The sequence below is a fragment of the Zobellia uliginosa genome (assembly GCF_900156625.1).
Taxonomy (GTDB): Bacteria; Bacteroidota; Bacteroidia; order Flavobacteriales; family Flavobacteriaceae; genus Zobellia; species Zobellia uliginosa.
Map to the genome: position 1 here is coordinate 807,011 of NZ_FTOB01000002.1, position 172,827 is coordinate 979,837.

At 41.9% G+C, this 172,827-nt stretch carries 136 protein-coding genes, 3 tRNA genes and 5 pseudogenes (1 of these 144 running past the window's edge); 86 read left to right on the forward strand and 58 right to left on the reverse strand.

Annotated features, from left to right (window positions below; genetic code table 11):
• A protein-coding gene (locus BW980_RS07855) for an alkaline phosphatase D family protein (RefSeq protein WP_076454425.1) crosses the window boundary here: on the forward strand, positions 1–214 show its 3' end. Its footprint begins 2,405 nt before the window's first position; 214 of the gene's 2,619 nt are visible here — the last part of the coding sequence; the start codon falls outside the window, past its left edge; the stop codon is at positions 212–214.
• A gap of 149 nt (positions 215–363) precedes the next feature.
• On the opposite strand, the gene BW980_RS07860 is transcribed toward BW980_RS07855, so the two are convergent.
• Together BW980_RS07860 and BW980_RS07865 are read right to left on the reverse strand one after the other, a co-directional pair.
• Entirely contained in the window at positions 364–1,902 is a 1,539-nt protein-coding gene (locus BW980_RS07860) for a rhomboid family intramembrane serine protease (protein ID WP_083690413.1), read from the reverse strand.
• Between the two features lie 70 nt (positions 1,903–1,972).
• On the reverse strand, positions 1,973–2,815 hold the full coding sequence (locus BW980_RS07865) for a helix-turn-helix domain-containing protein (RefSeq protein WP_076454427.1): 843 nt from the start codon (positions 2,813–2,815) through the stop codon (positions 1,973–1,975).
• Between the two features lie 218 nt (positions 2,816–3,033).
• Here BW980_RS07865 and hxlB point away from each other — a divergent pair, with 218 nt between their 5' ends.
• Together hxlB and hxlA are read left to right on the forward strand one after the other, a co-directional pair.
• Positions 3,034–3,618, forward strand: a complete 585-nt coding sequence (gene hxlB / locus BW980_RS07870; RefSeq protein WP_076454430.1) for a 6-phospho-3-hexuloisomerase — start codon at positions 3,034–3,036, stop codon at positions 3,616–3,618.
• 52 nt (positions 3,619–3,670) lie between these two features.
• Positions 3,671–4,300 (forward strand): 3-hexulose-6-phosphate synthase, encoded by a 630-nt coding sequence (gene hxlA / locus BW980_RS07875; protein ID WP_076454432.1) that lies wholly within the window; start codon positions 3,671–3,673, stop codon positions 4,298–4,300.
• A gap of 199 nt (positions 4,301–4,499) precedes the next feature.
• Here the strand turns inward: hxlA and trpB are convergent, their stop codons facing one another.
• Positions 4,500–5,699 (reverse strand): tryptophan synthase subunit beta, encoded by a 1,200-nt coding sequence (gene trpB, locus BW980_RS07880; protein ID WP_013995283.1) that lies wholly within the window; start codon positions 5,697–5,699, stop codon positions 4,500–4,502.
• A 456-nt stretch (positions 5,700–6,155) separates the two neighbouring features.
• Between trpB and BW980_RS07885 the strand changes: the two genes are divergently transcribed.
• From BW980_RS07885 to BW980_RS07915, 7 genes are all read left to right on the forward strand, one after another.
• Positions 6,156–7,064 (forward strand): phospholipase D family protein, encoded by a 909-nt coding sequence (locus BW980_RS07885; protein ID WP_076454434.1) that lies wholly within the window; start codon positions 6,156–6,158, stop codon positions 7,062–7,064.
• 22 nt (positions 7,065–7,086) lie between these two features.
• Positions 7,087–8,667: a type I restriction-modification system subunit M gene (locus BW980_RS07890; RefSeq protein ID WP_076454436.1), complete on the forward strand. Its 1,581-nt coding sequence runs from the start codon at positions 7,087–7,089 to the stop codon at positions 8,665–8,667.
• Complete coding sequence (locus BW980_RS22740; RefSeq protein ID WP_083690414.1) at positions 8,667–9,947, forward strand: restriction endonuclease subunit S; 1,281 nt, start codon at positions 8,667–8,669, stop codon at positions 9,945–9,947. The genes BW980_RS07890 and BW980_RS22740 overlap by 1 nt, the downstream gene beginning before the upstream one ends.
• A 279-nt stretch (positions 9,948–10,226) precedes the next feature.
• Complete coding sequence (locus BW980_RS07900; RefSeq protein ID WP_076454437.1) at positions 10,227–11,768, forward strand: Fic family protein; 1,542 nt, start codon at positions 10,227–10,229, stop codon at positions 11,766–11,768.
• Positions 11,769–14,642, forward strand: coding sequence for a type I restriction endonuclease subunit R (locus BW980_RS07905; RefSeq protein ID WP_076454439.1), 2,874 nt, complete (start codon positions 11,769–11,771; stop codon positions 14,640–14,642). It begins immediately after the preceding gene.
• A gap of 760 nt (positions 14,643–15,402) precedes the next feature.
• Positions 15,403–18,909, forward strand: a complete 3,507-nt coding sequence (locus BW980_RS07910) for an Ig-like domain-containing protein (protein ID WP_076454441.1) — start codon at positions 15,403–15,405, stop codon at positions 18,907–18,909.
• 748 nt (positions 18,910–19,657) lie between these two features.
• Entirely contained in the window at positions 19,658–21,091 is a 1,434-nt protein-coding gene (locus BW980_RS07915; protein ID WP_076454442.1) for a DNA/RNA non-specific endonuclease, read from the forward strand.
• A gap of 526 nt (positions 21,092–21,617) precedes the next feature.
• Here BW980_RS07915 and BW980_RS07920 read toward each other — a convergent pair.
• Positions 21,618–22,220: an RNA polymerase sigma factor gene (locus tag BW980_RS07920; protein ID WP_076454444.1), complete on the reverse strand. Its 603-nt coding sequence runs from the start codon at positions 22,218–22,220 to the stop codon at positions 21,618–21,620.
• Between the two features lie 111 nt (positions 22,221–22,331).
• Between BW980_RS07920 and BW980_RS07925 the strand changes: the two genes are divergently transcribed.
• The 10 genes from BW980_RS07925 to BW980_RS07970 all read left to right on the forward strand — a co-directional run bounded on the left by BW980_RS07925 (position 22,332) and on the right by BW980_RS07970 (position 40,650).
• Positions 22,332–23,495: a FecR family protein gene (locus BW980_RS07925; protein ID WP_076454445.1), complete on the forward strand. Its 1,164-nt coding sequence runs from the start codon at positions 22,332–22,334 to the stop codon at positions 23,493–23,495.
• Positions 23,496–23,662: 167 nt separating this feature from the next.
• Positions 23,663–27,070, forward strand: a complete 3,408-nt coding sequence (locus tag BW980_RS07930; protein ID WP_217694791.1) for a TonB-dependent receptor — start codon at positions 23,663–23,665, stop codon at positions 27,068–27,070.
• 3 nt (positions 27,071–27,073) lie between these two features.
• The gene (locus BW980_RS07935) at positions 27,074–28,639 is read left to right on the forward strand and encodes a RagB/SusD family nutrient uptake outer membrane protein (protein WP_076454447.1); all 1,566 of its coding nucleotides are present in this window, start codon (positions 27,074–27,076) and stop codon (positions 28,637–28,639) included.
• Positions 28,640–28,743: 104 nt separating this feature from the next.
• A complete protein-coding gene (locus tag BW980_RS07940; RefSeq protein WP_076454449.1) occupies positions 28,744–30,192 on the forward strand; it encodes a sulfatase family protein in 1,449 nt (482 codons plus the stop codon).
• 3 nt (positions 30,193–30,195) lie between these two features.
• Positions 30,196–31,560 carry a sulfatase-like hydrolase/transferase gene (locus BW980_RS07945; protein ID WP_076454451.1) on the forward strand — a complete coding sequence of 455 codons (1,365 nt, stop codon included), beginning with the start codon at positions 30,196–30,198 and terminating at the stop codon, positions 31,558–31,560.
• Between the two features lie 77 nt (positions 31,561–31,637).
• Positions 31,638–33,080: a sulfatase family protein gene (locus BW980_RS07950; RefSeq protein WP_076454453.1), complete on the forward strand. Its 1,443-nt coding sequence runs from the start codon at positions 31,638–31,640 to the stop codon at positions 33,078–33,080.
• A 10-nt stretch (positions 33,081–33,090) separates the two neighbouring features.
• On the forward strand, positions 33,091–34,755 hold the full coding sequence (locus tag BW980_RS07955; RefSeq protein WP_076454455.1) for a sulfatase family protein: 1,665 nt from the start codon (positions 33,091–33,093) through the stop codon (positions 34,753–34,755).
• 462 nt (positions 34,756–35,217) lie between these two features.
• Positions 35,218–36,636, forward strand: a complete 1,419-nt coding sequence (locus BW980_RS07960; RefSeq protein ID WP_076454457.1) for a 3-keto-disaccharide hydrolase — start codon at positions 35,218–35,220, stop codon at positions 36,634–36,636.
• Positions 36,637–36,682: 46 nt separating this feature from the next.
• A complete protein-coding gene (locus BW980_RS07965; protein ID WP_076454459.1) occupies positions 36,683–38,575 on the forward strand; it encodes a hypothetical protein in 1,893 nt (630 codons plus the stop codon).
• A 431-nt stretch (positions 38,576–39,006) separates the two neighbouring features.
• The gene (locus BW980_RS07970) at positions 39,007–40,650 is read left to right on the forward strand and encodes a sulfatase family protein (protein ID WP_076454460.1); all 1,644 of its coding nucleotides are present in this window, start codon (positions 39,007–39,009) and stop codon (positions 40,648–40,650) included.
• Between the two features lie 337 nt (positions 40,651–40,987).
• On the opposite strand, the gene BW980_RS07975 is transcribed toward BW980_RS07970, so the two are convergent.
• Positions 40,988–41,061: transfer RNA gene (locus tag BW980_RS07975), tRNA-Met, on the reverse strand.
• A gap of 137 nt (positions 41,062–41,198) precedes the next feature.
• On the opposite strand from BW980_RS07975, the gene BW980_RS07980 reads away from it, so the two are divergent.
• Both BW980_RS07980 and BW980_RS07985 read left to right on the forward strand, forming a co-directional pair.
• A complete protein-coding gene (locus tag BW980_RS07980) occupies positions 41,199–41,582 on the forward strand; it encodes an START-like domain-containing protein (protein WP_076454462.1) in 384 nt (127 codons plus the stop codon).
• A 57-nt stretch (positions 41,583–41,639) separates the two neighbouring features.
• The gene (locus tag BW980_RS07985) at positions 41,640–42,485 is read left to right on the forward strand and encodes an aminotransferase class IV (RefSeq protein WP_076454464.1); all 846 of its coding nucleotides are present in this window, start codon (positions 41,640–41,642) and stop codon (positions 42,483–42,485) included.
• Between the two features lie 14 nt (positions 42,486–42,499).
• Here the strand turns inward: BW980_RS07985 and BW980_RS07990 are convergent, their stop codons facing one another.
• The 5 genes from BW980_RS07990 to BW980_RS08010 form a co-directional block, all read right to left on the reverse strand.
• Entirely contained in the window at positions 42,500–43,060 is a 561-nt protein-coding gene (locus BW980_RS07990; RefSeq protein WP_076454466.1) for a YqgE/AlgH family protein, read from the reverse strand.
• A gap of 118 nt (positions 43,061–43,178) precedes the next feature.
• Positions 43,179–43,451, reverse strand: a complete 273-nt coding sequence (locus tag BW980_RS07995; protein WP_013995288.1) for an HU family DNA-binding protein — start codon at positions 43,449–43,451, stop codon at positions 43,179–43,181.
• Between the two features lie 174 nt (positions 43,452–43,625).
• Positions 43,626–44,573 (reverse strand): methionyl-tRNA formyltransferase, encoded by a 948-nt coding sequence (fmt, locus tag BW980_RS08000; protein ID WP_076454468.1) that lies wholly within the window; start codon positions 44,571–44,573, stop codon positions 43,626–43,628.
• Between the two features lie 49 nt (positions 44,574–44,622).
• Positions 44,623–46,521, reverse strand: a complete 1,899-nt coding sequence (locus BW980_RS08005) for a RecQ family ATP-dependent DNA helicase (protein ID WP_076454470.1) — start codon at positions 46,519–46,521, stop codon at positions 44,623–44,625.
• Entirely contained in the window at positions 46,521–47,084 is a 564-nt protein-coding gene (locus BW980_RS08010; protein ID WP_076454472.1) for an AAA family ATPase, read from the reverse strand. Before BW980_RS08010 ends, BW980_RS08005 begins: the two co-directional genes overlap by 1 nt.
• Positions 47,085–47,171: 87 nt before the next feature.
• Between BW980_RS08010 and BW980_RS08015 the strand changes: the two genes are divergently transcribed.
• The 4 genes and pseudogenes from BW980_RS08015 (at position 47,172) to BW980_RS08030 (ending at position 49,855) form a co-directional block, all read left to right on the forward strand.
• A complete protein-coding gene (locus BW980_RS08015) occupies positions 47,172–47,459 on the forward strand; it encodes a DUF493 family protein (protein ID WP_076454474.1) in 288 nt (95 codons plus the stop codon).
• Between the two features lie 79 nt (positions 47,460–47,538).
• Positions 47,539–48,195 (forward strand): annotated as a pseudogene (locus BW980_RS08020) (DUF4290 domain-containing protein).
• Between the two features lie 16 nt (positions 48,196–48,211).
• Positions 48,212–49,519, forward strand: coding sequence for a UDP-N-acetylglucosamine 1-carboxyvinyltransferase (murA, locus tag BW980_RS08025; protein ID WP_076454475.1), 1,308 nt, complete (start codon positions 48,212–48,214; stop codon positions 49,517–49,519).
• Positions 49,520–49,534: 15 nt separating this feature from the next.
• The gene (locus BW980_RS08030; protein ID WP_076454477.1) at positions 49,535–49,855 is read left to right on the forward strand and encodes a GNAT family N-acetyltransferase; all 321 of its coding nucleotides are present in this window, start codon (positions 49,535–49,537) and stop codon (positions 49,853–49,855) included.
• Between the two features lie 54 nt (positions 49,856–49,909).
• Here the strand turns inward: BW980_RS08030 and BW980_RS08035 are convergent, their stop codons facing one another.
• Complete coding sequence (locus BW980_RS08035) at positions 49,910–50,359, reverse strand: VOC family protein (protein WP_076454479.1); 450 nt, start codon at positions 50,357–50,359, stop codon at positions 49,910–49,912.
• A gap of 298 nt (positions 50,360–50,657) precedes the next feature.
• Between BW980_RS08035 and BW980_RS08040 the strand changes: the two genes are divergently transcribed.
• Complete coding sequence (locus BW980_RS08040) at positions 50,658–51,707, forward strand: DUF6340 family protein (protein ID WP_076454481.1); 1,050 nt, start codon at positions 50,658–50,660, stop codon at positions 51,705–51,707.
• Positions 51,708–51,719: 12 nt separating this feature from the next.
• On the opposite strand, the gene BW980_RS08045 is transcribed toward BW980_RS08040, so the two are convergent.
• Genes BW980_RS08045 through BW980_RS08055 form a run of 3 tightly spaced genes read right to left on the reverse strand, consistent with a single transcriptional unit; the run spans position 51,720 to position 54,238 of the window.
• Positions 51,720–53,030, reverse strand: a complete 1,311-nt coding sequence (locus tag BW980_RS08045; protein ID WP_076454483.1) for a cryptochrome/photolyase family protein — start codon at positions 53,028–53,030, stop codon at positions 51,720–51,722.
• Between the two features lie 4 nt (positions 53,031–53,034).
• Positions 53,035–53,727 carry an SDR family NAD(P)-dependent oxidoreductase gene (locus tag BW980_RS08050; RefSeq protein ID WP_076454485.1) on the reverse strand — a complete coding sequence of 231 codons (693 nt, stop codon included), beginning with the start codon at positions 53,725–53,727 and terminating at the stop codon, positions 53,035–53,037.
• Positions 53,728–53,740: 13 nt separating this feature from the next.
• Positions 53,741–54,238, reverse strand: coding sequence for an SRPBCC family protein (locus BW980_RS08055; RefSeq protein ID WP_076454801.1), 498 nt, complete (start codon positions 54,236–54,238; stop codon positions 53,741–53,743).
• A 159-nt stretch (positions 54,239–54,397) separates the two neighbouring features.
• On the opposite strand from BW980_RS08055, the gene BW980_RS08060 reads away from it, so the two are divergent.
• Together BW980_RS08060 and BW980_RS08065 are read left to right on the forward strand one after the other, a co-directional pair.
• Positions 54,398–55,660, forward strand: coding sequence for a T9SS type A sorting domain-containing protein (locus tag BW980_RS08060; protein WP_076454487.1), 1,263 nt, complete (start codon positions 54,398–54,400; stop codon positions 55,658–55,660).
• A gap of 80 nt (positions 55,661–55,740) precedes the next feature.
• Positions 55,741–56,586: a DUF2911 domain-containing protein gene (locus tag BW980_RS08065; RefSeq protein WP_076454488.1), complete on the forward strand. Its 846-nt coding sequence runs from the start codon at positions 55,741–55,743 to the stop codon at positions 56,584–56,586.
• 104 nt (positions 56,587–56,690) lie between these two features.
• Here the strand turns inward: BW980_RS08065 and BW980_RS08070 are convergent, their stop codons facing one another.
• The 7 genes from BW980_RS08070 to BW980_RS08100 all read right to left on the reverse strand — a co-directional run bounded on the left by BW980_RS08070 (position 56,691) and on the right by BW980_RS08100 (position 64,610).
• A complete protein-coding gene (locus BW980_RS08070; protein ID WP_076454490.1) occupies positions 56,691–58,433 on the reverse strand; it encodes a sodium:solute symporter family protein in 1,743 nt (580 codons plus the stop codon).
• Between the two features lie 107 nt (positions 58,434–58,540).
• On the reverse strand, positions 58,541–61,066 hold the full coding sequence (locus tag BW980_RS08075; protein ID WP_076454803.1) for a PIG-L family deacetylase: 2,526 nt from the start codon (positions 61,064–61,066) through the stop codon (positions 58,541–58,543).
• Positions 61,067–61,215: 149 nt separating this feature from the next.
• Positions 61,216–61,761: a mechanosensitive ion channel domain-containing protein gene (locus BW980_RS08080; protein ID WP_076454492.1), complete on the reverse strand. Its 546-nt coding sequence runs from the start codon at positions 61,759–61,761 to the stop codon at positions 61,216–61,218.
• A 4-nt stretch (positions 61,762–61,765) separates the two neighbouring features.
• Positions 61,766–62,713, reverse strand: a complete 948-nt coding sequence (locus BW980_RS08085; protein ID WP_076454494.1) for a septum formation inhibitor Maf — start codon at positions 62,711–62,713, stop codon at positions 61,766–61,768.
• A 37-nt stretch (positions 62,714–62,750) separates the two neighbouring features.
• Positions 62,751–63,332 (reverse strand): Maf-like protein, encoded by a 582-nt coding sequence (locus BW980_RS08090; protein WP_076454496.1) that lies wholly within the window; start codon positions 63,330–63,332, stop codon positions 62,751–62,753.
• Between the two features lie 2 nt (positions 63,333–63,334).
• Positions 63,335–63,862 (reverse strand): KdsC family phosphatase, encoded by a 528-nt coding sequence (locus BW980_RS08095; protein ID WP_076454498.1) that lies wholly within the window; start codon positions 63,860–63,862, stop codon positions 63,335–63,337.
• The gene (locus BW980_RS08100) at positions 63,846–64,610 is read right to left on the reverse strand and encodes a Rossmann-like and DUF2520 domain-containing protein (RefSeq protein ID WP_076454501.1); all 765 of its coding nucleotides are present in this window, start codon (positions 64,608–64,610) and stop codon (positions 63,846–63,848) included. Before BW980_RS08100 ends, BW980_RS08095 begins: the two co-directional genes overlap by 17 nt.
• Positions 64,611–64,907: 297 nt before the next feature.
• Here BW980_RS08100 and ccsA point away from each other — a divergent pair, with 297 nt between their 5' ends.
• A complete protein-coding gene (ccsA, locus tag BW980_RS08105; protein WP_245799994.1) occupies positions 64,908–68,111 on the forward strand; it encodes a cytochrome c biogenesis protein CcsA in 3,204 nt (1,067 codons plus the stop codon).
• Here ccsA and BW980_RS08110 read toward each other — a convergent pair.
• Positions 68,099–68,518, reverse strand: a complete 420-nt coding sequence (locus tag BW980_RS08110) for a sigma-70 family RNA polymerase sigma factor (protein ID WP_083690416.1) — start codon at positions 68,516–68,518, stop codon at positions 68,099–68,101. The genes ccsA and BW980_RS08110 overlap by 13 nt on opposite strands.
• Positions 68,519–68,553: 35 nt before the next feature.
• On the opposite strand from BW980_RS08110, the pseudogene BW980_RS08115 reads away from it, so the two are divergent.
• The 8 genes and pseudogenes from BW980_RS08115 to BW980_RS23065 form a co-directional block, all read left to right on the forward strand.
• Positions 68,554–69,039 (forward strand): annotated as a pseudogene (locus BW980_RS08115) (RagB/SusD family nutrient uptake outer membrane protein); the annotation flags it as partial.
• Between the two features lie 316 nt (positions 69,040–69,355).
• A complete protein-coding gene (locus BW980_RS08120) occupies positions 69,356–69,925 on the forward strand; it encodes an RNA polymerase sigma factor (RefSeq protein WP_076454512.1) in 570 nt (189 codons plus the stop codon).
• A gap of 191 nt (positions 69,926–70,116) precedes the next feature.
• Positions 70,117–71,247, forward strand: a complete 1,131-nt coding sequence (locus tag BW980_RS08125) for a FecR family protein (RefSeq protein WP_175609868.1) — start codon at positions 70,117–70,119, stop codon at positions 71,245–71,247.
• 105 nt (positions 71,248–71,352) lie between these two features.
• Complete coding sequence (locus BW980_RS08130; RefSeq protein WP_076454515.1) at positions 71,353–74,793, forward strand: TonB-dependent receptor; 3,441 nt, start codon at positions 71,353–71,355, stop codon at positions 74,791–74,793.
• Between the two features lie 3 nt (positions 74,794–74,796).
• Entirely contained in the window at positions 74,797–76,467 is a 1,671-nt protein-coding gene (locus BW980_RS08135; RefSeq protein WP_076454517.1) for a RagB/SusD family nutrient uptake outer membrane protein, read from the forward strand.
• Positions 76,468–76,469: 2 nt separating this feature from the next.
• Complete coding sequence (locus tag BW980_RS08140) at positions 76,470–78,998, forward strand: alkaline phosphatase D family protein (protein ID WP_076454519.1); 2,529 nt, start codon at positions 76,470–76,472, stop codon at positions 78,996–78,998.
• Positions 78,999–79,050: 52 nt separating this feature from the next.
• The gene (locus BW980_RS08145) at positions 79,051–80,613 is read left to right on the forward strand and encodes a sulfatase family protein (RefSeq protein WP_076454521.1); all 1,563 of its coding nucleotides are present in this window, start codon (positions 79,051–79,053) and stop codon (positions 80,611–80,613) included.
• A 170-nt stretch (positions 80,614–80,783) separates the two neighbouring features.
• Positions 80,784–81,069 (forward strand): annotated as a pseudogene (locus tag BW980_RS23065) (IS982 family transposase); the annotation flags it as partial.
• A 180-nt stretch (positions 81,070–81,249) separates the two neighbouring features.
• Here BW980_RS23065 and BW980_RS08150 read toward each other — a convergent pair.
• The 3 genes and pseudogenes from BW980_RS08150 to BW980_RS22800 form a co-directional block, all read right to left on the reverse strand.
• Positions 81,250–82,731 carry an FAD-binding oxidoreductase gene (locus BW980_RS08150; RefSeq protein ID WP_076454523.1) on the reverse strand — a complete coding sequence of 494 codons (1,482 nt, stop codon included), beginning with the start codon at positions 82,729–82,731 and terminating at the stop codon, positions 81,250–81,252.
• Positions 82,732–83,305: 574 nt separating this feature from the next.
• Positions 83,306–83,716, reverse strand: coding sequence for a RidA family protein (locus BW980_RS08155; RefSeq protein ID WP_076454525.1), 411 nt, complete (start codon positions 83,714–83,716; stop codon positions 83,306–83,308).
• Positions 83,717–83,824: 108 nt separating this feature from the next.
• Positions 83,825–84,131, reverse strand: a pseudogene (locus BW980_RS22800) (IS1595 family transposase); the annotation flags it as partial.
• A 270-nt stretch (positions 84,132–84,401) separates the two neighbouring features.
• Here BW980_RS22800 and BW980_RS08160 point away from each other — a divergent pair.
• The 4 genes from BW980_RS08160 (at position 84,402) to bshB1 (ending at position 88,906) form a co-directional block, all read left to right on the forward strand.
• Positions 84,402–85,286, forward strand: a complete 885-nt coding sequence (locus tag BW980_RS08160; protein ID WP_076454527.1) for an IS982 family transposase — start codon at positions 84,402–84,404, stop codon at positions 85,284–85,286.
• 230 nt (positions 85,287–85,516) lie between these two features.
• Complete coding sequence (locus BW980_RS08165) at positions 85,517–86,926, forward strand: MATE family efflux transporter (RefSeq protein WP_076454529.1); 1,410 nt, start codon at positions 85,517–85,519, stop codon at positions 86,924–86,926.
• Positions 86,927–86,966: 40 nt separating this feature from the next.
• Positions 86,967–88,142, forward strand: a complete 1,176-nt coding sequence (locus BW980_RS08170) for a trans-sulfuration enzyme family protein (RefSeq protein ID WP_076454531.1) — start codon at positions 86,967–86,969, stop codon at positions 88,140–88,142.
• 41 nt (positions 88,143–88,183) lie between these two features.
• Complete coding sequence (gene bshB1, locus BW980_RS08175) at positions 88,184–88,906, forward strand: bacillithiol biosynthesis deacetylase BshB1 (protein ID WP_076454533.1); 723 nt, start codon at positions 88,184–88,186, stop codon at positions 88,904–88,906.
• On the opposite strand, the gene BW980_RS08180 is transcribed toward bshB1, so the two are convergent.
• Positions 88,903–90,993, reverse strand: a complete 2,091-nt coding sequence (locus tag BW980_RS08180; protein WP_076454535.1) for a tetratricopeptide repeat-containing sensor histidine kinase — start codon at positions 90,991–90,993, stop codon at positions 88,903–88,905. The genes bshB1 and BW980_RS08180 overlap by 4 nt on opposite strands.
• A gap of 250 nt (positions 90,994–91,243) precedes the next feature.
• Here BW980_RS08180 and BW980_RS08185 point away from each other — a divergent pair.
• A tRNA-His gene (locus BW980_RS08185) sits at positions 91,244–91,320 on the forward strand.
• A gap of 116 nt (positions 91,321–91,436) precedes the next feature.
• Here BW980_RS08185 and BW980_RS08190 read toward each other — a convergent pair.
• Positions 91,437–93,005: a M28 family peptidase gene (locus BW980_RS08190; protein ID WP_076454537.1), complete on the reverse strand. Its 1,569-nt coding sequence runs from the start codon at positions 93,003–93,005 to the stop codon at positions 91,437–91,439.
• A gap of 151 nt (positions 93,006–93,156) precedes the next feature.
• Between BW980_RS08190 and BW980_RS08195 the strand changes: the two genes are divergently transcribed.
• Positions 93,157–94,344, forward strand: coding sequence for an aldose epimerase family protein (locus BW980_RS08195; protein WP_076454539.1), 1,188 nt, complete (start codon positions 93,157–93,159; stop codon positions 94,342–94,344).
• A gap of 26 nt (positions 94,345–94,370) precedes the next feature.
• Here BW980_RS08195 and BW980_RS08200 read toward each other — a convergent pair whose 3' ends face one another.
• Positions 94,371–95,213: an AraC family transcriptional regulator gene (locus tag BW980_RS08200; RefSeq protein ID WP_076454540.1), complete on the reverse strand. Its 843-nt coding sequence runs from the start codon at positions 95,211–95,213 to the stop codon at positions 94,371–94,373.
• A 142-nt stretch (positions 95,214–95,355) separates the two neighbouring features.
• Here BW980_RS08200 and BW980_RS08205 point away from each other — a divergent pair, with 142 nt between their 5' ends.
• The 6 genes from BW980_RS08205 to cydB all read left to right on the forward strand — a co-directional run bounded on the left by BW980_RS08205 (position 95,356) and on the right by cydB (position 102,886).
• Positions 95,356–96,294 carry a dihydrodipicolinate synthase family protein gene (locus tag BW980_RS08205; protein ID WP_076454542.1) on the forward strand — a complete coding sequence of 313 codons (939 nt, stop codon included), beginning with the start codon at positions 95,356–95,358 and terminating at the stop codon, positions 96,292–96,294.
• A gap of 167 nt (positions 96,295–96,461) precedes the next feature.
• Positions 96,462–98,048 carry an aldehyde dehydrogenase (NADP(+)) gene (locus tag BW980_RS08210; RefSeq protein ID WP_076454805.1) on the forward strand — a complete coding sequence of 529 codons (1,587 nt, stop codon included), beginning with the start codon at positions 96,462–96,464 and terminating at the stop codon, positions 98,046–98,048.
• A gap of 30 nt (positions 98,049–98,078) precedes the next feature.
• The gene (locus tag BW980_RS08215; protein ID WP_076454544.1) at positions 98,079–99,086 is read left to right on the forward strand and encodes a 4-hydroxyproline epimerase; all 1,008 of its coding nucleotides are present in this window, start codon (positions 98,079–98,081) and stop codon (positions 99,084–99,086) included.
• A 13-nt stretch (positions 99,087–99,099) separates the two neighbouring features.
• On the forward strand, positions 99,100–100,350 hold the full coding sequence (locus tag BW980_RS08220) for an NAD(P)/FAD-dependent oxidoreductase (RefSeq protein WP_076454546.1): 1,251 nt from the start codon (positions 99,100–99,102) through the stop codon (positions 100,348–100,350).
• Between the two features lie 112 nt (positions 100,351–100,462).
• Entirely contained in the window at positions 100,463–101,842 is a 1,380-nt protein-coding gene (locus tag BW980_RS08225) for a cytochrome ubiquinol oxidase subunit I (protein ID WP_076454548.1), read from the forward strand.
• A 6-nt stretch (positions 101,843–101,848) separates the two neighbouring features.
• Positions 101,849–102,886, forward strand: coding sequence for a cytochrome d ubiquinol oxidase subunit II (cydB, locus tag BW980_RS08230; RefSeq protein ID WP_076454550.1), 1,038 nt, complete (start codon positions 101,849–101,851; stop codon positions 102,884–102,886).
• A 7-nt stretch (positions 102,887–102,893) separates the two neighbouring features.
• On the opposite strand, the gene BW980_RS08235 is transcribed toward cydB, so the two are convergent.
• From BW980_RS08235 to BW980_RS08245, 3 genes are read right to left on the reverse strand one after another with little or no spacing between them, the layout of a single operon-like run.
• Positions 102,894–103,283, reverse strand: coding sequence for a VOC family protein (locus BW980_RS08235; RefSeq protein ID WP_076454552.1), 390 nt, complete (start codon positions 103,281–103,283; stop codon positions 102,894–102,896).
• Complete coding sequence (locus tag BW980_RS08240; RefSeq protein ID WP_076454565.1) at positions 103,280–103,858, reverse strand: GNAT family N-acetyltransferase; 579 nt, start codon at positions 103,856–103,858, stop codon at positions 103,280–103,282. Before BW980_RS08240 ends, BW980_RS08235 begins: the two co-directional genes overlap by 4 nt.
• Complete coding sequence (locus BW980_RS08245) at positions 103,855–104,502, reverse strand: alpha/beta hydrolase (protein WP_076454567.1); 648 nt, start codon at positions 104,500–104,502, stop codon at positions 103,855–103,857. Before BW980_RS08245 ends, BW980_RS08240 begins: the two co-directional genes overlap by 4 nt.
• A 73-nt stretch (positions 104,503–104,575) precedes the next feature.
• Here BW980_RS08245 and BW980_RS08250 point away from each other — a divergent pair, with 73 nt between their 5' ends.
• From BW980_RS08250 to BW980_RS08290, 10 genes are all read left to right on the forward strand, one after another.
• Positions 104,576–105,001, forward strand: a complete 426-nt coding sequence (locus BW980_RS08250) for a PaaI family thioesterase (RefSeq protein WP_076454569.1) — start codon at positions 104,576–104,578, stop codon at positions 104,999–105,001.
• Entirely contained in the window at positions 105,001–106,116 is a 1,116-nt protein-coding gene (locus BW980_RS08255; RefSeq protein ID WP_076454571.1) for a chorismate-binding protein, read from the forward strand. The genes BW980_RS08250 and BW980_RS08255 overlap by 1 nt, the downstream gene beginning before the upstream one ends.
• Before the next feature lie 49 nt (positions 106,117–106,165).
• Positions 106,166–107,935, forward strand: a complete 1,770-nt coding sequence (gene menD, locus BW980_RS08260) for a 2-succinyl-5-enolpyruvyl-6-hydroxy-3-cyclohexene-1-carboxylic-acid synthase (protein WP_076454573.1) — start codon at positions 106,166–106,168, stop codon at positions 107,933–107,935.
• A gap of 29 nt (positions 107,936–107,964) precedes the next feature.
• Complete coding sequence (locus BW980_RS08265) at positions 107,965–108,303, forward strand: DUF2853 family protein (protein ID WP_076454575.1); 339 nt, start codon at positions 107,965–107,967, stop codon at positions 108,301–108,303.
• Positions 108,304–108,385: 82 nt separating this feature from the next.
• Positions 108,386–109,216 (forward strand): CvfB family protein, encoded by an 831-nt coding sequence (locus tag BW980_RS08270; protein ID WP_076454577.1) that lies wholly within the window; start codon positions 108,386–108,388, stop codon positions 109,214–109,216.
• 186 nt (positions 109,217–109,402) lie between these two features.
• Entirely contained in the window at positions 109,403–110,002 is a 600-nt protein-coding gene (locus BW980_RS08275; protein ID WP_013995348.1) for an SPOR domain-containing protein, read from the forward strand.
• Between the two features lie 2 nt (positions 110,003–110,004).
• Positions 110,005–110,913, forward strand: a complete 909-nt coding sequence (gene menA, locus BW980_RS08280) for a 1,4-dihydroxy-2-naphthoate octaprenyltransferase (RefSeq protein WP_076454579.1) — start codon at positions 110,005–110,007, stop codon at positions 110,911–110,913.
• A gap of 34 nt (positions 110,914–110,947) precedes the next feature.
• Positions 110,948–111,700, forward strand: coding sequence for a LytR/AlgR family response regulator transcription factor (locus BW980_RS08285; RefSeq protein ID WP_013995350.1), 753 nt, complete (start codon positions 110,948–110,950; stop codon positions 111,698–111,700).
• A gap of 622 nt (positions 111,701–112,322) precedes the next feature.
• A complete protein-coding gene (locus BW980_RS22805) occupies positions 112,323–112,865 on the forward strand; it encodes a hypothetical protein (RefSeq protein ID WP_245799996.1) in 543 nt (180 codons plus the stop codon).
• Positions 112,810–114,288, forward strand: coding sequence for a sensor histidine kinase (locus BW980_RS08290; RefSeq protein ID WP_245799998.1), 1,479 nt, complete (start codon positions 112,810–112,812; stop codon positions 114,286–114,288). Before BW980_RS22805 ends, BW980_RS08290 begins: the two co-directional genes overlap by 56 nt.
• Here BW980_RS08290 and BW980_RS08295 read toward each other — a convergent pair.
• Positions 114,275–115,090: an SDR family oxidoreductase gene (locus tag BW980_RS08295; RefSeq protein WP_076454580.1), complete on the reverse strand. Its 816-nt coding sequence runs from the start codon at positions 115,088–115,090 to the stop codon at positions 114,275–114,277. The genes BW980_RS08290 and BW980_RS08295 overlap by 14 nt on opposite strands.
• Before the next feature lie 45 nt (positions 115,091–115,135).
• Here BW980_RS08295 and BW980_RS08300 point away from each other — a divergent pair, with 45 nt between their 5' ends.
• The 3 genes from BW980_RS08300 to BW980_RS08310 are packed head-to-tail and all read left to right on the forward strand — an operon-like array spanning position 115,136 to position 118,219.
• Complete coding sequence (locus BW980_RS08300; RefSeq protein ID WP_076454582.1) at positions 115,136–116,188, forward strand: o-succinylbenzoate synthase; 1,053 nt, start codon at positions 115,136–115,138, stop codon at positions 116,186–116,188.
• Positions 116,179–117,153, forward strand: coding sequence for a CPBP family intramembrane glutamic endopeptidase (locus BW980_RS08305; protein ID WP_076454584.1), 975 nt, complete (start codon positions 116,179–116,181; stop codon positions 117,151–117,153). Before BW980_RS08300 ends, BW980_RS08305 begins: the two co-directional genes overlap by 10 nt.
• Complete coding sequence (locus BW980_RS08310) at positions 117,128–118,219, forward strand: AMP-binding protein (protein ID WP_076454586.1); 1,092 nt, start codon at positions 117,128–117,130, stop codon at positions 118,217–118,219. The genes BW980_RS08305 and BW980_RS08310 overlap by 26 nt, the downstream gene beginning before the upstream one ends.
• Before the next feature lie 22 nt (positions 118,220–118,241).
• Here the strand turns inward: BW980_RS08310 and BW980_RS08315 are convergent, their stop codons facing one another.
• Entirely contained in the window at positions 118,242–119,870 is a 1,629-nt protein-coding gene (locus BW980_RS08315) for an acyl-CoA carboxylase subunit beta (protein WP_076454588.1), read from the reverse strand.
• A gap of 73 nt (positions 119,871–119,943) precedes the next feature.
• Between BW980_RS08315 and BW980_RS08320 the strand changes: the two genes are divergently transcribed.
• Genes BW980_RS08320 through ettA form a run of 3 tightly spaced genes read left to right on the forward strand, consistent with a single transcriptional unit; the run spans position 119,944 to position 122,919 of the window.
• Positions 119,944–120,942, forward strand: a complete 999-nt coding sequence (locus tag BW980_RS08320) for a Gfo/Idh/MocA family protein (RefSeq protein ID WP_076454807.1) — start codon at positions 119,944–119,946, stop codon at positions 120,940–120,942.
• Positions 120,943–121,002: 60 nt separating this feature from the next.
• Positions 121,003–121,185, forward strand: a complete 183-nt coding sequence (locus BW980_RS08325; RefSeq protein WP_013995358.1) for a CAL67264 family membrane protein — start codon at positions 121,003–121,005, stop codon at positions 121,183–121,185.
• 42 nt (positions 121,186–121,227) lie between these two features.
• A complete protein-coding gene (ettA, locus tag BW980_RS08330) occupies positions 121,228–122,919 on the forward strand; it encodes an energy-dependent translational throttle protein EttA (RefSeq protein ID WP_076454590.1) in 1,692 nt (563 codons plus the stop codon).
• A gap of 72 nt (positions 122,920–122,991) precedes the next feature.
• Here the strand turns inward: ettA and BW980_RS08335 are convergent, their stop codons facing one another.
• Positions 122,992–123,810, reverse strand: coding sequence for an MBL fold metallo-hydrolase (locus tag BW980_RS08335; RefSeq protein ID WP_076454592.1), 819 nt, complete (start codon positions 123,808–123,810; stop codon positions 122,992–122,994).
• A gap of 11 nt (positions 123,811–123,821) precedes the next feature.
• Positions 123,822–124,277, reverse strand: a complete 456-nt coding sequence (locus BW980_RS08340) for a GNAT family N-acetyltransferase (protein WP_076454594.1) — start codon at positions 124,275–124,277, stop codon at positions 123,822–123,824.
• Positions 124,278–124,445: 168 nt separating this feature from the next.
• Here BW980_RS08340 and BW980_RS08345 point away from each other — a divergent pair, with 168 nt between their 5' ends.
• A complete protein-coding gene (locus BW980_RS08345; RefSeq protein WP_013995362.1) occupies positions 124,446–125,333 on the forward strand; it encodes a hypothetical protein in 888 nt (295 codons plus the stop codon).
• Between the two features lie 79 nt (positions 125,334–125,412).
• On the opposite strand, the gene fumC is transcribed toward BW980_RS08345, so the two are convergent.
• Complete coding sequence (gene fumC / locus BW980_RS08350) at positions 125,413–126,810, reverse strand: class II fumarate hydratase (RefSeq protein ID WP_076454596.1); 1,398 nt, start codon at positions 126,808–126,810, stop codon at positions 125,413–125,415.
• 161 nt (positions 126,811–126,971) lie between these two features.
• On the opposite strand from fumC, the gene BW980_RS22560 reads away from it, so the two are divergent.
• Positions 126,972–127,142 (forward strand): hypothetical protein, encoded by a 171-nt coding sequence (locus BW980_RS22560; RefSeq protein WP_013995364.1) that lies wholly within the window; start codon positions 126,972–126,974, stop codon positions 127,140–127,142.
• Between the two features lie 128 nt (positions 127,143–127,270).
• On the opposite strand, the gene BW980_RS08355 is transcribed toward BW980_RS22560, so the two are convergent.
• The 7 genes from BW980_RS08355 to BW980_RS08385 all read right to left on the reverse strand — a co-directional run bounded on the left by BW980_RS08355 (position 127,271) and on the right by BW980_RS08385 (position 135,502).
• The gene (locus BW980_RS08355; protein ID WP_076454598.1) at positions 127,271–129,769 is read right to left on the reverse strand and encodes a TonB-dependent receptor; all 2,499 of its coding nucleotides are present in this window, start codon (positions 129,767–129,769) and stop codon (positions 127,271–127,273) included.
• Between the two features lies 1 nt (position 129,770).
• On the reverse strand, positions 129,771–130,274 hold the full coding sequence (locus BW980_RS08360) for a hypothetical protein (RefSeq protein ID WP_076454600.1): 504 nt from the start codon (positions 130,272–130,274) through the stop codon (positions 129,771–129,773).
• A 193-nt stretch (positions 130,275–130,467) separates the two neighbouring features.
• Positions 130,468–130,809, reverse strand: coding sequence for an arsenate reductase (glutaredoxin) (arsC, locus tag BW980_RS08365; RefSeq protein ID WP_076454602.1), 342 nt, complete (start codon positions 130,807–130,809; stop codon positions 130,468–130,470).
• Positions 130,810–130,844: 35 nt separating this feature from the next.
• Positions 130,845–131,946 (reverse strand): peptide chain release factor 2 gene (prfB, locus tag BW980_RS08370; RefSeq protein ID WP_231854773.1). Its coding sequence is split into 2 segments (ribosomal slippage): positions 130,845–131,879 and positions 131,881–131,946, totalling 1,101 coding nucleotides; the frame shifts between segments, so codons are not numbered across the junction.
• Between the two features lie 137 nt (positions 131,947–132,083).
• Complete coding sequence (locus BW980_RS08375) at positions 132,084–132,941, reverse strand: transglutaminase-like domain-containing protein (protein ID WP_076454603.1); 858 nt, start codon at positions 132,939–132,941, stop codon at positions 132,084–132,086.
• Between the two features lie 75 nt (positions 132,942–133,016).
• Positions 133,017–133,964, reverse strand: a complete 948-nt coding sequence (locus BW980_RS08380) for an alpha-E domain-containing protein (protein ID WP_076454605.1) — start codon at positions 133,962–133,964, stop codon at positions 133,017–133,019.
• Positions 133,965–134,038: 74 nt separating this feature from the next.
• Positions 134,039–135,502: a circularly permuted type 2 ATP-grasp protein gene (locus tag BW980_RS08385; protein ID WP_076454607.1), complete on the reverse strand. Its 1,464-nt coding sequence runs from the start codon at positions 135,500–135,502 to the stop codon at positions 134,039–134,041.
• 245 nt (positions 135,503–135,747) lie between these two features.
• On the opposite strand from BW980_RS08385, the gene BW980_RS08390 reads away from it, so the two are divergent.
• Positions 135,748–136,770, forward strand: coding sequence for a threonine aldolase family protein (locus tag BW980_RS08390; RefSeq protein ID WP_076454609.1), 1,023 nt, complete (start codon positions 135,748–135,750; stop codon positions 136,768–136,770).
• 1 nt (position 136,771) lies between these two features.
• On the opposite strand, the gene BW980_RS08395 is transcribed toward BW980_RS08390, so the two are convergent.
• Positions 136,772–137,104, reverse strand: a complete 333-nt coding sequence (locus BW980_RS08395; RefSeq protein WP_076454611.1) for a YegP family protein — start codon at positions 137,102–137,104, stop codon at positions 136,772–136,774.
• 200 nt (positions 137,105–137,304) lie between these two features.
• Here BW980_RS08395 and BW980_RS08400 point away from each other — a divergent pair, with 200 nt between their 5' ends.
• Positions 137,305–138,405 (forward strand): OmpA family protein, encoded by a 1,101-nt coding sequence (locus tag BW980_RS08400; protein WP_076454613.1) that lies wholly within the window; start codon positions 137,305–137,307, stop codon positions 138,403–138,405.
• Between the two features lie 50 nt (positions 138,406–138,455).
• Here BW980_RS08400 and BW980_RS08405 read toward each other — a convergent pair whose 3' ends face one another.
• Positions 138,456–138,902 (reverse strand): thioredoxin family protein, encoded by a 447-nt coding sequence (locus tag BW980_RS08405; RefSeq protein ID WP_076454615.1) that lies wholly within the window; start codon positions 138,900–138,902, stop codon positions 138,456–138,458.
• A gap of 41 nt (positions 138,903–138,943) precedes the next feature.
• The gene (locus BW980_RS08410; RefSeq protein ID WP_076454616.1) at positions 138,944–139,270 is read right to left on the reverse strand and encodes a YbaB/EbfC family nucleoid-associated protein; all 327 of its coding nucleotides are present in this window, start codon (positions 139,268–139,270) and stop codon (positions 138,944–138,946) included.
• A gap of 146 nt (positions 139,271–139,416) precedes the next feature.
• On the opposite strand from BW980_RS08410, the gene BW980_RS08415 reads away from it, so the two are divergent.
• From BW980_RS08415 to BW980_RS08425, 3 genes are all read left to right on the forward strand, one after another.
• The gene (locus BW980_RS08415; RefSeq protein ID WP_083690435.1) at positions 139,417–141,477 is read left to right on the forward strand and encodes a S9 family peptidase; all 2,061 of its coding nucleotides are present in this window, start codon (positions 139,417–139,419) and stop codon (positions 141,475–141,477) included.
• A 262-nt stretch (positions 141,478–141,739) separates the two neighbouring features.
• Complete coding sequence (locus tag BW980_RS08420) at positions 141,740–142,783, forward strand: cysteate synthase (RefSeq protein WP_076454620.1); 1,044 nt, start codon at positions 141,740–141,742, stop codon at positions 142,781–142,783.
• A 124-nt stretch (positions 142,784–142,907) separates the two neighbouring features.
• Entirely contained in the window at positions 142,908–144,167 is a 1,260-nt protein-coding gene (locus BW980_RS08425; RefSeq protein ID WP_013995379.1) for a cysteate-C-fatty acyltransferase, read from the forward strand.
• A 99-nt stretch (positions 144,168–144,266) separates the two neighbouring features.
• Here BW980_RS08425 and BW980_RS08430 read toward each other — a convergent pair whose 3' ends face one another.
• Positions 144,267–145,385 carry a GTP cyclohydrolase gene (locus BW980_RS08430; protein WP_076454622.1) on the reverse strand — a complete coding sequence of 373 codons (1,119 nt, stop codon included), beginning with the start codon at positions 145,383–145,385 and terminating at the stop codon, positions 144,267–144,269.
• Between the two features lie 94 nt (positions 145,386–145,479).
• Positions 145,480–146,565: a transporter gene (locus BW980_RS08435; RefSeq protein WP_076454624.1), complete on the reverse strand. Its 1,086-nt coding sequence runs from the start codon at positions 146,563–146,565 to the stop codon at positions 145,480–145,482.
• 226 nt (positions 146,566–146,791) lie between these two features.
• Here BW980_RS08435 and BW980_RS08440 point away from each other — a divergent pair, with 226 nt between their 5' ends.
• The 7 genes from BW980_RS08440 to BW980_RS08470 all read left to right on the forward strand — a co-directional run bounded on the left by BW980_RS08440 (position 146,792) and on the right by BW980_RS08470 (position 156,104).
• Entirely contained in the window at positions 146,792–147,055 is a 264-nt protein-coding gene (locus tag BW980_RS08440) for a DUF4834 family protein (protein WP_076454625.1), read from the forward strand.
• Between the two features lie 178 nt (positions 147,056–147,233).
• A complete protein-coding gene (locus BW980_RS08445; protein WP_076454627.1) occupies positions 147,234–149,696 on the forward strand; it encodes a YfhO family protein in 2,463 nt (820 codons plus the stop codon).
• Between the two features lie 31 nt (positions 149,697–149,727).
• Positions 149,728–150,999 carry a glycosyltransferase family 4 protein gene (locus tag BW980_RS08450; protein WP_076454628.1) on the forward strand — a complete coding sequence of 424 codons (1,272 nt, stop codon included), beginning with the start codon at positions 149,728–149,730 and terminating at the stop codon, positions 150,997–150,999.
• Complete coding sequence (locus BW980_RS08455) at positions 150,999–152,462, forward strand: lipopolysaccharide biosynthesis protein (protein ID WP_076454630.1); 1,464 nt, start codon at positions 150,999–151,001, stop codon at positions 152,460–152,462. The genes BW980_RS08450 and BW980_RS08455 overlap by 1 nt, the downstream gene beginning before the upstream one ends.
• A gap of 119 nt (positions 152,463–152,581) precedes the next feature.
• Complete coding sequence (locus tag BW980_RS08460) at positions 152,582–153,364, forward strand: transthyretin-like family protein (RefSeq protein ID WP_139327632.1); 783 nt, start codon at positions 152,582–152,584, stop codon at positions 153,362–153,364.
• A gap of 55 nt (positions 153,365–153,419) precedes the next feature.
• Positions 153,420–153,785: a DUF7009 family protein gene (locus BW980_RS08465; protein WP_076454634.1), complete on the forward strand. Its 366-nt coding sequence runs from the start codon at positions 153,420–153,422 to the stop codon at positions 153,783–153,785.
• A 15-nt stretch (positions 153,786–153,800) separates the two neighbouring features.
• Positions 153,801–156,104 (forward strand): FdhF/YdeP family oxidoreductase, encoded by a 2,304-nt coding sequence (locus BW980_RS08470; RefSeq protein WP_076454636.1) that lies wholly within the window; start codon positions 153,801–153,803, stop codon positions 156,102–156,104.
• A gap of 64 nt (positions 156,105–156,168) precedes the next feature.
• Here BW980_RS08470 and BW980_RS08475 read toward each other — a convergent pair whose 3' ends face one another.
• A complete protein-coding gene (locus BW980_RS08475) occupies positions 156,169–157,356 on the reverse strand; it encodes a hypothetical protein (protein WP_076454638.1) in 1,188 nt (395 codons plus the stop codon).
• Between the two features lie 248 nt (positions 157,357–157,604).
• Positions 157,605–160,382 (reverse strand): excinuclease ABC subunit UvrA, encoded by a 2,778-nt coding sequence (gene uvrA / locus BW980_RS08480; RefSeq protein WP_076454640.1) that lies wholly within the window; start codon positions 160,380–160,382, stop codon positions 157,605–157,607.
• A 245-nt stretch (positions 160,383–160,627) separates the two neighbouring features.
• Here uvrA and BW980_RS08485 point away from each other — a divergent pair, with 245 nt between their 5' ends.
• Positions 160,628–161,209, forward strand: coding sequence for a sigma-70 family RNA polymerase sigma factor (locus BW980_RS08485; RefSeq protein ID WP_076454642.1), 582 nt, complete (start codon positions 160,628–160,630; stop codon positions 161,207–161,209).
• A gap of 623 nt (positions 161,210–161,832) precedes the next feature.
• Positions 161,833–162,414, forward strand: coding sequence for an RNA polymerase sigma factor (locus BW980_RS08490; RefSeq protein WP_076454644.1), 582 nt, complete (start codon positions 161,833–161,835; stop codon positions 162,412–162,414).
• Between the two features lie 229 nt (positions 162,415–162,643).
• Here BW980_RS08490 and BW980_RS08495 read toward each other — a convergent pair whose 3' ends face one another.
• Complete coding sequence (locus BW980_RS08495; protein WP_076454646.1) at positions 162,644–163,306, reverse strand: endonuclease III domain-containing protein; 663 nt, start codon at positions 163,304–163,306, stop codon at positions 162,644–162,646.
• A 42-nt stretch (positions 163,307–163,348) separates the two neighbouring features.
• Between BW980_RS08495 and bcp the strand changes: the two genes are divergently transcribed.
• Positions 163,349–163,801, forward strand: a complete 453-nt coding sequence (bcp, locus tag BW980_RS08500; RefSeq protein WP_076454648.1) for a thioredoxin-dependent thiol peroxidase — start codon at positions 163,349–163,351, stop codon at positions 163,799–163,801.
• 54 nt (positions 163,802–163,855) lie between these two features.
• Here the strand turns inward: bcp and BW980_RS08505 are convergent.
• Positions 163,856–165,321: pseudogene (locus BW980_RS08505) on the reverse strand (TonB-dependent receptor).
• 78 nt (positions 165,322–165,399) lie between these two features.
• Here BW980_RS08505 and BW980_RS08510 point away from each other — a divergent pair.
• The gene (locus BW980_RS08510; RefSeq protein ID WP_076454650.1) at positions 165,400–166,176 is read left to right on the forward strand and encodes an MBL fold metallo-hydrolase; all 777 of its coding nucleotides are present in this window, start codon (positions 165,400–165,402) and stop codon (positions 166,174–166,176) included.
• A 22-nt stretch (positions 166,177–166,198) separates the two neighbouring features.
• Positions 166,199–166,693: a hydrolase gene (locus BW980_RS08515; protein WP_076454652.1), complete on the forward strand. Its 495-nt coding sequence runs from the start codon at positions 166,199–166,201 to the stop codon at positions 166,691–166,693.
• On the opposite strand, the gene BW980_RS08520 is transcribed toward BW980_RS08515, so the two are convergent.
• The 6 genes from BW980_RS08520 to BW980_RS08545 all read right to left on the reverse strand — a co-directional run bounded on the left by BW980_RS08520 (position 166,694) and on the right by BW980_RS08545 (position 172,395).
• Positions 166,694–167,353, reverse strand: coding sequence for an alpha/beta hydrolase (locus BW980_RS08520; RefSeq protein ID WP_076454653.1), 660 nt, complete (start codon positions 167,351–167,353; stop codon positions 166,694–166,696).
• Positions 167,350–167,673 carry a hypothetical protein gene (locus BW980_RS08525; protein WP_076454655.1) on the reverse strand — a complete coding sequence of 108 codons (324 nt, stop codon included), beginning with the start codon at positions 167,671–167,673 and terminating at the stop codon, positions 167,350–167,352. Before BW980_RS08525 ends, BW980_RS08520 begins: the two co-directional genes overlap by 4 nt.
• 88 nt (positions 167,674–167,761) lie before the next feature.
• On the reverse strand, positions 167,762–168,076 hold the full coding sequence (locus BW980_RS08530) for a magnetosome magnetite crystal formation protein family (RefSeq protein ID WP_076454657.1): 315 nt from the start codon (positions 168,074–168,076) through the stop codon (positions 167,762–167,764).
• Positions 168,077–168,098: 22 nt separating this feature from the next.
• Positions 168,099–169,361: a dihydroorotase gene (locus tag BW980_RS08535; protein ID WP_076454659.1), complete on the reverse strand. Its 1,263-nt coding sequence runs from the start codon at positions 169,359–169,361 to the stop codon at positions 168,099–168,101.
• Positions 169,358–171,307: a BatA domain-containing protein gene (locus BW980_RS08540; protein ID WP_245799999.1), complete on the reverse strand. Its 1,950-nt coding sequence runs from the start codon at positions 171,305–171,307 to the stop codon at positions 169,358–169,360. Before BW980_RS08540 ends, BW980_RS08535 begins: the two co-directional genes overlap by 4 nt.
• 80 nt (positions 171,308–171,387) lie before the next feature.
• A complete protein-coding gene (locus BW980_RS08545; protein WP_076454661.1) occupies positions 171,388–172,395 on the reverse strand; it encodes a glycosyltransferase family 2 protein in 1,008 nt (335 codons plus the stop codon).
• Positions 172,396–172,526: 131 nt separating this feature from the next.
• On the opposite strand from BW980_RS08545, the gene BW980_RS08550 reads away from it, so the two are divergent.
• A tRNA-Ser gene (locus tag BW980_RS08550) sits at positions 172,527–172,611 on the forward strand.
• Positions 172,612–172,827 lie beyond the last annotated feature (216 nt).

Consider the following 172,827-nt stretch of genomic DNA (forward strand, 5'->3'; position numbering starts at 1 on the left):
AGAAAAGCTTCCCTTATTAAAGGTGTTTGAAGAAGACGGCACTTTGTTATATGTATTGCGATTGCCTTCCAATACGTATAGCCCAAGGGTATTTGCCAAGGGAAAATATAGTATTTCCTTGGAAATTATAGGTAGCCCGTCACTACGGAAGCAATACAAAGTAAAAGCCGGGAGGGAACCCCTTAAACGCTTAAAGGTAGATCTTAGCGCATAATGTAGTAGTCTTTTTAGATTGGCGTGCTTCGCTTTAAAAAGGGCGGGCCAATACCCGAAAGGGGTAGAGGGGTACAGAAATTTAGAAATGAAAAGGGGCGGGTTTGAAAGCCCGCCCTTTTTATATGAAGGGGTGTTGTGGCCCCATTATCATTTAGCCTTTTGTTTTAGTGCTTCCTTTTGGGTTAAGATGAGGATTCCTCCAATTACGAATCCACTTATCAAGCCGCCAAAATGCGCCGCATTGTCGATTCCTCCTAAAAATCCGAACAATAAACTTCCTCCTGCATAAAATCCTAATAGAATCCATGTTGTTGAGCGCATATAACGCGGGAAGATTTTAAAGATTGTAAAGGCCAGAATGATACCATATAATCCGAAAATAGCACCGGAAGCCCCAACGCTTACCGTATTTTCATACCAAATTACACTGGCGATGCTAGCCACGATTCCACAAAGGATATAGCTTAATATGAATTGGGCTCTTCCAAGGATACTATCCAATACCATTCCTCCCAATCCTAAACCGACCAGGTTCATAACAAGGTGCAGTAAACCGCCATGGATAAAGGTCGATGTTAGAAGTCTCCAAAACTCCCCGGTCATTACCTCGGCCCTTCTGTTTCCACCAATTTCCAACAGTTCTTGTGGTGTGGGGGAGATGATGTTCAATCCGGAAAACATCATCACCAGAAATACCGCGATATTCAAGAGTAATAAAATCGAGGTGGACTTATAGGGCCCCATGGGATTCAAGTATTCTAAAAACTCTTTGAGGTCGTCGTCTTTGAGGTCTTTTCTCTTTTTGAAGTTGTTCAACTCTTTTTTGTTAATTCCGGGAAGGGTGGTCATCAAGAGCAAAACAAAGGCCCCTATGCCGAATGAGGCAAAGATCCAGGTAAAGCTATTGTCATTCTTATCGACAAAGGCTTCCATCTTTGGTACGAGAATGATTTGCGCTTTTTCATCTACACCCGTATTCACCGTTTTGATGGCCCCTAGAAATCCATCCCTGTCATCTGAATTTCCTAGCTTTTGAAAGTAGTTGGCATTTTGAAAGCTGTAGGATTTTAGTTTTCGTTCCGATGCCTGTATAAACTTTTTATAGGCGACATCTTTTTCGTGGTCATTTAATCTATTGCTGATCGTTTTCTTGAAAGTAATACCGTACCAAACATTCTCGGCCTTCTTAAACGGACAAGAAATGTACAGGTGGAAATTGAGGCGGCTATTATACTTTCCGGAAGTCCGTGATGTTACATAGGGCAACAATGTATTCTTGTCGAGGCTATAGGCATTGACCTTGAAGTATTTCTCCTTTTCATGTGCCTTTGTCTGTTGAATGTTGTTGACAAAGATCAAATCGTAGGAAGCTTTTTGAAGATAATTCTGACTGATGATGATAGGCACCGTCATGGCCAGCGCCATTGCAAATTGATAGGCAAAGTTTCCGTCCCCGCCTTTCCTACTTATTTTTAGGATGGGAATCCTTCGTCTTAGCCAAAGTAATATCGGTACCCATGGAATGGCAAAGGGAATCCAAAAGTCCAGCAAGTCCTCTTTTAGGGGGAGAATGCCCAATTTGATATCGAAAATCCACCTGAAAAGGTTGTAGGCCAGAATAGTAGCTATGGAGATGACCAAAAAAGGGAAATAAACTTCCTTGAGTTTTATGCTAAGCCTATTCATTTTTCGATGCCTTTTTTTATACGTCCGTGGGGATAATCGGTACAATTTTCAATTTCTCCCACGGATCGATCTAGCTATACAACGTATTTTCATGGGAAATCACATGTTCCTTCACCTTATTTTGAAATTCAAGGGGGGTGAGTCCTGCATGTAGTTTAAAAAATCGGCTAAAATAGGAGTGGTCCTTGAACCCAAGTTTATAGGCTATTTCCTTAATGGTATTCTCACTGTGTATGATCTGTCGCTTGGCCTCCAATATAAGCCTGTCGTGTATGATTTGCACCCCGGTCTTGTTCAGTTTCTCCTTGAGGATTTGGTTGAGGCGCTTTGCGCTAATCCCCAGTTTTCCGGCGTAGAACTCGGCATTGCGTTGGTCTTCGTAATTTTTTTCAAGCAAGAGCATAAACTCGTAGACCCGCTTTTCGTTAATATCGTGCAAGGTAAAATGCTGCTCTTTTAGCTGGATCAATTGGAGTAGAAAAACCTTTAAGACGGCCTTTACCATAATTAAATTGATGGTTTCCTGATGGTATTCGGCTTCCAAAAGTTCAAGTACCGAAACGAGTCCCTTTGAACTCTCTTCATTGACTTGAAGACAGGAAAATTCCCCTTGTATATTGAACATCCGGAATACATCCAACAGAAATTCCTTTAAATCGCCCTCCAATAATTCTTGCTTAAAGGAAATCAACACCCCGTTTTTTCCGGCCTTGTTCAATTGGTGGACCCTATAGGGGGGGATCAAATAGATCCAATCCCCTTTTAAGGTTTGAAAACTGTGTTGCGGAACGTGAAGGGCGTCTTCATTACGCAGCCAAACGATTTCAAAAAAATCCTTTCTTGCCGGGTCGTTTAAATAGGCCGGGGGGCAATTGCCCAAATCTCGAATATATAACACTTTATCACTGAGCATAAAACCTCTGTTTTATTGTTTGCGGACGAGGGTTTAAAATAGCCGATGCCACCCCGTTTCCAAAATGTACCACAAAAATAGCGAATAACACCACCATAAATAGCGATGTGGGCAAATTGTACCACATATCTATCAGATTGTATAACTATTTGCCATGGGGACCCGCCTAATTTTGTACTCGAGTTTAATGAAGGAAACGATTTTAAATCGATTTAGAGATGGAGAACATACTTGATGAAAGCAAGACCCGATTAGTGGAAAGTGCAATGAGGTCCATTGCAAACGAGCACCTTAGGCTAATAGAGCTTATCCCATATGGGGAATGGGCCGCTTTAATTCCCGTGATTACCCAGGCCAAACGTATTTTTATAATGGGCGCAGGGCGTACCGGACTCATGATGAAGGCGGCGGCAATGCGTTTTATGCACTTGGGCTACGAGGTACACGTAGTAGGGGAAACCACCTCGCCGGCCATAGCTGCGGGTGATGTACTGATTGCCGGTTCGGGTTCGGGTACGACCCTGGGTATCGTCAACGCCGCGGAAACCACGAAACGGGTTGGAGCAGGACTGATATGCTTTACGACCAACCCCGATTCACGCTTGGCCTTATTGTCAGACCATGTGGTGCGTATACCCGCGGCAGAAAAGCAGGGACGCGACGAATCCATTTCCAAGCAATATGCGGGCAGTCTTTTTGAACAGTCGCTCTTATTGGGTTTAGATGCTTTTTTTCAGACCCTTTGGGAATTGGACGGGAGTCCGGCTTCCGAACTTTGGAAGCGGCACGCCAATATGGAGTAACATATTCGATTGCAATACAGAATTAATAATAGAACATTTTAAACATAGAATTATGGCAAAGTTACAAGTAGCAATAGATTTATTAAAAATAGAAGATGCCATTGCATTGGCGACCAAGGTGTCCCCGTACATCGACATTATAGAATTGGGAACGCCCCTTATTAAAAGTGAGGGCCTATCGGGAATCAGAAAGATGAAAGATGCCTTTCCCGATAAATTGGTCTTGGCCGATCTAAAAACGGCCGATGCAGGGGAATTGGAAGCCGATATGGCCTTTGGTGCCGGAGCCGATTACATTACGGTTCTAGGGGCAACGGGTGATGCGACCATAGCTGGGGCGGTAAAATCGGCAAAAGCACATGGCAAGGGTATCGTAGTCGATACCATTGGAGTAAAAGACAGGGTAAAACGTGCCCAAGAGGCTATTGCCTTGGGCGCCGAATTTGTAGAATTGCATGCCGGTCTTGACGAACAGGCCGAAGAAACGTATTCCATTCAGGTATTGATAGATGAAGCCGCCAGGGCGGGAGTACCCGTGTCTATCGCCGGAGGTGTAAACCTAGGCAGTATTGCGGCCGTAAAACAATCGGGAGTAACGGTAGCAGTGGCAGGAGCCGCCATTTACGGTGCCGAAGACCCTAGCCAAGCGGCCAAGGAGTTAAAGGAATTATTGGAAGCCTAGGCCCTACCAAGCCATAAATGATTGCTCAATTACAAAGCTATCAGGCCTTTAGTTTTGTATATGGTAGTTATGAAGCGGATCGTATCAAAATTGTTGCGAGCGCGATTCCAATACTCGTAAAAACAAAAAAAGGACCAATGCACAGGCATGGTCCTTTTGTTTTCCAGTCCCCATAAATTCATGGGCTAGGGGAGGTGTTCTATTCCGGAAGGCCGTAGGTATCCACTACATAGTCGATATCCTTATCCCCTCTACCGCTCAAATTGATGAGTATGGATTTTTGGGGATGCTCTTGGGCCAGTTTTATACCATAGGCAACGGCATGGGAGCTTTCCAGGGCGGGAATGATCCCTTCCAGTCGGCTTAGCTCGTAGAAGGCGTCTATGGTTTCCTTGTCGTTGATAATGTCGTAGTTGACGGCACCCATGTCCTTGAGCATACTGTGCTCGGGGCCGACACCCGGATAATCGAGTCCGCTTGCCACGGAATAGACCGGTGCCGGGTCGCCATTCTCATCTTGTAGGGTATAGCACTTAAAACCGTGGATGATGTTCGGGGTACCAAAGGTCATGGTAGCGGCATGCTCGCCCATTTCCAAGGAGCGACCTCCGGGTTCAACGCCGTGCAATTTGCAGTCATCGTCTTCGAGAAATGCCGAGAATATCCCTATGGCATTGCTTCCTCCGCCCACACAGGCCACGACATGGTCGGGCAGTTCCCCGGTCATATCCATAAACTGCTCTCGGGCTTCGATACCCACCACCCGTTGAAAATCACGGACCATCATGGGAAAGGGATGGGGACCCACCACCGAACCGATGCAGTAAATGGTGTTTTCAGGATCCTTAAGGTAGGCCTCAAAGGCCGAATCGACCGCTTCTTTTAAGGTTTTTAGACCGTGGGTCGCGGGCACCACCTCGGCCCCCAATATTTTCATACGCACCACGTTCGGATGCTGTTTTTTAATATCGACCTCGCCCATGTGTATTTCGCACTCCAACCCGAAATAGGCTGCGGCAGTGGCCAAAGCCACCCCGTGTTGGCCCGCTCCGGTTTCGGCGATCAGTTTCTTTTTACCGAGGTGCTTGGCCAGCAAGGCCTCGCCCATACAGTGGTTCAGCTTATGCGCTCCCGAATGGTTCAGGTCTTCCCGTTTTAAATAGATCCGTCCCCCGTATTTTTTGGACAAACGGGAACAATAGTAGACCGGGGTGGGGCGCCCCTGGTAATGTTTGCGGATGCTACGCAACTCCTCTATAAAGTTGTGCGATTTGCTAATGGTCTGATAGGCATCCGTTATTTTTTTCATTTCGACCTCTAGGGCCGGTGGTATAAAGGCCCCACCGTAATCTTCGAAAAACCCTTGGTCATTCGGGTATTTTTTAAAGTAACTGCTCATGCTATGTTATTAAAATTAATTTTTGGTTCGCGCATCTCATAAAAATACACAAAGCATTCAATTGAGCCCAAAGAGGGAATAGTAAATTAGGGGGATTCACAAAATGTTATCATTTCTTTAGGAAAAGAAGGTAGGGGTGGGGGGGAATGGTGATAGGACCATATGAAGATTTTTTTACAAGACGTTTACGGAAAACTGTAAAAAAGAATGGAAGAAAGGGGCTAAGTTGCAGCGGGGTAAATATGGGGCGTTAAGGCAATTTTGAAAGTGTTAATCCATAGAGTCTGTTCGCTTTAATTTGAACTAATAAAAAGGGGGATTTAGCGTAAAATTTGGCTTCAATTTATGAATTGTTCTAACTTTAGAAGCTTGAAAATGACTGATGATGTCATTGGAATTTAACCACTTACAACTTGAACATTGATTAAAATTGCTCCATATTAATATTTTATTAAAATGGCTAAATTCATTACAGGAAAACAGCTGACCGACGAGGTTTATGAGATTATTCATAAGGCAAAGAAGCAATTGTTAATTGTTTCTCCATACATTAAATTAGATGATTATTTCAAAAAGGCTCTTTTTGAAAATCATAAGAAAAATTCAGAACTACACATTATTATTGCCTTTGGAAAAAACAAAAAAAATCCACAACGGAGTTTACAAAAAGAAGACCTAGATTATTTTAAGGACTTTCCGAATGTTTCTATTGTTTTCATTCCCAATCTACATGCAAAATATTATGCCAATGAGAAAAAGGGCATTATAACATCTATCAATTTGTATGATTATTCATTTAAAAACAATGTCGAGTTCGGGGTAATCAGTGAGACCTCACTTTTGGGAGGTTCTGCCATCGATAAGGAAGCTTGGCAGGAAACCATGAAGATCTTAGGGGAAAATAGCACCGCTTTTATAAGAAGGCCAACGTATAAAAAGAAGTTTTTGATTGCGAAAGATTATGTTGGATCTGAAACGCTTTTAGATCTTACCGAGGAATTATTAAGTGGAAGGATCCCGAAAAAACGAAGCGTTTTTGAATTTATGGATCGTACCTTTGTAGACGAGCTACCATATACGGAAAGGGTAAGTAGGGAGGAATTTGAAAAACAAAATAGCTTGGCAGAACCGATTATCGAAATACAGGAACCCAAGACAAAAAATAAACTTCTTTCCGCAACAAATCTTGGAAAGTTAAAAGGGAAATCTTTTGCAGAAGTCATTGAGGTTATGATAGCAAATGGATATGTTGTAGATAAGACTACCATAACCGTAAATGGTAAGTCGGTAGGAATTGAATATAGAGAGAATGCCAAAGGGGAGAAATGGATTGTTTACCCACAGTCTTTGGCCGAATTATTATAAATTTAGCGTTTAACTAATATAAATGACCCAACAAACACAACAACTACAAGCCCAACTCTGGAACATCGCCAATACCCTTCGAGGGAAGATGGATGCCGATGATTTTAGGGACTACATACTAGGCTTCATTTTTTACAAATACCTGAGTAAAAAAATGGAACTCTACGCCAACGAAATCTTGGAGCCGGACAACCTAAAGTTCCGCGATTTGGAAGGCCATCCGCAGGAAACGGAATACATAGAAGCCGTACGGGATGCCGCCTTGGATAAACTAGGCTATTTCTTATTGCCCTCTGAGCTGTTCTCCGAACTGGCCAGACGTGGCAATTCCGGCGGAAAACACCAATTTATATTAAGTGATCTATCTAGGGTATTGACGCATATTGAGCAGAGTACCATGGGTAGTGAAAGTGAAGAGGATTTTGGCAACCTCTTCGAAGATCTGGATCTCACCAGTTCTAAACTTGGGAAGTCGGAGAACGATAAGAACGAACTCATTGTAAAAGTACTTTCGCATTTAGAGGAAATCGATTTTGATATAGCCAATTCTGAAAGCGATATGCTGGGCGATGCCTACGAATACCTGATCGGGCAATTTGCTTCCGGTGCAGGGAAGAAGGCGGGGGAGTTTTATACCCCCCAACAGGTATCGAACGTATTGGCGCAATTGGTCACCTTGGGTAAGGACAAGTTAAAGAGTGTTTACGACCCCACCTGTGGTTCTGGCTCTTTGTTGCTACGCGTTGCCAAACAAGTAAAGCAAGTGGGCGGATTCTACGGTCAGGAAATGAACCCCACTACCTACAACCTGTGCCGCATGAACATGATTATGCACGATGTACATTACAAAAAGTTCGATATAAAAAACGAAAACACCCTCGAAAAACCACAGCATGTAGATATGCGTTTTGAGGCCATTGTCGCCAACCCGCCATTTTCGGCCAAGTGGAGTGCGAGTCCCTTGTTTATGAGCGACGACCGTTTTGCCGCCTACGGCAAACTGGCACCGGGCAGTAAGGCCGATTTTGCCTTTGTACAGCACATGGTGCATCAATTGGCCGATAATGGTACCATGGCCTGTGTATTGCCCCATGGCGTACTGTTTAGGGGGGCTGCCGAAGGGCATATACGTAAGTACCTGATAGAAGACCGTAATTACCTCGATGCCGTTATAGGCCTGCCCGCCAATATCTTTTACGGTACGAGCATCCCTACCTGTATTTTGGTATTGAAGAAAAACAGGTCAGAAGCTAAGAATATACTCTTTATAGACGCTAGCCAACATTTTGAAAAGGTAAAGACCCAAAATGTGTTGCGGGACGGGCACATTACCAAAATAATAGATGTTTATAAGGCCTACAGCAGCGGAGCCTTGGACGATGCCGTGGTGGACAAATATAGCTATGTGGCTCCATTGGCCCAGGTAGCCGAAAACGACTACAACCTGAACATACCTCGTTATGTGGACACCTTTGAGGAAGAGGAGCCGGTAGACTTGCAACAAGTCTCCCAAGACTTAAAACAACTCGAAAAAGAGATAAGGAAAACCGATAACACCATACAACAGTTCTGTGATGAACTGGGCATAGATACCCCTTTTTAATGGCAGCACAAAATACAAACGTAATATCAAATCAACCCGTCATCGCGAGTGAGGAAAGAGCGAAACAATCTGCTCTTTCGAAGCCAACGAAGCAATCTCTTGTTCCGGCATTACGCTTTAAAGAGTTTGAGGGGGGAATTAGGGAAACTTCTTTTGGCAAGCTTTATTCATTTCATACTACAAATTCATTTTCTAGAGCGAAATTAAATTATGATAAGGGAATAGTTAGAAATATCCATTATGGAGATATACATACTAAGTTTCAATCTCATTTTTATTTAGAAAGTGAATGTGTTCCTTTTATAAATGAGGATGTAGACTTATCTAAAGTTAAAGAAGAATCTTACTGTAAAGTTGGAGATATCATAATTGCCGATGCATCCGAAGACTATGCTGATATTGGCAAATCTATTGAGCTGTTAGACCTTAATAATGAAAAAATATTAGCTGGATTGCATACTTTTTTAGCTAGGCCTATTTCAGGTAAAACAGCAGTCGGTTTTATGAGCTATCTTCTAAAATCTTGGAAGTTAAGAAAGCAGATAATGACAATCGCTCAAGGCACTAAAGTTTTAAGCCTGTCAACGAGGAGGGTATCAAAATTAAAACTCAACCTCCCCTCCCTCCCCGAACAACAAAAAATAGCGGCCTTTTTGTCTGCCGTAGATCAAAAAATACAGCAGCTCACCCAAAAGAAAGCCTTGTTGGAGGACTACAAAAAAGGGGTGATGCAGCAACTGTTTTCGGGTAAACTGAGGTTTAAGGATGATGATGGGAATGACTATCCCGATTGGGAGGAGAAACGGTTGGGGGATATATTAACAATTGGAAGTGGGCGTGATTATAAACATCTTTCACAAGGAGACATTCCCGTTTATGGTACTGGTGGGTACATGACATCAGTTAGCGAGTATTTATTTGATGGAGATAGCGTAGGAATAGGAAGAAAAGGGACTATTGACAAACCTGTATTTTTAAGTGGTAAGTTTTGGACTGTAGATACACTATTCTATACACATTCATTCAAGGAAGTTTTACCTTTTTTTATTTATTTAAAATTTCAATCTATAAATTGGAAACTCTATAATGAAGCATCCGGAGTACCTAGTTTATCCAAATCAACAATAGAAAAAATCAAGATTGAAATCCCATCATTGCCAGAACAACAAAAAATCGCGAGTTTTTTATCAAGTATCGATGCCAAAATAGAACAGGTCAACCAACAACTCAACCAAACCCAGACTTTTAAAAAAGGCTTGTTGCAGCAGATGTTTGTGTAAGGGTAAAAATTGAAACACATGGTATTATCGGTGCTTGGTTGTTGAGCGTAGTTGAAACAAAAAAAGCATTGGAAACATCGGGTTATTCAAAAATTAAGGGATGATGGCGCACGTTTTTTAGTTGTATGAAGTTTTGCGCACGTTTTTATTCAATGGCGCACGTTTTTTAATTCAATTTTTGCGCACGTTTTTTTGTTTAATTTAATTTTTGCGCACGTTTTTTTTAATTAGCGCACGTTTTTTGGTTATATTTATTTATAACAAAGAGAATTTTAAAACATGGAAATAGCTATACCATCAATTGAAACATCCATATTTCAGGGAAAAACTACGCCTGAAAAAGGAAAAATAGTGGGTTATGGTGCCATTATAGAAAATTTAAAGTTGCCTATACCATTTCCAAATACATTATCTCTAATTACTCAAAAGAGTAAAAAATATAATCAAGAGGGTTGGAAGGTGTTTCCAACCTCATACCAACCGGAAGAAACTTTATACAAACAATTAGTATTTGCCATTAAATATGAAGGTATTAACCTTTTGGTATTTAAATCATTATTTAAAAACATATCTAAAGAAGCTATAACAACTATACTACATATAGAACCGATGGGGCAATATAGCCGTAAAATGTGGTTTTTATATGAATGGTTGCAACAAGAGGAAATTGATGTACAGGTTGATTTAAAAAAGCGTAAATATATTCCTTTGTTAGATGCAAGTATGCAATACGCGATAAAAGGGGAAGAAGTTGCTAAACAAAAGATTATTAATAACCTTCCGGGAACCATAGATTTTTGTCCGTTAATTTTTAAGACCGAGAAACTGGAAACCTATATCACTGCCAATATAGCAGGTAAGAAAAATACATTCCTTAACGGTATCCATAAAGATGTGTTACAACGCGCATCTTCTTTTTTATTGCTAAAAGATTCCAAAGCCTCTTTTACCATAGAAGGCGAAAACCCCGGAAACAACAGGGCCATGCGTTGGGGAAAAGCTATTGGGCAAGCGGGTCAAAAACCATTGGGCATAGAGGAATTAATTCGCTTACAGCAAATAGTCATAGAAAATAGTCGATTTTTAGAGATGGGATTGCGAAAAAAGGGCGGATTTGTTGGCGAACATGATCGGGTCACAGGAGAACCTATTCCAGACCATATATCCGCAAAAGCGGATGATGTTGAACCCCTTTTAAAAGGATTGATAGCAACCAATGAAGCATTGCAAGACCATACTTATGATGCGGTGTTGGCAGCAGCGACCATAGCATTCGGGTTTGTATTCATACATCCTTTTGTTGATGGTAACGGACGATTACATCGCTATATTATCCATCATATCTTAGCAAAAAAAGAATTTACACAACAAGGCGTTATTTTCCCTGTGTCCTCATCCATACTCGACCACATAGATGATTACAAAACCGTTTTGGAATCGTATTCACACCCCTTGTTAGACCATATTGATTGGAAAGAAACCGAAGACCATAATGTTGATGTTACTAATGATACCATTGATTTTTACCGTTATTTCGATGCTACAAAACAAGCGGAATTTTTATACGATTGCGTACAAGATACTCTAGAACGCGTTATTCCTGAAGAAGTAACCTATTTGCAAAACTATGATGCATTTAAAAAATTTATAGACAACAATTTTGAAATGCCCGATAAAATGGTTGCTATTCTGGTTCGTTTTTTAGAACAAAATGATGGCGTTTTATCAAAAAGAGCGTTGAAAAAAGAATTTTCGGCTTTAAATGAGAAAGAAATCATGGAAATCGAAAAGCAATATAAAACCATTTTTTTAGAAGATTAAATGACCAAACAACCAGAGGCCCTATTAGAACATAACTTGATCCAACAACTTATTGGCCTGGGCTATGCTGCTGTAAAAATACAAGATGGCGATGCCCTGGTTTCCAATTTAAAGTTACAGTTAGAGGCCTTTAACAAAACTACCTATTCCGATAAGGAGTTCGATGCCGTTCTAAACCATTTGGCCAAAGGCAATGTTTTTGAAAAGGCCAAAACCCTAAGGGACCGCTTTAGCTTTACCCGCGAAGATGGTGAGGTGGTGTATGTGCGTTTTTTCGATTCGGAAAACTGGATGAACAATCGCTTTCAGGTCACCAACCAAGTGCAGCAAGAGGGCTCGTACCTAAACCGCTACGACGTTACGCTTTTGGTCAATGGCCTGCCCTTGGTACAAATAGAGCTTAAACGTCGAGGACTCGAAATAAAGGAAGCCTTCAACCAGATCAATCGCTATCAAAAACATTCCTTTTGGAGCAATCACGGCTTGTTCCAATATGTACAATTGTTTGTGATCAGCAATGGGGTCGATACCAAGTATTTGGCAAACAACAAATTGCAATCGGTAAAACAGACCTTCTATTGGGCCGATAAGAACAATAAGAATATAACCGAATTAGAGGATTTTGCAGAAGCATTCCTTGATCCAGATCATTTGGGTAAAATGATCGCCCACTATGTGGTAATGAACGAGGCGTACAAGATCATGATGGTACTGCGGCCTTATCAGTACTACGCCGCAGAGGCCATCATAAACCAAGTAGCGACTTCCAACGAAAATGGCTATATCTGGCACACCACAGGATCGGGCAAAACCTTGACCTCTTTTAAGGCGAGCCAAATTGTAATGGATCTGCCAGAGGTGCATAAAGTGGTTTTTGTGGTAGACCGTAAAGACCTCGATTACCAGACCATGAAGGAGTTCAATGCCTTTAAAAAAGACAGTGTAGACGTTACGGACAATACCCGCTCTTTGGTAAAACAACTCGCGGACGATTCTAAATTGGTACTGACTACCATTCAAAAATTGAACAATGCCATTTCCAAATCCCGATACGAGAGAAACCTCGGCCATTTACAGGATAAAAAAGTGGTCTTTATTTTTGATGAGTGTCATCGGAGCCAGTTTGGGGAAACGCACAAAAAAATTACCGAATATTTTAAAGGAAGCCAATTGTTCGGCTTTACGGGTACGCCCATTTTTGCCGGTAATGCGTCAAAAAATGACTTAGGGAAACGTACCACCAAGGACCTCTTCGGCAATTGCCTGCATAAGTATGTGATTACGGATGCCATAAGGGACCAGAACGTGCTCAAATTCAGTATTGAGTACGTGGGCAGGTACAAGCAAAAAGGGAATACCTTTATAGATATCGAAGTCGAGGATATTGATAAAAAAGAAGTCTTTGATGACCCTGATCGCTTGGAGAAAATAGTGGATTACATCATTGCCTACCACGATCAAAAGACCTTCAATAAAGATTACTCCGCACTATTTGCCGTAAGCAGTATCGACCATGTGATACGATATTACCAGCTCTTTCAAAAGAAAAAGGAAGAAGGCAGGCATAATTTACGGGTAGCTACGATTTTCACCTATGGCGCCAATGAAGAAGATGAAGAGGCACAAGATTACTTGCCGGGAGATGAACTACCCATAGCTGCAGAACCCGAAATAAAATACCGATCCGGTCATACAAGAGATCAATTGGATGTATTTATCGGTGATTACAATAAAATGTACAACACCAAATTCTCCACCAAAGATGCTCAACAATTTGAGAATTACTTTAAAGACATCAGCAAGCGTTTAAAGGAGCGGGAGAAAACCACCTTTAATAACGAAAAAGATAGATTGGACATTGTATTGGTGGTCAATATGATGCTTACAGGATTTGATGCTAAAAAGGTAAACACCCTATATGTAGACAAGAACTTAAGACAGCATGGCCTCATTCAGGCTTTTTCCCGAACCAACAGAATATTGGGTGAAGAGAAGTCACAAGGAAACATTCTTTGTTTCCGCAACCTAAAAAAGGCGACCGACGATGCCATAACGCTTTTCTCCAATAAGGATGCCATTGAAACAGTTGTTATGCCCAATTATGAGGCAATAGCCAATAAGTTTGACGAGGCACTCAAAAACTTACGGGATGTGGCACCTAGCTATAAAAGTGTGGACGATTTACCCAGTGAAGAAGAGCAGGCACAATTTGTTCAGGCATTTCGTAAACTTATGCGAAGCATGAACGTTTTGCAGTCCTACACCGATTTTGACTGGGAAGACCTTACCATAAACGAACAGGAATACGAAGATTATAAAAGTAAATATTTAGATCTCTATGACCAGATAAAACAAGATAGGGCAAAGCAAAAAACATCCATCTTGGAGGATATCGATTTTGAGTTGGAGCTCATACATCGTGATGAAATAAATGTCGCCTATATCCTGAAGTTGTTGGCCAAACTCAAAGGGGCTAAATCATCGGAAGTTAAGGCACAGAAAAAAGCTATTATCGATTTATTGGGCGGAGATCTTATGCTGCGTAGCAAACGCGAACTTATCGAGAAATTCATTGAAGAAAATTTACCGCAAATTAATGATGTAGATGATATTGAAGACGAATTTGAAAGGTATTGGCAGGAACAAAAGGTATTGGCCCTGTCTAAATTGTGCGAAGAGGAAAACCTTGATAAGGCCCAGTTCAATGCTTTGATCGAGAGTTATATCTATAGTGGCCAAGAACCCATACGTGACGAGGTTTTTAAGTGTTTGGACAATAGACCTAGCATTTTAAAAGCAAGGGAAATAGGGGAGCGTATTTTAGATAAAATGAAAGAGTTCGTGTCCATTTTCGTTCAAGGATTAAGTGCTTAGAATATGGCATTCCAACTGAAAGAAATAAAAAGAATTTCTATCCTCAAAGCTGTCGAAGATATTGATAATCATAAGTAGAGGTTTAGCTTTCTTTCAAATTTGATTTATGTCTACAATGAATATTGGGATTCATATTATGCGTTATTGTTATATCCATCCTTGGAAACTGAAAAACCTAGTTTTATTCCTTTTGAAGGAGATGTAAAACATCAATGTGCAATTGGAAAATTAAATGTCCTTAGGAGGAACAAGCTAAATGATAATTTGGGCGAAGAAATAATTCAGTGGTTTTCTTAAAATATTTTGTCCTTTTTTAATCTGTAATCAGCTTTACTGAGGACGTCTTTTTCTTAGAAACATCGTAAAATGTTAATGATGCGGTATGACCGTAATTACTTCATCCCTAGCTCCAAACGAAATTAGCAATTACGTAAAACTTTAATATCACCCGGACAATAAGTAAGTAAAATGCTATGTTATCTTTATATGGTACTACAGTTGAGCCTCTCCTAAAAAAACTGTACTTAATTATGGCGGGAGATTACGATTATCGTCGAGTTCGATTTGAATGTTTTGAAGCTAACGGCACCATGCTTTTTCGTAAAAGTTAATTATTTGAGCTTTAATTTATTTATATTTAGCCCCAACTAAGGATGTAAACTTTTGAACAAGAGCATAAAAGTCAATGCGTTTTATTTAGATATTAGAGTCCCCCAACGCTATGATCAGAAGCTATAGATATCCAACATATTTTTTTATAATGTTGGCCATCCTTTTCGCGTGTACGAAAGAGGTTCATCTTCTAACTGAAGTAGAGTTTGATCTATTGGGCGATAATACGGAGGAAGGATTTGTTAACGAATCTCTTGCAACGGTCCTAACCGTATCTCCAGAGGAAATTGTAGATGAAATTACCTATAGCTTTAAGTATACGGTAAAGGAAGGGGAGGGCTTTTTTGAGGATGGGAACGGAGCACCCTTAGTACCGGGAGAAATGTATCTTTTTGAAGGGTTGTCCCTCAACCTCAATTATATAGGTACTGAAGCTGGAGGGCATAAGGTTCTCATTCAAGCAGAGGATTTATATGGTTTTTCCAAGGAACTGGAGTTAGTCTACACTCTTAAAAATGTGCCTGCAACATGGACGGCTACCACGGCCGATAATGAACTTCTTGTGGGGGGTACCACAATTATTACGGTCACTCTGGGTGATGAAGGGGCTGGGTATACCTCCTACGAACGTAATTATAATATTACCGTGGGGTCGGGGGAATGGACCAAGGAAGACGGCACGGGATTGGAAACAGACACTTATGTTCAAATCGTTCCCGGCACTTATCAATATAACTTTGAGGCCACAGAACTAGGGACGGTAGTTCTTACGTTTGATCTTCAGGACGATAATGGACAGGTAATTACAACAGAGGTCGTGCTTGAAGTGGTAGAGGAACTCTCATCGGGAGAGAATGACATTCTAGCTTTCTCTTTACCGGAACAGATGGGTGCGGCCATAATTGATGCTGAGAACCAAACCATATCTGTAACCGTACCAGAAGGAAGTGAACGGAATATTGCGCCATCGGTATTGTCGGTCTCCGAGGCAGCCACAGTCTTACCTGGAATCGAAGCACCACAAGATTTTACGAACCCGGTCGTTTATACGGTCACGGCAGAGAACGGTGATGAAAAAGAGTGGACGGTAACGGTAACGGAAGAAGTAAGAGCTATTGAAATAACTTCATTTAGTATGAATGGGGTGGAAGGGACTATATCTGACACGGAAATCACTTTAGAATTACCATCTGGGACAGACGTCACGGCATTGGTTCCTACGATAGAGTTTATTGGCGGGTCGGTGAATCCAATGTCCGGAGTGGCACAGGATTTTAGCAATCCTATTGCGTATACGGTTACAGAGGGTAGTATGACCAAGGTATATACGGTTACGGTCACTACGGTCGCAAACGAAGCACCTACGGCTAGCGACTTTACGGTTAACGTCCTTATAAATTCCGTTAACAACAGTATAGATGTGGAACCGCATATAGGCGACCCTGAAAACGACGGCCTTACCGTGGGTATAGAAAGCGGCCCTGCCAGCGGTACGGCGACCATTTCGGGAACGATCATCAGCTATACCCCGAACAACGGTTTTTCCGGTGAGGATGAAATCACCTATACGGTTACTGACGGGAACAACCCAGCGGTGGGCGGAACGCTGACGATACAGGTCAATGCCTTGGCGAACCAAGCGCCAACGGCCAACGACTTTAGCTTCAGTGTAGAGGCCAACTCGAGCAATAATGCCATAGACGTATCCGGCCAAATCAGCGACCCTGAAAACGACGGCCTTACCGTAGGTATAGGAAGCGGCCCTGCCAACGGTACGGCGACCATTTCGGGAACGATCATCAGCTATACCCCGAACAATGGTTTTTCCGGTGAGGATGAAATCACCTATACGGTCAATGACGGGAACAACCCAGCGGTGAGCGGAACGCTGACGATACAGGTCAATGCCTTGGCGAACCAAGCGCCAACGGCCAACGACTTTAGCTTCAGTGTAGATGCCAACTCGAGCAATAATGCCATAGACGTATCCGGCCAAATCAGCGACCCTGAAAACGACGGCCTTACCGTAGGTATAGGAAGCGGCCCCGCCAACGGCACGGCGACCATCTCGGGAACGATCATCAGCTATACCCCGAACAACGGTTTTTCCGGTGAGGATGAAATCACCTATACGGTCACTGACGGGAACAACCCGGCGGTGAGCGGAACGCTGACGATACAGGTCAATGCGTTGGCGAATGAAGCGCCAACGGCTAACGACTTTAGCTTCAGTGTAGAGGCCAACTCGAGCAATAATGCCATAGACGTATCCGGCCAAATCAGCGATCCTGAAAACGACGGTCTTACCGTAGGTATAGGAAGCGGCCCTGCCAACGGCACGGCGACCATCTCTGGAACGATCATCAGCTATACCCCGAACAACGGTTTTTCCGGTGAGGATGAAATCACCTATACGGTCAATGACGGGAACAACCCGGCGGTGAGCGGAACGCTGACGATACAGGTCAATGCCTTGGCGAATGAAGCGCCAACGGCCAACGACTTTAGCTTCAGTGTAGAGGCCAACTCTAGCAATAATGCCATAGACGTTTCCGGTCAAATCAGCGACCCTGAAAACGACGGCCTTACCGTAGGTATAGGAAGTGGTCCTTTTAATGGCAGTGCAACTATCTCTGGAACGATCATCAGCTATAGCCCGAATAACGGTTTTTCCGGTAATGATGTTATTACCTACACGGTCAGTGACGGGAACAACCCGGCGGTGAGCGGAACGCTGACGATACAGGTAAATGCCTTGGCGAATGAAGCACCAACGGCCAACGACTTTACGTTTACGGTACCTGGCAATTCCACCAATAATGCCATAGACGTGTCCGGCCAAATCAGCGACCCTGAAAACGACGGCCTTACCGTAGGTATAGGAAGCGGCCCTGCCAATGGCACGGCGACCGTCTCTGGAACGATCATCAGCTATACCCCGAACAACGGTTTTTCCGGCGAGGATCAAATCACCTATACGGTCAAAGACCCAAGTAATCCTGAAGTGAGCGCAACCTTGACGATAACCGTAACTAATCTTGCCCCAGATGCCGTGGCTTCGGGACCTAGTAGTGCAGCACCTAATTCTCTGGTGTCATTTACAGGCAGCGCTTCTTCAGACCCTAACGGAGACAGCTTAACCTATTCATGGAATTTTGGTGACGGCAATACTTCAAATGAAATGAATCCATCCCATACCTATACAGGTTCAGGGGATTATGATGTAGAACTAACGGTTAACGATGGTAATGGGGGAAGTGATTCAATGACGATTAGCATATCAATTGAAACCCCGATTACTTTTAATCGAACAACGGGTGTTTATACTGCTCCTGCCGGATCAAATGTTACTATTGAAATTGTTACTGCCAACGCTACAGGTAAGGGAGATGCTACTTTAGAGGTGCGCACAGCACCCGGCGGAACTCTTCGATTATCGTTGATTAATACGTGGAATACCACACCAGGTAACCCGGAAAGCGATATGAAATCAGGAAGTTTTACTATGCCGACTAATGGAGAGGTTTATTTGAGTGGGAGTCATACAAATAGAATACCACCAGAAGGTATAAATGTTACAGGAATAACTATTTCCAATAGTCTAGGAGGGTCAATTGGAGATTATATGGATGATAATTACCCTATCCCGCAATAGGTAGCACGTAATCTATTTATAAGTATTAGCGCATTGTTTGCCCTAGCGGAGACTATTGTTCCTAGCAATTTTATTCCGTAATTATTGTAAACGTAGTTATTGATTCTCTACCCAAAAATTCTAAGTAAGCGCGGAACATTCAAAATAGCCCATTAGTGCTTATCTTTCTCTTCCAAAATGTAATAATTGAAACGGGTTTAATGATACAATTAGGAATCTGACAGGACAGAATAATTTAGTTCAAATAAGCAATAGTCGATTGTTGACTGTTGATTATGAAAGTGCTATAAGCCCTCCATTAATCTTTGTATAAAGATGAAATAGATAGTTCTTACTTTACTTATGGTTCTCACGTTTTGTAGAGGACAAAGCGCTAATAAGCATTTATGGGGCATAGGGAAATAACCCCATAGGATGGCGCAGGCCAACACGGTAATCTAGCGGGCCGCCATTGCCTACAACCAGAAGAAATACTTGAAATTCACGGAAAAATAGGCGAAAATCTGGAAGGGATTACCAGCCTTGTCACTTTTCCTAAAAAGACACTGTCTTAATAAATGTGTAAGCCAAAAATCAAGGATTTCATTACGACATTATAACCTACTTGAATATTACTTCCCTTGAGTTTCTGAATTTTTCATACCATTTACGTCAATATCCGGGCATTCTACACGTATATCTTAAAGTAAGTAAAATATTACATTATCTTTGCGGGGTACTACAGTGTACGATATAAAGCCATAGCCCTATGAAGTATTTTGCCCCGAATTACCTTGCTCTTTTTGTTCTGACCTCTCTTTTTCTAGTTGCTTGCTCTAAAGAGGATTACCGTCCCGACCCTTATTCGGCCCGGGAAATCCCAATAGAAGGACTTGCCATTAATGGCGAATTGGATGTACCTACCTATTACTATGATAATCAGGGGCCACATAAACATAAACCCAAGGGCTTAGCGGCTAAGGTGGTGGGTTTTACCGAAACCTTTGAATCGGCCTCCAAGGGAAGTTATGCGGCGGGCAGTGTATCTTTATCTCCTTCAGGGGACTGGTATCTTGACGACGCCCTTTTAGGAACTTTGGCCAATGACCGAAAGTTTGGGGCCAAGTCGGTACGAATTAGAAATAGCGGGGCATTGACCATGAGTTTTAATATGGAGAATGGCGCGAGTAGCGTTCTTGTACGCCATGCGGCCTACGGTAATAACGGGCCATCGGATTGGAGGTTGGTAGCGTCATACGATGACGGTGCAAGTTGGTACTTTGTCGGGGATACCATTACAACGGATTCCACCATCCTGAATACGGTGACATTTGAGGTAAATGAAACGCAAAGCGTTCGCTACGGAATCTATAAGGTTTCTGGCGGGGCCAATAGGATCAATATCGATAATATTGAAATTGATATAAATACATCGGGGGGAGGAGATAGTCCGTCTATGGATAGTAACCTAACCTTTGGAAACCCCTCTAATGCCGCGTCTTCGCCCGATAATTACTTCCTCTCGAAACCGGATTTTAGCCTTTCCTACAATAACAGCAATGGAACGGCCAATTGGGTGAGCTGGCATTTGAGTACGGCATGGACGGGTACTACTTCAAGGTGTAACTGTTTTAAATCGGATACCACCCTGCCCAATACTTTCTTTAGGGCGACCACCAGCGACTATACCAATTCGGGCTTTGACCGAGGGCATTTGTGTCCTTCGGCGGACCGTAATGGCAGTGAGGACTCCAATGAGAATACCTATTATATGACCAATATCGCACCGCAGGCGCCGGACAATAACCAGAGGTCATGGGCCAATCTTGAGAACTATCTGCGTTCGTTGACCTTGGAAGGCAATGAAGTCCATATCATTTCCGGAGTGCTAGGAACCGGGGGCTCGGGAAGTAAGGGGGCGGCAAACACCATATCAAACGGGGAGATAAACGTACCGGATGCCTTCTGGAAAGTTGCCTTGATCTTGCCTAATGGAAGCAATGATATTCAACGTGTGACCACCTCCACAAGGGTGATTGCCGTATTGGTCCCCAATGACCAAGACATCAATACGGATTGGATCCAATTCAAAACTACGGTAGACCACATAGAAAGCTTGACCGGCTATGACCTTTTTGAGAACCTATCCGATTCCGTAGAATCGGTTTTAGAGGCAACAGTCGATACCGAACCCTCGGTCTAGCTAAAGTATTTTACACAAGCAGGACTTAATTCTTTCTTGGACAGCTATGATATGAGGAGGTTTTTGGGACAAAGCCCGGCTAATGGCTTCATTTACTTATATGATTGCATAGAACCCCGATAGAATTAAAATGGAGCAAGGAAGAACAAAAGAAGCGCACTCGTACAATCTTATAATGCCTAGAATTTGCTGACCAAGTAATTTTTCGCTCGCTTGATGCCTTTTTTATTCTTTTACACGGACATGTCCAAAAAAACCTGACAACATCAAAGTGAATAGGGCAGCCCCCAATTTAGAAATACCCCTCCTAGGGCAGGGGCCATTTTGTAGGGATATAATTTCGGGTCGCCAGGGGTGGAATTCAAAAAAAACAAAGACATTTTGTAGGGAGTGGCGTTCTAATGGAGAGGCGTTTACTAAAATGAAAAAGTCATGGATCGAGGTCTCCAAAATGAGTCAAATCAACCAATCTGTACTTGTTAAATCAAAGGTTTAAAAAAAATAGTCTTGATTTTTTCCGTGAATTTTAAATAATCGGATTCATTTTAAAGTCAGTTCTAAAAATCAACATTAAAATAGTTTCATACTTTTCTCCCATCTTATTTTTTAAGATACGGAAAGCTTTAGTTATTTGAGATTCTACGGTTTTTATAGAAAGGTTAAGGCATTCAGAAATCTCAATATTAGTGAGTCCTTCTTTTTTACTCATAAGAAAAATCTGTTTACACTTGGGGGGTAATTCCTGAATCGTGTTGAAAAGGATATTCAGAATCTTTTGTTCTTGTATTTCGTCCTTTTCATCAACGGCAAGGGCCAAAGCCGTTGCGTATGTTTTTTCTAAGGCCATGACGGCCTTCCCTTTTCTATATTCATCAATGAATTTATTGTGAACTAATTTATACAGGTAACTTTTTAAAGAAAGTTCAGTTTTTAATTTGTCTCGCTTTTCCCAAATCTGAACAAATACATTTTGTACAATATCTTCAGCTAACAAATCATCTCTAATTAGGCTGTTGGCATAAGCACATAACCTGTTATGATAGTTCTCTACGAGGTAAGTGTAGGCTTCTTCATCACCTTGTTTTAGGCCCTGAATCAGTAAACTTTGATTTGAAAAATGTTTATACATGTTGTGTTTTGTTTATATGTTGGGCTGGTATTTTGGTAAATATTAAAAAAAAATGTCAAAAAAGTAAGGGTTTATTAAAATGAGTTCGTAATAGTGTGAATTGTTTAATGAATGAAAACAGAAAAAATACATAAACTGATTGTTAAATATGTTACAGCTACAATTTCGAAATCGGAATTGGACGAATTGGAAATTGAACTCAAACAAGCTTCCAACATTCACCTTTTTAACGAGTATGTAAAATTAAATTATAGAATTGACAGTAAAATGAAAACCTACGATACGGAAAAATCAAAACGCCTTTTACTGGATAAGATAAGGAAGGACAAAGAGGTGCCTAGGAAATTCACATTGAAGAATTATGTTAAGTACGCGGCACTTATACTTTTATCTATGACTATAGGATATTTGGTGAAGGAGTTTGCCTTTTCGGAAGAGGAAGTAATACAATTTTCACCAAAGGAGAATTTTATTACTCTAGAACGTGAAGATGGTAACATTCAAGTTATTTCAGAAGAAGGAACGACACAGGTTTTTGATAAGAACGGAAAGGTTGTGGGCTCTCAGATTGGTAATCAATTGGTGTATAAGGATAACAATGATTCCAAAGAAAGTGCGCCGGTCTATAACACGCTAAATGTGCCTTATGGAAAACGGTTTGAACTTAAATTGGAGGATGGTTCCATAGTATACTTGAATTCAGGATCATCTTTAAAATATCCAGTAAGATTCCGAAAAGGAGCGGAGCGGAAAGTTTATTTGACTGGAGAAGCTTTTTTGGATATCGCGAAAGACAACAATAGAGCCTTTATTGTTAATGCTGCAGATTTGAACGTAAAAGTATATGGTACTCGTTTCAATGTTTTAGCCTATCCTGAAGATAAGGTAAAAGAAGTAGTTTTAGTTGAAGGGTCCGTTGGGATGTACGCAAAACAAGATGGTCTTAAATTGGGGAAAGAAACATTGTTGATTCCTGGAACAAAGGGCAAATATGATAATACGATCGGGGATATTTCAACCGAACCGGTTGTAACAAGTATATACACGTCGTGGGTTCAAGGGGTATTGGTATTTAGAAACATGAGTTTTGAGGATATCCTTAAAAAATTGGAAAGACATTACGATGTTAAGATCGTTAATCAAAATTCACAATTGTCTACTGAAACATTCAATGCCAGTTTCGGGGATATGTCTATTGAGAAAATATTGGATTATTTCAAGAGTCAGTATGATATGGACTATGTAATAGAGAACGAGATTGTAATTGTAAAATAACTATTGGATAACTTAAAATAAACCGCTAATGAAGAAATGACTAGAGTAAAATTCGCTTTTTCACCCGTTCTCAACTAAAGTGAAAAAATCGGAAAATGCGTCACCATTTCCCGATTCGTAGAAGTGATTAACCAAATTGTATAACCACAATCAAACATTATAAAAGTATGAAAAAATTTCTTGATCGAACAAGAAGCGGCCTCCCATTGCTTAAACTCAATTTGAAGATGAAAATCAGTATGTTGTTCATGTTTATGGTCTTATTCACCATGCAGGCAAAAACATCGTATTCACAGGTTACCAAGATTTCACTAGACCTGAATAATGTATCGGTGGAAAGAATTATAGATGAAATTGAAAGTCAAACTGAGTTTCATTTTGTGTATCAAATCAAAGATGTTGATTTAAAGAGGGTAATTAGTGTAAAGGCTACGCAAGAAACCGTACCACAGATTTTAACTAGAATTTTCGCAAAAACAAGAACTACGCATCGGGTAGTGGACAAACAGATATTTCTTAAAAAAAGAAGGGTCGCCAGCCTAAAACGTGATAAAAGTGTGGTTCAGCAAAAGTTGGTTATAACGGGTACCGTAACTGATACCAATGGACAACCATTACCTGGGGCAAATATTGTGGAAAAAGGTACCACTAATGGGGTTACTGCAGATTTTGATGGTAATTTTTCATTTGAAGTAGCCACAGATGCAATAATAGTGGTCAGCTATATTGGTTTTGCCTCGAAAGAAGTTCCAGTAAATGGGGAAGCTAACGTGAATATTTCATTGGAAGAAAGTGCAGCGGGCTTAGAGGAAGTTGTTGTTGTGGGTTACGGAACTCAGAAAAAAGTTAACTTAACTGGGGCAATATCAACAGTACAATTTGATGAAGAACTGGAAAATCGACCAATTACGAATGCTTCGCAAGCCCTGGGAGGAACGGCATCCGGTATTTGGGTTAGTCAAAACTCAGGAAAACCAGGTGGAGATGGAGCTCAGATACGTATCAGGGGATGGGGCACACTAAATAATGCAAATCCTTTGATAATAATTGATGGTGTTGAAGGATCATTTAATCAATTAAACCCGAATGATATAGAGAGTATATCTGTCTTGAAAGATGCAGCTAGTGCGGCTATATATGGTTCTAAAGCTGCAAATGGAGTTGTTTTAATTACGACGAAGAAGGGGGGTCTGGGGCAAGAAATGCAGGTTAATATTAGTTCTTACGCCGGTATACAATCATTAGGTAGGCGATATGATTTAATTACCGATAGCTCAGAAAGTATGGAGCTGACTAATATAGGGCTAGTTAATGATGGAGGTAGCCCACTTTTCTCACAAGAATTAATTTCAGAATTTAAAAATAGTAGCGATAAATATAAATATCCGAATACGGATTGGTATAAAGCTTTATTTAGAACCGCTGCCATTCAAGAGCACAATATATCAGTAAAGGGAGGTTCGGAAAAAACTAGCTCATACATTTCTGTTAATTATTTGGATCAAGAGGGAATCATTCCAAATACAGAGTCAGAAAGATATGGAATTAGACTTAATGTAGAATCCAATGTTAAAGATTGGTTGACCGTAGGAGCTAAAGCAAATTATATCCGAAGAAATTCTAAAGAACCCTATGCGGATATTACTTATGGTTCAGTTGGTCGCGTTTATAATATGCTTGGCGGAGCCACCCCATATATAGCTCCATATACTCGAGATGGACAGTTTGGTTCAGTACAAGCCATAGATGAGAATGGTAGTCTTTTATATGACAATAGAAATCCTTTGATAGATGCGGCAAATGGCTCTACAATTACTGAAGAAAATTTTCTGACATTAAATCTACATGCTAATATTAAGTTCAATGACAACCTATCACTTAGGACAACAATTTCTACCAACGGAAACTGGAATCTTATTGATAAGTTCAATACAAGTGTCTTTGGGTATACAGACACTGGTATGGAGACCACAACAAAGAATTATAATCGAGAAGGTTTGGAGATTAATAGAGCACAAGTATCTACATTACAAAACAACCTGTTTTCTACTATAAATTATACTAAAAATTTCGCTAAGATTCATGATGTATCAGCTATCGCAGGTATTCAATTGGAAACAAACAAAGTTCAAAATGTATTTGCTCGTAGGACAGCTCCTCCAAAAGAGGGTTTAACACAAGTAGATGCGGGAACTTCTGGAGTTCAAGGAGAAGGGAACATGACAGCGCTAAGAATATTCTCTTATTTTGGCCGACTAAACTATACCTTATCTGATAAGTATTTGTTAGAAGCTAACTTCCGAGCAGACGGTTCATCTAGGTTTAGTAAAAATAATCGATGGGGAGTATTCCCGGGCTTTTCAGCAGGTTGGAGAGTATCTCAAGAACAATTTATTCAAGAGTTAGATGTTTTCTCAAACTTAAAATTACGAGCGTCTTGGGGGCAGTTGGGGAATCAAAACCTAGACAGTTTTTGGCCGTATTTAACTGTAATAAATCAGAGTAACGATTTGAGTTACAATTATAACGGCGCGTTTGCCCCAGGAGCTGCTGTTACCAACCTTGTAGACGAGAACATAACTTGGGAAAAATCTTCGAGTATTGATCTTGGGATAGATATAGGCCTAATGGATGGAAAGATTGGAATAGAAGCTGATTATTTTCAAAAGAAAACTGAAAATATTCTTGTTCAACTACCTCTCCCTCTCGTCCACGGTGGTGTGTCGTCACCTTTTCAAAATGTGGGAGAGATGTCTAATAACGGTTTTGAGTTTGTCGTAAATTATGACAACCATAAGTATGAAAGAAAAGACCTTAGTTTTAACGTTGGAGGCAATTTTACATACATAGTTAATAAAGTGACCAAATTCCAAGATGGGAACTCTCCTGATCAACTTTACTTAATTAGAGAAGGTTATTCTTTTCGATCATTATACGGGTATAAAGTAGAAGGAATCTACCAATCAGACGATGAAGCATTAACTCACATGCACTCTAACGGTTTAAAGCCTAAAGCCGGAAATTTGAGATATGTGGATTTAAATAACGATGGAAAGTTAAATTTTGAAGATAAACAAGTTTTAGGGAATACTATACCAAAATTCACTTACGGTATTTCATCAGGGTTCAAATATGAAGGTTTTGATTTAAGCCTGCTTTTTCAAGGTATTGCCGGAGCTAGTGCTTTTACTCAGAATAACTTTACAAACATATCTTATGAAAATCGAGTTTTTTCAACGCGATGGAGAGACGCATGGACTCCAGAAAATACAGATACTGACATGCCGAGTTTTAAATTTAATGATTCTTGGGATAATTCAGATTCTTCTTTTTGGGTAAGGAAAATAAACTTTATAAAATTGAAGAATGTTCAAGTTGGGTATAGTTTTCCAGATGCATTAATATCACATTTGGGAATGGATAAAATCTACATATACGCTAACGCCCAAAATGTTTTTACCATAGCTAATAAGGACTACGAAGGCTATGACCCTGAGAGGAGTACATTTGATAGTGGCGGTGGATTCTACCCCATTCCAAGAATTGTTTCAATAGGTTTAAATCTTAATTTCTAAATTATGCGATTAAAAGATATTTCAAATAAAGTATTGTTGGCTGTTTTGATTTTATTATTTAACAGTTGTGACAAAAATTTTCTCGGAGTTACTCCTGAGGATAAAATTACTTCAAATAATTTTCCAGAAAGTGAAGATGATATCGACTTGTTATTAAATGGTGTATACAATGAATTACATGATGGAAGGTCTATATGGGATGAATTCTTATTTGGATTTGGGATGCTTGACGGTGCAACCCCTAATTCCTTTAACTGGGGGAACACCGATGTTTCAAAAATAGGAAATGGTTCTCTTTCCACTGGAGACACAGGGTTTTTGACATTTCGTTGGACAAAATGTTATGCAATAATCTCACGAGCGAACTACCTTTTGGAAGCGATTGAATTAGTTGAATTAGGTGAAAATGATAAATCAAGAATAGTTGGTGAAGCCCATTTCCTCAGAGGCTTAGCTTACTCAATATTGGTTGAAACATATGGGGGTGTTCCTTTAATAGAGGCTACAATCGCTCCAGAAGAGTCCAGACAGCTGAGTAGAGCATCAATAGAAGAAACATGGGCTTTTGTTATATCGGATTATGACACAGCAATTGATAACTTAGGGGTTGATGCACCGGAAGTTGGCAGGGCAACAAAGGGAGCGGCATTGGGGTTGAAAATGCGGGCTTATCTGTATCAAAACAAATATGAACAGGTGCTTAGTGTTATCAATGAAATAGAGGCATTAAACAAATATGGATTATTCCCAAGTTATGAAGGATTGTTTAGGTTAGAGAATGAAAACAATCAAGAAGTTCTTTTTGATGTGCAATATATGCGTGGTGAAAATTCACAAGGGACCATGCATGATCAATTTTCAGGAATAGGAACAGGTAGTTTTACTAGAGGAAGCCGTTATGTTCCGACTCAAGATTTGATTGATGCTTATGAAATGATAGATGGTTCCAATGTAGATCCAGAAAACCCTTATGAGGGAAGAGACCCACGTTTAGAGTTTACATGTGTGGTTCCAGGAGCATATTTTTTAGGCTATCGCTTTCCAAATTATATTTACCCGGGAGGCGCGTATAATCATCCTGGATGTCAGCTAAAGCAATTTAGCGCGCGAAAATATCAAATCGAGCCCTTGTCTGAATTACCACCATCGGGCCAATCGGACTTAAATTATATTGTTTTGAGGTACGCCGATGTTATTCTTGCGAAAGCTGAAGCTATTATAGAAACAAATGGTAATATCAATGAAGCTATTGATTTGATAAATAGAATTAGAACAGAAAGAGATGATGTGAAATTAACAGCGCTACCGATGGGACTTTCCCAAGGGGAGGCTCGTTCCCATCTCAGACGCGAGAGACGTATAGAATTCGCATTTGAAGGTTTGTATTGGTCTGATATAAAGAGGTGGGATATAGGAAAGGATATTTATCCATATGAAGTATTAAATTATGATGGGGGTATAATAGAAACCAAATTTCCTGGGGGATATTTAGACTATTATGACTTACTTCCTATCCCAGATAGTGAGATATCACTAAATAAAAATCTTGTGCAGAACCCAGGTTGGTAGTCCATAGTATTAGATACCTGGTTTAACCCTTTATTTAAAAAGCCATTTGAAATGCATATAAGCTATTTGCTTTATGTCAAATCTCTCGTGTAAAATAATTAGATATGATAAAATCATTGAGTTTGATATATATCAACATGAATCACATTGGTTCCATTTTATTCCTAATGTTTATTAGTGTGAATTGTGAGTTGTATGGACAAACGGTCAAATTAGAAAACCAGCCTAATTTCATCATTATTTTTGCAGATGACCTTGGCTATGGTGATTTGAGTACATACGGACATCCCAGTATCGAGACACCGAATCTTGACCGAATGGCTAGTGAAGGACAGAAATGGACAAATTTTTATGTTGGGGCCAGTGTTTGCACGCCAAGTAGGGCAGCTCTTCTTACAGGAAGGCTGCCCATAAGAAGTGGAATGACCAGTAACAAAGTAAGGGTACTCTTCCCTAATTCAGTTAATGGTCTGCCTGCCGATGAAATTACTTTGGCCGAACAATTGAAGGAGGTTGGCTATGGAACTGCTTGTATAGGGAAATGGCATTTGGGCCATAAAAAGGAGTATCTGCCTACTAATAATGGATTCGATTATTATTTTGGAATCCCATACTCCAATGATATGGACAACTTAGCTAAGTTAAAGTCCAAGGAAGAGTATGAGAAATTTTGGCATAACCGTAGCAATATAAAATCAGAAAACTTTAATGTTCCCTTGATGCGGAACACTAATATTATTGAGCGTCCAGCTAACCAAAATACTATTACAAGACGTTATACAGAGGAGGCTATTTCCTATATTAGAAAGAACAAGGATAGTCCTTTTTTCTTGTATTTAGCTCATAATCTTCCTCATATTCCATTATTTGCGTCTAAAGAATTCTTGGGAACAAGCCGGAGGGGAATATACGGTGATGTAATAGAGGAAATTGATTATGGCGTAGGCCAGATAATTTCTGCTTTAAAAGAAGAAGGTCTGACGAACAATACAATTGTTGTTTTTACTTCTGATAACGGACCTTGGCTATCTTTCAAGGCTGATGGTGGTAGTGCGGGATTATTAAAGGCAGGAAAAGGAATGACTTGGGAAGGGGGGATGAGGGTTCCTGGTATTTTTTGGTCACCGACAAAGATTAAACCAGGACTAATATCTGATATAGGAACTACAATGGATTTATTTACAACTTTCAGTCATATGGCAGGGGTTTCAATTCCTAATGACCGTATAATTGATGGGGTAGACTTAAGTGCTACCTTATTGAGATCTGAACCTAGCGATAGGGATGAAGTTTTGTATTACAGGGGGAGTGACCTTTACGCAATGCGGGTAGGTTCTTTTAAAGCACATTTTATTACGGAAGGTGAGTATGGAATGTACGGGGAGCGTCAGTTACATGAACCACCCTTATTATATAATTTAAATCATGATCCTTCCGAGAAATATAATATAGCAGAAAGACATCCCGAAGTCCTTGAAAAAATTAGGGCTGCCGTTAAAAAACATGAGTCAGGTTTAGTTATAGGAAGGGATTTGTTAATAGAAAGAAATTGATATATGAAAGACTTTTTTACTTATCCCGAGTTTGTTCGAAAAACAACATTTCGAAAATATGGCTTTATACTTCTTAATTTGTTTATCGCTTTTTTACAAATAGGTTGCAAAAATGAAGGAAAAATAACCAGCCCTAATATCATATTGATTATGGCGGATGATTTGGGTTACGGTGAATTAGGGTGTTATGGTAACATGGAAATCAATACCCCTAATTTGGATTATTTGGCAAATAATGGGGCGAAATTCACAGATTTTCATTCTAATGGTTCGGTATGTACCCCCACACGGGCAGCTTTGCTAACGGGAAACTATCAACAGAGGTCTGGTATGGAAGGAATTATATACGTTAGCGGACCAACCAGAGAGGTAGGTCTAAATCCCAATCAACATACAATTGCTGATTTTTTGAAAAGTGAAGGATATGTAACTGGAGTAATGGGTAAATGGCATCTAGGTTACAATGAGAAATTTAATCCAACCAATTTGGGTTTTGATGAGTTTTATGGGTATCTCAGTGGGAATGTTGATTATCATTCCCATTTTGATAATTCAGGAATTTATGACTGGTGGCACAACTTGGACACCTTGAATGAAGAGGGATATTCGACCGATTTGATATCAAAACATTCAGTAGAATTTATTGAAAAAAATAAAGATAAACCTTTTTTTCTTTATGTGCCTCATGAGGCTCCTCATGTGCCATTTCAGGGTAGAACCGACAAGGCTTACCGCTTTTCTAACAACGAATTTACCTATCATGGACCAGTGGAAGATAAGAAGCGAGCTTATAGGGAAATGGTTGAAGCAATGGATGATGGAATAGGAATGATTTTCAAAAAATTAAGAAAATTGGAAATTGAAGATAATACTTTGGTGTTTTTCCTTTCGGATAATGGCGCTGAAAAGTTTGGTAATAATGGTGTTTTGAAAGGAACAAAAGGAAGTTTGTTGGAAGGAGGCCACCGTGTTCCGGCAATAGCTTATTGGAAGAATAAAATAAGTCCTAAAATAACAAATGAAGTATTGATGTCTATGGATTTGTTGCCTACAATCTTGTCTATAGTCAAGGCACCTCTCGCCAAGTTTGATGGAGTAAATTTCTCTGAAATTTTATTTTCTGAAACTGAAGTGCATCTTGAAGATAGACCTGTTTTTTGGAGGTATAAAGGAAGTAAGGCTGTCAGGCATAAAGATTGGAAACTGATAATTAAAGAAAAAGACACTGTTTTATATAATCTAAGTGCAGATTTAAAGGAGTCAAAAAATCTTTACTCTCATAACAATCCTGTTGCAATGAAATTAATTCAAAGTTTAAAGGACTGGGAAAATGAAATAGGTCCTGAGGACAAAATGATAACACTTTAATTATTCTAAGTAAGCGACTTCATTTATAATCGAACTTTAAGATTTGGAGTCATAGTTTAAAAGTAAAATAATATATCATGTTAAATAAGAGTGTGTATATAATAATTATACTGATTTTATTACCAAATTTTGTGGTAAGTCAAGACGGCAAAAAGCCTAATATTATTGTGATATTTTGTGATGATTTGGGTTTTGCAGATTTATCCTCCTATGGGTCTATATGGAATGAAACTCCGGAAATAGATAAGATGGCGACTGAGGGACTGCGTTTTACCAATTTTTATGCAGGAGCACCTGTTTGTACACCATCTAGGGCCGCTTTGATGACCGGGTGTTACGCTAGACGAGTTGATATGGATTTAGATGCTAAAAATAGGTGGGTGCTTTTTCCAGTTGCGAAAAAAGGCATTAACCCTAAGGAAATAACTTTGCCAGAGGTATTAAAAGAAGAGGGGTATTCTACCGCTATTATTGGCAAATGGCACTTAGGTGATCAACCTGAATTTTTACCTACCAAGCATGGTTTTGATTATTGGTTTGGGTTACCTTATTCAAATGACATGGAAGTACTAAAAAGGGAAGATCCTCCATTACCATTGATGAGGAATGAGAAAGTAGTTCAGCAGTCTAATAAGTTAAAAGTTTTTGACCAGACAACCCTGACTAAGCGCTACACAGAAGAGGCCGTTCAATGGATAGACAGTAATAAGGAGAAACCTTTCTTTTTATATCTAGCGCATACAATGCCTCACAACCCTGTAGCGGCACGACCAGAATTTTATAAAAAAACAACAAATCCCAAAAAGGGATTTGGAGCCGCTGTTGCGGAAATTAGCTGGTCTACAGGTGAAATCTTATCCTATTTAAAAAAAGAGAACCTAGATAAAAATACCTTGGTCATTTTTACATCTGATAATGGAGGAAATCCAAATTGGGGAGCAAGTAATGGTATTTTAAAAGGCAAAAAAGGGCAGACTTCTGAGGGAGGAATACGTGTGCCTTGTATTGCGTGGTGGCCAGGAAAAATAGAACCAGGAACAACTTGTACTACTCCTGCTTCGGTTATAGATTTTTATTCCACGTTTTCTTCATTGGCCAATATTAAATTGGAAGATGCAACAAAGAGGGATGGGAAAGATATCTCCCAGTACTTTTTTAATCCTCACTTAGAGGTTGAGCCTAGACCATTTTTTTATTGGCACGTTGGTTATCTTGAAGCAATCAGGTATGGTGATTGGAAAATTAACCTTATGGGAGATTTCTCTAAGAAAGCCAAAGAGAATATAGCCAAAAGCACATACTCTGAGGTTAGTTCTCTGGGTCAAGTTGAATTATACGATTTAAATAATGACCCTGGAGAGAGGTTTAACATTGCAGACGCACATCCCGAGATTGTTCAAAAACTAATATCCATGGCGGACAAGGAAAGAGCTGCTCTCGGTCAATGGAACGATAAAGGGCCAGAGGTCAGAACTACTATTTATAAAAAGAATCCGAAACCCTTGTTAAAGCAGCCATAAAAAAAAGACTATGATAAATATGAGAAAAATATCTTCAGTGCTATCTATTGGAAGGTATTTGACAATAGCTTTTACATTATTATTTATGACCATCGGTCATTCCCAAAAAAAAGATAAAAGACCAAATATTGTATTCGCTTTTGCTGATGATTGGGGCAAGTATGCCAGTTGTTACGCTACAATAAAAGGAAATCCAGAATGGCAAAAAATAGTTAAAACCCCAAATATAGATCGATTAGCAAAAGAAGGGATTCTCTTTAACAATGCTTATGTGAATGCACCATCTTGTACTCCCAGTAGGAGTTCAATCCTTTCCGGGCAATATTTTTATCGCACAGGAATGGGAAGTATTTTGTTGGGAGCTGTTTGGGATAGTAGTATTCCGACTTATCCACTTCTATTGGAAAAAAACGGGTATCATATAGGATACACATATAAAGTGTGGAGTCCAGGAACACCAAAAAATGCAGGTTACGGAGGGGATAGAACCAAATATGAGTCCGGAGGAAATCTTTTTAATCGTTTTAGTCAAAATGTTAATAAATTCATGGAGGAAGGACAATCTATGAATTATGCAAAGCAACTATTATACGATGAAGTCAGTGCAAATTTTCTTCAATTTTTAAATGATAACGATAATGGAAAACCATTTTGTTATTGGTTTGGCCCAACTAACACACATCGTAAATGGACAGCTGGTTCCGGTAAGAATTTATGGGGAATAGACCCTGATGAGTTGAAAGGGAAACTACCCCCATTTTTACCTGACGTTGAAATTGTTAGAGAAGATTTTGCAGATTATCTGGGAGAGGTAATGGCCTTTGATAGTGGTTTGGGAATTTTGATTAAAACGCTTGAAGAAAAAAAATTAATGGATAATACCTTAATTGTTATTAGTGGAGATCATGGAATTCCTGGATTTACTAATGGTAAGACTAACCTTTACGATTTTGGGACTAATGTCTCACTAATAGCACATTGGCCTTCCGTAATAAAACCTGGACGGATAGTTGATGACTTTGTGAACCTTATGGATTTAGGTCCTACTTTTTTGGAAGTAGGAAATGTTGATATACCGGAAGTTATGACAGGTAAAAGTTTAGTTTCACTTTTTAAAAGCCCCAAGAAGAAAGGATTTGTCGAAAAAAATAGAAATTACGTAATTACAGGAAGGGAAAGACATGTTCATTCCGCTAGAACAGGCTACCTTCCCTATCCGCAACGGTCCATTAGAACCAAAGATTTCTTATACATAATAAACTTTGAACCCGATAGATGGCCTATGGGGAATTCTGGTATTTCAAACTTAGATTTTGAAACTTTGGCCAATAACACCACTGTTGCTTATCCAGATTTTGATGCTAGTCCTACAAAGGCATGGCTTATTATAAATAAGGAATTAAGTGGTAATCAATTGTTCTATAATTATGCTTTTGGGAAAAGGCCTAAAGAGGAACTTTTTGTTATCAATTCAGACCCGTTTCAAGTGAATAATGTTGCTAGTATATCAAAATATGGAACAATTAAAAAGCAATTAAAAGAGAAATTACTATCCGAATTAAAACGTACAGAAGACCCTAGGGTTACAGGGAATGGAAAATCTTTTGACAACCCTCCGTATACAAAAACAGTAGATCTGCCCGGATGGTTTATTCCTCAAGATAAAAAGCTATAAAGTTGAAATCATACTTATTGTAATCATTTTTTTTGATGCATGCTCTTTCAGTAAAAATGGTTTGAACTAAAGTGGATAACCCTGCCCTAGGAGATAAAAAAAGGAAGGTTGTTGCGCCGATATAATGTGTAAATGGTACTTAAGTGACCAACTTAAATCTTTTTCAACTAAACATGGCTTTTAGTATTGGTTAAGGTAGACTTATTCTAATGATAAGCCAGTAAAGAAAAGGGGCTAATCTATTTACATAAGAATAGATAAGGGAGGAAGAGATTATTAAGTAACCTGATAAGTACAAGGAGTTTACCAATTTAACCTTGACTAACGCCCCAGTTGATAATAATTATCTATAACAATAACCTAAAACTTCATTGGATAAAAATATTGGTATTCCAATTCAAAGAATTAAGACTATAAGAGGAATTTCACAAATTACTCTACACCTAACTCTAAAACATAAAAATGATTTCAAATAAACGGACAAAATATTTAGTAGTTTTCATAGCACTATGTTGTAGCCACACCTTTTCTCAAGAAACGACATATGTTGATATTCCTTTAACTGATTTTAGAGCTTTTAATCAACCAGATCAAAATTGGGTGATAACATCGGACTTTGATAGCGATTTTACGAAACCATGGAATTTGAAAAGAATAAAGCCAGGCAGTGGGGTTGCTCTAAATAACTACAGTGAAAAAACACATGGACACTTGGTTACCAATAAAGAGTTCGGAGACTTGGATTTAGAATTTGATTTCATGATGGATAAGGGTTCTAATTCAGGAATATACCTCCAAGGCAGGTATGAGATACAACTGTTTGATAGTTGGTTAAAATCAAATTCGACTTATGCTGATTGTGGCGGTATTTATCAGCGGTGGAACGAAGAGGGGGGTATGAAGGGATATGAGGGAGTCTCTCCTTTGGTCAATGCTTCATATGCTCCAGGACTTTGGCAGCATCTGCGCATTATTTTCAAGGCTCCGAAATTTGATGATAAGGGTAATAAAGTTGCGAATGCCCGTTTTAACGAGGTTTATCTTAATGGAGTATTGATACATAATCAGGTGGAGGTCTCAGGACCCACAAGGGCAAGTCTTTTTCACGATGAAAAATCTTTAGGTCCGCTTATGTTCCAGGGCGATCATGGTAAAGTTGCTTTACGCAATATCAGATATCGATCTATTCAAAAGAATGTCGGTAAAGGAAAAAATAGTAAGTCGGGTATAAATATAATAAAGCCAATCAAGAGACCATATTTGCTAAGAAGCTTCATCATGTTTAAGGGAGAAAAGTTGAATAAAGTCATTTCTTTGGGACACCCCAGTGGATTGAGTTATGCCTATAACTTAGAGAAGGGAGCATTGTTAAAAGTATGGAGGGGAAACTTTATGGATGTCACGGATATGTGGCATCATAGAGGGCAGGCGCAATTAGCAAAACCATTAGGTAATACCATATCGCTTTCAAATTCGCCCGCAATAGCTTTATTATCGGATTTTCATGAGCCATGGCCAGATTCTATCGCGCCCAGTATGGTTCATCAAGGTTATGCATTAGATAAAAATGGAGTTCCGAAATTCACTTTTAATATATGTGGTGTTAATTTGACGGATTACATTGTTCCTTTGGATGACGGAATGGGCTTTGAACGAACCTTGACTCTAAATGGCGAGATAGACACCAATCTTTATTCCAGAATAATATCGGCAGAGTCAATTGTGCAGATATCCAAAGAAGTTTACCGTGTTGATGGAAACTATTATGTTATGATAGACAAAAAATTTCAATCCAAAAAGAGAGAAACCAAAACGGGCCAGGAACTGTTAGTAAATATTGGTAAAGTGTCTTCGGAAATTACCTATTCTATTATTTATTAGTACTCGAACCCTGTAAGAAAATGTTTATCTACATAATTTATTATCGATGAAAACGAAATTATTAAATAGAATTATATCCATATTTACTTTAGTACTCAACATTTGTTACACGAGTAATGCACAAGATGAGAAGGATAGTGGAAAAAATCTTCCTAAAGAAGAGGACTACTATGAAATCCAGACCATTCAAATACCCGAGAGTATAGAATTGGGTGTTGGGGGTATGACCTTTACCCCAAATGGCAAACTAGCTGTTTCTACACGTCGCGGGGAGGTGTGGATGATATCCAATCCTTATCAGTTGGGAGGTACACCGCCCAACTTCAAGCTTTTTGCGCATGGGTTACATGAGCCTTTGGGGCTAGCGTATAAAAACGGTTTTTTTTACGTGTCTCAACGTCCTGAACTTACTAGATTAAAAGACGTTGATGGTGATGGTATGGCAGATGAATACAAGACGGTCTATCCATTTGATATTATGGGCAATTATCATGAATATGCTTACGGACCACGGTTTGACGCAGAGGGGAACATGATAGTTACGCTCAACTTGGCTTGGGGCTCTGGACGTATGGAAAGTTTGTCTAAGTGGCACGGTTGGATGTTAAAAATCACGGAAGGAGGTGAAATGAAACCTTTTGCTACAGGAATGCGCTCTCCCGCAGCTTTTGGCTTGAACGCAGAGGGAGATGCGTTTTATGCTGAAAATCAAGGCGGTTGGATTGGGTCTGGTTATATAACCGTTGTTGAGGAAGGTGATTTTATCAGTCACCCGGCTGGACTTCGATGGTCTGATGAGGTTAAATCTCCTGTTAAACTTAAACCCTCAGATATTCCAGACTCAGGGAAGCCTCAATTTGAGATTGCTAAGGGCACGCCTGGTATGAAAGCCCCTTCTGTTTGGATACCGCATGCTTTCATGGGAGTTTCAACCTCGGATATTGTCTTAGATACGACCGGTGAGATAGGACCTTTTAAAAATCAGCTTTTCGTGGGGGATCAAGGACAAAGTTTAATAAATCGGGTATACCTCGAAAAAATTAGGGGGGTCTATCAAGGTGCAGTTTTTCCTTTCCGCTCTGGTTTTTCTTCAGGGGTATTTCGTCTTGCTTGGGGCTCTGAAGGCGATCTTTTTATAGGTATGACCTCAAGGGGGTGGGGGTCTGTAGGCAATGAAAAATTTGGTCTTCAAAAATTAAGCTGGAATGGGAAAATGCCATTTGAAATTAAGGCTATACGTGCTAAGTCGGATGGATTTGAATTAGAGTTTACTCAGCCGGTTGATGAAATTACGGCTAGGAATCCAGAATCTTATGTACTGAGAACTTTTACATATAAGTATCATAGTATTTATGGTAGTCCAATGATTAATGAAGCAGTTCCTGATCTAAAGGCAATTGATGTGTCAGAAGACAAAATGCATGTACGCTTAGTTTTTGATCAAATTAGAGAAGGGTACATACATGAAATTGAGGCAAAGGGCATAAAGTCTTTGTTAGATAAGTATCCGCTTCTACATAAAACTGCGTATTATACCTTAAATAGGATACCGTCCGGTGATTTTCTGATTTTATCCGAAAAAAACAAGTTGCTAACAAAAGCGACAGTTACTAAAACAATGGAGGAGGGCAAAAAAAAGAATATAGCGAAAGGCCAAGCAAATAAAACCTTGCCTAAAACTGTAAGCTTTGAAGAGGTCCAGGCTTTATTGAGAAAACATGCCTGTGTTGCATGTCACAAAACTGATGAAAAAGCTGTAGGTCCTTCGTTTATAGATATATCCAGTCGGAAGTATTCTACCGAAAGAATAATGGAATTAATCTATAAGCCTGAACCTGAAAATTGGCCTGAATACGCAACACCAATGCCACGTATGCGAAATGTGCCGACAGATAGTGCTGAGAAAATTGCTCAATGGATTAATACGTTGAAAAAATAAGAATTAAAAAACTGAAAAATTGTTTTTATATCATAATAATGGTTACTTACCAATATCAAAAGTTGAGTTAGCTTGATTTGAAAAATATTAAGGGATTCAATGTTTAGATATGAGGTTATAATTTTCTGACTTGTTAGTTTAGTTATTGTAAACTATTGATTCCTGAGGTGTTATGTTTTAATAGTCATTGTTTTGATACAATGGAATAAGTATTTTAATTCCTCACCCGTTATTTTAGAACAGGTAACATTCTATTTCATAAAAAACTATAATATTATTGACACAATTTTAATACTGTTATCTACTTTGTTTTTCATGTGATTAGCTATTCCCCTAAATACGTCAAAGGTATTTATGGTGGTAATTTAACTTTTCTCAACAGATTCATAATATTTTAAAAGATATGCGGAGAAGTCAATTAATAATTTAATATGAGAAAAATTGGCATTTTAATTTTTAGTTTATTGTGTTTATTCGGTTGCAATAATCAAAAGAAAGAAAGCAACCCGAGAAAAGTAACCGTTGATCAGCGTCCCAACATACTTTGGATAGTGGCCGAAGATTTGAGTCCGGTATTGCCATCGTTTGGAGACTCCACAGTGGTTACACCCAATATTAGCCGTTTGACTGCAGAGGGGGTTAGGTATACAAATGTATTTTCTCCATCTGGTGTCTGTGCGCCTAGTAGGGCCGCAATTGCAACGGGTATGTACCAGAACCATATAGGGGCCCAACACATGAGAACTAGGGGAAATAGAAAATTCTTACCAGAGGTAATTCAACCTTATGGTGCAATGCCTCCTGCTGATGTAAAGATGCACAGTGAACATTTAAGGCTTGAAGGTTATTACTGTTCCAATAACAGTAAAGAGGATTATCAATTTATGCCACCTGTCACAGCATGGGACGAAAGCAGTAAAAAAGCCCATTGGAGAAATCGCGGGCCAAACCAACCCTTTTTTTCTATTTTCAATCTTAATGTTACACATGAATCCCAAATATGGGCGAGGGCTAAAGATTCACTTTGGGTTGCCGATGATTTAGATGTACCTGTTCCTCCCTATTTGCCGAACACTGAGGTTGGACGTAATGATATTAGAAGAATGTATTCCAATGTTAAGGAAATGGACCATCAAGTAGGTGAGATACTGACCCAGTTGGAAGAGGACGGCTTATTGGAAAATACGATTATATTCTGGTATGCCGACCATGGCGGACCCTTACCACGGCAAAAACGCCTTTTGTATGATTCGGGAATGAAGTTACCGTTAGTAATACGATATCCAGGTAAGAAGAATGCGGGTACAATAGATGACCGTTTGATAAGTTTTGTTGATTTTAAGCCCACTTTATTGTCTTTGGCGGGAATCCAACCGCCTAAGAATCTTGACGGTAGAGCCTTTGCTGGAGAATTCGAATCTGAGGAAAGGAGAGAATATGTATATGGTGCAGCGGACCGGTTTGATAAACAATACGATATGATTCGGGCAGTTCGTGACAATCGCTATAAATATTTAAAAAATTTCCGTACAGAACAGGGCTATTATTTGCCTGTAGCATTTCGGGAGCAGATGCCCATTATGCAAGAATTACTTCGAATGCGTGATAATGGGGAGCTTAATGAAGATCAGGCTCAATGGTTTCGAGACAAAAAGGAACCTGAAGAGTTATTCGATACTTATAACGACCCTTACGAACTGAACAATTTGGCCGGAGACCCCCAATATGAAAAGAAATTAAAAGAGTTAAGATACGAATGTAAACGTTGGATGCAATCAATAGGGGATAAAGGCTTAATGCCCGAAAAAGAATATGTAGCGTCGATTTGGCCCTCAGGAACCCAACCCAAAACGGAGAATCCCCTAATTGAAAAGAGAAATAACAGGATAGCTATTAGTTGTAAAACTGATGGGGCATCTATCGGGTATCAAATTTTAAAGGAGAATGAAGAAATCGGGAATGTGTGGCAGGTTTATAAAGAGCCTTTTTCTTTACAAGGGAATGAACGTGCCATAACCTTGGCCCATAGAATAGGATACCTTCAAAGTAATCAGGTTTGGATTGATGGGAAATAAATAAAAGAAGTAATTCTACTATGAAATAACATTTTCTATTAGGAGAATTAGTTTAGCCCCTTTTCTTTGCGTTATTATCGGCTTTGTAGGAAAGCTTTTCCGTGCTTTAATCAATAATCCATTACCCTAAAACATAATCCAGCCCCCAATTTAGAAATAACCCCCTAGGGCAGGGGCCATTTTGTAGCGATATAATTTCGGGCCGCCAGGGGTGGAATTAAAAAAAAACAAAGACATTTTGTAGGGGAGTGGCTTTCTAAAGTACAGAAACACAAGGCATAAAAAAAACGGCTTGTGTATCTACACAAACCGTCTATTTTGCAGGTTTTGAACCTTGTAGCGAGAGAGGGACTTGAACCCTCGGCCTCCGGGTTATGAATCCGACGCTCTAACCAGCTGAGCTACCTCGCCGCGTTGTTGTTTGAAAGCGGCTGCAAATATAAAGTTTATTTTTGTTCTTCAACAATTCTTTGCTAAAAAATTATTCTATGCGTTTTATTTTTTTATCATAAGGAAATCTATATATTGCCCAAAGAAAACACTAAAGAATGGACGATAAAATAAAATTTGAACTAGAATTTGTAGTACAATCCTCGCCGCAGTTGCTATACCAGTATTTGTCAACTCCATCAGGGCTTTCCGAATGGTTTGCCGATAACGTGAACTCCAGAGGTGAAATGTTCAGTTTTATATGGGATGGCTCGGAAGAAGAAGCTAAATTATTGAAACGTAAAAGTGACGAGTTTGTTCGGTTCACATGGGTCGATAACGACGATGATTCATATTTTGAAATGAAGATCATAGTAGACGAAATCACCAAAGACGTATCCCTTTTTATAACCGATTTTGCCGAAGAGGATGAAATTGACGAAGCTAAGATGCTTTGGCGTAACCAGGTAAGTGACCTCAAACAGGTTTTGGGCTCTGTATAACCTTAAATTATTAATATCACCTTATATTTGGTCCCGATAATTATCGGGACTTTTTTTATGGTAAACTACAACGGAGACCTTTTAGGAAAAAACACGAATTTTTTAAACCACGACAATCGCGGACTACGTTATGGCGATGCCCTTTTTGAAACCATGAGAATGGTCGGTGGAAAGTTGTTCTTTTGGGAAGACCATTACCTTAGGCTTATGGCCTCTATGCGTATCCTGCGTATGGAAATTCCCATGCGTTTTACCATGGAATTTTTGGAGGAGGAAATCAAAAAGACCATTGCGGCCAACGAGCGGATAGGTGAACAGCTCCGGGTGCGATTGTCCGTACATCGAAACGATGGGGGCCTCTACACCCCCTTAACGAACGATATTTCATATATCATAGAGGTGGCGCCGCTTAAAGAGGCTTTTTATGTGGTAGACGAAAGTCCGTATGAAGTCGAGCTTTTCAAGGATTTCTACGTGAACCGCGATATGCTATCGACCCTAAAGACCAATAATAAGATCATAAATGTGGTGGGCAGTATTTTTGCCGAAGAAAATGGCTATCAAAACTGTCTTTTGCTCAATAACGACAAACAGATCGTAGAGGCATTGAATGCCAATATTTTTTTGGTGAAGGATGGAAAGGTCAAGACCCCACCCTTGGAAGATGGATGCCTGAACGGGATCGTGCGTAAAAAAATGATCGAGATACTCTCCAAACTCGAAAATTTCGATTTTGAGGAAGCATCGATATCGCCCTTTGAACTGCAAAAGGCCGATGAGTTGTTTATAACCAATAGCGTAGTGGGCATACGACCCATTACAAAGTACCGTAAAAAGGAATTCGGGAACAAGGTGGCCAAGGAGCTGCTGGGCAAACTAAATGCCGTAGCGAGGCTCGCATAGGGGCAGGGAGGCCTTTAGTTCAGGCTAGGGTTTTCAGGGGAGTTGGACCATAGGAGGTAATTACCGCCCAGTTCTACCATTTTTTCTTTCCAAAAGGCATCTGCCGATTTATGGATAAGGGCGCTTTCATAATCGTTTTCGACCACGACCCATGATCTTGACGAGAGTTCTTGGTCGAGTTGTAGGGAAGACCAACCCGAGTAGCCCAAAAAGAAACGGATGTCTTCTTCCGAAATCACCTTTTTGTTGATCAGTTGGATCGTATTCTCGAAGTCACCGCCCCAATAGATGCCATCGGAGATTTCTATGCTGTTGGTAATGAGTTCGGGTACCTTGTGGATAAAATATAGGTTGTCTTGTTCTACCGGCCCTCCGTTATAGACCTGAAAAGGGACCTCAATTTCGGTAATAAGGTCGCTGATGCTATACTCCAAAGGTTTGTTCAAGATAAATCCAACGGAACCTTCCTCGTTGTGTTCGGCCAAAAGAACAACCGAACGGTTAAAGGAAACGTCACCGGTCAAGGTCGGTTCGGCGATTAGAAGTTTGCCCTTAGTTGGTTTAAGTTCTACCATGGTTTTGTAAACTATTATTATCTAAAATAAGACATTTCTTATAAAAACCAAACAAGGGGAAATAAAAAAAGCGTCTCACAATGTGGACGCCTTTCTATATTGTGGTCTAAAACGACTACTAGTTTACTGAATTTGCCAAATCAGAACCTGCTTTGAACTTAACAACGTTCTTAGCTGCAATTTTGATGGTTTTTCCAGTCGATGGGTTTCTTCCTTCTCTTGCATTTCTCTTAGATACAGACCAAGATCCAAAACCAACCAAAGAAACTCGGTTACCTTTTTTTAAAGAACCCTCAACGTTTCCTAAGAAAGACTCTAATGCTTTTTTGGCTGCGGCTTTAGTGATGCCGGCATCTGCTGCCATTGCATCGATTAATTCTGTTTTGTTCATAATTTAAATAATTAATTGTTGTTAAACGAATTTTAATGTTGAACAAATTTATATGGATTTGTGTCGAACGCAAGTAAAAAGGGATGAAATCCATGTTTTTGTTAATAACTATGGGTGTTTGTTGATAAAGTAGGGCTTTTTTTACGCTTCTCGCAGCCCAATGGTGGTGGGGGTTTAGGCCATTTGGGCATTTTTTTCGATTTTTAGCCCATTTAAAACATCCTTGGTTTTCATTTTCCGCTTGCCCGGAAGCTGTATTTCTAGGAGCTTGATAAACCCGTTTTCGACCGCCACTTTCATTTCCTTCTTGTCAAATACGATGTCGCCCACCCTCAAATCGTGGTGCGTTTTTTCCTTCGCCGCTTCGTAGATTTTTACGAAAATCTCTTCTTCCCCGTTTTTTAAATGGGTCCATGCGGCAGGGTAGGGACTAAGTCCACGAATATGATCGTAAATGGCATCCATGGGTTTTTGCCAATCGATTTGGCAGGTTTCCTTATGAATTTTAAAAGCTTCCTTTAATTTTTTGTTCTGGGGCTGTGCCACCGTACTTACCTTGTCTTCTGAAATAAGATCTAAGGTTTTTATCACCAGGTCGGCGCCCATGACCATCAACTTGTCGTGTAGTTCGCCCGCCGTGGTATCTTCTTCGATTTCCGTTTTCTCCTGTAGTATGATTTCCCCGGTATCGATCTTATCGTCTATAAAGAAGGTAGTGACCCCGGTTTCCCTTTCCCCGTTTATAATGGCCCAGTTGATGGGGGCGGCACCGCGATAATCGGGCAATAGCGATGCGTGCAGGTTAAAGGTGCCGTATTCGGGCATGGCCCAAACCGCCTTTGGCAACATTCGAAATGCCACGACCACCTGTATGTTGGCGTTCAGGGACTTTAACTCGGCCAAAAACTCTTCGTTCTTCAGGTTGGTGGGCTGTAAGACTTTGAGCCCTTTTTCAAGGGCGTATTGTTTTACATGCGATTGCTGTAGGCTTCGGCCCCGGCCGGCGGGTCGGTCGGGTGCGGTAATGACCCCTACCACCTTATGGCCGTTTTCGACCAATTTTGCCAAAATGGTTGTGGCGAACTCTGGGGTTCCCATAAAGACTATGCGTAAATCTTTCATTCGTATATCGTATTTATTGTATCATTATATAAGAGTAGGTCTGGCCACATCAGGCCAATTGGTACTCGTTCTTGGTGTTTATTTGAATCTTTCCGTTCTCGAGCATGGCCCGTAAAACATGTAATACTTCTTTTTGTTCGTGCGATGTATGGGCGATCAATGCCCTTGAGCTATGCGGCCCTTTTTGCAATAAGGCCTCGATGTTTTTCTGAATACGTCCGTAATCGGGTCGGTCGGATCGGGCTTTGGACAAACAGACATCGCAAACACCGCAGTCTTGGGTGTCTTCCTCCCCGAAATAGCCCAGAATCTGTCGGCTCCTACATACCTTGTTATTCTTTATATAGTCTAGCATCTGAAATACCTTCTCGGTTTTGATGCGGTTTTGCTCTTGAACCTTTTTGGCAAAGACATTGATGACCAGATCGTCTTCACGGGGAACAAGAAAGGTGATCTCTAGATCGCTATGCTGCGATTCGTAGGTGATGACCTCGTCTTTCTTCATCTGTTCCAACACTTCGAGTACGCGCTTTTCTGAACTATTGGTCTTTTTCGCCAATAAAACGGTATTGATCTTTGTTTCAAAATCAAAAATACCCCCATAGGTCCTTAAGATGGTCTGGATGACATCGGCCGAGGCCTTGTGGGTATCGATATAGTCGAATATGGCTTCTTTGCTCGAAATGAACTGTACCGTGGTTTTCTTTGAAAACGCCTCGGAAAGCGCAATGACCGAATTCCGGTCCAATATACGCAGGGCATTGTAGGCCAAAAACGAATTCAGTCCATAGGTGCTCACAAATTGGTTGAAATTGAACTGTAGGGTTTCATTGCAGCCCTCGCCGTATCCTATTTGAAAGTAATTGTTGAGCTTGTTGTATATTTTCTTTAAGAAGGCCGTATCGGGAAGTACGCTCAAAAACTGGTTCTTGAGTTGTTCCTCGTCATTGGCGTTGGTAATAAGCACGGCTTGTGCGGCCTGGCCATCACGGCCGGCCCGTCCTGCTTCCTGGTAATAGTTTTCAAGGCAGTCGGGAATCTGGTAATGTACCACCAAGGAAACATCGGGCTTGTCTACGCCCATACCAAAGGCATTGGTGGCGACCATAATCTGAACCTTGTTGTTCAACCAGAGCTCTAAGCGCTGGGTTTTCTCCTTTTTGGTTATGCCCCCGTGAAAAAAGGTGGCACTACAACCTTTGGAGTTCAGCAATTGGGAAAGTTCTACGGTGCCCCGGCGTGTGCCTACATAGATGATCACGCTCTTGCGGGCCTGTGAACACAGTGCTACCAGACGGTGGCGTTTGTCTTCTTCCCAAAGCACCTTGAAGGCAATGTTGTTTCGTGCAAAGGAATCCCTAACGATAATTGGGGCGGTCAAATGCAGGCTCTCTACGATATCGTCGGCCACTCTGTGGGTAGCGGTAGCCGTCAGGGCCACCACGGGGGTCTGGGGCAACAGTTTGCGGATCTCGGCACACTCTAGGTAGGCGGGCCTGAAATCATGGCCCCATTGTGAAATACAGTGGGCCTCGTCAATGGCTACCAGGTTCACGTTCATCTGGCGGATTTTCTCCTGGACCAATTCCTGTTGCAGGCGCTCGGGCGATAGGTATACGAATTTATAGCCGCCGTAGAGGCAATTGTCCAATAGGTCCAAGAGTTCGTTAAAAGGGATGCCTCCCGTAAGGGCAATGGCCTTGATACCCCTTTTTCTCAAGTTTTCCACTTGGTCCTGTATCAGGGCAATAAGGGGCGAAACCACAATACAGAGTCCTTCTTGCGCCATGGCCGGCACTTGAAAACAAATCGATTTTCCGCCGCCCGTAGGCAGCAAGGCCAATACGTCGCGCCGGTCTAAAATGGCGTCGATAATCTGTTTTTGGGACCCTCTAAAACTATCAAAGCCCCAATATTGCCGTAAAATGGATATCGGGTCTTCGTGCATTAGTATAGGTTTAGCTGTTTTAAGATAAATTCGGTACGTTCCTCTATGCTTCCTTTGGGCACAAGGGTAATAGGGTAGCCTACCTTTTCATAGGTAGACTTGAGATATTCATAAACGCGTTCGGCCTCTTCAAAAGACTCAAAACGCTCGTTGTCGACTACGTGGATTTCCTTCCATGGCGGCATCAAAAGTATTTTGTCGTAGCGATAGATGTGGCACGGCCGTTCGAAGGCTTCGTCATATTCCTGTCCGAAACAATTCATATAGGCGTGTACGTCGGGTATGCCACGGTCAAAAAAGACGACTTCGCCCGTGCTGTTCTCCACGCTGGTATACTGTTTTATCCGCCCCTCCAAAAGCTGCTGGTTGAATTTTTTCGGGTCTTTGACCGAAACAATGGGGTTTACCGAAAAATCGGTACTGCCCGCTTCGTTCTTTTCAGAGAGGGTCATACTTCGTATAAGCTCGTGTACACAAGGAAAGCCTTTGCTTTCCAAATGTTCTATGACCGATGTTTTGCCCGTGCTCGGGCCGCCTGTAATGACTACTTTTTTAAGCTCCAATAGTTAAATCTTATTCTAGCAAAAGTAATCATTCCCGAATGATTTTAAAATTGGGCCCGAACCGTTACCTTTGTATAAAATCGTAATATGGAAAATGAGAATCCAGAAGCGTTCTATAAACGCTTGCGTGAGCAATTAGGGGAGAGTACCACTTGGCCTTCCAATTATCTCTATAAATTTATTGTACAGAGCGATGCATCCAAGGTAGACCAGATCCATAGGATATTCGACAATACCGGTGCCGTAATCGAATCGAAGCGTTCCAAGAACGGAAAGTATACCAGCCTGTCGATTACCGTAAACATGAAAAACCCTGACGATGTAATAGCAAAATACAAAGAAGTGGGCAAGGTTAAGGGGGTTATCAGCCTATAAATAGTATTTGAGCCATAATTTTCTTAATTTGCAGTCGTTATAAGAACACTTCCTTATTTTTTAAGCAAAACTTTTCAATTTGAATTTAGTAGAAAACCTAGAATATAATACGGAACGGTCAAAATTGATCATTCCAGAATACGGACGTCATTTTCAAAAAATGGTGGATCACGCCATTTCCATAGAAGATGACGAAGAAAGAAACAAAGTGGCCCAGGCGATTATTAGCGTGATGGGGAATATTCAGCCACACCTAAGGGACGTGCCCGATTTCCAACATAAATTATGGGACCAGTTATTCATTATGTCCGATTTTAAATTGGATGTAAAGTCACCCTTTCCTATTACCAGTAAAGAGGTCTTGAGACAGCGTCCAGAGCCTTTGGAATATCCTCAGAATTTCCCAAAATACCGTTTCTACGGAAACAACATCAAACGTATGATCGATGTGGCCGTTAAATGGGAAAAAGGAGATATGCGCGATGGATTGGAATACGCCATCGCCAACCACATGAAAAAATGTTAACTGAACTGGAATAAAGACACGGTAGACGATAAGGCTATTTTCAAGCACCTTCTTGAACTTAGTGACGGTCAAATAGATTTGACGGGAGAGAGTCTTACCGATAGTGGTCAGTTCTTGAAGAACAGGGTAGCGAAAACCCCAAGGAACAACAACTCGGGAAAGAAAAATAACCAACGCAACAATAACAATCGCGGTAAAAAGCGATATTAATACTCCTCAATCTTACATGGGTACCTTTAAAATTGAAGGCGGTCACCAACTCTCTGGTGAGATCACGCCACAAGGCGCTAAAAACGAAGCCTTACAAATACTATGTGCCGTATTGCTTACCAACGACACGGTTACGATCCACAACATTCCTAATATAGTAGATGTCAATAAACTGATCGCATTGCTTGAAGATTTGGGCGTAAAAATCCAAAAGAAGGCAAAGGGCTCGTACAGCTTTAAGGCTGACGACATCAATTTAGATTACCTACAGTCGGACCAGTTTAAGGAAGATGGTCGCGGACTTCGTGGGTCCATTATGTTGGTCGGACCTTTATTGGCCCGTTTTGGAAAGGGATACATTCCTAAGCCCGGCGGTGATAAAATCGGTAGGCGACGTTTGGATACCCATTTTGAAGGGTTTATAAAATTAGGGGCCAAGTTCAGATATAACAAGGAAGAATACTTTTATGGGGTAGAGGCCAAAAAATTAAAGGGGACATACATGTTGCTCGACGAGGCGTCGGTAACGGGTACGGCCAACATTTTGATGGCTGCCGTCTTGGCCGAAGGAAAAACAACCATTTACAACGCGGCCTGTGAGCCTTATTTGCAACAGCTTTGTAAAATGCTCAACCGTATGGGCGCCAAGATTTCCGGTGTAGGCTCGAACCTATTGGAAATTGAAGGGGTAGAGTCCTTAGGGGGAACCGATCATACTATGCTTCCCGATATGATCGAAATAGGAAGCTGGATCGGACTCGCCGCTATGACCAAAAGCGAATTGACGATTAAAAACGTAAGTTGGAAGGATCTAGGACAAATCCCCACCGTATTTAGAAAATTGGGCATTACCTTGGAAAAGAAGGGTGATGATGTCTTTATTCCCGCACATACCAATGGATACGAAATACAGAATTATATCGATGGCTCCATTTTGACCATAGCCGATGCGCCTTGGCCGGGACTCACCCCCGATTTATTGAGCATTATCTTGGTAGTGGCCACCCAGGCCAAAGGTGAAGTGCTGATCCATCAAAAAATGTTTGAAAGCCGTTTGTTCTTTGTAGACAAACTTATCGATATGGGGGCCAAGATCATTCTTTGCGATCCACACCGCGCCACGGTAATCGGCCACGATTTTAAATCGACCTTAAAGGCTACGACCATGGTGTCTCCCGATATTAGGGCAGGAGTTTCCTTGTTGATAGCCGCGCTATCCGCAAAGGGTACGTCTACTATTCACAATATAGAACAGATCGATCGTGGATATGAGGACATCGATACACGTCTACGTGCTATCGGCGCCAAGATTTCCCGTGTATAATTAGTGTGTTTTACCATGAAAAAAAGAGATTATTCCCAGATACCCTTAGTGGATAAGAAAGGTGAGAAGGCTAGGTTTGAAATGGATGTTGATGGGCATATCGCCTTTATGGAATACACGGTTTCAAAACAGGATATCGTCTATCTGACCCATACCGAAGTACCTTCGGAATTGGGGGGTCAGGGCGTAGGAAGTGCCCTGGTAGGGAAAGTGCTCGATTTTGTAAAGAAGGAAAAAAAACAAATGGCACCCTTGTGTCCCTTTGTTGTGGCATACCTCAAGAGGCATCCCGAAGCTGGGGAAGGTATTCTGGCTCCAGGGTACAACATCAAATAAAGGTTTGATCGTTTGAGAGAATAAAAAAGAGGCCATGTGGCCTCTTTTTGTGTTTTAGTGCTTTGCGGTATTGATCTCTATCCAATACTTGTCGGGATCTTGAATGTAAATCTGTCGTACACCGTCGGAACGCAGGGTTACCGCATTTTCCTTTCCGGGCCAGTCCCAATACGGCACCTTGTTCTTTTCCAAGTGGGCGATCATACCATCCAAATCTTGGGTAGAAAGGCACAAGTGCATCGATTTGTTCTTTTCGAAAGGGGCGAAATCTTTTTCTATAAGGTGAATCTGTGAATTTCCACTTACGATAAACCAGCGAAAACCGGGCTTTTTATCCGGGTGGGGAGTTTCTTTCAGTTTTAGGATGTTGGCATAAAAATCGGCGCTTACATCCGAATCTTCAACGACCAAGGCAAGATGGTCGATTTTAAAATCGAAAGTCTGTGCTTGAACGCTAAGGGTGGCGCCGATAACAAAAAAAAAGGCAAGGAATAGGTTTTTCATGGGTAAGGACTAAAGTATGGTTTATGGAAATGCTAGCCATTAGGGCAGCACCTTGATGTAACAGGGCCTAAGATACAAAAGCATTTTAAAGCGGAACCATAACCATAGGGTAGATGGTTGTAAGGAAGGATTTTAAGGTCCTATTTTTTAAGATTTGTCCTACTTTGTAGTGTTGTTGGTCGAGTTTATGGGGCATAGCTAGGCCTAAGGCAATAATTAAGAGCTCTTTTAGTTTAATATCGAACCTACTTTGCTTTTCCAAAAAAAACGAAAAGCCTAACGATATAACTTTTGTCCCATGAAAAATCTTAACCGATTGTTTTCCGCATGTGTTATCCTGCTACTTTTTTCTAGTTGTGCATCGACCAATAAACTTACGATGGGGGCTACGGAACCTGCCCGAATAACTTTGCCTTCCAATGCCGTTCGCATTGGGGTAATCAATAGGAGTATTCCCTCCGAAGAAAATAAGGTAGTCGATAAAATTGATAAGGTCTTATCGCTTGAAGGGCTTAACCTTGATAAGGAAGGTGCCGAATCTGCGGTAACGGGGCTTTTTGATGAGCTTACCCGTAACGAACGTTTTGAGAGTATTACCATTATTAATGATATCGATGTGCAGAGAAAAGGTTTAGGCGTTTTTCCCGCGGCCTTGAGCTGGCAAGATGTTCAGGAAATTTGTGAAGCCAATAATGTAGACGTGCTTTTTTCTTTGGAATTCTACGATACCGAGACCAAGGTGAATTATGAGGCGACTACGGTGACCATCCCCAATAACCTTGGAATAAAGGCCTCTTTGCCCGGACATAAAGTTACACTCAATACGGCCATTAAAAACGGGTGGAGGGTGTACGACCCACAGAGTAAGCTGATCTTGGATGAATATATCGCCAATGACCATGTTACTTCGGTCGGTTCAGGAGTCAACCCTATGAAAGCCGTTGAAGCGGTAATAGGGAGGAAGGAAGCCGTTATACAACGCAGTAGCCATATCGGTAATTCATACGGTTACGATGTGCGTCCGTTACGCAAAAGAATTTCAAGGGATTATTTCGTGAAAGGAACCGACAATTTTGTTGTGGCCAAAAGACGTGCCCAGACCGGAGATTGGGACGGAGCTGCCGTACTTTGGGAAAAGGAAGTAAGCAACCCCGATGCCAAGGTGGCGGGTAGGGCCTGTTATAATATGGCCATCATCAATGAAATCAACGGCGATCTTGAAAAAGCCATGGAATGGGCTTCAAAATCGTATACCGATTATAATAACTCAGAGGCCTTACGTTACGTAAACCTATTAAAATACCGTATGGCCGAGAAGCGTCAGTTAGAGCAACAACTTTCGCGCTAAGCGAAAGTTGGTCTAGCTTAAGGCTTCTTTGTAGGTGCTTAAACACCGTTCGCGGGCTTCCTTATGGTCGACCATTTTATCGGCATAATCCTTAGTGTTATGTTCGGGGACCCATTTGGAGATATAGCTATGGTCCTTGTCAAATTTATCGACCTGCGTCATTGGGTTGAAAATACGGAAGTAGGGTGCGGCATCCACACCACTACCGGAGGCCCACTGCCAATTGCCCACATTGCTGCTCATTTCGTAGTCCAATAACTTTTCGGCAAAATAGGCTTCGCCCCAGCGCCAGTCAATGAGTAAGTGCTTGCACAAAAAACTGGCCACCAACATACGTACGCGATTGTGCATATATCCGGTGGCGTTGAGTTCGCGCATTCCGGCATCGACCAGCTTAAAACCAGTTTCCCCCTTTTTCCATTTTTCAAACTCCGCTTCGTTGTTCCTCCACGATATACGGTCGTATTTCTTTTTAAAGGCTTCATGCACCGTTCTGGGATAATGCCATAGGATCTGCATAAAAAACTCACGCCAAATCAATTCGTCCCAAAAGACTTCATTGTTTTCGGCAATGGCCTTTTTCATCATTTTTCGTATCGAAACGGTACCGAAACGCAGATGTGGACCTAAACGGGAAGTGCCGTTTTCAATGGCCGGATAGTTCCGGGTATCCTCATACTCCGCTACCAGGGTTGGGGTAAGGGTGTAATCGGGCACCTTTATGGAAGAGGTCTCAAAGCCCGTGTCCGATAGGCTAAGATTGGGCAAGCGGGTATTTTGAACGAGATGGTCCCTATAGGTGTTGGTGTAATGGATCTTTAGGTGCTTATCGGCTTCAAAAAGCGATTTCCATTTGTTTTTATACGGGGTATAAACAATATAGGGGTCGCCATCGTTCTTTAGGATGTCGTCTTTTTCAAAAATGACCTGGTCCTTAAACGAATAAAAGCCGACCTCTTTTGAGGCTAAAAGCTCTTTTACGGCCTGATCCCGTTTTCGGGCATAGGGTTCGTAATCGTGATTCGTATACACGGCATCGATAGCATAGGTTTCAAGAAGGTTTTTAAAAACGGATTCTGCAGTACCGTAATATAGGGCAATGGAACTGTGGTTTTCATCTTGAAGGGTGTGGCGCATGGCCTGAAGGCGTTCAAAGATAAAGGTAACGCGGGCATCATTTTTGGGGAGATTTTCAAGGATTTCCTCGTCGAATATAAAAATGGGCATAACGGTATGCTCGCCTTTCAAGGCTTCGATAAAGCCCAAGTTATCGTCTAGGCGTAGATCCCTTCGAAACCAAAATATAGAAATTGTATCCGACATAAGTTTAGCTTAAATTTAAGGTTGACATTCCACCGTCCACTCCCATAACCTGGCCGGTGACCCACGTACTTTTTTCACTGAGTAAAAAGACGGCGGCACTGGCAATGTCCTTGACTTTTCCGATGCGCTTTAGCGGATGTCTATGCGACATGGCCTCTATTTTTTTATCGTTGCTCAACAGGCGCTTGGCCAATGGGGTATCTACCAAGGAAGGCGCAATTACATTGACCCGGATATCGGGTGCGTATTCTGCGGCCAATGAACGGGCAAAACCCTCAACGGCCCCTTTGGCGGCTGCGATGCTGGTGTGGTAGGGCATACCCGTACCCACGGCAACCGTGCTAAAAAGCACTATGGAACTGCCCGTGTCCATTAAAGGTAAAATAGTTTTTACCACTTTGAGCATATTGAAAAAATTGAGTTGCATGTCTGTTTCAAAATTATCTAGGGACATCATCTGAAAGGGTTTTAGGTTGATAGAGCCGGGACAGTATACAAAGCCGTGCAGTTGATCGGGAAGGGCAGTGGTGTCGATTGTATCGTTATGGCTATCGAAAGGGAGGTGTACCGCATCGGTAGTACCTAATTGTCCGTAACTTCGAGAAGCTGCGTATACGGAATATTCGTTCTGAAGTTGCTTTGCCAATTCTAGTCCGATACCGTATGAACCACCGATCAGGAGTATATTTTTTTTCATCTTGAGCTTAATTTTAAAAGGATCTAAAGTGAAGTTCCCTACTCCCGTTTTCTAGGGTACCGAAGAGTTCGATCAGTTTTTTCTCCCGATAGGAAAAAATCTGCTGTAGCTGTCGTTTGATCAAAATGGGGTGGGCAAGGCGTCCGAAAATGCCAAAGGGAATTTTGTAATCGATGATGTCTTCCATTTCCACACCACCTTCAACGGCTTTGATAAAATGTTTGTGGTGCCATAAGGTATAGGGGCCAAAACGTTGTTCGTCTACAAAGTACTTTCCTTCCTGTACATGGGTGATCTCTGTGACCCATTTGGTGGTATAGCCTTTGAAGGGGGAAACCGTATATTGAATGATCTGGCCGGAAAACATGGGGCGGTCGTCCCCTGACAATATTTCAAAACCCATGTGTTCAGGGGTAATGATTTTTAGGTTTTTGGGATCGGCCAGAAAAGCCCAAGCGGCTTCCGGCCTTATTGGAAGCGATTGTTTGGCGTGCAACTGATATAACTTCATAAGCAAATATAGGTGTATTTTGTTTAATAAATTTGCTTTATTGATAAACAAAATAACATCATCGGTATACGACGCTGGTACGGGACTTCTTGATTTTAAATGAAATAAGGAGGATGGAATATTGGCTTTGATTTTGTACATTTCGCTCAGAACCAGATTATGGGAAAGAAAAATTTGTTTTTAATATTTCTTTTTATCGGTCTATCCCTGTCGGCCCAAGAAGCTATTAGGGAAGTAGGCGAGATGCCCGATGGCCTGTCTGAAAGTTCGGGACTCCTTTTTTTTAATGATCGCCTGATTACCCATAATGATTCGGGAAACTTGCCCGAACTGTATGAAATCGATACCCTTTCACTTACTATAAGCCGTACCGTAACCGTTGGGAACGTATCTAACCACGATTGGGAGGATATCGCCCAAGATGAAACCTATATCTACATTGGTGATTTCGGCAATAACAATGGAACAAGGAAAAACCTGGCCATTTATCGAATTGCCAAATCCGATTATTTGACATCGAATAGCCTGATGGCCGAAAAAATTGAGTTTAGCTACGAAGACCAAACGGCTTTTGAAAACAATGGGAATAGCGATTGGGATGCCGAGGCCCTGTTTGTTATGGAAGACCAACTGGTCGTACTGACCAAACAATGGAATACCCAGGGAACGCTAGCCTATGCCGTACCCACCGAACCCGGAAGTTATAAGGCTAAAAAACTGGATGGATATGCTGTGGATGGTTTGGTCACGGGGGCGGATTATGACCCCGTATCGGGACAACTTTATCTTGTGGGATATAGCCCTAGTCTTTCCCCTTTTTTGTACAAGATTGATGGGGTAAGCAAAACCAAGATTTTCGAAGGGGCCGTTGAACGGTTGGAAGTAGATGTGAACCTAGCGCAAATAGAGAGTATTGCCCAAGTGGATTCCGAAACCTATTTCATGAGTTCGGAGCGTTTTGAAAGAGCTGACCTTGGTTTTTTACTGAAGTCAAAATTATATGCGTTATCAACCGATCCTGTAGATGCCGAAGAGGAGGAACAAGTCGAAGAGGAAGAAGAGACAGAGGAGGAAGAACAGGCAGAGCAGGAAGAGGATCAAGGGCCAATTGACGAAGGGGAAGACGAAGGCACGGTTGACCCTATAATAGGAGGGCCCGATCCGGAAACGGATGTAAGTTCGTCAGATAGACTGATACTGAAAAAGCAATTTGGCAGTCCGTTTTTGGAATATCGTTTACGTCATGACGATAGGGTTTTGGGAAGGGCTTTGTACGATGCCTCGGGCAGGCGTATGGCCTATACATTGGGCAGTCGTATCGATAGTAATTCAATAGATATTTCAGGATTAAGGACGGGACTTTATTTTGTCACATTGGTTCTGGAGAACGAGGTGCTTTCCCGGGCTTTTATCGCCCCATAATATGGCTTTATTTAAGAGTTTGTTAACAGATTAGGAGGGGTTTATATTTAGATTTGTAAAAATCTAAAAATTAATTCAAAATGAAAAAAATTCTATTCTTAGCGAGTGTAATGCTTGCTTCTGTTACAATGCAGGCCCAGATTGCTACACCGGCGCCGAGCCCGGCTTCTAAGTTACAGCAGACCGTCGGTTTGACCGAGGTAACCGTTGAATATTCAAGACCTTCTATGCGCGGAAGGACGATTTTTGGAGGACTTTTGGAGTACGGTAAACTTTGGAGAACCGGAGCGAATGCCCGAACCAAAGTCACCTTTAGCGACGACGTAAAAGTTGACGGACAAGAGCTTAAGGCGGGCTCTTATGCCCTTTACACAAAACCGGGAAAAACCTCTTGGGAAGTTTTTTTCTATACGGAAGTCGATGGAGGTGGAACACCTAAAGAATGGGATGATAGTAAGGTGGCCGCAAAAACTACAGTGCAAGTGTATCAACTGCCTGTCGATATCGAAACTTTTACGATTACATGGGACGACTTGGGTACCAACTCCGCAAATTTAGGATTGATGTGGGAAAGGACCTATGTGGCCGTGCCTGTTGAGTTTCCAACTGACAGCAAGGTAATGGCAAGTATCGAAAAGACTATGGCAGGAAGCCCTAAGGCCGACGACTACTATGCAGCCGCCGTGTATTATTCAAGTGAAGGAAAAGACATTAAGAAGGCTTCCGAGTGGATGGATAAGGCCATGTCAATGATCGAAGAGCCTGCTTTTTGGCAGTTGCGTCAGCAGTCGCTTATCCAAGCTAAATCCGGGGATAAAAAGGCAGCTATCAAAACCGCTAAAAAATCCTTGAAAAAAGCGAAGGAAGCGGGTAACGATGATTACGTTAAAATGAATACCGAATCAATCAAAGAGTGGAAGCGCTAAACAGGCCTTTACTTTATAAGCTATAAAAAATCCCGGTTCCGTTACGGAGCCGGGATTTTTTTATATCCTGTAAAAACACAAAGGAAGTTGTATTTCCTTGACAGCTATGCGTTGGAAGATTCTATGGGCGGTTTTTTCAGTAGGCGATCGAAGCCTTCAAAAACAAGGGCCATTATAATTACCATACCCGCACCTATAAAGTTCAACCATAAATAGCCTAGTTTTTCTTCCCCGGTAGGGTAGATGTAGATAAGGTTATAGAAGAGTACGAAAATTATAAGTTGGGTCAACAGGGCGGCGAAAAATACGGCGTTACCCTTTACGAACTTAAAGAAAAATGCCAATAGGAAAATACCAAGTACGTTGCCGTAAAAAATGGAGCCGATAATATTCACCAGTTGGATCAAGTTGTCAAAAAGGTTGGCGATACTGGCAATGAATATGGCTATGATTCCCCATAGTAAGGTGAATCCCTTGGTGACCTTTACGTAATGGGCTTCACCCAAGTCGGCCTTCGCATTCCTCTTGTACAGGTCAAGGGCCGTTATGGTACCTAGGGCGTTCAACTCCGACGCCGTTGAAGACATGGCCGCCGAAAGAATGACCGCAAGGAGTAAGCCTATAAGTCCTTTAGGTAGGTTGTTAAGGATGAAATGGATAAAAACGTAATCCTTGTCATTGGTTTCTACGATGTCGTCGGCCTGTTTGATCAGGGCCCGGGCCGCGGCACGATTGGTGCTGTCTTTGGTGTTAAGGCTGATGATTTGCAATTTGGCCTCTTCGACCACGCTGTATTCCTTCAGTTCAAGGGCCGCGGAAAACTTGTGCTGGGCCATTTTCTTTTCCTCCTCCAAACGCTCTTGTCCCTTTTGTAATATGGTATAGTCATCGGCGTACTCCGAATTCATAACCGCCTCGGTAGCTGCAGGGTTAAAATTCAAGGGAGAGGGATTGTATTGATAGAATACAAATACCATAACGCCCACTAAAAGGATAAAGAACTGCATAGGTATTTTTAGAATACCGTTAAAGACTAGGCCAAGTTGGCTTTCGCGTAGTGATTTTCCTGAAAGGTAACGCTGTACTTGGCTCTGGTCGGTTCCGAAGTAGGACAAGGCCAAAAAGAGACCTCCGGTAATACCGCTCCAAAAGGTATATCTGCTCTTGGTGTCAAGGCTGAAGTCGACAATATCCAATTTATTACTGGCACCGGCTATTTTAAGGGCCTTTCCGAAGTTGATATCGGCGGGTAGGTAGCCTAGGATAAAGAAAAACGTGATAAACATACCCGTCATGATAATGAACATCTGTTGCTTTTGGGTAACGCTAACCGCTTTGGTCCCTCCTGAAACGGTATAAATGATGACGAGCACCCCGATGATGATGTTTAGGGTGCGCAGGTCCCATCCAAGCACGGCAGAAAGAATGATGGAGGGCGCGAAAATAGTGATACCCGCCGCTAATCCGCGTTGGATCAGAAACAGAATGGCTGCTAGGGAGCGTGTTTTTAAATCAAATCGATTTTCTAAAAATTCATAGGCCGTATAGACCTTCAGCCTGTGATATATAGGCAGGAAGACCAAACATATGATTATCATGGCCAAAGGGAGTCCGAAATAGAATTGAACGAAACCCATACCATCGTGAAAGGCTTGCCCTGGCGTGGATAAAAATGTAATGGCACTGGCCTGGGTAGCCATAACGGACAGACCTATGGTCCACCATTTGGCATCTTTCCCACCACCGACATAATCGTCCACGTTTTTGCTGCCACGGGTCTTATAGACACCGTAGGTCACTATGAACAATAATGTACTCGATAAAATAATCCAGTCTAATGTTCCCATTTACGTAAAAGCGGTCATTAAATAGCTAAAAATCAGCACGTATACGATGTTCAGTATCAGTACTAGCGAATATTCCTTTTTCCAATCGAACTTGTCTAACATAGTATTTAATTCAATTTGGTAGGTTGTACGTTCTTTTCCAAAGAAAGCATATTGGCGAACAGCTTATAGGCCCCTGGTACACCGGCGGGCAATTCCCTAAAGAAACTCAATCCGGTATAGATGTAGTTCCCTTTTCCGTAAGGAGTCACCAAAAGGCTTCCCTTTTTGGGAGACTCCCCCTTGTCGTGCATAGAGAGAACGGGAGTAAACTCCTTGGACCATTCATTCGGAAAATAAAGTCCGCGTTCTTGAACCCATCCCTCAAAATCACTTTGGCCGATTGTATTCGGGTAATTCATAAGTGCGTGTTTTTTGGCCAATATCTTTACTTCTGAATTTTCATCCGTTACCCTATCGCGGGATAAGGTAATGGGGTAGGGTGCCAGATTTTCAAGCTGCTTGCCCCGTCTGCTGGCGGTATTGTACTGAACGATCAGATTGCCCCCGTTTTCAACATAGTCAAAAAGGTAACGCTGTTTAAATTTCAGTTCCTCTACCACGTTATAGGCCCGAATGCCCACAACGATAGCATCGTATTTGTCTAAGGAGCCCTTGGCTATCGTATTGGGCTCAATAATGTGTACAATGTAACCAATTTGTTTCAAACTTTCGGGAACTTCATCGCCAGCCCCTACAATATAACCGATGTGTTGCCCCGATTTTTTAATGTTCAAACGTACGACCTTGGCTTCTGAAGGCAGTAATACCGACTGGGTAGGGACATGGTCGTAGGCTATGGTTACCAATTCTTTGGAGATTTGCTTTCCGTTTAATTTTATGATCGGTGAGATATAGCTTTCATCTTCGTTTTCTGGTGGGGTCAAGGTAAAAACAAGGGTTTGCTCGTCGCCTTTTTTAGCTATTTCGAAGGCTTGCGATGCTACATCGACCTTCCATCCCTTCGAATGCTGTAGTTCTAGCTCGCCTTTGATATTATCGGCATGGGCCCTGATGGTCACCGGTATTTTTTTAGACTTGCCATCCGCAAAAATCAAGACTTTGTCGTTGAATCGGGCGGTGGCTTCGGGCAGTACTTCAAAGGGCTGGAATAGCTCTCCTTTGTCAGGTCTTGCATAATGGTGTATAACGGGTCTTTCAAATACTATGGTGCGGCCGCTTAGTTCAATTTCGAACTTGGCCACAAAGGCGCGTGGGGTTTCGGGCTTGCCGATAAGTTTTTGGTCGGCTACCTTATACATGCCCAAACTCCCTTTTTCCTTTAACCAATACGGACTGGTGAAGTCTGTGTCCTCTGGAATCTGCAATTCAATTTCAAAAGTTTCCTTTTTATTGTTCGCTAAGGGAATGGAAGGGGCGATACGCGCATCTGAAGAGGAAATCGATATGATTTTTAACCTCATTTGCACCGAACTACGATTGACTGCTTCAATGTTTACTTTAACCTTTCCTCCCGGATTGGCCAAAGCCGTTTCCGCCGAAGCTTCGAGGTATAGGCCGCTTATATCGGCAATGATGTCTTTCAATTCCTCTGTCTTAAGCTTCCTCCAATAAGGGTCACCTACTTTTTGAAGCAAGTCGTATGCAGCCGCCAATTGGGGCAAATGTTTTGATGGTTTGGTGAAGTCGAAGTTCCTTTGCACTTCGTACAAAATATCCCCAACCGCTTTACCGCCGGATACGCGAGACCAAGAGGTGTCGATACCTTCGAAGATATCGCCCGAATTTTTCGGCATCGTTCCTTTCAACAATTCTATATATTCGTTTTCGGAGCCTCTTTGTGACAATCGGCCAAAGCCTTGGCACAAGTGTTGGCTGCTCGCCAAAGCGGCGATTTCGTTATTCGATTTTCCTAAAATAGGGTAGTAGGTGCCAATGTCTAAATGGGTCATTTTAGACTTGTCAGCTTTTTCGAATTTTTCTTCACTGCCATAAAACCACCATGAGGTGTTGAAAAATAGCCTTTTGGGTTGCCAAGTTTCGGTGAGTTCTAATTGATCGCTATAGGCGTTCTTGTCATTGGCGAGGTCAAAGGCCTCAAAACTCAACATGGCGGAAGAGGTATGGTGCCCGTGAGTGGTACCGGGACTCCTATGGTCGAAACGGTTAATGATCACATCGGGTTTGAAGTTTCTTATAGCCCAGACAACATCGCCCAATACGGCTTCCTTATTCCATATTTTTAAGGTTTCATCAGGATGTTTGGAGTAGCCGAAATCGTTGGCCCTCGAAAAAAACTGTTCCCCTCCGTCAATGCGTCTCGCGGCCAAAAGTTCTTGTGTACGCAAGACCCCTAACAGCTCGCGAAGCTCTGAACCGATCAAATTCTGGCCTCCGTCACCCCTTGTCAATGAAAGATAGCCCGTACGTGCCTTAACCTTGTTCGAGAGATAGGAGATCAAACGGGTATTCTCATCATCGGGGTGGGCGGCTATATAAAGTGCGGTACCCAAAAAGTTTAATTTTTCCAGAGAATGGTAAATTTCGGAAGAGGACCGTTGCTCGGGTTTTTGTGCAACGACCAGGGACGATGATAAAAGTATTCCTGTAAAGAATACTAGAAAATAGCGCATAAAGTTGGTTTTTGTTCGGTAGAAGCCACTATTTAGTAGAGGTGGCACCATACCAAAGATAGAAAGTTTAAAGGGCTCGACTGCTTTTTTAAAACTTCTTTAACAAAATAGATTTTCCTTTTGTTGCACTAAAGAAATGCAACAGGGTACTAGGCTTCCACGCTACCGTTAAGAGCGTCTTCGGAATTGTAGATAAGTGTAACCGCTTTTTGCATCATCAGGTTGTTCGGATAGATGAGGAGTTCGCCATTTTTCTTTCGTAAACTCACATGGAAAGCTCTAATGTCTTCTATTAAGAAGGGGTCTTCGGTTTCGATATCCTTGTCGAGAATCCTTACCCGGTCACCAATCTTAAACGGAAAGGAGAAAAATAATATGACCCCTGCGGTAATATTGCTTAAAATAGACCAGCTGGCGAATAGGGCTACCCCGATTACGGCGAATACCGAAGAGAACACTAGGCCTATCTCCCTGAAATTAACGCCCCAAATAAATGAAATGACGCCAAAGCCGATCAAGGTCAGTAAAATTGTGGTGTATTTGGTAATCAACAGCGTTCTTGCCTCGACAATATCACTGATTCTTCCAATTTTACGAATGGTCTTATCCGTTATAAACTTAAGGATAAGCAATAGGCCAAAGGTTATGGCGGTGGTGACAAATTCATGTCTGTAGGAAAAAAGGAATTCTTGCATAGCACTAAAGGCCTAAACTATCGCGCAAAGATAAATGCTTATTTCCGTTTTGTCGCCAATAGGGTGTTTTTAATGTGCTTATTTTTCTAGCCGTGGAGGTCATTATTTTTGCGTTCTTTCCGAAACCGCTCGAAAAGGTATCGGACCAACTTTCGATACTATGTGGAAAAGCGGTCGTAAAATTGATTTTTAAGCTTCTTTCTAGTTCGGGATAGGTTATTTCATACGTGGAAATGCCATCTTTACTTCTTAAACTGGAAGTTGATTTGTAAGGCTTTAATTCTTTGTGTGACAAACGAATATATTCCAGTGAAGGGATAATGGTTAAGTCGCCCGTAGGTAAACTTTCAGGAGAGATCCGGATTTTGTTCCAAAGCTCGTTTTCAAGTATGGTTTTTTCTAGTTTGATGTCTTGGTCGGCTTCGCTTTCGAAATAGGAATGCGATGTAATATCAAATTGGTCCCGATTATTTAGCTGGGCATATACCTGTCCGCACCACTCCTGTGCCGAAAATGAAACCTTGATCGCATGGTCGTTATCGTGTACCGGATAAAAGGTACTCGTCATTATAGAGTAGGGATAGATGCCCGTAAGGTATTTTTTGGTGGCGTTGAGTTTTAGAACAGGAATGTTGTCAGGATGGTTTTCGTCAGCTTTCACCTGCTTTTCTTTTAAGAAAGGCTCAGTGACATATATAAGGACCGATTTGCCATCGCGTATTTCACCATAGCGCGCCAGTTCTAATTTATAGGAGGTAATCTCGGCATCACCGGCGTACCAATAGGCTTTAAATTCCTCTGATAGGGCTTTTTGGGGAAGTTCTTGGGCCTTTTCGGAATGAAGGGCCATAGGCTGCTCCCCATTTTTTGGGGTTTCTTTGCAAGATTGGACAGATGAAACCCATAGGGCAAGAAGCGTGATCAATAAGCCTTTTGGTACTGCAGTTTTCATAGGTATAGTAGTTTTGTTTAAAAATAATCAAAAAGAACTACTTGACCATTTCAATTAACGTTTTGTACACCAGTTGGGTAGGAAGCCCTACCACATTGGGGTACGACCCTTTTATCTCTTCAATGCCCGTTAGGCCTATCCATTCTTGAATGCCGTATGCCCCGGCCTTGTCAAAGGGCTTGTAGGTGTTGATGTAGTATTTGATTTCCTCGTCTGATAGTTCCCTGAACTTCACTTGTGTTACTTGGTGAACCACTTTTTGCGAAGTGGAAGTGGTAAAACAGACCGAAGTGATGACTTCATGCCAATCACCGGAAAGGGCCTTGAGCATTTCAAATGCTTCTTGGGCATTGGCCGCCTTGGCCAATGATACGCCCTTATGCCAAACTACGGTGTCGGAGGTGAGCAGTATTTCCCCAGGGGCCAAAGAGCCTTTAAAGGCACTGGCTTTTAGTTGCGCCAAATAATCGCTGATTTCGCTTCCCTTTAATTCAGGGGGGTAGACTTCATCGACCGATTTGAGCCGAACCTCGAAGGGGAGTCCCATTTCCTTTAAAAATTGATGTCTTCTTGGGGAGCCGCTGGCCAATATCAGGGTGTGGTGCTTCAGGTCTAGCATGATCAATCGTTTGCTGCGCTAAAATTGCCGGCCCAATCGCCCTTTACTTTCAGTACTTGTTCAATGACGTCCCTGACACAACCTTCGCCGCCATTTTTATGGGAAACGTACATTGATATCGCCTTGACTTCGGGTACCGCGTTTTGGGGGCAAGTAGGAAGGGCCACCCTTTGCATGGGAGGGATATCGGGAATGTCATCGCCCATGTACAACATGGTACTCGTATCGATGCCGTGAATGCCCATGTACTCTTCCAATACCTCCATTTTGTGGTGGGCCCCCAAATAGATGTCGGTGACCCCCAAGGCTTGCAAACGCTTACGTACGCCTTCGTTGGTGCCTCCGGAGATAACGCAGATCTTATAGCCTTTTTTCAAGGCGGTCTTTACGGCGTAGCCATCTTTGACACTCATGCGTCGCAGCATTTCGCCATCGGTGGTTATCACTAAGGTGCTATCGGTGAATACGCCGTCAACATCAAAAATAAAGGTATCTATATCTTTAAGGTACTCTTTATAGCTCTTTTCCATAAGTTGTTTGTATTGATTTGCTCAGGAGTTCGTAAACTGTTTTGAACTCGGGATTTTTTATTTGTTCTAAGTGTTTTGTAATCGTTTTGGAGTCGTTCCGTCTGGCCGGGCCGGTTTGCCCATCGTAAGGCGAAAGGGTCTCTATTTTTTTTGCGGTTTCTTGAATGAGGGGGGCCAGAACCTTAAACGGAACCTCGTTCTCTTTACAAATTTGGGCACCTATATGATATAGGTGATTGGTGAAATTGTTTACGAAAACGGCGGCCAAGTGAAGGCTCCTTCGCTCTTCGGTCCCGATCTCATATACACTTTCGGAGACGCGTGCCCCGAGTTCCTTTAATAAATTCAGGTCTTCCTCGTTTTTAGCCTCTACACAGATCGGCACCTTGCTAAAATCCACCGGATTGGACGAACTAAAAGTCTGTAAAGGATAAAAGACCCCGGTTCTTTCATGTCGCGAAAGTTCTTCCATAGGGGTGCTTCCAGAGGTGTGTACAATTAACCTGTCTTTAACCGTAAGAAGTTCTGATACAGTATTTATGGAGTTGTCACTTACAGCGATAATATACATATCGGCATCCGCTAGGACCGAAAAATCGGAAGACGTTGGGACCTGTGCCGCAAACTTGGATAGGGCTTCTTCGTTCCGACCGACAACCTCTACGATCTTTACGCCGTCGGTTTGTAATAAAGCCTTGAATAAGTGAGTGGCCACATTGCCGGTTCCTAAAATACTAAGCTTGATCATGGGGCGAAAATAAGCATATATTTACGTATTGAAGGCCTTGTTCCCTTGAAAAATATGCTTTCATCGGATAGCTTGAACATTGCAAATGGAACGGGGAGTTTTCCGTAAGATAAACGATTCGTAAAAAGTGGCCCTAAGGTTTTATATTTTTGGAAAGACTTCTTTTTTTTCAAAAATACTTCATAAAATTTTCACTTATAATTAACAGTGTTATCAAGACTTTAGGGCTGTCAATTTTCCTGTAAATAATAAAAAGGGCGTATTTTTGCGTGCTGAAAACCAATTTAGCTGCTGACGATGAACATGCTCAAAAAATTCTTTTTCTCCACTCGCTTGATGTCCGTTCTTTTTATAGTCTTTGCCATAGCAATGGGACTAGGCACTTTCGTAGAAAGTAAATATAGCACTGAAACGGCTAGAATCTGGATATATAACGCATGGTGGTTTGAGGCGATCATGGTCTTTTTTGTCATCAATTTTATCGGGAACATGTTTCGATACCGTCTTTTAAGGTGGGAAAAATGGGCGGTCTTGGTACTTCACCTTTCATGGATATTCATTATCATAGGGGCTTTCGTTACCCGATATATCAGTTATGAAGGGGTAATGCCCATACGTGAGGGGAATTCTGAAAAAATATTTTATTCCGACAAGACCTATCTAACGGCCCATGTTGAAGGTGAGGTCGAAGTAGAGGTAGATGGTGAAGTGAAAAAAGAGTTTCAAAGAAAAACGCTTCAAGAAGATATTATTGTTACGCCTGAGGGACTAAAATCGAATTTACCATGGAAATCGGACTTCAAAGGGACGCCTTTCACCATTTCATATGTAGATTTCATCAAAGGGGCCAAAAAAGGATTGGTTCCCGATGAAAACGGAAAAACCTACTTAAAGATCGTTGAGGCCGGAGATGGTCAGCGTCACGAACATTTCTTGGAAAGCGGAACCGTAACGAGCATTCATGGCGTACTTTTCGCCTTGAACAAAGAAACCGATGGCGCTATCAACATTTTTGAGGATAAGGGCGAATATAAGATCAAATCCGCTTTTGACGCGAGCTTTATGCGTATGGCCGACCAGTTTCAGGGCCAAGTAGCAAAAGATAGTTTACAGGAACTGCAATTGCGCTCCTTGTACAATACCGCGGGTATGCAGTTTGTTATTCCCGAACCGGTGGTAAAAGGCAAGTATGGCGTAGTTAAAGTACCTAAGGACGAAGTGACTGACGCTACCATGGATGCCTTGGTCGTTGAAATTAATGTCAATGGAGAAAAAACCAAGCAAAAATTATTGGGAGGTAGGGGTAGTGCCGATTTTACCGATAAGATAAATTTGGGCGGTCTTGACTTTAAGCTTAGTTACGGCTCTAAAATTTACGAATTGCCCTTCAGTATTAAACTCAATGATTTTATAGCTGAGAAATACCCCGGAACGGAACAGGGGTATAAATCTTTTATGAGCAAGGTGACCGTAGAAGATGACCGTCCGTTCGACTATAGTATCTATATGAACCATATTTTAGACCACAGGGGCTACCGCTTTTTTCAATCGAGTTTCCATCCCGATGAAAAGGGAACGGTCTTATCGGTCAATCATGATCAATGGGGAACCGGTATCACTTACTTGGGATACTTTTTACTTTATATCGGACTTATGGGGATTATGTTCTTTGGAAAAACACGCTTTAAAGATTTAGGGGCATCGTTGGAGAAGCTCAAGGGCAAGAAGGCCAAACTTACCGGTATTCTTGTTTTGGGAATGTTATTGAACGTCAACGCCCAAGAACATACCGCCGATGACGGTCACGACCATAACGGTTCCGCACCTACGCAGGAACAAATCGATTCAGTGTTGCGTACGACTATCGTATCTAAGGACCATGCCGAAAAATTCGGAAAACTGGTAATCCAAGATGATGGTGGGCGAATGAAGCCGATCAATACGTTCTCATCGGAGCTGCTTCGAAAACTTAGCTTAGATGATATTTATAAGGATATGAATGCCGATCAGGTATTCTTATCGATGATGTTGCGTCCTGCCGCTTGGTATAATGCCCAGTTTTTAGCGGTCGATAAAAAAGGAGAGAACGATAGTATAAGACACGTAATCGGTATTCCGGAAGGTCAGACGCACGCCAAGGCCACCGATTTTTTTGATGAAAAGGGAAATTATAAATTGGAGCCCTTTTTGAGAAAGGCTACCGCGACCAATATTCCAAATCAGTTCGACAAGGACCTTAAAGAGGCCAATATCCGTTTGAGCCTTTTAGACCAGGCCTTAAGTGGCAGGATCGTAAAGATTTTTCCCTTGTTGAACGATGAGAACAACAAATGGATTTCGGCCGTGGAATTTAGGGGAGGTCAATACCAGGTTTCCGATTCGCTTTATGCCAACTTTATAAAGAATTCACTTCCCTATTACCTAATGACCTTGCGGAAAGCCAAGGAAACAGGTGATTACACTGATGCCGATAAGCTTTTGGAGGCCTTTAAACAGAATCAATTGAACCACGGTGCGGAAGTCTTGCCTTCACAGGCCAAGATCAATACAGAAGTGGTGTACAATAAGCTCGATATTTTTAACTACCTCTACCGCTTATATGCCATGGTAGGAGTGTTGATGTTCTTTGTGTTGATTTTTCAGATCTTTAAAGACCGTTCTATCTGGCGGGCCGCCATTTACTTTTTTAAGGGAACGATTTTTATTCTGTTCCTGTGGCATACGGCAGGGCTTATATTGCGTTGGTATATTTCAGGGCATGCGCCATGGAGTGATGCCTATGAGAGTATTCTGTACGTATCGTGGGCAACCATGGGGATGGGACTCCTTTTTGCCCGAAAGAGCGATATGACGGTAGCGGCATCTGCCTTTGTAACGAGTATGCTATTGACCATAGCCCACTTGAACTGGGTCGACCCTGCGATTTCCAATTTGGTTCCCGTACTGGATAGTTATTGGCTAATGGTACACGTTGCGGTTATTGTGGCGAGTTACGGACCACTTTCCGTAGCCATGATCCTAGGTCTGGTTTCCTTGATTCTTATGATCTTCACCAATAAAAAGAACAAGGCGGCAATGGACTTGAATATTAAGGAATTGACCATTATCAACGAATTGTCGATGACGGTAGGTTTGGTCATGTTGACCATCGGAAACTTCCTTGGGGGCCAGTGGGCCAACGAAAGTTGGGGCCGATATTGGGGCTGGGATCCAAAGGAGACCTGGGCTCTAATTTCGATTATGGTGTACGCTTTTGTACTTCATGCACGACTGGTACCCGGTTTGCGCAGCAGATGGACCTTTAATTTTTTAAGTGTTATAGCCTTCGGGAGTATTATGATGACTTATTTTGGGGTGAACTACTATTTGGTCGGACTGCACAGTTACGGACAGAGTGGGGCCGCGGCCATAACACCCGATTATGTGTGGTACATTGCTCTCGGAGCCGTGATTCTCGGAGCGATCAGTAATTGGAGGTATAGGGTCAACTATGTAAAATAGCCCCGAGGGTTTAAGTTAGGCCTTGTTACTGGGTATAGCACAAAGAACATACTTTTGTATTCGGTAGCGAGTTCTTTTCTCAGGGTAGAAAAGGCTTTGGTAATCTGGGCCTCGACCGTCTTTATGGAAACGTTGAGATGGTGGGCAATCTCTAGATTGGTCAATCCTTCGTTTCTGCTGAGCAAGAAGACTTCCTTGCATTTGGGAGGAAGATTTTCTATTTCCCTTTTAATCTTTGAAATCACCTTTTCCAAGGAAATATCGTCATGGGCGGCCGTAGCTTTTTCCAAAGCATTGAAGTACTTCTGCTCCAGCACCATCGTAGAGCGCTTCTTTTTGTATTGGTTGATAAACTCGTTATGAACCGATTTGAAAAGGTAATTCTGTAAAGAGGCCGTAATGTTTATTTTTTTTCGATACCCCGGTTACCACCTGGAGCGGAACCCATACGGGCTATTATTTTAGAAAATTTCAAGATATCTCCATAGAAGCCCCAAAAGTGAGGGCAACTACCCCATGGAGGTTTATCAGATATGCCGAGATACTCTTGAACTATGCCGAAGCATGTGCCGAATTGGGCGAGTACGGTGAAGCAAGAACCTATACGAACATGCTTAGGAAAAGGGTAGGGATGCCTGATTTGACCCAAGCCGATGCGGATCTGGTCGATGCCGTACGACACGAGCGAAAAATTGAATTGATGGGCGAAGACCAACGCTTTTTTGATATCAGAAGATGGATGATCGCCCCGGAAGTCATGCAAAATGCCTTTGGTGTAGATATCAAATACCACTTGAATGAAGAAAGACCTAGATATAACATAATTGAAGTCCAGGAACGCGAATGGAAAGACAGGTTCTATTTTTTTCCGATCAAACTGGAAGAGTTGAACAAAAACGAATTATTGATACAAAACCCTTTGTATTGATGGTTTGAACCGCTCGCACAATAATGTGATAAGGTCATATTTCCGATGCGGGCTTAGTTTCCATATAAGTTTTTTCTATGGGGATGTTGTTACAATAAGTTGAGTGAGTTTAAATAGTGGATAATGGGGGCGAAATTATAATCGCCCCCATTTTTCTTGCATTGGGAGCGATAAGAGGAAGGGCTGGAAACGACCTAAGCTATTGAAGTATAGGGTGGCAAATGTTTGTTATATTATTTCAAATCGTTATGTTTTCTTTGGAAATTAGTAATTTCCAGTCTATTTTTTATAGATTTAGCATCTTGTTTGCCATGAGATGAAAATGATAACCGACGATAAAAAACTCTTAAAAGGAATGGAAGAAGGTGATAACACCTCTTTCAAGGCGGTGTATGACAAATATGCCAAGGCCTTGTTCTTTTATGCCCACAATATCGTTAACGATAGGGCAGTCTGTGAAGATATGATTCAAGAGATCTTTATATCGCTCTGGGCAAAACGAAAAACGAATACCATAACTTCCCTAAAACCGTATTTGTTCCAAGCGGTCAAATATCAAATTTTCAATCATTTTAGAAATAATAAATTTTCAAGGGAAGATTTGACGCGTTTGAATATAATCGATGTTTCTATGAACGTATCACAGAAACTGGAGTATTCCGAACTTGATCAGATCATTCGCGATTACGTGGCCAAATTGCCGAAAAGATGTCGTCATATTTTTGTTTTGAGCCGCTACCATCATAAAAGCAATAAAGAAATTGCGGAAGAACTTGAAATCTCCGTACAAGCGGTAAAAAATCAAATCTCAAAGGCCCTTGCCTTTTTACGCAGCAACCTTAAGCTAGAGGATGCCGTGTTTCTATCGCTTATCCTTCTTCACTAAATGCCCCTAAAGCGCTTTAAGCCTCCAATTTTACGGGTAGTTCAAACCATTTATGGTCTTGGTTGCATTAGGAATTTCGTAATTCCTTTGTGTCAATTTTATTAAATTTTTAAAAAAAGTTGCTATCTGACGTGTACTATCGCATAAGTTTGGGTACTTCATAGTGACATCCTTTTTTTAATTGAATGAAAATGAACGCAAAAAGCGCGAAAAAACTGTTCAAGAAATACCTTAACAACGAGTGTTCTCCTGAGGAGAAGGAACTGTTGGACCGTTTTCTTGAATCATACCAAGATAAAGATGCCTTTCTATCGGAATTTAGTTTTGATGAGGGGAGTCAGGAGGAACTTTGGCAAAAGATTGCAGAAAAAACGACTCTTGAAAAGAAGAATGGAAGCTATTTTAATCGCTTTGTGTTCAAATACGCTGCCGTGTTTATAGCCTTGTTGGGTCTTGTTACATTTTTTAATGTACAGCGAAAGGATACGGTCAAAGCGCCAGCCCTTTTGATAGAGGACAACGCCATTGTATTGAAGACCGGTGATGACCGTACACAGGAAATCGTTATCGGTGGCGGTGAAACCATAACCGATGCCGAGGGAAATATCTTGGCTTCGCAATCTGACGACCAAATGGTCTACCACGCCAAATCGACGACTGAACTGGTATACAATGAAATCATAGTCCCCAAAGGAAAAAGGTTTGAGCTAAAACTCTCCGACGGCACCTTGGTGCATCTGAATGCCGATACATCCTTAAAATATCCGGTCAGCTTTATTGCAGGCCAAGATCGAAAGGTTTTTTTAAATGGGGAGGCCTACTTTGAAGTAGCCAAAGATCCCGACCATAAGTTTACGGTCGTAGCCAATGATATGGATGTTCAGGTGTTGGGTACCCATTTTAACGTAAGCTCTTATGCCAATGAAGAAAATTATACCGTACTGGCCGAGGGCAGTGTGGCCATTAATGACAAGCGCAGTGATGGGGGCGATGGGGAGCCAAGCATTTTAAAACCGGGGCAAAAAGCGGCCATGGCAAAAGACGCCTTGGTGATTAGCGAGGTCGATATCAGCGATTACCTAAACTGGCGTAATGGTGACTTAAGCTTTAACAATGAAACCTTTGGGGCCATTATCAAAAAGATAGAGCGCCGCTACGGGGTACGTATTGAAAATGGGTATGCCGAATTGGAACCGGTTCGGTTCAGGGGAGTTTTTAAAAACGAGACCATACAAGATTTACTGGATACCTTTAAGGAAAGTGCAGAGTTCGATTACGAGATAACCAATAACCAAATACGAATTAAAAAACCTTTGTTATGATGATATGACCTAAGACTTAAAAAAAAAATCGGGGAACGCGGCCACGTCCCCCGACTAAAAGTGATTTCAATCCGAGTTAAAAACAAATCAAAATCCTTTAAAAATATGGAAAAAAAACCATTGTTTTTCATTCTTATGAAAAACATTCTTAACAAGAATCGCACAGTGAAAATCTCCATTCTAATGTTTGCTTTGGCCTTGTTTAATCTTCATGCGAATTCTTATTCGCAAAGCAAGAAGGTGTCTATTGAGGCCAATAACGAAACTATTGAAAGTGTACTTAAAAAAATAGAGAGCCAAAGTCAGTTCCGTTTCTTTTACAAAACGGGGCAGCTTAATGTATCTAAAAGGGTGACGCTCAATGTAGAAAAGACCCCGATAAAAGAAGTATTACAAATGGTTTTCGGTGATGGGGTAACCTATACCATGGTGAAAAACCAGATTGTCCTTAAAAACAAAAGTCCCGAACCACCATCTGTAAATACGACAGTATCCAGTAAGGCGGATCAAGACCAACAGTCCGTTTCCGGTGTTATAACCGATGAATTGGGAGTGCCCTTGGCAGGTGCCAACGTAGTGGAAAAAGGTACTACGAACGGGGTTACTGCCGATTTTGACGGTAATTTTAGCCTAGAACTGACATCCGATGATGCGGTGTTGGTGATTTCATACATCGGTTTTGCTACCAAAGAGATTCCCGTTGCGGGTCAAACTACCTTTAATATTCAATTGGTAGAAAGTGCCGCGGGCCTAGACGAGGTTGTCGTGGTCGGTTTCGGTACACAAAAGAAAGTGAACGTAATCGGTTCCGTTTCCCAAGTGTCTTCCAAGGATATAGAGAACAGACCGGTTACCCAAGTCTCACAGGCCATTACGGGGCAAATGCCTGGGGTTACCGTAGTACAAAGATCGGGTAGGCCTGGTCAGAGTGCGGGCAATATCAGCGTAAGGGGAGTCGGTTCCTTTGGGGCTACACCTGACGCATTGGTATTGATCGATGGTATTGCCGGTAGTATGAACGATATCAACCCTGATGATATCAAATCTATTTCGGTGCTTAAAGATGCCTCTTCTGCGGCTATTTATGGGGCGCGTTCCGCCAATGGTGTAATTCTTATCACCACCAAAACAGGTAGTGAAAACAAGTTTTCCATCAATTACAACAGTTACGTCGGTTTTAATGCGGCTACCGAGCTTCCTAAATTCGTGAATTCTTGGGAGTATGCCGAAATGTACAATATTGCCTCTGGTAGTAATAGTTTTACCGAAGAAGACATTGCAAAGTACAAGGCACAGGATGACCCCGACAATTATCCGAATACCAAGTTTTTGGAAGACCTTTTTTCCAAGAATGGCATACAGACGTCGCATACCCTGACCCTTAACGGGGGTGACGAAAAAAACAAATACTATGTTTCCGCAGGTATTTTGGAACAAGATGGTATCATCCCCAAAAACAGTTTTAGCAGGTATAACGTTCGTATGAACCTACAAAACAAATTGGGTGACAAATTTGAACTGAATACGAGATTTTTCGGTTCCGTAGAAAAAAGGGAAGAACCCCAAGTAACCGGTAACAAAGGGCTCGGATATCAAAGTGAAGCTTCAAGGTCGACCGATGCCAGTAATAATTCGGGTAGTTTTATGACCCAATTGGTATCCAATGCGGTACGTTATCCAGCTGTTGAGTTGGGACGGGACTCACAGGGCAATTTTGGTATCGGCCCAGAAAGTGGCGGTACTCCGGTAGCTTGGTTGGCTTCCGATTCGTATTTGGAAAATCCTAGGACAAAGGCGGGAGTCAATGTCAAACTAGATTACAGGCCGAACGATAACCTCGTTTTTTCTGCTATAGGAGGCTATAACTTTACCCTTCACGAAGAGCGTTCTTATTACGCTTCCCAAAGATTGAACGAAGCTGTGTATCTAGGGCAGTCGTATCTCAATCAGTATAGCAATAAGGAAATTTACAAGACTTTACAGTTTACAGGTGAATGGTCTAAAGAGGTTGGGGTTCATGACTTCAGCTTTTTAGGGGGCTACTCCTTTGAGAACGAAGAGTTTTCTTTCTTTAACGGCTATCGTCAAGATTTTGCCAGTAACGATTACACGGTATTGGATTTAGGTAGTGCCGAGAATCAGCAATCGTCAGGCTTTGATGCCGAATGGGCCTTACAATCCTTTTTTTCGCGCTTGAAGTATAGTTTTGACGAACGCTATCTATTTGAGGCCACCCTTCGTTATGATGGTTCGTCAAGATTTCCTAAGAGCAATAAATATGCTGTTTTTCCAGCTGCTGCGTTAGGATGGAGGGCTTCCCAAGAAAATTTCTTAAGTGATGTAAGTTGGTTGTCTAACCTTAAGTTCAAGGCTTCTTGGGGTATTCTGGGGAATCAGAACATTGGAAACTACCCGTATCAAACGGTCTTGGCCTCGGGTAGGGATTATGCCTTGGGTGGCGGTTTGTCTACAGGTGCTGCCTATTCCACATATAGGGATGCCAACATAAAATGGGAGTCGACCGAAACTACCGATGTTGGTGTTGAAACAGGCTTCTTTGACGGAAAACTGACCTTCAATGCGACTTACTTTAGAAGAAACACCACAGATGTGCTTTTCAAGCCGTCGTCTAGTGTGTCTTCCGTACTTGGAGTGGGTATCAGTGAAACCAATACCGGTGCCGTAAAGAATTCGGGATGGGAATTCGATATGGGGTACCGTGATACGAAAGGGGACTTTAGCTATTCGATAAACGGAAACTTTTCGGTCATAGATAACGAGGTAGTTACCTTGGGCTTGGGTAATGTTGAACAACCCAATGGTTACGTGGGTAACGGCTCGGACCTCTTTGTCGGTTTCCCTATGCAAATGTACTACGGTTATAAGACCGACGGGGTATTTTTGAACGATGGGGAAATAGCAAACTGGCCCGATCAATCGGCGGTCAATCCGACTTCACAGGCGGGCGATTTTAGATATAAGGATATCAGTGGGCCCGATGGCGTTCCTGATGGTAAGGTGGATCCTACTTATGACCGTACGTATTTAGGAAGTCGTATCCCTAAATATACTTATGGGGCCAACATCAACCTGAACTATAAGAATTTCGACTTTTCCGTTTTTCTTCAGGGTGTTGGGGGCGTAAAAGGCCAATTGACCAATTATGCCGGTTATGCCTTCTTTAACCTAGGAAATATTCAACAATGGCAAATGGATGGTCGGTTTGATCCGAACAATCCGGTACGCTACCCAGATTATCCAAGGCTAGAGGTGGTTACCAATAGTGGAACACCAAACACGACCACGTCGGATTTCTGGGTGATAAACGCAGGCTACCTTCGGGTGAAAAACGTACAGTTGGGCTATAATTTCCCTAATCCGGTAACCGACCTTATCGGTATCGATAACCTTAGGGTCTATGTAGGGGCCGAGAATTTACATTCCTTCAACTCTTACCGTGATGGATGGGACCCTGAAATCAATTCGGCAGGAGGCTATTACCCTATTTTAACGACCTACACCTTTGGTTTAAACTTAAAATTTTAGAACATGACAAACTTTTTATATACATATAGAGCTCGCATATCAGGTTTTGGCCGGTTTGTTGTTTTGGCAATGGTATTGCTAATGGTTTTGGCCTGTGACAAGGAATTGGAACAATTTCCGAGTAATGCCTTCGCGAAGGATAATTTTTGGACTTCAGAATCGAATGCCAATATTGCGCTTACCGGCGCCTATCGAGGTGCCATTGAATACGGTACACAGGTAGTGCCATCGGACTGGTGGACCTACTGTGGAATTGTTTTTATGGAATTTGCCACTGACAACGCTTACGATCGTAGGGGCGATAATTCTACCCAAAACCGTTTGACCGATGGCACCTTGTTGCCTAATAACAATGTGGTTAATGGCTATTGGAAAGGATCGTACAAGCGTATTGCCATTTGTAACGATTTCTTGGAGAATGTGGGTAATGTTGATATGGATCAGGCCAAAATCGACAGAATGACGGCCGAAGTACGGTTTTTACGTGCCGCTACCTATTTCTACATTTCCCAGTTCTGGGGAAGCGCGCCTTTGGTTACAACTACATTGACGCCCGACGAAGCCAATAATGTAGATAAGGCCACAAAGGCCGAATTGGTTGCTTTTGTAATCAGTGAATTAAAAGCGGCGGCAGAAGATTTGCCTTCCTTTGCAGAATTATCCGGTTCGGAAGCGGGAAGGGCGAGCAAACAAGCTGCTTTGGCATTTTTAGGAAGAATGTACCTCGGTGAAAAGAACTTTGCCGAAGCGTCTAAGGTGTACAAAGAAATCATAGATATGGGCGAGAATAGTATCGACCCCGACTATGCTTCCCTTTTTACTCCGGCGAATGAGGCCAGTAGCGAGAACATTTTCAGCACCCAATATTTTGGAGGACAGGCAGGCAACTCCTTGCCCCAACATGCTTTCCCGGCAGTAGCTTCGGGATGGCATATTGTAAACCCCTTGGGAAGTTTGGCCGATGCGTATGGTTTTGATGACGGAACGCCTTTGTCTTATGATGACCCTAGGTTTGATTATGACGATATGGGAGCGAATCGCGATCCGCGTTTTCGATATAACCTTCTTTGGGACGGTTCTTCATTTGGTGATAAAATCTACGATTGCCACCCAGACCATAGTGAATCACTCGATCAGTTGACCTACTCGAAGCAGGCTACAAGAACAGGGTATGGGTTGCGAAAGTTTTTCGATGAATCGTTTAACGGGAACCTAAAAACCGATTACGGGGGAAATGTTCCGATCATACGATACGCCGAAGTATTGTTGAGTTATTTGGAAGCCGAACTTGAGGCCGGAAACCCCATCACGCAACAGTTGTTGGATGAGACCATCAACAAGGTTAGGGGAAGGGCGTCCGTAGGCCTTCCGGCTATCACCGAAACCGATGCCGCGACCCTTCGTCCTATTTTAAGAAATGAAAGGAGAATCGAATTGGCATTTGAAGGCCAGCGTCTATGGGATATTTTTAGATGGGGCATTGGCGACGAGGTTTTGGTAGGTGATTTCTGGGGTGCTCCTTTTCCCGATTCTACCCTATATCCGACTACATCAAAGAAAATCGATCCGCAATCGCGATGGTATGTGACTACAAAGAATTTTAGAATGGGAATAGATGATGTTTGGCCCATACCGGAATCAGAGGTGAACGTTAATCCTAAATTAGGCAACTAAAAATGACGATTAAAAGAAGAAAGTTTATACAAAATTTAGGACTTGCCGTGCCCATGTTGGCAAGTCCTTTAAATCCCATTCTTGCAAAAGAAATGGCTTTTACCAACGAAATGCCAGCTCGGAGTGATAGCTCTTCTTTTTCGGTAGATTTTACAAAATTGAACGAGAGGGTATGGATCGGTAGTTCGTTCTGGGCCGTACCTATGGAAGACTGGGAAATTAAGAATGACCGACTCGAGTTTTCCGGGGCGGAAATACAATCAAGGCTCCATATACTCACCCATGTACTGGGTGATGGTGAAGGTGATTTTACCATTTCTGGAAACTTGGGTTTGTTGGAAAACAAGGGCAATAAAGGTGGTGCCGGTTTTGCCGTGGGTATTAAAGACCGTACCGACCCCGATAGTGTAAAGGCCGCCTGTTATTTTGGAAAGGGCATTTCCGTTGGGGTAAGCTTGGAAGGGAAGGCCTATATAGATGATAAAATGGAAACGTTGCCCAGCGGCTTCAATTTTGATAATTTTTCACTAGAGCTTAAAGGAAAGCATAAGGCCGGTTCTACGGAACTGAGCCTTCTACTTACCGATGCCAACGGAATGACAAAGCGTCTGCAATATCTTGTAAAAGGGAAGCTGGACGGTTTGATCGCCTTGGAAAACAAGGGGAAGCAAAAAAGGGAAAGTACCTTTTGGTGGGGCGATTTGCAATTGTCGGGCACAAAGATCCAACATAGGCAAGAACAGAGTTTTGGTCCTATTTTATGGGCTATGTATACGCTCTCAAGGGGTAGGTTGAAGCTCACGGCCCAACTTCCTCCTATAGGGGCCAAAGATTCACAAAAGGTAGAACTTGAGTTTTTCAGGAAGGGAAAATGGGTAAAAGAGGCAAAAGGCCAAATTGACCCTGTTTCCTTTACCTCAATTTTTATTATTGACGGCTGGGACGCTTCCGAAGACATCAAGTACCGTTTGCGGTACAGTTTCGATAAAGAAAGACACAGCTATGAAGGCGTAATACGGCAGGAGCCAACGGACAGGTCTTTGGTCTTTGGGGGGCTCACTTGTCAGCACGCCATGGGATTTCCGTATCGACCGCTAGTTGAAAATCTCGAGAAGTCGAATCCCGATATACTTTATTTTTCAGGGGACCAGTTATATGAGGGCAACGGAGGTTATCCCATAAAAAGACAACCCGAAGATAAGGCCATCTTGAATTATTTAGGCAAATGGTACATGTTCGGCTGGGCCTTTGGCGAAGTGCTGAGGGATAGACCTAGTATCTGTACCCCCGATGACCACGATGTATATCAAGGCAACCTATGGGGGGAAGGAGGCGAAGGAATCTCATTTGAAGATTGGGAAAAGGTACGCGATGCCCATGGAGGCCTTGTGCAAACGCCCAACTTTGTAAATGTGGTAAACAAGACCCAATGTGGTCATATGCCGGACCCCTATGATCCGACACCGATGAAGTCGAATATCAGTACATGGTATACCCATTTGGTCTATGGCAAGGTAAGTTTTGCCATTGTCAGTGACCGACTCTTTAAATCGGGACCCGAAATGGTGAGGCCGGGTAAGGGGAGGATCGATCACCTTACCGAACCGGCCAAACCCGGGGAACTGGAGGCTGATGAGCTGACCTTTGTGGGACAACGACAACTCGATTTTTTAAACGATTGGGTAGGGGACTGGAAAGGGGCCAATATGAAAGTGTTGCTTAGCCAGACCTTGTTCTCGAATGTGGGAACACATCACGGACCCAAAAAACAGTTTTTGTTCGGGGACCTCGATTCGGGCGGATGGCCAAAATCGAAAAGGGACAAGGTAATTGAAACCATTAGAAAAGCTTGTGCCTTCCATATTAATGGCGACCAGCATTTGCCTTTTGTGGTTCAGTACAGTATAGATGAGCCCAGGGATGGGGGGTGGACCTTTTGCACACCGGCTATTTCTACAGGATACCCAAGGTGGGGACAGCCCGATTCGGTAAATGTACCCTTTACCGATAGACCAGGCCACGGACTGCCGAATACGGGCTGCTACCGCGATGGTTTTGGAAATGACAACTATATTTATGCAGTAGGTAACCCGACCGATGATTTTGATGAAGAAAGCGATCGCTATAAAAAGGCGCAAAAGAAGTCATCGGGCTATGGTATCGTTACCTTTGATACCATGGAACGTACCATAAAAATGGAAGCCATTCGCTTTTTGGCCGATTTGGAACGTACTTCCGAGGAAAATACCTTCCCAGGATGGCCCTTGACCATTCAACAAACCGATAATGATGGTCGACGGCCCGTTGGGTATCTTCCTAAATTGAAAATGGCCATGGCCGATCAAGTCGTGAAGGTCATTAATGAAGACACTAAAGAATTGGTGCACGCCATGAGGGTAAAAGGTGATACCTATGTCCCTTCAGTTTATCAATTGGGCAAATACACTATAATCATAGGGGAAGGAGACGCGAAAAAAACCATAAGTGGTATAGAAATAACTATTGATTCTAGAAAGGTGATTTCTGTATAGGTGAAAAGCTATAAATTTGAGTGTAAATTAATTTATAAATACAAAACGATTCATGACAAGTTTAAGGAATTATTTTTTGAATGGCGCCATCCTGTTACTGGTGTTGTCGGGCTGTAAGTCCAAAGAAGAAAAAACGGTCGTAAAGGACGATAGTCCCAAACAACCCAATATTGTCTTCATTTATATGGATGATTTGGGATATGGCGACCTAAGTGCATATGGTGCCACTGAATTGAGTACGCCCAATATCGATGCCTTGGCAGAGGGCGGCGTGCAGTTCACCAATGGTTATGCCACTTCGGCCACCTGTACGCCGAGTCGCTATGCCATACTTACCGGACGCTATCCTTGGAGGAACAAAGATGCCAAAATACTTCCGGGTACGGCTCCTTTGATTATCAGTACCGATCAACTGACCGTTCCAAAAATGTTAAAGAAAAAAGGCTATACTACGGGTATCGTAGGTAAGTGGCATTTAGGTCTGGGAAGCGGAAACGTAAACTGGAACGAAAGGGTTACCCCTGGTCCAAATGAGGTTGGTTTCGATTATTCCTATATATTGGCGGCCACTCAAGATAGGGTGCCTACCGTTTATATTAAAGACGGACATGTTGACGGTTTAGACCCCAACGACCCTATAGAAGTGAGCTACAAGGAAAATTTTGAGGGAGAGCCTACTGGATTGGACAACCCGGAATTGACCACAATGAAATGGCATCACGGTCATAACAACAGTATTGTGAACGGTATTCCACGTATCGGTTACATGAAAGGTGGAGAAGCGGCAAAATGGAGCGATGTAGATATGGCCGACCACTTTTTGGCCAAGGCCCAGGCCTATGTGAAAGACCATAAAGACAAGCCCTTTTTTCTATACTACGCTTTGCAGCAACCTCACGTACCGCGTACGCCACATCCAAGATTTGCCGGAAAGTCGGGAATGGGACCACGAGGCGATGTTATTCTTGAAGCGGATTGGGTTGTTGGTGAATTTATGAAGACATTAGAGGAACAGGGGCTTTTAGAGAACACCTTGATCGTATTTTCCAGTGATAACGGTCCTGTCGTAAATGATGGCTACTATGATGATGCCGAAGAGAAACTAGGAAATCATACTCCATCAGGTCCTTTACGTGGTGGAAAGTATAGCTTGTACGATGCCGGTACACGAGTGCCTTTTATTACGTATTGGAAAGGTAAGATCGCTCCTGCTAAATCGGATGCCCTGGTATGCCAAGTAGATTTACTTACCTCAATGGCCGCTTTGGTAGGTAGTGATAAAAAAGGTGAGGATAGCGAAAACTTTTTGGACGCCCTAATGGGAAAAAGCGACCAAGGTAGAACAGAATTGGTTTTAGAGGCGGGTTCAAGAACAGCTTTTAGAAAAGGGGACTGGGTCATGATTCCTCCTTATAAAGGTGCTGCCATAAACAAGCAGGTGAATATAGAATTGGGTAATGATAGTGAATATCAACTGTACAACCTTAAGGAAGATATTGGGCAGACCAAGAACTTGGCCAAGGAAAACCCTGAAAAACTTCAGGAAATGATTCAAGGTTTTGAAGCCATAAGGGGAAAGAATGACGTTGAGATCAAAGAACTGGAGTTGAAATAATCGACTCTTAATCGGTATTGTCTTTCGTGATTTTTATCGAAGGATACCTCACAGTTCACCCATAACCTGAGTTCGATTAATAATATTTGATTATTAGACAGCAAAAAAGATAGATTTTTAGTAAGTTAAAGTGTTGAAATTTAATTTTTTAATCTAAAAATCTATCTTTTATAACTTACTCTAAAGTCACAGGAATTTTCTGTTTAGTCGATGAATTTTGTAAGGAATATGCTGAAGTAGTGGATAAAGCCCTTATTGGGAATAAAGCAAAGCGTCCTTCGATAATGTCTCAAAGTGAAATAATCACACTAGCAATTATTTTCCAATTAAGTGGGTTTAGAACCTTTAAACACTTCTATGTTTTCTATGTAAAGACTCATATGAATAATAATTTTTCCTGCCACAGTTTCCTATAATAGATTTACAGAACTAATGCAAGAGAACTTAATGGCTATTTGCACATAGCTTCCTGCCAAAAAAACTAAGTATCAAATTTCAAACCATAAAAACTAATCAAACAACTTTGTTTTAATCGAACTCAGGTTTATAGTAATTTGGTTTTACGACAAACTTCACTACTGCGGTTTGACCAAATCCAATATCAATATGAGAAATTAATATCAACGCATAACTAAACTAGAGCAAGTTAATTAATTTATGACTTGAGATTTTGTTTGTTGATAGACTGTATTTTGCTTTGATTTTTTCCAACTTCTCACAATAACCTTGCTCAGCAAGCCAAATATCACCTCTATAAATCCGATTAGGACCTGAGTCTCTATATTTTTGAATGATGATATTTATATCCTCAGTAAACTCTTTGGCATAATATTCATCTTCTCCATTTGGTTCGTCCCAGTGTAGTTCAAACCTTGTAAGCACTTCTCCTAACTCCATAGAGCACGTTTTTTCTTTTATTTTTGCTCCTCCGCTTGCTGTAAGAATGTACATTCGCCATTTTAATGGATGATCTTTTATTTTTTCGCAAGCATTTATTAAATCTAAAAACATTTGATCACAATCAGGTATACTCCAACTTGATAAGGTAGTAAAATATGAATCTACCATTTCTCTTTTCCAAGACGTTTCTTCCCAGTATGTTAGAGGTGAACGTCTTAATTTTTCGCTTGTTACTTCTGATATAGCTTCGGGAGTTTCAGTAAGATAATCTGATGCGGTGATCATCCTAACATCCAATATAGAACCTGTCTTCCAATCATCAGGGTTTTCAATTATCTTGACAACTGTTTCGCCAAGTTCTTGTCTCAAAATTTTTAATGTTTCTGAAATAGAGAATAAACTAAAAACATTGAACGAACACATAGGTTCTGAATAACCTGGTTCAAAATGGATTCTAAATGAAACGGAAATCTCTCTAGGTAAATGATGGGCTTTCAAAAATGTTTTATTTGCTACACAAACTTCCAATTGGTTTTTTGACATTAATTTCAGACACCAACTTGCCGTAGATGGGGCTTCTATGACTTTCAAATTTAATTCTGTCACTACACCTATTTCGGCTGCAGCACCGCCTTTTAAAGACCAAAGGATATCAGGATGGGAATGTTCATTTACGACTAATGTCTCTCCGCTCCAAAGAACTATTTTAGCACTTTCTACATGTTGACACCCAAGACCATACTTTCTACTAAGTATAAAGTCCCAACCTGCTGTAGTAAAATGCCCCCCAGCATGTACATCAAAACAATCACCATGAGGAAGAGCTTTATTGTTTTGATGAAGTAGGTATATTATTTTCCCTAAAATACATCCTGGCTGAAGAGAGATGATGTTTTCATTTAAATGACAGTTATCCATCATAGATAAATTTATCATTATACCGTCACAAGAAGCGCCATTAAAATATCCATGTCCGCCAGATCTAACAGAAACCGAAGTATTCTCATAAATTTCTAATGATGTTAATAAAGACAATACTCTGGCTACTCCCCAATCGCTACAAGGTGATACTACAATTTGAGGAATTATTGCTTCGCGATTATGCATTTGAGAATACGTGGGGAAGTATTCTCCATTAGTTTCTTCATATTTGATTCCTACTTTGTCAAGCTCCTTTTTTAGGAGTATTATCTTTTTATTATTTGAGGTGTTTTTCATTTGGATGTTTATTGTTAAGTTAAATGTTAAAGCCCTCTAATTTGGTTGCAGATACTTTAGTTTCTATAAATGTTTTAGTTTTGTTGCATGTCAAACTACCAAAAGAATTCACATTCGATAAGCAAATCTGAGTTGCCTTTTTGTATGGGCAAGAAAATATAGTTATAATGTTCTTCAAGGTGATATTCAATATCGTTGTGAGATTTGTTGATACAGATATGTAATTTTGAAAATGTTGATATTCTAAAGGGAGTTGTAAGAAAGAATTTCATTCTTTTGTTAAAAACTATGGATTTTCAATCCATAGTGATCCATTCTTGTTATAGATTAATCATGTCAAGGCAGATCGTCTACTAGGCATGATTCAAATATGGACAAAGTAAATATATTAATTAGACAATACTAGCGTTGAAATGAATCGTGTCTTTTCGCGCTGATAGCTTTATCTAAGAAGTTGTTCTATACTGATTTCTGGGCTTTCCAATCCTTCATCCATCTTTCTTAGCCTTTATTTTTTACTTCGAATAATATATAGAGTGGTATTAATGAAGCGATAAAAATTCCTATGGCAATATTATTTATTTGGCTTAAAAGCAATCGCGTCTATCTCAACCTGCATAACGTCTAGTGCTAACCTTGGGACGGGGATTAATGTGCTAGCAGGGTAAATTTTATTTGTCCAAAATTCACTCATTTCTTCACTCCAAATTTTTAATTTTTCTTCATTATGATTAACAATCAGTACGGTAATTTTAACAATGTTTTCAGGTTCTAGGTTATATTCGTCTAGTACAATTTTAATATTTTTTAGAGTAAATTGTAATTGAGTTCTAAAGTCACTTGAAAGGGTATGATCTAAATCTTGATCACCACCTTGTCCAGAAATGAAAATGTATTCACCATTGGAAGGCGAACGTACAGAATGACAAAAACCATAAGGTGTTGGATCAAATAGTTGTTTTGGGTTTGTGTGTGTTTGTTCCATAATAATTGTTGATAACATTATTAAATGAATGCTTAAAATTAATGTTTTACAAGTGTATATCTGTACCCCTATTCCCCAATGGCCACAAGGTTTATGTACCACTACCTATACAGGCTCGTAACTTTTCAACCCTAGCTTTTTCTTTATCACCTTGGTAGAAAATCCTTTCTTAGTAACACTCATCAGAAACATAGTCTTATACCATACAAAAATGAAAGATTAGAACTCTACATAATCATACCACTAAGCAACGAAGTCCGAGAACAACACTTCTTGCACTCATAACTCCAACGGCTCTTTATCCAATAATACTCAGTATGGGAGAACTGATGAGAAGAAACATATACCTTATCTCCACTCTTGCTTAAAATGATTCCTCGCTATCAAAATGAGCGGTAAAACTAAAGATATTCATTAATTTATTTTTTTATACAATTTAGTATTGTGCACTTGTGCACTCGAATTGTTATAAGCAAATTTAAAGAAGCATTAAGAGAAATAATATACCTAAAAATAACGATTTTTGAATAGTGATTTATAAGGGTAACATATTGTGGTTTATCCTTGTTTTTTTACTTCATAACCTGAGTTCGATTAATAATATTTGATTATTAGACAGTAAAGAAGATAGATTTTTAGATTAAAAAATTGATTTTAAACACTTTAATTTACTAAAAATCTATCTATGATAATTTACTCTAAAGTCACAGGAATTTTCTGTTTAGTCGATAAATTTTGTAAGGAATATGCTGAAGTAGTGGATAAAGCCCTTATTGGGAATAAAGCAAAGCGTCCTTCGATAATGTCTCAAAGTGAAATAATCACACTAGCAATTATTTTCCAATTAAGTGGGTTTAGAACCTTTAAACACTTCTATGTAAAGACTCATATGAAAAATGATTTTCCTGCCACAGTTTCCTATAATGGATTTACAGAACTAATGCAAGAGAACTTAATGGCTATGACTTTGTTTTTAAAAACCTGCTGTTTGGGTGATTGCTCTGGAATATCATTTATTGACTCTACTCCTGTAAGGGTCTGCAAGAATAAACGAATACACAATCATAAAGTCTTTAAGGGTATTGCTACTATTGGTAGGTCTATCATGGGTTGGTTTCACGGTTTTAAGTTGCACATTATCATAAATGACAAAGGGGGGATTTTAAACTTCACAATTACACAGGCTAACGTAGACGATAGGAAGCCATTAAAGAAAGAGCGGTTTCTAGACAAAATTTACGGGAAGTTATTCGCCGACAAAGGCTATATAGGAAAAGATTTAATACAGATGCTCTTTGTTGATGGCGTACACCTAATCACATCGGTTAGAAACAACATGAAGAATTCACTAATGACCATGAGTGATAAAATTTTACTTAGAAAACGTTCCGTAATAGAGACCGTCAATGATGAACTCAAAAACATCTGCCAAATAGAACATTCAAGACATAGAAGCTTTGGTAATTTCTTGGTAAATATTATCGCAGGGCTTATTGCATATAGCTTCCTGCCAAAAAAACTATGTATCAAATTTCAAACCATAAAAACTAATCAAACAACTTTGTTTTAATCGAACTCAGGTCCATAATACATACCGTTCCTAGTGTAGAAGCTGTTCTTTTTCAGTATTTTGTATTAGGAACGGTTTTTTGTTATAAAAAAAAAACGATATTTGCCCCGTCATGAAGTTATAGAAATTATGTTCCGTATAGATGTCGTTAGGCCATTGTCCTAAATTAATCGAACCTTCTTCGTTCGGTTTTGACATGTCTTCCTTTTTTCAACATAATTTCTTTTCAAATGCCACATATAAATAGAATTACCTTAAAAAGACTGTTTCAGCACTTTATAGTTGCCGTTACGGGCAAAGAAACAGAATTTACTTCCGGAAGCATCCGTAAGGCCATTTTTATGCTTTCCATCCCCATGATTTTGGAGATGATGATGGAGTCTATTTTCGCCATTGTAGATATTGCCTATGTTTCACAGGTAAGTGTAAATGCGGTAGCCACCATTGGTCTTACCGAATCGGTAGTGACCTTGGTCTATGCCGTGGCCATAGGACTGAGTATGGCAGCAACGGCCATAGTAGCCCGAAGAATAGGGGCGAAGGATGTAAAGGGCGCCCAAGAAGCGGCAGTGCAGGCCATAGCCCTAGGTGTCTTGGTTTCGGTTGTAGTCGGAGTATCGGGCTTTTTATATGCGAAGGACATTCTGGCCTTGATGGGGGCGGAACCTGATTTAATTGCCGAGGGCTATGGGTATACGCAGCTGTTACTGGGAGGTAATATCACAATTTTGCTATTGTTCTTGATCAATGCCATATTCAGGGGGGCTGGTGATGCCTCCATTGCAATGTGGGCCTTGGTGCTTTCCAACGGACTCAATATTATTTTAGATCCTATATTTATCTTCGGATGGGGACCTATACCGGAGTATGGGGTTATGGGGGCGGCCATCGCTACGAATATAGGTAGGGGAGCGGCCGTTTTGTTTCAATTGGCGGTCTTGTTCTTTGGTTGGAGCCGTATACAGATCGGGTTTAAGGACATGGTCCTTCATTTTGGGGTAATGCTCAACCTTGTAAAGGTATCGATGGGAGGTGTCGCCCAATTTCTTATAGGCACTTCAAGTTGGGTGTTTCTTATGCGGATGATGTCGGAGTTCGGTAGCGAGGTCTTGGCAGGTTACACCATTGCCATTAGGGTCATGCTGTTTACTTTGATGCCCTCTTGGGGGATGAGCAATGCCGCGGCCACCCTGGTAGGCCAAAACCTTGGGGCAAAAAAGCCCGATCGCGCGGAAACCTCGGTTTGGAAGACGGGAAAATACAATGCCTGGTTTATGGGTATGGTTTCTTTGGTCTATCTTTTCTTTGCATATGATATCGTAGGTTGGTTCAATACGAATCCTGTAGTGGTCGAAAATGGCGGTCTATGCCTTCAGATTATAGCTGTAGGCTATGTATTCTATGCCTATGGCATGGTCGTGACCCAAGCTTTTAACGGAGCGGGGGATACCGGTACACCGACCAAACTGAACCTTATTGCCTTTTGGTTGTTTCAGTTGCCTTTCGCCTATTTAACGGCCATTGCGTTTCAATGGGGGGCGATGGGCGTATTCGTCGCCATTACTGCCGCAGAGGTACTGTTGGCCGTCATCTCTATGGTGTGGTTTAAAAAAGGGAAGTGGAAAAAGGTCAGTGTCTAATCGGCTTTTTGTAACTTTATCTTTCTAAATTCCTGAAAATATGCAGCAGAAGAAAATAGGCCTCAATACGATATGTACCCATGTGGGGGAGGTGAAGGATGAACAGTTCAAAGGAGCGGTTTCCCCGCTTTATATGAGTAGTTCGTATGCCTTTGAAGACGTTGATGTAAAACGATATCCCAGATATTTCAACACTCCCAACCAAGAGGCCCTGTGCAAGAAAATAGCGGCTTTGGAGCATGCCGAGGCCGGTCTTATATTTGGTAGTGGCATGGCGGCCATAACTACCTCCCTAATGGCATTTTTAAGGGCAGGGGACCATGTGGTACTCCAGCAAGTGTTGTACGGGGGTACGTATAATTTGGTGGTTGAGGAATTCGATAAATTTGGTATCGAATATTCCTTTACGCATGGATGGGCCCCTGAAGACTTCGAAAAAAAGATCCGTTCGAATACCAAGGTGATTTATATTGAAACACCTTCCAATCCACTTTTGACCATAACCGATTTAGTTGCCATCGGGAAGTTGGCCAAAAAACACGGACTCATCTCTATGATCGATAATACCTTTGCGAGTCCGGTCAACCAAAACCCTATAGATTTCGGCATTGATGTGGTCATTCATAGTGCGACAAAGTATATGGGAGGCCATTCGGATATTTTGGCGGGAGCAGTGGCTTCCTCCGAAGAAAATATCAATCGAATTTTCGCTTTGGCAAAGAACTTTGGTGGAAGCCTTAGTGATTATACGGTCTGGCTGCTCGAAAGAAGCTTGAAGACCATGGGATTGCGCGTAAAGGCCCAAAATGCCAACGCCCAACATATGGCCGAATACCTGTTCGGGCATAAAGCGGTTACTCGGGTCTACTACCCTGGCTTAAAGAGCCATCCCGATTACGAACTGGCGAAATCGCAAATGAACGGTTTTGGAGGAATGCTGTCTTTTGAGCTACACGAAGATTACGATGCTACCCAGTTTCAAAAAGAACTACAATTGATAAAGCCTTCCATGAGTTTGGCAGGTGTAGAGAGTACCATGCTTTCACCGACCAAGACCTCACACGCCCTTTTAGGGGCCGAAGAAAGGGCAAAACAAGGCATCTTAGATGGTTTGATCCGCTTTTCCGTAGGAATAGAAGAGCCCGAAGATCTAATTGCCGATATTGAACAGGCCTTAGAAAAAGTAAGGTTGGGCAGGGTAGCAACGACTAGTTAGGCCTACTGTCCAGTACATAAAACAAATTCAAGAAAAAAAGAATGAAATTAGACATATTAGCTTTTGGCGCCCATCCCGATGATGTTGAACTTGGTGCCGGGGCTACCATTGCCAAAGCCATTGCGAGCGGAAAGAAAGTAGGTATCGTAGATTTGACCCGTGGAGAACTCGGAACAAGGGGTTCTGCGGAAATACGGGATAGTGAAGCCGCAGCTGCGGCCAAGGTTCTTGGGGTAGAGTCAAGGGAGAATTTAGGCTTTGCCGATGGCTTCTTCGTCAATGATAGGGAACATCAACTAGAAATCATTAAAATGGTGCGTAAGTACAGGCCTGAAATAGTGCTTTGCAATGCCATAGATGATCGGCATATCGATCATGGCAAAGGCAGTAAACTGGTCAGTGATGCCTGTTTTTTAAGTGGATTGATAAAGATCGAGACCAAACTTTCGGATGCGGATGCCCCACAAGCGCAATGGAGGCCCAAGGTCGTTTACCACTACATTCAATGGAAAAACCTTGAACCCGATTTTGTTGTTGATGTATCGGGATATATCGAAAAGAAAACAGAAGCTATTTTAGCCTATTCCTCGCAATTTCACGACCCCAAAAGCAAAGAGCCGGAAACACCTATTAGCAGTAAAAACTTTATAGATAGTGTAAACTATAGGGCTAGAGACCTAGGTAGGTTGATAGGGGTGGACTATGCGGAAGGTTTTACCGTTGAACGTTTTGTGGGCGTCAATAATATAGACGACCTGATTTAAGCGGTTTTTTGGTAATTCTTGTTGGCCTTGGGTAGGGTAAAGTGAAAGGTACTGCCTTTGCGCAAGCTGCTTTCGACCCATATGGTACCATTGTTCTTTTCTACCATTTCCTTACATAGTGAGAGTCCTAGACCGGTTCCTTTTTCATTATTGGTACCATAGGTGGTAACCGAAGAAGTGGTGATAAAGAGCTTTTCAATGGTATCTTGGTCCATGCCGACACCTGTATCGCGAATTGATATTTGCCACTGTTGGTTTAGTTCAATGGCCGAAATGGTAACCATTCCGTTTTCGGGCGTAAACTTTATGGCATTGCTTATCAGGTTACGGATTACTATGTCTATTTGGTTGCTGTCAGACCAGGTCAAGGTATTCGAGTTAAGATGGCTTATAAGTCGGATCGACTTGTTTTTGGCCGTTTCCGACAATAGGTCGATGTTGTCTTTTACCAAGGAATCGAGGGCAACTACGGCAGGCTGGGTGATAGCGCCGTTCATTTGTGTTTGGCCCCAGGTCAATAGATTGTTCAGGGTAAACGAAATGTGGTCTATGTCATTGGCAAGTTTAGGCATAAAGCCCATAAATTCGCTCTGTTCTATTTCTCCGTTCTTAAAAAGTTTCAACAGGCCTTGAAAGGCGCCTATAGGTCCTCTAAGGTCGTGTCCGATAATGGAGAAAAGCTTATCCTTTGTACGGTTGATTTCCTGTAGCTCCAATTCGTTTTTCTCTAGATCCTTGGTTTTTTTCTTCAGTTCGGCATTCAGGTTCTTTTGTATTTTTTCACTTCGCCCGACCAAAAGGGTCACAACAATGAATATAAAGAGGATACCCAGGGCTACATTTACGTAGGCTCGCTGGGTATCTAGCTGTTTCTTATTTTCTGCGATAAGGTCGACCTTTTGTTTTTCATGCTCCATTTTGGTCATGAGCATGGTCAAGCTTTTTTTGTTTTCGTTTCTCGATAGGGTGTCTGACAGGGTTTGATAGATTTCGTGGTATTTCAGGGCCTTTTCAAATTCGCCTTTGTTTTTATGCACTTCGTAGAGGGTCTTGGCACATTGCTGGGAGCCTTCCATGTCTTTAATAACGGTGGAAATTTTATACGCCTCACGGGCATAATGCTCCGCAATACTGTCTCTGTTCATACGTAGATAAGCTTTTGACATACCGTTCAAAAGTTCTATTTTTCCACGCTCATCCTGAAGTTTTTCATGCAACATTTCACTCTGCCTGTACCAGTATAGGGCCCATTCGTTCTTTCCGCCCTTTAGGTAAATTTTTCCCTTGGTCTCATAAGCATAGGCCAGCCATTCCATAATCCCGTGTCTTTCAAAAACCGCGATACTGGAGTTGATGTTATACATGGCATGTTCTAGATCACCTATATCTGCATAGGTAGAACCCATATTGCTCATAGTTTCTGCAGAAACGATCTCATCGCCCAGTTCTTCGTTGAGTTTTTTGACCTCTTTGTAAAACGTAAGGGCTTGGGTATAGTCTTTTTGGGAAGCGTAAAGATTGGCTACATTCTCGTTCATTACCGATAACATGAATTTGTTGTCGGTTTCATGGGCCAAATCAATGCCCTTTAAATAGTGTATTAGCGATTGTGCATAATCCCCGACATAGGAATACTGCATGGCTAGATTGTTCCGAGCCCGTAAGATTAATTTTGAGTTGTTGATTTTCTGGCCAAGAGAAAGTGCCTTTTGCAAATAGTCGATGCTTTTTTTATGGTTGCCTTTGTCGGAGTAGTAGTTTCCCACCCCTATAAGTGCTTCTCCTTCGCCCTTCTTATAATAAATAGACCGACTATAGGTCAAGGCTTGTTGAGAAAGTGAGAGAAGGCTATCGGTATGGTAGAAGCGCTGCTCTTTAGCGAGTTCGTTGAGCAAATCGATATGGAGACTATCCTTCAAGGAAAAATCAGGTAACTCCCTCATTTCCTTAATCAAGCTTTCTATACTATCTTTTGCCCTATTTTGTGCCTCTAAGCATGGGCTAAATAGAAAAGCCCACCCAAACAGCATGATGCCGAATTTGGGAAGTAGGTTAAAGGTCAAAAATTTGGCTTTGACAAAAGACATTTATAAATCAATTAAAGGTCTAATTTATCCATGGGTTGTAAATCATTATAATATTTGTTGTGAAACGCCAAAAATTGTGTGTTTTGTCGCAAATTTTATGCATTTTATCGATTATTTGTAAGAAGGCGAATTATTTTATTGCCTCATTATCAATTTGTTTTTAAAGTAATTGAGGGTATAGGAAAAAATACGCCCTTTTTATTTTGAAAGATTACATAAAAAAAATTACCTTTGCCACCGCTTACAAATGGTGGTTGTAGCTCAGCTGGTTAGAGCGCTTGATTGTGGTTCAAGAGGTCGCCGGTTCGAAACCGGTCTTCCACCCCAGAATAAAAAGCCTTGTCAATTTTGACGAGGCTTTTTTGGTTTTACATAGTATCTACCGATCGGGCATAAAAAAAACCTGCCGTTGAGGGCAGGTTTTCTATATTGGTCTGTAGATTTTATTTAGATGCTTTGTCCACAACAACGCGTTGGTCTCTGTTGGCCACTTCCCATGCCGTGTAGAAAACTAAACGTGTACGGTTTTCGAGTAGATCATAGTTGATCTTGTCGGGCGTATCGCCAGGCCTGTGATAATCATCGTGGGTTCCATTAAAATAGAAAATGATAGGAATGTTGTTCTTGGCAAAATTGTAGTGGTCACTTCTGTAATAAAAACGGTTTGGGTCGTTTTCATCGTTATAGGTGTAATCTAATGTGATTTGGGTGTATTTGTTGTTGACTTCCTCGGAAAGTTCATGTAGGTCGGTACTGAGCTTGTCAGAGCCTATCAAGTAGATGTAATTGCGTTCGCCATCACGTTTTGGGTCGATACGCCCTATCATATCGATATTGAGATTGGCCACTGTATTCTCCAATGGAAAAATGGGGTCTACATCGGTATAGTATTGCGAGCCTAAAAGTCCTTTTTCTTCGCCTGTAACGTGTAGGAAAACAATAGATCGCCTAGGTCCTTTACCGGCATCGGCGGCCTTTTTGAAAGCTTGGGCAATTTCCAAAAGCGCCACGGTACCCGAACCATCATCATCGGCACCATTGTTGATTTCACCGTCGGCCGTAATTCCAATATGATCTAAGTGGGATGAAATTACCACGTATTCGTCAGGCTTCTCTGAGCCCTTTAATACGGCAACTACGTTTTCAGATGAAATCTCATCATTATCGCTCTCCACATCGATCGTAATCTTTTTGTTTAATTTCCTAGGCTTGTGATCCGATACTACCGTAGGTAAGATGGCTTTGGCCAGGGTCGAGTTGATCAAAAAATTGAAAAAGCCGTCACTATCGTCTTTGGCCAATTCCATTCTTCCATTATCGTTGCTCTCCATCCATTTAAAGCGACTTTTAAAGCGTGAAAAATTGCTCTCATCGTAATATAAGATACCCTTGGCGCCCTTAGAGGTGGCGAGCTCCAATCGTTTGCCCAAAGATTCGGACATATTGCTCCAAATCGATTTCTCGGTCGAACCCGATAATAGATAGTTGCCATTGGCATCTAACGGTTCTCCCGATTTGATCAATATCACTTTATCCTTTACATCAAGGTTCTTATAGTCTGAATACCTACCTTCCTCGATACCATAACCAGCGTATACGATCTCGTTAAAGGTGCCTTGAGCCTTTGAAAAGGTAAGAAAGCTTTCCCCTAAAGGATATTCCTTGCCATCAACGGTAAGGGACCCCACAGGTAATTGGCTAACTTGAAGGGGGACTTTTTGAAAATAATCGCCGTTTTTTTGGGCAGCAGGTATACCCATTTTTTCGTATTGGGCCTTTAGGTATTCCACGGCTTTTTTCTGTCCGGGTTGACCGGTTTCCCTGCCTTCGAATTCGTCGGAAGCATATGTATATAAATGATCTTTGAGTTCACTTTCGGTTATGGTTTCCCCGAACGTTTTAGGGGAATTGGTAGATTTGTTAACTGCATTTTTATCTCCATCGGAAACCGTTGTTTGTGATGAATTGCAGGCCATAGCCAATCCTATGGCAAGAATAATGAGTTTTTTCATGTCTTATGGGTTATACTTATATAAAGTTTCCAAAAATAACGAAAACAAATAGAAAAGGTCTGTTGCCCAGACAATAATTATGCTTCAAAAAGCATCACTTTTTTAACTAACTTGCTCGAGCTTTGACTATATTCCAACATCAAGATAAATTATGAAATCTTTAAAACTATTATTCGCCTGTGCCTTAACAGGCGCTATATCCATGTCGTGTAACCAAATGAAAAAAGAAAAAATGACGGAATCCGTTTCTAAAACCCCAAAAGCCAAATTTGAAAAGAATATTAATGCCCAAGACTTTATCACAACTATTGAAGGTGATTCCGTAGGGTTCTATGTTTTGACCAACGTCAACGGAATGGAAGCTACCTTTACCAATTACGGACTACGTTTGGTGTCATTATACGTGCCCGATAAAAATGGGGAATTTGCCGATGTGGTTCTTGGCTTCGACAACCTAGCGGATTACCGCGCCAAAAAGAACTTTTACGGGGCCGTAATCGGTAGATACGGAAACCGTATAGCCAAAGGAAAGTTTACCCTGGATGGAAAAACTTATGATTTGGCCATCAATAATAACGAAAACCACCTGCACGGAGGATTGCTCGGTTTTGAAAGCGTCGTTTGGAAGGTAGACGAACAAAGCGACAATGCCATATCCTTTACCCGAACCTCTCCTGATATGGAAGAAGGCTATCCGGGCAACCTAGAGGTCAAGGTCAGTTACTTGCTTACCGATGATAATGCCTTGGAAATAAGCTATGAGGCAAAGACGGACAAGCCTACCTATGTAAACCTTACCAACCATTCCTTCTTTAACCTGAAAGGTGAAGGGGAAGGCACGGTCAATGACCATGTCGTAATGTTGAACGCCGATAAGTTTACCCCCGTTGACAACGGATTGATTCCTACCGGTGAGCTAGAGGATGTGGCCGGCACCCCTTTTGATTTTAAAGTACCGAAGGCCATAGGGAGAGATATTGAAACTGATTTTGAACAACTGAAGCTAGGTAATGGCTACGACCATAATTTCGTGCTCAACGAAACTCCCAAAAATGCGGAAGGCCTGACTTTTGCCGCGAGAGTGGTAGAGCCCAATAGCGGTAGAACCTTAGAGGTGTATACCGATGAGCCGGGGGTTCAGTTTTACGGGGGGAATTTTCTCGACGGCACCGATATCGGCAAAAGTGGAAAGGCTTATGTCCGTAGGGGCTCTTTTTGTTTGGAAACACAACATTTCCCTAATTCGCCCAACCAACCAGGGTTCCCGAGTACGCGATTGGAGCCAGGGGAAACCTATACCTCGCATTGTACTTATAAATTTGGGGTTGTAGAAAACTAGATAGGGGCGCTCACCGTTTTTCCGTTCTATTGTTGGGCGGAAAAGCGGGAGGGCGTAACACCCTTTAATTTTTTGAATTGCCTGTTGAAATTTGATATGGAGGAAAAGCCCGACTGTTCCGATATTTCAAGGATGGAAAGTTGGTCTTCCGATCGGTTCAACAACTGACAGGCATGCTCTATCCTAAGCTCGATCAAGAATTGAAAGAAGGTTTTGTTGGTGTGCTGTTTGAAAAACTTACAAAACGCATTGGGTGTCATATACACCTGGGAGGCTACCGTGTTCAAACCGATTTCAGACTGAAAGTGGGTAACTACGTATTCAAATATGGTCTGCATTCGTCGTCCTTGGGAGTTGCCGATTTTCTTTGGGTAAATAAAATTCGTCAAGGTTTTTTTATCGGTATGGCCCAATCGTTTCAGTAACTGGAAAAAAGCTACAAAGCGGTCTAGTTTTTCCAAATGCGGGAGCTGTACCATAAGCTTTTGGATCGGCTCCGTATTTCCTATAATTTGAAACCCCTCCCTTGAAATATCGAGTAGGGGCTGTAGTTCTTCGAGGTCGGGCAGTTCAAAAAACGAGGTTCCAAAAGTATGCTCCGTAAAGAACAAGGAGATTTTATGCGACATCTCGTCACTTTTGTCATTTTTGAACATATGTGGGCAATGCGGCCCGATAACAAAAAAATCACCGTCTTTAAAAGGGTGGATACTATCGCCCACAATTAGTTTTCCTTTGGCCTTTACGATCAAGGTAAACTGAATTTCAGCATGTTGGTGCAGTCTGTCGTAGAAGATCGGCTCACGGTCTACTTGAACGATCAAGTTTTGGTGAAGTGGTTTTGGAACCTGAAACGGATGGACTTTCATGGATGTGTTGAGCGTATTTATTGCGCTTATTCGTATAAAGGCATATTGAATGGATAATATAGTCTAATTTTTTGATAAAATCATCTTATTCTCCTTCGTGTTCTACAACTAATTTTGTCCAAGACACTTTTAAAACAACCTTATGAAATTTGAATGGAAGGGGGTAATGCCCGCGGTAACTACTAAATTCAATAGTGACGATACATTGGATCTAAACACGTTCCGTACAAATATTGAAGCACAGATAGAAGCAGGGGTACACGGTATAGTTTTGGGCGGCTCACTTGGCGAGGCCAGTACCTTGGGGGCGGAAGAAAAAAGGATATTGATCAAAGAAACCGTTCAAATCGTTGACGATAAAATTCCTGTAATTATGACAATTGCGGAGCAGGCTACAAAAGTGGCCCTGCAAGCGGTAAAGGATGCAGGGGAAAGTGGTGCGGACGGACTAATGGTCCTTCCTCCCATGCGCTACAAATCCACCGACCATGAAACCGTTGAATTTTTTAAGGAAATAGCCGGTAGCACTGAGCTTCCGATTATGATCTACAACAATCCGGTGGACTATAAAATCGAGGTTACGGTAGACATGTTCAAAGAACTTTTGGAACTAAAGAATATTACGGCCGTAAAGGAATCTACCCGAGATATCATAAATATAGGACGCTTGAGAAACGAATTCGGTTCCGACTTGAGTATTTTGACGGGCGTCGACCCATTGGCCCTAGAAAGCCTTCTTATCGGTGCCGATGGTTGGGTGGCAGGTTTGGTCTGTGCCTTTCCTGCGGAAACCGTAGCTATTTACGAGCTGGCAAAAGCTGGATATGCCAAGGAAGCTACCGAAATCTATAGATGGTTCTTGCCTTTATTGGAATTGGATATTAGTCCTCAATTGGTGCAAAATATCAAGTTGGCCGAGGTGGCTACGGGTATCGGCACCGAAAATGTACGTAAACCTAGGCTTCCATTGCAAGGTGCAGAACGTGAAAGAGTGCTGAAGGTGATTCAAGACGGATTGAAGACAAGGCCCCAATTGCCCGATTATAAAAACCTAAAGCCTTTGAACACGACCTTGGCCTAAGCCTAAAACGCGATGGCAACCTGGTTTAAGAATGCTCCGATAGAGATGAGCGGGACCTATGTCCCGACTTGGTCTGGCGAGCTGAAAGTCTTTTGAGCAAATTCTTGCTGCTTCAGGGCAATTATAGTAGCTTCATGGCTGCAGATAAAGACTTCAAATACAACAATATGATTACAGGAAAAAACTACATAGGAAAAGATCTTTCGTCTAAGGGAAACCAAACGTACAACACCTTTGACCCGAATGCGAATCAAGCGACGGAGTGGACGTTCTACGAAGCTACCAAGGAAGAGATAGATAGTGCGGTGGGTAAGGCCGATGAGGCCTTTCAGGTGTATAAAAACCTTTCCGGGGCAAAAAAGGCCCAGTTTCTAGAAGCTATAGCCGAAGAGCTTGAAGCTTTGGGCGATGAATTGACACGGACGTATTGTAAGGAGTCGGGCTTGCCACAAGGAAGGGCCATGGGCGAACGTGGGCGTACCATGGGGCAGTTGCGGGCCTTTGCCGAACTTTTAAAGGAAGGTTCATGGGTAGAGGCAACCATAGATACGGCCCAACCGGACCGACAACCTTTTCCTAAGTTAGATTTGCGAAAAATGCTATTGCCTATCGGTCCCATAGCTGTTTTTGGCTCGAGTAACTTTCCCTTTGCGTTTTCTACGGCGGGCGGTGATACGGCCAGTGCCTTGGCTGCGGGTTGTCCGGTAATCGTAAAAAGCCATCCGATGCATGCGGGAACTGGGGAACTGGTTTCCTCGGCAATCATAAAGGCCGCCGAACGTACCGGTATGCCCGACGGTGTTTTTTCAAACCTGAACAGCAGCGGAATAGAAGTTGGACAGCAGTTGGTGCTCCATCCTAAAGTTAAGGGTGTTGGCTTTACGGGAAGTATAAAAGGAGGCACCGCACTCTATCAATTGGCAAACGAACGTAAGGAGCCTATACCTGTTTTTGCCGAAATGGGCAGTATTAACCCAGTGGTAGTCCTTCCTTCGGCCTTACAGGAAAAAGGAGCATTTTGGGCCCAACAATACGCTGGGTCGATCATGTTGGGAGCGGGGCAGTTTTGTACCAACCCCGGGTTGATCCTAGGGGTAAAAAGTACTTCCTTAGATGTCTTTATTGACGCCTTGGGCGAAGAAATAGAAAAATTGGAGCCTAGCTGTATGCTACATCCTAACATACATAGCAACTACGAAAAAGGTAAGGAAGAAGTGTCGGCCCAAGGGGGAACCGATGTAGTGGCCGAATATAAAAAACAGACAGCACCGAATTATGCCCGACAAAAAATACTGACCGTCAATGGGGTGAATTTCTTAAAGAACCCTAAACTGCATCAAGAAGTTTTCGGCCCTTTCTCCGTAGTGGTGAGATGTACCGATGCCAATGAATTAACGGAAGTATTGAACTGTTTGGAAGGCCAGTTAACAGGTACCGTTCTCGGTAATGCCGAAGAGATCGAACGCTACGGTTCGGTAATCGATGCTTTACAGGGAAGGGTAGGGCGACTAATTTTTAACGGGGTGCCTACCGGTGTGGAAGTTTGTCCTTCCATGCAACACGGGGGACCTTTTCCTGCAAGTACCGATAGTCGGTTCACTTCTGTAGGGGTTTCTGCCATTAAACGTTGGGTTAGACCGGTTTCTTTTCAAAACTGGCCGCAAGAAGCCCTTCCGGAAGCATTACGTGATAACAATCCGCTTTCCATAATGCGTATTGTTGACAGTGCGCATACCAATAAAAAAATAGAATAAGATTTAGGTCGTACAATTGATAATGGAAATATGGCTACAAGTGTTTTCAGGTGTATAGATGCACATACCTGCGGAAACCCGGTTAGGGTCGTCGCCGAAGGTGGCCCTGAACTTAGCGGGGCGTCAATGAGCGAAAAGCGCCAGCATTTTCTTAGGGAATATGACTGGATACGCAAAGGGCTGATGTTCGAGCCTAGGGGACACGATATGATGAGCGGCAGCATTTTTTACCCACCGGCCGACCCTGAAAACGATTTTGGTATTCTCTTTATTGAAACCAGTGGCTGCTTGCCCATGTGTGGCCATGGCACCATTGGGGCCATTACCATTGGTATCGAAGAAGGATTGCTACAGCCGAAAACCCCAGGGACCATAAGAATGGAAACCCCGGCAGGCCTGGTGAAAATCGCATATCAACAGACGGGGAAAAAGGTAGACTGGGTAAAGTTGACCAATGTGAAATCGTATTTGGCGGCCACGGAACTGACCGTACAAAGTTCCGTTTTGGGGGAATTGGTATTCGATGTTTCCTATGGAGGGAATTTTTATGCCATCATCGATCCACAGGAAAATTTCTCGGGCATTCAAGATTTTACGGCCGGGAAGCTGGTGCAGCTAAGTCAGGAAATCCGCGATAAAATCAATGCCGAATACCCGAATGCATTTGTCCACCCCGAGAACGAAACCATCAACGGTGTGAGCCATATTTTATGGACGGGAGACACGATCTCTTCCGATGCTACCGCTAGAAATGCCGTTTTTTACGGGGATAAGGCCATAGATAGGTCGCCCTGTGGTACCGGCACTTCCGCGCGAATGGCGCAATGGTATGCCAAGGGTAAATTGAAGAAGGGAGAGGACTTTGTCCATGAAAGCTTTATCGGTTCTAAATTTATAGGGAGGGTAGAAGAGGAAACCCTACTAGATGGTAAGGTTGCCATTTTTCCGAGTATACAGGGGTGGGCCCGGATATATGGCCATAACACCATTACAATCGATGACGACGACCCATATGCACATGGGTTTCAGGTGAAATAAACAAATAGGGAAATTGAGCAAAAGCGTAATCATTATAGGAGGAGGGATTGTCGGACTGTGTTCGGCCTATTTTCTTCAAAAGGAAGGACATGAGGTCATCATTATAGATAAGTCCGATATGACCTCGGGAGCCTCTTTTGTAAACGCAGGATACATTACGCCTAGCCATATTGTGCCATTGGCGTCACCCGGTATGATCGCAAAGGGCATCAAAATGATGTTCAATTCGGCCAGTCCCTTTTATATGAAGCCCCGGTGGGATATGGAATTCTTCAAATGGTCGTGGTACTTTCACAAATCCTCTACCAAGGAAAAAGTAACCAGGGCGATTCCCGTAATTAAGGAGGTGAATGTCTTGAGCCGTGAACTCTTTCAGCTTATTAAGGCTTCCGGTGATTTGGGCGACTTTCAACTGGAACGGAAAGGCTTGTTGATGCTCTATAAAACCAAGGAAGCCTATCTTCATGAGAAGGAAGTGGCGGACAAGGCCAGTTTTTTGGGACTTGAAGTTTCCGAACTGGACCAAAAACAATTGGGACGTCTGGAACCCGATGTCGCTATTGATGCCAAAGGAGCCATTCATTATGAGTGCGACGGGCACACCACACCTACGCAATTCATGCCTAAAATGCTAGATTACCTTCGCAAGGTAGGGGTCGATATACGATTGAACGAAGAGGTTGTGGACCTAAAGGTGAAAGACATGCGTATTCAAGAGGTTCAAACCTCAAAAGGAAATTATACGGCCGACGAAGTAGTACTGGCCGCGGGTTCGTGGAGTGGGAAAATCGCCCGAAAGATAAATTTAGACCTACCCTTACAAGGAGGAAAAGGTTATAGTATAAACGTTGTACGACCTACCGGAATATCTATTCCCGCCATTTTGATGGAGTCTAATATGGCAGTCACCCCTATGCAGGGCTTTACACGCTTTGCAGGTACCATGGAGTTTTCAGGACTCAACGACCATATTCGAAAAGAACGGGCCATGGCCATCGCCATGGGAGCCCACAGTTTTTATCCTAGGGTAGATATAAACGACAATGAGATGGCCAATGTCAAGACGGGGCTACGACCTGTCTCTCCCGATGGTCTTCCCTATATAGGAAGGTCGCATAAGTTGAAGAACCTGACCTTCGCTACGGGCCACGCCATGATGGGATGGAGCTTGGGACCCGTTACCGGAAAATTGGTATCGGAAATAATTAGTGAACGAAACACCATTATGGATATCAAAGCTTTTTCCCCTGACAGGAGATTTTAAATGTCTACTTGTAACTTTTAGACATTTAACAAAAAAATCCAATAAAACGTAACCATTGTTACTGGGTAAAAAGAAGGGTGGGTAGTATCTTTGTATTACAAAACCCACCGTTATGGATGTTGAGATTCTTTCCCGTATTCAATTCGCCTTCACTATAGCCTTTCATTACATTTATCCTCCCCTGAGTATCGGTATCGGCCTGGTAATGGTCGTGTTCGAAAGTTTGTATATCAGGACCAAAAATCAAGAATACCATACCCTTGCCAAATTCTGGACCAAGATTTTTGCCCTGACCTTTGGCATAGGGGTCGTAACTGGAATTGTAATGGAGTTCGAATTTGGAACGAATTGGGCGGTCTACTCCCGTTATGTGGGTGATATTTTCGGTAGTGCCCTTGCTGCCGAAGGTATTTTCGCCTTTGCCTTGGAAAGTGGTTTTTTAGGGGTACTTATTTTCGGATGGAACCGGGTAAAATCTTGGGTGCATTTGGTTTCTACTATTGGGGTTTTTCTCGGGTCGATGTTTTCTGCCATTTGGATCGTAGTGGCCAATAGCTGGCAGCAGACCCCTGCCGGATACCATATCGTTGGTGAAGGTCTAGAGGCCCGGGCCGAAATTACCGACTTTTGGGCCATGGTCTTTAATCCGTCGAGTGTAGATCGTATTCTTCACGTTTGGCTAGGCGCTTTTCTGGCCGGTACTTTCTTGATTTTAAGCGTACATGCCTACTATATCCTTAGGGGGCGCTTTGTACATATTTCCCAAAAGGCCTTTAAGATCACTTTAATCGTTGCCACCGTATTTTCATTGGGCCAGTTGATGACAGGCCATAGTTCGGCCGAGGGTGTGGCGGTAAACCAACCCGCTAAACTTGCTACTATGGAAGGGCATTTTGAAGCCTCGGGCCCTGCTGATATGTATCTCTTCGGATGGGTAGACAAAGAGGAACAAAAAGTGACCGGATTGAAAATACCCGGGGGACTTTCCTTCTTGCTCGATTATGATTTTGATGCGCCTGTAACCGGACTCAACGCATTTGCCGAAGAAGATAGGCCCTCACAAATAAATGCCGTATTTCAGTTCTACCATATTATGGTGGCCATAGGCATGTTCTTGATTTTATTGACCCTCTATGCCTGTTACTTGTGGTGGCGGGGCAAACTTTTTGATAAACGATGGCTGCTTTGGACTTTTGTCTTTACGGCCCTATTGCCGCAAATAGCCAATCAAGTGGGGTGGTTTACGGCGGAAATGGGAAGACAACCTTGGGTGGTGTACGGACTTTTACGTACCTCCGAAGCATTCTCGCAAGCGGTTAGTGCCAATCAGGTCTTGTTTTCCTTGATTTTGTTTATGTTCGTATATACCTTGCTGTTTTTACTTTTTGTGTATTTGCTGAATAAAAAGATAAAACACGGTCCGTATGACGATAGTGATGAAGACGACCGACCCTTGACCAAGGAAATAACCCAAATAGTAACCGGAAATTAAAATAGCATGGAAACGTTTTTAGGACTCGATTATCCCACATGGTGGTTTTTGGTAGTAGGAGGATTATTTTCCGGTTATGCCATTCTTGATGGCTTTGATTTTGGGGCGGGGGCTTGGCATTTGTTCTTAAAAAAAGAACAGAGCCGAAGAATCGCGCTTAATGCCGTGGGACCGGTATGGGACGGAAACGAGGTATGGTTGGTAATTGGCGGTGGTGCCCTTTTTGCCGGTTTCCCCGTGATGTATGCCACGCTGTTTTCCTCTTTGTACATTCCCTTTATGCTGTTTTTGGTCTGTATTATTTTTAGGGCGATATCAATAGAATTTAGGGGGAAGGAAGAAATGAAATGGTGGCGTAAAACCTGGGATATTGGGTATAGCGTCTCTAGTATACTTCTGGCCTTTTTATTGGGGGTGGTGTTAGGAAACGTCCTTCAGGGGATAGCCCTTGGCCCTGATTACCAATACCAAGGATCCGGTTTTTTTGAGTTTTTGAATCCCTATGCCATTCTTACGGGACTTACCACCTTGTCTCTTTTTATGGCCCACGGTGCCATATATTTACTTTTAAAGACTGAAGGCAGATTGTTCGCCAAATTGACTTTCTTGTTAAAGAAGGGTATGATTTTCTTTATGGTGAGTTTTGCGGTTACTACACTCTATACCTTGCTGTATATTCCGCATCTTTCCGATGCCTTTAGAAGTGACCCCGTATTGTTCGCCGTGCCTTTGGCTACCTTTTTAAGTATAGCCAATGTGCCAAGATTGGCCAATAAGAGAAGCTATAAGTGGGCTTTCTTCTTTTCATCCCTGACCATCAGTTTTTTATTGGCCCTTGTAGCGATAGAACTTTACCCGACGCTATTGTTTTCTACCTTGGATCCCGCACACAGTATCGACATCTATAATGCGGCGGCATCGACGAAATCGTTAAAGATCATGTTGACCATGGTCGCCATAGGAGGTCCCTTGGTGTTGGGGTATACCTTTTTTGTCTATCGGACCTTTAGGGGGAAGGTACAATTGGATGAAACAAGCTACTAAGGGCTGGTTATTTCCTTTCGATAAGGTCCCATAGGTTGCCGTACAGGTCTTTAAACACCACTACGGTGCCATAGGGCTCATCCCTGGGGTCTTCGTTAAATTCTACGCCTTGTTCCTGCATACGCTTGTAGTCCCTCCAAAAATCGTCGGTATGGAGGAAGAGAAAAACGCGGCCACCGGTTTGGTTCCCTACGGCTTTTCGTTGTTCTTCGTTGGTAGCCTCGGCCAATAGAAGGGAAAGCCCGCTAAGGCTCGGGGGCGAAACCGTCACCCATCTTTTGCCCTCATCCAGGGCAATATCGTCTACAAGGGTGAAGCCTAGTTTTTTAGTGTAGAATTCTATGGCCTCATCATAGTTTTTGACTACGAGGGTAACTTGTGCAATAGCTTGCTTCATATATAGGCTTTAAATTTTGTTTCTTTGATTTGATTCCATTCTTCCCTTAAGATGCCATAACAGCAAGAACTTCGCCTAAAGTTATTTTTGACAATGACGTTCTTTCTAAGAATCCCCTCTAGTGTGGCCCCCAATTTCTCTACGGCTTTTCGGGAACGAAGGTTTCTTTCGTCAATCCGAAACTCTACTTTCTCAAACTCCATATTTTCAAAGGCATGGCACAACATCAAAAATTTCATTTGATGGTTGAAGCCCGTACCCCGTGAGGCTTGTGATATCCATGTCCAGCCAATATGAAGCACTTTGTTCTTGGGGTCGATATGTCCAAAACGGGTGCTTCCTACACATTCATTGGTCACCTTGTTATAGATGATGAAAGGTATGGATCGTTCTTCCTGGGCCTCGTTAAGGGCCGTATCGATATAGGCCTTTAGTTTTTCAAATGTAGAGATATCATTGGAACCATATTGGAAGAGGTCCATTTCTTGGGCAATGGGCCAAAGTATATCTACATGGTTTTTACTTAATGGAAGCAGTTGTACCAACCCGTTTTCCAAGCTTATATCGGCATTCATTTCACTAGGTTTAAGATGAGTTCTTTTTTTATTTCGTGTCCGCCTTTAAAGAAAATTTGTTTGGCCTTTCCACTAAATAGGGTTTCTATTTTTTTTGTTTCCGCGGCTTGCCTTTCTTCGGTCAAATATTCATCGGCATCGCCCACAAAGGTAGTGACCCTTGTCTGCTTTTTCATTAGAAATTCAAAGTCCGACGCTTGCAATTCCTCAGGAATTCCCCCGGCATATAAGACCAAATGATCGCATGGTATTCTTTTTTGTGCGACCCATCGGGTGGCGACCGAAACACCTTGTGAGTAGCCGAATACAATAAAATTAAGATCTTCGGGAAGTTTTTCCGCAGCATACACGGCATCTAGATAAGCAATGACATTCTGCGTTTCTTGCTGGGTGGCTTCCTTGGTAAGCCAACTGGCCCCAACATGTCGGTAGGTGTTCTTTAGGTAGTATTTTGAAGGCGCTTGAGGCGCAATAATATAGTTTTCTTCAGGTGGTAATTCATCAAAATACCTCAGGAAATAACGGCTTAAATAACCGATGCCATGTAATACGATCCAAACGTTTTTGGTGTTGCCGGTTAGCGTATTTAGTGTAGTATAACTATTTGTGGTGGTATACGACACCGTATTTTCAGAATAATCCATAGAACAAAAATCTCTATAAAAGTAATGGCTTTTATTGAAGTGGTAATGCTTAATTTTGACAAAAATAGATGATATGGACGGCTACAAAGAAAAAATACTGAAGGTTTGTAACGAATCTTCCAAAAATACACTCATGGAGACCCTACAAATCGAATATACCGATGTGGGGGAAGATTTTCTGGTGGGAAAGATGCCCGTAAACCCAAGGGTACATCAACCTGACGGGGTTCTTCATGGGGGAGCTATGGTGGCTTTGGCCGAAAGTATAGGCAGTATGGCCTCCTATATTTTTCTTGATGCCCGGCAATTTGTTATCCGTGGTATCGAAATTTCCGCCAATCATGTTAAAAGTGTCCGTGAAGGCGAGGTGTTTGCCAAAGCTACGATTTTACACAAAGGAAGAACGACCCAACTGTGGGATATCAAGATTACCGACGGGGAAGGAAAACTGATATCCGTGTGTAAACTGACCACTATTGCCTTACCTAAGAAAAATTAATGCCCTTGGATTTTTTTGATAAAATTGATTCTCAGCTCGAGAAAGAATTACCTTTTGTGGCCTACCGTAAACCTAATGAAAAAAGCGTTAAGGCTATTTTTCAAAACGACGATGGGCTGCACCATCTGAAGGACTATTCGGAAACGGGCTTTGTTTTTGCCCCTTTTGATTCTGATGCGCCTGCCATACTGCTCAACTTGGATGAAGTGCTACATTTGGATGCTTTTCCGGATAAAAGTAATAGTCCCTCTCAAAATGTGGGGGAAGAGCCGGGGGAGGAACAGCACGCCTTTCATTTGGATTTGGTAAAAAAGGGAATAGCCGATATCAAGTCCGGAAAATTTGATAAGGTCGTGCTCTCCAGAAGTATTATGGTCAAAGCCGATACATCGCCTTTGAGTTTGTTCCAAACCTTATTGCAGCAATGTAAAACGGCCTTTTGCTATCTGTGGTATCATCCAAAAGTGGGATTATGGCTTGGGGCGACCCCAGAAATATTATTGACCTTTCACAATAGAAAATTAACCACCATGTCATTGGCGGGCACCCAAAATTATAAGGATAACGTAAATCCTACCTGGGGCAATAAAGAGCTTGAAGAACAGCAGTTGGTAACCAACTATATCCTGAAGGCGCTTGAGGGCAAGGTTTCTAATTTGGAACGAACGCCAACCGAGTCGGTCAGGGCCGGGGCATTGATGCACTTGCGTACCAAGATTTCAGGAAACGCCACGCAGGAAAACCTTGGGCCGATCATAAATGCACTGCATCCTACTCCTGCCGTTTGCGGCATGCCCAAAGGGGAGACCAAGGCTTTTATCCTTAGGGAAGAAAATTATGATAGGGAGTTTTATACCGGTTTTTTAGGGGAACTTAATTTTAAAACGGAACGAAACAGGAATACCCGTCCGGGAAATACCGAAAACAATGTGTATCGTTCCATTTCGAAAAACACCACCCTTTTTGTCAATTTACGCTGTATGCAGGTGGTCAACGATACGATTCAGATTTATGTAGGAGGAGGGGTTACCAAGGATTCTGATCCCGAAAAGGAGTGGAAAGAAACCGTCGCCAAGAGCAAGACCATGCTTAAAGTGATATTGGCTACGGAGTAATTTAAACAAGATTGGTTTAAGAAATACAACCGTTGTATTTTTGTGGCTCATGAGATACTCCAGCATACCCTCCGCCCAAATGGTAGTGCAACACTGCAAGGCGAAAAAAATAAAGAATATAGTGATATCACCAGGGTCGCGAAACGCACCCTTGACGATTGATTTTAGCGAAGATCCCTACTTTAAATGTTTTAGTATTGTAGACGAACGAAGCGCAGCCTTCTTTGCGTTGGGCATTGCACAGCAGTTGCACGAACCCGTTGCCGTAGTGTGCACCTCGGGTAGCGCCTTGTTAAACTATTACCCGGCGGTGGCCGAAGCTTTTTACAGCGGCATTCCCATAGTCGTAATCTCGGCCGACCGGCCCCTCTATAAAATTGATGTGGGAGACGGACAGACCATTCGTCAAGACAAGGTTTTTGACAGGCATATCGGGTATTCGGCCAACTTGAGGCAAGATGTGTCGCATGCCCTGCCCAGGGTGAAAAAATATGCCCCGGAATATTTATCGGGAGGCAGTTTGGAGGCCTTGCAAAAAGAAGTACAGCAAGACAACGATGAAGAACTGAATATCGCCTTGAACCTGGCCTTACGGTTAAAGCTGCCCGTACATATCAACGTGCCCTTCGAAGAGCCTTTGTACGACACTATTGCAGAACCCACGGTAAGGGCCAATATTTTGAGGGATACCGATGTAAGTGAATGGGATTTTTCAGATTTAGGCACCTTTGCCGATATCTGGCAGACCTCTTCCAAGAAAATGGTGTTGGTAGGGGTGAATCCACCTAATGCCGTTGAGCAAAAATTTTTGGATGTATTGGCTAGCGATCCATCGGTCGTTGTTTTAACGGAGACCACATCGAACCTGCACCACCCGAATTTCTTTAGCAGTATAGATAGTTTGGTCGCCCCCATGGAAAAGAGCGATGAGGCCGACAGCCTTTTTTCAAGGCTACGCCCCGAGATATTGTTGACCTTTGGGGGACTTGTAGTGTCAAAAAAGATCAAAGCTTTTTTAAGGGAGTATCAGCCCGATCACCATTGGCACATTGATGAACTAAAGGCTTTTGATACGTTCTTTTCGTTGACCCACCATTTTAAGACCGATGTCAATACTTTTTTTGGGCATTTTATGGACGGGATTCGGTCAAAGGCTAGTGATTATTATGCCTTTTTAGATGCTAAAAGATCCCAATATGAGGCTAGGAGGGAGGTCTACCTCGGCCAAATACCCTTTTCCGATATGCTGGCCTTTGAACATGTCATACGGGCCATTCCAAAAGCCTACCAATTACAATTGGCCAATAGTTCAACGGTGCGCTATGCCCAATTGTTCGATCTAGACCCTTCCTTGCGGATTTTTTGCAATAGGGGAACCAGTGGTATCGACGGGAGCACGTCTACGGCGGTCGGTGCTGCACTTTATTCCGAAACCCCCACCTTGCTGATTAGCGGCGACCTTAGCTTCTTATACGACAGTAATGGCCTTTGGAACAACTATATTCGTTCCGACTTTCGGATTGTAGTAATCAATAATAACGGTGGTGGAATTTTTAGGATCCTTCCGGGCCAGGAGGAAACCGAAAATTTTGAAACTTTTTTTGAAACGGCCCACGAAAAAAATGTGGCGCACCTAAGCGCCCAATTCGGCTTTGAACATTTGTTGGCAAACGACCTAACTAGCCTGAATGACAGGCTCAAGGATTTTTATAAAAAATCCGATAGCCCCAAAATTCTTGAAATCCACACCCCAAGAATTTTAAACAACAAAATTTTGCTCGGTTATTTTGATTTTATATCTTCGAGGAGATTAATATAAACCATTAACATAAATCAACACTAACTATTATGAGTAAAAGAGACGATTTGATTGTAAAGTACGCTGAGGATATTAAGGAGAAATTTGGAGAAACTCCAGATATGGATCTTTTGACTAAAGTTACTGTAGGCCTCGGTCCTGCAATCTATAATATCGATGCTTCCAAGGTTTCAGGTTCCGATGATAAGGAATTGGAAACGGTTAAGAAGAATTACCTAATGAAGAAATTAGGTATGAGCGATGACCCTAAATTGATGGAAGCCATCAAGTCTGTTGTAGAAAAATATGGTGCTAGCAACAGAAACAAGCATAGAGCCGTAATTTATTACATGCTCTGCAAGCACTTTAATAAAGCATCTGTTTATTAATGTAAATTGCACAATGTCTGAAAACCGTTCATTAATAGTGAGCGGTTTTTTTATACCCAAATTTTAAAGTTACTTTTGCAGTATGATAGAACTCGGAAATTATAATGAGCTGGAAGTATTAAGGGATACCAGTGTTGGCCTCTTTTTAGGAAGCAATACCGGAACCGAAATACTACTGCCCAACAAATATGTGCCAAAAACCATAGATATTGGCGACATGATAAAGGTTTTCTGTTATCTAGACCATGAAGAAAGACCTATAGCCACTACCTTGACCCCAAGTGTAATCAGAAATAGATTCGGGTTTCTACAAGTTGCCGAAGTGAATAAAATTGGGGCGTTTATGGATTGGGGCCTAGAAAAACATTTGTTGGTGCCCTTTAGTGAGCAGCGCGAGAAAATGAAAGAAGGACAATGGTATGTCGTTCGCTGTTATATGGATGATGTTTCGTTTCGCTTGGTCGGTTCAAATAAAATCGATAAATTTTTAAGCAACGAAGAACTGACGGTCAGGGAGCGTCAAGAAGTAGATCTACTCTTTACCCGATTGACCGACCTGGGATGGGAAGTCATAATTAACGATCAACACAAAGGTCTGGTTTATTCGAACGAGATCTATAAACACGTAGCAGTCGGTGATAAAACCAAAGGTTATATTAAGAATATTCGTCCTGACAACAAATTAGACGTTTCCCTACAGCCTATAGGAGACAAAATTCTAGAGCCAGCGGCCCAGGCTATTTACAAAAGATTAATGGCCCATGGCGGTTTTTTGGCCTTGCACGATAAATCTGACCCCGTACTTATTAAGAAGGAACTTCAAATGAGTAAAAAAACCTTTAAAAAGGGAGTGGGTACTTTATATAGGGAACGAAAGATTTTGATTAAGGAAGATGGTATACACGCTATCTGATAAAAAAGGAATCGCCTCCGACACCGTGTAATCACTGATTGATCGATGAACGGAAAGTTTTTAACATCGGATATATTCATCTATACCACAGAATATGGTAATTTTGCAACATTCCGGAAGTGCATTTCATCGATCTTTCGGTATTTTGGTTAACTTTAACAGTGTAACCTCATAAAAAATAATTATATGCCATTTATTGAAGAAAGCGACCTACTAGAGTTGCACAAAGATATAGACAAGGCGCAGATAATTAATGAGCGTCTTCTAGATCAGATTAAGTTCAAAAACAAGGAGATTAGAAACAAACGATGGCAACGCAATATCTTTGCGGGTATAACAGGACTTTTCCTTATCGGTGGCCTTATCGTTTTCTCCTTTTCCGCAGGACGAAGCGTTTCGAACAACTACGAGAGCCCAAGTAATTTATTGGTATCTATAGATAGTTTAGACGCTATTAAGTCTAGAATCGATAACTTAAAGCAACAAAACGAAGAGTTGAGCCTAGTTAGGGAATTCTATTTGGCAAAGGAATTTTTAGAGAAAGAGAAGATATACTCCGTACAGGTAAAATCATTTGTTGACAACAATATGACCTTGGCCTCTGAGGCACTTACCAATACCATGTTTGTGAAAACTAATCCGTTTTATTCCTATTCCCTAGGTAATTTTGAAACCTTACAGGAAGCGCAGAAATTTAGGGAACAATTGGTAGAACTCGGTTTTCAGGATGCTTTTGTGGCGTCTTATAAAGATGGAAAAAGAATACGGATAGAATCCCCGCAATAATTTTGACAAAAGTAGGTCCTTGGATAAATGCAGCTAGGTTAAGAACCCTACCCTTATCGGTTTCCGGTATTGTCGTAGGTTCCGCGCTCGCCAACTTATACGGCGTACAGGATATGGGCATTTTTATCCTGGCTATATTGACGACCATTGGATTTCAGGTCACCTCTAATTTCGCCAACGATTACGGCGATGGGGTAAGGGGTACCGATAACGAAGACCGCATTGGTCCTAAGAGGGCCTTACAAAGTGGAATCGTGACCCGGGAAGAATTGAAACAAGGGGTAATCATTTCGATTGTCATCGACTTTCTTTTGGTCGTAGCCCTTGTATATTGTGCTTTCGGATTTGAAAATATGTTTTACCCTATTGTCTTCCTCATATTGGGGGCGGCGAGTATCTGGGCGGCCATAAAATATACCATAGGGGCTTCGGCATACGGATATAGGGGACTCGGAGATGTTTTTGTCTTTCTGTTCTTTGGCCTTTTGGCAGTTATGGGATCTATGTTCTTATATACAAAAGACCTGAACACCATGGCATTATTGCCCGCGGCGGCGATCGGTTTCTTAAGCGTAGGAGTATTGAATCTCAACAATCTACGCGATTACGAGTCCGATAAAAAAGCAAATAAGAATACGCTCATTGTCTATATTGGTTTTTCAAACGGTAAGAAGTATCACTATGCATTATTGGTTTCTGCCTTCGTATGTATTCTGGTTTTTTCGCTCTTGAATTTTAAAAGTTGGGCGACTTACTTACCTTTATTAGCGTTTATACCCATTTTTTTGCATTTGAAAAGGGTATACCGGACGGATAGAAATGATCAAATCGACCCCGAACTGAAGAAATTGGCCTTGAGTACCTTTCTTTTGTCAGTACTGATGTACATCAGTTGTAATATTTTTTTGTAAATTTAGAATATAAACACACTAAATAATAACCATTTTGGAACAACCAATTAGAATATTAATAGTAGAGGACAATGTAATCATCGCAGATGATATGCAATCTATGCTCGAAGAAATAGGGTATGAGATTGTAGATAATGTCATCGTCTACGAACAGGCGGAAGAAGTCTTAAAGACACAACATGTAGATTTGGTTTTAATCGATATCATTTTGGCCTCTGACAAAACGGGTATCGATTTAGGAAAGCATATCCGTGAAAATTACGACATTCCCTTTATTTTCGTTACTTCGAACTCGGATAGGGCTACTGTAGAGAATGCTAAGACCGTAAAACCCAACGGCTACTTGGTGAAACCTTTTGAACAGCAAGACCTGTATACATCTATCGAAATTGCTCTTTCCAATTTTACGCGCTCTGATAAATCGCCCGCAGCAGTGGTCAACAGCAATGAAGATGTTCCTATGTCGAACACCGTTTTGAAAGATTCCATTTTTGTAAAAAAACAACATCTTTACTACCGTATTCAGTTTAGTGATATCCGGTTTATCAAGGCCGATAACGTATACTTAGAAGTGAATACCGTTGACAAAAAGTTCTTGGTACGCTCTCCCTTAAAGGATTATTTGGAAAAACTGCCGAAAAATAAGTTCTATAGAGCGCATAAATCCTATATCGTAAATGTAGACCATATCGATGCGATCAATTCTAAGGATATCATGATAAAAGACACCTTGATACCGATTTCGAAAGATTTTAAAGAGTTTATCATTTCGGCAATGAATTCTTGAAAAAGGAAATATATATATCCCAGGGAACCATCGTTTGATGGTTCCTTTTTTTATTCATAAAACGATAGCATATTTCATTTTTTTTATAGGATACCTAAATATGCATCCCTTTAAAATATGACGATGTGGTCGGGCCAAGGAGGACGAATAGCGGGAATTCCCCAAGAACTGTTTCTCAAAAGAGCGGATTATTAGGGGATATTGGAATTTTCGGGTTGTAGAAAATTGAAATAAAATACTTCTGTAAACCACATGGAGTTGAAGAAAAATGTGACCAGATTTGGTTTTTACAACAAGAATGACGTTCTACACAACAATGCTGAACGGTTCTGATCGACAAATGGTATTTTTATTGTCGATGAACGACACATAGGGTAACTTTGCTTTTTTCCATGGTTGCGGGCTGATAAAGCCTTATGTAATAGGCGTTATTTTGTTCCGGAGCTTTTGTTTAACTTTATGGATAAATGAACGGAATATTTAATTAAAAAGAGTTAATTTGAATTGGCGACTGGTATGGAAGAGGGTGTTGTTTTACGAGCTTAAGACCCAAGACCAAAAGCTGAATAGAATCTAGTAATAATTTAGCATAATGCTTTCTGATTTTGTTTCATTTCAAAATATGAACAACCTTTCATACAAAAAAGCCCTTGCACTCTTGGCTGTATTTTTTCTGGCCGTAGCTCTACGCGCCCAAGAAGAAGACAGTGAGAAGAATACTTATCAGCGGTTTCAAGATATTGAGGCTGTTAATGAGCAGTTGAACTTCTTTTTTAATTCTCCCGACCTCTACCGTGAAAACTCTACATACGATTGGCTTGATCTAATAAATATTTACCTGAACGCGGCCATCAAAGAAGATAATGTCAAGGAAATTGAGTATTACAAGCTCATGCAGGCCAGAATTTATTACGATTTGGGTGACTACGATAAAAGTTTGGCCATTTCTAAAGAACTATATGCCGATAAGGAGGACCTTGATAACAATTTGAAAAGCAAATTGTTGGATATCATGGATGACAACTACGGTCAGCTTACCATGTATACCGAACAAATAGAAATACGCAAAGAACAAAGGGAACTCGGCATTAACGAGAACGTGGCTTTCTATGATATCTACGCCAATTTGGGCATGTATAGAAAGGCCATGGAACATTATCGATAATGTAAAAAAAACCATAGAAGAGAACGATTTTTACGCCCAAGCGGAATACTACAATAATTTAGGGAACTATTTAAGGTTGGATGAATCTGCGCCTACCGCCTTAAGCCATTACAAAAAGGCCAAAGGCTACATCGATGTTTTTTTAAACCTGATTACCCGAAAAAAATCGGATAAGGAGATAGAGAATGCCAATCTGTTAAAGGGAATCATAGAAGGAAATATAGGCAAATGCCATGTAGAGCTGGAGCAGTACAAAGATGCCATCCCGCATTTGGAAAGTGCTATCAATACCTTGAAAAAATATAAAAGCAAAGAGTTGTCTTCGGAAATTACCGAAAATAGCTTGGCTATTTCGGAATGCTATTTGCAGTTGGCCAACTATGAAAAGGCCACGGATTACTTAAGTGATAATCTAGAGACCAGAACGACCACAAACCTTTTGCGTAAAAACAGGCTGTTGGCCATGTATTACGAAAAAACGGAAGATTACAAGAACGCCGCCCTCTATTTTAAGAAGAACATTCGTGTGCGCGATTCTATATTGAACAATGAGTCGGAGCTGAGAAAGCAACAATTGGCCGCGGTAATGGGGCAGGATCTTGCCGTATCGCAAACCATGTTGGCCGAGCAAAAACGTGCTCTTGAAAAATCAATAAACGATATGATGGCCAAGGATCGCAGTATCAACTTGGTGCTTATTTCTTTGTTGTTCACCTTGTTAGGCTTTGCCGGCTTGGTATATGCCTATTTGAAGAGTATAAAAAACCAACGACTGATTGCCGAACAGAAATATATCATTGAAAATTCCCTGGTAGAAAAAGATTCGCTTTTAAAGGAAATTCACCATAGGGTAAAGAATAACCTTCAGATGGTTTCCAGCCTGTTGAGCCTGCAGACCAAAAATACGAGGAGCAAGGCGGCCATTGAAGCCCTGGAAGAAGGTAAGAGTAGGGTGAAGGCCATGGCCTTGATCCATCAAAAACTATATCAAAACGAAGATTTGTCGGTTATTGAAATGCAGAGCTATATCGAGAGTCTGATCAATAGCGTGCAATCGGTCTATAAGAAAGGCGGCCATAATATCAATATTACGGTAGATGCCGAAGGCGTTGAGCTCGATATTGACCGTGCCATTCCTTTTGGCCTTATGCTCAATGAGCTTGTTTCCAATTCCTTTAAGTATGCTTTTCCCGATAATGACGAAAACGGAAAAATCTATATCCACATTCGAAAAATCGGTGAAAAGGAAGGGTATTTTGAATATTCCGATAACGGTATCGGCTTGCCCGATGATACCGATGAAAGGGCCAATTCATCCATGGGTATTAGGTTGATGAACCGCTTGGCGAATCAACTACAGACCACCTTGAATATTGACAAGACCGCCGAAGACGGGGTGCGCTATTGGTTTAATTTTTGCTAGCATTCTGGTTTTTTGCGCTCCGCTTTACGACTACACGGTGTAGTAATTTGGGAAAGAAGCGTTTCAAGTAAATACCCAAAACTTCCCTTCCCCCCATATAAACTTCAAATTTTCCCTTTTCTATGGCCTTTACCATTTTTTTGGCAAAGTCTGTAGCCCTCATCCCATTGGCATTGTCGCTGTCTTCTCTTCCTCTAAGCTTGCCATCGCCTATAAGTGCATTTTTGGCTATGTTGGTCCGAACAAAACCAGGGGCGATGAGGCTTACCTTGATATGGTCTTTTTCATGCTCCATGCGCAACACATCAAAGAAACCGTGGAGTGCGTGTTTAGAACCGCAATAACCCGAACGTACTGGAGACCCAAATTTGCCCATAAGACTGGTGACGGTAACGAAATGCCCCTGTCCTTGCTTGATAAAATAGGGGAGAACGGCCTTGGTCAAGGCTACCGTACCCAGATAATTTACCTCCATTAGCTTTTTGTAGACCTCAAAATCGGTGTCGATTATAAGCGATCGCTGGCTAATACCTGCATTGTTGATCAAGATATCGATTGAAGCGAAAGCATCGAAAGCCTCCTTTACCTTGGAGTGCATTTGCTCGTATTGCATAAGGTCTAAGGGAAGAACCTTTACGGTCTCAGGATTTTGGCACTTACTTTTTACTTTTTCAAGCGCCTCGTGGCTTCGAGCACTGAGTAATAAGCTACATCCTTTTTTGCTCAGTTCGTAGGCCGTAGCTTCCCCTATTCCTGAGGAGGCCCCGGTAATCCAAACAGTTTTGTGGTTTATGCTTGCCATTTTGGGTATTTAAGAGGTAAAATATAGCTAAATTTGAAGCGAATTATGCAGGCACATTATAAAAAATACATTCTGAACTTTAAGCGTCCAAGTGGAACTTCTCGGGGCGTACTGACCCAAAAGGAAACCTGGTTCCTTATTCTTCGTGAGGATGGAAATTATGGAATTGGGGAATGTGGAATTTTAAGGGGACTGAGTATTGATGATGTTTCCGATTATGAGGAGCGATTAAAATGGACCTGTGAAAATATCCATTTGGGGAAAGAAGTGCTTTGGGAAGCCTTGATGGAATTTCCAAGTATACAATTCGGGGTAGAGCAGGCCTTCAATTCTTTTGAATCCAAAAGTCCATTTGAACTGTTTCCATCGGAATTCACGACCCAAGCCCAGCCGATCGCCATTAATGGTCTTATTTGGATGGGAGATGAAAGTTTTATGCACGAACAAATCGCCCAAAAATTGAGTGAGGGCTTCAAATGCATCAAAATGAAAATCGGGGCCATAGATTTTGATACGGAAATAGCCCTACTGTCATCTATCAGAAAAAAATACGATGCTTCGGAAATAGAATTACGGGTAGATGCCAATGGGGCCTTTAGCGCCGAAGATGCCTTCTATAAGTTGAATGTTTTAGGGCAATTCTCTCTACATTCCATAGAACAGCCCGTAAAGCAGGGCCAGCTTCAACTGATGGGCGATCTATGTGCCAAGACCCCCTTGCCCATTGCCCTTGATGAAGAATTGATCGGGGTTTTCGGTGTAACGAAAAAGCAAGAACTGTTACAAACCATACAACCGCAATTCATCATTCTGAAACCAAGTTTGGTCGGAGGGTATAGGGGCTGTAAAGAATGGATCGAAATTGCCGAAAGAATGAATATCGGTTGGTGGATTACAAGTGCCCTTGAAAGCAATGTGGGACTGAATGCCATCGCACAGTGGACCTATACCTTGCAAAACCCGATGCCACAGGGTTTGGGCACGGGAAGTCTATATACCAATAACCTCGATTCGCCCTTAACGGTGCAAAACGGACAATTGTTCTATAGGGATGATAAAAAATGGAAAAGTAATTTAATTGAAGATTTATGTATATAGCACAAGCGTATAGAGGATTGAGTGATTCGTGGAGGTATGTTATCGGACTCCTGGTTGTTTTTTTCGTATGGCAATTTATAGGAGGTATTCCCTTGATTATAGCGCTTTTGGTCAAGGCCGACTCCCTTGCGGTTTTAGGTTCTGGGGATATAGGGGTAATGGCCGACATTTTAGGGGCCAATACTTTGCTTTTCTTGATGTTGTTGACCTTTGTAATCGGTTTGATAGGCCTTTTCGCCTATGTATCCTTGGTACATAAACAGAAAATTACCCAACTGACAACTTCACGTAAGAAAATCGATTTTAAAAGGGTCTTCTTTGCTTTTATCATTTGGGCATTGATTTCCACGGCCTTTATCTTTGTCGATATCATGCTTTCCCCTGAGAATTACGAATTCAATTTTAATTTGGAGCCCTTTTTGATCTTGGCACTTATCGCCGTTTTGATGATTCCGCTACAGACGAGCATGGAAGAATATTACATGCGGGGCTATATGATGCAGGGACTCGGAATTATGGCCAAGAACCGTTGGGTGCCTTTGTTCGTGACTTCCTTGCTTTTTGGGATCATGCACGTTTTTAATCCTGAGGTTGCAAAAATGGGTTATGGCATCTTGATTTTCTATATAGGCACAGGCCTTTTTCTGGGTATTATTACTTTGATGGATGAAGGTTTGGAATTGGCCTTGGGCTTTCATGCGGCCAACAACTTGACCGCAGCACTTTTGGTCACGGCCGATTGGACGGCTTTTCAGACCAATTCTTTGTACCGTGATGTTTCCGACCCTGTTTTGGGTTGGGATGTTTTGGTGCCCGTCTTTGTCATCTATCCAATATTACTTTTTATATTTTCCAAAAAATACAAATGGACGGATTGGAAGGAACGCCTAACAGGGGATGTGCCGTCGGAAGAAACATTTTTAGCCTTAAATAGTGATAATGCAGACGTACAAGACCCTTCATAACCAATTTAAACTGAACGGATGTTCCTATTCCAAAGAAGAACTAAAGGAAGTGGCCTATAGTTTGGTAAAGGAAGGGGAGGCCTATGAGCAAGCGATAGGGGATTTTCTTATTGATTGGTTGAACGATGCGCCCAGTCTAACCGTTCATACTTCGGGATCAACGGGAAAGCCCAAACCTATAAACTTGCAAAAGGAACATATGTTAAATTCGGCCCGTGCTACGGGAGCCTTTTTTAAGCTACAACCTGACGATACGGCCTTGTTATGTCTTCCTGCCAGTTTTATTGCCGGGAAGATGATGTTGGTCCGCGCCATGGTTTTGGGGCTTTCGCTTGATTGTGTTCCTCCGTCTTCCAAACCATTGACGGAAACCTCGGCTTCGTATGATTTTGTGGCTATGGTTCCCCAGCAGTTTGAAAATTCCTTATATGAACTTGACGGGGTGAAAAAACTTATTGTTGGGGGCGCACCGGTTTCCTATAAATTGAAACAAAGCTTCCTTAAAGCGGCGCAGCGTACCAACGTCTACGAAACCTACGGTATGACGGAGACCATAACCCATATAGCGGTGAAGCCCTTATTGGCAGAACTGATCGAATCGGATATAGATTTAGATGTGTTCACCACCTTGGCCGATGTTAGTGTAACCACGGATGAAAGAGGGTGCTTGGTAATCGATGCGCCATTGGTATCCAATGAAACCATATATACCAATGATATAGTTCGCTTAACTTCGGAAAAGACTTTTAAGTGGTTGGGGCGCTTTGATAATGTCATTAACTCCGGGGGCGTAAAATTATTCCCTGAACAGATAGAGGCAAAGCTGGCCTCGATCATAGATAACCGTTTTTTTGTGGCCGCCCTGCCCGATGAAGTACTAGGCCAGAAATTGGTTTTGCTAGTGGAAGGAGTTGATGAAACAGCGCAATTAAAAGATAAGATTGCAAATCTTACGACCCTTAACAAATTTGAAGTACCAAAGGATATTTTTGCCATGGAAGCCTTTGTGGAAACCTCTAGTGGAAAAATAAAAAGAAAGGCGACCTTAAATAAGGTCGCCTTATAACTTCTTGGCTATAAAAATGGGGTTATACTTGTATAACGCCCAGATTGAACTCCTTTTCAATAGGGGCATGGTTGGCGGCCTCGATACCCATAGAAATCCATTTACGGGTATCCAAAGGATTTATTACCGCATCGGTCCATAAACGGGAAGCCGCATAATAAGGAGAAACTTGATTATCATACCTACTTTTGATTTTATCGAAAAGCTCGGCTTCTTTCTTTTCGGTAATCGTTTCCCCTTTTTTCTTGAGCGAGGCCTTTTCAATTTGTAAAAGTACTTTAGCGGCAGAGTTTCCGCCCATAACGGCAAGTTCCGCACTCGGCCAAGCTACTATAAGCCTTGGGTCATAAGCCTTTCCGCACATGGCGTAGTTTCCGGCGCCATAACTATTACCGATAACGATAGTGAATTTCGGAACCACGGAGTTACTTACGGCATTTACCATTTTCGCGCCATCCTTAATGATGCCGCCATGTTCACTTTTGCTTCCTACCATAAACCCCGTAACGTCTTGCAGGAAGACAAGTGGGATTTTCTTCTGGTTACAATTGGCTATAAAGCGGGTGGCCTTATCCGCGGAATCGGAATAGATGACCCCGCCGAACTGCATTTCCCCCTTTTTTGTCTTTACGACCTTGCGTTGGTTCGCTACTATACCTACGGCCCAGCCATCAATTCTGGCATAGCCCGTTAAAATGGTTTTACCGTAACCTTCTTTGTATTCTTCAAACTCGGAATTGTCAACTAGGCGTTTTATAATTTCGCCCATATCATACTGGTCGGTTCTGGAGCCGGGTAGAATGCCGAAAATATCATCGGGATTCTCCTTGGGTTTTACCGCTTCTTTTCTATTGTATCCGGCCTTGTCAAAATCACCGATCTTGTCCATGATATTCTTAATGGTATTCAGGGCATCGGCATCATCTTTGGCCTTGTAGTCGGTTACACCGCTTATTTCACAATGGGTAGTGGCCCCTCCCAAGGTTTCGTTGTCTATGCTTTCGCCGATAGCGGCCTTTACCAGATAGCTTCCGGCCAAGAAAATGCTTCCTGTTTTATCTACGATCAGCGCCTCGTCGCTCATGATGGGCAAATAGGCCCCACCGGCCACACAGCTACCCATGACCGCGGCAATTTGGGTAATTCCCATACTGCTCATTATCGCATTGTTCCTGAAAATTCGGCCGAAATGTTCTTTGTCGGGGAAAATTTCATCCTGGAGGGGAAGGTATACTCCCGCACTATCTACCAAATAGATAATGGGCAAGCGGTTTTCCATGGCAATTTCTTGGGCCCTAAGGTTTTTCTTTCCCGTTATGGGAAACCAAGCGCCCGCCTTTACCGTGGCATCGTTCGCCACCACAAGGCATTGCTTCCCGGAAACATATCCCATTTTAATGACCACTCCGCCAGAAGGGCAACCACCATGTTCTTCGTACATGCCATCGCCCACAAAGGCGCCTATTTCAATACTGTCCTTGTCAGTGTCCAAGAGGTAGTCTATACGCTCGCGGGCCGTCATTTTTCCTTGGGCATGCTGTTTTTCGATACGCGCTTTTCCTCCACCAAGTTTTACTTGGGCCAAGCGCCTTTTAAGGTCGCTTAGTAGTAATTTGTTATGGTCTTCGTTCTTGTTGAATTTTATATCCATTTTTTTACCTTGACTTTTCAATGCTTAAAGATAAGGAGTAAAATTGTTTACATTTGAAAAAATCGAAAATCATATGGTAGAAGAAATACGATGGGGAATTGTTGGTTTGGGAAGTATAGCCCACACCTTTGCGAAAGATTTGGCCTTGGTTACGGGCGGAACCTTGACCGCGGTGGCGTCTAGAAGCCTTGAAAAAGCAAAGACATTTGCCGATGAATATGGGGCGGCCCATACTTTTGACTCTTACGAGGCCCTGTTTGAAAGTAAGGAGGTAGACGTGGTATACATTGCTACCCCGCACACCTCCCATGAGGCCTTGAGCATAAGTGCAATGGAAAATGGGAAACATGTGCTCTGCGAAAAACCGATGGGGGTGAACCCGGATCAGGTAGCGCGCATGATTGCCGTGGCCGAAAAGAACAAGGTGTTTTTGATGGAGGCGCTTTGGAGCCGTTTTAATCCATCGATACGGAAAGCGAAACAATTAGTGGAAAGCGGTGAAATTGGTTCTGTAGCTTTTGTTCATGCCGATTTTGCCTTTTATGCCCTGAACAGGGATCCCGATAACCGACTGCTCAACCCTGACCTGGCCGGGGGCTCTTTGCTCGATATAGGAATCTATCCCATTTTTCTGTCCTATTTATTGTTGGGCATGCCAAAAAACATACAAGCTTCGTCGCATTTATACAAGACGGGGGTAGAAATGCAGACCTCAATGATTTTCGATTATGAAGGCGCGCAAGCCATTCTGTATAGCGGATTAAATTCCAAATCAGAAATGAAGGCCGAAATTTCAGGGACTGAGGGCAGTATTTTTTTATCGCCGCGATGGCATGAGGCACAGGGGTATTCCATAGAAAAGGAGGGTGAATTGGTCGATTACGATTTGCCTACCAAGGGTAAGGGATACACTTATGAAATTGAGGAAGTACACAGTTGTTTGGCATCCGGCATGGTGCAAAGCTCGATGTGGAGCCATCGCAATAGTGTCGATTTGGCCCGGCTTCTTTATGAGGTACGGCAAAAGTCAAACATTATTTTTCCTTTCGAACAACAAAAAGAGGGCGTGTAGCCTTGTAATACCCTAAAAATTACGATATTTGAAGTTACCAAAATTCGAAACCGAAAAACCATGGGAATGAATAAAAATACCGTATTGGCCTGGGCCACTTTTATAATGATTTTTGTGGGCTTGGCCCTAATCGCTTTAGGAGCCTTTAGATACGATGAAGTAGCAGGATGGGGCTTTGCCTCGGTAGGCATAGGATTCTTTGCTATTGCTTGGGTATTCAACGCACTTAAAGGACGGGTTTAGTCCACCTTTTTTAATATCCTCTAAAACACTTAAAACCACTATATGTCTGACGATAAGAAAGTGATTTTCTCCATGTCGGGGGTCACTAAAACCTACAAGAACGCCAATACCCCTGTTCTTAAAAATATATACCTAAGCTTTTTCTATGGTGCCAAGATTGGTATTTTAGGTCTAAACGGGTCAGGTAAATCAACCTTGTTAAAGATCATCGCCGGAGTCGACAAAAATTTTCAGGGTGATGTTGTTTTCTCCCCAGGATACAAAGTCGGTTACCTGGAACAAGAGCCGGAACTGGACGAAAACAAAACCGTTTTGGAAATTGTCAAGGAGGGCGTAAGCGAAACTGTGGCCATACTTGACGAGTACAATAAAATCAACGATATGTTCGGTCTTCCTGAAGTATATGAAGATGCCGATAAGATGCAGAAGTTGATGGATAAGCAGGCCGAGCTTCAAGATAAGATCGATGCTTCCAATGCTTGGGAATTGGATACGAAATTAGAAATCGCCATGGATGCCCTTCGCACCCCGGAACCCGATAAAAAAATCGGGGTACTGTCCGGAGGGGAAAGAAGGCGTGTGGCCCTTTGCCGCCTATTGCTTCAAGAACCTGAAATATTATTGCTCGATGAACCTACCAACCACCTTGATGCCGAATCGGTACATTGGTTGGAACATCACCTCGCCCAATATAAAGGTACGGTCATTGCCGTTACCCACGACCGGTATTTCTTGGATAACGTAGCGGGATGGATATTGGAATTGGATCGTGGTGAAGGTATTCCCTGGAAAGGAAACTATTCAAGTTGGTTGGACCAAAAATCAAAACGCTTGGAGCAAGAGAGCAAAACCGCCTCTAAACGACAAAAAACCTTGGAGCGTGAGCTGGAATGGGTGCGTCAGGGAGCAAAAGGACGCCAGACCAAACAAAAGGCGCGTTTGAAGAATTACGACAAGTTGATGAGTCAAGACCAAAAACAACTTGATGAAAAACTGGAAATTTATATTCCGAACGGACCGCGATTGGGTACAAATGTGCTTGAGGCGAATGGCGTTAGTAAGGCCTATGGCGACAAGTTATTGTACGAAGACCTGAACTTTAAATTGCCACAAGCAGGTATCGTGGGCGTTATCGGCCCGAACGGGGCGGGTAAGACAACGATTTTCAGAATGATCATGGGAGAGGAAACACCTGATAAAGGTGATTTTAAAGTGGGCGAGACTGCTAAGATCGCCTATGTAGACCAAAGTCATTCGAATATAGATCCCGAAAAAACCATTTGGCAAAACTTCAGTGATGAGCAAGAGCTTATTATGATGGGGGGGCGTCAAGTGAATTCAAGGGCCTATTTAAGTAGGTTCAATTTTTCAGGAAGTGAACAAAATAAAAAAGTGAGCATGCTTTCCGGTGGTGAACGTAACCGACTCCACTTGGCCATGACCCTAAAGGAAGAAGGTAACGTATTACTTTTGGATGAGCCTACCAATGACCTAGATGTTAATACCTTACGGGCCTTGGAAGAAGGTTTGGAAAACTTTGCAGGCTGTGCGGTAGTGATTTCCCACGACCGTTGGTTCCTGGATCGTATCTGTACCCATATCTTGGCCTTTGAAGGCGATTCTCAGGTCTATTTCTTTGAAGGTTCCTTCTCCGATTACGAAGAGAATAAGAAGAAACGATTGGGAGGCGATTTGATTCCGAAACGTATCAAGTACAAGAAATTGATTCGATAGTTAAAATCGATTTTAAAGTAAAAAAAGCTCTTGAATATTTTCAAGAGCTTTTTTTATACTCTAAACCTATTTTTAATAATCTGCCTTAGGGTACCAATCCAACTGGATCACTTTGATATCGGGATCACCTGCGGTGACCAGTTGTTTGAATTTAGAAACATCGCTTACATCGGGCTTACCTCTGTAATGATAGGGGTAGACCTGTTTGGGTTTGAATTCCAATACGGCATCGGCGGCGCTTTCAGGGGTCATGGTATAGGGAAGGTTCATACATATAAAAGCCTTATCGATATTCTTAAGGCTTCGCATTTCAGGAATGTCTTCCGTATCGCCGGAAAAATAGATACGTTGGCCATCGATGCTTAAAAGGTATCCATTGCCCCGTCCTTTCTCGTGAAACTTTAGGGCTTCTTTCCTTAGGTTGTACATTGGTATGGCCTCGACCGTAATTCCGTAGCGCTCCTTGCTGTCGCCGTTGTTCAACACATCAATCTGAGGGGTGAAGACATCGGGTATTTTGTCGGCTACCGCTTGGGGAACCATAATTTTTGCTTTATCCGTACCCAAAGCTTTTAGGGTTTCAAGGTCAAAATGGTCGTGATGTATATCGGTTATCAATATAAGGTCGGGCGATTTATGGCCTTCGAACATGCCCACACCTCCTACGGGATCGATATAAACCGTTATGTTGTTCCATTCCAAAACAGCGCTAGCATGTTCAATAGGGGTTATCGTTACTTCGGAACGCCCACTTTCCGCCAGAGCGGGAACCGAGGCCGATTCTTTTGCCTCAGACAGGGCCTTTTCATCCGGAGTGGCTTCTTTTTTGTTCTCTTTACACCCAAGAATAAGGATGCTTGCACTAATAAATACAAAAAGTATACGCTTCATGGTGTTTTAGGTTATAGGGTTAATTGCATTTTAATATTGCTTCGTGTGTATTCAAGGTTCTCTTCAATGGGCACTTCTACAAAACCAAACTTTTTATAGATATGTAAGGCGTCGTTCAATTTGGTATTTGAATATAGGATCAAACGGTCCAGTGACTTTTGTTTGGAGAAATCCAATACGTGCGACAAGAGTTTTTGTCCAATTTTATGACCGCGATAATTAGGGGCTACTGCCATTTTTCCCAATTCAAAAGTAGTGGGGCCTGCAGGAAGCAGTGCACAACACCCCACGATATCGTTTTCCTTTTTTGCAAAAAAGATATAACCTCCTTTATCGATTATATTGGCTTCGCAGTTTTCCAATAAATAGGTGTCCAAGGGTTCTACGGCAAAAAACTCTTCGATCCATTTAAGGTTTAAGTCCCTAAACGCCGAAGCGTACGAAGGATTAAAAGGTACTATTTCCATTTTAAGTATAAGAAGGTGATATATAGATGTATTTAAAATTAAGGTTTCGTAAGGATTTATTTTCTTTAATAAACGATTTTTTTACATTAAAAAATCTAAAAATTAAAACTTATCGTATATACACCGATACAAACAAATAAATTCTTATTAGAAATAAATCTTAACATTATGACTGAAACAAAAAGTAACAATGGTTTGAAGGTGCTGGCAGGCTTGCTAGGTGTGGTACTTTTGGGTACCATCATCTATACCGTTAGTCTATATCAAGAAAAGAAAAAGAACGAAACTGCACTTACACAAGAAAAAGAGTTGGTTGTTGAAGACTTGAATAGTTTAAAGTCTGAATACGACAAAGCTATTTTGGAAAGCAATGCAACCAATGAAGAGTTGGTATCCGCAAGGGACAACATTGCAAAATACATCGACTCTGTAAAAAGTATGAAAGCCGATATTTCTTCTTTGTCTAGATATAGAAGACAGGTTAGCATCTTAAAGCAAGAAAGAGAGCAATTGTTAAAGCAGGTAGATTCGCTTACCAAATCGAACACGCTTATTGCTATGCAAAGGGACAGTACTTATACCGAACTAGAGAAGCAAACTGTTTTTAACGATTCTTTGGTTGTTCAAAATACGCAATTGGCCGACGTTGTAGAAAAAGGATCTGCGCTAAACCTATCTAAATTTAGTGTTGATGCCGTTAAGGAACGTAGCAGTGGTAAATTGGTATCTACGTCAAGAGCAAAACGAACCGATAAATTCAAAATCTGTTTTACGGTTGCCGATAATGTAATCGCCCAAGCTGGAGACAGGGAATTCTTTATTGAAGTTCTTGACCCACAAGGTAACGTTTTAGGGGAAAGCTATTCTAAAACAAATGATTCCGGTGCTTCTGTGACTTACAGCAAAGGAACTGGCTTCTACTACGAAAACAAATCATTGGACGTTTGTGATTACATCAGTAAGCCTGCGGGAGACTTCAAGGAAGGAAACTACATGGTCAACGTTTATGACGATAGACTTAAATTGTTAGGAACTTCTAAGTTCACCTTGAAATAGTAAACACTACCATTTATATAAGAAAAGGGGCAATCTTACGAGATTGCCCCTTTCTATTTGTACACTTTTCCAAGATTAACTATTTAAGGCTACCTACCATATCGGCGGGTTTTACCCATTCGTCATAATCTTCGGCGGAAACATAGCCGAGGTTAATGGCTTCTTCTTTTAAAGTAGTTCCGTTCTTATGGGCCGTATTGGCAATTTCGGCAGCTTTATAGTAACCGATTTTTGTATTCAAGGCCGTAACCAACATTAAGGAATTATTTAAAAGCTCTTTGATAACTTCGTGGTTAGGCTCTATACCGGCCGCGCAGTTAACGTCAAAACTCACACAGGCATCTCCGATCAATTGGGCGGATTGCAAGATGTTGGCCGCCATCATAGGTTTGAATACGTTCAGTTCATAGTGTCCTTGGGTACCACCGACCGAAATCGCTACATCGTTCCCCATGATCTGGGCACATACCATGGTCAATGCTTCACATTGTGTTGGGTTAACCTTTCCGGGCATAATGGAACTTCCCGGTTCGTTGGCGGGAATTATAATCTCACCGATACCTGAACGGGGCCCAGAGGCCATCATACGGATATCGTTGGCTATTTTGTTCAATGATACGGCTAGTTGTTTTAAGGCGCCGTGGCTTTCTACAATGGCATCGTGAGCCGCTAGGGCCTCAAACTTGTTCTCGGCGGTACGGAAGGGCATGCCGGTGAACTCTGCAATGTATTTTGCAACAAGAACGTCATAGCCTTTTGGGGTATTCAATCCGGTTCCGACCGCGGTTCCCCCTAAAGCCAGTTCGCTAAGGTGATCAAGGGTATGGTTCAAAGCTTTTAAGCCGTGGTCCAATTGTGAAACATAGCCTGAAAATTCTTGTCCTAAGGTAAGGGGAGTGGCATCCATAAGATGCGTACGACCGATTTTTACTACATTGGCGAACTCCTTAGATTTTTTGTCCAACGTATTACGAAGCTGGGTTATACCAGGTATGGTCGTCTCTACAATTTTCTTGTAGGCGGCTATATGCATTCCCGTTGGGAAGGTATCGTTCGAAGATTGTGATTTATTGACATCGTCGTTAGGCTGAATCGTTTTTTCGCCTTCGCCAATTTTTTTTCCCGCAATTTCATGGGCGCGGTTGGCAATTACCTCGTTAACGTTCATATTGCTCTGTGTTCCCGACCCGGTTTGCCATATGACCAATGGAAATTGGTCATCAAGCTTTCCTTCTAGAATCTCGTCGCAGACCTGGGCGATCAAATCCCTTTTTTCCTGGGCAAGAACGCCAAGTTCGGTATTGGCATAGGCCGCCGCTTTTTTAAGGAAGGCAAAACCGTAGACTACGTCTAAAGGCATAGAGGCAGAAGGCCCGATTTTAAAATTATTACGGGAACGCTCTGTTTGTGCACCCCAGTATTTATCACTTGGAACCTTTACTTGGCCCATAGTGTCCTTTTCAATTCTAAAGCTCATTTCTGGTAGTATTACGTTAGATGACAAAGGTAGCATTTCACCATTTTATTTCGTCTTCGCAACTTTAAAAATTTAGATTTTTCAACTTCTTCTATTTTTTTTGATTTCAATTTGCAATTATCATTCTTTCTAAAGTATCTTTGTATAGCAAAATTTAGCACATGGAATTTGATCAGTACCTTGGATTTTTAGCTTTCTTAACCATTTTAACCATCGGTTTTTGGCTGATGATTTTTTTATTGACCTTTGTAGTACCTTATTGGTTAGGGGGAAATATTATGGAACTCTATAAAGAGTGGAGAGAAAAGAAAAGAGCAAAGCGTAGCGCATAGTTACGTTTTTACATAGAAAAAGCAGGAAAACGAAAATTCGCTTTCCTGCTTTTTTGTACCCATAATCGAATAAAAAAAATCCCTGCCAATATCAAGTTAGCAGGGATTTTTTATTGCAACGGTTCTTTTTAACCTTCCATTTCGTCTTCTCCGCCACCGTTCTCATTTTCACCTCTACCATTTTTACGATCCCTATCTTTAGACTGGTTGATCCTATACCTAAATGAGAGGTTGATAGATCTGGGCCTAAACTGAAATTCGCTTCTAGAGGTAAAGTCGTCGGAAACGGTGTAAGATTGTCTTTTCCTTGAATTTAAAAGGTCGCTTACATTTAGCGATACGGTACCTTTATCTTTCATGATGTCTTTGCTGAACGCCAAGTTCAAAGACAGCATACCCTTGGTCTCCGTTTGTGAATTTTGGCGTGGCCCCATATAAAAGGCATTGGTTTGCCATTCTATTTTCTCGGGCAGACTTACTTTTGAGCTGAAACGGGCAAACCAACTTGTGTTATCGGTTCCGTAGTCCGTTCCGTTATGTTCCCCTTCACTTGAAAATTGAAAGAAGTTGACACTACCATTTAAACGCAACCATTTTTTGGGGTTGTACAGCACACCGGCTTCGGCACCTATTCTCTCGTTAGAGGACAAATTAATAGGTAAAGACCTGATGATTCGCACACTATCCGTTGTCGTCTGGCCAGTGGCTTCCTGAATGTACTCAAATGAATTGGTCTCCCGCTTATAATAAACCGAGGAAGTTAGTGTAAGCTTGTCCCAACGCTTTAGATAGCCTAAGTCAAATGAATTTGAATAGGCCGGGTCTAAATCTGGATTTCCCTGAAAAATATTAGCTCTACTGGCCCGAGATGGGAAGGGGTTTATAAAACGCCCTCTTGGCCTGTTGATCCTTCTATTGTAACCTAAGGAAATATTCTCCATCTCCCCAATTTCAAATATAAGGTTGAGGGTAGGGAAGAGGCCTAAGTAGTTTTTGTCAAAATTTAAATCGACATCTTCTCCTAGGGCATCCTCAATGGCAGATGTATCAAAATCTGAGGTAACCTCTCCTTTTAGTTGTGTGTTTTCCAATCGCAACCCGGCCAAGAAAGAAAATTTACCGAACTTATTACCGTATTGGGTGTATAGGGCATTTACATTTTCTTGGTAATTGAATTTATTGGTCAAATCTTCATTTGTAACAAATTGATTCGTAGACCTATTTAACGAATCTAGCTTATAATCTGTAATCTCTCTTTCAAAAGTACCTCTATAGCCTACTTCAAACTGGGCGTCTCCCATGGGAAGCACGTAATCGGCCTGTACGAGATATTCGTCTTCAATTTCATTCTGGTAAATACTTTCAAGCGTGTTCAAACTTGTATTAGGAAAGGTGTTGTTGTCATCAATGGTAGAATTCTCTACTTCGTCACCATTGGAATACTGTAAATCGGCAGTAAGCTTTTGGCCATCATCATCAATGTTGTTTACATAATTTAATGAGAACTGGTAGTTCTCTTCATCTTCAAGTTCTATTTCTTCCCTGAAGCTTTTTCTTGTTAGAAGTCCGCTCTCAAAATAATCACTATAATTTTCGGTTAGGTCGTCCCCATCTTGAAAGCGCATAAAGAAACTTCCCGTAAGCGATGACTTTTCATTAAAGAAATATTCAACGCCAAAATTATTGTTGAAGCCTTTGCCCGAACGGGTATAATCGCGGTTTTCATTAATTTGATCGTATTGGCCGTCGTTGTACGAGTTTTCATAAAAAGCATGACCGGGCGATTCATAATATCTATAGCCTAGCGTATTAAAAACATTGAATTTATCTGTTCTTAAATTGGCATTTACCGACATGCTGCTTTGTGAAGGGTATCCTATGTTTACGCTTACGGAACCGTTAAAACCTAGGGTCTTTTCACGCTTTAGAACAATGTTCAAGATACCGGCGGTACCTTCTGCATCGTACCTCGCCGAGGGGCTTGTTATGACCTCTACCTTTTCTATGGCATCGGCGGGCAGCTCCCTTAGGGCATCCGTAGAACCAAAACCGGCCAAGGCCGAAGGTTTTCCGTTGATAAGGATCCTTACGTTTTCATTCCCCCGTAAACTAATGGCCCCTTCCACGTCTACATTTACGGAAGGAACATTGTTGAGGGCGTCGCTAATGGTCGCTCCGCTGGTGGTAAGGTCTTTGCCTATATTGTAGATTTTTTTGTCGAGACGGACTTCAACAGTGGTTTTTTCTCCGACCACTTCTACACCTTCCAATTGTGCCACGTCAAGGGCCAATTTTATCGTACCCAAATCGGTAGATTCCTTTAGGAGTTGGTTAGGGAGCTTGTAGGTCTTATAAGAGATATATTCAACACTGATGTTGTATTTTCCGGGAAGGGTCTCAACGGAGAATTTACCGTCGATATCGCTGATACCTCCCGTAACTTTTTCAGGGTTGTCGACGCTTTGGAGTACTAAAGTAGCGTATTCAAGTGGATCGCCATTGTCTTTGTCCAATACCGTTCCGGTAATTTTTATGGGCTGCCGTTCTTGACCTTGGGGCCGCTGAGGCCGTTGTGCGAATGTGTTTATCGATAACAGTAACAGGGTGATCAAGAAGGTTTTTCTCATGTCAGTCTTTAGATTTTTTTTTCTTTCGTTTTTTCTGCCGTTTCCTTTCTTTTTGTGTCTTTTGAAGTCCCTTTTTCTGCATTTCTACAAAAGCCTCATATTTTTCAATGGGCAAACCGGCCTTCAGTTCTTCGTCTTGGGCCTTGGTAATTTTTTCCATACCCTCGCGCATTTGCTCGGGACTTAGCTCAAGAATCTGCATTTCAATTCGTTTTTGCAGATACTTTTTCAATACGGAACTCATTACGGCCGATTCAAATTCGTTTAGCTCCAAGGCTTCGGCGATACCGGGCATTTCGTCATTGACGATTTGCTCGGCAGTTTTGGGCTCGGGGGCTTTTGGTGTTTCCTGAACTTGAGGAATGGCACTTCGCTGCCTTCCATAACCGTAACCTCCGCCACCATAGCCGTACCCTCCGCTACCATAACCATATTGGGCCACTAGCTCGGGACTTGTAAACAATAGAACAAAAAGTAAAATAACGTATGGGATATTGTTTTTCATGACGATATCAGCGTGTATGATTATATTTTTATAGAATGGTTTAATCTTGCTTTGGTTAAAGCTTTGTTAAAATAGTAACGCAACAAATGTACCAAATTCCCAAGGGTAAAAATATACTAAAAAATAATGTAGGCATCCACTTGATTTTTAGCGAAATACCTACTTTTTATTTTTTTAGGAAAGAACCATATTCTTAAAGGATATCTTCCACTAATTTTGGGGGGCGGCCGATTACCGCTTTCCCGCCATTCACTACTATGGGGCGTTCTATGAGTTTAGGGTGAAGAATCATGGCATCTAGAATTTCTTCTTGTGACAAAAGCTTGCCCCTATAATTCTCCTTCCAAATAGCCTCATTCTTTCTGACCAACATTTCCGGCGTGATACCGAGGCAATCCAGTACTTTGCGAAGTTCTTCCTTGCTGGGTATGTCTTCCAGGTATTTTATGACTTCAAATTCCTTTCCCGATTGTTCGAGTATCTGTAATCCTTCTCGTGATTTCTGACATCTTGGGTTGTGATATATCTTTATCATTGTAATACTATCTTATGGCTAATTTGTAATTATAATCAATCTTCTTCTTTTTGTCCCATCATCATGAGATAAGCTTTTAAAAAAGCATCGATATCTCCGTCCATTACCGCATCGACATTACCGGTTTCTTGGCCGGTACGCACATCCTTAATAAGCTTATAAGGGTGCATCACATAGTTCCGTATTTGCGACCCCCATTCAATTTTCATTTTAGAGGATTCAATTTCTTGGCGTGCTTCCATTTTCTTCCGAAGTTCGATTTCGTAGAGTTGCGACTTCAACATTTTCATGGCCGTAGCCCTGTTGTCGTGCTGGCTCCTTGAATCTGAGCAAGAAATTTGTATACCTGTTGGATGGTGTACCAGTTGTACCTTGGTTTCTACCTTGTTTACGTTCTGACCACCGGCCCCACTAGACCGTGCGGTGGTGATGGTTATATCTGCAGGGTTTACGTCAATTTCAATACTGTCGTCCACTAGGGGGTATACGTATACCGAAGCAAATGAGGTGTGCCGTTTGGCATTACTGTCGAAAGGGGAAATACGTACTAATCGGTGCACCCCGTTTTCGCCTTTTAACCATCCGAACGCAAAATCACCTTCTATCTCTAGGGTTACGGTCTTTATACCGGCCACATCCCCTTCTTGATAGTTGAGCTCCTTTATTTTATACTTGTTCTTTTCGGCCCACATCATATACATACGCATGAGCATAGAGGCCCAATCGCAGCTTTCGGTACCACCGGCACCGGCCGTAATCTGCAGAACTGCCGAAAGTTCGTCACCTTCCTCCGAAAGCATGTTTTTGAACTCGAGCTTCTCTAACTGGTTTATGGCCTTTTCGTACTGGGCGGCCACCTCGGTTTCGGTAACTTCACCTTCCTGAAAAAACTCCATTAAAATTTCTAAGTCGTCAACCAGTGTTTTGGCGGTATTGTAATCATCTACCCACTGCTTTTTAGACTGTATGAACTTCATATGGGCTTGGGCTTCCTGGGGATTGTCCCAGAAATCCGGAGCCAAGGTCTTCTCTTGTTCGTTTTCTATTTCAATAAGCTTGGCATCGACGTCAAAGATACCTCCTTAACGCACCAAGGCGATCTTGAAGACCCTTGAATAGGTCCGTGGTAATTGTCATTGTATTTTATTTTCAAACAAAAATACTACTCTTTTTTATCTATTCTACAGTAAATTTTCGAATGTTTACGATATGGGATGAATACCGTTTTGTTGATCGGCCAACGCTCTGCACTCATGGCGTTTATACTGAAATCCCTATTGTTGATCTTGGCTGTTCACCTGAACGGAATGAACGGTTTGGTTCTTTCCCGACGTGTATACAACACCCTTTAAGGGCGAGCAATCTGAGTAGTCTTTGCCGTGTGCAACCTTGATGTGATTGGTTGCGGCCAAAATATCGTTGGTAGGGTCAAAACCGATCCAGCCAGCATAGGGAATATAGGCTTCTGCCCATGCATGCATTTGTAAATCTCCAAAATAACCGTTGCCTTGATGTAGATAACCCGAAACATATCGGGCGGGAATACCGTTTGTCCTAGCTAGAGCACAAAACAAATGGGTGAAATCTTGACAAACCCCTTGATGAATATCCAATACTTCATTTAATGTGGTGTGTACGTCTGTTGCCTTAGTGTTAAATTGAATATAGCGATAAGTATAACTATTAAGTGCGATAAGGTTGTCGAAAATGGAATTGCCCCAATCAAATTCGAACAAGATGTTTTTAGTGTAGGGAATATAAGTGTAAGGGGTTGTTTTTAGGAAAGCCTCGTAATCTACTTTAAAATTCAGCCCTTGAATTTTTTCAATCGACTTTGATTTATCTGCTTCAGGGGTAAAGTCGAAGGGATTGATTTCTTTTTTTATTAATCTGAACCGGGCTTCAAAAGCAATTTGTTCAAACTTTTGTTTCATATGGACACGTATGGTCTTAAAGCCATATCCGTTTATGGAAAATTCAAATTTGGGGTTGATAGAAGAATTAAAATCGATTCCGATAAATTGCTGTGATTCATTTTCTTCCGGGATGACCAGAAATTGCCAATAGGCCTCATGTACCGGTTCTTCATAGGTGTTTTCGGCTTTATAGGTAATGAAATATTCTAGTGGCATATGAAATTGGTTAAACTAGTTTAAGGATACTGTTTATGTTCGTTAGGTCTTGATATGAGTCAAGCGGGAAAGGAATCAGTAGCTAAAAAATTCTTCTTCCATTTTTTGACTTATTTCATAAAGACTGTCCAAGGTAGTGTCAATGACCGATTGAATATCTTTTTCTATTTCTATTATACATTTAAACTCATATTCCGCCTTTACCTTAGCTACTAAAAAAGCCGTAGAGTCACGATCCAATTTTGTATTAGGGTCTAAAATTTGCATATGTTTAAACACTTGGTTCAAACTGTTCATAATTGACCTGGGGCAATCGGGGTTGAGGATCAAAAATTCCAAAGTAGATATACTGCTGGGTGTTTTTTTGTAGTACCGGCGCATCATATCATAAGACTCCGTGCATTTCAAAAGGGTAGTCCACTCAAAACTATTTTTAAATTTATCCCCATAACTGCCCTGTGCCTTTAGTGCGTCGTTGCTCTTGGCATTGATGATGCGTATAATTTGTGTGGCCCGCTCGATATTGGTTCCCATCATGATTATGGCGTAAATCTCATCATGCATGAGCGTACTTCTTACCTTTCCCCTCAATATAGCGGACATCTCTGTAACATTAAGGGTGAAATCGTGAAGCCCATTTTTTGTATAGACTTTTGGGTCGTATTTTGAAATAAAATGGTAAAACTTATTGATAGATTCGTATAGTTCGGTGGAAATGAGGTCACGAGCACTATTGGCATTTTCCCGTACGTTTCTCACGTTGTTTATAATGGAAGAAGGGTAATTGGGGTCTAACCCTATCTTGTACAACACCCTTTCTTCGCTGTGTACAATGGATTCGTCCTCTATGGGATCACCTATCATATTGAGCATAGAACGTAAGACGAATTGCCGTGATTGCGAAACTTGGTTAGGGGCATCTAGGGACGAAAAATAGTTGACCCGAAGATATCGGGCAATGTGCTCCGAACGTTCAATATAACGTCCCATCCAGAAAAGGTTATTGGCGACTCGTGCTAGCATAGGCAATTTTTAAATATTAGTCTGTATTAGGTTTGTGAACCTTATGTTCTAGGAAATCTTCAATAGCTTTTTAGTTAAGTTTTTAAAACCCAGGTGTCTTTGGATCCCCCACCTTGTGATGAGTTGACGATCAAGTTGCCCCTTTTTAGGGCTACTCGGGTCAGGCCTCCCTTCAGCACGAATTCCTTGTCTTTTCCCAAAACCGTAAAGGTTCTTAAGTCTACATGCCGTTGTTCAAAAGATTCGGTTTTATCGATATACGTAGGGTGAACCGAAAGGGACATAATGGGTTGTGCTACATACTTTCTAGGGTTTAAAAGTATTTGTGCCTTGACGACTTCTATTTCCTTTTTGCTAAGTCGGTTTCCAATGGATATCCCATAACCACCAGCTTCGTCCACTGGTTTTATGACCAGGGTTTCTATATGTTCCAAGACGTATTTTAATTCTTTGGGTCTACTGCAATGATAGGTGTGTACATTGTTAAGGATAGGTTCTTCGTTTAGGTAATACCTTATGATTTCAGGCATATAGGTGTATACAGCCTTGTCATCGGCAACACCGGTACCCGGAGCATTGGCCAAAGTTACATTGCCTTTTTTGTAAGCGGCGAATAGGCCAGGTACACCTAGGGAAGAATCTGGCTTGAACTCTAATGGATCGATAAACGCATCATCGATTCTTCGGTATATTACATCTACTTTTTGTGGTCCTTGAATGGTCTTCATGTATACAAAGTCGTTTTCCACAAATAAATCCCTGCCTTCTACCAGTTCAACCCCCATGGTCTTTGCCAAATAAGAATGCTCGTAAAAGGCCGAGTTGAACATGCCTGGAGTAATGACCACAACGTTAGGGATGTCTACGCCTTTTGGTTTAACCGTTTCAAGTAAGTCCAAGAGGTTTTCGGCATAATTGGTAACCGAATAGGTCTTATAATGATTAAAAACACCAAAGAGGGCCCGTTTCAGGGCGGTGCGGTTACAGATAACATAACTTACCCCACTAGGACATCTTATGTTGTCTTCAAGCACGTAATATTGCCCATCGGTATGTTTAATGATATCGGTGCCGGAAATATGATTATAGATTCCACCAGGCGGATCGACCTTATTCATTTGATCCAAGTAGTTGGCGGAGGAACTTATCAAATCCATGGGGACTATACCTTGTCTTATTATTTTTTTGTCATGGTAAATATCCCATAGAAACAGGTTTAGCGCCCTGCTCCGTTGTATGGCTCCCGATTCGATAATGTTCCATTCTTCGGGAGGGATTATTCTTGGAAAAAGGTCGAAAGGAAAAATTTTTTCCTCTGTTTTCTTTTTGTCATATACCTGAAACGTGATGCCCTGGTTAAAGAATGATGATTTTGCCTTTTCATTTAAATTAACATAATCCTTTATGGAATGCTCTCCATAAAGGGTGAACAGTTTGGAGTAGACATCCTTTACTTGTCCGTTTTTATCAAAGATTTCATCAAATAGGACAGGGTTTCTTTTGTAGGATGAAAAAATCTGATTTTCGAGATTGACCATAGTACATTTGTTTGTACTTAAGGTACTCGTTTTTAACCTGTTTACAGTAAATAATAATGTAATTATTGAAATGATAAATTAGTATTAAAGCAATAATAAAGGGACATTTTTATTGTTTTTTGTGCGAAAAAGAAACAATTTCCCTCATTTTTGTCAAATTTAGCTACTTTTAGCACGCTCTATTTTAAGGGTAAATAGCTAAAATGTAAGAATACTTTTCATAGGTAATTTATTATATAGTATACATGCAGATCAACCTAATCAGTGATACGGTAACCAAGCCCACCCCGGAAATGTTAGATGCCATGATGTCTGCCCAAGTGGGCGACGACGTTTTTAAGGACGACCCCACCGTAAACGCTCTTGAGGAAAAAGTGGCACAAATGTTCGGAAAGGAAGCAGCCTTGTTTTTCCCGTCGGGAACAATGGCCAATCAGACGGCTATAAAACTACATACACAGCCGGGAGAACAGTTGATCTGTGATAAATATGCCCATGTCTATAATTATGAAGGGGGAGGAGTCAGTTTTAATAGTGGGGTCTCATGCCGACTGATCGATGGTCATAGGGGGATGATTACCTCCGATCAAGTTAAAGCGGCGATTAATCCGCCGGATTTCTATCACAGTCCGTTAACCTCATTGGTGTGTATCGAAAATACGACCAATAAAGGAGGTGGAGCTTGTTGGGATATGGAGGAATTGAAAAAAATTAAGGAAGTCTGCAAAGAAAACCACTTGAACTATCATTTGGACGGAGCCCGTTTATGGAATGCCATGGTGCAAAAAAATGAAAGTCCATTAGCTTATGGGGAATTGTTTGACACCATTAGTGTTTGCTTGAGCAAGGGACTGGGTTGCCCTGTAGGTTCCATCGTTGTAGGAAGCCGGGCGCAAATGGATAAAGCCCTTCGTATTCGAAAGATCTTTGGAGGAGGCATGCGCCAGGCAGGGTATTTGGCCGCAGCAGGAATCTATGCACTCGACCATCACGTGGAGCGACTGGCCGAAGATCATGCCAAAGCCCGCGAAATAGGGGAGGTGCTAGAAGGCCTACCTTATATAAAGAGCGTTGAGCCTATTGAAACCAACATCATTATTTTTGAAATGGATGAAAACATCGTCAAAGCAGATGTTTTTTTGGAAAAACTCAAAGAAAATGGGGTGTATATTATAGGTATGGGACAAGGAAAACTACGCATTGTCACCCATTTGGATTACACCGATACCATGCACGACAGATTCATCGATATCCTAAGAAGTCTATAGGCTATTGATCGTATGTCTTTTTTAGGGCATTTAAGGAATTTGTAAGATTTTTAATTCCGTTCTCCATGCCGGCCTCCGAGCCGTAGGGTAGGCTATACCCTAATAACTGCCCATTCGCATCTTTTAAATGAAAGAGAAATTGACCAGCGTGATTCGTTTTTCGTTCAAAATTACCACGGCCAACCTGCATGCCGTGTAGTTGTGCTATTGCGTTTTTCATTGCATCTTCATCAGTGTAGGCTATACTGTTTAATATCGTGCTTCCACTTAGGGAGCTAAGTGAAAATCGGTACTTGTTATCGTTAAAATGGGTCTTTATTAGAGATGTCTTCATGGATAATGAATTTACGGATTTTTGAAATAACAATACTCTCTAAAAAAATAGCCTATGCTATTCTATAATATTCTTTTTGGTTGAAATGATGTATTTCATCGGTGTTTTATGTTTTTAATAAGAATGTACTTGTTAAAAATTTATTAAATCATTAACTTGTAATTCACTATAAACTATAAACTATAAACATTAACTAAACTATGAAAAAGATTATTTTTTCTATTGCCGTATTGACGGCATCATTGGGTGCGGCGCAAGATTTGCCTACCAATCCTGAACCCGGAAAGTGTTACGTACGATGTACCACCCCTGACGTTTATGTAAACGAAACAGTTACGGTTACGATAAAGCCCGGTTACAAGGTGTTAAAGACGATTCCCGCGACCTATAAAACGGTTACCGAACGGGTTTTGGTCAAGGAAGAGAGTAAAAAATTCCGCATTATTCCCGAGGAGTGGGGTACGGAAAAGGTGACGTATGTATCAAAGGAAGGTGGAAATACCTTGAGTATCAGTCCGGCTAGTTTTGGTACGGCCTCTGAAACGATAGAAGTAAAGCCTGCCTATGCACAATGGGAATTAGGCGCGGCGGCTCCTGATTGTGATTCCGGCAACCCTGATGACTGTAGGTATTGGTGTTATAAAGGTTATCCCGCCGAATTTCAAACTATTGAAACGGCTACCTTGGTCCGTGATGCCAGTACGTCCAAAACCCCGGTTCCCGAAAAAAGCGCGAGCTACACGAAAAGAGTCCTTATTTCTCCGGCCAAGGTGGTAGAAGAAGTGGTTCCTGCGGTTTACGATGAAATTACCCGAACGGTCTTGGATAAAGATGCTTATACCGTTGAGGAAATTGTACCGCCCGTAACCAAGACTTACACCAAAGAGGTGTTGAAGGAAAAAGGTGGATTAACGACCTGGAAAGAAGTAGAGTGTTCCTTGGTTACCTATCAAGCTCTTCCTATCAATTGGAATTTAGGTAGTGCTACTTTGACCGCTCAGGCCAAAAGCATTATCGATACCCGTTTATTACCTGTGTTGGCCAAGAATCCCGGAGTTAAAGTAGAACTGGCTTCACATACCGATGCCCAGGGAAGTGCATCATCAAATCAAGATCTATCGGAGCGAAGGGCACAGGCCGTGGCCCAGTATTTGATCTCCAAAGGCATCAACTCAAGTCTTTTGGTCGCTAACGGCTATGGTGAAACAAAACTTAAGAACCGTTGTAAAGATGGTGTTTCTTGTACCTCTAGGGAACATGCGGTAAATAGAAGGACCGAATTTAGGTTGATCAACAACTAATTCCTGTAAAATTGAACTATTAAAAAAGGCCTCTAATTAGAGGCCTTTTTCTATTTGTTTTTTTCTAAGAATTTCAGATGGTAACTTACTTCGCCCGTCATGCCATAGCCGGAATATTCGTTTACTACTTTTCCTTTAGGACTTAGTATGGTCAGTAAAGGAAAGACGCCCTTCTTGTTCAGTTTTTTTAAGAGGACTTGGTTGTGCTCCCATTGTTCCGTGCTCAATAAATCCCTATTCCGCGGTATATCTATATAGAGTAGCACGTAGTTTTTTGATAGCTCATAAAACTCGTCCGTATCAAAAAGGTCGCGTTTCAGCATTTTGCATGGGGGGCACCAATCGCTTCCGGTGAAATACACCAGAACATTCTTATTTTCTTCTTTCGATATATGCATGGCACTGTCGTAATTCTTTAGCCAGTCGACTTCCTTGATAGGGGTGTCGGTCTGACCCAACAGGCAGAAGGGCAGAAAGAATAATAATAAGAATTTCATAGCTTACGGATTTAAATCGTTAACAAGCAAATAGCCTGCCATTATTTAAATAACGAGTCCATTCCCGGAATATTGGGCATACCTTCTTTTGCTACGGCGGCAAGTTCCGCTTCGTTGACCTGTGTAGCCTTTGCTATGGCCTTATTAAGGGTCAGGATCAGAAAGTCCTCCAATTGCTCTTTGTCTTCGAGCAGACTATCGTCTATTTGAATCTGTTTTACCTCCCTATTGGCCGTAATGGTCACCTTGACCAAACCATCTGCCGAAGATTCTTCTAGGCTCACCGTGTCGAGGCGTTTTTTGGTTTCTTCTACTTTTTGCTGGGTTTCCTTGAGTTTTCCCATCATACCCATCATATCTCCGAACATAGTTTTCTTTTTTTCTGTTAGACTGATTTGCGAAATTACTAAATTGTAGCTAAAATCTGTCTACAATGAACCATTTGGCGAAAAAGTATATCGTTCTAGGCTTATGCCTTACATTTGTGCCCTTAGTTCAAAGTCAACAAAAGAATATGAGTGAAGCAAAAGCACCGATAGCGAAAAAGATTCCGTTTACATTGGAGAAACACGGAGATGTCAGGGTAGATAATTACTATTGGCTGAGCGATAAGGAAAATCCGGAGGTGATTGCCCATCTAGAGGCCGAAAAGCAGTATTACGATTCCCTTACGGCCCACACCAAGCCTTTTCAAGAGCTTCTTTTTAATGAAATGAAATCCCGAATAAAGGAAGATGATGCTTCGGTTCCCTATAAGCAAAACGGGTATTGGTATATTACCAGGTACGAGACAGGAAAAGAATATCCTATTTATTCGCGCAAGAAAGGTAGCCTTGATGCTCCGGAGGAAATTATGTTCGACGGGAACGAAATGGCCAAGGGACACGAATACTTTAGTATTGGAGGAATTGCCATTAGCCCGAATAACCAATTGGCCGCCTTTGGTGTTGACACCGTTTCAAGACGGCAATATACCATCCGCATAAAAAACCTTGAAACCGGAGAAATTTATGCGGATACCATAGAGAATACCACGGGGGGCTCGGTCTGGGCAGATGATAACAAGACTCTTTTTTACACCAAAAAAGACGAGGTTACCCTGAGGTCCGATAAAATTATGAAGCATAAATTCGGTACCTCGGCTGAAGAAGATGTGCTCGTGTTTCATGAAAAGGACGATACCTTCGGTACATACGTATACAAATCGAAATCTAAGAAATATATCTATATCGGTTCGTACAGCACCTTGACCTCTGAATATCAATACCTGCGTTCCGATGATCCCGATGGTGAGTTACAAATGTTCTCGCCCCGCGAACGAGGTGTGGAATACAGTGTTTCACATTACGGATCGCATTTTTACATCTTGACCAATAAAGACGGTGCCACGAATTTCAAATTGATGAAAACCGATGAAAATGCGACCACTTCGGATCATTGGGAAGAGTTTATTCCCCACCGTGAAGATGTTTTGTTGGAAGATGTCGATATGTTCAAGGACTACTATGTGATATCGGAACGATCAAACGGATTGAACCAAATCAAGATCAATAGATGGGACGGTTCCGATTCGTATTATCTGCCTTTTGATAGTGAGACCTATACGGCAGGTGTAGGCCGCAATCCTGATTTCGACACTGAAATTCTTCGCTATTCCTATAATTCGATGATCACTCCCAGTTCGGTAATCGACTTTAACATGAGAACCAAGGAGAAGGAAGTCAAAAAAGAACAAGAAGTGCTAGGGGGATCATTTGAAAAGAATAATTACAGGGAAAAACGCATCTGGGCTACGGCCCGAGACGGGGTGAAGATCCCCATGTCGATCGTATACCATAAAGACACAGAACTTAACCAAGAAACTCCGGTATTACAATATGCCTATGGTTCGTACGGGCATACCATAGACCCCTATTTCTCTACGGTACGTCTTAGTCTTTTAGATCGGGGCTTTGTCTATGCCGTGGCACATATAAGGGGAGGGGAGTACCTAGGAAGGCCTTGGTACGAAAACGGCAAGTTGCTCAAAAAAAAGAACACCTTTACCGATTTTATAGATTGCTCAAAATATCTCTTGGAACAAGGATATACTTCTCCAGAGCACCTATATGCCATGGGCGGTTCTGCGGGAGGACTCCTAATGGGAGCCGTTATCAACATGGCACCGGGCCTATATAACGGGGTAATTGCCGCGGTTCCCTTTGTCGATGTGGTCACCACCATGCTCGACGACTCCATACCATTGACTACGGGAGAGTATGACGAATGGGGAAATCCGAACGACAAAACGTATTACGATTATATGAAGTCGTATTCGCCCTATGACCAGGTAGTCGCGCAAGAATACCCGAATTTATTGGTGACTACAGGTCTCCATGATTCACAGGTACAATATTTTGAACCTGCAAAATGGGTGGCCAAACTTAGGGAGATGAAGACCGATAAGAACCTATTGATGATGGACATTAATATGGATACCGGACACGGAGGGGCTTCCGGGCGATTTGAATCATTACGGGAAGTCGCTAAAGAATATGCCTTCTTGTTGGATTTAGAAGGAAAGGTAACAGAATAATACCGGCAATTGTACCGTTTGGTTTTATGAGAAAGGGAAATTCAGTCAAGATACGTGATTTTAGAACCTTTAAATTGTTCAAATCTTGTGTATAATGCTAACGAAATGTTAATGATTTCATATAAATGCCACAAAATCTTCATTTTTTAGAGGTATTTTCGATGTTAAAATGACATATTCAAAAAAAATAGTAATTTTGCTATAAGAATTTTGTGGATATCTTGAGAATACCATAGATAGTTCCCGAAACCAGACATCCTTTATGGAAAACAAAATCAAGGCTTACAACAGTATCCTAGAACTTGTAGGAAACACACCGCTAGTAAAATTAAACAGAATAACAAAAGGCTTCACAGGTAACTTTTACGCCAAGGTAGAAGCTTTCAACCCTGGCCACTCTTCCAAAGATCGCATAGCGATGCATATTATAGAAGAGGCGGAGCGCAAGGGCATTTTAACCGAAGGGAGCACCATCATAGAGACCACATCGGGCAATACGGGTTTTAGTATTGCGATGGTGAGCATTATCAAAGGTTACAAGTGTATTTTGGCGGTAAGTTCAAAATCATCAAAAGATAAAATCGATATGTTGCGTTCAATGGGCGCAACGGTCTATGTTTGTCCCGCACACGTGAGCGCAGACGATCCCCGTTCGTATTACGAGGTGGCAAAACGCTTGCATAGGGAAACCAGCGGATCGATTTACATCAATCAATATTTTAACGAGCTTAACATGCATGCCCACTACGAAAGTACGGGGCCTGAAATATGGGAGCAGACCGGTGGTCAGATTACCCATTTTGTGGCTTGTAGTGGAACGGGGGGGACCATTTCCGGTACCGCAAAGTATCTGAAGGAGCAAAACCCCGACGTTAAGGTTATCGGTGTCGACGCCTTTGGCTCCGTATTGAAAAAATACCATGAAACCCGCGAGTTCGATGCTAATGAAATCTATCCGTATCGTATAGAGAGCTTAGGTAAGAATCTAATTCCTTCCGCAACGGATTTTGATGTAATCGATAAATTTATAAAGGTTACCGATTCCGAAAGTGCGCATACGGCACGTGAAATCGCCAAAACCGAAGGTATTTTTGCCGGCTATACCAGTGGTGCCGTCATGCAGGCCTTGAAACAGTTGAACGAAGAAAACGAATTTGGCCCCGATGATAACGTTGTCGTTATCTTTCCTGACCACGGTTCTCGATATATGAGTAAAGTATATAGTGATCAATGGATGGAAGATCAAGGCTTTTTCGACACCAAGGAAGTTGGTGAAATTCAGAAAGTACAATATATCAAAGAATAACAACGAGGTTTGCAAAAGTTAAAAAGCAATGACTATAGGTCATTGCTTTTTTGTTTCGGAATAATATTTTATGAATGTTGCTCTTAAAATCTTACTTTTGCCCTCAAATACAAAGTAAACCTAAATGCGAGATTTATTTGACAGAATTCTAGAGAACAAGGGTCCGTTAGGAAAATGGGCTTCACAGGCGGAGGGATATTTCGTTTTTCCTAAGTTGGAAGGTCCAATTTCCAACAGGATGAAATTTCAAGGAAAAGAGGTAATCACTTGGAGTATCAATGATTATTTAGGCTTGGCCAACCTTCCGGAAGTTAAAAAGGTAGACGGGGAAGCGGCTACAGAATTTGGAGCGGCCTACCCGATGGGGGCTAGAATGATGAGTGGTCATACCGACTTTCACGAGCAGCTCGAAAAAGAGTTGGCCGAGTTTGTTGATAAACAATCCGCTTACTTATTGAATTTTGGTTACCAAGGAATGGTTTCTGCCATAGATGCCTTGGTTTCGAAGGATGATATCATCGTTTATGATGTTGATTCGCACGCCTGTATTATCGATGGCGTTCGTCTACACATGGGTAAACGCTTTACCTTTAAGCATAACGATATCGAGAGTCTTGAGAAAAATCTTGAGCGTGCCACAAAAATGGCCGAGCATACCGGAGGTGGTATTTTGGTGATTTCCGAAGGGGTATTCGGAATGCGGGGCGAGCAAGGAAAACTCAAAGAGATTATCGAACTCAAGAAAAAATATACGTTCCGTTTGTTCGTTGATGATGCACATGGCTTTGGAACCTTAGGCGCTACTGGTGCCGGTACGGGTCAAGAACAAGGCGTACAAGACGGTATTGATGTCTATTTTGCCACTTTCGCCAAATCTATGGCGGGTATTGGGGCCTTCATCGCGGCCGATAAGGAAATTATCGATTATCTCAAGTACAACTTGAGGTCGCAAATGTTTGCCAAATCCCTACCGATGATTTACGTAAAAGGGGCATTGAAGCGATTGGATATGCTACGTACCATGCCTGAGCTAAAGGCCAAGTTGTGGGAAAACGTAAACGCGCTTCAAAACGGACTAAAAGATAGGGGCTTCAATATAGGAAGCACGAATACATGTGTTACTCCGGTGTACCTTAACGGTAGTATTCCGGAAGCGATGGCACTGGTCAAGGATTTACGTGAAAACTACGGAATTTTCTGTTCTATAGTGGTTTACCCTGTAATACCTAAAGGTTTGATTCTATTAAGAATGATTCCTACCGCCACGCATACCATGCAGGATATAGAAGAAACATTGGAAGCTTTTTCCGCTATTAGGGACCGTTTGGAAAATGGTACCTACAAAAGATTGTCTGCAGCTGTTGCTGCGGCAATGGGAGAGTAAGCGAAACTTTTTCGTTAAAAAATAAAAGCCCCGTTTTTATAAAACGGGGCTTTTTTATGACTTATTTTTTATGCCGGTAGGGCGGAAGCGGTCTATATCTCACAGGTTCTTTTTGTAGGTACAGCGCCGTTTGTAGATTTTAGGGTCAAAATGCTTCCACATTTGACGGATGGCAATATTGTCTTCAAGTTCGGGCGTACGGTAGCACATTTCAATCCCCCTCTTGTTGAAGGTCTTGTAGTATTCGTTAAAGATAATGGCCGTAACCCCCTTGTTTTGGTAATCGGGGTGAATGCCTATAAGATAGAATACCGCATCCTTGTTGTGCTTTTTTGCACGCAATAGGTGGTAAAAACCAAAAGGGAACAGTTTTCCCTTCGCCTTTTGCAAGGCACTGCTGAACGAAGGCATAACAATGGCAAATGCGATCAAACTATCGTTTTTGTCTACAATGAACTTAATGTATTCGGGATCTATAAATGTGATATACTTTTTCTTAAAGTATTCTTTTTGCACATCGGTTATGGGTACAAAAGAAGAAAGTTTGGAGTAGGTTTGGTTAAAAAGGTCGAACATTTGGTCGACCAAGGGCATTACCTCGCTTGTTTTCTTAAAATTGATCTCACGTAGGCCATAACGACGTTTGACTAATTCATTCAATTTCGTGAATAGGGCGGGGTCGGCATTCTTGGCGGGAAACTTGTTTTCGACGTATTTTTTTTCCTTGACAAAGCCCAAGCGTTCATAGTGGTCTACATAATAGGCGTGATTGTACCAGGTAACCATGCTTCCAGGCTGGTCAAAGCCGTCTGTAAGCACGCCTACCTTGTCTAAATTGGAAAATCCTACCGGACCCTCCATAAACTCCAAATTGTGCGCAGCGCCTATCTCGGCCACCTTTTTTAGTAAGGCTTCCGATACTTCGGGGTCATCGATAAAATCGAACCAACCGAAGCGCATTTTCTTAACGTTCTGTTGATTGACCTCAAGGTGATTGATGATAGCTACGACACGGCCTACGATCTTATTGTTCTTATAGGCAAGATAGAACCAAGCGCTGGCATTTTTAAAAGCAGGATTGGTGTCCTTGTCGAACGTCGCCATTTCATCGGCAATCAAAGGTGGAACCCAATAGGCTGAATCTTTATAAAGCGCAAAAGGAAATTTCACGAACTGCTTTAGTTCGTCTTTTGAAATCGCTTCTTTAAGAGTGACCATACCATTTTTTTTGTAAGGTCAATATTAGGGATAAATAGGATGAGAATAAAATTATGAAACTGAATTTTGCAAAATTGTGAAAAGCTCGGCCCCTTTAAAAATCAATGGCACCGTTATCACGATCTTTGCTTTTGTTCTTTCGTTGCTTCTTTTCCTGTTTCCTCATCTTTCTAAGTTCTTTTTTAGAAGGGCCTAGGTCGATGTCTTCGGCACCGCTACCACTTTCCCCTTTTTTACGGGCTTCCTTCTTTTTCTTTTTCATCGCGTTCTTCTTAATGGGGCCTCCATTTTCGCCGGCACTTTGCTCATCTATCGATTTCAACTTGTCTTTGTGCATATCGAAGCGGTACGAGCCGCCAACGGTAATAAAAATACGTGAAGGGGTGTTCTTGAAGCTTGCGCCAAGGTTAAAGTCGACCTGAAGGTCATCTGTAAGCAAATGCGCGATACCTCCCCGAATAAGGGCGTCGGAATAGCGATCGCTTTGAATACCCTGGTTTTCCACAAAGGCACTCCATTTAGGGTTGCGGAAGGCATGGGAGAGGGATATCAGATAACTCAACTCAGGGTAATCGGTGGTAATTCGGTCATACGCTATATTGGTAATCAATACAAAACGAGGGGTCAGTCTACTTTGTGTAGCTATCATCCCGCGGTACGACACGGTTGGGTCACCGACATAAAACGGGTTATCGCCTAAATTAAAGGTGGCCCCACCATAAAGGGATATGGACGGAATTAAATTTTTGAACTTAAAACCGTAATTGGCCTTCCAACTATAAAGATTGGGTTTGTTGCGTTCCGGGTTTTTGTAATGGTCGTAGATCATGTATTTCAGTCCGACCCGGTTTCTTGAAAAATCGGTCAGGCTTTCCGAAGTGCCAAAATCGGTATAAGTGATATTCTGGTTGACATAAGTACCCTCATAATTTATTTCCAATTGCTCAAAAAGAAGTCCGTACCGCAAAGATATATCAGAGCCCCAAATATTACTTTCGGTATTGAGCAAACTGTGGTCACGTTGTTCGAACAGTACGCCCGCCTCTACCTGAAGCACATTGCGGCCAACGGCATATGCACTGACTGAAAGTCCAGGCCTGTTGGAGTTGATTACATCGGTATATTGTGAAGCCCCAATAAAGGGAAGGGCAAAAAATAAAGTCAAAAGATATTTTTTCATCTTGGTGTCGCTAGATTAACTTTGAACTCGTATTCGTTTTGTAAAGATAGAAGGCTATGAACGAACACCATTTTTTATAGGCCAATACCTCCATAGTCTTGTGTTTTACGACTTTTATGGAGTATACACTTATATTTGAAATGGTACTTTAGTAATATTTTAGCACTTCTACACTGCTATTACAACGTTAGAATCGTATTTTTGATATAATTATTTCGAAAAAAGTATGGCATTTTTAAAAACTATATTGATCATCGTACTGATCTACTATCTGTTCAAGTTGGTAGTAAAGATGTTCGCTCCTAAGATATTCGGTTATGCGGCCCGTAAAACGCAAGAGCACTTTAATGAAAAGTTTGGGGGATTTGCCCAACAAGAGCAAGCGAGGCAAGAGCGCGTCGGCGATGTTATCATAGAAAAAAAACCTTCCAAAGGTAGTAGGTCAAATAATCAAGTAGGCGATTATATCGACTTTGAGGAAGTAGAGTAACCGTATTCCCGTTTTCCAGATTCCTTTCGGAGTAGTGTCATTTTCTCTTTCTTGCCTAGGTTTATTTTTTTCGGTAGGCTTGGGCTGTAGCTAAGGCGTTCTAAGTTTAAAAGTGCCTTCTGATTCCAAAGTAGAGATAAGTTCATTATTTTAGCCGAAACAATCGATATCTCCCATTATGCAAAAAGGATTGAAGGCCTTCTTCGTACATTTTTTTGTTACCGTATTTTTTGTTGTCGCCGCTTTGGCTTATTTCTATCCCGTACTTCAAGGGAAGGTGATTGAACAGTCTGATATTGTTCAGTTTACGGGAATGGCCAAAGAACAGAATGATTTTAGGAAAAAGACCGGTGACGAACCGTATTGGACCAATAGCGCCTTCGGGGGCATGCCCACATATCAATTGGGGGCGTATTATCCACATGACTACATAAAGACATTAGATCGTGCGATTCGGTTTTTACCGAGGCCCGCCGACTACCTTTTTCTTTATTTTATTGGGTTTTATATATTGCTTTGTTGTTTAAAGGTCGATTATCGATTGGCCATTGTAGGGGCACTGGCATTTGGTTTTTCTACCTATTTGATCATCATATTGGGGGTCGGGCATAACGCCAAGGCCCATGCCTTGGGATATTTGCCTATGGTCTTAGGGGGAATTGTATTGGTGTTCCGTAAAAAATACCTTTGGGGCTTTATTCTTACCGCTATTGCCATGGCCTTGGAAATAAAGGCCAACCACTACCAGATGACCTATTATTTCATGCTTTTGGTACTGATTCTAGGTGCGGTCTATCTTTATGATGCCATTCGCAACGGAAAGCTGGCGCATTTTTTCAGTTCGGTGGGCATTCTATTGGTGGCGGTCCTATTGGGTATTGCGGCCAATGCCACAAGCCTTATGGCAACGAAGGAATACGCCGATTGGAGTACCCGTGGCAAATCGGAACTTACCATTAACCCCGACGGTACGACAAAGGAGAATACGAACGGATTGGATAAATCGTACATCACCCAATGGAGTTACGGGATTACCGAATCATTGAATCTTTTTGTGCCCCGTTTGTTCGGCGGATCGAATAGTGAAAACCTGGGAGAGAATTCCAAGACTTTTAATTTTCTGGTCGACCAAGGAGTGTCTCGAAGTCAAGCTCTAAATTTCTCAAAGGGACTTCCTTTGTACTGGTCGGATCAACCCGGCACATCGGGCCCGGCCTATATTGGTGCAATCATCTTCTTTCTTTTTGTTTTAGGACTCATTTTGGTCAAGGGAAAGACCAAATGGTGGCTATTAGGCGGGGTGATTATGTCGTTGTTACTCTCATGGGGGAAGAACTTTGGCCTATTGACCGACTTTATGATCGATTATTTTCCGCTATACGATAAGTTTCGGGCAGTGTCGTCGATACAGGTGGTCTTGGAGTTGTGTGCTCCCGTATTGGCCATTTTGGCCGTGCGTGAACTGTTTACGACTTCTGTTCGGGTAGAGGAAAAATTGAATGCCTTGAAAATTTCCTTTTTTACCGTCTTGGGTCTCTGTGTCGCCCTGTTTATCTTTAAAGCAGGCTTCGATTTTGTGGGACCTAGTGATGAATTCCTAAAAAGAAATTACGGCGACGAGCTGGTATCCTTGATCCAGGCCGACCGTAAGGCCGTGTATAATTCCGATCTTTTGCGTTCATTGCTATATGTCTTTTTGGCCGCTTTGGCGCTTTGGTTCTATATAAAGGGAAAGCTAAAGGAAAATTTGGCGATAGTAGCCCTTGGAGCCTTGATCGTATTTGACTTGGTCGGTGTAGGTTTGCGGTACGTAGATAGTGAAGACTTTGTTTCAAAGAGAAGAATGACACAGCCTTTTCCTGAAACGGCCATAGATCAAGAAATCAGTAAGGATAAATCCATTTTTCGCGTATATGACCCCCAAGAAGGTATCAATGGGGCCCGTACGTCGTATTATCACCAAAGTATCGGAGGTTATCACGCCGCCAAACCTGCAGGTCTTGAAGACCTATTCAGCTTCTATATATACAAAGGGAATTTGGAAGTACTCAATATGCTCAATGTAAAATACGTAGTGCAGCAAGACGAAGAAGGTAAAAGCTACCCTGCGGTCAACCCCAATGCCAATGGCAATGCCTGGTTCGTAAGTAAAGTACGCAAGGTAGGCTCGTCAGATGAAGAAATCTTGGCCTTGAACGATTTGGATACAAAGACCGAAGCGGTCGTTAACCAAGCCAAGGTAAAAGAATTGAATCAATTGGAATTTGCCGTTGATTCTACGGCTTCCATCCGCCTAACCGATTACAGGCCGAATCACTTGGTCTACGAATCGGCCAACCAGAATCGCGGACTGGCCGTTTTCTCCGAAATGTATTATCCACATGGATGGCATGCCTATATCGATGATAAACCACAAGATTTCTTTAGGGTAAACTATACGCTTCGGGCTATGGAGGTCCCAGAAGGAAACCATAAAATCGAATTTATTTTCGAACCCGAGGTCGTGGCGACCGGAAGTAAGATTACCTTGGCCAGTAATATCCTTTTGGCCCTTATCGTTCTCGGCGGTATTGGTTTTACGTTTTTTGCCCCCAAGAAAGAAAAGGAACTGAACGACAAAAAAATAGCTGGTAAAGGTTGAGTTATTCTGATATCCAACAATAAAATTATTTATGAAGAAAGTCCTCATCATCACCTATTACTGGCCTCCTGCGGGCGGTCCTGGGGTGCAGAGATGGCTAAAATTCGTTAAATACCTTCGTGATTTCGGTGTTGAGCCCTTGGTCTACATTCCCGAAAATCCGCATTACCCTATAGAAGACGCCACTTTGGCCTCTGAAGTTGTCGAAAACCTTAGCGTTTATTCACAGCCGCTTTTTGAACCGTACGGCATAGCGAAGGTTTTCTCCTCGAAAAAAACAAAACGCATCAGTTCGGGAATTATCCAAACCAAAAACCAGTCGGTCTTTGAAAAGGCCATGCTTTGGGTGAGGGGCAATTTTTTTATTCCGGATGCCCGAAAGTACTGGGTAAAACCTTCGGTAAAATATTTGAGTGACATCATTGCCAAGGAGAAGTTGAAAACCATCATTACTACAGGTCCACCACACAGCGTGCATCTCATTGGTCGGGAGTTGAAAAAATTGCACGATTTACAATGGTTGGCCGATTTTCGCGATCCATGGACCTCTATAGGCTACCATAAGGAACTCCGACTTTCGAAAAGTTCCCAAAAAAAACACAAGGCCCTTGAGTATGCCGTACTCAATGAAGCCGATAAAATAGTGGTGACCAGTAAGACCACAAAAGAAGAGTTCGAAAGTATTACAAAACAGCCCATTTCGGTTATTACCAACGGCTACGACTTGGAGCATAGCGGGGAGGTAGATTTGGATAAAGGATTTACCATTTCCCATATCGGTTCCTTGCTAAGCGGAAGAAACCCTGAAAACCTATGGAAGGTGCTCTCGCAAATAGCAAGGGAAAATGCCGTCTTCAGGGGTGATTTACAGCTAGAGTTCATGGGAGTGGTAAGCCAAGATGTTATGGATACCATGTACCGTTATGAGTTGGGGCCTTATATTAAAATGAGGGGCTACGGTTCACATGCCGAAGCCCTACGAAAACAACAAAGCTCGCAATTGTTGCTTTTGGTAGAAATCGATAGCGATGAAACCAAGGGAATTATCCCTGGCAAACTGTTTGAGTACATGGCGGCGAAGCGACCTATTTTGGCGGTTGGCCCCCAAGGTTGGGAAGCGGGCGAGATCATTCAACGCACAAACGCGGGCAAGGTATTCGACTACTCCGATCTTGAGTCCTTAAAACAAGCTATTTTAGCTTGGTACCGGGCCTATAAGAAGGGGAGTATTGTATCGGAATCGGTCGATGTGGAGCGTTTTAGCAGACGCGCCCTAACCGAAGAACTTTCAAAACTCTTGTAATGGGAATTGTATTTAAGCAATCGCTCAACAATTCAATTATTACATACCTCGGTTTCGGACTGGGGGCACTGAATACCTTGGTCCTCTATTTGCAGTTTATGGACCCCGAGTATTACGGACTCCTACAGGTGGTCTTGTCGGCCTCGGTCGTTTTGATGCCCTTATTGGCCTTTGGGGTACCGAATACACTGGTCAAGTTCTACAGTAGCTTTAACGATAGCAAATCTACAGACGGTTTTTTGACCCTTATGCTTTTTTTGCCTTTGGCACTTATGCTTCCTATTGCCGGAATCACCTATATAGTGAACGATGCTATTGGAAGTTTTTTATCCAAGGAAAATCCCATCGTAAAAGATTATGTGTGGCATATCTTTTTAGTTGCCATGGTTATGGCCTATTTTGAAGTTTTTTACGCTTGGGCCAGGGTGCATATGAAATCGGTTTTCGGCAATTTCATGAAAGAGATTTTCGGTAGGGTGGGGCAGACTACGCTACTGGTCTTGTTGTATTTCGAGGTGATTTCGGTTACGTCTTTTATAGATGGACTCGTAATCGTCTATATTTTACGAATGCTCGTTATGAAACTATATGCCTATCGCTTACATAGGCCTCGATTGGTTTTTGACTTTCCTGAAAACACACCTAAAATCTTAGTATATAGTGCCCTTATTATCTTAGGCGGTTCCGTGGCCATTGTCTTATTGGAAATCGATAAGGTCATGATCAACCAATTTATCAAGATCGAGAATGTGGCCTACTACAGTGTAGCCAGTTTTATTGCCTTGGTCATAGCCGTACCCTCGCGGTCGATGCACCAGATAACCTACCCCCTTACAGCTGAACTCCTGAATAGAAACGATGCTGTGGGGCTAAAGCGGCTATATCAAAAAAGTTCGCTTACGCTTTACGTTATTTCCGGACTGCTTTTTGTTCTTATCTTCCTTAATCTGGACGATTTGTACAAGTTGCTTCCCGATGCCTATAGACATGGGTATTTTATCTTTGTCTGGTTGGGACTTGCCAAGCTATATGATGCCCTATTGGGGAATAACAATTCCATTCTTTACAATTCCGATTACTACAGGGCCGTATTGTTTATGGGGGTCTTTTTGGCCATTGTTACCGTGCTTCTAAATGTTTGGCTTATACCGGCATACGGACTTGATGGTGCGGCAATTGCCAGTTTTTTGGCCTTTTTTATCTACAATACGGTAAAACTGGTCTATGTCAAGATGAAATTCGATATACTTCCCTTTACCAAGGAAACCATTGCCGTGACTCTATTGATGATCGGTACGGTATTGGTTTTTTACTTTGTTACGCTTCCCTTTCATCCTATTTTGAACATTATGATCAAAGGATTGGGGATTAGCTTGCTCTATGTTGGGGTGGTATATAAGTTCAAAATTTCCGAAGATGTTTACCAAGTGCTGAACGGTCTATTTGGAAAGAAAGGCGAATAGCTTTACCTTAACATTTGCTAGTCACTTTCATGGGGTACATTCCGTCCAAAGCTGACATTAAGCCGTAAGGTGGCATAAGGCGTTAAGAAGTTAGATTTCAATTCATTTATGAAAAGTACATGGGGCATTTAGTGAGAGGTTGTTTGAGGGCGTGTTTGCATTTAGAGTTCTATGAGACTTTGAAAAATGCTGAAATACGGGTTTATAAAGTGCAAGCGGAAGCCGAAGAGTTCCATATAGAAAAGGGCAAGCTTGTTGTTTTATCTTCAAAGTTGGTTTCCCAAAAAGCAAAGCACCTTATAGGAAGTGGGTTTACGGATGATGAAGGAAACTATAATATACCTTTGTCGGATGGGTACGATGGTGGCCCTTTGGAAATTGATGTAGTGGTTACCGATAAAGGCAAATCGAAAAAGGTCACACACACAGTTCAGTTCACCCTAAGGCGGTTGAATCCGGTTTGGCGTAAGAATCAAGAAGGTAGGGAGTTTATTTTCAATTACAGCTTCAATTTTAAATTTTGGAACCAAGTACGAACGAAACTTGATATTTGGACGATTATCGGACATATCCTGTCCAAAGAAGACCATAAAGCTCCTGTAAAGGGAGTGACCGTTGCGGCTTTTGATACGGATTGGATCAATGATGACTTTTTGGGAAGCGCCCTAACCGATAGCAAGGGTCAGTTTCGAATAGATTATAAGGGTCTTGATTTCAAACAGACATTTCTATCGCCAATGATCCGCGTTGAAACCCCCATATCTTCTATACCAGGACCGGGAGTTTATTTTAAAATATACTCTTCAGAAGGAGTTTTGTTGTACGAGGAAGACAGAAACATGGGTAAGACTGAAGAAAGGAAGAATATCCCTCGTTGTTTCGATATTGACTTGTATATTTAACACTAATTAAATTTTGAGATCATTTCTTAATGATCGTTATTAATACGGACCTAAGATGAAAATAAGGATCAAGGGTAATTCCGTTCGGGTACGGATTACAAAACCAGAAGTTACACAACTCTGTAAAGAAGGCTTGGTACAAGAGGTTACACCTTTTGTAAGTGGTTCATTTACTTACGCCTTGCGTTCCGAAGACGTGCCTGATCTTACAGCGGACTTTCAAGATAATACCATTACCGTAGTCTTGCCCAAGGAATTGGTGAAAGACTGGGAAGAGAACAACCGCATAGGGTTTAGCGGTTCGGTCGCACTCGCAGATGGACAAAACCTATTACTTTTGGTCGAAAAAGACTTTACATGTTTAGAAGATAGGGGAGAAGACGAGTCCGATAATTACCCTAACCCTAAATTGCAACACTAGAAATATAAGTTGAGTATGCAGAATGAAAACTTTCGAAGAAAGGTATCGGTCATTGGTTCCGAAGATTTCTCGAATATCAAGATAACAGAACCGGTACGTTACGCTGCCGGAAAACTAGGTGTAAAAGAGGCCTTGCGTCACGGATTTAAAGAAATGGGTATTGTGCGCTCCATGCGTGCATTTTTAGAATTGAACCAAGAAGACGGTTTCGATTGCCCGAGCTGTGCCTGGCCCAACCCGGAAAAACCTTCCTCTATTGCGGAATACTGTGAAAATGGGGCAAAGGCAGTTGCTGATGAGGCCACCACCGATAAGATTGGCAGGGACTTTTTCAAGAAGTATTCCGTAGAAGAGTTATCACAACTCACCGAATACCAATTGAACAAATTCGGTAGGCTTACCGAACCCCTTGTCCTACGGCCGGGCAGTATGTACTACGAGCCAATCTCATGGCAAGAATCGTATGAACTCATTTCCGAAGAATTAGGGCGATTGAAATCACCCGATGATGCCATTTTTTATACTTCCGGGCGATCTAGCAATGAGGCGGCCTACCTTTACGGTATGTTTGCCAGGGCCCTAGGCACGAATAATATGCCCGACTGTTCCAATATGTGCCATGAATCTAGTGGCGTAGCCCTTTCAGAGACATTGGGTATCGGCAAAGGTTCGGTAAAACTTGAAGATTTATACGGTGCCGATGTGGTAATCGTGGCCGGGCAAAACCCGGGTACGAATCACCCTCGTATGCTTTCTGCCTTGGAAAAATGTAAGGAAAATGGAGGTAAGGTGATCAGTATCAATCCCCTTGAAGAATCAGGGCTCATTAATTTCAAGAATCCACAACATGTAAAAGGGCTCATAGGTGGGGGTGAAAATCTTACCGATATTCATCTTCAGGTGCGTATCAATCAAGATATAGCCCTGATGAAATTGATTTTAAAACGACTGGCCGCCTTAGATGAAGCCGGTCAGAAAGTATTTAACCATGATTTCTTGGGCGAGTATGTAGACGGTTACCAAGAACTTTTAGACGATTTGGCCCAGTACGACGAATCGTCATTACTCGATTTATGTGGGGTAGGGGAAGCCATTATCGATGAAACCGTGGCCTTATTGGCTACAAGTACCAATATTGTGATATGTTGGGCCATGGGACTGACCCAGCATAAGAACGGTGTTGCTACTATTTGCGAGTACTTGAACCTACTCTTATTAAAAGGGTCCTTGGGTAAACCCAACGCCGGTACTTGTCCGGTAAGGGGCCATAGCAACGTTCAGGGCGACCGCAGTGTAGGGATCATGCATTTTGTAAACCCAGAACTCAACGAGCGTATTGAAAAACACTTAGGCTTTAAGGCCCCTGAAAAAGAGGGGCTCGACGTCGTAGGGGCCATCAAGGCCATGCATGATGAAAGCGGAAAGGTTTTTATTTGTTTGGGAGGGAATTTTCTAATGGCGGCTTCCGATACCTTGTATACGGCCGAGGCCATGCAAAATTGTGAACTTACCGTTCAGATAAGTACGAAATTGAACCGATCGCATTTGGTAACCGGGAAAACGGCGCTGATCCTTCCCACTTTCGGTAGATCGGAAAAAGATATGAAGGGTGACAAATTGAGATACCAGACCATGGAAGATAGCATGGGCCGAGTACGTCAATCGCGTGGACTTCTAAAACCGACCTCCGAGAACATAAAAAGTGAACCGGAGCTTATCGCCGAACTGGCCCATACTCATTTTGGCGCCGGACATTCGGTAAACTGGAAAGCCATGGGAGAGGATTATGAACTCATTCGGGAAAGTATCGACTTGGTCATCAAAGGGTTTGAAAATACAAAGGAAAGGTCAAAAGGAATAGGGTACTACCTGCCCAACAACGTTCGAGACCTCGATTTTAGTATGTTGCCCAATGGTCGGGCCCAGCTGACCCGAAACCCCTTGCCCGAACACGATTTAAAGGAAGAAGAACTTATGCTGATGACCATTCGCTCCCATGATCAGTTCAACACTACGATCTATGGAATGGACGACAGGTACCGAGGAATCTACAATGAAAGGCGGGTTCTTTTTATGAATGCCAAGGATATGGAAAAAAGAAACCTGAAAAAGATGGATGTGGTACATATTAAAAGTACCTATAATGGAAAGGTACGTACGGCACATAAGTTTCTCGTCGTACCGTACAACATCCCTTCAGGTGATTTGGCCGCCTACTACCCTGAAACCAATGTCTTGATACCTTATGACCAATACGCGGATAAGAGCAAAACACCGATCAGTAAATCGATTAAGGTTACACTTGAGAAAGCCATGTAAAATAAAACCCCCGCAGCAGACGAATCTACTGCGGGGGCAACAACTAACCAACCTAAAAACTATTTTAATATCTTCTTGAGCTTCTCGATGAAGCCGATCTTGAAGCGCTGTTGTTTGAACTACTTCTAGAAGAGGCTTTGCTCACGGAACTTCTTGATGAACTACGTTTCGATACGCTACTTCTACTCTGTGAAGGTGTCCGTTTTATTGTTCGCACGGTGCTTTTATTTTTCGAAGAGCTATACCGGCTACGGTTGTTTGAACTTACCGCACTGCGCGTTGGTCTCTTGGCCGATGTTGTTTTGGTCACCGTTGTTCTCTTCGTTACCGCACTTCTATTCGGTTTGCGAACGGTAGTCATTTTTCGGGTTACCGTAGTACCGTTACTCGGGCGGACACGGGTCGATGACCGGTTTACCGTGGCCTTACTGGTTTTACCATTACGCACCGCGCTACTTCTATTCGTACTTCTTACAGCGGCACTGTGACGGGCCGTAGTATTCCTCGATTTAGAAACATTGCTTCTTCTAGTGGAAGCCAAACTATGAGTTCTACGGGCACTGCTTCGTACGCTTACCCTTTTATCGTTTCTATATACCCTAGATCTTTCGCTTCTAATTTTGTTATAACGATGAGTCTTACCGATTTTGGCATAGAATCGTCTTGTATTATGCCTGTAAGGAGAATAATAGGTATAACGAACAGGACTGTAATATCTTCTATAAGGCCTGTTGTACACAAGACAAAAGCCAATTGCCGGTCTGGTAAAAAAGGCATGGAAGGGTCTGTGGATATAGCGTCTGTTGTAAATGTTTATATATCCAGTATGATAATCATATAAACCTCTGTGGTTGTAATAGATACTCATGCCCCCCAATCTACGGATACGTCCGTTGTTGTAACTGATATCAACATCACCTATTTGGGTGACACGCCCGTAATAATCGTAATAAATAGGTACGTTTTCTACTTGAATTACCGCACCGTAATCATCATATTGGGCGTATGGGCTATAATCATAACCAGAGTTAAAGGTAACACCGTTTCTACGTCCGGTGACGCGACCATCAATGTAAAAATCAAACTCACCATCGGGATATACCGAAAACGTAATGCCATTTTCGACAAAAATAAATGAGTCGTTGTATCCATAAGCATTGCGTTCTGCAACCTTATCTTCTACTGTAGCTGTGGCCATGGCACCGGTAGTGCCTAAAATAAGGGCCGAAAAAAAGAGTAGTAAGTTTCTCATGCTATAAGGTTTTAAATTCCTGAGTGTAATTATTTACATTCGAGTTGTAATAAACAAACAGCGTGCCAAAAATCAGCACACAAGATTAACTCACTGATTGTTAGATTGTTATTGGGTGTTGTGATTTTTAAGAGGGAAGGAATACGCTCTAAAAATATTATGATAGGGAATGAAACCCATAAAAAAAGACCCCATTCTTTAAGCGAAAATGGGGTCTCTTATTTGATTTGTAAGGTCTATCCGGCTCGCTACAATTTTTCTTTTAGATACTTGGCCGTAAACGAAGTACTGCTTTTGATTATTTCCTCGGGTGTGCCTTCCGCCAAAAGTTGTCCTCCATTCTCACCACCTTCCGGACCCAGGTCAATAATATAGTCCGCACATTTGATAAGCTCCACGTTATGTTCGATTACAATAACCGAATGGCCTTTTTCTATAAGGGCATCAAATGACTTCAAGAGTTTTTTGATATCGTGAAAATGTAGTCCTGTAGTGGGTTCGTCAAAAATAAACAAGGCCTTGTCCTTGGTCGTTCCCTTGACCAAAAAGGAAGCAAGTTTGATGCGCTGCGCCTCACCGCCCGAAAGGGTAGAAGAAGACTGACCAAGGGTTACATAGCCCAAGCCTACATCTTGCAAAGGCTTCAATTTGTTCACGATCTTGTTTTGTTTGTGGTCTTCAAAAAAGGCAATGGCATCGTCAATGGTCATATTGAGAACGTCATCGATATTGGCCTCTTGGAACTTTACTTCCAAGACTTCTTTTTTAAACCGCTTACCGCCACAGGTATCACATTGAAGGTGTACATCGGCCATAAACTGCATTTCTACCGTAATTTCGCCTTCCCCCTTACATTTTTCACACCGACCTCCATCGACATTAAAAGAGAAATGTTTGGCCTGATAAGCCCTGATCTTGCTTAGTTTTTGCGCAGCAAAGAGGTTTCTGATATCATCATAGGCCTTTATATAGGTCACAGGGTTTGAGCGTGAAGACCTACCGATGGGGTTCTGGTCTACGAACTCAACATGTTTTATGGTCTTGTATTTTCCTTCTACAGTGGTATACTGTCCGGCCTTTTCGCCATACCCGCCGACTTCCTTTAAAATAATGGGGTAGAGGAGTTTTTTGACCAAGGTACTCTTCCCACTACCGGAAACACCGGTTATCACCGTAAGCATGTTCAGGGGAAAAGTAACATCTATATTTTTAAGATTATTTTCGCGGGCTCCTTTGATCGTAATATAATCGGGAGAGGTCCGTCTTTTTGTGGGTACACTGATTTCTTTCGTGCCGTTCAAGTATCCCGCAGTGAGTGAATTCGATTTTAAGATGTCGTCCAAGGTCCCATGGGCTACCACCTCACCACCGTGTGTTCCCGCTTCGGGGCCAATATCTATGACTTCGTCGGCGGCCTTCATAATGTCTTCGTCGTGTTCGACTACGATTACGGTATTGCCCAAATCGCGTAAGGACAACAAAACGTCGATCAGGTTTTCGGTGTCTTTAGGATGTAGTCCGATACTGGGCTCATCGAGAATATACATGCTTCCTACCAGGCTACTGCCCAAAGAGGTTGCCAGGTTGATCCGTTGGCTTTCACCGCCGGATAAGGTATTTGACTTTCGGTTCATGGTCAAATAGTTTAATCCTACCTTATCAAGAAAACCGAGCCTCGTATTGATTTCCTTTAAGAGGCGGGAAGCAATTTTCGTATCGTATTTATCCAAAACCAAATCGTGAAAAAAGGGAATCAACTTTTTTATAGGAAGTTCTACCAAGTCGGAAATGTTCTTTCCGGCAATTTTCACATAGTCGGTTTCCTTGCGTAGGCGTTTTCCGTGGCAAACGTTGCATTTGGTTTTTCCGCGGTAGCGCGAAAGCATCACCCGGTTCTGAATCTTATAGCTTTTCTCTTCCAATTGATCAAAAAACTTATGTAGGCCGATAAAATGTTCGTTTCCGTCCCAGACCAGTTGTTTTTGTTCGTCGGAAAGTTCAAACCAAGGCTTGTGGATCGGGAAATCGAATTTATAGGAAGAGTTCACCAATTGGTCCCTGTACCAGCCCATACTTTCGCCTCGCCATGGAAAAATGGCGTTTTCATAAACAGAAAGGGCAGTGTTGGGTACCACTAAATCTTCATCAATGCCGATAACATCGCCATATCCTTCACATTTCGGACAGGCCCCATAAGGATTGTTAAAACTGAATAGATGTACATTAGGTTCTAAAAACGTCATGCCATCAAGCTCAAACTTATTACTGAAGGGAATGCGTTCTTTGCTGTTGAGCTCTTCAATGGCACATTCGCCTTTTCCTTCAAAAAAAGCGGTATCCACCGCATTAGCCAAACGATTGTAGAAATCTTCGTCATCTTTGACAATGATCCGATCGACGACTAAATCGAAATTCCGCGAAATATCGTCGGGCACATTGTCTATTCGAAGCACTTCGTCATTGTATTTGATACGGGCATAGCCTTGCTTTGAGAGCAATTGTAGCGATTTGATGGTGTCTCGGTTCTCATCTATTTGGATCGGGGCCAATAAAAGCAACTTGGTACCCTCTTCGTATTTCTTTACCTGTTCGACCACATCGGTAACCGTATCTTTTTTGACCTCTCGTCCGGAAATAGGGGATGTGGTACGGCCGATACGGGCGTAGAGCAACTTGAGGTAATCGTAAATTTCGGTGGTGGTACCTACGGTAGAACGTGGGTTGGTAGAATTTACCTTCTGTTCAATGGCTATGGCGGGCGCTATCCCTTTTATATAATCAACCTTGGGTTTGTCTAGCTTGCCCAAGAATTGCCTTGCATAAGACGAAAGACTTTCAACATACCGTCTTTGGCCTTCGGCATAAAGCGTATCGAAAGCCAAACTCGATTTTCCGGAACCCGAAAGACCGGTAATGACCACCAGTTTGTTTCGGGGAATGACAACGTCAATATTCTTTAAGTTGTGCAGTTTTGCACCCTTAATAATTATGTTGTACTTGGGGTTTACGTCTACTATTTCTGCCATGTGTTTATCTAAGCTTACAAAGATACGATATGATGATTTCAATAGCTAAAATTGTATAGTTCACATTAAAAAATGTATCGATAACGTCAGAAATTTTCTAAAGTCATTTAATTTTTTCTATATTTGACCCCAACAAAATGTTAAGACGCCTATAGCAAAAAATTACTTTTAGAAAGATTAAAACATTATCTACCAGACCTTTTCTATGAAAAGGATGTCAGGTTTTAACTATTAAAGTAATTGTTATGGATATATTGACAGAAGATTCCCTTCTTATTAAAAATTACATCTCCGGTGATGAAAAAGCATTGGAAATTCTGATTGAAAAGCACAACCAGCGGCTCAGCAGTTTTATTTATTCCAAGGTAAACAACCGTGATATTACCGAAGACATTTTTCAAGATACCTTTATTAAGGTCATCAAAACACTTCGACGGGGCACTTATAATGAAGAAGGTAAATTTTTGCCATGGGTCATGCGTATCGCCCACAACCTTATTATAGACCACTTTAGAAAAAGTAGCCGAATGCCTATGTTCGAGGGTTCCGATACTTTTGATATTTTCGCCCATATAGGGGATGAAAAACTAAATATAGAACGACAGTTAATAAAGGAGCAGATCGATAGCGACCTGGAAATTTTGGTAGATGAACTACCTGAAGATCAAAAGGAGGTTTTGATCATGCGAATCTATAGGGATATGAGTTTTAAGGAAATTGCGGAAAATACCGGGGTAAGTATAAATACCGCACTGGGCCGTATGCGTTATGCCCTTATAAATTTGCGAAAGATTATTGAACAGAACAACATTGCTTTAACGAATTAATTAACCATAGGTCGAAGCAATTCATTATATTTATATCAGTTGCGTTATTATGCGGTAACAATACTGAATTATATATGGGAAAAATTTACGCTACAGAATCGGACAAATGTAGATTGGTAAAAGCGAAGCCTGAAACCGTTAAGTTTCTATTGGCTTATTCCAAATCTCTAAGTATTACAGAAGCCAAAGGTTTACAGTTTGAGTCTAATATGAACTGACGAATAACCTTATATTATATAAAAGGCCCTTGCATGATTTGTGCAAGGGCCTTTTTTGTAGGAAATAATTACCTATAAAGCCTGTGTTTATAATAGGTAGTGTATGATATCTATATACTCCATTTAAAAACAATAACCGACCATACATCTTCAGGGCATTGATTTTGTGTGGCTAACGCACTTCGAACCATTTTATTTTGTTGAAAAAGGGAAAAGTAGGTTTTCACATCAAAAACAAGCGGTTTTACAACAATGTTTTTTTCTAGACCCCTCTATTATCTAGTTTTATATCATAATTAATAACAAGGCCATCCACCAAAGGATAAAAATACATTCTTAATATAACTAAATAACGGTAGCCTTTCTTAGGAAAGTCTCAAATCTTAAACTAAAAAACCCTACACAATGAGCCAACAAATCGAAGATTCAATACTAGTAAGAGATTATATCAGCGGAGACGAAAAAGCTCTTGAGATTTTGATCAACCGTCACAACCAAAGAATATCTAGTTTTATTTACTCTAAGGTTTTGGATCGCGATGTGACCGAAGATATTTTTCAGGACACATTCATTAAGGTGATCAAAACTTTAAAAAGAGGTTCATATAGTGAAGAGGGAAAGTTTTTACCGTGGGTAATGCGTATCGCACATAACTTGATCATTGATCATTTTAGAAAGAACAAAAGAATGCCGATGTTCGAAGGAAATGATGATTTCAATATCTTTTCCGTTATCGGTGACGATAAGCTAAATGCAGAAAAACAGCTTATTAAAGACCAAATTACTTCTGACCTTAAACATTTGATCGAAGAATTACCAGATGATCAGAAAGAAGTTTTGGTAATGCGTATCTATAAAGACATGAGCTTTAAGGAAATCTCTGAAAACACCGGAGTAAGCATTAATACGGCCTTAGGAAGAATGCGTTATGCCCTTATTAACCTTAGAAAAATCATTGACAAACATAATATTGTTTTAACGAATTAATAAGTAGCTGAGAATGCTCAACAATATTTCCAATCTAGTTGCGTTATCCATTGTATAACTATGCTACTATTATGGAAAAAATTTACTCTGAGAACCTCGAAAGAGGTAGTGCTGTAAAAGCTACGAAGGAAACAATTAACTTTTTACTAAGTTTTTCTAAACAATTTCATATTGTTGAATACAATAATTTTCGTTTTGAAAACAGCTTAAACTAAAGATACAGACCCGTTTATCGGGTCTTTTTTGTTTTGTAATAAGCATCGATTACGGTCTTTCTACCGATGGTCTTTGTTATAATATCTTTCTCTAGATTCCATCCCCGGGCCGGAGAGTATTCCCTTCCATACCAAATTATCTGAAGATGCAAGTCGTTCCAAAGTTCTTTGGGAAACAATCGTTTGGCATCTTTTTCGGTTTGAACCACATTTTTACCATTCGAAAATCCCCAGCGGTACATAAGCCTATGAATATGGGTGTCTACGGGAAAAGCCGGTATGCCGAAAGCCTGTGAGACCACTACACTGGCCGTTTTATGTCCCACGGCGGGTAACTCTTCCAAAAGCGCTAGGTCTTGCGGTACCTCGCCCTGGTATTTATCGATGAGTATTTTTGACAAACCGTAGATTCCCTTTGATTTCATAGGGGAGAGGCCCACAGGTTTTATGATTTCACGAATTTCCTCTACCGACATCTTAACCATATCATACGGATTATCGGCCCTTTCAAACAATAGGGGCGTAATCTTGTTCACCCGAACATCTGTACTTTGTGCCGATAACAAGACGGCGATCAACAAGGTATAAGGATCCTTATGGTCTAAAGGCACAGGTATAGAGGGATATATATCACGTAATGTGCTAATGGTGAAATCAATCTTTTCCGCTTTTGTCATTTTTGTCTAATTTTAGCCTCGTATACAAAAAGAACGATAGCTATGAATACATTACAAGTAGGGGACAAAGTACCCGATTTTTCAGCGAAAGACCAAGACGGGAATACAATTAAATTATCTGACTACAGTGGTAAAAAGCTCATTGTGTTCTTTTATCCGAAAGCGAGCACCCCAGGTTGTACGGCAGAAGCTTGTAACCTAAGGGACAATTATCAAGAACTTCAGGAACAAGGGTTTGAACTATTGGGCGTTAGTGCCGATTCAGAAAAAAGACAGGGCAATTTTAAGAAGAAATACGGCTTTCCATTTCCCTTGTTGGCCGATGAAGACCGTTCGGTAATCAATACTTTCGGGGTATGGGGCCCTAAGAAGTTTATGGGGCGCGAATACGACGGTATCCACAGAAAAACTTTTGTTATCGATGAAAATGCGATAGTAACCAAGGTAATCGATAAGGTAAAGACCAAGGACCACGCCGCCCAACTATTGGACTGATTTTATGTCCATACATTTGGGGTATAAATAAAAGAGGGGCCTAAGCCCCTCTTTCTATTTTACTTTATCTTCGTCCTCCGATTTCAGCAGTTTTCTGGTAAACAGCTTTTCTTCTTTAATGATTTCGGGAATGCCTTTCGGTAACATGTCTTCCCAGCCTTCATCACCATTGATGATTTTCTTAAGCACGTCTCTCGAAAAAATATGCATGATTTCGGGGTCGTAGTCTATAATGTCCATCACCTTACCGTTGTACTTGAAGAACTTGTAAAGTTCTTTCATTCTCGGGTGCACCTTAATGTTGTTACTGGTCATGATTTGACCGGTCTCAGCATTTTTCATGGGGTAGAGGTAGACCTGAAGGTCTTTGAAGAACAACTTACCAAAGGCTTCCAAAATGCCTCCCGATAAATGCGGTAATACTTTTCGTCAAAGATATCCACAAGGTTGTTGACTCCCATGGTAAGACCTATTTTGGCCTTGGTATACCGGTTAAAGTATTCTACCAGTTTATAGTATTCCTGAAACTTGGATATCATTACATTGTGGCCGAGGGCACAGAGCAATTCGGCACGATCCATAAAATCTTGTTCGTCTATTTCACCCGAAGCCTTAAGGTTCGATAGGGTGATTTCGAAAATGACCATGGTACTTTCTTGGTTGACCGCGGGATCTCGTATAAAAATGTCATACGATTTATGGAACATATCCATGTTCACTTTGGTAACCGGCCTAAAGCTTCCGCGCAGGGCCAAGATATTTTTTTTGTACAATGCGGCCGCGGGCAAGAAGTTGTTGCCATCAGGGCCGAACATTACCGCGTCGGTCATGTCGTTTCGAATCAACTGCAAACTCATCAATCGGTTGTCGACATCCTTAAAATTAGGACCTGAAAAGTTTACCATATCGATTTCCACGGTATCCTTGTCAATGTGGTCATAGAGATACTTGAGCATCTTTTTGGGTTTGTGGTACTTGTAAAAGGCACCATAGATCAAATTAACGCCAAGAATTCCTAATGTTTCCTGTTGCAAGCGGGCTTCGTTTTGTTTAAAACGAATGTGCAGTATGATTTCATCCAACTCTTTTTGAGTGGGGTCGAGTTGAAAACGGATGCCTACCCAGCCGTGACCCTTATATCTTTTCGAGAAATCAATGGTCGCCACTGTATTGGCATAGGAAAAGAAAAGTCGGTCTGGATGGGTCTCGCGACTGATACGCTCTTCCATGAGCGTCATTTCATGCGAGAGCATCTTTTTTAAACGTGATTGTGTAACGTACCTACCATCGGTTTCAATACCATAAATGGCATCGCTAAAATCTTTATCGTAGGCACTCATCGCCTTGGCAATGGTACCGGACGCTCCGCCCGAACGAAAGAAATGTCTCGCTGTTTCTTGGCCTGCGCCAATTTCAGCAAAAGTTCCGTAGATGTCAGGGTTTAGGTTGATCCGTAAAGTTTTGGCTTTGATGGAAGGAATATTTTCAAAGGTGTTGTCCCTTTTTAGAACTGAGGCCATTTAGTTGGATTTTGCTTTCAACAAAGTTAACAAGTTCAGGTAATCTATTAAATTATTTAGTTATAAATTTGAGCTTAGATGAGCGATGCGTTTAAAATTACATTTTTAGGTACGGGCACTTCTCAGGGAATACCCGTAATAGGTAGTAATCACCCGGTTTGCCACAGTGCGGACCCCAAGGACAAGAGGCTGCGTGTATCCCTCTTGATATCATGGAAAGACTACAATTATGTGATAGATTGCGGTCCTGATTTTAGGCAACAGATGTTGACCAACCAGGTAAGCAAGGTCGATGGGGTTCTTTTTACCCATGAGCACTCCGATCATACTGCAGGACTAGATGATATTCGCCCCTATTTCTTTAGACAGGGCGATATACCTATATATTTACATAAACGCGTTGCCGATTCCCTTAAAAGGCGTTTCGACTATATTTTTGCGGATGAAAACCGATATCCTGGGGCACCGGCAGTGGCGGTCAACCTAATAGACAAGGACCATAGGTTTACGATTGGCGATGTTTCCGTTATGCCGATAGAGGCCAGTCATAACCGAATCAAGGTACTGGGCTTTCGAATCAAACATTTTACTTACCTGACCGACGTAAAGACTATAAGCGATGAAGAGGCGGAAAAAGTAAAAGGCACTAAGTTTTTGGTTGTCAACGCACTTCGTGAAGAACCCCACCATTCGCACTTTAATCTAGAGGAAGCCTTGGCCTTCATCGATAAGATCCAACCCGAAAAGGCCTACCTTACCCACATTAGCCATTTGCTCGGCTTTCACGAGGAAGTTGAAAAAAAATTACCAAAAAATGTACATTTGGCTTACGATAACTTGACCTTAACCGTTTAAAGAGTAAATAATTCTTCATTTTATGAAAAGTAAAATATTTTTATACCTCTTCATTTTTGTATCCCTTATCTGTCTTTATCTTTTTGTTAGCAATGGCAACATGGTAAAGGTCAAAGATGCCCGCATTGACAAACTTGAGGGCCAGATCGAGTCGTTGCGCGATTCGGTTAGGGATACACAGTTGAAAGTCTTGGAAATGCAATATTTTTCCTTGGAAAACAACGATGACGCCTTGGCCTATTACGACCATTTGAAATTGGAAGACCCATCCCGCTATATTGCCGACAAACTATTGGAAACCAATGAAAGCAAGGGTGACAATCCTTTGGTGCCTTATGAAGGTATGGATAGCGACTTTAAGATCAACAAGATCAAAGTCTTGAACCACAAATGGATATTGACCGATTTTTCGGATGGAAAATATTGGGGCGAGCTATTGATCAAGTACGAGCTAAAAGATGATCTCAGCGTCGATTTTACAATGCTTGACCATTTGCTTTATACGCGAAGCGAATAACTATATCTTACCTTCCAGCCACTTTTTGAACGAATGGAAATTTTGGGGAGCGACACCGTGCCCCACAGGAAACTCTTCGTATAAGTGGTCTATATCGAGGTTTTTAAGAAACTCCGGGGCTTTCTGTGCCCATTCAGGGGGAATCACTTGATCTACCTGACCATGTGAAGCATAGATTTTTAAGTTCGAGTGGTCTTTATCTTGATAGCCTTCCTTTAAGATGGCTTCGTTAATGTAACCGCTTAAGGCCACCACGTTTTTTATTTTCTCGGGATAGGATAAGGCTAGGGCATAACTCAGTATGGTTCCTTGGCTAAAACCTAAAATAGTGACGCGTTCCGCATCAAGGGCGTAAGTCGCACAAGCCTCATCTATAAAGGTCGCGATTTTATCCCTAGAACTTTTGGCCTGTTCATCATCGCTCCATTTACCCTGTTGGGCATCAAAATTAATGGCATACCACGCATAGCCGAAAGGCTCTAAGGGGTAGGGGGCCCGAACCGATATGATACAAAGTTCCTCGGGAAGTTCCGGTGCAAAGGAAAACAAATCTTCCTCATTACTTCCGTAACCATGGAACATAAAAAGAACCGGGGCTTTCCCTTCTTTAAGGCTAGAGGGCCTGATCAGGTGTTCTAATGATAGGGGAGCTGTTGTCATTGGATAAATGTAAACCATTTTTGAAAGAAATCACCAACTAGGGGGACGGACTGTTTTTTTCCGTTAAGGGCTCCGAGAAAGCCGTACCACCATAGTACAAAATAACAAATGTACAGGCCGTACCAGGCATACTCATTGAACCACTGGCTCAAAAATAGGGCAAAACCCAAAAAAAAGAGATGAAGCCCAAAGGCCTGTCTCGTGTGAAAGCGGGCGAAGTCATTTTTGGCATCGAAGTTCATGCTTATGGCTATAAGTGAACCTATAATGGTAAAATAAGCCGTTAAGGCCGTGGTTTTTCCTTCCTTTACTGTATTCATGTCGCCAAAGTTAAGATATGAGCTAGTCTTGCACAAAAAAAAGAGACCCCTATAAGGTCCCTTTTTTGTATCGTATATAATAATGGGCTTACCCGATATCGCCGACCAATGGAATTTTCTCCGCCTTCCCGTTTACGGCGTTCATAAGTCCAATAACGGCCAAAATCAGCCCGATATATTGAAGGTAACTGAACAGGCCTATTCCCGTAACCATAATCAATACGGCAGCGATAATCGATACCACAATTCCCGTAAGCCATGCCCTTAGGGCTTGCCCGATATGGAACTTGGCGAATTCATTCTGTTCTTTGTTGTTCATGATATAGGCCACTAAGGTTCCTATTAATGTAATGTAGCTGATAATTGCCATGGTTTTACCCTTGTCGATCGTAGTTTGGTCCATTATGTTGGTTTTAGGTGTTACTTTATGCTTCCTCTGTAACGAACAACCCTTTGTTGATCGTTCCGTATACTTTTCCCTTTAATTGAGAACCCATATACATACTGTTCTTTGAGGTAGAGCTTATATGTCCTTCTTCAAAGATATAGTTTACTTCGGGATCGAACAAGGTGAGGCAGGCTTTTTCCCCTTCCTTTAAAACGGGTGATTCTAATCCGTATCGTTCCCTTCCTTTCGTCAACAAGCCTATGGTAGTTTCGGTGTCTAAAAGGGTATTCAGGCCACCAAAAGCACTTTCAAGTCCGATACTTCCGTAAGAAGCATTGTCGAACTCCACACGTTTTTCCTCAATGTTCATAGGGCTGTGATCGCTGGCGACAAAGTCGACAACACCGTCTTTTAACCCCTTGATAAGGGCCTTCGCATCGGTCTTTGCCCGTAAGGGTGGTAGGGTCTTATAGGCCGAATCGAATCCCTCAAGGCAGTCATCGGTAAAACTTAGGTTATGTACGGCAACGCTGCAGCTGACATCTAAACCTTTCTTTTTGGCCTCGGCAATCAATTTCACCGATTTGGCCGTAGAAATAGTGGGTATGTGTAGTTTTCCTCCTGTATACTCCAAGATAAAAAGGTCTCTGGCCACTTGCAGTTCTTCCGCTAAAACGGGAATCCCCTTAAGTCCTAATTTGGTCGACACCTCACCTTCATTGACGATGCCCTTGCCGGCGATTCGGGAATCCATAGGAAAGGAGTAGACCAGTCCCTCAAAATTCTGGACATATTGCAAGGCAATTTTCAAGAGGTTCGGATTGGTCATCGGTTTTTTAAAGTCGAAAAATCCGACCGCCCCGGCATTTTTCATATCGTACAATTCGGCCAGGTCCACCCCTTCGGCATCTACCGTTAGGGTTCCCAAGGGGTGAAGGGAGGTCAATTGATCGGCCGCTGCATTTTTTAAGAACACAATAGACGAACTACTATCGGGTGCGGGATGGGTACTGGGATTGAGCACTATATCGGTAAAACCGCTCAGGGCCGCCGTATGCAGACCGTTGGCAATGGTCTCGCGTTCTTCGTATCCAGGTTCACCGAAGGCTACGCTACTATCGAACCAACCGATGGAAACATGAAGGTTTTTGTGCTTAATGACCCTTGTTTTTCCTTCGGGCTCTATTTTGGCCGCAATCTTGGCAATAGTTCCCTTTTTGATAAGTATGTCGCGGGTCTTTAAATGAAGCTCTTCGCTGTTTTGATCAATTATTTTCGCCGATTTTAAGAGAATGTTCATTTAAGATATTTTTGAATGAGTACTTCAACAAACAGCAAAAGCAGCGCTAAAATAACAAACCATTTCCAAAGCTCGGTTACGCTGTTGTCTTTTTCAATGGTGTCGAATAGCGATGCAATAGAAGATGCGGATAGATCGCTTTCCAATTGCTCGGTATTCAAATAGGCCAATTTGCTTTCGTTTCGGTTGTGGTTAAAGCTTATATTCTTTGTGGTTTTCTGGTCTTCCATTACCGCATAGATACCATCTTCCTGTAGGTCGCCATTAAAGAAAAGCGATACTTTATGGGCCAGTGACCGTTGTTGCGGAATAAATTCGAAGTCCGGTTTCGTTAATTTCAAGATATGGTCGGGAGCTAGGGTGGTGGCAATGTCAATGGTCGTAGATTCACCCAATACGGCATAAAGGGGAGGGAGTTTTAAACTGCCCATAGCCATATTGTAAAAGGTTGGTACGACCAAGGGGGATTGGGTAAAATTCGAATTTTCGGGTTCCAAGGATGCCGTGAACAAAAAGAAGGACGCATCGCCTACCAAAAATGGCGTACTGCCCTGAAAGCCCAATGCCGTTGGTGTCGAGGTCTCGATTTGATAGCATTCGGAAGCTTTCGGATACTGAAAATTGGTGACGTTTTTTTCAAATACATTTTGATACAAAGGATGCGAAAAGGAGATGTCCGTAATCTCGCGTTCATCACGAAGCGGTTGTACAAAGGTAGTGGCATAATTTGAGGTCAATAGGTTGTATGACCCCATATCGATGCCTACGGCAGGTATAATGGTCAAGTGCCCCCCATTGGCGATAAAAGCCTTTAGGCTCGTCGTCAAGGAGGTGGGAATTTGCGGCAGATCGTTTAACACGATCAAGTGTTGGGTGGAAAGGGTACTATAATTCAGGTTTTTGAGCTCAAAGGCCGTATAGGTAAACTCGTCTTCGGTATAAATACGTTTCAAAAAATCGTTTTTTGGGTTACCGACCGACAAGACCTTAATTTTTTCTCGTTCGCCTATGTTGAAAAAGAGTCGGTTGTCATAGCTTAATCCCGAATCATTGATTTCGATTTTTCCATTGAATACCTCGTTTTTAGGAAGGCTAAAACTTACGGTAACCTTTGGGGAAGCATCAAAGGAAGCCGAAGTTTTTGCGGCCAATTTTTCGCCGTTGAACAATGATACCGGAACACTTTCGTTTTGGCCGGTACTTGATAAGTCTACCGAAAGCGTAAGGTTTTCAGAGGTTTCCGAGCTAATATAAGCCGAGTCTATGGCAACGTTGGCAACCACATCCGCTCCCAAACGCACCAAGTGTAGCTGTAATTGGGGCCGCTTTTCGGCAGAACCATTGGCCATACGCTGTTGAAAGTCGGAAAGGACGATCAGGTTTTTCTCGGTTGAAGGGTCGGAGGAAAAGAGTGTCTGTCCCTTAAGATACACTTCGTTAAGCTTTAACTGTTTGTTGTGGAAACCTAAGGCAAGGAGTTCATTTTGAATATCTTGAAGGCTTGTATTTCTAAACGTCCTAGTATTGGTAAAAAGTGAAAAGCGCTCCGTTTTAGGAAGCTTTTTTATCAAGTCCTGAACGGCATTTTCCAATAGGGTAGTGCCTTCATTCTTGAGTTGCATACTAAAGGAATCATCTAAATAGATAACCGTTTCCTTCTGTTTAAGGGCGGATTTTTCAGCGAAAAAAGGTTGAGAAAAGGCAAAGACCAAGGCTGCTAAGAGCAACATTCGGGTTAAGAGTAGCAACCATTTTTTTAGGGTATTGCTCTGTCTCGATTCCGAAACGACCTTCTTTAGGAACTTGACATTGGTGAACGGCGTTTTCTTGAAACGTCGCAATTGGAACAAATGAATAAAAATAGGGATCAGGAGGAGAAAAAGGGCCCAAAAAAGTTCCGGATATTTAAACTGCATTTCCTGAATTGAGATGGTAAAGATATACATTTCACGCTTTATAACATGGCTTAGTGAAAAGTTATTTTACATGGACGGTATCTTGCCAAATACCCACCCTAGCCCTAAAATTAACAGAAAAAAAAGTAATCTGCCATAGGTTTTTGTCCAAGGCCCGAAAAGAACTTTCTGATATGCCGCTGGGCATCTTCATTGGCTACGGTAACGATACTTTGGGGATTGGAGAGCTCTTTAAGCTTGCTGAAGTGCAGCATTTCCTTGCCATATATATGTTTGCCTATCTTTTTCGAGTTGTCGCATAGCCAATAAAAGTCTATGTTTTGCGCTTGTAGGCCTTTTGCTATTTCCTTCCCTTTGGTGCCGGCGCCCCAGACCGTCAACGGTCGGTCAGGTTCGTGGTTCAGTTTGAGGAAATATCGAAGTTTGATGTCTAGAAAATAATTCTGGGCATAGTGTTCACTGGTCCTAGAGGTACGGGTGTCATAATCGCGCCAATAGTGTAGCAGTTTAGAACAGGGAATACATTTTAATCCGTCTTGGTAGAAACGAAAAGTAAGGTCGTAATCTTCGGGATAGAGGTCGGGTTCAAAGGCCCCACAACGCTCAAAATCTTCGCGGTAGGCCATCCAACAAGGGGAGGGGATAACACATTCCTTATAGATCTCGGAATAATTGTCCCCGGTTTGGGTGAGCTGGTTCAACCATTGTTCATAACGTTCATAACCATTGCTAATACCGCGGTGCGAAAAATAACGGACCTGTCCGACGGCGAGGTGGCCTTTTCCGTGTTCCAATAAAGATTCCGCCATGGTCTTTAACTTATCTTCCGTCATAATATCGTCGGAATCCATTCGGGTGACGAACTCCCCCTTACTATGCTTATATGCCGTTCTTAGGCCTTCGATAATGCCATTCCCTTCATTGTCAAACAAATGTATACGAGGCTCTTTTTTGGCGTAAGATTCCACCAAATTTTTACTGCCATCACTACTACCGTCATTAACGGCCAGTACCTCCCAATTCGGGTAAGTCTGTTTTAAGATGGAGTCAAGACACTGGGAAAGAAAGGCTTCGGTATTCTTAAAGGGGATGAGTATGCTAACAAGGGGCTGTTTCATAAGGGGGCAATTTAGCAAAATTGAAGGCGAATTTTAATTTGAAAGAATAAAAAATAACAAAACATTTTACAGAGTAGAAAAAGGTTACTATATTTGCACCCGCATTCAGGGAATACCTGATGAGGCACTCAGGAGAAATGGCAGAGTGGTCGAATGCGGCAGTCTTGAAAACTGTTGAGGGTCACACCTCCGGGGGTTCGAATCCCTCTTTCTCCGCAAGCAAGCAGTAGTTTGTAAAAATAAAATCCTATCAAGTTTTCTTGGTAGGATTTTTTGTTTTGGGACGGTTTGGCGATGTTCCCTCTTTGGACGATCATTATTTTCTAGCCAATAATGGATCAAGTCATAAAGTTGTGGGATTTTATCTTTAGGCAAAAATATTAGTTAACCTAAATAAGAAGAACTCTACGTTTCTAACACCTCTGAATTGAG

Excerpts from the sequence above, each read along its gene's own strand:
- BW980_RS08345 (WP_013995362.1), top strand. The coding sequence starts at position 124,446 with ATGACTGAAACAAAAAGTAACAATGGTTTGAAGGTGCTGGCAGGCTTG.
- BW980_RS08540 (WP_245799999.1), bottom strand. The coding sequence starts at position 171,307 with ATGTATATCTTTACCATCTCAATTCAGGAAATGCAGTTTAAATATCCG.
- BW980_RS08160 (WP_076454527.1), top strand. The coding sequence starts at position 84,402 with ATGATAATTTACTCTAAAGTCACAGGAATTTTCTGTTTAGTCGATAAA.
- BW980_RS08535 (WP_076454659.1), bottom strand. The coding sequence starts at position 169,361 with ATGAACATTCTCTTAAAATCGGCGAAAATAATTGATCAAAACAGCGAA.
- bcp (WP_076454648.1), top strand. The coding sequence starts at position 163,349 with ATGAATACATTACAAGTAGGGGACAAAGTACCCGATTTTTCAGCGAAA.
- BW980_RS08095 (WP_076454498.1), bottom strand. The coding sequence starts at position 63,862 with ATGGAAAAGAGCTATAAAGAGTACCTTAAAGATATAGATACCTTTATT.
- BW980_RS08125 (WP_175609868.1), top strand. The coding sequence starts at position 70,117 with ATGAACGCAAAAAGCGCGAAAAAACTGTTCAAGAAATACCTTAACAAC.
- BW980_RS07950 (WP_076454453.1), top strand. The coding sequence starts at position 31,638 with ATGTTAAATAAGAGTGTGTATATAATAATTATACTGATTTTATTACCA.
- BW980_RS08055 (WP_076454801.1), bottom strand. The coding sequence starts at position 54,238 with ATGAAGTTATATCAGTTGCACGCCAAACAATCGCTTCCAATAAGGCCG.
- BW980_RS08045 (WP_076454483.1), bottom strand. The coding sequence starts at position 53,030 with ATGTCGGATACAATTTCTATATTTTGGTTTCGAAGGGATCTACGCCTA.
- BW980_RS07925 (WP_076454445.1), top strand. The coding sequence starts at position 22,332 with ATGAAAACAGAAAAAATACATAAACTGATTGTTAAATATGTTACAGCT.
- BW980_RS08495 (WP_076454646.1), bottom strand. The coding sequence starts at position 163,306 with ATGACAAAAGCGGAAAAGATTGATTTCACCATTAGCACATTACGTGAT.
- BW980_RS07910 (WP_076454441.1), top strand. The coding sequence starts at position 15,403 with ATGTTGGCCATCCTTTTCGCGTGTACGAAAGAGGTTCATCTTCTAACT.
- BW980_RS08130 (WP_076454515.1), top strand. The coding sequence starts at position 71,353 with ATGGAAAAAAAACCATTGTTTTTCATTCTTATGAAAAACATTCTTAAC.
- BW980_RS07905 (WP_076454439.1), top strand. The coding sequence starts at position 11,769 with ATGACCAAACAACCAGAGGCCCTATTAGAACATAACTTGATCCAACAA.
- BW980_RS07985 (WP_076454464.1), top strand. The coding sequence starts at position 41,640 with ATGGTAAACTACAACGGAGACCTTTTAGGAAAAAACACGAATTTTTTA.
- fumC (WP_076454596.1), bottom strand. The coding sequence starts at position 126,810 with ATGAGCTTTAGAATTGAAAAGGACACTATGGGCCAAGTAAAGGTTCCA.
- BW980_RS08050 (WP_076454485.1), bottom strand. The coding sequence starts at position 53,727 with ATGAAAAAAAATATACTCCTGATCGGTGGTTCATACGGTATCGGACTA.
- BW980_RS08060 (WP_076454487.1), top strand. The coding sequence starts at position 54,398 with ATGGGAAAGAAAAATTTGTTTTTAATATTTCTTTTTATCGGTCTATCC.
- BW980_RS07945 (WP_076454451.1), top strand. The coding sequence starts at position 30,196 with ATGAAAGACTTTTTTACTTATCCCGAGTTTGTTCGAAAAACAACATTT.
- BW980_RS08035 (WP_076454479.1), bottom strand. The coding sequence starts at position 50,359 with ATGAAAAACCTATTCCTTGCCTTTTTTTTTGTTATCGGCGCCACCCTT.
- BW980_RS08245 (WP_076454567.1), bottom strand. The coding sequence starts at position 104,502 with ATGGATTATTCTGAAAATACGGTGTCGTATACCACCACAAATAGTTAT.
- BW980_RS08190 (WP_076454537.1), bottom strand. The coding sequence starts at position 93,005 with ATGAAAAAACTCATTATTCTTGCCATAGGATTGGCTATGGCCTGCAAT.
- BW980_RS08265 (WP_076454575.1), top strand. The coding sequence starts at position 107,965 with ATGAGTAAAAGAGACGATTTGATTGTAAAGTACGCTGAGGATATTAAG.
- BW980_RS08080 (WP_076454492.1), bottom strand. The coding sequence starts at position 61,761 with ATGCAAGAATTCCTTTTTTCCTACAGACATGAATTTGTCACCACCGCC.
- BW980_RS08150 (WP_076454523.1), bottom strand. The coding sequence starts at position 82,731 with ATGAAAAACACCTCAAATAATAAAAAGATAATACTCCTAAAAAAGGAG.
- BW980_RS08100 (WP_076454501.1), bottom strand. The coding sequence starts at position 64,610 with ATGATCAAGCTTAGTATTTTAGGAACCGGCAATGTGGCCACTCACTTA.
- BW980_RS07860 (WP_083690413.1), bottom strand. The coding sequence starts at position 1,902 with ATGAATAGGCTTAGCATAAAACTCAAGGAAGTTTATTTCCCTTTTTTG.
- BW980_RS08085 (WP_076454494.1), bottom strand. The coding sequence starts at position 62,713 with ATGAAAACTGCAGTACCAAAAGGCTTATTGATCACGCTTCTTGCCCTA.
- BW980_RS07935 (WP_076454447.1), top strand. The coding sequence starts at position 27,074 with ATGCGATTAAAAGATATTTCAAATAAAGTATTGTTGGCTGTTTTGATT.
- BW980_RS07920 (WP_076454444.1), bottom strand. The coding sequence starts at position 22,220 with ATGTATAAACATTTTTCAAATCAAAGTTTACTGATTCAGGGCCTAAAA.
- BW980_RS07990 (WP_076454466.1), bottom strand. The coding sequence starts at position 43,060 with ATGGTAGAACTTAAACCAACTAAGGGCAAACTTCTAATCGCCGAACCG.
- BW980_RS08205 (WP_076454542.1), top strand. The coding sequence starts at position 95,356 with ATGAAATTTGAATGGAAGGGGGTAATGCCCGCGGTAACTACTAAATTC.
- BW980_RS08225 (WP_076454548.1), top strand. The coding sequence starts at position 100,463 with ATGGATGTTGAGATTCTTTCCCGTATTCAATTCGCCTTCACTATAGCC.
- BW980_RS08470 (WP_076454636.1), top strand. The coding sequence starts at position 153,801 with ATGCAGAATGAAAACTTTCGAAGAAAGGTATCGGTCATTGGTTCCGAA.
- BW980_RS08380 (WP_076454605.1), bottom strand. The coding sequence starts at position 133,964 with ATGCTAGCACGAGTCGCCAATAACCTTTTCTGGATGGGACGTTATATT.
- BW980_RS08300 (WP_076454582.1), top strand. The coding sequence starts at position 115,136 with ATGCAGGCACATTATAAAAAATACATTCTGAACTTTAAGCGTCCAAGT.
- BW980_RS08460 (WP_139327632.1), top strand. The coding sequence starts at position 152,582 with ATGGGGCATTTAGTGAGAGGTTGTTTGAGGGCGTGTTTGCATTTAGAG.
- BW980_RS08385 (WP_076454607.1), bottom strand. The coding sequence starts at position 135,502 with ATGGTCAATCTCGAAAATCAGATTTTTTCATCCTACAAAAGAAACCCT.
- BW980_RS08075 (WP_076454803.1), bottom strand. The coding sequence starts at position 61,066 with ATGCGCTATTTTCTAGTATTCTTTACAGGAATACTTTTATCATCGTCC.
- BW980_RS08410 (WP_076454616.1), bottom strand. The coding sequence starts at position 139,270 with ATGTTCGGAGATATGATGGGTATGATGGGAAAACTCAAGGAAACCCAG.
- BW980_RS08140 (WP_076454519.1), top strand. The coding sequence starts at position 76,470 with ATGACGATTAAAAGAAGAAAGTTTATACAAAATTTAGGACTTGCCGTG.
- BW980_RS08215 (WP_076454544.1), top strand. The coding sequence starts at position 98,079 with ATGGCTACAAGTGTTTTCAGGTGTATAGATGCACATACCTGCGGAAAC.
- fmt (WP_076454468.1), bottom strand. The coding sequence starts at position 44,573 with ATGAAAGATTTACGCATAGTCTTTATGGGAACCCCAGAGTTCGCCACA.
- BW980_RS08040 (WP_076454481.1), top strand. The coding sequence starts at position 50,658 with ATGAAAAATCTTAACCGATTGTTTTCCGCATGTGTTATCCTGCTACTT.
- BW980_RS08275 (WP_013995348.1), top strand. The coding sequence starts at position 109,403 with ATGCCATTTATTGAAGAAAGCGACCTACTAGAGTTGCACAAAGATATA.
- hxlB (WP_076454430.1), top strand. The coding sequence starts at position 3,034 with ATGGAGAACATACTTGATGAAAGCAAGACCCGATTAGTGGAAAGTGCA.
- ccsA (WP_245799994.1), top strand. The coding sequence starts at position 64,908 with ATGAACATGCTCAAAAAATTCTTTTTCTCCACTCGCTTGATGTCCGTT.
- BW980_RS07960 (WP_076454457.1), top strand. The coding sequence starts at position 35,218 with ATGATTTCAAATAAACGGACAAAATATTTAGTAGTTTTCATAGCACTA.
- BW980_RS08520 (WP_076454653.1), bottom strand. The coding sequence starts at position 167,353 with ATGACAACAGCTCCCCTATCATTAGAACACCTGATCAGGCCCTCTAGC.
- BW980_RS07955 (WP_076454455.1), top strand. The coding sequence starts at position 33,091 with ATGATAAATATGAGAAAAATATCTTCAGTGCTATCTATTGGAAGGTAT.
- BW980_RS22805 (WP_245799996.1), top strand. The coding sequence starts at position 112,323 with ATGAACAACCTTTCATACAAAAAAGCCCTTGCACTCTTGGCTGTATTT.
- BW980_RS08210 (WP_076454805.1), top strand. The coding sequence starts at position 96,462 with ATGATTACAGGAAAAAACTACATAGGAAAAGATCTTTCGTCTAAGGGA.
- BW980_RS08090 (WP_076454496.1), bottom strand. The coding sequence starts at position 63,332 with ATGCTAGACCTGAAGCACCACACCCTGATATTGGCCAGCGGCTCCCCA.
- ettA (WP_076454590.1), top strand. The coding sequence starts at position 121,228 with ATGTCTGACGATAAGAAAGTGATTTTCTCCATGTCGGGGGTCACTAAA.
- BW980_RS08375 (WP_076454603.1), bottom strand. The coding sequence starts at position 132,941 with ATGCCACTAGAATATTTCATTACCTATAAAGCCGAAAACACCTATGAA.
- BW980_RS07995 (WP_013995288.1), bottom strand. The coding sequence starts at position 43,451 with ATGAACAAAACAGAATTAATCGATGCAATGGCAGCAGATGCCGGCATC.
- BW980_RS07915 (WP_076454442.1), top strand. The coding sequence starts at position 19,658 with ATGAAGTATTTTGCCCCGAATTACCTTGCTCTTTTTGTTCTGACCTCT.
- BW980_RS08325 (WP_013995358.1), top strand. The coding sequence starts at position 121,003 with ATGGGAATGAATAAAAATACCGTATTGGCCTGGGCCACTTTTATAATG.
- BW980_RS08435 (WP_076454624.1), bottom strand. The coding sequence starts at position 146,565 with ATGAAAAAATATCTTTTGACTTTATTTTTTGCCCTTCCCTTTATTGGG.
- BW980_RS08320 (WP_076454807.1), top strand. The coding sequence starts at position 119,944 with ATGGTAGAAGAAATACGATGGGGAATTGTTGGTTTGGGAAGTATAGCC.
- BW980_RS07885 (WP_076454434.1), top strand. The coding sequence starts at position 6,156 with ATGGCTAAATTCATTACAGGAAAACAGCTGACCGACGAGGTTTATGAG.
- BW980_RS08180 (WP_076454535.1), bottom strand. The coding sequence starts at position 90,993 with ATGTCTTTTGTCAAAGCCAAATTTTTGACCTTTAACCTACTTCCCAAA.
- BW980_RS08200 (WP_076454540.1), bottom strand. The coding sequence starts at position 95,213 with ATGAAAGTCCATCCGTTTCAGGTTCCAAAACCACTTCACCAAAACTTG.
- BW980_RS08425 (WP_013995379.1), top strand. The coding sequence starts at position 142,908 with ATGCGAGATTTATTTGACAGAATTCTAGAGAACAAGGGTCCGTTAGGA.
- BW980_RS08415 (WP_083690435.1), top strand. The coding sequence starts at position 139,417 with ATGAGTGAAGCAAAAGCACCGATAGCGAAAAAGATTCCGTTTACATTG.
- uvrA (WP_076454640.1), bottom strand. The coding sequence starts at position 160,382 with ATGGCAGAAATAGTAGACGTAAACCCCAAGTACAACATAATTATTAAG.
- BW980_RS08030 (WP_076454477.1), top strand. The coding sequence starts at position 49,535 with ATGAAAAAAAGAGATTATTCCCAGATACCCTTAGTGGATAAGAAAGGT.
- BW980_RS08440 (WP_076454625.1), top strand. The coding sequence starts at position 146,792 with ATGGCATTTTTAAAAACTATATTGATCATCGTACTGATCTACTATCTG.
- menD (WP_076454573.1), top strand. The coding sequence starts at position 106,166 with ATGAGATACTCCAGCATACCCTCCGCCCAAATGGTAGTGCAACACTGC.
- BW980_RS08450 (WP_076454628.1), top strand. The coding sequence starts at position 149,728 with ATGAAGAAAGTCCTCATCATCACCTATTACTGGCCTCCTGCGGGCGGT.
- BW980_RS08290 (WP_245799998.1), top strand. The coding sequence starts at position 112,810 with ATGATATCTACGCCAATTTGGGCATGTATAGAAAGGCCATGGAACATT.
- BW980_RS08135 (WP_076454517.1), top strand. The coding sequence starts at position 74,797 with ATGACAAACTTTTTATATACATATAGAGCTCGCATATCAGGTTTTGGC.
- BW980_RS08465 (WP_076454634.1), top strand. The coding sequence starts at position 153,420 with ATGAAAATAAGGATCAAGGGTAATTCCGTTCGGGTACGGATTACAAAA.
- BW980_RS08395 (WP_076454611.1), bottom strand. The coding sequence starts at position 137,104 with ATGAAGACATCTCTAATAAAGACCCATTTTAACGATAACAAGTACCGA.
- BW980_RS08295 (WP_076454580.1), bottom strand. The coding sequence starts at position 115,090 with ATGGCAAGCATAAACCACAAAACTGTTTGGATTACCGGGGCCTCCTCA.
- BW980_RS08335 (WP_076454592.1), bottom strand. The coding sequence starts at position 123,810 with ATGAAGCGTATACTTTTTGTATTTATTAGTGCAAGCATCCTTATTCTT.
- BW980_RS08250 (WP_076454569.1), top strand. The coding sequence starts at position 104,576 with ATGGACGGCTACAAAGAAAAAATACTGAAGGTTTGTAACGAATCTTCC.
- BW980_RS07980 (WP_076454462.1), top strand. The coding sequence starts at position 41,199 with ATGGACGATAAAATAAAATTTGAACTAGAATTTGTAGTACAATCCTCG.
- arsC (WP_076454602.1), bottom strand. The coding sequence starts at position 130,809 with ATGATAAAGATATATCACAACCCAAGATGTCAGAAATCACGAGAAGGA.
- BW980_RS07970 (WP_076454460.1), top strand. The coding sequence starts at position 39,007 with ATGAGAAAAATTGGCATTTTAATTTTTAGTTTATTGTGTTTATTCGGT.
- BW980_RS08155 (WP_076454525.1), bottom strand. The coding sequence starts at position 83,716 with ATGGAACAAACACACACAAACCCAAAACAACTATTTGATCCAACACCT.
- BW980_RS08065 (WP_076454488.1), top strand. The coding sequence starts at position 55,741 with ATGAAAAAAATTCTATTCTTAGCGAGTGTAATGCTTGCTTCTGTTACA.
- BW980_RS07965 (WP_076454459.1), top strand. The coding sequence starts at position 36,683 with ATGAAAACGAAATTATTAAATAGAATTATATCCATATTTACTTTAGTA.
- BW980_RS08490 (WP_076454644.1), top strand. The coding sequence starts at position 161,833 with ATGAGCCAACAAATCGAAGATTCAATACTAGTAAGAGATTATATCAGC.
- BW980_RS08070 (WP_076454490.1), bottom strand. The coding sequence starts at position 58,433 with ATGGGAACATTAGACTGGATTATTTTATCGAGTACATTATTGTTCATA.
- BW980_RS22560 (WP_013995364.1), top strand. The coding sequence starts at position 126,972 with ATGGAATTTGATCAGTACCTTGGATTTTTAGCTTTCTTAACCATTTTA.
- BW980_RS08485 (WP_076454642.1), top strand. The coding sequence starts at position 160,628 with ATGGATATATTGACAGAAGATTCCCTTCTTATTAAAAATTACATCTCC.
- BW980_RS22740 (WP_083690414.1), top strand. The coding sequence starts at position 8,667 with ATGGCAGCACAAAATACAAACGTAATATCAAATCAACCCGTCATCGCG.
- BW980_RS08515 (WP_076454652.1), top strand. The coding sequence starts at position 166,199 with ATGAAAAGTAAAATATTTTTATACCTCTTCATTTTTGTATCCCTTATC.
- BW980_RS08170 (WP_076454531.1), top strand. The coding sequence starts at position 86,967 with ATGCAGCAGAAGAAAATAGGCCTCAATACGATATGTACCCATGTGGGG.
- BW980_RS08145 (WP_076454521.1), top strand. The coding sequence starts at position 79,051 with ATGACAAGTTTAAGGAATTATTTTTTGAATGGCGCCATCCTGTTACTG.
- BW980_RS08430 (WP_076454622.1), bottom strand. The coding sequence starts at position 145,385 with ATGGTCACTCTTAAAGAAGCGATTTCAAAAGACGAACTAAAGCAGTTC.
- BW980_RS08120 (WP_076454512.1), top strand. The coding sequence starts at position 69,356 with ATGAAAATGATAACCGACGATAAAAAACTCTTAAAAGGAATGGAAGAA.
- BW980_RS08420 (WP_076454620.1), top strand. The coding sequence starts at position 141,740 with ATGGAAAACAAAATCAAGGCTTACAACAGTATCCTAGAACTTGTAGGA.
- BW980_RS08360 (WP_076454600.1), bottom strand. The coding sequence starts at position 130,274 with ATGAAAAACAATATCCCATACGTTATTTTACTTTTTGTTCTATTGTTT.
- BW980_RS07930 (WP_217694791.1), top strand. The coding sequence starts at position 23,663 with ATGAAAAAATTTCTTGATCGAACAAGAAGCGGCCTCCCATTGCTTAAA.
- BW980_RS08310 (WP_076454586.1), top strand. The coding sequence starts at position 117,128 with ATGCAGACGTACAAGACCCTTCATAACCAATTTAAACTGAACGGATGT.
- BW980_RS08195 (WP_076454539.1), top strand. The coding sequence starts at position 93,157 with ATGAAATCTTTAAAACTATTATTCGCCTGTGCCTTAACAGGCGCTATA.
- BW980_RS08455 (WP_076454630.1), top strand. The coding sequence starts at position 150,999 with ATGGGAATTGTATTTAAGCAATCGCTCAACAATTCAATTATTACATAC.
- BW980_RS08530 (WP_076454657.1), bottom strand. The coding sequence starts at position 168,076 with ATGGACCAAACTACGATCGACAAGGGTAAAACCATGGCAATTATCAGC.
- BW980_RS08400 (WP_076454613.1), top strand. The coding sequence starts at position 137,305 with ATGAAAAAGATTATTTTTTCTATTGCCGTATTGACGGCATCATTGGGT.
- BW980_RS07890 (WP_076454436.1), top strand. The coding sequence starts at position 7,087 with ATGACCCAACAAACACAACAACTACAAGCCCAACTCTGGAACATCGCC.
- cydB (WP_076454550.1), top strand. The coding sequence starts at position 101,849 with ATGGAAACGTTTTTAGGACTCGATTATCCCACATGGTGGTTTTTGGTA.
- BW980_RS07900 (WP_076454437.1), top strand. The coding sequence starts at position 10,227 with ATGGAAATAGCTATACCATCAATTGAAACATCCATATTTCAGGGAAAA.
- hxlA (WP_076454432.1), top strand. The coding sequence starts at position 3,671 with ATGGCAAAGTTACAAGTAGCAATAGATTTATTAAAAATAGAAGATGCC.
- BW980_RS08240 (WP_076454565.1), bottom strand. The coding sequence starts at position 103,858 with ATGAATGCCGATATAAGCTTGGAAAACGGGTTGGTACAACTGCTTCCA.
- BW980_RS08005 (WP_076454470.1), bottom strand. The coding sequence starts at position 46,521 with ATGCACGAAGACCCGATATCCATTTTACGGCAATATTGGGGCTTTGAT.
- BW980_RS08305 (WP_076454584.1), top strand. The coding sequence starts at position 116,179 with ATGTATATAGCACAAGCGTATAGAGGATTGAGTGATTCGTGGAGGTAT.
- BW980_RS08015 (WP_076454474.1), top strand. The coding sequence starts at position 47,172 with ATGGAAAATGAGAATCCAGAAGCGTTCTATAAACGCTTGCGTGAGCAA.
- BW980_RS08340 (WP_076454594.1), bottom strand. The coding sequence starts at position 124,277 with ATGGAAATAGTACCTTTTAATCCTTCGTACGCTTCGGCGTTTAGGGAC.
- BW980_RS08445 (WP_076454627.1), top strand. The coding sequence starts at position 147,234 with ATGCAAAAAGGATTGAAGGCCTTCTTCGTACATTTTTTTGTTACCGTA.
- BW980_RS08510 (WP_076454650.1), top strand. The coding sequence starts at position 165,400 with ATGAGCGATGCGTTTAAAATTACATTTTTAGGTACGGGCACTTCTCAG.
- BW980_RS08355 (WP_076454598.1), bottom strand. The coding sequence starts at position 129,769 with ATGAGAAAAACCTTCTTGATCACCCTGTTACTGTTATCGATAAACACA.
- BW980_RS08255 (WP_076454571.1), top strand. The coding sequence starts at position 105,001 with ATGCCCTTGGATTTTTTTGATAAAATTGATTCTCAGCTCGAGAAAGAA.
- BW980_RS08315 (WP_076454588.1), bottom strand. The coding sequence starts at position 119,870 with ATGGATATAAAATTCAACAAGAACGAAGACCATAACAAATTACTACTA.
- BW980_RS08235 (WP_076454552.1), bottom strand. The coding sequence starts at position 103,283 with ATGAAGCAAGCTATTGCACAAGTTACCCTCGTAGTCAAAAACTATGAT.
- BW980_RS07865 (WP_076454427.1), bottom strand. The coding sequence starts at position 2,815 with ATGCTCAGTGATAAAGTGTTATATATTCGAGATTTGGGCAATTGCCCC.
- BW980_RS08270 (WP_076454577.1), top strand. The coding sequence starts at position 108,386 with ATGATAGAACTCGGAAATTATAATGAGCTGGAAGTATTAAGGGATACC.
- BW980_RS07940 (WP_076454449.1), top strand. The coding sequence starts at position 28,744 with ATGATAAAATCATTGAGTTTGATATATATCAACATGAATCACATTGGT.
- BW980_RS08405 (WP_076454615.1), bottom strand. The coding sequence starts at position 138,902 with ATGAAATTCTTATTATTATTCTTTCTGCCCTTCTGCCTGTTGGGTCAG.
- trpB (WP_013995283.1), bottom strand. The coding sequence starts at position 5,699 with ATGAGCAGTTACTTTAAAAAATACCCGAATGACCAAGGGTTTTTCGAA.
- BW980_RS08545 (WP_076454661.1), bottom strand. The coding sequence starts at position 172,395 with ATGAAACAGCCCCTTGTTAGCATACTCATCCCCTTTAAGAATACCGAA.
- BW980_RS08475 (WP_076454638.1), bottom strand. The coding sequence starts at position 157,356 with ATGAGAAACTTACTACTCTTTTTTTCGGCCCTTATTTTAGGCACTACC.
- bshB1 (WP_076454533.1), top strand. The coding sequence starts at position 88,184 with ATGAAATTAGACATATTAGCTTTTGGCGCCCATCCCGATGATGTTGAA.
- murA (WP_076454475.1), top strand. The coding sequence starts at position 48,212 with ATGGGTACCTTTAAAATTGAAGGCGGTCACCAACTCTCTGGTGAGATC.
- BW980_RS08390 (WP_076454609.1), top strand. The coding sequence starts at position 135,748 with ATGCAGATCAACCTAATCAGTGATACGGTAACCAAGCCCACCCCGGAA.
- BW980_RS08525 (WP_076454655.1), bottom strand. The coding sequence starts at position 167,673 with ATGAATACAGTAAAGGAAGGAAAAACCACGGCCTTAACGGCTTATTTT.
- BW980_RS08165 (WP_076454529.1), top strand. The coding sequence starts at position 85,517 with ATGCCACATATAAATAGAATTACCTTAAAAAGACTGTTTCAGCACTTT.